Source organism: Sphingomonas faeni, assembly GCF_040407495.1.
GTDB lineage: Bacteria > Pseudomonadota > Alphaproteobacteria > Sphingomonadales > Sphingomonadaceae > Sphingomonas > Sphingomonas faeni_D.
Genome location: NZ_JAPZPP010000005.1, coordinates 168,521 through 342,961 on the forward strand (window position 1 = coordinate 168,521; position 174,441 = coordinate 342,961).

Below are 174,441 nucleotides of genomic sequence, written 5' to 3' on the forward strand. Positions count from 1 at the left end.
AAACGGACCGGAAACACTATCCTGATTACCGGCGGCGGCTCGGGCATAGGCGAAGCGCTTGCGCACCGGTTCCACGACCTTGGCAACATCGTCATCATCGCCGGTCGCCGGCAGGATGCGCTCGACAAGGCCATCGAGGGGCGGGCCGACATGCATGCGGTCGCCGTCGACGTCGAGGACCCCGCCGCGATTACCGCGTTCGCCAAGACCGTGATCGAGCGGTTTCCTGCGCTGAACGTGCTGATCAACAATGCGGGTATCATGCGGCGCGAGACGATCGATACCGCGCGCGATCTCCCGGATGCGGAGGCGATGATCACGACCAACGTGCTGGGCCCGATCCGGTTGATCGATGCGCTGGTCGATCACCTCGTCGCGCGTCCCGACTCCGCGATCGTCAACGTCACGTCGGGACTGAGTTTCGTCCCGTTGATCGTTGCACCAACATATTCCGCAACCAAGGCGGCGGTGCACTCCTACACGATGTCGTTGCGCGAGGTGCTGAAGGGCAAGGTCGAGGTGATCGAACTCGCGCCACCGGGCGTGCAGACCGAACTGACGCCGGGCCAGGCGACCCGTTCCGGCTATCAGCCGCTCGAGGAGTTCGCAGACGAGGTTCTCGCGCTGTTCGACGAACAGCCGACCCCCGCCGAGATCCTGGTCCAGCGCGTGCGTCCACTCCGCTTCGCGGAGCGTGACGATCAGATGGACATGTTGCTCGCCAGGGTGAACGCCGCAGCAAACCCCGAGTGAAGGCGAACCGGGCCGCGCTCGACAGTGGTTGAGCGCGGCCCGGTTCGGTCAGATGCGCAGGTAGCGGTAATACCAGACTTCATGCCCTTGCCGCCGCGCCTTGCGCTCGTACCGCGTCTCGGGCCAATCGTCGGGGCGGACCAGGAAATCCTGCGGCGTCTTGGCCTGCCACTCGAAATCGCGGCGCGCGTTCATGATCATCATCGACCAACGGCAATAGGTCGGGTCGTCGGTGCCGAGCCGGAATTCCGCGCCGGGCTTGAGCTTGGCGGCGATCGTGTCGAGCGGGCCGTGGTTGACCATGCGGCGCTTGGCATGGCGCGCCTTCCGCCAGGGATCAGGATGCAACAGGTACAGCCGATCCAGGCTGGCGTCGGGCAGCCGTTCGATCACTTCCAGCGCATCGCCCATGTGTAGCCGCACGTTGGTCAGCTCGCCGTCGCGGATGTGCGCGAGTGCACCGACGACGCCGTTGAGGAACGGTTCGCAGCCGATGAAGCCGACATCGGGGTTCATCGCGGCCTGTCCCGCCAGATGCTCGCCTGCGCCGAAGCCGATCTCGACATGGAGTGGACGATTGTCGCCGAACAACGTCATCGCATCGATCGGCCCTTCCTCGGGCACCGACAGGTCGGCGAGCGTTTCCTCGACGAGCGCGGCTTGGCCGAGGCGCAGCTTGTGGCCCTGGCGACGGCCATAGAGGCGGCGGATAACAGAAGGATCGTTCATCGCCGCGCGCTCTAGCGGGCGATTGCGCCGGAGCAAAGCGCGACGCGGACCGTTGCAGTCTCGTAATGGTCGACAACGCTTCCAATCCGCCCGGCGAAGACGTCGAGGATCTCAAGGCCGCCGATGCGCAGGACCTGCACAAGGCGGTTCGCGAGGAGGGTGAGGAGGAACTCGATCGTCCGATATCCTCGCTGTTCTTCTCCGCGCTCGCTGCGGGCATGGCGATCGCCAGTTCGCTGATCGCGGAAGGCGCGCTGCACCACGCGCTGCCCGATACGCCGTGGCGGACGATCATCGTCTCGCTTGGCTATCCGATCGGGTTCCTGGTCGTGATCCTCGGGCGGATGCAGTTGTTCACCGAGAGCACGATTACCGCGATGCTGCCGTTGGTGACCAAGCCGTCGGGCTGGGCATTGCGGCGCACCTTGCGGCTCTGGAGTGTGGTGCTGGGCGCCAACCTCATCGGGACGGCGCTGGCCGGCGGGATGATCGCGGCGGGCCTGCTCGGCGGTAGCGAGCTGCGTACCGCGATGATCGAGGTGTCGATGGCGATCACCGAACTCTCGCCGGGTGCGACGTTCGTTAACGCGGTCCCGGCCGGGTTCATGATCGCGATCCTCGCCTGGTCGCTGCCGAATGCGCGCGAACAGTCGTTCCTCGTGATCGTCGCGATCACCTATGTCGTCGCGATCGCCGCGTTCAGCCATTCGATCGTCGGATCGGTGGAGGCATGGCTGTTGGTGTTTTCGGGTAAGGTCGGCGTCGCCGAGGCGCTCGGCGGGCTGGTGGTGCCGGCGATCCTCGGCAACTTGCTGGGCGGTGCGGGGTTGTTCGCCTTGCTCGCGCATGCACAGGTGCACGGTGAAATGCACGGACAGGACGAGAGCTGATGGGCAAGACCAAGGACGCCGCAAGGGCCGTCGAGAAGGCAGACCGCGAGGCGACGCACAAGGCCGCCCAGCACCGCGACGAGCCGCTGGTCAAGGCGACCGGGTTCCTCGCGGAGATCGGCGACCAGCCGCAACTCGTGGCGACGTCGATCGGTACCTTCGTGATCGGCCTGATCGCGCGCAGGCCGGAGGTGATCCGCGGCGGCGTGCGTATGCTGGCGGCACATGCGGCGGCGACCTTCGTCAAGTCGGCGATCAAGGCGTCGGTCGACCGCACTCGCCCCGAAAAGGCGATCGAGGACGGCAAGGCCCGGTTCGAACCGGGCAAGAGCGACGATCACGAACAGACGTCGTTCCCCTCCGGTCACACCGCGGGCGCAGTTGCGGTCGCGCGTGCTGCGTCCCGCGATATCGCTGGTGCCGGCGGGCCGGCGGCGTTGATCTCCGGTGCGGTCGCGGCGGCGCAGCCGGTGACCGGTAAGCATTACCTGTCCGATCTCGTCGTCGGAGCCGCAGTCGGCTGGATCGCCGAAGCGCTCGTCAGCGCGGTATTCGACCGGGTCGCGCCCGTAGTCGAGACGGCTGTGGCGACCAAGGCGCCCGTGTTGATCGAGCACGTCAGCGCTTGAGCATCTCTCACGACCGGGTGTTACCTGTTGAGCACAGATTGCAGCGGAATCGATATTTGTAAGGATCTGTAAGGAGATAGCGGAACCGTTACGCCCGCGTGACGGTTGCCACCGCATCGTAACCAGAACGGACTATCCCCATGAAGAAGCTTTCCATCGCCGTCACGCTTGCCGCCATGGCCGTCTCGCTCGCAGCATGCGGCGGCAAGGGCGATGACAAGCTCGGCAGCCAGGTCGAGAAGGCCGCGGACAACCGCGCCGACGCACTCGACGCCGCTGCCGACAATCTTGAGGACCAGGCCAAGGCAGTCCGCAAGGATGGCGACCGCCAGTCGGACGCGATCGACGATGCCGACGTGAACGCGCAGGCGATGCCGCAGGCCCAGAAGGACGCCCTGGTCAACGGCAGCGAGAAGCTCCGCTGATATCGACCGGCGCCTGACCGCGCCGCAAAATGGGCCGTCCCCTGGTGAAAACCGGGGGGCGGCTTTTTAGTATATGGTCCCGGCGGATCGTCGTCCGGCATTCACAAGGGGTAAGACATGATCGACAGACGTCGACTGGAAACGGGGGGCTTCCTCGTCTTCCTCGTGGCGATCACGGTGGCGTTGTGCGTCGTGGTCTCGACGTTCGCGGTCGCACTGCTGTGGAGCGGCCTCGCGGCGATCCTGTTCCAGTCGTTGTACCAGTGGTTGCTCAAGCGCTGGCCGGGCCGGCGCAATCTCGCTGCGGCGATGACGTTGCTGATCATCTTTGTGGCGGTGATCGTGCCGACGCTGATTATCGGCAGCCTGATGATCGACCAGTCCGCCTCGGTCTACGCTCGGCTGCAAAGCGGGCAGATCAACTTCGGCGCCTATTTCCAGCAGATCCACGACGCGCTGCCGAACCGGATCCAGGGTGCGCTCGACAAGGCCGGTCTGAACAGCTTCGAACAGGCGCAGTCGCGCGTGTCGACGATCCTCGGCAACAGCGTCCGCTCGATCGCGGGGCAGGCGCTGTCGATCGGTCGCAACGCGGCGGCGTTCCTGCTGTCGTTCGGCATCGGGCTGTACGTGACCTTCTTCCTGTTGCGCGATGGTGACAAGGTGGGGCCGGCTATCCGCAGGGCGTTGCCGCTGGAGCATTCGGTAGCGAAGACGCTGGTCGACAAGTTCGTCGCGGTGGTCCGCGCGACGATCAAAGGATCGGTGATCGTCGGTCTCGCCCAGGGTGCGCTCGGCGCGGTGACGTTCTGGATCGTCGGGGTGCCGGCCGCGCTGCTATGGGGGCTGCTGATGGCGCTCACGTCGCTGCTGCCCGCGTTGGGGCCTGCGCTCGTCTGGGTCCCGGTCGCGGTCTATCTGCTGGCGACCGGCGCGATCTGGCAGGGCGTGGTGGTCGTCGTCTCGGGCGTCGTGGTGATTGGCCTGGCCGACAATATCCTACGCCCAATCCTGGTCGGTCGGGATACCGGGATTCCGGATTACATTGTTCTCGTGTCGACGCTGGGCGGGATCGAAGCGGTCGGGATCAGCGGGATCGTCGTCGGGCCGTTGGTCGCGGCGCTGTTCCTGACGGCGTGGCAGGTATTGACCGAGCAGCGGCACGCGCAGCCGGTGAGAAGCCTCGAAGAGTGACCAACCCGTTCTCCTGCGAATGCAGGAGCCTAGGATACCAAGCGTATCAATTGTGACCCTGGGCTCCTGCGTTCGCAGGAGAACAGACAAAAAATAGCCTCCCGCGGACTGGTCCGCCGGAGGCTATTTCACATCACCAGGGCATCGCGATCAGGCGACGGCGGCCTTCAGCGCGTCGACCAGATCGGTCTTTTCCCAAGTGAACGTGTCGCCCACGGGCTCGCGACCGAAGTGACCATACGCTGCGGTCTTCTTGTAGATCGGCGCGTTGAGCTTGAGATGCTCGCGGATGCCCTTCGGCGTCAGGCGCACGAGCTGCGGCAGGACCGCCTCGAGCTTGGCCTCGTCGACCGTGCCGGTGCCGTGCAGGTCGACATAGACCGACAGCGGCTCGGCGATGCCGATCGCGTAGCTGAGCTGGATCGTGCAACGGCGCGCCAGGCCGGCCGCGACGACGTTCTTCGCCAGATAGCGCGAGACGTACGCAGCCGAGCGATCGACCTTGGTCGGATCCTTGCCGCTGAACGCGCCGCCGCCATGCGGGGCCGCGCCGCCGTACGTGTCGACGATGATCTTGCGACCCGTGACGCCGGCGTCGCCGTCGGGGCCACCGATCTCGAACGCGCCGGTCGGGTTGATGTAGATCTTGGTCGCGTCGGAGATGAAGCCGTCGGGCAGCACGTCCTTGAACACACCCATCACGTAGTCACGCAGCTCGGCATACTTCGCCGGATCAGGGTTCGTGCCCTTCTCCGAATAGCCCGGCGCATGCTGCGTCGAGACGACGAGCGCGGTCGCGGCGACCGGCGCTTCGTTCTCGTACGACAGCGTGACCTGGCTCTTGGCGTCGGGCTGCAGGAACGGCGCAACGCCCGAATGGCGATCGGCGGCCATCCGCTCGAGGATCTTGTGGCTGTAGTACAGCGTGGCGGGCATCAGGCCGGGGGTCTCATCGGTCGCGTAACCGAACATGATGCCCTGGTCGCCGGCGCCCTCGTCCTTGTTGCCGCTCTCGTCGACGCCCATCGCGATTTCCGCGGACTGCGCGTGGAGGTTGTTCTCGAAGCGGAAGGTCTTCCAGTGGAAGCCGGTCTGCTCGTAGCCGATTTCCTTGACCGTGTTGCGCACCGCGGCCTCGATCTCCTCAAGCACGCCCGGGGCCCACTTGCCATTCTCGTAGATGCCCTTGCCGCGGATTTCACCGGCGAGGACGACGAGCTGCGTGGTGGTCAGCGTCTCGCACGCAATCCGTGCCTGCGGGTCCTTGGCGAGGAAAAGGTCGACGACGGTATCGCTGATCTGATCGGCGACCTTGTCGGGATGGCCTTCGGAGACCGATTCGGAGGTGAACAGGAAGGATTTGCGCATGAGGGCCTCTTCGTCATGCCCGCCGGCGAAACTGCCGATAGAGCGTCATATAAGGAAAGCTTTATATGACCTTCTAACGCTGGCGACGGCGTAGGGCAACTGCGCTCGCGAGCATGAGTGCGGCAACGATCGCCGCCATCGCATTCCCGACCCGTGAGAACAGCGTTGGCGGCAACGCGGACGGCATGGGTTGCTCGATCGCACCTGCCGCTTCGTGCGGGACGGTCGCGACGAGACGGCCATCGGCGGCGATGATCGCTGAGATCCCGGTCGGGGTGGCGCGGAGGATCGGCAGGCCTTCCTCGATCGCGCGCATCCGGGCTTGCGCGAGATGCTGCGGCGGCCCCCATTTGCCGAACCACGCGTCGTTCGAGGGGTTGAACAGGATGCGCGGCCGGTGCGCGCGGTCGACCACCTCGCCCGAGAAGATGATCTCGTAGCAGATCTGCATGCCGATCGAACCGAAGCCGGGCAGCGTCAGGTTCGCAGGCCCCTTGCCCGAGGTGAAGTCGATGTCGCCGGGCACGAGCCGCGCGAGGCCGAGCGGCTTCAGCAGCCACGGCATCGGCAGGTACTCGCCGTACGGCACGAGGTGCGCCTTGTCGTAGCGCCCGCGGAGCCGCGCCTGGGCGTCGAGTGCGAACACCGAGTTGGCCGCGCCGGAGATCTGATCCTTGCCATCGAACTCGAGCGCGGTGCCGCCGATCAGCAGAATATCGTCCGGGCCGAGCAGCCGCGCCATCCGGCGGCGCAGGTAAAGCGGGCTCGACCAGCCGTAAGCGTAGAAGGGGTAACCGTCCTCGACGTAATCGCGGACGACGCCCTCGGGCCAGACGACCAGGCGCGGCGTGGCGCCGCCTCGGCCGCTGAGCTTTTCGAGCGCGGAGAGCACGCGCTCGCCGTCGGATTCATTGCGGTCCTCCTGGCCGATATCCGGCTGGACCACGCGGACCAGCGGTGTGCCGCGGGCGGGAGGTGGCGCATTGATCCAGAGCGCGGATAATGCGGCGAGACTGAGGGCGGGGATGGCGATCGCCGGCAGCGTCCAGCGGCGTACCGCGAGCATCAGCAGCGCGCCTGCCGCCAATATGGTCACGCCCGACAACGCGTAGGTGCCGATCCACGCGGACAGTCGCGCGACGCCGATCGCGGGGAGCCAGACGACGCTCAGCGGATCCCAGGCGTATCCAGTGAATAGCGTCGCGCGGAGCCATTCGGTCGCGATCCAGGCGGCGGCGAAGACCAGCACGAACGTCGCGTCGGGGGTGCCGGGCCGCTGTGCGATCCGCCAGGCGAGCGCGCCCGCCAGCATCGGGAACAGCGCCAGATACAGCGCCAGGCCGACCGCGGCGAAATAGCCGAGCACCGGCGGCATCGCATCCTGGAAGTCGAACGCGTGCTTGAACCAGTTGTTGTTCACGGTGAAATGCCCGAGCCCGAACAGCCATCCGCGCCACAGCGCGCTGCGCAAGGTCGGCGCGTCGTGGACGAGCTTCATCCACAGCGCGAACGCGACGAGCGTCAGCGGCCAGAGATCGAGCGGAGCGAACCCGGTCGCGGCAAGCGCACCGAGCACGAGGCAGGCGAGGGCAGGGTAACGGTTCACGCTCGCGCTATGCCGGGGCGGGGGAGGGGGGGCAATGTTTTCGGTGTGATGGGGCGGGGGCATGAAGAGCGCCCCCCGACCTCTAGCACCACCCCGGCGAAGGCCGGGGCCCAATTGGAAAGGTGGTCGTAACGAAGCGCACCCCTTCATTAGCTACGTCCCCCGATTGGGCCCCGGCCTGCGCCGGGGTGGTTTGGGGTGGGGGAAGGCCATCCTCACCAATACTTGTTCTCCCGCGAAGGCGGGAGCCAAGACTGGGCTCCCGCCTTCGCGGGAGAACAAGGAAGAGCTACCGTCACTGTGGGTGAACCACCCACCGAATCCTCCGGGTCGACGAACCTTCCATCCCAACCTATCTTCCCCAGATGACCCTGCGCCCCTTCCACCTCGCCTTCCCGGTCCACGACCTCGCCGCCGCCCGCACCTTCTACGGCGCGACCCTCGGCTGCCGCGAAGGGCGGTCCAGCGACCACTGGATCGATTTCGACCTGTTCGGCCACCAGATCGTCGCGCACCTCGACCCCTCGGCCAAACCCGTCGCGGTCGAGAACGCGGTCGACGGCCATGCCGTCCCGGTCCCGCATTTCGGCGTCGTCCTGACGATGGACGACTGGACCGCGCTGTCGGAACGCGTCACCGCCGCCGGCGTGCGCTTCGGGATCGCGCCGTACATCCGCTTCAAGGGTGAGCCCGGCGAGCAGGCGACGATGTTCTTTCTCGATCCCAGCGGCAACGCACTCGAGTTCAAGGCGTTCGCCAACGACGACATGATTTTCGCGACTTAAGGAATAAACATGGGCACCCCCATCACCGTCGACGTCCCCCATCAGCTCGGCAAGGCGGCGGTCCGCGCGCGGCTCGACGGCGGGATCGGCAAGATCAGCGACAAGATCCCCGGTGGGTCGGTGACTGAGCAGCGCTGGGAGGGCGATACGCTGCACTTCACCGTCCAGGCGATGGGCCAGACGATCGCCAGCGCGGTCACCGTGTTCGAGACCAACGTCCACGCGGTCGTCGACCTGCCCGGCATCCTCGGGCTGTTCGCGAGCAAGGTGCAGGACATGATCCGCAAGGAAGCGCCAAAGCTCCTGCGCTGACGACGACGTAGCGCCGGGGGGATCAGGCCCCCGGCGCGCGCCGATACAAGGCGAACGCCGCCTTTGCGCCGGCGACAGCATTCGCGACCCAGGCCTCGTCGGCAGGCTGCCGGTCGATCGTCGCGAGCAACGCGCGCCATTCGCCCGACAGATGCTTTGCGGCAAGATATGCCGATGGCATGCCCTCCGGCACAGACCGCGACAACATGATGCCGCCGAGCCGCGAGCCCTCCATCACATACATCGCGCCCCATCCGGCCGCCTCACTTTGGGCGAGATCGAACGCCATCGGCGTCGGCATCGCCTCACCCAAAGCGGCGAGATCGGCAGCAAGCGCCTCACTCCGTGATCGGACCGCGGCAAGGCCCGGAATGTCCTTGAGCCAAGCCTCGACCGCCGGCAGCGCCTTGGCATGCGCGATCAGGAACGCGCGGTAATCGTCCGCATCGCTCAGGTCATAGCGTCCGAACCCGGCATCGACCGCGTCGTGATCGCTTGCCGTCGCCGCACGAAGACGCGCGACGGTCGAAACCGTATCGGTCAACAGCAGCGTCCCCCGCCCTTGCTGCCGTACCGCGCCTCCTGCCGATCGCGGAAGAACGCGCGTTCGTCCATCGGCGCGTGGTCCGGATGCCGCTCGGCCATGTGCTGGCGATACGCCGCGTAGGAGGGCACGCCGACCATCAGCAACGCGGTCTCGCGTGCCTTTGCGTAGAGCGCGCGGATCATTCTGCGACCACCAGCTGTGGCGGGACTTCGGTCACCGTCGGCCGGTCGATCTTCAGCGCCGCGAGACAGGTACGGATGCCGAAGAACACGATCGACAGCACCACAGCCAGGAACAGCGCGCAAAGCCCCGCGTCGATCCGGTCGTTGAGAACGATCCGCTGCATCTCCGCCATCGTCCTGGCCGGCGCGAGCAGTTCACCCCGCGCCGCCGCGTCCGCGAACTTCGAGGCGTGCGCGAGGAAGCCGACTTTCGGATCGCTCGCGAACAGCTTCATCAGCCCGGCGGTGATCGTGCACAGGCACAGCCACGCGGCCGGCAGGATCGTCACCCACGCGTACCGTTGGCGCTTCATCCGGAACAGCACGACCGTCGCCAGCACCAGCGCGACCGCCGCGAGCATCTGGTTCGAGATGCCGAACAGCGGCCACAGCGTGTTCACGCCGCCCAAGGGGTCAGTAACGCCCTGGTACAGGAAGAAGCCCCACGCGATCACGCAGAGCGCGGTCGCAATCAGCCCGGGCACGATCGCCGAGGCATTGCGGAACGACGGCACCGCGAGCCCGATCAAATCCTGCAACATGAACCGCCCGGCGCGCGTGCCCGCATCGACCGCGGTGAGGATGAACAGCGCCTCGAACAGGATCGCGAAGTGATACCAGAACGCCTTCATCGCCTGCCCACCGACGAGGTGGCTGAAGATCTCCGACATCGCCACCGCCAGCGTCGGCGCGCCGCCCGTGCGGCTGACGATCGTGGTCTCGCCGACGTCCTTTGCGGTTTGCGCGAGCAGTTCCGGCGTTATCGGAAAGCCCATCGCGGTGACTGCGGTAGCCGCGGAGGCAAAGTCGGTGCCGACCACCGCCGCCGGGCTGTTCATCGCGAAATACACGCCGGGATCGAGGATCGACGCGCCGACCAGCGCCATGATCGCGACGAAGCTCTCCATCAGCATCGCGCCGTAACCGATGAACTGCGCGTCGCCTTCGCTGGCGATCAGCTTGGGCGTGGTGCCGCTGGCGATCAGTGCGTGGAAGCCCGACACCGCGCCGCACGCGATCGTGATGAACAGGAACGGGAACAGCCCGCCCGACCAGACCGGGCCGGAGCCGTCGATGAACGGGGTGAGCGCAGGCATCCGCAGTGGCGGCGCGACGACGGCGATACCGATCGCGAGTGCGACGATCGCGCCGATCTTGAGGAAGGTGGAGAGGTAGTCGCGGGGGGCCAGCAGCAGCCACACCGGCAGGACCGAAGCGACCGCGCCGTAGCCGACCATCAGGACGCACAGCTGCACCGGGGTCAGTGTGAACAGCGGCGCGAGCGTCGGCGAGGCGGCAACCGTGCCGCCATAGACGATCGCCGCGAGCAGCCCGATGACACCGAGAACGGAGACTTCGCCGACCTTCCCGGGCCGGATCCAGCGCGTGTAGATTCCCATCAGGAACGCGAGCGGGATCGTCGCGGCGACGGTGAACAGCCCCCACGGACTCCCGGCGAGCGCGCGGACGACGATCAGCGCGAGCACGGCGAGGATGATGACCATGATCGCGAACGCACCGATCAGCGCGATCACGCCGGGGACCGCGCCCATCTCCATGCGGATCAGCTCGCCGAGCGACCGTCCGTCGCGCCGCATAGAGATGAACAGGATCATGAAATCCTGCACCGCGCCGGCGAGCACGACGCCGGCGAGGATCCAGAGCGTGCCGGGAAGATAGCCCATTTGCGCGGCAAGCACCGGGCCGACGAGCGGACCGGCGCCGGCGATGGCGGCGAAATGGTGGCCGAACAGGACGTTGCGGTCGGTCGCGACGTAATCGAGGCCGTCCGCGCGGCGGAGCGCCGGGGTGGGGCGGCTCGGGTCGAGCTCCATCACATGCCGGGCGATGTACCGTGCGTAGAACCGGTACGCGATCAACTGGACGGAAACGGCGGCGGTGACGATCCACAGCGCGTTGACATGCTCGCCCCGCTCGAACGCGACGACCGCGAGCGCGCAGGCTGCGAGCAGGGCAAGTGCGCCCCAACCGATCTTCTCGCGTAGTGTCATCCGTGCGCCCTCCCGTGCGGTCCGTCACGCGCGGCATCGCGTATTCGGGCGCGGAGCGCTAGCCTAGATCGGGTTGGTGAGGCCTGACCACAGTTTGGCTCGAACTGCGGTTGGGGTTTCGTAGCGGTAAGACGCATCGCGAGGCTGTTCAACCAGCGGAGGTACCACCCCGGCGGAGGCCGGGGCCCAGTTGGCAAGGTTGCAGTAACGGAGCGGGGAGCATCGTCATCGCCGTCCCCCAACTGGGCCCCGGCCTCCACCGGGGTGGTGGCCCATGTTGGGTGAGGGTCTTTGCTCCATGACGTGCCGGAAAATCTGCCCGGTTGCGCCCTCTGTCGCGTGAGATGGCGTGGTTCGACACGAGCCCTGGACTGCGGGCTTCGTACCGAACCGAAAGTCGTCACAGAACACCCAGGAAACTCAAACCCGCTCCCGTCACCCCGGCGGAAGCCGGGGCCCACCGCCCCCCCACGATCCGACGCGGTTGGCGTGCGGCGTAGTGGGGGCGGAACGAGTTCGGCATAATGCGTTGGGGCGAGCGCTTGGTAGTGCGCACTCTTGATGTTCGGCAGTGAGAACCGCACGGAAGATGCGAACCACGCGACAGCCGTTCCCCCGCGGACGCGGGGGCCTAGCTGAATACCGTAGCGCACCGGTACCCTGGCCCCCCCGTATTCGCGAGGGAACGGCGGGTTAGCGATGTGCCCGAATGCGAATGCCCGTCGATTGGTTTTAGCATCCGGGCTACCGATGCGAGGGCAGTTCGAGACTCAACCGCCGCACCGTCGCGACAACGAGCAGACCAACCGCTCCATCACTTCGCTCCCCTCCCTGAAAGGGAGGGGCTGGGGGTGGGTTGGCCGGCTTAGGCCACTCGCGTTGGACCGTGTGAAACCCGACCCACCCCCGACCCCTCCCTTCCAGGGAGGGGAGGAGAATGGGGAGCCACACCTAGGCTCGTCGCCCCTACGGCCCCCAAAGCTCAAACCTGCGAGTGATGCCCCTTCAGCTCATCGCCGACGATCCGCACCACATGCAGCACGTTCGTCGACCCAGGTGTCCGGAACGGCACGCCCGCGAGCACGATCACCCGGTCGCCCGCCTTGGCCATGCCGTGCCGCAACGCCATCCGCTTCGACTTGGCGACCATGTCTTCGAACGACTCGACGTCGCGCGTGTGGACCGCATGCGTCCCCCACAGCAGCCCGAGCCGCCGCGCGGTCTCCTGGCTCGGCGTCAGCACCAGCAGCGGCACCGACGGCCGCTCGCGCGCGATGCGGCGCGCGGTCGAGCCCGACGTCGTGAAGCAGATGATCGCCACAGCCGACACGGTCGCGGCGATGTTCTTCGCCGCCTCGGCGAGCGCATCCGCGGTGGTCGGATCGGGCTTCATCACGGTGAAGTGCATGCGGTCGCCATGCTCGGGATCGGCCTCGACCGACACGCCGATCGCATCCATCATCGCGACCGATTCCATCGGCCACGCACCCGCCGCGCTCTCCGCCGACAGCATGATCGCATCGGCGCCGTCATACACGGCCGTCGCGACGTCCGACACTTCGGCACGCGTCGGCGAGGGCGACGTGATCATCGATTCGAGCATCTGCGTCGCGACCACCACCGGGCGGCCCATCCGGCGCGAGACCTCGACGATGCGCTTCTGCAGCGGCGGCACCTGCTGCGGCGGCAGCTCGACGCCAAGATCGCCGCGGGCGACCATCACGCCGTCGCAGGCCTCGACTATCTCCTCCAGCCGCTCGATCGCCGCCGGCTTCTCGATCTTCGCCATCAGCGCCGCCTTGCCGCCGATCAGTTTCCGCGCTTCCCACAAATCTTCCGGACGCTGGACGAACGAGAGCGCGATCCAGTCGACGCCCTGGTCGACCGCGAAGTCGAGATCGCTGCGATCCTTCTCGGTGAGCGCCGCCATCGGCAGCACCACGTCGGGGACGTTCAGCCCCTTGCTGTTCGACAACGCGCCGCCGACCTCGACGCGAGTCGTGATCTCGCGCGGGCTATGCGACACGACGCGCAGCACCAGCTTGCCGTCGTCGAGCAGCAGGCGTGCGCCCGGCTCGATTGCCGCGAAGATCTCGTCGTGCGGCAGTTCGACACGCGTCGCGTCGCCCGGCGCGGGGTCGCGGTCGAGCACGAAGGTCGCGCCGGTCTCGAGCACGGTACGGCCGCCGTCGAACTTGCCGACACGCAGCTTCGGACCCTGGAGATCGGCAAGGATGGTCGACGGACGACCATAGTCCTTCTCCAGCGCGCGAATCGCCTGGATCACGGCGATCTTCGACTGCTGGTCGCCGTGACTCATGTTAATGCGGAATGCGTCCGCGCCGGTACGGAAGAGAGTCGCGATCATCTCGGGCGTGCTGCTGGCAGGGCCGAGCGTCGCTAGAATGCGGACTTTGCGCGAACGGGGTGCGATGGCCTTGGTCATGCGGTGCGTCTTCCTCGGCGTTTCCTGGGGGAGGTCTTTGCCGCGACGGGCCTTAACCCCTATCTCCGTGGGATCAACCACGGAGCATAGTAATGAACCCCGATCGCCTCGATACTTTGGACGATGCCGTAGCGGCGCAGGCGTTTCGTCGGCTGATCCGACATCTCCGCCACCGCGAGGACGCGCAGAACGTCGACCTGATGGGGCTTGCCGGTTTTTGCCGCAATTGCCTGTCCGACTGGGTCGAGGAAGCGGGCGGCATGACGAAGGATGCCGCGAGGGAGACGGTGTACGGGATGCCGTATGCGGAGTGGAAGGCGCACCATCAGGGCGACGCGACCCCCGAGCAGCTCGAACGGATGAAGGCGAGCGTCGCGAAGAACGCGGTGGTCTGAGAACGGCTGCAATTGATTCGCGACGATCCCCCGCAGGGTCGCTTGAGCCGAACACGGTAAACGCCTAGACGCAGGCCCGCACCCAATTCGGCATGATTCAGGACGTCTCCGGACGGCGATCACCGGTGCGGGCTTGTATCTTGATTGGCTTTTGACCGGCGCGTGGGCGCTGGCGAGTGGGGAATTTTCGATGTCTGACGAACGGCAACACGGCATGGGCGGCGGCGCGGTCGCAGCGGACGAACTGCGCCTGCTGATCGAGCGCGCCGAGCGTCTCGAAGAAGAGAAGAAGGGTATCTCGGACGACATCAAGGACGTGATGGCCGAAGCGAAGGGCCGCGGGTACGACCCCAAGGCGATCCGCAAGATCCTTTCGATCCGGAAGAAGAAGAAGGAAGAGTATCAGGAGGAGGAAGCGATCCTCGAAGTTTACCTCCAGGCGTTGGGGATGATCTGAGGGTCGCCAGGGCGGTGAGACGGCCAAACGCGTCGGTTTCGACGTGTTTAACAGAACTGTCATCAGTTGCGGATTAGTGTCCGGCTATGAACATCCGTTTTCTCGCCGCCCTCGCGCTGGCCACTATGGCCGCCCCCGCCCAATCGGATGAGGGGGCGGCCAACGCCAGCTTCTGCCAGCGGATCGCGACCGAGCTCGGTATGAAGACGGCGAAACCGTCTGACGGCCACGCCGCATGGGAGCTGAAGACGCTCGGCGGCCTGGGTACCGCACTGTTCGGTGGATCGAGCTATGTTTCGATGGGGCTCGGTCCGGCTGAAGACTCGGTCATCACTAACGCACGCCAATATGTCGATGCGTGTGCCAGCATCGCCAACGGGATGGTATGCACTGTTACCGGGCCGGCGGAATTCCAGATTGGTGTGAAAGATCACATGGTCAAGATGCGCGCGAATGCGGGCGAGCGTGCAGAGGTCCGCATGGTTAAAATGCGGATCCGTTGCGAGGACCGTTGACCGCGCCGAATAGCGCGCTCGCTGTCGTCACGGCCGTCCTCCTGCTGGTGCTGGTCAACGTCATCACGGTCGCCGCGTTCGCGCTCGACAAGCGGCGATCATCGACTGGCGCGTGGCGGATTCCCGAAGCGCGGTTGCTCTGGTTCGCGGCACTTGGCGGTAGCCCAGGCGCGTTCTGGGCGCGCAATCGCTACCGGCACAAGACACGGAAGCAACCGTTCGTCGGTCGGCTCCAGCTCATCGCGATGGTACAAGTCGGCGTCGTCGCAGGGCTCGCCATCGCGTTCTCACTCTAGGTTCGGCAACCACCAGCGTCATTGTTGCACCTGAAACGTAAGTGTATTGCCGTTATGCAACATTGCATCGGGGGCAAGCATGCGAGTATTTTTAGGGATTGCGGCGGCATCATTGGTCAGTGCTCCCGTTGCGGCGCAATCGGTTGAGGTCGACACGCAAAAACTCGGTCAGCGTGCCGAGGCGTTCGTCCGGGTCCGCAACCAGTTCGATCAGGCGGCGATGATCGCGATGATGGCGCCCGAGTACCAGGAGGTGTCTCCGGTCGGCGAGGTCGATTCACGCGAACGCGTGATCGGGTTCTACGCAGCCGACAAGAAATCAGCCGCACCGCCGATGACGATTACCGAAACGGTCGCGCGGCCCGCCGGCACGATCGGCGTAGTGACGTTGCGGATCGCTTATGCGGTGCCCGGCAAGGACGGTCAGCCACAGTCACGCGCGCTGCGCGCCGGCTTCGTCGCGCGGAGGATCGGCAAGGAGTGGCGCTTCGTGTCGGCGCAGTTCACGCCGATCCGCTAGGCCGCTTCCGCGGGTAGCGTCGTCCAGCCCAGCCCTGGGATCGTGATCGAGCGCTTGCCGGCCAGATCGGTGCGGCACACGATCAGTTCGCGGCTTTCGATATAGCCGATCAGCCGCTTCACACGACCGAGCGAACTCGTGCCGTACGTGGCCGCGATGCGCGCGTCAGACGGGCAGGGCTCGCCTTCACGTGCCGCGCGCGCCACCAAAAGGAACGCCCCCAGCATGTCGTCGGGAAGCCCGCTCGCCACGTCCAGTGCCGCCGTCCACGCCTCGTCCGTCATGTCGAAAATGCCGGCGCGGGCGCAACTCAGCCGTCGCACGAAGCCGGGGAGGTCGAGCGGTGGCTTCGCGAGGCCGCCCATCCGGCAGCGCACCTGGAAATCCTGGAACAGCACCGATGGTGGACGCAGCGTCGACTCCGGATCCTCGACGATCGCGCGGAAGACGTCGGCGTAGACCGCCTCGACCTCGTCGTCGGTCTTTTCGGGCGGGGGCGGCGCGGCGGTGCGTGGCTCGGGCGGGCGGGCGATGCCGTCGAGCAGTTCCTCCGCCGGCACGCGACGCGGGCGCGAATCGAACATCAGGCCGAGTTCGGGCGCGTCGACCACCGGCTCGGACAGCAGGTCCTGCAGGTCCATCGGCGCGGCACTGGGGAGAGGTGTCAGCTTGGGGCTGCCGCTGCGCGCGGAGGTCGCGACGTCGCCGATCTTCACCGTGATCGGCCGCCGCGACACTGCTGGCCCGAGCGCCATGAACGTGCCGCGCTGGAGATCGCGAATCGCTTCGGCCTGGCGTCGCTCCATGCCGAGCAGGTCGGCCGCGCGTGCCATGTCGATGTCGAGGAAGGTGCGGCCCATCAGGAAGTTCGACGCTTCCGCCGCGACGTTCTTCGCAAGCTTCGCCAGACGCTGCGTCGCGATCACCCCGGCGAGGCCGCGCTTACGCCCGCGGCACATCAGGTTGGTCATTGCCGCCAGCGATGCGCGGCGGACTTCCTCTGACACTTCGCCGCCGGTCACCGGCGCGAACATCTGCGCTTCGTCGACTACCACCAGCACCGGATACCAATGCTCGCGCGGCGCATCGAACAGCGCGGACAGGAACGACGCGGCGCACCGCATCTGGCCCTCGACCTCAAGCCCTTCGAGGCTCAGCACGGCCGACGTCCGATGTTCGCGCAACCGCGTCGCGATGCGCGAGATCTCGCGTTCGCTATAGTCGCCCGCCTCGATCACGACATGGCCGTGCGGTCCCGCGAGCGTCACGAAGTCGCCCTCCGGATCGATCACGATCTGCTGGACATGCCCCGCCGATCGCTCGAGCAGGCGGCGCAGCAGATGCGATTTTCCCGAGCCCGAATTGCCCTGCACCAACAGGCGGGTGGCGAGTAGTTCCTCCAAGTCGACGCCGACGGCAGTACCATTGCCGTCGGTGCCCATATTCACGCTAACCGTCATGCCGCGCGTTTGGCAGGTGCGGGCGTGTGGGAGCAAGGAGTCTTTGTGGGTTCCATCACAAGTACCCCGTCACCCCGGACCCGTTCCGGGGTCTACGGTCCCGCATCGTCAACCGTCGGCGAGTTTTGGGAACGGTGGATGCCGGAACAAGCTTGGCATGACGGAAGGCTGGAATTATCCGCAATCCCGGCTAGGCCTTCGGGATGGCCACACACTCCCCGCTCGCCGATCTCTCGCAGCGACTGCTCGGCAAGGCGCCGGGCGACCTCGACGACGAGGAGCGCCGCGTTCTTGCGGGGATCGAGGCGGGGACGACGGTCAGCCGCGACGCCGCCGACGTGTCGGACGAACGATCGACGTTCGGTGAGCGGCTGTCCGACCGCGTCGCGGCGATAGGTGGGTCGTGGGGGTTCATCATCGCGTTCAGTGCGGTGCTGATCGGCTGGATGCTGCTGAACTCAGACATCCTGGCGCATTTCGGTCGCGCGTTCGATCCGTATCCCTACATCTTTCTCAACCTGTTGCTCTCGACCGTGGCGGCGATCCAGGCGCCGGTAATCATGATGAGTCAGAACCGGCAGTCGGCCAAGGATCGCCTGGCGGCGAGCCTCGACTACGAAACCAATCTCCGCGCCGAACTCGACATCCTGCGCGTCCATCACAAGATCGATCATCTCGTGCTGGCAAGGCTGGATGCTATCGAAGCCAAGATAGACGGTCTGGCGAAAAGCGCCCCCGGAGCCTAAGAGCGGCGCATCAGGCTATTAGAGGCACCGATGGCAGGCCATTCCAAATACAAGAATATCATGTACCGCAAGGGCGCGCAGGACAAGAAGCGCTCGTCGGCGTTCAGCAAGCTCAGCCGGGAAATCACGGTCGCGGCCAAGATGGGCCTGCCCGACGTCGACATGAACCCGCGGCTGCGCGCCGCGGTCAACGCGGCCAAGGCGGCGTCGCTGCCCAAGGAGAACATCCAGCGCTCGATCGACAAGGCAAGCCGCGGCGATGCGGAGAATTACGAGGAAATCCGCTACGAGGGCTTTGGTCCAGGCGGCGTCTCGCTGATCATCGAGGCGCTGACCGACAACCGCAACCGCACCGCGACCAACGTGCGCGTCGCGGTCGGCAAGAACGGCGGCAATCTCGGCGCGGGCGGCTCGGTCAGCCACGCGTTCGACCGCGTCGGACTGATCTCGTATCCGGCGAGCGCGGGCGACGCCGACACGGTGTTCGAAGCGGCGCTCGAAGCGGGCGCAGAAGACGTCACGTCGAGCGAGGACGGCCATGAGGTCTGGACCGCACAGGGCGACCTGCACGAGGTGGCCAAGGCGTTGGAAGCCAAGCTCGGCGAGGCCGAAGGCGCCAAGCTCGCCTGGCGTCCGCAGGTGATGGTCGCGGTTGAGGCAGACGATGCGGCGACGTTGTTCAAGCTGATCGATGCGCTCGACGAGGACGACGATGTGCAGACCGTCTGGGGCAATTACGAAATCTCCGACGAGATCATGGAGACCTTGGGTTGAGATGAAGAAGGTTTGTTCGCGCGGAGGCGCGGAGGCGCGGAGAGTGGCGCTTCATGCAATCGTCTTCCGCGCGAGCGGCCACAGATCGGTAGGCCAGCCTAGCGGTTTGAAAGTCCAGCTGACGCAAGACAATTGCCAAAAGCGCACCCCCTTTGCGCCTCCGCGCCTCCGCGCGAACAAACCTTCTCCTTCTACCTGCGCATGATCATTCTCGGACTAGACCCCGGCCTGGGCACCACCGGCTGGGGCGTCATTCGCGCCGACGGCAACCGCCTGAGCCATATCGCCAACGGCCAGATCAAGACCGATCCTTCGATGGCGCTCCCCCGCCGCCTTACCGCGCTCTACAACGCGCTGATCGACGTCATCCGCACCGAACGCCCCGACGGCGCCGCGGTGGAGGAAGTGCTCGGCAACACCAATGCGCAATCGACACTGAAGCTCGGCCAGGCGCGCGGCGTCGTGCTGCTCGCTGCGGCGGGCGCGGGGTTGCATATCGGCGAATACCACCCGTCGACCGTCAAGAAGGGCGTCGTCGGCACCGGCGGCGCGGACAAGAAACAGATCCAGGCGATGATGGCGGTGCTGCTGCCGGGCGCAAAGCTCGCCGGTCCTGATGCCGCCGACGCGCTGGCGGTGGCGATCACGCACGCACATCATGTAGCCAGTGCCGCAGCCCTGTCTCGGCGCAGTGGTATCGGCGCCTGACCGACCCTTATCCTCGATGATATCAGCGGCTTTGCCCCAACACGCGCGTCTTGTACGCGTTCTCGCAAGGCCCGGGGGCATTTTGGACTAGGTTGCCGTCTCCAGCGACATACGCTTACCGTAATCAGGTTTTGATAGCCAAGCATCGATTGCTGTGGCAGCGCTTATGGCAGTCTAATTTAGATTAAAGGCGCGGTAATGCGGGTGGAAGACGTGCGGGGCGGCACGAATGGCAGCAATGTTGCTCCCTCGGCATTTGCGATGCCCGAGGGCATGGCCATGCGTTACGACCTGCCCGATCCAGCGTTGTCGGAGTTTCTGACGGGATACGCCATCTATGCGTCGAAAGACCGCACGCCGATGCTCAACTGGTATCTGCCTGCGCCTGCCATGATTTCGGTGATCGTCGATGCTGGTCCTCTGACCGTGTCGATGGGGAACCATCGGTTCGGTCCACTGGACCGTGCAAGTTTCTATGGACCGACCAGCCGTGCCTTCAGAACCGAGACGCACGGCGGGATCGCGGTGGGCATCGGTCTGAGCGCACTCGGCTGGTCGCGGCTGACCACGCGGTCGGCGGGTGATTTCCATAACCGGGTGGTGCCGTTGAGCGGTGCTCTCGGGCCGGAGCTTTCCGCGCGACTGATCGAAGGTCTCAATGCGCTCGACGACGATGCGTTGATCAAACCGTTGCTCGACGAAGTTTTTGGCGGCCTGTTCGCGCGGCCGCATCCGCGTGACGACCTGATCCGCGCGTTCACTGCTTTGACGGTGACCGATGGCGTCATCGAGATGAAGGATGTCGCCGACCGACTGGATATCCCGACGCATGAACTGCGCAGAATGGCGACGCGCCACTTTGGCATGCCGCCAAAACTGTTGCTCCGGCGCGCGCGGTTCCTCCGCTCGTTCATTCGCCTGATCACGGCCGACGGACTGAGCGATTATTCGATGATCGACAGCAGCTATTTCGACGCGTCGCACTTCCTTCGCGATGCCGGCACGTTTCTCGGTACGACGCCGCGTCGTTTCATTGCGTCCGACACGGTGTTCCTGCGGGCCAGCCTGCGGACACGGGCGGCGGTCATCGGCGCGCCGACTCAGGCGCTTCACGATGTTCCGAAGCCTGCGGCATCGATGGTCAATCGATCGCTGCTCGAAGAGGATCGGCCGCGACCGTTCGCGTGACGTCGTGGCACGTCCTTAGCGTTGATTTTGACGGGATGACGCCGCGCGCCCTTTGTTATACCGCGTGATCCAATGATCGTGCATCTCAAAGGCAGGTTGGAGTCCACCGGCATCGACCACGCCGTGATCGACGTCGGTGGCGTCGGCTATCTGGTCGGCGCATCGGCGCGGACGCTATCGGCGCTCGGTCCGATCGGCGAGGCTTGCACGGTGTTTACGGAATTGCTGGTCGGCGAGGATTTCCAGCGGCTGGTCGGGTTCTCCAGCGCGGACGAGCGCGACTGGTTCCGGTTGCTGACGGGCGTGCAGGGTGTCGGTGCCCGCGTTGCGCTCGCGATCCTGTCGGCGCTGGAGCCGGTCGATCTTTCGCGCGCGATCGCAAGTGGCGACAAGGCGATGGTCGCGCGCGCCAACGGCGTCGGGCCGAAGCTTGCCCAGCGTATCGTGATGGAATTGAAGGACAAGGTCGGCGGCATCGCGCTCGGGCTTGGACCGGCGGTCGTCAACGCCGCGCCGGGGGCGTCGGCGGATGCGGTGTCGGCGTTGCTCAACCTCGGTTTCCGCCCGAACGAGGCGAGTGTTGCGGTGGCGGCGGCGGACGAGGAACTGGGCGCGGGGGCTTCGCTCGACGCGCTGGTGCGATTGGCGCTGCGCAAGGCGTCGAAGGCGTAATTTCGGACCCGTTCGGTTGGGTCTTGAGCCTAGTCTCACTCCCCTTCCGTTCGTTCCCCCCTTCCGTTCGTGCTGAGCGAAGTCGAAGCCCCTTTTCTGGCACACCCTTCGACTTCGCTCAGGGCGAACGGAAAGGGGTCAAGTCCCTGTCTTAGAGTGCAGTCGGCAGTGGTCGTCCGTCAAAATGTGCGTCGAGGTTCGCAATGACCAACGCCGCCATCGCGGCCCTGCCATCGACGGTCGCGCTACCCTGATGCGGTGACAGGACCACCTGATCCATCGCCTTCAGCGCGTCGGGAACGGCAGGTTCGTCGGCGAACACATCGAGCCCCGCCCCGGCGATCGTCCCAGTCTGAAGCGCCGCTACCAACGCCGGTTCGTCGACCAGGCTACCGCGAGCGATGTTGACTAAAATGCCATCCCCGCCAAGCGCTCCGAGAACATTCGCATCCACGACGTGTGACGTCGCGCCACCCCCGGGGGCTGCAATGATCAGCACGTCGCACGCCGTTGCGAGTGAGGCGATATCGGCATGGAAAACGCCTGCGAGATCCGGCTTGGCGGAGCGTGCGGTATAGTGAAGTTCGCTCGCAAACGGCACTACGCGCCTGGCGATGGCCCTGCCAATCCGACCCAGCCCGAAGATCCCGATCCGCCGCCCGCTAGCCCGGCGCGCGAGATCGACCTGCCACCCGTCGCCCCGCACCGCACGGTCGTTCGCGACGATCCGCCGCTGCACCGCCAGCATCAGCCCGATCGCGAGATCCGCAACGTCGTCGGTCAGCACGTCGGGGGTCGTCGTCACCGCGATGCCCCGTGCCTTCGTAGCGGTAAGGTCGATCCCGTCGTAACCGACGCCGTGGATCGCGATGATCTCCAGCGCGGGCAGGCGATCGAGCAGCGTCGCATCGACCACGCTGCTGCCGCCACCGACGATCGCGCGCGTCGTCACCGGCGGATCCTTGCGGTGCAACGTGAAGCGGTCGGCGAGCGTCGCCTCCAGCTTGGGCGAAACTCCGCCGAGCAGATATAGGTCGGGATGCGTGTGGTTGGTCATGACCGCCCCATAGCCGCCTTGCCCCCTTCACCGCGAGCGCGCTATCGCAAGGTGTGACCGATACAGACCGCATCCTGACTGCCGCCAAGCGTCCCGAAGACGTCGACGCCGCGCTGCGCCCGAAAACGCTCGACGAATTCGTCGGGCAGAAGGCCGCGCGCGAGAATCTGCGCATCTTCATCCAGGCGGCGAAATCGCGCGGCGATGCGCTCGATCACGTGCTGTTCTTCGGGCCGCCGGGTCTCGGCAAGACCACGCTCGCGCAGATCGTGGCGCGCGAGATGGGGGTGGGCTTCCGCGCCACCTCGGGCCCGGTGATCGCGAAGTCGGGCGATCTCGCCGCGCTGCTGACCAATCTCGAGGACGGCGACGTGCTGTTCATCGACGAGATCCACCGGTTGCAGCCTGCGGTCGAGGAGGTGCTGTACCCGGCGATGGAGGACCGTGCGCTCGACCTGATGATCGGCGAAGGGCCGTCCGCGCGCTCGGTGCGGATCGACCTGCCGCGGTTCACGCTGATCGGCGCCACCACGCGACAGGGGTTGTTGACCACGCCGTTGAGGGATCGCTTCGGCATCCCGGTGCGGTTACAATTCTATACCGTCGAGGAACTGGAGCGCGTCGTCACGCGCGCCGCCGGGTTGCTCGGCTTGGGTATCGCCAAGGACGGCGCGATGGAGATTGCCCGGCGTGCGCGAGGCACGCCGCGCATCGCCGGGCGATTGTTGCGACGAGTGCGCGATTTCGCCAATGTCGCGGGGCACGAGACGGTCGATGCGCGGGCGGCGGATGCGGCGCTTAACCGGCTGGAGGTCGATTCGCTTGGGCTCGATGCGATGGATCGCCGCTATCTGATGATGATCGCGGACATCTACCGCGGCGGCCCCGTCGGGGTGGAGACGCTGGCGGCAGGCCTCAGCGAACCGCGCGACACGATCGAGGAGGTGATCGAGCCGTACCTGATCCAGTTGGGCCTGATCGCGCGAACGGCACGCGGCCGGTTCCTGAACGCTGGCGGCTGGAAGCATTTAGGCCTGAACCCACCAGCCGGAAGCCAGGACGGCCTGTTCGACGCGTAACTGGTTGCGTTCGCTCTACCGTGTTTCCGCGCGAAGGCGGGAACCCAGACTGGGCTCCCGCCTTCGCGGGAGAACAAGAAGGAGAGGGCAACCGTCGCCGATGAGATTTGCTCGCCGCGATCCGCACCAATCTCATTTGTAAGGATCCCCACCGCCAGATCGATCGAACTTCACCCCAACACTGCTTTTGTTGCGTGGCACCCAAGCGCGTCATCTGATAGCCAATGCGAATGCCCCTTTCGGCCGCCGCCTCCGCCCGCGAAATCCTCACCAGCCTTCACGACGTGATGGCGTCGCGCACCTCCGCGCAAGCCAAGCTGAACGCCGTCGTCGGCATTATCGCCACCGCGATCGACAGCGAGGTCTGCTCGATCTACCTGCTCCGCGAAGGCGTGCTCGAACTGTTCGCGACCCGAGGCCTCGACCAAGCCGCGGTCCACGTCACCAAGCTCGCGCTCGGCGAAGGGCTCGTCGGCACGATCGCCGAGGATGTCGAGGTGCTCAACCTCGACGAGGCCGCCAGTCACCCCGATTTCGCCTATAAGCCCGAGACCGGCGAGGACCGCTTCCACAGCTTCGCGGGTGTCCCCATCATCCGTCGCGAGCGTTCGGTGGGGGTCCTGGCCGTCCAGCACACCGACCGTCGCAAATATGCCGACGTCGAGATCGAGGCGTTGCAGACGGTCGCGATGGTGCTCTCCGAACTGATCGCCAACGCAGGCCTCATCGACACCACCGGCGGCGGCGCGGATCGGCCGCAGTCGACCGCGGCGATGCGCATCCCCGGCCAGAAGCTGGTCGACGGCATGGGCGCCGGCTACGCGGTCTATCACCAGCCGCGCATCCACATCGAGCACACCGTCGCCGAGGACACCGACGCCGAGCGCCACCGCGTCTATGCGGCGTTCGACAAGATGCGCGAAGGCATCGACCGGATGACGCGCGAGGCCGAATTCGGCGTCGGCGGCGAGCATGTCGAAGTGCTCCAGACCTACAAGATGTTCGCGTATGACGAGGGCTGGGCACGCCGCATCAACGAGGCGATCGACTCCGGCCTGACCGCCGAGGCGGCGATCGAGCGCGTCCAGCAACGCACCCGCCAGCGCATGCGCCAGATCGACGATCCGCTGCTCGCGGACCGGATGCACGATCTGGAGGACCTGTCGAACCGGCTGCTCCGCATCGTCTCGGGCCAGATGGGTACCGCCGCGCAGATGGGCTTGCGTCAGGACACCATTTTGATCGCGCGCAACCTCGGGCCGGCGGAACTGCTCGAATACGACAAGCGCCGGCTGAAGGGCGTGATCCTCGAAGAAGGCTCGCTTACCGCGCACGTCACGATCGTCGCCCGCGCGATGGGCGTGCCCGTGCTCGGCCGCGTCCGCGACATCCGCCGGCTGGTGGCGGAGGGCGACATGCTGTTGCTCGACAGCGCCGAGAGCAACGTCTTCGCGCGGCCGTCCGCGGCGATGGAGGAGGCGTTCGAGGCCCGCCTCGCAATGCGCCAGAAGCGCAAGGCGGCGTTCGCGGCGCTGCGCGACGTGCCGCCGATCACCAAGGACGGCCACCGACTGACGCTGATGGTCAACGCCGGTCTGCGCGACGACGTGGCGGCGCTCGACGTCACCGGCGCGGACGGCATCGGCCTGTTCCGCACCGAATTCCAGTTCCTCGTCTCCGCTACCTTGCCGCAACGCGAGCGCCAGCATCGGCTCTACCGCGAAGTGCTCGACGCTGCGGGGGATCGCCCGGTGATCTTCCGCACCGTCGATATCGGTGGCGACAAGGCGCTGCCGTATCTCAACAAGGAAGACGCCGACGAAGAGAACCCGGCGATGGGCTGGCGCGCGCTGCGCCTCGGCCTGGAGCGCGACGGGTTGATGAAGGTGCAGGCACGCGCGCTGCTCGAAGCCGCCGCGGGTCGCACGCTCAACGTGATGTTCCCGATGGTCAGCGAGCCGTGGGAGTTCGACGAGGCACGCGCGCTGTTCGAGGCGCAGCGTCACTGGCTGGAGGGCAGGGGCCGCAAACTGCCACTCGCGATCCGCTACGGCGCGATGCTTGAAGTCCCGGCGCTCGCCGAGATGCTCGACATCCTGCTCCCGAAGATCGAGTTCCTGTCGATCGGCACCAACGACCTCACGCAGTTCCTGTTCGCCGCCGATCGCGCCAACCCGAAGCTCGCCGAGCGCTACGACTGGCTCAGCCCGTCGATCCTCCGCTTCATCGCGCGGCTGGTCGCACCGGTTCGTGATGCCTCGGTCGATCTGGCGGTCTGCGGCGAGATGGGCGGGCGTCCGCTGGAAGCGATGGCGCTGATCGGGCTCGGTATCGATCGGCTGTCGATCACCCCCGCAGCGGTCGGCCCGATCAAGGCGATGACGCGCTCGCTCGATCGCGCTGCGCTGACCCGATACATGTCAGGGCTGCTGGCCAACCCGCCACGCGACATGCGCGGTGCGCTGACCAACTGGGCGACCGAAAACGGTGTCGAAATCGTCTGATCGGTGGAAAGCTGCGGTTAAGACGTTCGGTGCGTTGACACGGCTAAGGCCCTCTGAAAGACGGGTGACATAGCGGGCAACGCTACGCGCCCGTGTTCGGAGATAAGAATGGACGAGGTCGAGACCGGCCAGAACGCAGCACCCGCTCAACCAGAGCGTGCTGGCGACATTCTCCGCAAGGCGCGCGAGGCGCAGGGCCTGACCGTCGCGGATATCGCGACGCGGACCCGCGTGCCGTTGCGTCACCTCGAGGCGATCGAGGCGTCCGATTATTCCACGCTGCCGTCGTCGACCTATGCGGTCGGTTTTAGCCGGGCCTATGCTAGAGCGATGGGCATCGACGAGGTGCACATAGCCAACGTGGTCCGCGGCGAAGTTGCCAAGCTGGGCAGCAAGAAGCCCGAATACGAACCCTATGAGATGACCGATCCGTCGCGCGTGCCCTCGCGTGGGTTGGCGATCGTTGCGCTGGGCATCGCAATCGCGGTGCTGGTGCTGGTCGGGCTGTGGTACGGCACCGACATGTTCCGCGGATCGAGCAATGCCTCGATCACGACGCCGATCGCCGAGACCGCGCCGAACCCTGCCGCGCAGACCGCGCAACCGGTGCCTGCGCCGGCCACGCCCGCGAACGGACAGGTCACGCTGACCGCCTCGGATGAGGTCTGGATGCGCGTCTACGATGCCGACAACAAGACGCTGTACCTCGGCACGATGAAGCCCGGCGAGAAGTTCGATGTGCCGAAGGATGCCAAGGATCCGAAGATCAACATTGGTCGCGCGGACAAGCTGGCGGTTACGCTCAACGGCGCCGCGGCCCCTGCGCTCGGCACCGGCGAGCGTGCGATTAAGGACGTGTCTGTGGGGGCACCCGCCATCGCCGCACGGATTGCCGGCACGCCCGAGCCTCAGGCCACGCCGACCGCCACCGAAGCGACGCCAACGCGGTCCGAGCGGTCGCGTACTGCAAGCCGTCCCCGCACGCCGCGCCGTCCGTTGAGCGAAACGCAGCGCGCCAATCTGGACGCAGCCGCCAATCCACCACCCGCCGCTACGGCAACGCCCAATCCGTGATTGCAGCCGACCATCGCCGGGGTCTTAAGGCTGGCGACAGGATGGGTAGTGCAGCTATACCCGGACGATTAACCAATCCACCGGGGGGGTGTGGCCCATGCGTAAGTCAATTCTGGTCGGCATCTGCCTCTCGGCGCTGTTGCCCGCTACCGTACAGGCACAAAACGTCGAGGGCCGCGTCGGCAAGCTCGAAAGCGAAATGCGCGCGGTCCAGCGGAAGGTCTTCCCGGGTGGTGCGGGCCAGATGCTCCAGCCCGAAGTCCGCGCGCCGCAGAGCGAGCAGGGCCCGGGGCCAGGCTCGCCCGCGACCAGCGCGCTTGCCGACGTGAACCAGCGCGTCACGTCGCTCGAACAGCAGATGACCTCGCTCACCGAACAGATCGAGCAGAACCAGAACCGCACGCGCCAGTTGCAGGATGCGTTCGACAATTACCGCCGCTCGAACGACGCACGGATCAAGACGCTCGAGACTGGTCCCGCGCTCATCGCGACGGGGGCGGGTGGCCCGATCGGGTCCGATGACCAGTCGAGCGGCCCATCGCGCCCGACCACGCGCCCCGAAGCGGCGAGCAAGCCCGGCGCGGCGACACCGACCAAGGTCTCGGTCGAGAAGCCCTCGACCGGCGATCCGGCGGAGGACGAGTACATGTACGGCTACCGTCTGTGGTCGGCCAAGCAGTATCCGCAGGCCGAGGCGCAGCTAAAGAAGGTCGTCGCCGATTTCCCGAAGAGCAAGCGCGCCAGCTATGCGCAGAACCTGCTCGGCCGGTCGTATCTCGACGAGGGTAAGCCGAGCCTCGCATCGATGGCGTTCTACGACAATTACAAGAAGATGCCCGAAGGCGAGCGCGCGCCGGACAGCCTGTTGTATCTCGGGCAGGCGCTGACCAAGCTCAACAAGCCGGCGGATGCATGCAAGGTGTATGACGAGCTGAACGACGTTTACGGGGCCAAGATGGCATCGGCGATGAAGGGCCAGGTCGCCGCTGGACGCAGCGCGGCGAAGTGCAAGTAAGCGATCCCTCGATGCCTAAGCGTGACCGCCTGTTGGTTTCTGCACCTTGCAAACCAGCCCCACCCCGGCGGAGGCCGGGGCCCAGTTGGAAAGGTCGCAGTAACGGATCGCAGCGCTTGATCAGCAACGTTTCCCAACTGGGCCCCGGCCTCCGCCGGGGTGACGAGTTCTCCACGGTCGGGACTGTCTTCGTATGACCGGAGAAGGACGCCGCTTCGCCGTAGACTTCGCACGCCTCGCCAGCGACATCACCAACCCGCTGTTCGCCGTCTCCGGCGGCCCCGACAGCATGGCGATGCTCACCCTCGCGCACGAAGCGCTCCCCCCCGGCTTCACCGTCGCCAGCATCGACCACCGCCTCCGCCCCGAAGCGGTGGAAGAGTCGGCGATGGTCGCCGCCCACTGCGCAACCCTCGGCATCCCGCACGCCACGCTAGCGCCCACCGAACCGATCACCGGCGCCAGCATCCAGGCGCAAGCCCGCACCACGCGCTACGCCCTCCTCACCGATCACGCCCGCGCGATCGGGGCAGGGGCGCTCGTCACCGGCCATCACGCCGACGACCAGGCCGAAACCTTCCTTATGCGCGCCGCCCGCGGCTCCGGTCTTGCCGGGCTCGCCGGCGTCCGCGCCCGCACCGAAGTTCACGGCGTCACGGTGATCCGCCCCTTGCTCGACTGGCGCCGCGCCGAACTCCGCGCGATCGTTCGCCGTGCCGAGGTGCCGTTCTTCGACGACCCTTCGAACCACGACGACCGCCACGATCGCACCCGCTTCCGTCGGTTGCTCGACCAGAACGAATGGCTCGGTACGCCCAACCTCGCGCGCGCCGCCGCCGCGCTTGCCGAGACTGACACCGACGTTCGCGCGATGGTCGACTGGATCTGGACCGAACGCGCCAAGGTCGGCGGCGGTGAGGTGAAGCTCGCGGTCGAGAACCTTCCCCGCGAGATCCTCCGCCGCCTCGCCCGTCGCGCGATCGGCACGGTCCGCACCGACGCCGGCATCGTCGCGCCCGAATGGACCGAGGCGGCCAATATCGAAAGCCTGCTCGACTCGCTGATGGCCGGCAAGCGCACCACGCAGGCCGGGATCATCGCCAGCGTTCGCGGCGACGTCTGGCGCTTCCGCGAGGCACCGCCGCGTCGAACTGCAGCCTGACCCGCGCGCCGGTCCGTTCACACTGATCAACGCAAGTCGCGCGTTGTTCCATTGCCATTAACCTGCGCGCGCTTATCTTGTGCGCTGAAAGGTATCGTGCACCCATGAGCGACAACGACAACCGCGGTCAGAAGCCCCAGGGCCCCGGCAATGGCGGTCCCGAAAACGGCGGCGGCAATCCTTGGATGAAGAGCCTGCTGATCTGGGTCGGCATCCTGCTCGCGCTGGCGCTGTTCGTGACCATGTTCGACGGCCGTACCGCGGCGTCGGGTGGCAATACGATCGCCTATTCGGCGTTCCTCGACAAGGTCGACGAGGGCACCGTCAAGGACGTCAACATCTCGCGCGATATCATCTCGGGGACGCTGTCCTCGGGCGAGAAGTTCAAGTCGTACCCCATCCCTGATTCGACGCTCGTGCCGAAGCTGCGCGAGAAGGGCGTCTCGATCAGCGCGAAGCCCGAAGAGGGCCCGTCGATGCTGGCGCTTCTGCTGTATCAGTCCCTGCCGTTCCTGCTGTTCCTCGGCATCGCGTTCTTCGTGCTGAAGCAGATGCAGAAGAACTCTGGCTCGGGCGCGATGGGCTTCGGCAAGTCGCGCGCCAAGATGCTGACGCAGAAGGAAGGCAAGGTCACCTTCCAGGACGTCGCCGGCATCGACGAGGCTCGCGAAGAACTCGAGGAGATCGTCGAGTTCCTGAAGGACCCGACCAAGTTCGCGCGTCTCGGCGGCAAGATCCCGAAGGGCGCACTGCTGGTCGGTTCGCCGGGTACCGGCAAGACGCTGCTCGCCCGCGCGATCGCGGGTGAGGCGGGCGTGCCGTTCTTTACGATCTCGGGCTCCGATTTCGTCGAGATGTTCGTCGGCGTCGGCGCAAGCCGTGTCCGCGACATGTTCGAGCAGGCGAAGAAGTCCGCACCGTGCATCGTCTTCATCGACGAGATCGACGCGGTCGGTCGTCATCGCGGTGCCGGTCTCGGCAATGGCAATGACGAGCGCGAGCAGACGCTGAACCAGCTGCTCGTCGAGATGGACGGCTTCGAGGCGAACGAAGGCATCATCATCATCGCGGCGACCAACCGTCCCGACGTGCTCGACCCCGCGCTGTTGCGCCCGGGCCGTTTCGATCGTCAGGTCACTGTGCCGCGGCCGGATATCGAGGGTCGCATCAAGATCCTTGAAGTCCACATGAAGAAGGTGCCGCTCGCACCCGACGTCGACGCGCGAGTCATTGCACGTGGTACGCCCGGGTTCTCGGGTGCCGATCTCGCCAACCTCGTCAACGAGGCAGCGCTGCACGCGGCGCGCAAGGGCAAGCGTCTGGTGGCGATGGCCGAGTTCGAGGAGGCCAAGGACAAGGTCATGATGGGCGCAGAGCGTCGCAGCATGGTCATGACCGATGACGAAAAGCGGATGACCGCGTACCACGAGGCCGGCCATGCCGTCGTCGCGATGCACGAGGCTGCGTCGGATCCGATCCACAAGGCGACGATCATTCCGCGCGGTCGTGCGCTAGGCATGGTCATGCGGCTACCCGAGCGCGACTCGTACAGCTATCACCGCGACAAGATGTACGCGAACTTGGCCGTGTCGATGGGCGGTCGCGTCGCCGAGGAAGTCATCTTCGGTTACGACAAGGTGTCGTCAGGCGCATCTGGCGACATCCAGTACGCCACCGGTCTGGCCCGCGACATGGTCACGCGCTGGGGCATGTCCGACAAGGTTGGCCCGCTCGAATATGGCGAGCCCGAGGGCGAGTCGTTCTTGGGATACTCGTCGAGCCGTCCGTCGCGGATGTCGAATCAGACCGCGCAGCTGATCGACGACGAGATCAAGCGGATCGTCGAAGGTGGTCTCGACCGCGCCAAGCAGGTGCTGAGCGATCACGTCGACCAGCTTCACACCGTCGCCGGTGCGCTGCTCGAATTCGAGACGCTCACGGGTGACGAGATCAAGAAGCTGATCGCCGGCGAGGATCTCGATCGGCCGGATCCCGGTGCGAAGGCATCGACCGTCCCGCGTGCGGGTACGTCGATCCCCAAGACCCGGCGTCCGTCGGGACCGTTCGGGACGCCGACTCCTCTGGGGGCGTGATCCGGTTCACCCGGCAGTCACTTAAGTAACTCTATGGGCGGTCTTTTCCGGAAAGGCCGCCCATGTCTTATTCGCGTTCCAAGACTGTAGTCGCAGCGCTGCTCATGATCGGCGCGGCGATGCCGGCGAACGCGGCGATGACCGTCGGCACCTTCCTTGCGCGCGCTAACGCGTTGCGTGACGAGGGCCCGATGGCGCTGATGTCCCCCGATTTTCCCGCGCTCAAGGCCGAAGCAAAGGCTGCGACCAATCAGTTGAAGGCCGAACGCGCCGCTCGCGCGGCTGCCGGTAAACCGCCGATCGCCTGCGTTCCGGAAGGTGAGTCGGTCGGTATCATGGACATGCTCGACGGCCTGAACGAACTCCCCGCTAGCTACCAGAAGCGCCCCCTCAAGGACGGCTACGCCCGCGTCCTGGCGAACCTCTACCCCTGCCGCTGAGAATGTTCGGAGTTTTGGGGAAGTTAAGGATGTCGAGGATGCCCTCTTTCCCCCGCTCGTCCTGAGCGAAGTCGAAGGGCATGCCCTGCGCGAAGGTGCTTCGACTTCGCTCAGCACGAACGGGAGTTGGTAGAGCCCGCCTGATCACGCTCAGTCCGTTAAACCATGCAGTAACAGCAGCACGATAAACGCCAGCAACACCGTGAACGCAAAGGTCAGCAGCGCGACCGTCCGCCACGCTGCCGACCCCTTCCGCAGCGAATACGCCCCCCCGAGTTGCGCGAACATGTGGACTGGCGGCACGCATATCGCCGCCATAACGATCCAACCCTCCGCAACACCGATCATGCCCGCGATGATCAACACGATCGTCAACAGCATCATGAACGCGAGCGAATAGGTCACGAAGATCGCGTGATCGTAGAGGTGATGTTGGCGTCGCCAAAGGAAAAGAAGCGCCATGAACGGCACGGATAACGGGATCAGCCCCCAGCTATATTTATACGCGCTGGTCTGCAGCTTGTAGAACATCAGGCCCGGATTGCCGTTCGCCTTGGCGATCCCGTGGTCGAGCCGTTCCCAGCCGGTCTTGAAATCGCCCAGATCGAAAAGCGCGCCGTTAGTGCCGCCATTCTGCATATCGGCGGCAACCCCGAGCGCACGGACAGAGGTACGCAGCGCGCTCGCCTGCCGATCGAGAGTGGCAAGCTGTTCCCGCGAATACTTTGCGGGCGCACGCTTCGCAACCTGCTGCTGTGCCTCGACTTTGTTCAGCGCGAGGCGAGCCCTGGCGGCTTCGCGCGTATAGTCTGACGTCTGGCCGGTGCGCTCGTCCCGGATGAAGTCCTTGGTCATTTCCCCGCCGACCGCACCGATTGTCGCGAACATCAGGAAGACGGTGAACAGAAACAGCGCCAGCGGCGACACGAACCGCGCCCGCTCGCCGTTGACGTACCGCCGCGTGAGCGCCCCCGGATGTAGCACCAGCAACGGCAAGGTCCGCCAAATCTTGCCTTCGAAATGGAAAACCCCGTGCGCGATCTCATGCCCGATCCCGCCGAGCGAACGGTGGACATGTGCCGATTGGCCGCAGGCGTGACAATGCTCGCCCAGCAATCGCGTTCCGCAATTCAGGCAAAGTGCACCGTCCGGACTATGGTCCGTATACGTACCATGCGCTTCGCCCGCGCTCGGTTCGAACGCGCGTCCGACGACTGTACCCGTGACGATCTCCGCCGCTGCCCCAATATCCCCTGTCATGCGTCCCCCTGCAATATCGGCAGCGTAACGAGTTCGCGACGTTGGCGCGAGGGGGTTCGCGTGCTAGCGCGGGGACTATGGCCGATGCAGAAAATCCGACCGAACTGATCGCCGAAATGGGGCTTCGCGCGCGCTCTGCCGCGCTGGTGCTGGCGTCGATGCCGTCCGCGCGGAAGGCTGCGGCGCTGGCGTCGGCGGCGGAGTCTATCCGGGCAGCATCGGCGACGATCGTTGCGGCAAATGCGGAGGACATGGCGCGCGCCGCGGGCGCCGGTCTGTCGAGCGCGCTGCTGGATCGGCTGCGGCTTGACGAGGCGCGGGTTGCGGCGATGGCGGACGGCGTAGCGGCGGTGGCGGCGCTCGCCGATCCCGTCGGGCAGGTGATCGACGCGAGCGAGCGTCCGAACGGCCTGAAGCTCTCGCGCGTCCGCGTGCCGATCGGCGTCATCGGCATCATCTACGAAAGCCGCCCCAACGTCACCGCCGACGCGGCAGCGCTCTGCGTGATGGCCGGTAACGCGGCGATCCTGCGCGGCGGATCGGAAGCGGTGAAGAGCAATCGCGCGATCCACGCGGCACTGGTCGCGGGGCTGAAGGCGGGCGGGGTGCCCGTCGACGCGGTGCAACTCGTGCCGACCACCGATCGCGCAGCAGTCGGCGCGATGCTGAAGGCGGACGGGGTGATCGACCTCATCATCCCCCGTGGGGGCAAGAGCCTCGTGGCGCGCGTCCAGGCCGAAGCCCGTGTGCCCGTCCTCGCGCATCTCGATGGCATCAATCATATCTTCGTGCACGCCTCAGCCGGTTCCGTGATGGCCGAGGCCGTCGTCGTCGATGCGAAGATGCGGCGCACCGGTGTCTGCGGCTCGATGGAAACGCTGCTGATCGACCGTGACTATACGGACGCACCGGCCCTGATCCGAAGACTCGCTGCAATGGGCTGCGAAGTACGCGGCGATGGAAGCGCCCGCGCCCTCGTTGCGGAGATCGGGGCCGCCGATCCCGCGGATTGGGATACCGAGTATCTCGACGCGATCGCCTCGGTCGCGATCGTCGACGGACTTGAGGGCGCGGTCGCGCATATCGCCCGCCACGGTTCGCACCATACCGACGCGATCGTCGCCGAAGACGCCTCCGTTGCCGAGCGCTTCCTGACCTCAGTCGACAGCGCGATCGTCCTCTGGAACGCCTCCACCCAGTTCGCCGATGGTGGCGAGTTCGGCCTCGGCGCGGAGATCGGCATTGCCACCGGCCGCCTCCACGCCCGCGGCCCGGTCGCGCTCGAAGGCCTTACCACCTACAAATGGATCGGCCGCGGCACCGGCCAGGTGCGCGGTTGATGCTCCCTACCGATCGGCGTAGCTTAAGCCCATGAACGCGCCCATCTCGATCACCACTCCGCTCGATCCCACGACCTTCGCGATGGTCGAGGAACTTGCGCGGTATCGCGGTATCACCGGCGAGGAGTTCGCTGCCGAAGCGATCCGAGAGGCAGCCGAGCATCATGCAGGGATGCGCGCCTTCGTCCAAGAGGGGATCGACTCCGCTGATCGCGGCGAACTAATAAGCCAGGAAGAGATGGAAATCTGGTTCGAAGAGCGCGTGGCTGCTCGTCGGCGAGGATGAGTCGCGCAACCTGGACTCCCCTCGCGCAGATCGATCTCGCACGGATCGATGATTTCAACGCTCGACGCGATCTCGACTATGCCGATCTAGTGGGCCGCGCTGCGATCGCGGCAGGTAATTTCCTCGCCGATTTTCCCGCCGCAGGTCCGATCGTCGACCGCGACGAGCGCAAGTGGCGCGTGCCTGATACCGACTATGTGTTGATCTACCGCATCGCCCCGCACGGCGTTGAAATCCTGCGAGCTTATCATGGTCGTGAGAACTGGCGTAAACAGCGGTGACCCACGTCGGCATCCTAGGCGGGTCGTTCAATCCCGCGCATAACGGCCACCGCGGCATCACGCTCGCGGCAATCGACGCGCTCGCGCTCGACGAGGCGTGGTGGCTGGTGTCCCCCGGCAACCCTCTCAAGGACGCGGCGAATGACATGGCGCCGCTCCCCGCGCGCCTCGCTTCGGCGCGACGGATGGCGCGCCGCGCGCCGATCCGGGCGACCGACATCGAGGCGCGCCTCCATACCCGGTACACGCTAGATACTATCCGCAAGCTGAAGCGGCGCTATCCCAAAATGCGGTTCATCTGGCTGATGGGCGCGGACAATCTCGCCGACTTCCACCGCTGGAAGAACTGGCGGCAGATCGCTCGCGAGGTTCCGATTGCGGTAATCGCGCGTCCGGGATATGACGGGCGCGCCCTCGCGGCCCCCGCGATGGGTTGGCTGCGGCGCTTCCAACGGCGCACAGACCATGCGAAGAGCTGGACGACGTGGAGATTGCCGGCCCTCGTGCTGTTGCGCTTCCGACCCGACCCGACCTCCGCAACCGGCCTGCGTGCCAAAAATCCCGACTGGGTTCAGCACGTTGCTGGCTCGGTATTCTTACCCAGGAGCTGACTTGGCCACTTCCCCTACTGCCCCTCGCGCGACCGACCCCGAAGAGGTTGAGGCGCTGCATCGCCTGATCCTCGCGTCGCTCGACGACGACCAGGCGGTCGAGACCATCTCGATCCCGCTCGCGGGCAAGACCAGCATCGCCGATTACATGGTGATCGCCAGCGGTCGTTCGACCCGCCAGGTCGCCTCAATGGCGCAGAAGCTGGCCGAGCGGATTAAGGCCGAGTTCAAGCGTCCGGTGAAGATCGAAGGCCTGCCGACCGCCGATTGGGTGCTGATCGACGCGACCGACGTCATCGTCCACCTGTTTCGTCCCGAAGTCCGCAGCTTCTACAATCTGGAGCGGATGTGGGCATTCGGCGACGCACCGGCGCCACCGCCCGTGCCGACCTTCACCGACGAAGACTAAACCCACTTCGAGGCGGCGGTGCTGCTCCACATCGTCGCCCGCGGTCGGATCGGGCGCTCGCCCGAGGCCGACCTCGTCGACCGCTATCTGAAGCGGATCGCCTGGCCGACCAGGGTCAGCGAGCTCCCCGACACGGGCGGCAAGATTCCGCTGGTCGGGGAACAGACCAAGCGCATCCTGCTCGACGAGAAGGGCGAGACGCTCTCCTCGACGCAGTTCGCGCAAAAGCTCGAGCGGTGGCGCGACGACGGCGTGCGCGAGGCACGGTTCATGATCGGCGCCGCTGACGGCTTCGACGATGCGGCGCGCGACGAGGCGGACCTGCTCTTCTCGTTCGGCCGCGCGACCTGGCCGCATCTGCTCGCGCGCGCGATGCTTGCCGAGCAGCTCTTCCGCGCGACCAGCATCCTTGCCAACCACCCGTATCACCGCGAAGGGTGATACATGAAGGTAGGGGGCGTTCTCGCGATCGCGGCGCTGTTCGCGGCAGCGAGCGTAACCGCGCAGACTGACGCGCCCGAACTGGCGACCGAGCAGCAACGTCTGGTCGCGGCGAAACGCGACGCCGCGCTCGCCGCCGCCCGCGCCGCCAAGCTCGCTGCTGCTGCCACGCAGGAGCGCAACGCCGCCGACAAGGCGCGCCGCGAAGAACAGGCGCTCGCTGCCCGCGTGACCGCCGCCGAAGCGAACCTAGCCACCGCAAGTGCGCGCGTAACGCTGGTCGAGCGCTTGCTATCCGATCAACGCGCCAAGCTCGGTCGCGCGCAAGCCCCGGTCGCCCGGCTCCTCGCAGCATTGGAATCGCTCGCCCGTCGCCCAACGATCGTCGCGGTCGCGCAGCCCGGATCGGTCGACGACCTCGTCCATGTCCGCGCGGTCCTCGGCAGTGCGCTCCCCGTGGTCCGCCAGCGCACCGAAGCCGTCCGCATCGAACTCGCCGAAACGCGTCGCCTGCAAGCCAGCGCCACGCTCGCCGCCAAGGCTCTCGCCGACGGCCGCGCCCGCCTCGAAAACGACCGCATCGCGCTGGCTACCCTGGAGGCGCGCCATCGCCAGCGTAGCCAGTCGCTCGGCCGCGGTGCGCTCAGCGAGTCCGATCGCGCGCTGGCGCTTGGCGAACGCGCGCGCGATCTTGTCGACGGCATGGCGGCCACCACCAACGCCAAGGCGACCGCAGCCAGCCTGATCGCACTCGCCGGCCCGATCCCCCGCCCGATCGCGCCTGGCGCCACGCCCCCGGCGCCACTGAGCGGCGTGTACCGCACACCCGTAGCGGGCAGGCTCGTCACCGGCTTCGACGAGGTTTCGGACTCCGGCGTCCGATCGCGCGGGCTGACCTTCGCCACCGCCCCCCGCGCGCGCGTCGTCGCACCCGCGGCTGGCACGGTCCGCTACGCGCGTCGTTTCCGCGATTACGGCAATATCGTCATCATCGACCACGCCGACGGCTGGACGAGTCTGATCACCGGGTTGGCTGCCACCACCGCCAAGTCTGGCAACCACGTAGCGATGGGTGCCCCGCTCGGCACCGCGCCCAGCGAAGACCCGCGCATCACGGTCGAACTCCGCCGCCGGGGGCGGCCGGTCGACGTCGCTTCGTTGATCAACTGATAGCCGACCGCTGGTAGGTTTGCGGGATCAGGACCTTTACCAAAATATTCCGTCATCCCAGACTGGTTCGGATCCTATACCCTGAGAAAAGTCCGGGTCCGCGTTCGTACGGTACCACGCCCTTTCCTTGTTCTCCCGCGAAGGCGGGAGCCTAGTCTGAATCCCCGCCTTCGCGGGGAAACACGTCTTACGTGCTCGAAAGCGATAGTCACCGACTGGGTTCGGGGCGGCCACCGTTCCGCAATGGAATTCTGTCGAGTGTGCAAAACCGTGGATGCCGGAACGAGGCCGGCATGACGGGGTAGGGCGTTGCCGCCCCAAACCCGCCGCCGCGCGCCCCTAGTCAGCCGCCATTAACCCCGGCCCCGCTTTGCTCCGCGCGTTGCCGCCAGCGTTCGGCTACGCTACGCCATCACGACCGTACGACACGTCATTTCTCAGGTTGCAGGACCATCGATGCCTCGTCCTATACTGCGTACCCCGTTCCTTGCCGCGACCGCGATCGTCGGCGCGCTGACGCTGATCCCGCTCGCCACCTCGGCGATGGCCGCGGTCGACACCGACACTTACCGCGAGTTCGATCAGTTCCTCGACGTGTTCAACCGCGTGAAGGCGGATTACGTCGACAAGGTCGATGACAAGACGCTGATCAAGGGTGCGATCCAGGGCATGCTCGCCAGCCTCGATCCGCACTCCAGCTATGTCGACGCGCTCGACTATGAGAACCTCCGGATCATGACCGAAGGAAATTACGGCGGTCTCGGCCTGACCGTTCAGATGGAGGACGGTGCGATCAAGGTCGTCGCCCCCCAAGAGGACTCCCCCGCCGCCCGCGCCGGCGTCAAATCCGGCGACTACATCACGCACATCGACGGCAAGCTGATCTACGGCGATTCGCTCGACGAGGCGGTCGGCAAGATGCGCGGCAAGCCCGGCAGCAAGATCACGCTCGGCCTCGTCCGTCCGGGCCGCGACAAGCCGCTCGACGTGACCATGATGCGCGAGATCATCGTCCAGAAGCCGGTAAAGTGGGAAGTCCGCGGCGACGTCGGGTATATCAACATCAACACCTTCAGCGAGAATACCGGCGCCGACACCCGCGCGGCGATCATGAGCATCGACAAGTCGCTCGGCCACCGCCCGCTCGGATACGTGGTCGACCTCCGCGAGAATGGCGGCGGCTTGCTGACGCAGGCGATCGAAGTCAGCGACGCCTTCCTCGATCACGGCGAGATCGTCTCGCAGCGCGGCCGCGAGAAGACCGATATCGAGCGCTATTACGCCAAGCCCGGCGACGACGCGCACGGCCTGCCGGTCGTCGTCCTCACCGATCCCGGCACCGCCTCCGCGTCCGAGATCGTCGCCGGCGCGCTCCAGGATCACCACCGCGCGCTGATCATGGGTGAGCGCAGCTTCGGCAAGGGCTCGGTCCAGACCGTGCTCCAGCTCGGCCCCGAGACCGCACTGCGGCTGACGACCGCGCGCTACTTCACGCCGTCCGGCCGCTCGGTGCAGGAGGGCGGGATCGAGCCCGACATCAAGGTGCCGCAGCTCACCGATCCCGACTACAAGTCGCGTCCGGTGTTCCGCGAGGCCGACCTGCGCAAACACCTGATCAACGAGGTGAAGGCCGACAACGCGGTGCTCGAAGAGGATACCAAGACCGATCCTCGTTTTTCGCAGACCCCTGAGCAGTTGAAGAAACAGGGCATCGACGACTTCCAGCTCTATTACGCGCTGAAGACCGTCGCACGCCTCGGCGGCCCGGTGCAGGTCGCGGCCGCGACCAAGCCGCGCCCGATCAAGCCTGATGCCGACGCGAACAAGGCAGCCACCAAGTGAGTGTGCGTCGCGGGCTTGGCATGACCAAGAACGAAGAGATCGCCCGCGCCATCGCGCTGCTGCTGCCGGCATTCCTGCTCCTCGGCGCGCTCGGCTCGCAATATCTCGGCGGGCTGTATCCGTGCGAGATGTGCCACTGGCAGCGCTGGCCGCATTATTCCGCGGTGCTGATCGCCGGTGCGACGTTCTTCGTCCCCGGGCGGTCGTTGCGCGCCTCGCTCGTCATCATCGCCGGGCTGCTGATCGGGCTCAGCGGGCTGATCGGCGTCGCGCATGCCGGCGTCGAATATCATTGGTGGAACGGCTTCACCGCCTGCACCACGACCGTCTCGATGGCCGGCACGACCGCCGCCGAGCGCCTCGCCGCGATCATGAACGCGCCGATGGTGCGTTGCGATTCGCCGCAATGGAAGCTGCTCGGCATTTCGCTCGCCGGGTTCAACGCGATCTTTTCCCTCGTCGGTGCGTTCACCATATTCGCACTCATGAGGAAGACGAGATGAGCGGCTGGAAGCCAGGAGACGCCAAGCGGGCGACGGACTCGATGATTCGCGTCGACCAGGCCGGCGAATACGGCGCGATCCGCATCTATGCGGGCCAGCTTGCCGTACTCGGCGACCGTCACCCGGCATCGCGCTCGATCCATCACATGGCGCAGCAGGAGGAACGCCACCGCGCGTTCTTCGACAAGATGATCGTCGAGCGCCGCGTGCGCCCGACGGTGTTGCAGCCAATCTGGAAGGTCGCAGGTTTCGCGCTAGGCGCAGTGACGGCCGCGATCAGCCCGCGAGCTGCGATGGCGTGTACCGCGGCGGTCGAGACCGAGATCGACAAGCATTACGAGGAACAGCTCGTTCAGCTTGGCGCCAGCGATCCCGAGCTATCCGCAGCGATCCTCGATTTCCAGGCCGAGGAACTCGAACACAAGGCGACCGCGATTGCCGCGGGAGCTGAAGAGACGCCGGGCTATCCGGTGTTGAGCGCCGCGATCCGGCTTGGTTGCAAGGTTGCGATCGCGACCGCCAAGCGCATCTGAGAGACGGCCTGTAACGAGAATACGGATTGTGGGAGTGATGCGTATGAAAATACTTTTTGCGGCGGCGTTGCTCGTCGCCGGGCCCGCGGTGGCGCAGACATCGGAGCCTGCGCGCCGCGCGCCGCCGACGCTGGCACAGCTGCCAGCCAAAGCGCCGACCCTGGCCCCGGCATTGCCTGGCGCTACCGGCAAGCCGAACACGATCTCGGCGCCTGGGGAAGTTTCGCGCAGCGCACCCGTCAACGGCGTTCTGACGCTGTTCGGCAACGAACGCTGTCCAACCAACCAGAACGGCGAAGAGATCGTCGTCTGCGTCCGCCGCAGCGCGCAGGAGCAATACCGCGTCCCCAAGGAACTCCGCGAGTTCGTCGTGACGCCGGAAAATGCAAGCTGGGCAACCAAGGCGCAGGGTACGATGGACGTGGGGTCCGGCGTCAACACGATCGGCAGCTGTTCGGCAGTCGGCGCCGGCGGCGCTACCGGCTGCTTCGGCCAGCGCGTCAGGGAGTCCCGTCTGGAAAACAAGACGCGCGCGGCAGAAGTCCCCGTTCTTCCATAAGCGCTACCGCTTTACTCTCCCTTTCGGGAGGTACCTCACGCATGACGGCTCAGTGATAGTCCGGATGCACTTCCTTGCGCCACCGCGGTGAGCGCCTGCATTGTGCGTTCGCGGCCCGGTGACCGATGCGCTGCTGATCATTGGTGACGAAGGGATGGCGGGGTCCAAGCCATCCGAGCTGAGGCGACCGGTGCAACGAGCGCCTGCACCGGATTCCTGAGCTTTGGTGCGACGGAGTTGCTCGGCGGCTATCGCGGATCATCAGCGCGTGCCGGGGCGGATCTCGTCGTGCCGTATCGTCGTCGGCACCTGTACTCGTTCCTATGCACCATCCGATTGGGTTGGCGAAGCGTTGAGGTTACCTGCCCGAAACACTTAAGGGTGACGCTTCAGGCCGCGCACCCGGTGCCAGATGTAGAAACCCACGAGCGCGATCAGGACGACGCCGATCAGCAGGTCGGCGCTATGAAACGCAGCCTTCACGCGCGGATCGCTATCCCACTTGTCGCCGAGCTTCATGCCGACCCAAGCCAGCCCGAAACACCACGGCCATGATCCGACGAAGGTGTAGATGTGGAACGGGATCAGCTTCATCCGCGCGACGCCGGCGGGGAAGGCGATGAACGAGCGGATCACCGGGAGCAGGCGGCCGATCAGCACCGCCATCGACCCCCAGCGTGCGAAGAACCGGTCGGCTGCGTCGAGCTCGCCCGGTCCGATCAACAGGTATTTGCCCCAACGCTCGGCCATCGGGCGACCGCCGCGCTTGCCAATCTCGTAGGCCACGATCGAGCCGAGGTTGCACCCGATCGCGCCTGCAGTCGCGGCGAGATACAGGTCGAACCGTCCGGTCGAGACGAGGTAGCCGGCGAACGGCATGATGATCTCGGACGGCAGCGGGATGCAGGCGCTCTCGATCGCCATGAGCAGCGCGATGCCGACATAGCCACCCGACGAGATGACGCCGATCGTGAAGGTGGCCAGCACGGCCAGGATCTTTTCGAACATGAGGCGGGCGATTGCGCGATTGGAGCGATGAAGGGAAGCCTGATTCGGAACCGGCGCGTGCGTCGTTCGCTGGTGCGGCATGACAGATCTCACACTCAACGATGGCCGCACGATGCCCCAGTTCGGCATGGGCACGTGGCAGATCCCCGACAGCCAGGCCGCGGCGATCGTCCGCTCCGGGCTCGATATCGGCTTCCGCCTGGTCGATACCGCGGCGATCTACGACAATGAACGCGGCGTCGGCGACGGCTACAAGGGCTCGGATGCGTTCCTGACGACGAAGCTGTGGAACGACAGGCAGGGCGACGCCGAGGCAGCGATGGACGAAAGCCTTGCACTGCTCGGTGTCGAGTCAGTCGATCTTTATTTGATGCACTGGCCGGTGCCGAAGCAGGACAAGTTCGTCGACGCGTGGAAGGCTATGATCGCGCTACGCGATGCCGGGAAGGCCAAGTCGATCGGCGTGTCCAACTTCCTGCCCGAGCATATCGACGCGATCGTCGCGGCGACCGGCGTCACGCCAGCGGTCAACCAGATCGAACTCCACCCGAACTTCCAGCAGCGTGAGCAGCGCGCCTATCATGAGGCGCACGGCATTGTGACGCAGAGCTGGAGCCCGTTGGGTCAGGGTAAGACCCTGTTGCAGGACAGCGCGATCGTTCGGATCGCCGACAAACATGGTCGGAGTGCAGCGCAAGTTATCCTGGCGTGGCATTTGGCGAACGGTTTTTCGGTCATCCCGAAGGCTTCGGACGCGGAACATTTGACGGACAATTTCGCGGCGTTGGATCTTACGCTGGATGACGAAGACATGGTCGCGATCGAAGCGCTCGACGATGCTGCTGGCCGCTTGGGACCAGAACCGAACGCCCTGTGATTAGTGAAAATGCCTTTCCAATCTCCGCCCATCATCCTGACTTTCGTCAGGATGATGGGCGGAGGAGGTTAAACTGGTACGATATGCCGCCGAAAATCAGCCGATCCGCCCCCCCACAACTCGCAGATCCTCGACGAACCGCGCATATTCCTCCGCCGCCTGTGCTGGGTCCGGCAGCCGCAGCAGGTAACTCGGATGCACCGTGATCCAGGCTTCGCCGCCATCGGGCAGTTGCAATGCCCGACCACGCTCTCGCCCGATCGTCATCACCTTGCCGAATAGCGAACGGGCCGCGGTGGCGCCTAGTGCCACCGTGACCTTCGGCTTGATCAGCATCTGCTCCTGCTCGATCCACCACCGGCAGGCGTCGATCTCGCCAGCGCCCGGCTTGGCGTGGATGCGTCGCTTGCCGCGCTGTTCGAACTTGAAGTGCTTGACCGCGTTGGTGACGTAGGCGCGCGAGCGGTCGACGCCCGCCTCGGCCATCGCCCTGTCGAACATCTGCCCCGCGGGCCCCACGAACGGTCGTCCGGCGATATCCTCCTGGTCGCCCGGCTGCTCGCCGACGAACATCAGCGGCGCGTCGACCGGGCCTTCGCCGAACACGGTCTGCGTCGCCGGCTTGTAAAGCGGGCACCGGGTGCAGCCGGCCGCCTCGTCGCGCAGGGCTTCCCACGCAATCTGACTGTTGCCGCCGACCGTGTCGCGCGCCTTCTGGATCATGCCGCTCTCCCTTGCCTGTGCCGCCGCGAGCAACCCCGGCACCAGCGCGGTCTCGGGCATGTTCTTCCAGTATTTCTTCGGCATTTCCTTCAGCATCGCGCCGATCTTCACGCGTGCCGGATTGAAGATGCTGGCGTAATAGGTCTTCCAGACTTCCTCGGTCGGATCGCCGTCCGGCGCGTCCGCCTTGCTCGCGCCGGGTCCTTCGCCGAGCGCCTTGCCGTCCCAGTGGATCGAGACTTCGGGTGTCAGGATCGACCAGCGCATACTGGCGAAACGGTTGACGAAGAACGCGGCGTTGGCGCGGACGATGTGGTGGTCGGGTTCGAACCATGCGACAAACCGCGTGCCCCCATTTTCCTCGACTTCGCGGAAGCGCAGGAACGCACGCATCTTGTGGATGTCGCGACGGACGTCTTTCGCAATACGGTCGAGCCGCCGGACGAGCGGATCGGCGCGATCCTCGATCAGTTTCGGTTCGCGACGCAGGCGGAAAAGCAGCGTGTAGAGCAGCGCGAACCGCTCGGGATCGCTGCCGAGGATCGCACTACGCGCCAGGTCGAGGAATGCGCGGGGGACGGAGAACGCGCCGGGGGCTGGAGCAGGGGCGAGTTCGGCCATGGTTGCGAACAGGTCGACAGGCTCGTCGCCGACCTGCCACACGACGTCGTCCGGCGGTACGTCATCGGCGATCAGGCCACGCGCTGCGTCGCGCCAGCCGTCGAAGTCGTCCGGTTCGGAAAGTGTTACGACCCGCATAATCCTCCCCGACACGGGGAAGGGGACCAGCGAAGCTGGAGGAGGGGGGCTTCCGTGAACGTATCGGTGGTGGTGAGCCCCCTCCACCCCGCCGCTGCGCGTCGCGGTCCTCCTCCCCGTGCCGGGGAGGAATGCATTAGCGTCACGCGAACATTTCCATTTGCTTGGGCTTGGGGGCGACGATCGGGCGAAGTTCGGCGCGGTCGGCTAAGACTACCGGTCGCCAGTCCTCGGCGATGATAAAGGGACGAAGCTTCGCGACCGACACCGTCAGCCGCGCCACATCCACCAGATGCAATCGCCGCCAGCGCCGACTCGTCAGGATGCCGTTGACCGCCTTCACCCCAAGCCCCGGTACGCGCAACAGCATCTCGCGCGGCGCGCGGTTGACGTCTACCGGGAAGCTGCCGCGAAACTTCAGCGCCCAGGCGAGCTTCGGATCGATGTCGAGCGGGAGCATGCCCGTGGCATCGTCCGCAGCCGCAACGACTTCATGCGGCTGGAATTCATAGAACCGCATCAGCCAGTCAGACTGGTACAACCGGTGCTCGCGCATCAACGGCGGGCGTTGCAACGGCAGGACGGCGCTCGCATCCGGGATCGGGCTGAACGCCGAATAATACACGCGGCGCAGGCCGAACCGATCGTACAAGGTCGACGCCTTTCGCACGATATCGCCATCCGTCGCAGCATCCGCCCCGACGATCATCTGTGTCGACTGGCCGGCAGGGGCAAACTTCGGCGCCGACTTGTACTTCGCCTTGGCATCCTTGCCGTCGATGATCGACGCCTTCACCTCGGCCATCGCAGTCTCGATCCGGACCCCGTCCTTTTCGGGAGCAAGTCGTTTCAGCCCGTTCGCGGTCGGCAGTTCGACGTTGATCGAGACGCGGTCGGCATACAGTCCGGCCTGGTGGACGAGTTCGGGATCGGCATCGGGAATCGTCTTGAGATGGATATAGCCGCGGAAATGGTGATCCTCGCGCAACGACCGCGCGACCTCGACCATCTGCTCCATCGTGTAGTTCGACGAGGCGATGATGCCGGAGGAGAGAAACAGCCCCTCGATATAATTGCGCTTGTAGAACGCGATAGTGAGATCGACGACTTCCTTCGCCGTAAAACGGGCGCGACGCACGTTCGAGCTCTTGCGGTTGATGCAGTAATGGCAGTCGAAAATGCAGCTGTTGGTCAGCAGGATCTTCAGAAGCGAGATACAGCGGCCGTCGGGCGCATAAGCGTGGCAGATGCCCATGCCCTCGGTCGAGCCAAGACCCTTGCCGTCCTTGGAGTTCCGTTTGGTCGTTCCCGACGACGCACACGACGCATCGTACTTTGCCGCGTCGGCAAGAATTTCGAGTTTCTCACGGGTATCGAGTTGCGCCATTTGTTCGTCTTACGTTCCATGCTCGCAAGTGTCGATTGATCGATATCAACGATCGTGCCGATGGCGTCAGTCGAAGATATACCGGACCAAGTCGACGAACCCACCCAGGCTGACCGGCAGGAGCAGTAGCGCCAGCGCGTAGAATAGCAGGATGCGGCGCAGCGCCTTTTCGTGTTTGAACACGGGCTTGCGGCGAGGCAGGTCTTCCTTGCGCGGCCAGTTGTGGGTCTCGTCGAGGAACATCTTGGTCTCCAGGCGATCGTCGACAACGCTTGCGTCCAACCCAACGCAGTATCCGAGATACGGGGGCAAACGGTAGCATGTCGGGTGAAACGCTAACGATCCCAGAGCGATACTACTACCATCCCGGCGAATAAACTCGCCCGAGCGACCGGCAATCGCGATCTCTGGAACACATGGCGGGAATGGATCGCCATTCACGCCACGAGACGATAGGCTTGGCCGAAATCGAACGGGGAGTAAGCATGCATCGTCGTAATTTTCTTGCGAGCGCAGCGGCGGCATCGGCTGTCGGAGTGCTGCCGGCCCAAGCCATCGGCGCCACGGCTGATCGTGATACGGCGCTCAGGTCGATGCTCGATCGGTTCTTCTACGCACGGCTCGATGCGTCGCCCGAACAGGCGACCCGGCTCGGTCTCGACACGGGGGCCAGGGGCGCGTTGAAAGCCAAACTCGATGATGAGTCCGCTACCGGAAAAGCCGAAGATCTTGCTCGGGCGAAGGCGGAGCTGGCGGACTTGCGGGCGTTCGGCACCCGCGGCCTCTCGCCGGCCGCCGCGCTCGATTATGAAGTCGTGGCTTATCAACTAACGCGTGCTATCGCCGGTGCCGAGCGGTTCACCTATGGCGACAGCCTCGGCCGGTTCGCGCCCTATGTGCTTAGCCAGCTGACCGGCCCGTACCGCGACGTGCCCGACTTCCTCGAATCGCAGACGCGCGTGCGCGATGCTGCCGAGGCGGATGCGTATCTCGAACGGCTCGCGGCCTTCCCGAAAGCGATCGACGACAGCACCGACCGGCAACGCAGCGATGCCGCGCGTGGCGTCTTCGCCCCGGATTACATCCTCGACACGACACTCAAACAGCTTGGCAGCGCGATGGAGCGGCCGGCGGACCAGACCGTGATGGTGGCAAGCTTTGCCGCCAAGCTGAAGGCTGCCAACCTCCCGGCGGACCGCGTGGCCAAGGCGACGGCGATCGTCCAGCGCGACGTCTTCCCCGCGCTGGAACGGCAACGCGTGCTCGTCGCCGACTTGCGGACCAAGGCGGTCCACGATGCCGGCTGCTGGCGTCTTCCCGATGGCGCAGCCTACTACGCTGCGGCGGCCGAAGCCGCGACGACGGTGGCGATGAGCGGCGACGAGATCCATCGGCTTGGCCTCGCCCAGGTTGCCGAGATCGGCGCGCGCATCGACACGATTCTGAAGGCGCAGGGAATGTCCAAGGGCAGCGTCGGCGAGAGGCTGGTGGCGCTCAACCAGCGTCCCGATCAGCTTTATCCGAACACCGATGCCGGCCGGGATGCGTTGCTGGCGCATCTCAACCGCCAGATCGTCGCGATGCAGAAGCGGCTGCCCGAAGCGTTCGCGACCCTGCCCAAGGCTCCGGTCGAAGTACGCCGCGTGCCGCCGACGATCCAGGCTGGTGCGCCCGGTGGCTATTACCAGAACGCCTCGCTCGATGGCTCGCGCCCGGCGATCTACTACATCAACCTGCGCGACACGTTCGATCGTCCGAAGTTCGGGCTGGCGACGCTGACGCATCACGAGGCGGTGCCCGGCCATCATCTCCAGGTCGGCCTTGCGCTGGAGAGCACCGAGATCCCGCTGATCCGCCGCCGCGGGTTCTTCAGCGGCTATTCGGAAGGCTGGGCGCTGTATGCCGAGCAACTCGCCGACGAGATGGGGATGTACGAAGGCGATCCGCTGGGACAGGTCGGCTATCTCCAGTCGCTGCTGTTCCGTGCGACCCGCCTCGTGGTCGACAGCGGCATGCATGCGAAGCGCTGGACCCGCGAGCAGGCGACCGACTATCTGATCGCCACCACCGGCATCGCGCGCGGTCGCAGCCAGGGCGAGATCGATCGCTACACCGTCTGGCCGGGGCAGGCGTGCAGCTACAAGATCGGCCACACCGTCTGGACCCGCCTCCGCGCCGAAGCCCAGAAGCGCCCGGGTTTCGACCTGAAGCAGTTCCATGCGGTGCTGCTCAAGGGAGCGATGCCGCTCGCGATCCTCGAACGCGTCGTTCGACGCGGCACGGCCGCGGCATGAGGCTGACGGCGCCAGCGGGTTCGCATGGCGCCGTCCTGCTTCGGCACGGTCTGCCGCGCGATATTGTCAGCGCTTCAGGATTGTGAAAGGGCTGTGGTGTAGCAGGGGCACCATGAGCGACGAAACTCGATCCTATCAAGACCCGGCCGACCACGGTTCTGCGGCTCCGTCCGCCGACGGAGTAGGGGCCGAGGCCGTGCCGACCCGACGTCGCGTGTTGGCGCTCGGCGCAGTGACCGCCGGTGCTGTCGTGTCGATCCGCCCCGCGCTCGCGCAGACCGTGGGGTCGGTGCTGAACTGCGAGATCCCGGTCCCCGATCCCGGCCGCGCGGGCAGCTATATCGATGCCGACGGCAAGGTGGTGCCGGCGCGGACCAAGGGCGCGTTCCCGCCATCGTCCCGCCCGTTCAAGGGCGAGGAGGTCAAGCGCGCCATGGCCAATGGCAGCACGTTGCCCGGCACCGATTCCGAGCGCAGCCGCGCTTACGTCAAATATATCCGCCGGTTGCAGCGCGGCCAGGGCGGCTTCACCTGCTTCGCATCGTTGCAGATGCCGCGCGGCTGAGGCCGTGCATGACAGCCTGTATCACGGTCCGCCCGAGGGGGGGCTGCTAGTCGCCCCGCTCGACGAGTTCACCGCGGTCTATCACCGTGCCTCGGGGATCACGCATCTGCTGACCGAACCGGCGCCGCAGATCCTGGCGATCCTGGGGGAGGGGGCGCTGTCGCTCGACGCGCTGCTCGACCGTCTCGGGCTCGACTATGATCTCGCCGATGGCACGCGCGATGCCTTGGCTGCAAGGCTCGCGGAATTGGTGGAATCCGGACTGGTCGAGCGGGCGTGAGGCATTCCTTCGAGGTCCGTATCGGCCCGGTCGGCTTCCGCATCGGCTCGGACTGGCGCGCGCCGATCGCGCACCTCGAAACGTTGTACCGCGACTATCCGAAGCCGCTCGACGGCGTGCCGGATTTCACCGTCCGCCTGTTCGCGCGCCGGCCCTGGCGGCGTTTTCTCCGCCCCTCGGTCGAGATCGGCGGCGACTACATGCTGCCCGAAGCCGCACCGTTGCCGCTGCGACAGGGGTTGCTCGCCGCCGAGATGGCGATGAACCTCCAGATGGCGCTCGGCGCGCGGCGGTATCTGTTGCTTCACGCGTCCGCGGTCGAGCGCGATGGGCGTGCGCTGCTGATGACCGGCATTTCGGGCGCGGGGAAGTCGACGCTCGCGACGTTGCTGGCCGCGCGCGGCTGGCGGTTCATGGGGGACGAGTTCGCGCTGCTCGATCCGGCCACCGGGCTGATCCACGCGTTCCCGCGGCTGATCAGCCTGAAGAACGACGCGATCGCGGCGGCCGAAGCTGCGTGGCCGACCGCGCGGATGGGGCCGCTGATGCCGGCGACACCCAAGGGTGACATCCGCCACATGGTCCCCGACGCGCGGGCGATCGCTGCGATGGACGTGCCGGCCCGGCCGGCGTTGCTGGTGTTCCCGCGCTATGGTTTCGCGCCCGAAATCCGTGCGGTGCAGCCGGGCGAGGCGTTCGTGCGGATGACGCAGGCGTCGACCAACTACGTCGCGCTCGGCGAGGCCGGGTTTCGCGCGCTGTCCGGGCTGATTGCGGCCGTGCCATCGGTGGCGGTGGACTATCCCGATGGCGCAAGCGCGATCGCGCAGGTCCAGGCCTTATGGGCAGAGTTGTGACCGACGCCCGCATGCTCGCCCGCGCGCTCGCGGACCCGGCCAGCGTCGTCGGGCTGGATGTGAAGCGCTGGACGGCGCTGCTGGCAATGGCGAGAGCGGAGCAGTTAATCGGTACGCTGGCGCTCCTGCTCGATGGCTTGGCGATGCCGGCTGCGGTGAAGACGATCCTCGCCGACGCGCGCACCGCTGCCGAACACGGCCGCCGGGCGGCGCTTTGGGAAGCGGAGATGGCGCGGCGGGCGCTCGCTGCGATCGAGTGCCCGATCGTGTTGCTCAAGGGCACCGCGTTCGTTGCCGCAGGACTGTCGGCAGGGCAGGGGCGGTCGATCGGCGACCTGGACATTCTGGTGCCACGCGCGTCGCTCGATGTGATCGAGTCGACGCTGCTCGCGGCGGGTTGGGAATGGGTGAAGCCCGATCCGTATGACGACGTCTATTACCGCCGCTGGATGCACGAACTGCCGCCGCTGATTCACCGCGAGCGCGACCGGATGATCGACGTGCATCACACGATCCTGCCGCTGACCGCGCGGATCACGCCCGACGCGCACGCGCTGATCATGGATAGCGTCGCGCTGGAGAATGGGCTGCGGATCTTGTCGCCGACCGGGATGATCGTCCACGCCGCCGCGCATCTGTTCGCGGACGGCGACCTCGCCGGAGGAATGCGGAACCTATGGGATATCCGCTGCCTGGTCGAAGAGTTCGGCGCCGACGGTCTAGATGCCGCGGCGCGTCGGCATGGCCTGCACCATGAGGTGGCGCGATCGGTGAGAATGGTCGACGCGTTGTTCGGCGAAGGCGAGGCGAAGGGCATCGACCGTGCGTATATCCGCCGGGTAACCGCCCGCGACGGTTGGGGCAGACCTACCCGCCCCGTCACGCGCCTCGCCTTCTACATTCGTTCGCACTGGCTCCGCATGCCGCCGGCGATGCTGGCGCGGCATCTCTGGACCAAGTGGCGCAAGGGCTAGTTGAGCCGCGCGCCACGCTGGCGCCGTACCGCCCAGACGATCAGCAGCACGACCGTGATCGCCAGCGTGTCCGCGATCCAGTCGCGGATGTCGCAATCGCGGTGTAGCGACGGGATCGATTGCAGCACCTCGATCAGCGCGCCGAGAAACGAGAAGCGCTCGCCGATCCGGGACAGCCGGGCAGTCGGATACGCCAGTGCAGCGAGCAACGACATCGTCGCGAATGCGAGCATGTGCTGAAACTTGTCGCCGAACTGGTCGATCGGTAAGTGCGGGGGCTTGGGCAAAAGCGCCATCGTCACCGCGAACACCACCGCCGCAACCAGCGCGATGCGAAGAAGCAGAGGCCGGTTCATGCCCCAAGCCTTTCGAGAGTCGGCAGCAACTCGGCATAGCCGTCGATCACCGCGTCGGCGCCAAGCTCGGCGACCGGCTGCATCAGGAAACCGAAGCTGCAGGCGATCGTCGGCAGCCCCGCTGCCTGACCGGCCTGGATGTCGAAAATCGAATCGCCGACGAACGCGGCACGTCCGCCGCCGCCGCTTTCCTGGCAAAGCTTCACCATTTCCAGGACCGGCATCGGCGATGGCTTCGATTCGGCCAGCGAATCGCCCCCGAGGATGCATGCGAAGCGTTCCGTCAGCCCGAGTTGGTCGAGCACGGTCCGCGCAAATCGCTCGATCTTGTTGGTGACGATCCCGAGCGTCACGCCCTTCGCCGCCAACGCATCCAGTGCTTCGATCACCCCGGGATACGGCTTGGTCAGCACGCAGATGTTCGCCTCATAATAGGCGAGCAGCGTGGCGTGCAGCGTGTCGAGCATCGCCTTGTCATAGCCACCGGTCGCAGTCAGGCCCTGCTTGAGCATATGCCGTGCGCCACCGCCGATCATCGGCTTGATCTGCTCGACGCTCAGTTCGGGGCGGCCGACCGACGCCAGCGCATGGTTGACCGCGGCGGCCAGATCGCCGCTGGTATCGAGAAGGGTACCGTCGAGGTCGAAACCGACGATATCAAAAGAAAAATGCGTCATTGTCGTTGGGCCTGCCAGTGGCGCTATGGAATTGGCAAGGCTTTCGTGGCAGCGATCCTCCCATGACGACGTATTCCAACGACCAACCGTTTCCCGTGAACGCCCCTTCACACCCTATCGCCGTCGTTATCCTTGCCGCTGGCAAGGGCACGCGGATGAAATCGGACCTGCACAAGGTGCTCCATCCGATCGCCGGGCGGCCGATGCTGCTGCATCTGATCGCGAGTGCGGCCGCGTTGCACCCGGCAAAGACCGTCGTGGTGACGGGGGCAGGGCGCGAGCAGGTCGAGGCGGCGGTCGCACCGCACGGCATCGCTACCGCGCTTCAGGCGGAGCAGCTCGGCACCGGCCACGCGGTTGCGCAGGCCAGCGAGGCGCTGGCCGGGTTCGAGGGCGACGTGCTGATCCTCTACGGCGACGTGCCGCTGGTCACCGCCGCGACGATGCAGCGGATGATCGATCGCCTGCGCGGCGACGATACGCCTGCGGTCGTTGTGCTCGGCTTCCGTCCAGCGGATCCCGGCGCCTATGGCCGCGTCATCGCCGACGCCGCTGGCCGGATGGACCGGATCGTGGAGTATAAGGATGCATCGGAGGCAGAGCGGGCGGTAACCCTGTGCAATTCCGGGTTGATGGCGGTGCGCGCAACCGATCTGTTCGCGTTGCTCGACCGGCTCGACAACAACAATGCGGCAGGTGAATATTACCTCACCGATATCGTCGAGCTCGCCGCTGCCGCCGGCCGCTCGTCCGCGGTGATCGAGACGGGCGCGGACGAAGTCGCCGGCGTCAATAGCCGCGGTGAACTCGCGGGTGTCGAAGGCGCCTGGCAGGCGACGCGGCGCGCGCAGGCGATGGCGGACGGCGTGACATTGATCGCGCCCGACACGGTCTGGTTCGCGCACGACACCCAGGTCGGCCGCGATGTCGTGATCGAGCCGAACGTCGTCTTCGGCCCCGGCGTACGCATCGAAGACGGCGCGACGATCCACGCCTTCAGCCACGTCGAGGGTGCCTCGGTCGGCAAGGGCGCCAATGTCGGGCCTTTCGCGCGCCTCCGCCCCGGCGCGGACTTGCTGGCAGACGCCAAGGTCGGCAATTTCGTCGAGATCAAGAAGGCGATCATCGGCGAGGGCGCGAAGGTCAGCCACCTCACCTATATCGGCGACGCGGATATCGGTGCGGGCGCGAACATCGGCGCGGGCACGATTACCTGCAATTACGATGGCTATTTCAAATACCGCACGGTCGTCGGCGAGGGGGCGTTCATCGGCTCGAACTCGGCGCTGGTCGCGCCCGTGAATATAGGCGCCGGTGCGATCGTCGCGGCAGGTTCGGTCGTGACCGCCGATGTCGAGGCCGACGCACTTGCGCTGGTACGCCCGGCGCAGATCGCCAAGCCCGGTTGGGCGGCGCGGTTCCGTGAGAAAATGATAGCCCGCAAGGCTGCTCGATAAGCGCGTTTCTGGAGTAAGATCGAATGTGTGGCATCGTTGGAATTCTGAGCGGCGAAGACGTTGCGGGCCGGTTGCTCGATGGCCTCAAGCGCCTCGAATATCGCGGATATGACTCGGCTGGCATCGCCACCGATCATGATGGCGCGATCGAGCGCCGGCGGGCGTCGGGCAAGCTCGTCAATCTCGCCAACGAACTTGCCGCGCATCCGCTGCCCGGCAAGACCGGCATCGCGCACACGCGTTGGGCCACGCACGGCGGCCCGACGACCAACAACGCGCACCCGCACGCGACCGGCGAAGTCGCGGTGGTCCACAACGGCATCATCGAGAACTTCAAGCCGCTGCGCGACGAACTGATCGCGCGCGGCCGGACGTTCACCAGCGAAACCGACACCGAAGTCGTCGCGCATCTGATCAGCGAGAAGGTCGAGGCGGGTATGGACCCGGTTTCGGCCGTCCGCGAGATCCTGCCGCGCCTTCACGGAGCGTTCGCGCTCGCGATCCTGTTCCGCCAGCATCCCGACCTGCTGATCGGCGCGCGCCTCGGCTCACCTTTGGTCGTCGGCCACGGTGAAGGCGAGATGTACCTCGGCTCGGACGCGCTGGCGCTCGCGCCGCTGACGCAGCGGATCGCGTATCTCGACGAGGGCGACTGGGTCGTGCTCACCCGCGATGGCGCACAGGTCTACGACCGCGAGAACACGCCGGTCGAGCGCGCGATCACGCTGTCCGGGATCACCGGCGAGGTGATCTCGAAGGGCAACCACAAGCATTACATGCTCAAGGAAATCTACGAGCAGCCGATCGTCGTCGCGCAGACGCTCCGCTCGTATCTGAAGCGGATGGAGGGCGAGGTCTCGCTGCCGATCCCCGAGTTCGATCTGTCGACGATCAAGCGCGTCACGATCGTCGCGTGCGGCACGAGCTTCTACGCCGGCATGGTCGCCAAATACTGGTTCGAGCAGTTCGCGCGCGTGCCGGTCGATCTCGATGTCGCGTCCGAGTTCCGCTACCGCGCGCCGGTGATGGAGGATGGCGGCCTCGCGCTCTTCATCTCGCAGTCGGGCGAGACCGCGGACACGCTCGCGGCACTGCGCCACGCCAAGGCCGAGGGGCAGAAGATCGCGGTCGTGGTCAACGTCCCGACCAGCTCGATGGCGCGCGAGGCGGACCTGTTGCTGCCGACGCATGCCGGCCCCGAGATCGGCGTGGCCTCGACCAAGGCGTTCACCTGCCAGCTCGCCGTGCTCGCCGCACTCGCTGCCAACCTGGCACGTGCGAAGGGCTTGCTGACGAGGGACCAGGAGCGCGAGATCGTCCGCCACCTCGCCGAGGCGCCCGCCGCACTCAACGGCGCACTGGCATATGACGAGGCAATCGAGGCGATGGCGCACAACATCGCCGGCGCGCGCGACGTGCTGTATCTCGGCCGCGGGACCGATTACCCGCTGGCGCTCGAGGGTGCGCTGAAGCTCAAGGAAATCAGCTACATCCACGCCGAGGGCTATGCCGCCGGCGAGATGAAGCACGGTCCGATCGCATTAATCGACGAGCATGTCCCCGTCATCGTCATCGCACCGTCGGGGCCGTTGTTCGACAAGACCGTCAGCAACATGCAGGAAGTCATGGCGCGCGGCGGCAAGGTCGTGCTGATCTCGGATTACGACGGCATCCAGGCGGCCGGCGAAGGCTGCATGGCAACGATCACCATGCCCAAGGTCCACCCGCTGATCGCGCCTTTAGTGTACGCGGTGCCCGTGCAGTTGCTGGCGTATCACGTCGCGGTGCTGAAGGGCACGGATGTCGACCAGCCGCGTAATCTGGCGAAGAGCGTGACGGTCGAATAGTCCGTGGCATGGTTGGAGCTGGTACACCCAACCACAGACACCACCCCGGCGAAGGCCGGGGTCCAATTGGGAAACGGGGGTAGCTTAGGCGCGCTCCTCCGTTACAGCGACCTTTCCAATTGGGCCCCGGCCTTCGCCGGGGTGGTGCTAAGGACGGGGTATCCACCGATTTCTTCCCGCCGCGCCAAACCCTCGATTGACTAAGATTGTGCGCCGCGTCACAACTCGCGGCGTCGATGTCGGGCAACCGGCATGGCACCGCGCGGGAGAGCGTTTCCGGTCCTTTGAGGGCTGATGGAACCGCCGAAGGAGCAACCACCCCGGAATCTCTCAGGCACCAGAGACCGCGCGAGGCTGATCGACACTCTGGAAAGCGTCCTGACGTGAGTCGAGGGCCACCGAAGGGGTAAGCGCTGGACAAGTCCGCCGCGAAAGCTCTCAGGTCCCGTGACAGAGGGGGTTCGGATCGTTGCACCCATTGGTGCCGCGCGCCCCTTCGACGGAGACCGACCATGAGCGACCCAGAACTGCGCGATTACGCCAGCATCATCGATCAGGCCGACGATTACGTCGAGCCCGAGATTCTGCCATTGCCGCTCGACGCGTGGCACCGGGCGCACGGCGCGCGGATGGTCGAGTTCGCCGGCTACGAGATGCCGATCCAGTATGAAGGCATCATGGCCGAACACGCCTGGACGCGCGACTCGGCCGGTCTGTTCGACGTCAGCCACATGGGCCAGCTCGTCTTTTCCGGCGAAGGCATCGCGCACGCGCTCGAAACCGTTCTGCCGGGCGACATCGCCGGCCTGGGCGAAGGCAAGATGCGCTACTCGCTGCTGCTCGCACAGGACGGCGGCATCCTCGACGACCTGATGGCCACGCGCCTCCCCGACGACCAGCCGTCGCCGTTCTCCGCGCAGGACGTCGAGCCCGAGGCGTACGACCCGCTCCACCCGTCGCCGACCGCGAGCGGCAGCTTCTACGTCGTCGTCAACGGCGCGACCAAGTACGACGACATCAGCTACCTGATCGAGCATCTGCCCGACGACGTCACGATCAACATCCTCGAAGATCAAGCATTGCTCGCAGTGCAGGGCCCGAAGGCTGTCGAGGCAGTCGCGCGGATCGTCGCCGGTGTCGACGGCCTCGTATTCATGACCGCCGGCGCGTTCCACTGGAACGACGTCCCGCTCTGGATCAGCCGTTCGGGCTACACCGGCGAAGACGGCGTCGAGATTTCGCTCCCCGCCGAACACGCGGTCGCGTTCGCCGACGCGCTGCTCGCGCTCCCCGAGATCAAGCCGATCGGTCTCGGCGCACGCGACTCGCTGCGTCTCGAAGCCGGCCTGCCGCTCTACGGCCACGACCTCGATCCCGAGATCACGCCGGTCATGGCCGACCTCGGTTTCGCGCTGTCGAAGCGTCGCCGCGAAGCCGCCGACTTCCCCGGTGCCGAGCGCATCCTGACCCAGCGCGAGCACGGCCCCGCCACCAAGCGCGTCGGCCTGATCGTCGAGGGCCGCCAGCCCGCGCGCGAGGGCGCCGAAGTGATCGACGACACCGGCGCGACTATCGGCCGTCTGACCAGCGGTGGTTTCGCACCCACCCTCGGGAAGCCGATCGCGATGGCCTATGTGCCGCTCGCGCTGTCGACGCCCGGCACCCGCATCGAAATCGCGCAACGCGGCAAGGTCCACACCGCCACCGTCACCGCGATGCCCTTCATTCCCCACCGCTACGTCCGCGCAGGAGCCAAGTGATATGAGCCGTTACTTCACGCAGGATCATGAATGGGTCGACGTCGATGGTGACGTCGGCACCGTCGGCATCTCCGAATACGCGCAGAGCCAGCTCGGCGACGTCGTGTTCATCGACGTCCCCGAAGCCGGCAAGACGCTGAGCAAGGGCGACGAAGCCGCAGTCGTCGAGTCGGTCAAGGCCGCCTCGGACGTGTATTCGCCGGTCTCGGGCACCGTCATCGAGGGCAACGCGGCGTTGACCGATGACTCCAGCCTGGTGAACTCGGACGCCGAAGCGGCCGGGTGGTTCTTCAAGCTGACGCTCAGCGACCCGAGCGAACTCGACAGCCTGATGGACGAAGCCGCCTACGCAGCCTTCGTCGAAGGGCTGTAAGTCACTGCTCCCCTCCCGCTTGCGGGAGGGGTCGGGGGAGGGGCTGGTACAGTCGTTCCCCGTCTCATTCCCTCCCCCGACCCCTCCCGTGAACGGGAGGGGAGGAGACTAGAATGCGCTACCTTCCCCTGACCCAGCCCGACCGTGCGGAAATGCTCGCCGTCATCGGCGCCGCGACCATCGACGACCTCTTCGTCGACGTGCCCGAAGCCGCCCGCCTCGACGGCCCGGTCCGCGACCTGCCGATGCACGCCTCCGAAATGGCAGTCGAACGCCACATGTCGGCGCTCGCCAAGAAGAACCTCACCGCCGGCGAAGCGCCGTTCTTCCTCGGCTGCGGCGCGTACAAGCATCACGTCCCTGCCTCGGTCGACCACCTGATCCAGCGTGGCGAGTTCCTCACCGCCTACACGCCGTACCAGCCGGAAATCGCGCAGGGCACGCTGCAGATGCTGTTCGAGTTCCAGACGCAGGTCGCACGGCTGCTCGGCACCGACGTCGCCAACGCCTCGATGTACGACGGCTCGACCGCGTGCTGGGAAGCGATCGTGATGGCACGCCGCATCACCAAGCGGGGCAGGGCGATCCTGTCGTCGGGCCTCCACCCGCATTACGTCTCGGTCGCGAACACGATGGCGAAGTTCACCGGCGACGTGCTCGACACGACCGCGCCCGAGCTGGTCGCCGACATGGACCTCGACCAGCTGATCGCGAAGATCGACGACGACACGTCGTGCGTCGTCGTCCAGTACCCCGACATCCTCGGCCGCATCGCCGACCTGCGCCCGCTCGCAGACGCCTGCCATGCCAAGAAGGCGCTGCTGATCGCGGTCGTCACCGAGCCGGTCGCACTTGGCGCGATCACCTCGCCGGGCGAGATGGACGCGGACATCGTCGTCGGCGAAGGCCAGTCGCTCGGCGTCGGCTTGCAGTTCGGCGGGCCTTATGTCGGCCTGTTCGGGTGCAAGGACAAATACGTCCGCCAGATGCCCGGTCGCCTCTGCGGCGAGACCGTCGATGCGGACGGCCGCCGCGGTTTCGTCCTGACGCTGTCGACCCGCGAGCAGCACATCCGCCGCGAAAAGGCGACGTCGAACATCTGCACCAACTCCGGCCTCTGCGCGCTGGCGTTCTCGATCCACATGACGCTGCTTGGTGAAGCCGGCCTGCGCCAATTGGCGGAGGTGAACCACGCCGGCGCAGTTTCCGCCGCCGAACGCTTGTCGCAGATCCCCGGCGTGGAACTCGTCAACGACAGCTTCTTCAACGAGTTCACGCTGAAGTTACCCGTCGAAGCCCGCCCCGTCGTCCGCACGCTGGCCGATCGCGGCATTCTTGCTGGCGTATCGCTCGGGCGCTTGTACCCCGGGCAGGACGCCCTCGCGAACGGCCTCGTCGTTGCCGTGACGGAAACGACCACCGCGGAGGACGTCGAAACGCTTGCGTCCGCACTCCAGGAGATACTGGCATGAGCATCAACCAGAGCGGCTGGCGCCCGACCTCGCCCGAGGTGAATACGGGCAATGTCCCCGCCAGCATCACCGGCAACAAGGCGCTGATGCTGGAAGAAGCGCTGATCTTCGAGATCGGCGACGCGCACACCACCGGTGTAGATTTCGCTGCTCCCTCTCCCCTACGGGGAGAGGGCCGGGGTGAGGGGCAGCCCAGCAATGCTGCGCCCGGTACGACCCCTCACCCAACCCTCTCCCCGCAGGGGAGAGGGCTATCGCGCCTCGGCAACCTGTCGCGCACCGCGCCGATCGGCCTCCCCGGTCTCTCCGAGCCGGAAACCGTCCGCCACTACACCCGCCTCTCGCGCCAGAACTACGGCATCGACCTCGGCTTCTTCCCGCTCGGCTCGTGCACGATGAAGCACAACCCGCGCCTCAACGAGAAGATGGCGCGACTGCCCGGGTTCTCCGACGTCCACCCGCTCCAGCCGGTCGACACCGTGCAGGGCGCACTCGAAGTCATCCACCAGCTCGCGCACTGGCTCGTCACGCTCACCGGCATGACCTCGGTCGCGATGAGCCCCAAGGCCGGCGCACACGGCGAACTCTGCGGCATCCTCGCGATCCGCGCCGCACTCGAAGCCAAGGGCGAAGGCGCGCGGAAAATCATCCTCGTCCCCGAGAGCGCACACGGCACCAACCCCGCCACCGCAGCCTTCGCCGGCTATAGCGTCGAGGACATCCCCGCCACCGCCGAAGGCCGCGTCGACACCGCCGCGCTGAAGGCACGGCTCGGCCCCGACGTCGCCGGCGTGATGATCACCAACCCAAACACCTGCGGCTTGTTCGAGCGCGACATGCGCGAGATTTCCGACGCGGTGCACGCGGCGGGCGGCTTCGTCTATTGCGACGGCGCGAACTTCAACGCGATCGTCGGCCGCGTCCGGCCGGGCGATCTCGGCATCGACGCGATGCACATCAACCTGCACAAGACCTTCTCGACCCCGCACGGCGGCGGCGGCCCAGGCTCGGGCCCAGTGGTGTTCTCGGAGGCTTTGACCCCCTACGCACCGCTCCCCTTCGTCGAGAAGCAGGGCGACCAGTTCATCCTCGTCGAGGAGGAAACCGCCGATGAGCACCACGCCGGCAGCTTCGGGCGCATGGTCGCGTTCCACGGCCAGATGGGCATGTTCACACGCGCACTGACGTACATCCTCAGCCACGGCGCGGACGGCCTGCGCCAGGTGTCCGAGGATGCGGTGCTCAACGCGAACTACATCCTGCGCAGCCTCGACGACACGCTCGACGCACCGTTCGGCCCATCGGGTCCGTGCATGCACGAGGCGTTGTTCTCGGACTCGGGCCTCGCCGCGGGCTTCTCGACGATCGATATCGCGAAGGGCCTCATCGACGAGGGCTTCCACCCGATGACGATGTATTTCCCCCTCGTCGTTCACGGCGCGATGCTGGTCGAACCGACCGAGACCGAGTCGAAGGCAGCGCTCGACCAGTTCATCGCCGCGCTCCGCTCGGTCGCCGAACGCGCGAAAGCCGGCGACCCCAGCCTCAAGACCGCCCCGCACTTCGCCCCCCGCGCGCGCCTCGACGAGACGCTCGCGGCGCGCAAACCGGTACTGGTCTGGAAGGACCCGGCCCCGCTGGCGCAGGCGGCCGAGTAAGGGAAGCAGGTGATCTTCGGGGCGTGACGCTTGCACCCGAAGAACCATACCACCCCGGCGAAGGCCGGGGACCAATTGGGCGACGCTGCTGAGGGATGGCGGCCTGTCGTTATCGCCACCTTTCCAATTGGGCCCCGGCCTTCGCCGGGGTGGCAACTCAAATGTGTCGCCGCCTCTTTACCTTGGCTGTATTGCTGCCATGCTACACCAATTGAAGGTGATCGCGTGGGGGACGCAATGCAGGCGCACGAAGCACAGGGCTGGATCAGCTACGCGATCACTGCGGTCGTCATCGGCATAGTCTTTGCGGTCCGCTGGCGCCGCATGAGCGTGGTGAAACCGCTCAAGCTCGAACGTCTCTGGATCTTCCCCGCGATCTACGCCGCCGTCACGCTCTACATGTTCGTGATGTACCCGCCGCACGGCCTCGCCTGGCTGTTCTGCGCACTAGCCCTGGTCATGGGCGCTGTGCTCGGCTGGCAACGCGGCAAGCTCATGCGGATCACGATCGACCCCGACAGCCACGCGCTCAACACGACGTCCTCCCCGGCAGCTGTCCTGTTCATCGTAGCGATCGTCGCAGTCCGCACCGGCGCGCGCGCCGTCATCGGCGACGGCCACGCCCTCCACCTCGACGCCTTCGCCATCACCGACATGCTGGTCGCGTTAGCGCTCGGCCTGTTCACCACGCAACGCATCGAAATGTACCTCCGCGCCAAGCGGATGCTCGAAACCGCACGGGTTCGCTAACCCCCGTCATCCTGACGAAAGTCAGGACCCAGAGCCACTAACGCCGTGCTTGATTACCCTGGGTCCTGACTTTCGTCAGGATGACGGGACGGCCTCAAGCAATCGCCTGCTCAGTCTCTTCCCGCCGCCGCACATGCTCCCGCCACACGATATACAGCCCGCTAGCCACGATGACCGGCGCCCCGACCCACGTCGCCTCCGCCGGCAACGTGTCGAACACCAGCCACCCGAGCAACATCGCCCACAACAGACTCGAATAATCCATCGGCACCACTACCGACACCGGCCCGAGCCGCAACGACGTCGTCATCGCGATCTGCGCCAGCCCGCCGGATATCCCGACGCTCGCCAGACACACCCACGCGACCAGATCATGCGACTGCGCCGCCCCCCCATAGAATACCGACAACGGGATCAGCGACAGCGCCGAGAACCAGAACACCGTCGTCAGCGCGCTCTCGGTCTTGCCGATCTGCCGCAACAGGATCGACACGCTCGCCGTCCCGAATGCCCCCGCCAGCGCACACCCAGCACCCCATAACGGGAAATGATCCCCGCCCGGCTGCGCGACGATCAACACCCCCGCGAACCCGGTCGCGACAGCCGCCCAGCGATGCCACCCGGTAGGCTCGCGCAACACCAGCGCCCCCAGGATCGTCGCGAACACCGGCACCGTGAACCCGATCGTGGTCGCCTCCGCGAGCGGCAACGCGACGATCCCGTTGAACGTGAACGCCATCGCCGACAGCCCGACGATCGCGCGAACGACATGCGCCGGCAACCGCTTGGTCGCGACCGAAGGCAGGCCCGGCCCTGCGACGATCACCGCCGACACAAGCAAACACGCGCCGAACTGCCGGAAGAACAGGATTTCCGACACGCTCGCGCCGTGCCGCTCGGCCAGCTTGATCGCGGTGTTCATCAGCGCGAAGATCACGACCGACAGCAACCGCATGCCGATGGCGGGAAGGATGCGGTCGGTGGGCATGCGCGACCTCTAACCGAGCATCCCGCTTACGTCATTCCGCTTTCGGCCCTCAAGGTGTTCGGCAACGGCAGACATGCCTGTTCGCAGGATCGGCAATGGTTGCCTCGCCAGCACTAGCTTGGCTCGGCCGGGCTGGCTCACTGGAGTGCGCCCCTCGACGTTCGATTGCGAACGTGATCGCAGTCCAGATAGAGCCTTTCAAAACGCGTGTAGCCGTTAGTTTGGTCGTCATGAGGCTAGCCCTCCTACAATCGCCGGCAAATGCCAGCGGCTCGTAAAGGATAGAGCGGGAGACGGCAGGATGCTGGAAAACAGCCGCCAATTCGGCTGAACTTCGCCTTGCCCCGAAAACAGATAATACCGAAAACATAAGACGAACAAAAACGACACGAGGCGAGAATCTGTGGCATTCAGATTGTTGATCCGCGGTGACCGCGCGTGCTTCCGGCGTCCGGAGTTCGGCGCCGATCTCGTGAGTTACGACGCGATGCCGCCGGTCGCGGCTCGCAATATTTTTCAGGCTATCCATGGGCCGCCGTCGATCCGCTGGGTGATCGAGCAAATCACGATTTTGCATCCGATCCGGAGTCAATGGACGATAGTCGAACACCGAGGGGCGGGGACTCGTCGCGCGAACATTCTGCTCGATGTCGGCTATCTCGTCACTGGACGTTTCGATCTTACGGCGGTCGCGGATACTGCCGACACGGCGGCGGGGCATGCCGGACTATTTCGACGCCGAGTCATGCAGGGGCGCTACCGTCATCCACCCTTTCTTGGACTGACCGAATTTCCAGCTGCGATCACGTTGTTGGACAAGGATGATATGCCCCCTGTCAGCCACTACGCGTCGGAGTCGATCGACCTGGGCTGGATGATCTACGATACACGCAACGGGCTAGATCATGGGGCACGGTTCTTTAGGGCGTCGGCTGTCGGAGGTACGATGACGGTACCCCCAATAGATTCGAGCGAGTTCGCAAGCTGATCTGACCAGACCGGCACTGTAGACGGGGTGACGAACTCCCGCGCACCCGCTATCCGCACCGCATGATAAAGCGCGCACTCCCCGTCACCCGCGAGGCGGATTTCTCCGCCTGGTACCAGGCCGTCATCTCCGAGGCCGATCTCGCCGAGGAATCCGGCGTCCGCGGCTGCATGGTCATCCGCCCCTGGGGCTATGGCATCTGGGAGCGTATCCAGCGTCTGCTCGACGACCGGATCAAGGCGACCGGCCACGAGAACTGCTATTTCCCGCTCTTCATCCCGCTCTCGTATTTCGAGAAGGAGGCCGAGCACGTCGACGGGTTCGCCAAGGAAATGGCCGTCGTCACGCACCACCGCCTCAAGGCCGACGGATACGGTCGCCTCGTCCCCGATCCCGACGCCAAGCTCGAGGAGCCGCTCGTCGTCCGCCCGACTTCCGAGATGGTCATCGGCGCCGCGTTCGCGCGCTGGGTTCAGTCGTGGCGCGACTTGCCCGTCCTGATCAACCAATGGGCCAACGTCGTCCGCTGGGAAATGCGCACGCGCATGTTCCTGCGCACCAGCGAGTTCCTCTGGCAGGAAGGCCACACCGCGCACGCGACCGCGGACGAAGCGCGCGACGAGACGCTCAAGATGCTCGAAGTCTATCGCGATTTCGCGGAGGAATGCCTCGGCGTCCACGTCATCGCCGGCGAAAAGCCCGAGAACGAGCGCTTCCCCGGCGCGGTCGCGACCTATTCGATCGAGGCGATGATGCAGGACGGCAAGGCGCTGCAAGCCGGCACCTCGCACTTCCTCGGCACCAATTTTGCCTCCGCGCAGAACATCCGCTTCCAGAATGCGGGCGGCGAGTTCGAGCTGTGCAACACCACCAGCTGGGGCGTGTCGACGCGGATGATCGGCGCGGTCATCATGGTCCACGGTGACGATGACGGCCTGCGCGTGCCGCCGATGATCGCGCCGTGGCAGGTCGTGATCGTGCCGATGCTGCGCGACGTCCCCGAGGACGCGGCGATCGTCGAATACTGCAAGTCGCTCCAGGCCGAACTCGCCAAGCAGTCCGCGCTCGGCGAACCGGTTCGCGCGCTGCTCGACCTCAAGCCCGCCAAGGCCGCGACCAAGCGCTGGGGCTGGGTCAAGAAGGGTGCACCGATCGTGATCGAGGTCGGCGGCCGCGACATGGCCGGCGGCAACGTCACGGTGATCCGCCGCGACCGCCTGTACCGCGAGGACGGCAAGCTCGACAGCGTCGCCACGCCGCGCGACGCGTTCGTCGGCGACGTCTCGGGCATGCTGGCCGAAGTGCAGGCGACGCTCCACGTCGAATCGATGAACCGCGTGAAGGGCAACATCGTCCCCGCCGACGACTTCGCCGCGGTCGAAGCGCATTTCGCCGATGGCGTGAAGAACCCCGGCTGGGTCGACGTCCGCTGGTCGAAGCCCACCGGACCTGCGCTCGACAAGGTGGTGGAGCGGTTGAAGGCACTCAAGCTTACGATCCGCAACGCGCCGATGGGGCAGACCGGGTGTGACGATGGCGCCTGCATCTTCACCGGCGAACCCGCCGTGGAACGCGTCCTGATCGGTCGCGCTTATTGAGCGCGCCGATCGGCTGGGACCACCGTTTCTTCCCACGCGCATAGATGGAGCAAGGGGAGGGTGCAGTCTGGATACCCGCGCCACGAAGCAACCAAAACCGTCCGGTCTGTCGGCTGCGTTGCGGTGCTCCGTCTGGTATCCTTACGTCGGCTTTAGGCGGTGCGACTTTAGGGGGCAGGCATGGGCGTGACAGGGATCGGCGGCTTTTTCTTCCGGGCAAAGGACCCGGAGGGGATACGCGCCTGGTATGTCGAACATCTCGGCGTGGGTTCTATACCGTATGGATCGTGGGAGACGCAGGCAGGCCCGAGCGTCTTTGCGCCGTTCGCGGTCGATGCCGACTATTTCCCCGCGGATCGCCCGTGGATGCTCAATCTCCGCGTCGACGATCTCGACGGCCTGATTGCGACTCTCGGCGTGGCCGGGATCGCGGTAATTACCAACCCCGAATGGGACATGCCCGGCTTTGGTCGCTTTGCACGCATCCATGACCCGGAAGGCAATCCCATCGAACTCTGGCAACCCGACGACTCAGCCTGAACATGCCGTACCCTGACTTCTGACGAGCGGTGACAGATCGGTGGAGAATGTCCCCGAACCCGCTATTCCCGCCGCCGGACTCCAACCCTCCCAAAAAGGGAGGGCACAAGAGGCGTTGGCCGTGGTCAGTCGGCGGGTTCGGATGCGCGGAAGTCCACCCTCCGACTCGTCTACCCTAAGCGGGCAGGCCGGCGGGTCTCGGCGTGTTGGCCGGTTGCGAGAGGATCGGGAGCAAGCCCACCTCGCGGACCTCTCAAAACAACTTTCCCTGGGGGCCCCTCGGCGCCCGAAACAGGTCGCTCCGCAATGCGATCCGCTGCTGGTTCAGCCCATGTTTCGCGCACGCGATGCGAAACCGCGTTCTTAGCAGGTCCGCCCAAGGCCCTTGCCCCTGCATTCGCGTGAAGAAGTTAGGATCGTTATCCTTGCCTCCGCGCAACGATGCGATCGTCGCCATCACCTTCCCCGCACGATCCGGGAAATGTGCGTCCAGCCACGCGCGGAACAGCGGTGCCACTTCGTGCGGTAACCGCACCGGGATGAAAAATGCCCGCGTTGCCCCGGCTTCCGCCGCCCGCGCGATCAGATGCTCGATCTCGTGATCGGTGATCGCCGGGATGACCGGTGCGATCGACACATACACCGGCACGCCCACATCGGCGAGCTTGCGTACCGCGGCCAGTCGCCGTTCCGGATGCGGTGCACGCGGCTCGACCGTCGCCGCAATTTTGGGATCGAGCGACGTGATCGACATCGCCACCGTCGCCAAACCCTTCGCCGCCATCGGTGCGAGCAGGTCGATATCGCGCACCACGCGGTCGGACTTGGTCGTGATCGTCAGCGGATGCTCGGTCTCCGCCAGCACTTCGATGATGCCGCGCGTGATCCGCCAGTCGCTCTCGATCGGCTGGTACGGATCGGTGTTCGTACCCAGCGCCATCGGTGCAACGCGATATCCCGGCTTGGCCAATTCGGCCCGCAACAGCGCCGCCGCAGACGGTTTCGCGAACAGCTTGCTCTCGAAATCCAGTCCTGGGGACAGGTCGTGGAACGCATGGCTCGGTCTTGCGAAACAATAGATGCAGCCGTGCTCGCATCCGCGATACGGATTGATCGACCGATCGAACGGCACATCGGGCGACGCGTTGCGGCTGATGATAGTCCGCGGGGTTTCGACAGTGACCGTCGTCCGAAGTTTGGGCGCAACGCCGTCGATCCCCTCGCGCATGTCGAGCCAGTCGCCATCCGCTTCGGTCTGCGGCAGGTTGAACCGCCTGCTCTCGCCATTGAGTGTTGCGCCACGGACGGATCGGGCTTTGGTCATGTACGGACGCTAGGCTCGTATAGTGAACATAACAAGAACGAATAATAGGGATCTTACCCCGTAGCGCTATTACCCTATTAACATGGATCTACTGATTTTCGCCCGCTTTCGAGTAACTTGGCGTCCTTTGGAATGATAGCTCGCAGTCTCTCCAGATAGCGCGTAGGCAAAGGTATGACGGGACAAATCACCACGGTGGAACGCGCATTCGAACTGGCGCGGTCGGGCAACTGCGACTCGGTCAACGACCTGCGGCAACGGCTGCGGCGCGAGGGGTATGATGCGGTCCACCTGCATCTTCACGGTGCCTCGATCAACAAGCAGCTGGTCGACCTTATCCACGCAGCGAAGGCCTGAGGCGCCGCGACCGCTCGGCGGTCGCGGCGTGGTCGGTTATCCGTGCCGAAGCGACCCGTCGACCAGATAGGCGACCCCAGATTTGTCATACAGGTTCTGGAAGCTACCGGGATCGAGCGGATTCAGCCCCGCTCGGGCCAGTATCGCAGCGCGCGAGTGATCCGCCGGCGCCGGCTTGCCGCTGTCGTGGGCGTCCTTGGCTTCCTTCAGGCCCTGAAAGCATAGCACCAGATCCGGATCGAGATTAGTGTACCAGTTGATCCCGTAGTCGATCAGGTCGTCGGGATCCGAGCCCGATGACAGGAACAGCCCGATCTTGCCGAGCAGGGACGGCGTGATCGCATCCTTGATGGTGTTGGCCGATCCCTTCAGCTTGTCGGTCATCTGCTGCGCGGTCAGCTTGTCGAGCGGCGTCATGTCGTTGGCAATGATCTTTTCCAGCTCGGCCTTTACCGCGGGGCCGGCCTTGTCGATGATACCGTGCATAGCGGACCAGGACGTGCTGTCGCTTTCGAAGGCCAGGCTTACGATGCCGAGAACCTCCGGTTTCAATTGAGGGTCGGCGCCGGGTTTCCGCGCCGCCGTGAATTCGGCGAACCCGAACTTGACGACGTTGTCGAAGCCGACGCGGCCAATATTGTCGGGGACATGCCGCACTGCGCCTTGCTTGACGTGTTTGGCCCAGTCGTAGCTCGCCCAGGGGTTGGTCCAGGTCTGCGTCGATCCAGGTACGCCCAGCTTCGAGCGAAACGCGATGACGACCATGTAAACTTCATCGCCGTCGGACAGCCAATTGTCCTCGTCGGCATTCTGCACACGCAGCGTATCGAGGCCTAAGTTCCACGTCGGCATGATTCATCCCCTCGTTGTTGTATCGGAGAGGCTGTCACGATCGGTCGAGTCGGGACGATTGCAGCTGGATCGGGAACGGAGGCGTCACGGGCGAGACCGCACCGATACGGCGCGGTCTCGTCGAGAGACCATCACTGTGCAGCGAGCACGACGGTCTTCGGCATCTCAAGGCCCTGCGCGGTCCATTGAGCGGAGGTCAGGCAGGTCACCCGCCCAATCCGGCTGCCCGTCGAGGCCGCTTCGGTCAGGCAGTATTTCTGGGTCTTCGCATCGTATTTCAGCACCGTTTTATAGGCCGCACCGGATGGTGCAGCAAAGGCGGGTGTGCCGACTGCGAGGGCAGTAATGGCAAGCAGACTTGTCGAAATGATGGATCGCATGATGGTATCCTCGTGATTGGTAGGAAGCGCCCGGATGGGCACTACCTCGACCAATGCACTTGGCGTGCCAGTTATATAATACAGTGATACAGCCGTGCTAAATCGCGGAAACTACGACATGTTTTGCTGCGTCAGGGACTCGCGCCTCTAAGGACAATCGTCGTGGCACACGCCACATATTGGCAAAAACCTCGGCATATTGGCTTGAATTGCGGTACGAGCGTTCCGGCCGATCGCTGCATTTCCAAAGCCGAGGTTTGCAATCATCGGTCGTAAGACGGTCGACATCGGATGGTTCAAGGGAAGATGCTGAACCCTGACCGGTACGTGCTCGTCGGGGAAAAGCGCTCAGCGTTCCATCAGCCGCGGCATCAGCTCGACGAAATTGCACGGGCGGTGGCGGCTGTCGAGCTGATCGCGCAAGATACCGTCCCAGCCGTCCTTCACCGCGCCGGTCGAGCCGGGCAGCGCGAAGATATAGGTGCCGTGCGATACACAGGCACACGCGCGGGACTGGACCGTCGAGGTGCCGATCGTCTGGTAGCTGAGCATGCGGAAGAGCTCGCCGAAGCCGGGAATCATCTTCTCGGCGACCTGCTCCACGGCTTCAGGCGTCACGTCGCGCCCGGTCACGCCGGTGCCGCCGGTAGTGATGATGCAGTCGACTTCCGGATCGCCGATCCACGCGTGCAGGTGCGAGACGATCGTCTCGACGTCGTCCTTCTCGATCCGACGATCGGCGAGAACATGCCCCGCCTCGGTCAGCCGCGCGACCAAAGTGTCACCCGAGCGATCCTCGGCAAGGCCACGCGTGTCGGACACGGTCAGCACCGCAATTCGGACCGGCAGGAACGTCCGGCTTTCATCAATCGGCATGAAACTCAGTCCGCGCGCGTGACGGTGGTGGATTGCGGTCCGACGCTGGCGTTCACCGCGACGGTGGCGTTCAGCGGCGCCGTGCTGGCACGATATTGCGTGTACGGCTTGGCTGCCATCCGCACCGCGGTCGCACCCGGCAGGCCGGGGAAGCGTGGCCACATGCCCTGCGCCAGCGCATTGCGGCTGGTGGAGGCCTTCTTGCCGCCCTGTGCCTCGTACATCCAGTAGTTGCGCAGCACGGTGGTCACATAGCCACGCGTCTCCCAGTATGGGATGCTCTCGATATACATCAGCGGGTCGCCGTTATCATGGACGATCGCGTTCCAGTCGCCGACCGGGCGGGGGCCCGCATTATAGGCCGCGATAACCTTGGGCAGCAGCCCGCCGGTGACGCCGGCCATGTCGCGCAGCCGCTCCAGATGACGCTGGCCGATCGCCATGTTGGTCGACGGCTTGGTCAGAGCCTTCATGTCGATCGCAGTGCCGCGTTCGCGCGCGAAATCAGTCGCGGCGGCAGGCATGATCTGCATCAGGCCGTACGCGCCGGCCGGGCTCTTCACGGTGTTGCGGAACCGCGATTCCTCAAGCGTGTGCGCGTACACCAGCGCCTTGTCGATGTGCCAGCCGCTGTCGGGCGTCCAGTTCGGCGTCGGGTAGCGCGCCTCGGCGGTCGAGGTGACTCCCTGTGGACAATTGTGCGCGAGGAAGACGGTGGTCGCGGGCAGGCTCAGCGCCTCGGAGACCCGCACCAGATTGCCGAATTCGCGCGGGTCGCCGATCTTCGCCTGCTGGCGGATGACGGTGTCCGCGAGTTCGGTCTCGCCGACTTCGACCAGCGCCGCGGCGACGCGGACGTTCGGACGCTTGCCGACGACTTTCCAGTCGCTCGCGACCAGGCCGCCGACCGCAGTGCCCTTGTCCTTCATCGCCAGCTGCTGGCGGGCGAGCTGGCCATAGAAGCTTTCGCTGAACTGCGCCGCTGCCTTCAGCCGACCCTCGATCTTGTCGGGGCGCGAGCACACCATGTCCGCGCGCGATGCCCAATAGAGTGCCGCCGCGCGCAGATCGACGTCGCCGGCGCGTGCGGCGACGCCTTCGAACCCGGTCTCGGCATTCGCACAGTCGTTCTGCCGCCATGCCGACAGCGCATTGACCCAGCGGCCCTGGACCGCCCAGTCGCCGACGCCGTCCTGCGCCTTGGTCGCCATGACCCGCGCATTCACGTCGTCGCCCTGCAGGAAATAGATCCACGCGATCTTCTGCTGCCACTCGGTCAGCGCCTCGGGAGTGAGGCCCGGCGTGCTCTCCAGCAACGACTGCGCTTCGCGGCCCATGTCCGCCTTGACGTAGGGCTGCATCTTGAGCGCAAGATCGGCGGCGATCATGTCGCCTTTCAGGCTCTTGGCGCGGACGCGACGTGGCGCGCCGTCCTGCCAGATCAGCCGCTGTGCCGCCGGCAACGGGGGCAGACCGACCGCGCCGCGCATTGAGGCAAGGCGCGCAATCTGTTCGGCTTCGGGCAGTTCGGGCGCCTCGTTCAGCAGCGCGACGAGTGGCTCCATTTCGACCTTGGGCGAGCCCTTCGCCGTATACATCTCGGCGCGCGCGATCGCGTGCAGCGGGCCGGGCTTCATCGTGTCGAGCCCGATCTGTGCGTCGGTCCACTTGCCGTCGCGGATCGCCGCGAACACGGTCTTGTAGGCCTCGCGCTGGCCCGCATCGAGCTGGTCGGGGATCTGTTCGATCGTCGGCGCACCGATCAACTGCGTCGTGCCGAGCCGCGCGTCGCCAGCGGGCTCACCGGCGACGGTCGCCGCGAGTGCTGGAAAGGGGAGGGCGCTGAGCCCCAGAACGATAGCTAGAGTCCGAATCATCTCACACCCTCTTGCGACGTCAATCCGCGCATCAGCATCTGCAAATCCTTCCAGGCCTCGGCCTTGGCCGCGGGCTTCTCGATCAGAAACCGCGGGTGAAAGCTCGCGACCACGCCGGCCTCGTCGGAAGCTTCGCCAGACGCCGAACCGGACCCCGTTTCTCCGGTCTTATGGTTAAACTCGTGTAAACGCCCACGCGCGCCCTGTAATTCCGTCCTGAGGATCGCACGGCTCGCCGCATTGCCGAGCAGCAGCAACCGCTTGGGCGCGACCAACCCAATGTGATGCTTGGCGATTTCCGAGAGCCGCGCCTCGACCTCGCTCTGGATCCGCCCCGCCGTCGGCCGCTTCGCGCACACCGCCGCGAGATGCACTTCGTCGCGCGTTAGACCGATCGCTGCGAGCATCTTGTCGAGCAACCGTCCCGACGCACCACTCAGCAATGCGCCCGCATCGCCATCGTCCCGGTCCGGGCAATCGACAAGCACCATGACCGTAGCGTCAGCCGGGCCGACCGCGGCCAGCGAAACCCCGTTCCAGTCCGCCTCGGGAACCTCCGCACCGCTCCGCCAGTTAAGGAAGTCGGCAAGCAATGCTGGCATTGCGGATGGTGCAATCGCGGGTGCTGCAGGCTTGGCAGCTGGTACGACTAGCGGTTCGGGCGCCGCAAACCAGTCGCGAGGAACGTCGTCGACCAGCGTGTCGACGCCAGCCTCGTGCCACCAGTCGAGCGCGCTCGCCGCTGTATTTCGCCAGTCGATGGTTTGGTCCGCCCCCACGGAGTAACCTATGCTGCACGGTTGACGTGGCGGTCAACTCGGGCAATCGCCATATTGGACAAGACGGTGCCGGCCCGAGCCCGAACGAAGGGCAGGGGCGGATAGACTGGGCTAGAGGGGACATCCCCCGGGAGACGATGATGACGACACGTGAATCGATGCCCTATGATGTGGTGATCGTCGGCGCAGGCCCGGCCGGTCTCTCGGCAGCGATCCGTCTGAAACAGCTGGCCGCCGAGAAAGAGGCTGAGATCAGCGTCTGCGTGCTCGAAAAGGGCTCCGAAGTCGGCGCGCATATCCTGTCGGGCGCGGTCATCGATCCCAAGTCCCTCGACGAACTCCTGCCCAACTGGCGCGAGGACGGCTGCCCGCTCGCCGAAGTGCCGGTGACCGAGAACCATCACTGGATCCTGACCGAGAAGGGCAAGCGCGAGCTTCCCGAATTCCTGACCCCGCCGTTCATGCACAACAAGGGCACCTACACCGGCAGCCTTGGCAACCTCTGCCGCTGGCTCGCGGGCAAGGCGGAGGAACTCGGCGTCGAGATCTTCCCAGGCTTTGCGGCCGCCGAAATCCTGTTCAATGACGATGGCTCGGTGAAGGGCGTCGCGACCGGCGACATGGGCGTCGCGCGCGATGGGACGCACAAGTCGGACTACACGCCAGGGCTCGAACTCCACGCCAAATACACCTTCTTCGCGGAGGGCGTGCGCGGTCATCTTTCGAAGGAGATCATCCGCCAGTTCGATCTCGCCAAGGACAGCCAGCCGCAGGTCTACGGCCTCGGCATCAAGGAGTTGTGGGACATCGATCCCGCGCTCCACAGCCCCGGCCGCGTCATCCATACGCAGGGCTGGCCGCTCGGCGACGATGCAAACGGCGGCAGCTGGCTGTATCATCAGGCGAACGGGCAGGTGTCGCTCGGCTTCGTGACATGGCTCAACTATTCCAATCCCTATGCATCGCCCTTCCAGGAAATGCAGAAGTGGAAGACGCACCCGGAGATCGCCGCGATTCTCAAGGGCGGCAAGCGCGTGTCTTACGGCGCGCGCGCGATCAACGACGGTGGCTTGCAGTCGATTCCGAAGCTCGTCTTCCCGGGCGGCGCGCTGATCGGCTGCTCGGCGGGCTTCCTCAACGTGCCGCGGCTCAAGGGCACGCATGGCGCCATGAAATCGGGCATGATGGCCGCAGACGCCGCTGCGGAAGCGATCGTATCGCAGCGCAGCCATGACGAACTGGCCGCCTATCCCGAGGCCTTCGACGCATCGTGGCTCAAGAAGGAGCTCTCGGTCGTCCGCAACGTCGTGCCGCTGGTCAAGAAGTTCGGCGATCTGGTCGGGTCGGGGCTCGCCGGCGTGACGATGTGGCTCGAGCATTTCGGGATCAAGATGCCCTTCACGATGGGTCATCATCCCGACAACGAGAGCCTGTGGCGCAAGGACCAGGTCAAGAAGCCGGTCTACCCGAAGGCCGACGGCGTCCTCACCTTCGATCGCCTCTCGTCGGTGTTCATCTCGAACACCAACCACGAGGAGGACCAGCCGGTCCACCTGACGCTCAAGGACCCGGCGGTGCCGATAGCCTACAACCTGCCGATGTACGACGAGCCCGCGCAACGCTATTGCCCGGCCGGCGTTTACGAAGTTGTCGGCGAGGACACGTCTGATCCAAAGTTCGTCATCAACGCGCAGAACTGCGTCCACTGCAAGACCTGCGACATCAAGGACCCTACCCAGAACATCAACTGGGTCGTACCCGAGGGCGGCGGAGGCCCCAATTATCCCAATATGTAAGCGTCTGTTTTTAGCACTCGGTTTCGCCATGGCGGCGCCCGCCACCGCGGCGCCGGCGGACCTTTCCGCCTATCTGAAGGCCCGTGCCGCCGATGCCGCCGGCGAGACGGGCTTGGCCGCCGCCAGCTACGCCAAGGTGCTGGCGGCATCGCCCGACGATCCCGTCGTCGCGATCCGCGCCTATCGTGAAGCGCTGGAGGCCGGCGACATGTCGCTCGCGACCCGTGCCGTCGCGGTGCTCGACAAGGCCGGCGTAGCCCCCGCCGACGCTGCGCTGATCCCGCTCGCCGATGCCGCCCGTCGCAACGATTCGAAGGCCGCGAGCGCAGCGATCGCCACGTTGTCGAGCGGCCCGCTCGTAGTCCTCGCGCCTTCGCTTTACGCCTGGGTCGCACAGGCCGAAGGTCGCGATCCCGAGCCATCGCTCGCGACCGCAGCAAAAGACCCCGTCGCCAACCGCTTCGCCACCGAGGCACGCGCGCTGATCGCTGCGGCACCGCGCAAGCAACCGCTGTCGATCGGCATCTCGCGCCTGCTCGCCCGCCTAGCCAGCGACCTCAGCGCAGGCGAACCCTCGCCGCTCTCGATTGCGCTCACCCAGGCAGCCCTGCGCGCCGACCCCAGCTACGACGCAGCGCGCGTTCTCCTCGCCGATGCGCTCGCCCGCAACAAGCTGGTCGACCGCGCGCTCGTCGTGCTCGACGGCGTCGACGCCAGGAGCCCCTCCGCACCGGCCGCCGCCGCCGAACGCATCGACGTCCTCGCCACCGCCAACCGCGACGGCGAAGCGCTCGCCGCTGCCAAGAACCGCGTCGACCAGAAGGGGTCGGAGCCCGCCGACTGGCAACGCTACGCCGACCTGCTGCTGACCACCGGCAACCCCGCCGAAGCCGCGACTTGGTACCAGCGCGTCATCGCCGCGGACGGCGCCAGGGGCGGCAGCTGGGGCAACTGGCTGCAATATGGCGGCGCACTCGACCAGGCCGGCCGCTGGCCCGAAGCGCGCGATGCGCTCGAAAAAGCCGTCGCCCGCGGCCCCGCGCAACCGCTCGCGCTCAACTATCTCGGTTTCGCGCAAGTCGAGCACGGCGACGACATACCCGCCTCGATCAAGCTGCTCGAACGCGCCACCCGTATCGACCCGACGAACGCGTCGATCACCGATTCGCTCGGCTGGGCCTATCACCTCTCCGGTGACACCACCCGAGCGCTTCCCCTGCTCGAAACCGCCGCGCAGGCCGAACCCACCAACGCCGAAATCGCCGACCACCTCGGCGACGCCTATTGGAGCACCGGTCGAAACTACGAAGCGCGCTACGCCTGGCGCGCCGCCTTGCTGACCGCCGAACCCGCAGACATCGCGCGCATAACCGCCAAGATCGCCAGCGGCCTTCCCGCCAACGCCCGCCGCTGAAACCCCTCCTCTCCCACCGGAAGAGGGAAAGGGCCCGCAGGCGTGGGGAGGGCAAAGCGAGTTGACGGCGAAGGGGCCGCTTCGCGAGATCACAACGAATTCTGAGCGCCGGACGAACCGCGGAAGTGATCGCGATACCGCCAGCAACTAGCGAGGTGCACGGCACCTCAGGTCCGCCGTCATCCTGACGAAAGTCAGGATCCAGAGCCAAGGACGGCAGCAATCGTTACCTGGATCCTGACTTTCGTCAGGATGACGTGCTTAAACCCGCAGACATCGCGTATTACGCTAAGCCGCGCTGGAACCCTTCGCAGCCAACTCCCGAGACCGACAATGCCCGCCATCACCGAACCAGCTCCCGCGAAGATCAATCTCGCCCTCCATGTCCGTCACCGCCGCCCCGACGGCTACCACGACTTGGAAACCCTCTTCGCCTTTGCCACCGACGGCGACCTGATCACGGTAGAACCCGCCCAAGCCAACAGCTTCACCATAACCGGCCCCTTCGCCGCAGCCCTCCTCCCAAACACCCCCCCGAAGAAGGCCGGGGCCCAATCGGGCACGGCAAATGACGAAGCACCCCGCTCGTCCAGCGGCACTCCAGGCAACGCCCCCTGGCATGGCAACCTAGTAACCGCCGCAGCAGACGCCTTCACCACCGCGTTCGCTCCAGAAACCCACCACGCCATAACTCTGGAAAAGCACCTCCCCATCGCGTCGGGCATAGGCGGAGGCTCAGCCGACGCCGCCGCCACGCTCCGCGTGCTAGCCCGCCTCCACGGCGTACCCCCAACCGACCCCCGCCTCCACGAAATCGCCGCAAAGCTCGGCGCAGACGTCCCCGCCTGCCTCGCCAACCGCACCACGCTCGGCACCGGCAAAGGCGACACTCTCACCAATCTCGAAGGTCTGTCCGGCACCCCCCTCCTGCTCGTAAACCCAGGCGTCGCGGTCTCCACCGCCGCCGTCTTCAAGACATGGGACGGCCACGACCGAGGCCCGATCCCCGAAGGCAATCTCCTCGATTGTGCCTCCGAAGGCCGCAACGACCTAGAGCCCCCCGCGCTGGCGCTCGCCCCCATAATCGCCGAAGTCCGCACGCTCCTCGACGCAGCACACGGCGTCCTCCTGTCCAGAATGTCCGGCTCCGGCGCCACCTGCTTCGCGCTGTTCGAAACCGCCGAAGCCAGAGACACCGCCGCCACGGCCGCGCAAGCCCGCGGATGGTGGACGCTCGCAACGACGCTCGCCTGATTCAATGCGCCCCCGAATAAGCCCGCCCAATAAAGACTGAGCGGATATCGATCAAAGATCGCCGCCTACCCCGTCATTCCCGCGGAAGCGGGAACGCATACCGGCTGGCGTCGCAGTCTGATCGCTGGCCTTCGAGGCTGGGGATCCCGTCTTGTATCGAAGCGGCCGAACTGCGCAGTGCCGCGAACGGCACTTGCACGAAGGCGACCAAGCCCCAAATCTTTTCCCACAGACCCATCGTTCCCTACTTGTTCCATGAGAACAAAGAGAATACATGATGTTTGACGCGTTGAATGGCACGCGCGCTTGCTTTAGCGATGGGAGCTTATCAATGGCCGCTAATCTGAAAGTGATCGACACCGGCATGGCAACCGCAACCAACGACCGCCAGAAGGCGCTCGACGCCGCGCTCGCGCAGATCGACCGCGCCTTCGGCAAGGGCTCGGCAATGCGCCTGGGCTCCAAGGAAACCATGCAGGTCGAGGTCATCTCGACCGGCTCGCTCGGGCTCGACATCGCGCTCGGTGTCGGCGGCCTGCCGCGCGGTCGCGTGATCGAGATCTACGGTCCGGAAAGCTCGGGCAAGACCACGCTCGCGCTCCACGTGATCGCCGAAGCGCAGAAGGGCGGCGGCACTGCGGCGTTCGTCGATGCCGAGCACGCGCTCGACCCGGTCTATGCCAAGAAGCTCGGCGTCAACATCGACGAACTGATCGTGTCGCAGCCGGATACCGGTGAGCAGGCGCTCGAGATCGTCGACACGCTGGTCCGCTCGAACGCGATCGACGTGCTGGTGGTCGACTCGGTCGCAGCACTCGTGCCGCGTGCCGAAATCGAAGGCGAGATGGGCGACAGCCATGTCGGCCTCCAGGCCCGCCTGATGTCACAGAGCTTGCGCAAGCTGACCGGCTCGATCAGCCGCTCGCGCTGCATGGTGATCTTTATCAACCAGCTCCGCATGAAGATCGGTGTCATGTATGGCAACCCCGAGACGACGACCGGCGGCAACGCGCTGAAGTTCTACGCCTCGGTCCGCCTCGATATCCGCCGCATCGGCGCGATCAAGGCCGGTGAAGAGGTAACGGGCAACCAGACGCGCGTGAAAGTCGTCAAGAACAAGGTCGCCCCGCCGTTCAAGCAGGTCGAGTTCGACATCATGTACGGGCAGGGCGTCTCGAAGCTCGGCGAGATCCTAGATCTTGGCGTGAAGGCGGGCCTCGTCGAGAAGTCGGGCGCGTGGTTCAGCTATGACAGCGTCCGCCTCGGTCAGGGTCGCGAGAACTCGAAGACGTTCCTCAAGGACAACCCCGAAACCGCCGACCGCCTCGAAAAGCAGATCCGCGCGCGCACCGACAAGGTCGCCGAGGAAATGATGGCCGGCCCCGAAGAAGGCGACGACGCCTGATTTTCCTACCCTCTCCCTCCGGGGAGAAGGAGGGATCCGTCGCTCTGGCAATGGGAGAGTGAGGGCACGCGGTTGATAGTGTAGGGGGGCGGCATCGGGCTTGCATCGGCGTCAGCCTCGGCTTTGTGACGACGTCTGATTTCTACGTAGGCATCGTACCGCCGTTCTTCCAACACTCCACCCCGGCGAAGGCCGGGGCCCAGTTGGAAAGGTGGCAATAACGAAGCGCGATCTTTCGTTACGATCATATCCCAACTGGGCCTCGGCCTCCGCCGGGGTAGCTGTTCCTACCGATCAACAACACCCGCCCCCCTGTTCTCCCGCGAAGGCGGGAGCCCAGTCTGGATCCCCGCCTTCGCGGGGAAACAAGGAAGCGAAGATCAGCGCGCCAAGCTCGAGAAAGCCACAAAATCCCGCAACACAAAACCTGCGCCGGCGTCTACACTTCCTATACTCCACTTCAAACCACTGCCCCGAACCGCAACCAAAAAGCACCCCAGCCCATGACCACCGCCTACGACTGGACCGGCAGAATTGGCGACGTCTGGGCCAAGGAATGGCGCCGAACCGACCGCAGCTTCACCAACTTAACCCCGCATTTGAACGCCGCGATCCTAGCCGCCGCCATCCCCCAAACCCATGAGACTATCGATATAGGCTGCGGCGCGGGAGCAACCTCACTAGCTACCGCCCAAGCCATTCCGACCGCGCAGATAACCGGCATAGATCTCTCACCCACCCTGATCGAGATCGCCAAACACCGCGCCAAAGCCCAAGCCAACGCTAGGTTCGAGTGCGCGGACATCACCGCCGCCGCCCCGAACCACGCCCCAATTGACCTCTACGTCTCCCGCCACGGCGTCATGTTCTTCGCCGACCCCGTCGCCGCCTTCACGACATTCGCCGAAGCCGCCGCTCCCGACGCAGCTCTCGTCTTCTCTTGCTTCGCCCACCGCGCCGCCAACCGCTGGGCCACGGAAATCATCACCGCGACCGGCGGTAATGCCGACGCTCCGGCAACCACCGCACCCGGCCCCTTCGCCTTCGCCGACCCGACCTATGTCGCGAGCATCCTCAAGAAATCCGGCTGGCATGTCGCGTCACCCGAGCGTGTCGGATTCGCCTATCGGGCGGGAGAGGGCGCCGACCCCGTAATCGACGCCGTCGACTATTTCCGCCGCATCGGCCCCGCGGCTTCTGCCATCCGCGACGCCGCCCCCGAGGAACGCGATGGTTACATCGCGCGTCTCACCCAGGTCTGCGACCGGTACCGAAGTGGCAACACGGTGGAATTCCCCGCCGCCGCCTGGATCTGGACCGCGCGCAAATCGTCCGAATAGAACTCAGGGGGCTCAGCATGATCATCGTCCACCATCTCGAAAACTCGCGATCGCAGCGGATCCTGTGGATGCTCGAGGAGTTTGGCCTCCCCTACGAGATCAAGCGCTACAAGCGGAACAAGCAGACCATGCTCGCCCCGCCCGAACTCAAGCGAGTCCACCCGCTCGGCAAGTCGCCGGTGATCGAGGATGATGGAGCCGTAATTGCCGAAACCGGCGCGATCGTCGAATATCTCGTCGACAAGGCGGACGGCAGGCTAGGCGCCCCCGCCAACCGCGCCGACGCGCTGCGCTACCGGTTCTGGCTCCACTATGCGGAAGGCTCGATGATGCCGCCGCTACTTCTGAAACTCGTCCTCGCGCGCGTCCCGATCCTTGGCAAGGCAGCGACCAAGAAGATCCAGCCGATGATCGACGTCCATCTCGACTATGTCGAATCCGAACTGTCGAAGCGCCCCTGGTTCGCCGGCGCCGAAATGACCGCCGCCGACATCATGATGAGCTTCCCCCTCGAAGCCGCCCGCAGCCGAGGCGGTCTCAACGAGTCCCGCCCCGCGACGATCGCATGGCTGGCGAAGGTCCACGCACGACCCGCGTATCAGGCTGGTCTAAAGAAGGGCGGGCCCTACGCCTACGCTTGAGGGATGCAGGTCAGAAGCCGCATCGAGGCTGAGAACGCAACTTTCCCCTGAACACCACCCCGGCGAAGGCCGGGGCCCAGTTGGAAAGGTTGGAGTAACGAGGCGCGGCGGTCACCGTTAGCGTCCCCCAACTGGACCCCGGCCTTCGCCGGGGAGGAACTTCTTCAGTGGTCCGCCAGCGTAAAAGGGCAACCTTGAGAGGCCACCGGTTCACAATGGCCGTCCACCCTCAAACCTGCCCCGGCCCGATCTTCTCATAGCTGTCCACATCCACCTTCGGCCCATGCCCGGTCGGCGCATGCGGAAAATCCCGATCGGCAGGCTCGCGCTCATCGAGCCCGCCCTCCCACTTCGCCACCACGGTCGCCGCCACCGCATTCCCGATCACGTTCGTCGCCGAGCGCCCCATGTCGAGGAAATGATCCACCGCCAGGATCAGCAGGATCCCCGCCTCCGGAATCTTGAACATCGACAGCGTCCCCGCGATCACCACCAGCGATGCGCGAGGCACCCCCGCAATCCCCTTCGACGTCACCATCAACACCAGCAGCATCGCGATCTGCTGCCCGATCGGCATGTGGATCCCGTAAGCCTGCGCGATGAACAGCGACGCGAACGTCATGTACATCATCGACCCGTCGAGGTTGAACGAATAGCCCAGCGGCAGCACGAAGCTCGCGATCCGCGGCGGCACGCCGAACCGGTCGAGCGCCTCCAGCGTCCGCGGATACGCCGCCTCCGACGACGCTGCCGAGAAGGCGAGGATCAACGGATCGCGAATATACCGCACCAGCAACCGCGTCCGCGGACCGATCAGCAGGAACGCGATCCCGATCAGCATCGCCCACAGCAGCGCGAGGCCGATATAGAAGCCCAGCATGAAATAGCCGAGCTGTCCGAGGATGGTCGGCCCCCGCTCGGCGAGCGTCGCGGTCACTGCCGCGAACACCGCGAACGGCGCGAACCGCATCACGTAATTGGTGATCTGGAGCATCACCGCGACCAGCGCCTCTATCGCCTTCACCAGCGGCGCGGCCTTCTCGCCGACCGCGGTGATCGCAACGCCGACGAACACCGAGAACACGACGATCTGAAGAATCTCGTTGCCCGCCATCGCCGCGATCATCGAATCGGGGACGATATGCGTGATGAACTTCGCGAGATCGAACGCCGCGCGGTCGACGCCGCTCGACGCGGTCGCCGGCGGGATCGCGAGCGCGAGCCCGACGCCCGGCTGCAACACGTTGACGAGGATCAGGCCCAGCGTGAGCGACAACAGGCTCGCGCAGATGAACCAGCCAAGACTGCGCAATCCGACCCGCCCGAGCGCACCGGTATCGCCCATATGCGCGATGCCCACGACCAGCGTAGAGAACACCAACGGTGCGATGATCATCTTGATCAGCCGCAGGAACAGCGTCGTCACGATCGAGAAATAGCCGGCGATGTCCTTCAGCCGTTCGGCGGACTCGGCCGTGCCGTCGTCGATCGACGCGTTCAGGATCCAGCCGACGACCATCCCCGCGACGAGGCCGAACAAGATGTAATAGGTTAGCCGCTTGGCCATTAATCGCTCCCGAGAAGTACGAACAGGGAAGGGGATTGCGGCGCCCGGGTCAAGGACCCTATCGTCCGGCGATGTCGACCGCACCCCACAAGCCCGCCTTCAGCCCCTCGCGTCGCGACCTGCTGAGCCTCGCCATCGCGGCGCCGTTGCTGTCGACCACCGCGATCCTCCGCGCCGCCGAGCCCGACCTGTCGGCGCTGTCCGACATCACCGGACCCACCAAGCCGATCGACGCCGCCGAACGCGCCGCAAGGCTCGCCCGCGCGCAGTCGCTGATGAAGGCGGCGGGCATCGGCGCGGTCCTGATCGAGCCGGGATCGTCGATGATCTACTTCACCGGCGTCCGCTGGCACACGAGCGAGCGGCTGACGCTGGCGATCCTGCCGGTCGAAGGCGAACCGTGCATCGTTACGCCGTTCTTCGAGGAGCCCTCGGTGCGCGAGACGCTCGCCGTCCCCGCCGAGGTGCGCGTCTGGCAGGAGGACGAGAACCCGCTGGCCGTCGTCGCTGGGTTTTTGCGCGACCGGAAGCTGGCCGCGCGGCCGATCGGCCTGGAGGCGGAGGTGCGCTATTTCGCCTATGCCGGTCTCGCGCGCGTGTTGCCCGGGGCAAAGATCGTGTCCGCCGACCCGGTCGTCCGCGCCTGCCGGATGATCAAGACCCCGGCCGAGATCGCGCTGATGCAGGCGGCCACCGAGGTTACGCTGGCCGCGTATCGCTGGACCAAGCCGCGCGTCGAAAAGGGCATGACCGGCCCCGAGATCGGCGCGCTCATGAACGCCGCGACGCGCAAGCTTGGCGGCGCCCCCGAGTTCGCGCTGGCGCTGATCGGCGAGGCGTCCGCCTATCCGCACGGCAGCCGCGAGATCCACCGCGTCGCCGACGGCCAAGTCGTGCTGATGGACTGCGGCTGCACCGTGCAGGGCTATCAGTCCGACATCTCGCGCACCTGGGTCCACGGCGCGGCAACTGCCGACCAGCGTAAGGTGTGGGACCAGGTCGCCCGCGGCCAGCAGATCGCGTTCGCTGCAGCGAAGATCGGTGCGGCCGCCGGAAGCATCGACGACGCGGTCCGCCGGTATTACGAAACGCTGGGCTATGGGCCGGGGTACAAGCTACCCGGCCTGTCGCATCGCACCGGGCACGGCATCGGCATGGACGGCCACGAACCCGTCAACCTCGTCCGCGGCGAGACGACGAAGCTTGCGGCGGGGATGTGCTTCTCGGACGAGCCGGGGATTTACATTCCGGGCAAGTACGGCGTGCGGATCGAGGATTGCTTCCACATGACCGATGTGGGCCCGAAATGGTTCAGCGAACCGCCTAAGTCGATCGATGCGCCATTGGGGTAAGGCTGTTGCCGGGGATAGCTACGCTCACCGCGCGCTCCACCACCCCGGCGGAGGCCGGGGCCCAATTGGAAAGGTCGAAATAATGTAGCGTAGCGCTTCGTTATCGCCGTTCCCCAATTGGGCCCCGGCCTTCGCCGGGGTGGTGTTGCTCTTGCCGCATCGCCCATTCCCTTGTTCTCCCGCGAAGGCGGGAGCCCAGTCTGGATCCCCGCCTTCGCGGGGAAACAAGCTCTCTTCGTTTCAATCGGATGCGTGCAGCGCGCGCGTTCGCCGACACCCATCTCTACTGCACGGCCCTTCACACACCCGACTTGAGCGAACCGCCCCGCTCGCCTAAGTCCCCGCGCATGACATCGACGAACGACATCCGCCGCAGCTTCCTCGACTATTTCGGATCGCAGGGGCACCAGATCGTGCCCAGCGCGCCGCTCGTGCCGCAGAACGACCCGACGCTGATGTTCGTCAACGCCGGGATGGTGCCGTTCAAGAACGTCTTCACCGGCCTCGAATCGCGCCCCTATACGACCGCGACCTCGTCGCAGAAATGCGTCCGCGCCGGCGGCAAGCACAACGATCTCGACAATGTCGGCTACACCGCGCGCCACCACACGTTCTTCGAAATGCTCGGCAATTTCTCGTTCGGCGATTATTTCAAGGAACAGGCGATCGTTCACGCGTGGACACTGCTCACGCGCGAATGGGGCCTGTCGCCGGACAAGCTGACCGCCACCGTCTACCACACCGACGACGAGGCGTTCGATCTCTGGAAGAAGGTCGCTGGCCTCCCCGATCACCGCATCATCCGCATCCCGACCAAGGACAATTTCTGGTCGATGGGCGACAACGGGCCGTGCGGGCCGTGCTCGGAAATCTTCTACGACCACGGCGACCATATCTTCGGCGGCCCTCCCGGTAGCCCCGACGAGGACGGCGATCGCTTCGTCGAGATCTGGAACCTCGTGTTCATGCAGTATGAGCAGGAGAATGCCGAGATCGTCGGCAATTTGCCCAAGCCGTCGATCGACACCGGCATGGGGCTCGAGCGCATCGCCGCGGTCATGCAGGGCGTCACCGACAATTACGACACCGACACGTTCAAGGCGCTGATCGCGGCGTCGGGCGCGCTGACACATACCGCGACCGACGGCGCCAACACCGCCAGCCACCGCGTGATCGCCGATCACCTGCGCACCGCGGGCTTCCTGATCGCCGACGGCGTGCTGCCCGCGAGCGAGGGCCGCGGCTATGTCCTGCGCCGGATCATGCGCCGCGCCATGCGCCACGCGCACATTCTCGGCGCGAAGCAGCCGCTGATGCACCGGCTCGTCCCTGCGCTCGTCACCGAGATGGGCGCCGCCTATCCCGAGCTGTCGCGCGCACGTCCCCTGATCGAAGCGACCCTCCAGCAGGAGGAAACGCGCTTCCGCCAGACGCTCGACAAGGGACTGAAGCTGCTCGACGAAGCGACCACCGGGATGACCGACGGCACGCTGGCGGGCGACGTCGCGTTCAAGCTCTACGACACCTATGGCTTCCCGTACGACCTGACCGAGGACGCACTGCGCGAACGCAACATCGCGGTCGACCGCGAAGGCTTCGACACCGCGATGGCCGAGCAGAAGCGCGCCGCCCGCGCCGCCTGGAAGGGCTCGGGCGCGAAGGCCTCGGACGACATCTGGTTCGACATCGTCGAGCAGACCGGCGGCACCGAATTCCTCGGCTACGCATCGGATACCGGCGAGGGCGAGGTCGTCGCACTGGTCAAGGACGGCGCGCGCGTCGACCACGCCACCACCGGCGACGCCGTCGCGATCGTCGTCAACCAGACGCCCTTCTACGGCGAGAGCGGCGGACAGGTCGGCGATGCGGGCCACATCTCCAACGACTCCGGCCTGCTCGCGAACGTCACCGAGACCTCGAAGCAGCTCGGCCGCGTGTTCGTCCACCACGCGATCGTCAGCGCCGGCGAGATCAAGGTCGGCGACCCGGTCAAGCTCCAGATCGACGTCGCCCGCCGCGCACAGATCCGCGCGAACCACTCCGCAACGCATCTCCTGCACGAGGCCTTGCGCGAACGCCTCGGCACGCACGTCGCGCAGAAAGGGAGCCTCGTCGCGCCCGACCGCCTGCGGTTCGACTTCTCGCAGCCGGTCGCGATGACCGCCGCCGACATCGCGCAGGTCGAGGCCGACGTGAACGCGCAGGTCCGCGGCAACGGCGCGGTGACGACGCTGCTGATGACCCCAGACGACGCGATCGCGATGGGCGCGATGGCGCTGTTCGGCGAGAAATACGGCGACGAAGTCCGCGTCGTGTCGATGGGCTCGACCGACGAAGGCACCTACTCGATCGAGCTGTGCGGCGGCACGCACGTCAACGCACTCGGCGACATCGGCCTGGTCAAGGTGGTCGGCGAAGGCGCGGTCTCGAGCGGCATCCGCCGTGTCGAAGCGCTCACCGGCGAAGCGGCGCGCGCGTACCTGACCAGCCGTGACGACCGCCTCCGCGAGACGGCGGCAGTGCTGAAGTCGACCCCCGACGAAGTCCCGGCGCGCGTCGCGTCGCTGCTCGAAGACCGCCGCCGCCTCGAACGCGAACTCGCCGATGCGAAGAAGGCGCTGGCGCTCGGCGGTGGTGGATCGGGCGAAGCGGCTGGCCCCGAACAGATCGCCGGCGTAGCGTTCATCGGTCAGGTGCTCAACGACTTCGAAGCGAAGGGCCTGCGCGGCGCGGTCGACGAGGCGAAGCAGCGCCTGGGTTCCGGCATCGCGATGCTGGTCGCGATCAACGACGGCCGCGCCTCGGTCGCGGTCGGCGTGACCGCGGATCTAGTCGCCAGCCACAACGCGGTCGACCTGCTCAAGATCGCGGTCGCCACGCTGGGCGGTCAGGGCGGCGGCGGCCGTCCCGACATGGCGCAGGGCGGTGGTCCTGACGGCGACAAGGCCGCGGAAGCCGTCGCTGCGGTTCGCGCCGCGCTCGAGGCCGTTAATGCATAATCCTGTCGTTGCGCTAACGGACCGCGCGTAGGGTGGTGCTTTCCAGGAGAGTATCATGATCATCACGACCCTGATCCAGACGGCGTCTGCCATGCTCCCCATGGCGCCTCCGGCACCGCCGGCACCGCCGATCATGACGTCGAACGTCTTGCAGCGCGGTTTCGGCGGCGCGGCGGTCGCCGAACGCTACGTCGTCGATGTCGACGTTAGAGCGGACGGTGCGGTCGTCTGGACGGGATCGCTTCGGGTGGCATCGAATGCGGCGGCAAGCTTCCGGCGCGATCAGACCGAAGCAGAGGAAAATGATTGCGGCGTCCGGGCTGGATATCGCAGCGGCGTACAGACAGGCTTCTCGCTGCAATTGCGACCGACCAGGTTCGACGAAGCGGATAGCGGCGTCGCCGTTACGTTACGCTGGACCCGCCCTGGAACCGGGCAATGTCCGGTCCAGGCCAGCACACGAACGGTTGAAATGAACGACGTGGTCAGACTGAAGGCCGGCGAGACGGTGACGATGAAGGGGGACGGCGGGCTGGTCGTCAAACTTCACCGCCGACCGTGACGGGCAGGGTCAGCCCCGAACCTTCGCCAGCGTCGTCCCGGCGGTGATTGCTTTGATATCCGTTCTCACATGCAGCAACCGCACGCCCGACCGGGTCATCGCCTGGTCGAGCGCCACTGCGAAATCTTCGGTCCGCTCGACGGTTTCGGCCCAACACCCATAAGCCCGCCCCAGCGCGGCGAAGTCCGGATTGCGTAGCGTCGTCCCAGACACCCGCCCCGGATACTCGCGCTCCTGGTGCATGCGGATGGTGCCGTAGCCGCCATTATCCACGACGATCACCAGAATGTCCGCGCCGTGTGCCACCGCGGTTGCCAGTTCCTGGCCGTTCATCAGGAAGCAGCCGTCGCCTGCCAGGGCGACGACGGTCCGCTCCGGATGCCGCAACGACGCCGCAACCGCTGCCGGCACGCCGTACCCCATAGCCCCAGCAGTCGGCGCAAGCTGCGTCCCCGGCCCGGCATACGCCCAGTACCGATGCCACCAGCCCGAGTAATTCCCCGCGCCGTTGCAGATGATCGCATCCGCCGGTAGCCGCTCGCGCATCGCCGCCACGCAAGGCCCGAGGTCCATCACCAGATCCCGTGGAGCCGGCGTCGACCAGTCGAGCCACTCCGCATGCGCCTCTTGTCCAGCAGTCCGCGGCGGCAAGTCGACCGCCAGCAACGCCTCGGCAAACTCCGCCATCCCCGCACATACCGCCACATCCGCGCGGTACGCCCGGTGCAACTCATCCGGATCGGGATGCACATGGATCAGCCGCTGCCCCGGATGATCGGGCGTGATCAGCGCATAGCCGTCGGTCGTCGCCTCCCCCAGCCGCGGCCCGACCACCAGCAGCAGATCCGCCGCCTTGACCCGCTCGACCAGCTTCGGATTGGGCCCGTACCCCAGGTTACCCGCCCAGACCGGGCAGTCGTTCGGAATAGCATCCTGCCGCCGAAACGCCGCCGCCACCGGAATGCCGTTGCGATCCGCCCAGGTCGAGAACGCCCCCGACGCCGCCACATCCCAGCCGGCACCCCCGACGATCGCCACCGGCCGCTCAGCGGTGGTCAACAAATCCGCGAGCAAGTCCATCGTATCGGCGTCACAGCCCTGCGCCACCCGCTCGACCCGCGGCCGATCCACCGCCTCGACCACATCCAGCAGCATGTCCTCGGGCAGCGCGAGCACCACCGGACCCGGCCGCCCCGACATCGCGGTCGCATAGGCGCGCGCGACATATTCCGGGATGCGCCGTGCATCGTCGATCCGCGCCGCCCATTTTGCGATCGGTGCGAACATCGCCTGGAAATCGATCTCCTGAAACGCCTCGCGGTCGCGCGTGGCTCGGTCGATATCGCCCACAAAAAGTATCATCGGCTGAGAATCCTGCATCGCGACATGCACGCCGATCGATGCGTTGGTCGCACCCGGCCCACGCGTCACGAACGCCACCCCCGGCCGATGCGTCAGCGTCCCGTCCGCGCACGCCATGAACCCGACGCCGCCCTCCTGCCGACACACGACGAGGTCGATCGCCGGCGTGTCGTGCAGCGCGTCGAGCACCGCCAGGAAACTCTCCCCCGGCACGGTGAAAATCCGGTCGCAGCCCTGTGCGACGAGTTGGTCGACCAGGATACGGCCGCCGGTGCGTGGTGTGATCATCCGCGCATCCTGCCGTCCGTTGTGCGCGAAGTCGAGACGCGGTTACGCTGGCATCGAAGCCGGGACCGACCCGACTCGCCCGGAGAGGATCATGACAGACTTCACCACCGTCGCCGACGGCCTGCGCTTTCCCGAGGGCCCTGTGGCGATGCCCGACGGCAGCGTCATCCTCGTCGAGATCGAGGCAGGCCGCATCATCCGCGTCACCCCAGACGGAACGAAAACGACGGTAGCCGAACCCGGCGGCGGCCCCAATGGCCTCGCGATCGGGCCCGACGGCAAGCTGTATTGCTGCAACAATGGCGGCTTTGCCTGGCGCGAGACGAACGGCTTACTCACCCCGCACGGCCAGCCGGACGACTATTCCGGCGGCCGGGTCGAACGGATCGACATCGCCACCGGCGCGGTCGAGATCCTCTACAAGGACGGCGATTTCGGTTGCTCGCTGCGAGGGCCGAACGACATCGTCTTCGATTCGCACGGGGGCTTCTGGTTCACCGATCATGGCAAATCGCGCGACCGCGAACGCGACATCACCGGCATCTTCTACGCGAAAGCCGACGGCAGCCATCTGGAAGAAGTCATCTTCCCGAGCGAAAACCCCAACGGCATCGGCCTCTCGCCCGACGGCACGCGGCTCTACGCGGCGGAGACGTTCACCTGCCTGCTGATGGCGTTCAACATCGTCGCGCCGGGCAAGGTCGCCAGCGCCTCGGGCACGCCGCTCTATCGCCCCGCCGGCTACAAGTTCTTCGACTCGCTCGGCGTCGAGGCGTGCGGCAACATCTGCGTCGCGACGATCGGCGAATGCGGGATCAGCGTGATCTCGCCGGCGGGTGAGTTGGTCGAGTTCGTCGCGACCGACGACGTGTTCACGACCAACATCTGCTGGGGCGGCACGGATATGATGGACGCGTACATCACCTGCTCGGGTAGTGGGCGGCTGGTAAGGACGCGGTGGAAGCGCCCCGGCCTGAAGTTGGCGTATTGAAGGCGTCGGGAGGAAGGCTCGGCATTTCCTCCCCAACCGTCATTCCAACCCCAACCGTCATTCCCGCGGAGGCGGGAACCCATACTGGCTGACCTCGCCTCATGACCGCGATCCCTTGAGGATATGGATCCCCGCCTTCGCGGGGATGACGGAGAGATGCGGCGTGTCGCTCGACGTACGTTGCCGACCGACGGCCAGCACCTTATGCGAGGCGAAAGACGATAGGAGGATGCATGGCGAACAAGCTCTACACCGACGCGGCGGCGGCGCTCGAAGGCGTGCTGTTCGACGGCATGACGATCTGCGCGGGCGGGTTCGGGCTGTGCGGCATCCCCGAGCGGCTGATCGACGCGATCGAGGCGTCGGGCGTGAAGGACCTCACGATCGCCAGCAACAATGCCGGGATCGACGGGCAGGGCCTCGGCAAACTGCTCCGCTCGCGCCAGGTCAAGAAGATGATCTCGTCCTATGTCGGCGAGAACAAGGAATTCGAGCGGCAATATCTGAGCGGCGAACTCGAGGTCGAGTTCTGCCCGCAGGGTACGCTCGCCGAACGCTGCCGGGCAGGGGGAGCGGGCATCCCCGGCTTCTACACCAAGACCGGCGTCGGCACGCAGGTCGCCGAGGGCAAGGAAACGAAGGTCTTCGACGGCCAGGAATACATCCTCGAACGCGGCATCCGCGCCGATCTTGCGATCATCAAGGGCTGGAAGGCGGATGAAAGCGGCAACCTCATCTTTCGCAAGACCGCGCGTAACTTCAACCAGCCGATGGCGACTGCGGGGAAGATCTGCGTCGCCGAGGTCGAGGAGATCGTCCCCGTCGGTAGTCTCGACCCCGACACGATCCACCTGCCGGGGATCTATGTGAAGCGGATGATCGTCGGCGCGCCGTACGACAAGCAGATCGAGTTCCGCACCGTCCGCGAGCGGGTTTCCGCGTGAACCCGCTGCTGTTCTCCTGCGCACGCAGGAGGCCACGGTCGCGGGCGTGGCGCTTGGTATCCTGGACCCCTGCGTTCGCAGGGGCACTGGCGCTCCAAGGTTGCGTGAGCGTGTCCGCGCCGACGTCGATCTCAGCGACGCCGACTGTCTCCGCGCCCGTCACGGTCGACGGCGTCCCAGCCGGCATGCAGTATCTCTACGCCTCGGGCGAAGCCGCGGCCGTCAGCATCCAGGCCTGGAACGCGCTCGTCGGCTACGTCCGCGCGCAACGTACACCAACCTCCGTCGTCCTCGCCCAAGGCGCCTCGCTGGCTGCCCCCACCTGGACCCCCTGCGGCACCAAACCCAAAGCCGCAGTGTTCGACGTCGACGAAACCATCCTCCTGAACCTCGGCTTCGAATACGATGCGTCCTCCGGCCAAACATGGTCCGACCCGCGCTGGCAGGACTGGGAGCGCACCGGCGTCAAGCAAGTCGCCCCCGTCCCCGGCGCGCTCAATGCGCTCACGCAGCTCCGCGCGATGGGTGTCACGGTAATCTTCAACACCAACCGCTCCGCCGCCAACGCCGCACAGACTGAGGCCACGATCGAAGCCGCCGGCCTCGGCCCCGCGCGCCACGGCGAAACGCTGTTCCTCGCCGGCGACGACGCGATGGGCTCCAAGAAGGACGGTCGCCGCGCGACGATCGCTGCGAAATACTGCGTCGTCGCGATGGGCGGCGACCAGCTCGGCGACTTCAGCGACCTGTTCAACGCCGGCCAGACCCCCGCCGCGCGTCGCGCAACAGTCCAATCGCCCGCGATCGCGGCCAGATGGGGGGCAGGGTGGTTCGTCCTGCCCAACCCCGTCTACGGCACCGCGCTCAAGGGGAACCGCGACGAGGTATTCCCGCCAGCAGTCCGCTGGGCCCCGACTGGAGGCGTACGCTAATGGCCGACCACCCCAACGCGATCGCACTCGACAAGGGCGCGCAACTCACCAGCGAATCGGTCGAGGTCGCGCGCATCTGGATCACCAACGGCGCGGGCAGCAACGTCCTGATCGACGCGGGCATCCTCGAGGATCCGACCGTGTTCGGCTACCTTCTCGCCGACACGATCCGCCACGCCGCGCGCGCCTATGCGGGCACCTGGGGCCTCGACGAGGACGCCGCGTTGCAGGCGATCGTCGACGGCGTCGGCACCGAGCTCCGCGAACAATTCACGACCATCACCACCATCCAGGAAGGAATGCACTGATGCCCTGGGACCGTAACCAGATGGCCGCGCGTGCGGCGCAGGAACTGAAGGACGGCTATTACGTCAATCTCGGCATCGGCATCCCGACGCTGGTCGCGAACAACATCCCCGAGGGTATGACCGTAACGCTCCAGTCGGAGAACGGCATGCTCGGGATCGGGCCGTTTCCGTACGCAGGCGAGGAGGACGCCGACCTGATCAACGCCGGCAAGCAGACGATCAGCGAGCTCCCTTCGTCGGTGTATTTCAGCTCGGCGGACAGCTTCGCGATGATCCGCGGCGGGCATATCGACCTGACGGTGCTGGGCGCGATGGAGGTCAGCGAAGGCGGCGACATCGCCAACTGGATGATCCCGGGCAAGATGATCAAGGGCATGGGCGGCGCGATGGATCTCGTCGCGGGCGTCAAGCAGATCATCGTCGTGATGGACCACAATGCCAAGGACGGCACGCCGAAGTTCATCCCGTCGTGCACGCTGCCGCTGACCGGCAAGAACGTCGTCGACATGATCGTCACCGACCTCGCCGTGTTCCAGCGCCCCGATCACGACAGTCCGTTCAAGCTGGTCGAGATGGCGCCGGGCGTCACCGCGGACGAGATCGCCGCGAAGACTACGGCAAACTACACCGCCTGATGGGTTACACTCTCGTCACCGCGAACCGGAATTATTCGAGCTGGTCGCTGCGCCCCTGGGTCTTGATGAAGGCGCTCGGCATTGCGTTCGAGGACCGGATCGAGCCGTTCCTGGAGCCGGTGAATTACGAAGCGTTCCGCGCCTTCTCGCCGACCGGGCAGGTGCCGGTGCTGATCGACGGCGCGCGGACGGTGTGGGATTCGCTCGGCATCGTCCTCTACCTCGCCGAGCGTCACGACGACGTCTGGCCGATCGACGCCGAGGCACGCGCGTGGGCGATCTGCGCGACCGCTGAAATGCATGGCGGATTCTCCGCGCTGCGGAACGAGCGGACGATGAACGTCGGCGTCCGCGTGAATGCCGCCCCCGGCAGCGACGCGCTCGACCGCGACGTCGCGCGGATCGCCGAACTCTGGAGCGAAGGGCTCGACCGGTTCGGTGGACCTTGGCTCGCTGGCGCAGAGTTCACCGCCGTCGATGCGTTCTACGCGCCGGTTGCGTTCCGCATCCGGACCTACACGATCGACATCGGTGCGGCAGGTCTCGCGTGGGTCGAGCGGATCATCGCCCACCCGGCAATGCGCGAATGGGAAGCGACCGCACTCGCCGAGACATGGCGCGAGGAGAGCCACGAGGCAGACCTCGTGACATGCGGATCGATCACCGCGGACTTCCGCCGCTGATGCGCCGCGCCGCGATCATTGTTGCGCTGATCGTGATCCTGATCGCAGGCACGGCGTTCACCGCAGGCCCCGGCACGCTCAGCGTCCTCGACGGTATCATGGGTGGCGGTCGCGGGACGGCGCGCATCCGCGAAGGTGTCCCGTTCGGCACGCACGGCCAGAAGCTCGACGTCTGGCGCCCGTCCGGCGGCGCGAAGACCGGCCTGCCGGTGCTGATCTTCTGGTACGGCGGCGGCTGGGTCCACGGCTCGCGCGGCGCCTACGCGTTCGCCGCGCGCGCCTATGCGAAGGCGGGTTACGTCGTCGTCATGCCCGACTACCGCAAAGTGCCGGACGTCCGCTTCCCCGCCTTCCTCCAGGACGGCGCCGAAGCGGTGAAATGGACCCGCGACCATATCGCAGAGGCTGGCGGCGATCCGAACCGGATCGCCGTCGCCGGCCATTCCGCGGGCGCCTACACCGTCGCGATGCTGACGCTCGACGAGCGCTGGCTGAAGGCGGAGGGCGTCGACCCGCACATCATCAAGGCCGCGGTCGGCCTGTGCGGGCCGTACGACTTCTACCCCTTCACCGCCAAGCGCGCGATCGACGCGATGCAGGGCGCCGCCGACCCGGTAATGACCCAGCCGATCCACTTCGCGCGTCCGGACGCACCACCGATGCTGTTGATCACCGCCGGCGACGACACGCAGGTCAAGCCGCACAACGCGATCAACCTCACCGCGCGGCTGAAGGCGCTCGGCGCGCCGGTGACGCACATCGACTATCCCGGATTGAGCCACGAGAACGTCGCGATGGCACTCTCGAAACCATTCCGCGGCAAGGCGCCGGTGTTGGCCGACAGCGTCGCCTTCCTGAACAAAGCGATGCCTCCCCTCCCGTCATCCTGACGAAAGTCAGGACCCAGGATACCAAGCACCGCCCTCCGTAACTCTGGATCCTGACTTTCGTCAGGATGACGGGGCAGGGGGCGATCCCTCCTTGTTACCCATCGAAGGCGAAGACCCAGTCTGGCCCCCCCCTCGCGGAAGAACAAGCTTCTCGCGATCGCTCCACGCGCACGCTTCAGCGACCGAAAATTACATACAACCTTGGCGCAGCACCCCTTTTCGGTTAACGCGCCCGCATCATGGCCACTCCCCAAACGCTGTACGAAAAGATCTGGGCGGCGCATGTCGTCGAACGCCGCGACGACGGCACCTGCCTGATCTATATCGACCGCCACCTCGTCCACGAAGTCACCAGCCCGCAAGCGTTCGAAGGCCTCCGCGTGGCAGGCCGCAAAGTGCGTCGCCCCGACCTGACGCTCGCCGTCCCCGATCACAATTTGCCGACGACTGCGCGCAAAGACGCCGCCGGCCGCGTCCTGCCGATTGCCGACCCCGAAAGCGCGCAGCAGCTCGACGCACTCCGCCGCAACACGTCCGAGTTCGGTATCGACTATATCGACGCGACCGCCATCGAGCAGGGCATCGTCCACGTCGTCGGCCCCGAACAGGGTTTCACGCTTCCCGGCACCACGCTCGTCTGCGGAGACAGCCACACGTCGGCGCACGGCGCACTCGGCGCTTTGGCGTTCGGGATCGGCACCAGCGAGGTCGAGCATGTCCTCGCCACGCAGACGTTGCTGCTGTCGCAGGCCAAGACGATGGAAGTGCGCGTCGACGGCGAACTCGGTTTCGGCGTCAGCCCGAAGGACGTCATCCTCGCGATCATCGGCAAGATCGGCGCGGCGGGCGGCACCGGCCATGTCATCGAATTCACCGGCAGCGTTATCCGGAACATGTCGATCGAAGGTCGCCTGACGATCGCCAACATGTCGATCGAGGCGGGCGCGCGCGCCGGCCTGATCGCGGCCGACGACACGACGTTCGCCTATCTCAAGGGCCGCCCGATGGCCCCGACCGGCGACAACTGGGACAAGGCCGTCGCTTGGTGGCGCAGCCTCGCGACCGATCCCGGCGCGCGTTACGACAAGTCCGTCACGCTCGACGCCGCCGACATCGCGCCCGGCCTCACCTGGGGCACCAGCCCCGAGGACGTCGTGCCGATCACCGGATTCGTCCCCGAACCATCGAGCTTCGCCGATCCCGCCAAGCAGGCGGCGGCACAGAAGTCGCTCGATTACATGGGCCTGACCGCCGGCACCGCGATGCGCGACGTGCCGATCCAGCACGTCTTCATCGGCAGCTGCACCAACAGCCGCATCGAGGACCTCCGCGCCGCTGCGGCGATCGCCGACGGTCGCCACGTCGCGACCGGAGTTCGTGCGCTCGTCGTCCCCGGTTCCGGCCTCGTGAAGCGTCAGGCCGAAGCCGAAGGGCTCGACCGGATCTTCATCGCCGCCGGCTTCGAATGGCGCGAACCGGGGTGTTCGATGTGTCTCGCGATGAACCCGGACAAAGTCCCTGCGGGGGAGCGTTGCGCTTCCACGTCGAACCGTAATTTCGTCGGCAGACAGGGTCCCGGAGCGCGCACGCATCTGGTATCACCCGCAATGGCGGCAGCGGCGGCGGTTACCGGTAAGCTGAGCGACGTCAGAGAGTTGATGGGGGAAAGAGCATGAAGAAGGTTTTCGTATTGCTGGCGGCCGGCGCGATGATCAGCGGCGTCGCGGCCTATGTCGCATCGGCGCGCACCACGCCGGAGCGCACGGGCCCGGAGCGCACGGAACAGCGATGACCCCCGTCACGACCGTCTCGGGCCGCGCCTATCCCTGGGGCGCGAAGAACATCGACACCGACGTCATCATCCCGGCGCATTGGCTGAAGACGATAACGCGCACCGGTCTTGGCCGTGGCGCGTTCGAGACGGTCCGCGCGCAACCCGGCAACATCTTCGACGACCCGCGCTATGCCGGGTCGCCGATCCTCATTGCCGGCGATAATTTCGGCTGTGGCTCCAGTCGCGAGCATGCCGCCTGGGCGCTCGCCGACATGGGCATCACCGCGGTGATCGCGCCGAGCTTCTCTGACATCTTCTCGGGCAACGCGTTCAAGAACGGCATCGTCCCCGTCGTGCTCCCCCAGGAGGCGATCGATCGCCTGCTGGAGGTTGCAAAGGACCAGACCGTCACCGTCGATCTCGAGGCGATGACCGTCACCACCCCGTTCCAGGACCGCTTCACCTTCGAACTCGACGCATTCCGTCGCCAGTGTCTCATGGAAGGGCTGGACGAAGTCGGCCTGACGCTGGCAAGGGATACCCAGATTTCGAAATTCGAGGAGGCGGTCGCATCGAATCGCCCCTGGACGACGGTGGAGAGCGGGTATGCGAGCATTGGTGTCGAAGGCAGTCGGCGGACCTGAAACTCTGGAAATGGTCGAGCTGCCCGATCTGGTAGCCGGCCCCGGACAGGTTGTCGTCGCGGTCAAGGCCTGCGCGATCAACTTCCCCGACGTCCTGATCATCGAAGACAAATACCAGTTCAAGCCGCAACGCCCGTTCGCACCGGGTGGCGAGATCGCCGGCACGATCGATTCGATTGGCGAAGGCGTGACGGGCTGGGAAGTCGGCGACCGCGTCATCGCGATGCTCGGCCACGGCGGCCTGAGCGAGCAGGTGATCGCCGACCCCGCCAAGCTGTACCGCCTCCCCGAAGGCCGCAGCTTCGCCGAGGGCGCGTCGCTGATCCTCACCTACGGCACGACGATCCACGCACTGCTCGACCGCGGCCATATCAAGGCGGGACAGACGCTGCTCGTGCTGGGCGCGGCCGGCGGGGTAGGGCTCGCCGCGATCGAACTCGGCAAGGCGTTCGGCGCCAAGGTCGTCGCCGCGGTCTCGTCCGAGGAAAAAGCTGCCGCCGCCAAGTCCGCCGGCGCCGACGAAACGCTGATCTACGCCCGCGCCCCGTTCGACAAGGACCAGTCGAAGGCGCTCGCCGAACAGTTCAAGGCCGCAGTCGGTAGCGATGGCGCACACGTGATCTACGATCCGGTCGGCGGCGACTATGCCGAGCCCGCGCTCCGATCGATCGCCTGGGAGGGCAAGTATCTCGTCGTCGGTTTCCCCGCCGGCATCCCGAAACTCCCGCTCAACCTCACGCTACTCAAAAGCTGCGACGTCTGCGGCGTGTTCTGGGGGGCTTTCGCGGCGCGCGATCCGAAGGCGAACCAGGCGCACATCGAAACGCTGTTCGATCTTTGGGCCGAAGGGAAGATCGCGCCGCGCGTGACCGAAACCTTCGCATTCGAAGACGGCGGCAAGGCAATCGCCAAAATGGCGGCACGCGCCGCGATCGGAAAGCTGGTGGTGGAGGTCGGCTGACACCGACCATCCCGGCCGTTCTTCGGCTCAACCCATTCGACTTGCCGGATTGAGCCGTTCAGACGAAGTTGTAGATCACAGCTGCAATGACGATCCACATCATGACGGATGCCAGCACGCCATACGCCAGACCATGCACGACTGGCGGTGTGGCCGATGTCGAAGTGGTGGGTGTAGCTGCCGAACCGATCATGATCACTCTCCTGCCCGCGCATATTGTCACGTAGCCGTCGCATATATCGGTCATTTCGTCGCTCGACGCTAGTAGGATTCTACTGCTCTCCAGCGATTGTTGCGTAGCGGCAGTCGGCGACCTATCTCGGAACCGACGACGACTGTACGGGACCCGCGATATGACCATTTTTGAAGATCGCGAACGCGCTAGCGAGGCCAATTTCGCGCGTGAGGAAGAGATGGCGTTCCGGATCACCGCGCGCCGCAATCGTCTGCTTGGTGGTTGGGCCGCACAGGAGATGAAGCTTACGCCGGAAGAAACCGACGCCTATGCGACGGCTTTGGTGCACGCCGACATGGAAGGTGGCGGCGATGACGACGTCGTGCGCAAGCTCGTCGGTGATCTGACCGCTGCCGGTCTCGATCATGACGAGGCGACCGTCCGCCGCGCGCTCGCGCAGCAGATGATTGAGGCACGCCGCCAACTGCTGGAGTCCCACTGATATGCCGATGGCTGCCGACGACATCGCGACGATGATCCGCGATGCTATTCCCGATGCGCAGGTCGAGATCACCGATCTCGCCGGCGACGGCGACCACTATGCCGCCAAGGTCACCGCCGCGAGTTTTGCCGGCATGAGCCGCGTCAAGCAGCATCAGGCGGTTTACGCAGCGCTTGGCGGCCGCATGGGTGGCGTCCTGCACGCCCTTCAGCTTACCACCGCAATTTCCTGAGGACGAAGACATGACCGACGATTCCAACGCCCGCATCGACGCTCTGGTGAAAGCCAGCCCGGTTGTCCTGTTCATGAAGGGCAGCCCGCTGTTCCCGCAGTGCGGCTTTTCCAGCCGTGCGATCGCGATCCTCAACCACCTCGAAGTCGAGTTCGAGAGCGTCGACGTGTTGCAGGACCAAGGCATCCGCCAGGGTATCAAGAGCTATTCAGATTGGCCGACGATCCCGCAGCTTTATGTCGATGGCGAATTCGTTGGCGGCTCCGACATCATGATGGAAATGTACGAGAGCGGCGAACTGGCGCAGCTGTTCGAGAAGCAGAACGCAAACTGATCTGGGAAGCCGGGGAGGGTGGATCGACGCGAGACCGGACGGTAGCGGTCGATCCACCCTGCATGAACGCGAAAGCGCTCGGTGACGATATAAGCGTTGCACCATGCGTGCCAAACTTCCGAGTGCGCGGCGTTTCAGGCATCTCAATGGTTAATCGTCGGTATCGGACGCGCTGACCTGTAAAGAAACTCGACGATCGCTGTAACTAAGTTGGTCTTGCCATCCCGGCGTCCAGCCGCCATCTCGCCTTCATGGCTGAGCATCCGACCGGTATCCCGATCCAGCTCGAGCCGCTGGTCATCCGCGTGCTCGCGCCCAATCCGTCCCCGTACACGTATACCGGCACGCAGACCCACATCGTCGGCGAGACCGATCTCGCGGTGATCGATCCGGGCCCCGACGACGCCGAGCACATCGATGCCTTGCTGCGTGCGATCGATGGTCGCCCGGTCAGCGCGATCGTCGTCACGCATCACCACCGCGATCATAGCCCCGCCACGCGTCCGCTACAGTCGCTCACCGGCGCACCGATCGTCGGCGCTACGCCGTTCGATCTTGCCGATACGGGTGCGCGCGCAGACGCGTCGTTCGATGCCACCTACGCCCCCGACCGCGTTCTTGCCGAAGGCGATATCGTCACGGGCAAGGGATGGACGCTCGAGGCGATCGCGACACCGGGGCACACGTCGAACCATCTCGCCTTCGCGCTGCCCGAGACCAAGGCGCTGTTCTCTGGCGATCATGTCATGGGATGGTCGACGACGGTCGTCTCGCCGCCCGACGGCAACATGACGGCGTATATGGCAAGTCTCGAAAAGTTGATGGGCCGCGACGACCGTGTCTATTATCCGGGTCACGGCGAAGCGATCGACAGGCCGCAACGGCTGGTCCGGGGCATGCTCGGCCACCGCAAGCAGCGCGAGGGACAGATCCTCCGACTTCTCCGCGCGGGCGCGCGGCCGATCCCGGCGCTGGTGGAGGGCATGTATGTGGGTCTCGACGCGCGCCTGGTGCCCGCTGCCGAGCGGTCGGTGCTGGCGCATCTGTACGATCTGCAAACCCGTGAACTGGTGATCGAGGAAGGCGAAACATGGCGGACGACAGCATGATCCCACCCCCGCGCAAAAGCGGCGTCGGCCCGTTCCTGGCCAAGGCGTTCGGTGTCATCCTCATCCTGGTCCTCGCGGGGCTGCTCATGCTCTGGGGCGTCCAGCGTTACGTGAGCAACCGGTTGACCCCTGATCCGACGACGATCGCGAGCGCCAGTCTGGAGGGGCTGCGCGAACAGAACCGCCTGTCGGCGTTCGCCGCGCGCTACGTCGCGGTCGTCACGTCGAAGCAATCGCAGCTCGGCTTCACCACCGAGAAGACGCTGATCATGCCGGGCATGGTGCGGTATGAGGTCGATATGGCGAAACTCACGCAGTCGGATGTGGCATGGGATGGCACGTCGAAGATATTGTCCGTGCGCTTGCCGGCGGTAGAGGCTGACGGTCCCCAGATCGATCTCAACGCAATACGCGAATACGGCTCAGGCGGCCCGCTGATCGTTTTCACCGATGCGGAGAAGCGTCTCGACGCCGCCAACCGCCGTGCCGGCCAGATCGAACTGATCCGCCAGGCGCGAGAGCCGGCGATGATCAAGCTCGCACGCGATGCCACGCGGCGTGCGGTCGAGCGGAGCTTCGCGATGCCGCTGCGCGCTGCCGGGATCGATGCGACCGTTGCGGTGCGCTTCGCCGACGAGCCGGTCGCGAATACCGAGCGCTGGGACACCTCGCGCTCGCTGCAGGACGTGCTAGGGAACCGCCGTTAGAAGACGGGCAACACGCGGGATACGACCATGGAATTGAACCAGAACTTCGCCGGCATCGATATCCGCGCCGAGATCGAGCGTCTCCGCAAGGAGAAGAACGCCGTCATCCTCGCGCATTACTACCAGAAGCCCGAGCTGCAGGATCTGGCCGATTTCGTCGGTGACAGTCTCGACCTGTCGCGCAAGGCCGCGGCCACCGACGCCGACGTGATCGCGTTCTGCGGCGTGCGCTTCATGGCCGAGACCGCGAAGATTCTGTCGCCCGACAAGATCGTCATCCTGCCCGACATGGACGCCGGGTGCAGTCTGGAGGACAGCTGCCCGCCCGAGCAGTTCGCGGCGTTCCGCGCCAAGCATCCCGACCACATCGCGCTGACCTACATCAACTGCTCGACCGAGGTGAAGGCGCTGTCCGACATCATCGTGACGTCGTCGTCGGCGGACACGATCCTCGCGCAGATTCCGCTCGACCAGAAAATCATCTTCGGCCCCGATCGCAACCTCGGCGGTTACCTGGCGCGGAAAACCGGCCGCGACATGCTGCTGTGGCCGGGCGTGTGCATCGTCCACGAGGCGTTCAGCGAGACCGAGCTGATGAAGCTCAAGGCGCAGCACCCCGGTGCGCCCGTCGTCGCCCATCCCGAATGCCCGCCGATCATCCTCGATCACGCCGATTACGTCGGTTCGACCCGCGGCATCCTTGATTACGCGCTGGCGATGCCGGGCGACACGCTAATCGTCGCGACCGAACCGCACATCATCCACCAAATGGAAAAGGCGTTGCCGAACAAGCGCTTCATCGGTGCGCCCGGCGCAGACGGCAACTGCAACTGCAATATCTGTCCATACATGGCGCTCAATACGCTCGAAAAGCTGTACGTTGCGCTGCGCGATCTCTCGCCGCGCATCGAGATCGAGGAAGGGCTGCGTCTGCAAGCCAAGAAAAGCCTCGACGCGATGTTGTCGATGGCCTCGAACACCGTCGGCAGTGGTGATCTCGGTCCGAAATGACGACCCCGCCGGGTCCCGATCATGGATCGGGCAGGGCGCGCCCGTAACCGTTAGGCCGCGGGTGCATCCCCATTGAGCTGAGCGATCGCCTGATCGATGTGGATCGCCGCAATCGGCAACTGAAGCGCATCGGCGAGCGCCAGCGCCTCGTCGAGCAGTGCGTTCAGGCGTGCGGTATCGGCTAACATCTTCGTAGGCATAGTAATTTCCCTAGGTCTTGATCGTGCAACTCCGAACGCTCGATTTGGTTCCAGGCCACACGAAATAACTTCGTCGCTCGACCTCCCCGTAAATTTGCTGTCCTCATGCGAAGTTTTTTGGCACCGGCGCATGCGTTGCCAGTCGGCGTTTTCTGGGAGAGTTTAGGTGAACGCAGCATTGCCCGAAAGCTTCGACAGTGCGGCGTTCGTCACGGCGACGCTGGCCGAGGATCTGGGCGCGATCGGCGACATTACGTCCGCCGCCGTGATTCCCGCGGACGCACGGTTCAGCGGTGCGATGGACAGCCGCGATCCGATTGTCGTCGCCGGGCTTGATCTCGCCGAGGCGTTCTTCCGCGCGCTCGACCCGGACGTGCGCATCGAACGCCTCGTTCAGGACGGGGAGCAGGTCGCCGCGGGTACCGAGTTGCTGCGGCTCGAAGGCGCGGCGCGCGCGCTGCTGACCGCCGAGCGATCTGCGCTCAACACCGTCCAGCATCTCTCGGGGATCGCGACGATGACACGCCGCTATGTCGATGCGATCGCGGGCACCGGCGCGATCCTGCTCGACACGCGGAAAACCATTCCAGGCCTGCGGGTGCTGGAGAAATACGCGACCCGGATGGGCGGCGCGCAGAATCACCGCATGGGCCTGTGGGATGCGGCGATGATCAAGGACAACCACGTCGCGGTCGCGGGCGGCGTGACCGAGGCCGTAAGGCGCGCGAAGGCGGCGGGGATCGCGCACATCATCGTCGAAGTCGACCGGATCGATCAGATCGAGCCCGCGCTCGTCGCCGGGGCGACGCACCTGTTGCTCGATAACATGCCGCCGGGGATGTTGCGCGAGGCGGTGACGCTCGTTCGCGGTTGCGTGCCGACCGAGGCGTCGGGCGGGGTCAATCTCGACACGATCCGCGCGATCGCCGAAAGCGGCGTGACCTATGTCTCGGTGGGTCGCTTGACGCAGTCGGCACCCGCGGCGGATATAGGTCTGGACTTCGCAACCGCCTGACGACCGCTGCGGCGTTGATCGAGCGCGACACATGATGCAATTCAGGGAACGACGAGCATGATCAGGCCGATATCCATCGTCCGCTACGAGAGGCTGTATCTCGCCTCGTTCGTGCTCGGTTTGATCGTTTCTGCGATGAGCTGGTCGCAGCGGACCGCGCTAGTCGCGGCGAACCCGGTCCTGTCGCAGGTCAGCTGGATCCTGCCGACGTTCCAGGTCATCGGCATCGCGGTCACGCTGCTGCTCTGGTATTTTACCGCGCGTTCGCCGAGCGTGGCGGCAAAGTGGATCGTCGTGGTGCTGGCGGGATTGTCGATCATCGGCGTGGGCCTGTCGCTGGCAAGCGTTGCGCGCGGGCAGACGACGATCGGCACGACCTCGATGATCTCGTTCGCGGCCGACGCGCTCTACGTCGCCGCCGCGCTTCATCTGTTCAAGGCGGATGCCAAGCTCTGGTTCGGCGAACTGCCCGATGCTGACGAGCCTAGCACTTTCGAGGATATGTCGCATGATCGCTAAGATGATTCTTACCGCCGCGGCGCTAGCCTTGCCGGGTGTCGTCCAGGCGCAGGCCTATCAATGCTCGATCCCGGCGACGGTCGAACGTGTCCATCCCGATCTGCCGTCGGATAGCCAGCCGCGCCGCGACATCCCGATCGGCAGCTACACGCTCGCGATCACCTGGGCGCCGCAATATTGCCGCGACAATGGCGACCGCGCGTCGTCCGGCGTCCAGTGCGGTTCGGGTAATCGCTTTGGCTTCACGCTACACGGCCTGTGGCCCGACGGCGTCGGCAAGGACTGGCCGCAATATTGTCGCGCGGCCGAGTTCGTGCCGCCCCCGGTGATCCGCGCGCATCTCTGCACCACGCCGTCCGCGCAATTGCTCCAGCACGAATGGGCGAAGCACGGCACGTGCATGCCGGGCTACCGTCCCGCCAAGTATTTCAACCAGTCGGCAGGGCTGTACGGCAAGCTCCGCTATCCGGACATGGACGGACTATCGCGCACGCCGTTGACCGCCGGCCGGTTCGCCGCGGCGATGGCGGGCGCAAACCCGGGGCTCAAGCCGGACATGATGCGAGTCACCGCGACCAAGCAAGGCTGGCTCGACGAGGTCTGGATCTGCCTCGACCGCCGCTTCCGCTACCGCCGCTGCCCCGTGCATCAGGGCGGGCTGAACCCGAGCGCACCGCTCCAGATCTGGCGCGAGAGCCGGTAACAGGTATGGAATGGGCGCGACGGGCTCCGCCATCCCACACCCCGTTCGTGCTGAGTAGCGACCGAGTAGCTCCGTCAGGAACGTATCGAAGCATGGGTTCCGAGCGCCAACCCATCCTTCGATACGCCGTCTCGATACGCTCCGTTGAAGCTACTCGACGGCTACTCAGGACGAACGGAAGATAACAGGATGAGGCGGAGGCGCGGTGCCGCTACCGCCGGTCCCTCAACCAAACCAGCACCGCCGCCAGCACGCCAACTCCGGTCCCCACCAGAAACCCCGGCGTAGCCTCGCCAATCGCAAACCCCACCCCAGCACCACCGAGCATGCCGAGCGCGACGAGGAACCCGCCCGCGGCGCTCGGGTCCTTGTGGGGGGGGAGGGTGTCGCGGGAAATCGGGTCGGTCATGGGACTGTCCTGCCACGCGCCGCCGCCGGATGCCACCCACACGCCAGGGCTGATCCTCACCCGGATGAAACGTGGCGGAAATACGGCGTTAGATACTGTTCCGCAACGACAAGCCCGGCTAGGAGCCGGACATGGTGTTCCGCGTCGGGCGAGCCGGGCCGGCCGCCGCCTTTTTCGTTCTGACGACAGCCGGCGCCGTATCGGGTGCAGGCGTACCTGCCGCGAACGCACAAACGGCTCGGGTGCCTACGCAGACCCCTGTAACGCAGACCGCCGACACGCCGATGTCGCTCGACCCGAATTCACCGCTCGCCCCGCTGCCCGACATCGGTGTCGCCTGGCCCGATCTCGCCACGTCGCCGATGGATCCGGCTGCCACCGTCGCCGCGGTCGATGCCAATGCCGAGAGCCGCTACGCCTGGCGGATCGACGGCATAGACGGCATCGACGACGCGCTGCTCCGCCAACGGTTCGCGCAACTCTCGACGCTCGATGCAAACGACCACCAGGCCGCCAACGCCGCGCAACTCGATCGCCGCGCGCGCGAGGATGCCGACCTGCTCAACAGCCTGCTCCGCGCGCAGGGTTACTACGACTCCAACGTCGTCACGCGGGTCGAGCCCGGGGCGAAGCCGATGGTGGTGCTGTCGGCGACGCCCGGCACGCTGTATACATTCAAGGGTGTGACGATCGACGGTATCGCCGCGGCGGGGGACAAGACGCCGGGCCTCGTCACCGCGTTCGGCGTGAAGCCCGAGGATCCGGTCAATTCTGACGCGATCGTCGCGGGGCAGGCCAAGCTGACGACTCAGATCGGCCGCGAGGGCTTTCCCTTCGCCAAGGTCGGCGATCCGGCGATCGTTGTCGACCACGCCACCCGCACCGCGACGCTCGACCTCTCCGTCCAACCCGGCGGCGCGCGAAAATTCGGCCAGATCGTCGCGCTCCCCGGCAACCGTGTGTTCGACGCGAACCATGTCGCGGAGATCGCGCGTTTTTCACCCGGCGACCTGTACGATGCGGCCAAGCTCGACGATCTCCGCCGCGCGCTGATCCAGACCAGCCTCGTCTCCGCGGTCGATCTCAAGCCGGTGCAGGGCGCGACGCCCGATACCGTCGATGTCGCGGTAAAGCTCGATCGCGCCCCGCCGCATACCGTTGCGGGCGAACTCGGCTACGGCACCGGCGAAGGCGCGCGCGCGGAACTCAGCTGGACGCACCGCAACCTGTTCCCGCCCGAAGGCGCGCTGACGCTGCGCGGCGTGCTGGGAACGCAGGAACAGCTCGGCTCGGTCGTTTTCCGCCGCAACAATTTCAAGGCGCGCGACCGGGTGCTGACGCTCCAGGCCTCAGCGGTGCACACCAATCGCGACGCGTATGATGCGAAGACGTTCTCGCTCGCGGGCAGCCTGGAACGACAGACCAACATCTTTTTCCAGAAGACCTGGACATGGTCGGTCGGCGGCGAACTGCTTGCATCGGACGAGCGCGACGTGATTCTCTCGACCGGCGATCCGCGCCGCCGCACCTTCTTCATCGGCGCGCTGCCGACCAGCCTCAACTACGACGGCTCGGACGATCTGCTCAACCCGACCAAGGGCTTCCGCCTCGGCGGCCGGCTCAGTCCGGAGGTGTCGCTGCAAGGCTCGGTATTCGGTTATGCCCGCACCCAGTTCGACGGCAGCGTGTACCAACCGTTCGGCAATCGGGTCGTGCTCGCCGCGCGCACCCGGCTCGGCACCATCGTCGGCGCCCCGCGCGATCAGGTGGCGCCGTCACGCCGCTTCTATGCCGGCGGCGGCGCGTCGGTACGCGGCTATGGCTATCAGTCGATCGGCCCGCGCGATCCCAACAACGATCCGATCGGCGGCCGCAGCTTGACCGAATTCTCGATCGAGGCGCGGGTGCGCGTGCTCGGCAGCTTCGGGATCGTGCCGTTTCTCGACGCGGGCAATATCTATACCTCGCCGCTGCCGAAATTCACCGGGCTGCAATACGGCACCGGCATCGGTGTGCGCTATTATTCGAACTTCGGCCCGATCCGCCTCGACGTCGGCACCCCGATCAACCCACAGCCCGGCGACAGCCGGATCGCCGTATACGTCTCGCTGGGGCAGGCATTTTGACCGAAGAGGTCACTCTTCCGGAACGCCGCCCAAAGCCCCGGATCGCCTGGTGGCGCTGGATCGCAAGCGCGATCATGGCGCTGCTCGTGATCATCGGTACCGCGTTGCTGATCGTCGACACCGATATCGGCCATCGTTTCGTCGCGGACCGGATCGCGGCGATCAAGACCGCGAACGGCCTGCGTTTCACGGTCGGTCGGATCGACGGCTCGCTATACGGCGACACGCGGCTCATCGACCTGCGCGTGTACGACCTTGAGGGGCTGGTCTTCCAAGCGCCTAATGTCGAACTCGATTGGTCGCCGTTCGACTGGTTCTCCAACCGGCTGGAGATCCAGCGGCTGATCGTCGATCGCGCGATCCTGACGCACACGCCGCGCACCAGACCGTCCAGGACGCGTGGCCCGATCCTGCCTGATTTCGATATCCATATCGGCAAGCTGTCGGTCGGGCGGCTGACCTTGGCGAAGCGCGTGCTGGGAACGCAGCGGATCGGGACGCTCGAAGGCCGCGCGGACATCCGCTCCGGTCGCGCGCTCGTCGATCTCAAGGCCCGCGTCGCCGGCAGCGACGACCTGAAGCTCCGGATCGATGCCGAGCCCGCCCGCGACCGCTTCGACCTCGACGTCGCCGCGAAGGGCGCCGCGGGCGGCGTGCTCGCGCGGATGGTCAAGGCGAAGGGCCCGGTCGCGCTCGCGGTCACCGGCGACGGCAGCTGGGCGAAGTGGAACGGCCGCGCGAACGGCATCGTCGGCACGACGCGCGTCGTCGATCTCGCGCTCGCGCAGGTCGCCGGGCGCTACACGCTGTCGGGCACGCTCTCGCCGTCGTCGCTGCTCAAGGGGCGGCTGCAACGGCTGACGGCACCGCGCATCCTCGTCAACGGCAGTGCGGAGTTCGCCAACCGCCGGCTGGACGGGCAGCTTTCGCTCCAAACGCCCGCGCTGGCGATCGACACGACTGGCATCGTCGATCTCGGTGCGAACGCGTATCGTGACGTCCGGATCAAGGCGCGGCTGCTTCGCCCGCCCGCGTTGTTCGACAACATGACCGGGAACATGGTCGAGTTGCGCGCGATCCTCGACGGCCCGTTCGCGACTGCGGCGTTTGACTATCGCCTCGACGCGAGCCGCTTCGCGTTCGACCAGACCGGGTTCGAGAACGCCCACGCCGCCGGCAAGGGCCGCCTGTCCGCGGCGCCCGTCACCGTGCCGATCCGTTTCACCGCGGCGCGCGTCACCGGCGTCGGCACCGTCGCCGGCGGGATCCTGCGCAACCTGTCGGTCGACGGCCTGCTCCGCGTGACGCCGACGCTGCTCACCGGCGATGCGCTCAAGCTCCGCTCCGACAAGCTCGCCGGCAGCATCAATCTCGCGGTCGACCTGCGCAACGGCCAGTTCGAGGTCGGCATCAACGGCGGGCTCGGTCGTTATCTGATCCCCGGCCTCGGCATCGTCGACGTGAAGTCCACCTTGCGCGTCGTCCCCGGCCCGAACCGCCACGGCACGCGCGTGATCGGCCAGGGCAGCGCGCAGATGGTGCGGCTCGACAACGCGTTCTTCCACAGCCTCGCAGGGGGGCTGCCGCGCATCACGACCAACCTCGAGCGCACCACCGACGGCGTGCTGCACTTCACCAACCTCGTCCTGATCGCGCCGCAGATCCGGCTGACCGGCAACGGCTATCGTCGTCGCGACGGCACTTTCCATTTCGAGGGGAGCGGGCGCCAGCAGACCTATGGCCCGGTTCAGCTCGTGCTCGACGGCCAGATCGACAAGCCGACGCTCGACCTCGTCTTCGCCAGCCCCAATGCGACGCTCGGCCTGTCGAACGTCCACGCGCATCTCGATCCGACGCCGCAGGGATTCGCGTTCACCGCCGCTGGCGGATCGCGGCTCGGGCCGTTCACCACGAACGGCGCGATCCTGTTGCCGCCGGGCGCCGATGCGACGATCGCCATCACCGCGCTGAACGTTGCGGGCACAAGAGCAAGCGGCAACATCGCGGTCGTCGATGGCGGCTTCAACGGCGCGCTCGCGGTTGCCGGCGGCGGCATCTCGGGTGAACTCCTGTTCCGCCCGGTCGGCCAGATCCAGCGTATCGAGGGCCATCTCGCCGCCAAGGCCGCGACGCTCGACACCGTCGCGCTCCGTTCCGGCAAGCTCGATTTTGTCACATTGCTCGATCCCGCCGGCACCTCGATCGAGGCCACCGCGACCGGCCTCGGCCTGCGTCGCGGCACGCTCAGCCTCGCGCGGTTCAACGGTTCCGCGTCGCTGCGCGGCGGCGTCGGCACGATCAAGGCATCGATCGCCGGCTCCCGCGGCCGCGCGTTCGATATCCAGAGCGTCACGCAGGTGACCGCCAACAGCTACGCGATCTCCGCGCAAGGCACGCTCGACGGCCGTCCGCTGAAACTGCTCACCCCCGCGGTCCTAACACAGGCCGAAGACGGCTGGCATCTCGCGCCGACCAAGCTCAGCTTCTCGGGCGGCGAGGCCCAGGTCGGCGGCCGCTTTACCGCTGCCAGCACCGCGATCGACGCCAGCTTGACCCGGATGCCGCTCGCGATCCTCGACATCGCCTATCCTGGGCTCGGTCTCAGCGGCAGCGCGTCGGGCAGCTTCATGATCGCGACCGCCAATGGTGCGGCCCCGACCGGCAAGGCGAACGTGACGATCCGCGGGCTCAGCCGCGCCGGCCTCGTCCTCTCGTCGCGCCCGATCGACGTCGGCGTCGCGGCGGTGCTTTCCCCCGACAAGCTCGGCCTGCGCGCGGTGATCGCGTCCGCCGGCAAGACGATCGGCCGTGCCCAGGCCCAGCTCGCGCCGTTGGGGCAGGGGGATCTCGCGTCCCGGATCAGCAACGCCCGCCTGTTCGGCCAACTTCGCTACAGCGGCCCGGCCGACACACTCTGGCGCCTCACGGGGGTCGAGCTGTTCGACTTCTCAGGCCCGGTCGCGATCGGCGCGGACGTCGTCGGCACGCTCGCCAACCCGACCTTGCGCGGCGTCGTCCAGGCGAACGGCGCGCGGATCGAAAGCGCCACCACCGGCACCGTCCTCACCAACGTCCAGGCGACCGGTCGCTTCGGCGGTTCGCGGCTCGTGATCGACCGGTTCGGCGCGGACGCGGGCAAGGGCGGGCGCGTCACCGGCACCGGCCAGTTCGAATTCGCCGCCGCCGCCGGGATCGGCCTCGATCTCGCGCTCCAGGCCGACAAGGCGGTGATGATTAACCGCGACGACATCGGCGCGACCGTCTCCGGCCCGCTGACGTTCAAGTCGAACGGCTCGGGCGGCACGATCGCCGGCGACGTCATACTCGACAAGAGCCGCTACCGCCTCGGCCAGGCCACCGCTGCCAGCGCCGTCCCCCAACTCAACATCCGCGAAATCAACCTGCCCGACGGCGGCGAGGAAGTCGCGACCCCGACCAAGCCCTGGACGCTGGCGATCAAGGCGCGCGCGCCGAACCAGGTCATGGTCAGCGGGCTCGGCCTCACCAGCGAATGGTCCGCCAACCTCCAGATCGCCGGCCAGCCCGAGAACCCGGCGATCACCGGCCGTGCGACGCTGATCCGCGGCGACTACGAATTTGCGGGCCGCCAGTTCGAACTCGCGCGCGGCGTCATCCGCTTCGACGGGCAGGTCCCGGCGAACCCGGCTTTGGACATCGAGGCGAACGCGGACTCGACGGGCCTGAGCGCATCGATCCGCGTTACCGGCTACGCGCTGAAGCCCGAGATCGGTTTCACCAGCACGCCCGCGCTGCCCGAGGACGAACTTCTCTCGCGGCTGTTGTTCGGCACCTCGATCACCAACCTGTCCGCGCCCGAGGCTCTCCAGTTGGCCGCGGCGGTGGCGGCATTGCAGGGCGGTGGCAGCGGTCTCAACCCGATCAATGCGGTGCGCCGCGCGGCCGGTCTCGACCGCCTCCGCATCCTCCCGGCCGATCCGCAGACCGGGCAGGGCACCTCGATCGCCGCGGGCAAATACGTCACCCGGCGCCTGTATGCGGAGATCGTTACCGACGGTCAGGGCTATTCCGCCACGCAGGTCGAGTTCCAGGTCACCCGCTGGCTGTCGCTGCTGTCGAGCATCTCCACGCTCGGCCGGCAGAGCGCCAACGTTCGTGTCTCGAAGGATTATTGAGGACATGGCCCCATTGCCGTTCGGGCTGAGCGAAGTCGAAGCGGCTTCCGATACGCAGGCCCTTCGACTTCGCTCAGTGCGAACGGTAAGGGGGGGCTTTCGGTTTAGGACCCAGTCATGAAGCCCGTCATCTTCGGCCTGTCCGGCCCCGTCCTCACCCCCGCCGAACGCGCGTTCTTCGCCGAGTGCGAACCCGCCGGCTACATCCTGTTCAAGCGCAACATCGTCGATCGCCACCAAGTCCGTGCGCTGACGGACTCACTCCGCGCGCTGGCCGGACGCGACGACCTCGCGATCCTGATCGACCAGGAGGGCGGCCGCGTCGCGCGAATGGGACCACCCGAATGGCCGACATTCCCCGCTGGTCCGGTATTCGACGCAGCCTACGAACACGCGCCGATGACCGCGATACAGGCGGCACGTGCCAACGCGCAGGCGCTAGGCGTGATGCTCAGCGAGGTCGGGATCACCGTCGACTGCCTGCCGCTGCTCGACGTGTCGCAGCCGGATACCACCGAAGCCGTCGCCTCACGGACGTTCGGCGCCGACCCCATGCGCGTCGCAGCCCTCGGCCGCGCAACGCTCGAAGGGCTGGCGGAAGGTGGCGTGGTCGGTGTCGTCAAGCACATGCCCGGCCACGGTCGCGCCAAGGTCGACACGCACCACCACCTCCCGACCGTCACCGCGACCGACGCCGACCTCGAGGTCGACCTCGAACCCTTCCGCACGCTCAACCAGGCGCCGATGGGCATGACCTCTCACATCGTCTTCGACGCCTGGGACGCTGATCGCCCCGCGACGCTCTCGCCGATCTTGATCGACGAGATCATCCGTCGACGGATCGGCTTCGACGGCCTCCTGATGACCGACGACATCGACATGAAGGCGCTGTCCGGCACCGCTGGCGACAAGGCGGCGGGTGCGATCGCCGCTGGGTGCGATCTGGTGCTCGATTGCTGGGCGCGGATGGACGAGATGGTCGAGATCGCCGGGCGGCTGGGGGAAATCTCCGAGGCGTCGCGTGCCAGGCTCGATCGGGCGATGGCGTCGGTCGGGGCTGGCAAGGGCGACTTCGAGGAACTGATCGCAACGCGGGACGCGTTGTTGGCGCGCGCCTAGGCCGGTTTGGCACCCGTAGCGCGCCTTCTTAGCGCCCCCCCCCGGCGGAGGCCGGGGTCCAATTGGAGAGGTCGCGGTAACGGAGCGCGATCCTCAGTTACCACCGTCCCCCAATTGGGCCCCGGCCTCCGCCGGGGGGGGGAACGGTTGGCGGTGAGCACACTTCCGTTCATCCTGAGTAGCTGCTGAGCTTGTCGAAGCGGCATATCGAAGGACAGGTTGGCACGCGGAACCTGTGCTTCGATACACGCCTTCGATACGGCTCTGCGAGCCTACTCAGTCGCTACTCAGCACGAACGGAATGAAGTTGAACGGTCGCGAACTCCGCGATCATCCCCACCCCCGAGCCCGCTCATCCCCGCGCAACGTCAGCACCTCGACCCCGCCGCGCGTCACCGCCACCGTATGCTCGAACTGCGAAGAGAGCTTGCCGTCGCCGGTCACCACCGTCCAGCCGTCATCCTCGGTCGAGACCTTGCGCGTTCCCTGGTTGATCATCGGCTCGATCGTGAACACCATCCCCTCGCGCAGTGTCATGCCGGTCCCCGCGCGCCCGAAATTGAGCACCTGCGGCTCCTCGTGCATCTCGCGGCCGATGCCGTGCCCGCAATAGTCGCGCACGACCGCATAGCCGTGCGTCTTCGCATGCCGCTCGATCGCGAAGCCGATATCGCCGAGATGCGCGCCCGCCCGGACCTGCCGGATACCCTGCCACATCGCCTCCTGCGCGATCCGCACGAGGCGCTTCGCAGCGGGCGGAACGGTGCCCACCATATACGTCTTGCTAGAATCGGCGATGAAGCCGTTCTTCTCCAGCGTGATGTCCAGATTGACGATGTCGCCGTCGCGGATGACATCGCGAACGTTCGGTACGCCGTGGCAGACGACGTGGTTGATCGAGCTGTTCAGGACATATTCGAAGTCATATTGTCCCTTGCTCGCGGGCCGAGCGGCGAGGTCGTCGGTGATGTAGCGGTCGACCATGTCGTTGACCTGCAACGTCGACAGCCCCGCCAGATCCTGCACGTCGAGCATCTCGAACACCGACGCCAGCAACGCGCCCGACACGCGCATCAGCGCCAGTTCGGCCGGCGTCTTCACCATCTCAGGCTGCCGTTTTGTCGGCGACGCGGACCGAGGCCGCGGCGAGTTGCGCGGTGACGATATCGTTGAACGATAGCGTCGGGTTGGCCTCGGCGAGCATGCCGATCTTCATCCAGAACTCGGCCTGAGCGTTGATCGACCGGCACAGCACCTGGCTCGCCCGCCGCGCATCCTCGTGCAGCGCGTCGTCGATCTTCACGATACCCATTCAAGCCTCCCATTCACTCCGGCCATATGAAGCGTATATGGTTCATATGGTCGTGCGTCAAACGTGAAGGGTGGATGCTCGGCAGCGCGCGCTGTAGCGTTCGGCGATGGACGATGCGCAACTGACCCTGGATCTCGATGGATGGGAGGGACCGCTCGATCTGCTGCTCTCGCTTGCGCGCGGACAGAAGGTGGACTTGCGAAAAATTTCGATCCTCGCGCTGGTCGAGCAGTATCTGGCGTACGTCGACTCCGCGCGCGCGCTGAAGCTCGAACTCGCCGCCGACTATCTCGTGATGGCGGCATGGCTCGCCTATCTGAAATCGGCGCTGCTCCTGCCCCGCGACCCACTCGCCGAGCCCGATCCGGAAGAACTCGCGCTGCGGCTGCAACTGCGGCTCGAACGGCTGAGTGCGATGCGCGAGGCCGGTGCGCGGCTGATGGCGCGCGACCGGACCGGCCGCGACGTGTTCCTGCGCGGCGCTCCCGAAGGGCTGCGGACGGTGCGCAAGGCCGCATGGCAGGCCGAGATCTTCGACCTGATCGCCGCGTACGGTCGCATTTCCGCGCGGACTCGGCCAGTGATGCACGTTGTCGCCGACCGCGAGGTGATGACGCTGGAGGCGGCGCTCGAGCGCGTATCGATGCTGGTCGGCGAACGGATCGACTGGAGCGTGATCGAAAGCTTCCTTCCCGAAGCGGGCGAGCGTCTCCGGCGGTCGGCGCTGGCGTCGAGCTTCGTCGCAGCGCTCGAACTCGCACGGCAGGGGAAGATCGAACTGCGCCAGGCGTCACCCTTCGCGCCGCTGTATCTGAGAGCCCGCGCGTGACCCCGCCCGACGACTTCACGCGCGCCGTCGAGGCGGTTCTGTTCGCGGCGGAGACTCCGCTGACGCTCGACGCGATTCGCGCGCACGTCGGCACCGGCGACGTGCGCGCCGCACTCGACCAGCTGACCACCGACTATGCCGGCCGCGGCATCGCGATAGTCCGACGCGGCGAGCGCTGGCAGTTCCAGACGGCACCGGACATGGCGCACATGCTCCGCCGCGACCGCGAGGAACCGCGCAAGCTCAGCCGCGCGGGGATCGAGACGCTGGCGATCATCGCCTACCACGAGCCCGTCACCCGTGCGGAAATCGAGGCGATTCGCGGCGTTCAGATATCGAAGGGGACGCTCGACGTCCTGATGGAAGCGGGCTGGGTGAAGCCGGCCGGGCGACGCGAAGTTCCGGGACGCCCGCTGATGTTCGCGACTACCCCCACATTCCTCGTCCATTTCGGCCTTCAGAGCCGCCGCGACCTGCCTGGAATCGACGATCTGCGCGCCGCCGGGCTGCTCGATCCGGTCGATCTTGCCTTCGATCGGCTCGAAGATGGCGAAGAACGTGAGGAGGATGGCGCGGAGGATGGTGAGATCGCTGGCAAAGCGGCAGGATGAGGCTTAGATAGGGTTCAGTTTTCAGGAGAAGTGCCATGGGCGGTTTTAGCCCGATCCACCTGCTCGTACTCGCGGTCGTCGCGATCCTTCTGCTCGGCGGTGGCCGATTCTCGAACCTGATGGGCGACGTCGCCAAGGGCGTGAAGAACTTCAAGAAGGGCATGTCCGAGAACGACGACGAGACACCAGCCAAGCCATCGGCACGCATCGAAGCGCAGAAGACTGCCGATCCCGCGTTCGATCGCGACGGCAATCGCGTCCGCGACGACCGTCCTGCCTGAAGCCGGCAGAGTTGACGACCCTAGATAGGCGCGGCTGAATGTTCGATATCGCGCCCTCCGAGTTTCTGCTCGTGGCCTTCGTCGCGCTCGTCGTGATCGGTCCGAAGGACCTGCCCAAGGCGATGCGCGTGGTCGGCTATTGGGTCGGCAAGGCGCGCGGCGTCGCGCGGCAGTTCCGCTCGGGCTTCGATTCGATGGTCCGAGAGGCCGAACTCGAAGAAATGGAAAAGCGCTGGGCGTCGGAGAACGAACGCATCATGCGCGAGCATCCGCAGACCGACATGGCATCGACCGATACCGCGCAGGTCGTGCATTCCCCGGAAACGGAGGAGCACCGCCGCGATTACCGGTCCGTCGATCATACCGACGAGCCGGTGATGGTCGAGAAGCCAGTCGTGGCTGCTGCTCCAGCGCACGGTTCGCCAGTACCGTCCGAGCAAGAACACGCCCCGGTTGCGGATCGTGGTCCGGACCTGTTCGACGGACCGCTGGATACGCCGGCCCCTACGGGACCCCATCCTGACGACAAGACCGGCAAGTCCGACGTGGCGTCATCATGAACGCAACGGGCATGAGCGCAGCGGCCGTGGCTACCATTCATAACGCCGAAAGCCAGACATGAGCGAGATCGACGAAAGCCGGGCGCCGTTGCTCGACCATCTGATCGAGCTGCGGCGACGGCTGCTCTACTGTATCGCCGCGCTGGTCGTGACGTTCGCTGTGGCGATGTATTTCGCCGAGAACATCTTTGGCTTCCTCGTTCACCCGCTGCTCGCAGCAGGCCAGAACAAGGTCATCTATACCGAGATCTTCGAGGCGTTCTTCGTCCAGATCAAGGTGGCGTTCTTCGCCGCGATGATGCTGTCGTTCCCCGTGATCGCGAACCAGGTGTGGCAGTTCGTCGCGCCGGGCCTGTACAAGAAGGAACGCGGCGCGCTGTTGCCGTTCATCCTCGCCACGCCGGTCCTGTTCCTGACGGGTGCCGCGATGGCCTATTACGTCGCGATCCCGATGGCGTTGCACTTCCTGCTCGGTTTCGACGGGATGGTCGGTGGCATCCACCGTGAGGCGCTGCCGGCGATCGGCAACTACCTCTCGTTCACGATGCAGTTCCTGTTCGGGTTCGGCATCTCGTTCCTGCTGCCGGTCCTGCTGATGCTGCTGGAGCGTGCTGGGATCGTCACGCGCAAGCAGTTGATCGGTGCGCGGCGCTACGCGATCGTCGCGGCGTTCGCGATTGCTGCCGTACTGACGCCGCCCGACATCGGATCTCAGCTGCTGCTCGCGATCCCGCTGGTAATTCTGTACGAACTCGCGCTGATCGGGATCTGGTTTACGGAGCGCAGCCGGGCGAAAGCCGCGGCGGTGGAGGGCGACTCCACCGATATCGTCGAAAGCTGATCCGGCCGATACGAAAACGGGGCCCGGTGCATGTGCACCCGGCCCCGTTCCCTTATCAAAAGCGTGAAAGCTTACTTGGCGCCGTCTGCGGTCTTCGCGACGGTCTTGCCTGCCGATGCGACATCCTTGCCCGCACCTTCGACCGTGTTGCATGCCGAAACCATCAGTGCGCCTGCGACGACGACCAGTCCAACCAACTTACGCATGATACTTCCTCCAAGAGGGCTTGAATGCCACCGGGGGTGAACCGCTCGACCCCGTATTCGTTCCGATGTCGAACCGAAAGATGAGCGGATTGTGCGGCTTAACGCTCACGGACGTACGAACAATAAAGGCCCGGCAACATCACCGGGGGGGGAGGGTGATGCTGCCGGGCCTGTGTTCTGGATAGCGAGAGCGGGGGGGCATAAATTCGCTATCCGAAGAGTAGAACGGCGATGACCGTCGTCGGTTCCAAACTTTCTCGCACAACTCTATTAAAAATCCGCGTTTGATTTGAATTGGTTAACTTTAGCGAAACAAATGTCGCGACTTCGTTAGTCGCGACCGGTGATGGCAACGGCGATCTCGTAGGCACCCACCAGCGGATCATGGTGGAGCGGCGATCGTAGCTGGCGTGACAGGCCTTCCATCACGCGCCCATAACGCGAGGCGGCCTCGCGCAGGGCATCGCTTTCGACCAACGCCCGCGACACGACTCGCAGCAAGGCACGGTCGGGTTTGTCGGCAAGCTTGTCGGCCGGCTTTACGACGATCCGGATCTGCGCGGCGGGATCGCAGGTCATCGCGAGTTCGATCGTCTCGGTAACCAGAAACGCTATGGCGACCGCGACGTCCTGGTTCACCAGATAGGGATCGACGTCGAGCGTGATGCCCAGGCCATGCGAACGATCCGAGGCGGTCGCGCGGATGTTGGCGGAGAGTTCGCCGATCATCGTCCGCAGGTTGAGGCCGCGGTTCTCCTCGAGTTCGGCGAAATGGTTGCGGTGCACCACGGCCAGCGCATCGACGCGGCGCTGGATCGACGAATAGGCGGCGGTGGCGTCGGCGCTGGGTGCGCTGCGGGCGTGAAAGTTGATCAGGCTCGAGATTACCTGGAGGTTGTTCTTCACACGGTGGTGGACTTCGCGCGTGAGCTTGGTTTGACGGACCAGTCCTTCGGCAAGACCCGCTTCGTGTAGCGCCACCGTTCGGCTGATCGCCTGGAACGTCTCACCCAGTTCGCGGATCTCCTGCGCGGGCAGCGTATGGACGGTGCCGAAATCAAGTTCTTCGCCCGGTGTGAAGGCGGCAACGGCACCGCGCAGGCGGCGCAGGGGGCGGATCAGCAAGCGGTCGACGACGAACCATGCGATGCTGGCGGCTGCGATCCACATCAGCACCGGAAGCAGCATCGCGACGATCAGCGACGATGTCACGGGCGCGCTGCGGATGCTGGTGCGCAACGCGAGACCGGCCACGCCGAGTTCGGTCCGCATCGTCTCCATGCGGTCGAGCGGGCGTTCGTCCGCGATCGTTTCCAGGAGCAACGAATCCTGGTCCAGGACGATTGCGCTGCTGAACGCGGATGCGCGGGTCGATGGCCGCCCGATCTTCTCAAGGAACGGTCGCGGAAAATATGCGCGTGCGGACGTATCGCCGCCGGGACCGGAGATTGCGAGCAACAGGCCGTTCTCGGGAACGATCGCGGCGGCGATCGGCATGTCGTCCTGCCGCAGCGTCACCGGATTGGGCAGCGGGACGCCGCACAGGACGTTGCCTTTTCGATCGGTGATGATGAAGCGGGTGCCAGCCGAGGATTGTTGGGCGAACACGCCTTGCGCACGCGCGCAACTCGGCGCGTCGGCGGGATCGGTGCCGAGCGCGTTTACCGCGACCCGCAACGCGGTCATGTCGCCGACCAGCTCGATGGCGATCGCACGCGCGCTTTCATTGGCGGTTACCCTCAGTCGAGCCCGTGCCTCCGAGTCTGCGAGGCGGGTGGTCTGCAACGTCGCGAACACCGCGATCAGCGCCAACGGAAGGAGCGCAGCGCTGAGGATGAGGAATAGCTTGGCACCGGTCGGCAAGCGACCCATCGCCGAGACGAAACGGCGTTCGGCCACAGATTCTGCCTGTTGTGTAAGGATCGGGTCGGGTGGCGAGGCCATGCGGCCCGCCGTCAGTCTAGCTTGCCGAGGAGTTCGAGCAGATCGTCGGGAACAGCCTCGTCGACGGTTTTCTGATAAACCGAGCGCAATGCGGAACCCATTTGTTGATCCTTGTTTTGGACCTTCGCGGGCTTCGTGGCAGGCACTGTGTTCTCCGTGTCGTGGCCCAAACTCAAAACTTCCCCCTGCACGACGCAAACTAGTCAGATAACGATGAGTGTGGCTGACCCCTCGGGCATCACGCTACACACTCGCGGTAAGATGCTCGTGAAACCAAATAGCATCTCGATTGTTCCACGTTCGACCGAAAAATCAGCATTGTCGTGTCATTCCGTTCTCACGCCCTGCTCAGGGCATTCGGAGCGGGCGGCGCGACAGCATTTTCGACCGATGCCATTGCAATGATGCGAGCCGCCCGACACATGAGGGGCCGCATAGGATCAGGGAGTAATCGTTACCCATGTCTTTAGGACAGCAACTCGCACCGCACCTTCCCTTTTTGCGGCGCTATGGCCGGGCCCTGACCGGCAGCCAGATGCATGGCGACAAGTATGTGCGTGCAACGCTCGAGGCGATCGTCGCCGCACCGGAAGAGTTCCCGCGCGACGTCGATCCCCGTCTCGGGTTGTACCGCATGTTCCAGGCGATCTGGAACTCGGCGAACTTCGACGAGGTCGGGGACGAGGGTTTCGGCGAAGCCGAAGGGCATGAGGCGGTTGCACGGGCACGTCTGGCCCGGATGACCCCGCTGTCGCGTCAGGCATTGCTGCTGACCGCGATGGAAGGGTTCACTCCCGAGGACGCTGCGTACCTGATCGAAGTCGATGCAAGCGAAGTCGACGATCTGGTCGCCGATGCGCTGTCGGAAATCGAGAACCAGACCCGCGCGAAGGTCCTGATCATCGAGGACGAACCGATCATCGCGATGGATATCGAGACGATCGTGCGCGATCTTGGCCACGACGTCACTGGCGTTGCGGTCACCCGCGACGAGGCCGTCGCGTTGGCGATGGAAACACGGCCGGGTCTCGTGCTGGCGGACATCCAGCTGGCCGACGACAGTTCGGGTATCGACGCGGTGAAGGACATCTTGGCCGAGTTCGACGTCCCGGTGATTTTCATCACCGCCTTCCCGGAACGTCTGCTGACCGGCGAACGTCCCGAGCCAACCTTCCTGATCACCAAGCCCTTCCAGCGTTCCACCGTGAAGGCGGCGATCAGCCAGGCTTTGTTCTTCGACCAGGCGACTGTTCCAACCGCGTGATCACCGTCTGATCGTTGCGCGTATCGGGTCCGTTTTTGCCAGACGGTTACGGACCCAAAACGGTTCTCGAGGGTTTATGGAATATGGCTGACCCAAACGAACCGATCCATATCGAGACCGATGACGCGCGGGCGGGATCCACGCCGCACATGACCCGATACATACTGGCGGTCTCGTTGGTATTGGTGATCGTAATCTTCGGATTTCTCGTTCTGCGCTAATCTGAATTGCGTGTAGGTTACTGGCAATGCTGGTAACCTGCGCCTATGTCTGTCGTTCCGCTCGGCAGTTTCTATCGGGATTGATCGGATTACTATGACCCAGCCTGCGCCGCGTGCAGACGCCGATGATGAGATCGACGACGTCGTCGTACCGGTCGAACACGTTTCGCTATCGGATGCTGAGTTCAAGGTTCAGCTCGCCCAGGTGATCCCGCATCTGCGCGCCTTTGGGCGTTCGCTGTCGGGGAGCCGCGATCTTGCCGATGATCTGGTACAGGAAACGCTGTTGAAGGCGTGGGCTGCCCGCCTGCGTTTCCAGGCGGGCACGAACATGCGGGCATGGACCTTTATCATCCTGCGCAATCTCTATCTGTCGCAGATGCGTCGTGCACGCTTCAAGGGCGAATGGGACGATCTGGTCGCGGATCGCATCCTCGCAGCACCGGCGAGCCAGGATCGGCACGTCGAACTGGGTGACATGCAGCGTGCGTTGATGCATTTGCCGCAACCGCAGCGTGAGGCGTTGATCCTCGTCGGTGCAGGCGGGTTTGCGTATGAGGAAGCAGCGGAAATCTGCAACGTGGCGGTCGGTACGATCAAGAGCCGCGTGGCGCGCGGTCGCGTTGCTCTGGAAACGATCCTGACCGATGGCTCGCTGCCGTCGCGTCGTGATCATGAAACCGATACCAGCAAGACCGCGCTCGATTCGATCATGGGCGACGTTGAAGAACTCAGCCGGGGGCGTTGACCTCGGGTACGAGGCTTATTGTCGGCGGGTTAGGTCAATGCCGAACCCGGTCGATCTGGTGCAACATCGCCATCATATCATCCGGCAGATACCGCGGCTCATCGAACGCGCCGCGTAGCGCGTATTCGATCACATCGGCCGTGCGAGGTCCGCGGACGGTCTGCCTCCCGTTCTCATCGGCATGGATCATATTCAGCGCATAGTTCATGCGGGCTAGAACGGTCGATTGCGCGTTTCGTTGCTGCCCATGTCAAGAACGTGTTGCCTTCTATAGTAGGCGGGCATGCACGATATCAAATCTGAACACGCGATAAACGATGCGCTGGACCGGGCACGTCTTTGGTCTCCGTTTCTCGGACTGATCCTTGATCGCGAGCCGCTCATCGCCCGGTCTCTTGCGGAAGGGCGACTCGATCTCGTTGCCTCCAGCGCAACCCCTGACATGCCGGTCGCCAAGCGGCTGAGGCTGGAACGGCGGGCGATGGCGCTGAACGTCGCGATCGGCGATCTCGCGGGCGTGCTCGATCTGACCGCGGTGACGGGCGCGCTGACGCGGTTTGCCGACCACGCGCTCGACACCGCGATCCGCGCCGCGATCGAGGAACGGACACCCGGTGCGGATCCGCTCGGGTTCACCGCGATCGCGTTGGGCAAGCAAGGCAGCGGAGAACTCAATTACTCCTCGGACATTGATCCGATCCTGTTGTTCGACCCCGCGACGCTGCCACGCAAACCGCGCGAGGAGCCCGAGCAGGCGGCAGTGCGGATCGGCAAGCGCGTCGTCGAACTGCTCCAGGCGCGGGATGGCGACGGTTATGTCCTGCGGGTCGACCTGCGGTTGCGGCCCTCGCCGGAGATCACGCCGATCGTCCTGCCGGTCGAGGCGGCGATCGGCTATTACGAGGCGCAGGCGCTGCCATGGGAGCGCGCCGCGTTCATTCGCGCGCGGGCGGCGGCGGGCGACATCGTGCTCGGCCAGCGGTTTCTTGACGCAATCCGGCCGTTCGTCTGGCGGCGGGCGCTCGACTTCGGTGCGATCGGCGAGATCCGCGGCATTTCCGCGCGGATCCGCGATCACCATTCGCAGGGCCAAGCGTTCGGTCCCGGTTATGACCTCAAGCGCGGTAGGGGCGGGATACGCGAGGCCGAGTTCTTCGCGCAGATCCATCAGCTGATCCATGGGGGGCGCGATCCGCGCGTCCGTGCGCCAGCCACCCGCGATGCCCTCGCACGATTGGCCGAGGCGGGCTGGATCGGCACCGACGAATCGCAGGCCCTGATCGACGGCTACACGTTGCTGCGGACGATCGAGCACCGGGTACAGATGATCGACGATCGCCAGACCCATGCGCTGCCGACCGGGGATGCGCTCGACCGCGTCGCCAAGCTGCATGGGCTGGAGGATGCGGGTGCGCTGCTGGCGGTGCTCGCACCGCGGGTGGCGGCGACCGGGCGGATCTACGATGCGCTCGACGATACGGTGCGTCCCGCCTTCTCGCACGATGCGGTGACGCTGGAGCAGGATCTCGCCGCCGCCGGGTTCGACGAGCCCGAGCCGGCGCGCCGCCGGATCGAGGCATGGCGGGGCGGGGCGTATCCGGCGTTGCGTAGCCCAGCCGCGCGCGACGCACTGGAGGCGGTGCTCCCGACCCTCGTCACCGCGTTCGCGACCGCGCCGGTGCCGCAAGCGGCGCTGCTGCGGCTCGATGCGCTGCTCGAGCGCCTGCCGAGCGCGATCAACATCTTCCGCCTGCTGGAGGCGCGGCCGGGGTTGGCGACGTTGCTGGCGGCGATCCTCAGCCATGCGCCGACGCTTGCCGACGATCTCGGACGGCGACCCAATCTGCTCGACGGTCTGATCGACGCCACCGCGTTCGAGCCGGTCGGCGATATCCCGGCGTTGGAGGCGGCAATGCGCGCGGGCGAGGTCGGCAGCGATTATCAGGCGCGGCTTGACCATGTCCGCCGGGTAGTCGGCGAACTGCGCTTCGCCCTCGGTGCGCAGATCGTCGCGGGCGCCTCCGATCCGCTGCAGGTGGCCGCAGGGTATGCGCGGGTCGCAGAAGCGGCGATCGGCGTACTCGCAGGCGCGACGATCGAAGAATTCTCCAGGGCGCACGGTGTGGTGCCTGAGAGCGAACTCGTCATTCTCGCGCTCGGGCGGATGGGGGGGGCGATGCTCACGCATGCCTCTGACCTCGACCTGATCTACCTATTCACCGGTGACTTCGCGGCGGAATCGGACGGCGCGAAGCCCCTCGGCGCCACGCTTTACTACAACCGTCTCGCGCAGCGCGTGACGGCGGCGCTGTCGGTCGCGACCGCGGCGGGCCCGCTCTACCAGATCGACACGCGGTTGCGGCCGTCGGGCGGGCAGGGACCGCTGGTCGTCACCCTCGACAGTTTCGCTCGGTATCAGCGCGAAGATGCGTGGACGTGGGAGCACATGGCGCTCACCCGTGCGCGCCCCGTGTTCGGCTCGTCGGGCGCGCGGGCCGCGGTGGCGGAAATCGTTCGCGGCGTGCTCGAAGGCGACCGCCCGACCCGCGACGTGGTCGCGGAGGCGCGGTCGATGCGCGCGGATATGGCGGCGCACAAGCCACCCAAGGGGCCGCTCGATGCCAAGCTCCTGCCCGGTGGTCTCGTCGATCTCGAGTTCGCGGTCCACGTCGTCCAGTTGGTCAATCGCAGCGGGTTCGACCCCAATCTCGGCACCGCGATAGATCGGCTGGCGACTAAAGGCCTCGTCCCGCCGACGTTGCGCGCCGCGCATGACGTGCTGACCCGGCTGCTGGTCACACTTCGCCTCGTCGCACCCGATGCCGTGCCGCCGGGGCCCGCGACGGAAGAGCTGATCGCGCGTGCGATCGGCGTGGCGGACTGGCCAGCGGTGGTTGCCACGCTCGCATCGACGCGGCAGGACGTACGCCAATTCTGGGCACAGGTGACGGGAGAGCAGGATGGATGAAGGGTCGAAGATTCCCGACGTGACGGTCACGATCGATAACGCAGTCGTGCCGCTGGCGAGCCTGGGTGCACCGCTCGTGGTGTATTTCTATCCGAAGGACGACACGTCGGGCTGCACCACCGAGGCGAAGGATTTTTCCACGCTAGCCGACGCGTTCGAGACTGCTGGCGCAAAGGTCGTCGGCATCTCGAAGGACACGCCCGCCTCGCACGCGAAATTCACCGCCAAGCATGCGCTTACCGTGCAACTCGCGAGCGATGTCGACGGTGTCGCCTGCGAGGCGTTCGGCGTCTGGGTCGAGAAGGCGATGTACGGCAAAAAGTACATGGGGATCGAGCGCGCGACCTTCCTGTTCGGCGCCGACGGCAGCCGCGTGAAGACGTGGCGCAAGGTTCGCGTTCCGGGTCATGCGGAGGCTGTGCTGACCGCCGTCAGGGCACTCTGAACTGCCTTCTATAAGCGCTGGAGATTCGCCGCTATTCTTACGGCGCTCTGCGGCGTTCTGCGATCGTTCCCTGCGCCGCACCGATGAATCCATCAACTCGCCGTATCAGTCTGCCGCTCCGCCGCGCGAACCGGCGCGTGCTATTGCCCGCTGCGCCGGTATCCGGCCTAACCCAGACCGTCTGGTGCGCGGAGGGGCTGCGAGTCAGGACAGAGTTTCGGAGCCGTCCGCCCGGGGGCGAACGGCCCTGTATTTTTGTGTCGGGGACCAATGGTCGAATTTACCGCAGCAGCCATCGCGACGCGCCTCAAGGTCGTGTCCGTGGCGTCTAAATCGTTCACGCTTCGCCGGCTGGCGATCTTCGCTTCCGTCATGAGCTTCGTAGCATTCGGCGCGGCTGCCGAGGCTCAGGTCGTTGCAGCCAAGGTCGTGCACCACGTCGCTGCTACCGGTGGTCCGATGATCGCTGCCAACGCCGAGGAAGCCACCGCCGATCTCCGTGCCGACGCGCAGTTCCGCACCTTGTTCCAGACCTGGAAAAAGCTCGACGCGACGCAGCAGGGCGTCATCGCGATCCCGTCGGTCCAACCGGTCCACTCGCTTTCGTTCACCAGCAATTTCGGCATCCGCTCCGATCCGTTCCGCGGCACCGCGGCGATGCATGCCGGCGTTGATATCCCCGGCCCGATCGGCACGCCGATCTACGCCACCGCCGACGGCATCATCGCGCATGCCGGTCGCCAGGGCGGCTATGGCAACATGGTCGAGATCAGCCACGGCAAGGGCATCGCCACCCGTTACGGCCATCTCTCGAAAATCCTCGTCGCCGACAACGCCCGCGTCACCCGCGGGCAATTGATCGCGCTGATGGGCTCAACCGGCCGTTCGACCGGCTCGCATCTTCATTATGAAGTCCGCATCGATGGCCACGCGGTCAACCCGGTGCCGTTCCTGACCACCGCCGATTACCTCCTGGCGGCACAGGACCGCTCGGTAAACGCGATCCCGGTTTCGACCGGCGGCCCCGCCGCACAGGACTAATACGGACGCAGGCGTAACCTCTAATATAGGCCAAACCCCGTCATCCCGGCGAACGCCGGGACCTCGACCCACGGGGACGGACGATCAGTATGCAACTCGGCTAACGTCAGGTCAGGGGCGAGCAGGTCGGACGCCGCAAACCGCAAGGTTGCCGCCGGTTCCCCAACCTCCTATCTCCAGACCATGGCAACGCTGGTTCAAGACATCATCCTTACCCCCTCCGCTGCGGCACGCGTCGCGGCGATCGCCGTCAAGCAGGGGAAGCCGGCGATCCTGCGCCTCTCGGTCGACGGCGGCGGCTGTTCCGGGTTCCAGTACAAGTTCGGGTTCGCCGACTCGGTCGAGTCCGACGACGTGATCGCCGAGCATGATGGCGTTAAGCTCGTCGTCGACAGCGTCAGCATCGACCTCGTCCGCGGCTGCGCGGTCGATTACGTCGAGTCGCTCGCCGGCGCCGCGTTCAAGGTCGAGAACCCTAATGCCGCGTCGGGTTGCGGCTGCGGCTCCAGCTTCTCCGTCTGACACCGCCATGAAAATCGTCACGTACAACGTCAATGGCATCAAGGCGCGGTTGCCGCGACTGATCGAATATCTCGTCGAGGCGCAGCCCGACATCGTCTGCCTCCAGGAACTCAAGTCGAGCGACGACACTTTCCCGATCGCCGATATCGAGGCGGTCGGCTACGGCGCGGTCTGGCATGGTCAGAAGGCCTGGAATGGCGTCGCGATCCTCGCGAAAAGCAGCACGCCGGTCGTACGCCAGCGCGGTCTCGACGGCGAACCCGAGGACGAGCACAGCCGCTATATCGAGGCGGAAGTCGACGGCGTGATCGTTGCCGCACTGTACCTTCCCAACGGCAACCCGCAGCCCGGCCCCAAATTCGACTATAAACTCCGCTGGATGGACCGCCTCGCCGACCGCGCACGCGTCCTGCTGGCCGAGGAAAAGCCGGCAATCCTGGCGGGCGACTACAACGTCATCGCCAACGACGACGACACCTTCTCGGTCCGCGCGATGCAGGACGACGCGCTGATGCAGCCCGAAAGCCGCGAGCATTACCGGGCGCTCGTCGCACAGGGCTGGACCGACGCGATGCGCACGCAGTTCCCCAAGGGCGGCGTCTGGACGTTCTGGGACTACCAGGCCGGCGCATGGCAGCGCGACGCCGGGTTCCGGATCGATCACCTGCTGCTCAGCCCGCAGGCCGCCGACCGGATGATCGATGCCGGCGTCGACAAGGCGTATCGCGGTCGTGAAAAGGCCAGCGATCACGCCCCGACCTGGGTCCGGTTGCGATGAAGGCGCTATCGGTCGCGCTGCTGTCGTTCGCGGCATTGTATGCGACCAGCGCCAGCGCGCAGGACCGCGAATATTGCCCCGAACGGCCGGGGCTCGACACGCCCGCCTGCACGATCGCACCCGGCAAGATTTCGGTCGAGACATCGATCGCGGACTGGACGCGCGACGATCAACCCGGTTCGCGCGAGGACAACATCCTGTTCGGCGACACGCTGGTCCGCGTCGGTGTGAGCGACACGATCGAGGCGCGGATCGGCTGGACACCGTTCGGACATGACCGGAATCGCGATGCGATGGGCGTGGATTCGGTCAACGGGGTTGGCGACTTGTCGCTCGGAATGAAGGCGAACCTGCTCAATCCGGATGGCTCGGGGATATCGGTATCGGTGCTGCCGTTCGTGACGCTGCCGGTCGGGCGGTCGTCGATCGGTGCAGGTGACTGGGGCGCGGGGTTTCTCGTGCCGCTGACCTACGAACTGTCGGACACGCTCTCGCTAGACCTGACGCCGGAAATCGATGCGGCGGTCGATCAGGACGGCAATGGGCGGCATCTGGCTTACAGCTCGACCGCGGGCTTGGCGTTCAAGGTCGCGAAGGACTTCACGCTCACCGGCGAAGTGCAGGCGTTGCGCGACAACGATCCCGATCAGCATGCGACACAGGCGCTCGCCGCGCTGTCGCTGGCATGGATGGCGAACGACGATCTCCAGTTCGACATCCTCGGCGCGGCGGGGCTGAACCACGACACCCCCGATGCGCGAATGTATGCCGGGATATCGCGGCGGTTCTAGATGCTGGCCGGCTTGCTGTTGTTGCAAGCGGTAGCCGGGCCGCTGCTTCCACCGGAACTGCGCAAACGCGCCGCGCGAGCACCGATGCTGTGTCCGGTGCAGACCGATCCCGACGGTGAGATCGTCGTCTGCGCGCGACCGACTGAGCAGCGGCTTGCCAAGCTTCCCGAGCCGGCCCAGCCACCGCCCTTCGATCCGCTGTCGTTCCGCCTGCCCGGGGTGGTACGGGTAACGTCCACGCGATCCGCACGCAGCTACCTGGCGCGAGCGGGCAGGGGGCCGCGGTCACGCTGAGATCCCGTTCGGCAAGGGCAAGCGGGAGTAGATCCGCGCGCCCTGCGTCATCCTGACGAAAGTCAGGACCCAGGGTTCAGAATGCTGGTCCGCTGGCTCTGGGTCCTGACTTTCGTCAGGATGACGGAAGGTAAGGGGCCGCGCCTTACAGCGTCCGCTCGTACACCTGATACACCTTGTTCACCCGGCTCTCGATCGTCTCGGCGATCGACCGCATCCCCTGGTTGTCGTCGAGGATCCAGCCGATCTCGGCCCGGCTCGCACCATAATTCGCGACCGACGCACGGCGGATATACTCGATCATCATGAAGGCCAGCTGGCTCGCCATCCGCGACGCCTGCAACTCCTTCACCACCCCCATCAGCGGTACGCGCACCGTCCGCACCTTGGGTTTGCGCAGCCACCACAACAGCTTGACCCAACCGAACGGAAGCAGGCTTCCGTTGAGCGGCTTGATCGCCTCGTTGAGATCGGGAAGCGTGATCATGAACGCGACCGGCTTGCCGTCCAGTTCGGCGATCCGGATCAGGTCGTTGAAGACGATCGGCTTCAGCTTCACGCCGACGTCCTTGATCTCGGGCGGGGTCAGCGGCACGAAGCCCCAATTGTCCTTCCACGCATCGTTGAGGATCGACAGGATGATCGCCGCCTCGTCCTCGAACCTGGTCTTGTCGACATTGCGGACGGTGATCCGCGCGTTCTTCTCGCCGGACTTGATGATGCGCTGCACGATCGGCGGGAACTGCTTGGTGACGTCGACCTCATAGGTCATCAGCTGCTTGATCGGGCGATACTGCGCCCATTCGATCCAGCCGCGATATTCGCGCTTGGCATGGCCCATCATGATCGTCGGCGGATGATCATAGCCATCGATCAGCAGACCGGGCTCTTCCCAGATCGACATGCTGATCGGTCCCAGCGCGCGCGTCATGCCTTGTTCGCGCAGCCAATCCTCGGCGCGCGCGAGCAGCGCCTGGAAGATGTCCTGCCGCTCCGCTTCCATCACACCCCATTGACCGACGCCGGGCCCGAAACCCTGCTCGGGCGGCATCGTCAACGCCAGCGTATCGATATGCGCGGAGATGCGCCCGACCACCCGGCCGTCTTCCTCGGCGAGGAACAACTGTGCCTTGGCATGACTGAACCAACCGTTCTTCTCCGGCGTGATCAGCCCCAGCGCTTCCGACTTCAACGGTGGCACCCAGTTGGGATCGTCGGCATAGAGACGGAACGGCAGATCGATGAAGATCTTGCGATCCTTCTTGGTCTCGACCGGTCGGATGATCAGCTTGGCCATGTCTCGTTCCCAAATACGCAGTCGCGCGTGTCTACCCAGCGCAGCGGATAAAGGCGAGCGACACCTGCGTCATCGCAACGCGCTGTCAGAGTGATCGGGTTTCCTCCGGCACGACGGCGCCGCGCAACCTGTAAATGCCACGCTACCGCCACTATCTTCGGGCAATGGACATGCCCATGGATACCTCGCTCAGCCTCGCTCGCGGCACGGCCGCTCCAGCTTCCGCCCCTGCCGGTGCGCCGCGCGCGGGTAGCGGGATCGAGCGCGTCGCCGACGACAAGGCAATGCTGCGGGCGGCTGCGGATCTGACGCGCGATTTGGTGAAGCCGCGTCCGGCAATCTACTGGGCCGACCTGATCGCATCGATGGTGGTCGGTTATGGTGCGCTTGCCGTCGCGGCAACGTCGACGTCGACGCCGGTGGTGATCGTGGCCGGCATCGTGGCGATGCTCGGCCTCTATCGTGGTTTGAGTTTCATTCACGAAGTCAGCCACATGAAGCACGCCTCCGTGCCGAACTTCTGGCTCGGCTGGAACGTGCTGGTCGGCGTACCGCTGCTCACGCCGTCGTTCATGTACGAGGGCGTTCACAATCTTCATCATGCCAAGACGCGCTACGGCACGGTCGAGGATCCCGAATATCTGCCGCTCGCGCTGATGAAGCCTTGGACGCTGCCGCTGTTCATCGTCGTGTCGGCGCTCGCACCGATCGCGCTGCTGATCCGGTTCGCGATCCTGTCGCCGATCTCGATGCTGTCGCCGAAGCTGCGGACGATGATCGTCGAGCGCTACTCGGCGCTGGCGATCAACCCGCAGTTCCGCCGTCGCGCGCCCGAAGGCGATGCGAAGGTCTATTGGGATCGTCTCGAGATCGCGGCAAGCCTGTGGGCGATCACGCTGATCGCGATCACGGCGACCGGGCTGCTGCCGCTGCGTGCGTTCGTCACGATCTTCGCCGTCGCATCGGCGTTCGCGGTGCTCAATCAGGTCCGCACGCTGGTCGCGCATCTGTGGGAGAATGACGGCGAGCCAATGACGGTAACGGCGCAGTATCTCGATACGGTCAACGTCCCGCCGCCGGCGCTGCTGCCCGCACTCTGGGCGCCGGTCGGCCTGCGCTATCATGCGCTGCATCACCTGTTGCCGGGATTGCCCTATCACGCGCTCGGTGAGGCACATCGCCGCATCACGGCCGAACTGGATGCGCTGTCGCCGTATCACAAGGCGAGCTATCCGGGACTGCCGGGTTTGGTGAGCAAGATCGCCCGCAGCACGATGGTCCGCCGCTGACCAAAGCTTGTTTCCCGGCGAAGGCGGGGGCCCAGACTGGGCTCCCGTCTTCGTAGAAGAACAAAGCCTTCGGTTTATTCCTCCGACCGTATCAGCACCGCTTCGCCGATCAGGAAGAACAGCAGGAACGGCGCCCACGCTGCCAGAAACGGCGGGTAGGCACCGAGATTACCCATCGCCAGCGCGAAGTTATCCGCGACGAAGAACGCGAACCCCAGCCCCATGCCGATCACGGCACGCACGAACAGCTTGCCCGAGCGCGCGATGCCGAAGGCCGCGACGGCGCCCAGCAGCGGCATCAGCACCGACGACAGCGGCCCCGACAGCTTGTGCCACAACGATCCCTCCAGCGCCTTGACCGGCCGCCCCGCATCGGACAGGTCGCCGATCGCAGCCTTCAGCGCGCCGAAAGACAGTCCATCCGCATCGACGCTCGCCAGCGTGAACTGGTCAGGCCGCACGTCCTTGGCGATCACCACCGCGCCGAGATTGGTCACCGAACCCCGCGCGACGTCGAACCGCGTCGCCGGCCCGATTTGCCAGCCGCCACCTGGGGCATGCTTGCCGTGGTCGGCGCGCAGGATCGCGACGAGGTTGCCGCCCGTGCGATCGTACAAGGTTATCCCGCCCAGCCGGGTCGCATCGCCGCGCCCGCGGATCTGATTGACCTCGATCAGGTCATCGCCATCGCGCACCCAAACGTTCGCGCGGTCGCCGCGATCGATCGGCAATGGGCCGTAATTGACCTTCTGCCATTGGTTCAGCGTCGCGGTCGACCGTGCCACGACCCGGTCGTTGAACGCGAAGCTGATCACCGCCACGCCCAGGCTCGCTACCAATAGCGGCGCAAGCACTTGGTGCGCCGACAGCCCCGAACCCTTGAGTGCGACGATCTCGCTGTTCTGGTTCATCGTGATCAGCGTCAGGATCGTCCCCAGCAGCACCGAGAAGGGCAGGAACCGCGACACGATCTGCGGTACGCGCAACGCGACATATTGCCAGACCTGTGCATCGCCATTGCCGGGATAGGCGAGGATGTCGCCGGAGTTGCTCAGCAGGTCGAGCGCCTGGAGCACCAGCACGAGCGCGGCGAGCACCGCGAACGTCCGCACCAGGAACATCCGGCCCATGTAGATCGCGACCGTCCGCGACGGGAAGAAGCTGACGAGGTTCATGCGGCTTTGCTCTTACGGAAGCCCGGGATACGCTTGGTGATCGCCTTGAACGTCTTCGAGAAGACGCGTTCGAGCGCACCGATCGGTTGCCCGCCAGGGACATAGGCGATCGTGTAGTACATCCACAGGATCAGCCCGGCGAAGATCGTGAACGGCACCCACAGCGCGATGATCGGATCGATCCGCCCGAGTTCGCCGACGTCCGCCGCATACTGGTTCACCTTGTGATAGGTGACGATCATCACGATCGACAGGAACACGCCGAGCGCGGACGAGGATCGTTTGGGCGGGACCCCGAGTGCAAGCGCGAGCAGCGGCAACAGGAACATCGTCGCGACTTCGGCAAGGCGGAAGTGGAACTCCGATCGGCTGCCGTCACGCTGCTCCAGCGTCTTGCCACGCTGACCCTGCTTGGCGAGTTCGGGCAGCGTATATTCGAGGTTACGGCCTCCGCGGACGCGGAAGCTCTCGAACTTGGGCAGGTTGATCGGCAGATCGTGGCTGGTGAAGGTCAGCACGCGCGGCGTCTTGAACTCGGGCCGGTTGTGGACGAGCGTCCCGTTGGCGAGGCGGAAGATGATGACGTTGGGATCGTCGGTCGCGAGGAACTTGCCCTTCTCCGCGGTGACCCCCAGCCAGTCGCCATTCTGGCTCGACGCGTGGACGAAGATCCCGGACAGCTCGCGGCCCTTGTCCTTGCTCTCCTCGATCCGCAGCGTCATCCGCGTACCGAGATTGGTGAACTCACCAACCTTGATCGATGCACCAAGCGCGCCGGTGCGCAGCTCGAACCGCAGGCCTTCGTAATAATAGCGGGCGATCGGCTGGACATAGCCGACGATCGCCAGGTTCAGCAGCGCCAACGCGATCGTGTACATGTACGGCACGCGCAACAGGCGATTGTAGCTCATGCCGACACCCCGCAGCACGTCCAGCTCGGACGACGTCGACAGCCGCCGGAACGCGAGCAGGATGCCGAGCATCAACCCGATCGGAATGCCCAAGCCCAGATATTCGGGCAGCAGGTTGGCGAGCATCCGCCACACGACGCTGATCGGGCCACCTTGCGTCGCGACGAAATTGAACAGCCCGAGCATGCGATCGAGCACGAACAGCATGACGGCGATCAGCAACGTCGAAAAGAGCGGCACCGCGATCAGCCGGGCCATGTAGCGGTCGATGGATTTCATGCGCGGGTTTGGCTCGGTATGCTGGGTAGCGCGGGTATAGGGATGCGCAGGCTGGGCGTCATCCTCAATCGCAACACGTCAGGGAACGATCATTCCGCGGCGATCCGGTCGCCCGCGGTCCTGCGATCGACGGCCATTGCCGTTATGATGGCGCGCTCCAACCCATTGAGCGTGAACGGCTTACGCAATACCTCGTGCTCGCCGAACTGCGCACCGTTCACTTCGCCGGCAAACCCTGTGACGAACAGTACCGCGACGTGCGGATACAGCGGCGATAGAGCGGCGATCATCTCGGGACCGGTCTGCCGCGGCATCAATACGTCGGAAATGATCAGGCCGATCCCGGGGTTCGCGGCGAGCAACGCGGGGGCGGCCAGCGGATCGTCGCACGCGATCGGACGATGGCCGATTTCCTCCAGCGCGCCGGTGGTCGCCGCCAACACCCGCGGATCGTCCTCCACCACCAGGATCTGCAACGTCTGGGGCAGGGACGCTGCAATCGGTTCGGCCGTAGCGATCGGGGTGCTCGTCAGGGGGAGGGCGACCAGCTCGGCGGCGCGCGGGAAATAGAGCGTGACGGTCGTCCCTTCGCCTGGTGCGGAGACGATGCCGACTTCGCCGCGCAGTTGCTGGACCAGCGCGAAGATCTGGCTCAGCCCGAGCCCGGTGCCCTTGCCGACCTCCTTGGTGGTGAAGAACGGTTCGAACACGCGCTCGGCGACGTCGGGCGCCATCCCGCAGCCATCGTCGCCAACCGTGATCGTGACGTAGTCGCCCGCCGCGCATCGCCCGACCTGCTCTGCCGCCAATGTCGTCGTGCCGGTAGCAACGGTCAGCGTGCCGCGCCCGTTCATCGCGTCACGCGCGTTGACCGCCAGGTTCAGCACCGCGTTCTCCAGCTGGACGCGATCGGCGCGGACGCATCCACCCGCGGCATCGTCGCGGACGATGACGGTGATCGCATCGCCCAGCGTGCGGTCGAGCAGGTCCGACATCCCGGCGACCAGCGCGGCGGCGTCGATCGTCTCGGCCTTCAACGAATCCTCGCGGCTGAAGGCGAGCAGCCGGCGGGTCAGTGCCGCCGCCCGGTTTGCACCCTCCGTTGCACTGTCGATATGCCGACGGACGCTGGCCGGATCGCTCGCGAGATTGCGGCGCGCGAGTTCCAGACCGCCCAGCACCACCGCCAGCATGTTGTTGAAGTCGTGTGCGATCCCGCCGGTCAGCTGGCCTACCGCCTCCATCTTCTGGATCTGGCGCAGCTTCGCTTCCTGCACGCGCAGTTCGGCGGTGGCGGTCGCGACCGCGGTGGTCAGCTCGTCGGCGCGCTCGCGTTCCAGCTCGGCATCGGCCAGCGCGGTCGCCCGCTCGCCGACCGCGCGGATCGTGAACCAGCCGAGCAGGATCGCACCCAGCACGATCAGCACGCCGAAGATGGCCAGCACCCCCGCGACCCAGCTCGACCGCTCGACCGACCCCAAGGCTGTCGCCGTCCGGTCGTCGAGCAACGCGCGCTCGCCGGCGATCAACGTGTCGAGCGTCGTGTTGATCTCGATGAGCGTCGGCGCCTTTCGCCCCTGGTAATAGCGCGCGATCGCCTGGCCGTTCTTGCCGTAGCGCGTATTGAGCGCCGTCAGCGACAATTCGCGCCCGCGCGCGTCATAGGCGGCACGAAGCCGGTCGACGCGCGGCTGTTGCTCGGGATTGTCGTTGGTGATCTGGTCGAGCCGGTCGATCTGCGTCCCCGCGAGCAGCCATTCGTCGAAATAGAGCTGCCCGAGCTGCTTGTCGCCGCTGATCACGTAGCGCCCGAGCGACGCTTCCGACCGCGCGATCGTCCCCGATAGCGTGCGCGCGAGGATCATCACGTCGTAGCTGTGCGCCTGCAACGCCAGCGCGCGATCCCGCTGGCGGTTGGCGTTGCCGAGCGTCACGATCAGCGCGACCAGCACCGCCGCACCGAGCAGGCCCATCGCCACCAGCATGGCTATGCGCCATCTCGCCCCGCCCCCCTGGGCCGCAGTCTCGACCTCGTCTTGCGTCACGAGCGGCATCCTAACGCGTCGTTGCCCACACGCAATGATTTCGATTTTCGGGGAGGCTGCCCTTCCGATCCTCCCCCGCCAGGGGGAGGTGGCACCGAAGGTGACGGAGGGGGAGGGCAAGGAACAGGGGTTGTTCCTTACCTCCCCCTCCGCCTGGCAAGTGCCAGCCACCCCCCTAGCGGGAGAGGGTCGAGGGTCAGCCGATCACGCCGACGGCGCGGCCAGCGGTCTCGAACATGCCGAGGATCGTCGTGATCTGCTCGTCGGTATGCTCCGCGCACAGCGAGCACCGCAGCAGGAACGTCCCGGCGGGCGTTGCCGGCGGCCGCGCCATGTTGACGTACAGCCCACCCTCGAGCAGCGACTGCCAGATCGCGATCGCCTGTTCCTGGTCGGTCAGGATCACCGCGATGATCGCCGAGTCGGACGTCTCGGTGCCGAGCTTGAAGCCCATCGCCTTCAGCCCGCCGTGCAGCCTGCGCGCGTTCTTCCAGAGCTGCGCGCGCTTGTCGTGCGCGGTCATCAGCTTGCGGATCGAGGTCGCGGCGGTGGCGACCACCGACGGCGGCAGCGAGGCGGTGAAGATGTACGGGCGGCAGGCGAACCGCACCATCTCGAACTTCGGATGGTTCGACACGACGAACCCGCCGACCGTGCCGACCGACTTCGAGAAGGTGCCGACGACGAAATCGACCTCGTCGGTCAGGCCCATCTCCTCGTACACGCCGCGGCCATTGGGGCCGAAGAAGCCCATCGAATGCGCCTCGTCGACCAGCACCATGCAGCCATGCTTCTTCGCGACCGCGACCATCTCCTTCAGCGGGGCGATGTCGCCGAGCATCGAATAGACGCCTTCGAGCACCACCAGCTTGCCGGCCTCCTTCGGCAGGCGGCCGAGCCGCTTGTCGAGATCGTTCACGTCGTTGTGGCGGAATCGGACGATCTCGGCGTTGCCCTGCTTGCAGCCGTCGTAGATCGACGCGTGGCTGTCGGCGTCGAGGATGACGTATTCGCCCTTGCCGGCGAGCGTCGAGATGATCCCGAGGTTCGCCATGTATCCGGTCGAGAACACGATCGCGCCGGTCATGTCGTAGAATTCGCGCAGCGCCTGTTCGACGTCGATGTGGTTATGGAACGTGCCGTTGAGCATCCGGCTGCCGTTGGTACCCGACCCGAACGCGTCGAGCGCGTCCTTGCCCGCCTGGATGACGTCGGGGTCGAATGTCATGCCCATGTAGTTGTAGGTGCCGAGCAGGATCGTGTCCTTGCCGCGGATCACCGCCTGCGTCGGGCCCTTCACCTCGTCCATCACGATCGCGAACGGATTGCGCACGCCACTGGCAATCAGCGCCTCGCGTTCGGCGATCAGCGCGTCGAATTTCGACATGAGGTCGCGTTCGGGGGCGACCTCCGGAGCGTCGATGGGGAGGGCGTGGGCGGTGGTGGCGGCTTCGGTCATTCTATCGATTCCACAGGTTGGAATGTATTCCGGTCTCCCCCCACCCCGTTCGCCCTGAGCGAAGTCGAAGGGTGGCCCCTGGGGCGCGGCTTCGACTGCGCTCAGCCCGAACGGGGGGGCGGGGCCTTGGGCTTGCTCAGGCGGCCTTCAACTTCGCAACCGCATCGACCAGTTGGCCGACCGTCTCGATCTCGGCCTGCATGTTCATCGTGATGATGATGTCGAATTCGTCCTCGATCGCGGCGACGAAATCCATGACGGTCAGGCTATCCCACTCCAGGTCGCCCTGGAACGTCGTCGCATCGGTCAGCGGGGCGTTCTTTTTGTTGAACGGCTCGATCTGCGCGGTGACGGTGTCGTAGATCTGCTGGCGGTCGCTCATCGTAATCCTTCCGAGTGTCGGCGCAGTCCTGACAGGGAATTGCGGCGGCTTTTCGGCGCTATAGCAGCCCGGCGGCGCGATACCACGCCGCGGTTTGCGCGAGCGCTTGGCGGGTCGGGACCGACGGCGTCCACAGCGCGGGCGGCGGCGGCTTGTGCGAGACCCAATCAGGGTGGCAGAAATAGCTCACCCGGTCGCGCGTCAACTTGGCCTTGCGGCGCCGGACGAGGCGGTCCGCGGCGGACGCGAGCTTCAGGAGCGCGCGGGGTGTGGAGAACACCTTGACCGGCTTGCCCACGGCCACGCCGATCGCCCGCGCGAAGTCTCCATTGTCCCAGCCGTTCGGCACCCCGTCGTCGGGCTCCATGATCGACGGTGCATCGGCGGTCTCGGCGAGCGCGAGCAACAGCGCGGTCAGGTCTTCGACGTACAGCAGCGAGACGCGCGTGCCGGCCGGCGGCATTGGGATGTAGCCGGACCGTGCCGCCTTGAAGACGTCGAGCAGTTCATGGTCGCGCGGGCCGAAGATCGCGGGCGGACGGACGATCGTCCAGTCCAGCCCCGACGTCTGCACACGCGTCTCCGCCTCGGCCTTCGACCAGCCATAGTTCGATAGCGTCGGCTCGCGCGCGGCAAGCGAAGAGACGTGGACGAAGCGGCGGATGCCCGCGTGCTTCGTCGCCTGGAGGATGCCTTCGGTTCCGGCGACGTTACCCTCGGCAAAGCCCGCACGGTTGGCCGCGTTGACGACACCGGCGACGTGGATCACCACATCCGCGCCCTCGACCAGCGTCGCGAGGCTCTTAGGCCGATCAAGCGCGCCTTCGATCCAGGTCACACCGATGCGCTTGGCCTGCGGCTTCCGCGCGAGTGCACGGACAGTGTGCCCGGTCTCGAGCGCGTGATCGATCAGGTGGCTGCCGACGAACCCGGTGCCGCCGGTGATGGCCAGGATCATGAGCCCATTCCCCAGACAGAAGCTTGTTCACCCGCGAAGGCGGGTGCCCAGACTGGACACCCGCCTTCGCGGGTGAACAATGCTTGGCCGATCATACGAGCGCCAGATGATTGCGGTGCACCAGCGCAGACCGAGGCGCGTAGCCAAGGATGGCCGCATGATCGTCGCTATGCCGACCAAGCAGGCGTGCGGTATCCGCCGCATCATATTCCGCAAGGCCCCGTGCGACAGTCCCGGCAGGCCCCTCGATCGTCACCAGATCACCGCGCGCAAAACCCCCGTCGATCCGAGTGGCCCCAGTCGCCAGCAAACTCCGCCCCCGTCCAAGCGCAGCCGCGGCTCCCGCATCGACATGGATCGCCCCCTTCGCGGTCAGCCCACCCGCCAACCAAGCCTTTCGCGCAGACGCCGTCCGCTCGGCCGTAAAGATCGTATGGCGGGCAGGGGTGGACAGCGGATGCTCGATCCGCCCCGAAGCGATCGCCAGCGGAATGCCCGCACCCGTCGCGATCCGCGCCGCGGCGATCTTCGAGGCCATCCCCCCCGAACCCATACCCGATTGAGACCCGTCATCCGCCATCCCCGCGACCGCATCGATCCGCGGCACGCTGCCGATGTGAGTCGCGGAAGGATCGGTATGCGGATTGGCAGTGTAGAGCCCATCGACGTCGGACAGCAGGATAACGCCCTGCGCACCGGCGGCCTGCGCGACCCGCGCGGCGAGGCGGTCATTGTCGCCGAACCGGATTTCCTCGGTCGCGACACTGTCGTTCTCGTTGATGACCGGCACGACCTTAAGCGACAACAGCCGGTTGAGCGTGGCCGCGGCGTTGAGATAGCGGCGGCGATCTTCAAGGTCGTCGAGCGTGACGAGAATCTGCGCCGCGTTCAGCCCCTGCGCGGCGAGCAGTTCGGCCCAGACCTGACTAAGCGCGATCTGGCCGGTGGCAGCCGCGGCCTGCGCGTCTTCGAGGCTCGCCCGGCCGCCCTTTGCGAGACCAAGCCGGCGTGCGCCCAAGGCAATCGCACCGGATGACACGATCGCAACCTGCTGGCCTTCACCAGTCCGAGCAGCAATGTCAGCGACAAGCCCAGTCAGCCACTCCCGCCGAACGCTCCCATCAGGATCGACCAGCAACGCCGACCCGATCTTCACGATCAGCCGCGCACAGGACGAAGGTGGAAACATCACTGCTCCCTCTTCCCGTCGGGGAGAGGGCCGGGGTGAGGGGCAGCCACAAGCGTTAGCGCCCGGAACAGCCCCTCACCCAACCCTCTCCCCGCAGGGGAGAGGGCTTTAAGGGTCAGAGCGGCGACCATGCGACCGGCACTTCGCCTTCTTCCAGTTCCTTCGCCGCGCCCGCCGCCGGCCCGATCGCCTCGATCAGCTGGTCCAGCACCGCCTCGATACCAGCGCCACTCGCGCCCGAAATCGCCATCACTTCGGCACCGCTCGCCTCGGCCAGTTCTGCCGACAGCGCCGCGATCAGCTCCGGATCGAGCATGTCGATCTTGTTCAGCGCCACGATCACCTTCTTGTCGGTGAGCCCCTCGCCGTAATTCTCCAGCTCGTCGCGCACGATCCGGTACGATTCGGCCACGTCACGGTCGTTCGCATCGACCAGATGCAGCAGCACCCGGCACCGCTCGATATGGCCAAGGAACCGATCGCCGATCCCCGCACCTTCAGCCGCACCCTGGATCAGCCCCGGAATATCCGCGACCACGAACTCGCGCTGCTTGTGCCGCACCACGCCCAGCTGTGGCCGCGTCGTAGTGAAGGCATATTCGCCGACCTTGGCCTGCGCGTTGGTCACCTGGTTGATGAAGGTCGACTTGCCCGCATTCGGCAGGCCGACGAGGCCCGCATCGGCGAGCAGCTTCAGCCGCAGCCAGACCCACGCCTCGCCGAATGGCCAGCCGGTGCCGTGCTGGCGCGGGGTGCGGTTTGTCGACGTCTTGTAGCTAGCGTTACCGCGGCCGCCGTCGCCGCCGCGGAACAGCACTTCGCGCTGGCCGACTTCGGTGAAATCGATCAGCACCTCTTCCTTGTCCTCCGCCAGCACCTGCGTGCCGAGCGGAACGCGGATGACGAGGTCCTTGCCGCCCGCGCCGGTGCGGTTCGAACCCGACCCGCCCGAGCCGCGTGGCGCGCGGAAATGCTGCGTGTAGCGGAAGTCGATCAGCGTGTTCAGGCCGGCGATACATTCGAACACGATGTCGCCGCCCTTGCCGCCATTGCCGCCATCGGGGCCGCCATATTCGATATATTTCTCGCGGCGGAAGCTGACGGCACCGGGGCCGCCCTCACCCGAACGTACGTAGATCTTGGCTTGGTCTAGAAAATGCATTGCCGCCCCATAGCGAAATTGGCGAAAATCTCCACCCTCTGCGATTCGGCTCGCGATTCGAAGGAGTCAGCAGCGGGCAGGGGCAGCCGCGTCCTTGCTGGCAAGCAACGCATCGAGCGCGAGTTCGCGTGCCTTCCCGACCGGGAGTCCCAGCGCGCGCGCCATCGGTGCCCCCATCAGCGCATCGCCGAGCGCCATCAGCACCAGCGTCAGTGTCTGTTCCTGGATCGGCTGGTCGCCGGGCATGTCGCCCTCCGCGAGCTCGTCGACCAGGTCGTGGATCGCGGTGAGAATCGGGTCGAGCGCATCGGTATTCCCCGACAGGATCATCCAGCTCGCCAGCGCCCCCGCGCCGCCCTTGCCGAACGCGTCGAAGGTCATCTCGACGACCTCGCGCGGGTCGAGTTCGCCCGCCCGCACGCGCAGCACGGCCGCGCCGATCGTCCCGACGATGTCCGCCGCCATCCGCGTGATCAGCGCGGTATGCAGCGCCTCCGCCGACCCGAAATGATGAAGCAGATTGGCGTGCGTGCGCCCGATCCGGCCCGCGACCGCCTTCAACGTGACCGCGCTGGGACCGCTCTCGACGAGCAGGGCACGCGCAGCCTCGACGGCCGCTTCACGCGATTCGGTAGGGGAGAGGCGCTTGCGCGGAGTTGACGTCACGGACAGAAAAACCTATTTACATCAATGTAAGTAACAAGTGTTCATTCCTGTTTGGAGGTTTCCGTGGCGAAAGCAACCACGCCTGCCGATCTGACGATCACCCCGCGCGACCGCCGCTTCGGCCGCGGTGCCGCGATTCGCCGCTGGTGGCTGAACGACGATCCTATTGCGACCGCGTTCTACAACGCGCTGTCGGTGACCTTCCCCAAGGGGGAGGGCTATTTCGTCGACAGCGTCCGGAAGTTCCGCGAGGGCACGCCGCCGAAACTCCGCGCCGAGATCAACGCCTTCATCAAGCAGGAGGTGATTCACACCCGCGAGCACGTCGCGTTCAACCGCCACGTCACCGACCAGGGCTATGACGTCGCGCCGTTGATCGTGGATGTCGATGCGGCGCTGGCGCTGACCAAGGGGCGGCCAGAGATCGCGAGCCTCGCCGCCACCACGGCGCTCGAGCATTTCACCGCGATGCTGGCGCACGAACTGATCGCCAACCCGAAGCACCTCGCCGGCGGCGACCAGCAGGCGGCGGCGCTCTGGCTGTGGCATGCCGCCGAGGAGATCGAGCACAAGGGCGTCGCCTACGACACATGGCTGCACGCGACCCGCGACTGGCCACGCTTCACGCGCTGGCGGGTGAAGTCGCTGGTGATGCTGATCACGACGTGGCGCTTCTTCACCGGACGTGCGCGGGGCATGGCGGAACTGCTGCGCCAGGACGGGCTCACCGGACCGAGGGTGTGGGCGCGGATGGCTTGGTACGCGTTCGGCAACCCGGGGATGGCGCGCAAGATTGCCGGCGTCTGGGCAGCGTATTTCCTGCCAGGCTTCCACCCGTGGAAGCACGACGACCGCGCGCTGATCGGCTTGGCGGAGAGCGAATATGAGGCGGCAGTGCTGCCGGTTGCGAAGCGGGTGGCGGCGGTGGCGGTGGCCTAAACCTTCGCCCGTCATCCTGACGAAAGTCAGGATCCAGAGCCATCAACGACCGCACCCGTTACCCTGGATCCTGACTTTCGTCAGGAAGACGAGGGATGTGGAACATGATTCGCAGACCGTCATCTCAACATAGACCCCACCCCGGCGAAGGCTGGGGCCCAGTTGGAAAGATCGCAGTGACGGAGCGAAATCCTTCGTTAGCTACGTCCCCCAACTGGCCCCCGACCTTGGTTGAGGTGGCGTACTGTTATAAAATGGATCGACGTCTCAAGCAGCCAAAGGCATCGGCGAACATCGATCGTCATCCAGATCCAGCTCGAACATCACCGCGGGCGCCTCGCCCCCACGCCCCCGCGACGTTCGCGGCTCCACTCGCCCCGTAGGCCGAAACCCGAGCTTCGCCAGCACGCGCCCCGACGCCGGGTTGTCCACGAAATGAAAAGCATCCAGCCGGTGCAGGCCCAGCGCATGCCGCGCCATCGCAACCACGGCTTCACCAGCCTCGGTAGCATACCCGCGCCCCCAGGCATCTGGCGTCAGCCAATAGCCGAGTTCATGGCCCGATTCGGCAACCTGAAGCCCGATCCCACCGACGAGTCGCGGCGCACCGGTCTCCATGGTCTCGATCAGGAATCGCGGCTCGTGTCCGCCGCGCGGCTCCGAGAGAAACGCCTCGGCATCCCCCAGCGCATACGGCCAGGGCGCACGCGCCAGCTTGGCGACCACCGATTCATGGCCGATCGCCCGCGCCAGTGCAGGGGCGTCCTCCGGCCAACCCGGCCGCAATGTCAGTCTCTTGGTGCGCGCGAACACGGCTCTCTCCTATCGCGTCATTGGCTGCGCGCATGCCACGTCGGGATGACGGGACCGCGACAGCCAAGGGGAGGGAGCAATAAAAAAGGGAGCCGGGGTGACCCGTCTCCCTTGTTCAGGTTCGCTTTCGCGACCCGGGTCACCCTGGTGGTCAACCCGGATGGTTACCCGATGTTATTCGGCTGCTGCTGCCATATCGGCAGTGTCGTTCGCTGCCAGCTCGACCGAACAGAATTTCCGTCCGAGTTTGCCCTGGCTGAACACGACGCGGCCATCGACCAGCGCGAACAGCGTATGGTCGGTACCGATGCCGACGTTCGTGCCCGGGTAGAACTTCGTCCCGCGCTGACGCACGAGAATGTTGCCGGCGACGCACGCCTGGCCACCGAACTTCTTGACGCCGAGACGACGACCGGCCGAATCGCGACCGTTGCGCGAAGAGCCGCCTGCTTTCTTATGTGCCATCTGAAGCTACTCCTTATGCCTGAGCGGCCGGGGCGGTGTCGCCCTCGTTGCGCGCCGAGTTCGCCTGGGCAGTCTGGCCGCCGACCGACACGATCTTCAGGATCGTATGCTGCTGGCGATGGCCGTTCTTACGACGATAGTTATGACGACGACGCTTCTTGAAGACGATGACCTTGTCCGCCTTCGCCTGCGCGATGATCTCTGCAGCGACGACGAAGCCCTCGACGGACCGCAGCTCGGAGCCTTCGCCCGCCAGCAGAACGTCACCCAGCGTCACCGACGCACCTGCATCGCCCTCGATCTTCTCGATGACGATCTTATCTCCGGCGGCGACGCGATACTGCTTGCCGCCCGTGCGCACGACTGCGAACATGGCCCTTGTCACTTTCCAAATACATGTGCCCCACGAACGCAAGGTCCGCCGGGAGAAGCCGGGCAGCTAAGGGAGGGGGGCGGCGTTGTCAACCGCGAAGGGACGCGGGAGGGTGGTTTACGAGAGGATGAACACAGCCATTCCGTCACCCCGGACTTGTTCCTGAGTCCACCGCGCGGCGAATCAACGGCTGGAGATCAAGCGCAACGGAGGATGTCGGAACGAGCCCGGCATGATGCAGGCTCTGGCGCCGCGAATCGCCTCTAGTGCCGGTGAACCTGCCGAAGCGCATACCGGCCATCCGCATAGTCGCTGAACAACCCCGAGATCGCCGGATGATCGACCGGCTCGTCGCTATCGTCCGGCACCAGATTCTGCTGGCTGACATAAGCGACGTAGCTCGACTCCATGTTCTCGGCGAGCAGATGGTAGAACGGCTGGTCCTTGCGCGGACGGATGTCCTCGGGGATCGCCGCATACCATTCGTCGCTGTTCGCGAATACGGGGTCCACGTCGAAGATCACCCCGCGAAAATCGAACAGCCGATGCCGTACGACGTCGCCGATCGAGAAATTCGCATGCGAGATCGGTGGCGCGACCACCTCGACGGGGATAAGCGGGCTGGTGATGTCGTGAGCGATACTGTCGTGTCGGGGCATATTCGCCAATTTAGGGTCTGTTTTGCGCCGCACAAGGAAAACGCGCCGGACGGTGCGCAGCGGCCTAAAATCCTCTTGCGTCCCCGAAGTCACGTCATTAGAGGCCGCGCTTCGACCGATCGGAGGCGCTGTTAGCAGCATCTCGGGTGACCTGCGGAGAGGTGGCAGAGTGGTCGAACGTACCGCACTCGAAATGCGGCGTACCCGCGAGGGTACCGTGGGTTCGAATCCCACCCTCTCCGCCAATTCTTTTCTGACATCACCGGATAAATCGCCCGCCGGGCGCCCGCGAAGGGCTTGCGGCGCAGGTGTTCGCGGCGTTTGGCACGATTCCCGTGAAACCGCGCTGTACCGACGAAAGTCGTGATCCACATTAACCCAAGCTGATCTGTTTGGAAGTGAGTTCCGATTTTCGTCGGAATCGTGGATCTTTCACCGTGAAGAGCACTGCCACCGAAGATGTCGCGAAGTATAAAACTGACAATGAACTACGCCGGACAAGCAAACGCCCGGACCGTTGCCGATCCGGGCGCCTGCGTGACGATCGCTCGTCAGCCCCCATTTTGTTGCTCTCGCTCAACACCTTTGGTGCGGCGTAAAAGCAGTCCCCGAACCACGGCCGTTGCCTGTGTCTCAGCGAGTTTGTTGCTAGTTATGTCGATGGATTTTGTCACGGTCTTTGCACGAGCCGTTTCACGATTGGACTGTGGCTGTGGCGAATTCGCAACAGACCAATCTAGACCCCGCCGGATCGGCATTAATCCGGTCCATGGGCGGGCTACGTCGCACTGGCATGCACAGGCGCGACATGCGGGGCCGACAGTTGCCTCGCAACGGGCTGCGTCCTAGAGCCGCCGGACTATAGTCCAACAGATCGAACCTGGCCGCCCATGATCCTGTCCCGCTACGAACGGATGATAGCCCGCCGCTATCTGCTGCCGGGCAAGGGCGAGGCGTTCATCTTCCTCGTCGCCTCGATCAGCCTGGTCGCGGTCATGCTCGGCGTCGCCGCCCTCGTGATCGTCATGAGCGTGATGAACGGCTTCCGCGCCGAGCTGTTCGACAAGATCGTCGGGCTCAACGGCCATGCGGTGGTGCAGGGCGTCGGCAACCGGCTTCCCGACTGGCGCGAGATCGTCGCACAGGCGCAGAAGACGCCGGGCGTCACCAGCGCGCTGCCGCTGATCGAACAGCCGCTCGCCGCCACTTATAACGGCCGCGCCGAGGCAGTGCTGGTGCGGGGGATGCGTGTCGACGACATCCGCCGGAATTCGACGATCAGCAACAAGGTCGTGATGGGCTCGCTCCACTCGATCACGCAAGGATCCGGCCGCATCGCGATCGGCTCGCGCCTCGCCGAATCGCTCGGTGCGCAGGTTGGCTCGGAGATTTCGCTGTTCAGCCCGCAAGGCCAGACGACGCCGTTCGGCACCGTCCCGCGGATCGTCAGCTATACAGTCGGCGCGATCTTCGAGATCGGCGTCTATGATTACGACAAGGCGTACATCATCATGCCGATCGAGGATGCGCAGACGCTCCTCCTGATGGGCGATGCGGCCGGTATGGTCGAGCTGAAGACGGTGAACGCGGACAAGGTCGGCGAGATCCTCAAGCCGCTGGCCGACAAGATCGGCGGACAGGCGATCATCCAGGACTGGCGGACGATGAACGCGCAGCTGTTCGAGGCGCTGGCGGTCGAGCGCGTCGCGATGTTCACCGTGCTGTCGATCATCATCCTGGTCGCGGTGTTCAACATCCTCTCGTCGCTGATCATGCTGGTCCGCGCCAAGACCCGCGACATCGCGATCCTGCGGACCATGGGCGCGACGCGCGGCTCGATGATGCGCATCTTCATCGTCGTCGGTACCACCATCGGGGCGCTCGGCACGGTCGCGGGGCTCGTGCTCGGCTTCATCTTCCTGTTCTACCGACAGGGGGTGGTGAACTTCGTCCAGCTCCTCACCGGCCAGAACCTGTGGGATCCGTCGATCCGTTACCTGACCGAACTCCCGTCGAAGACCGACCCCGTCGAGATCGTCGTGATCGCGCTGATGGCGCTCGTTTTCAGCTTCCTCGCGACGCTCTATCCGGCCTGGAAAGCGGCGAGTACCGACCCCGTGCAGGTGCTGCGTTATGAATGAAGGCCTTCGTATCGACCGCAAGATCGAGAAGTTCGACGATTACGTCCTCCAGACCAGCGGGCTGACCAAGAGCTTCACGCAGGGCGGCGCGACCATCGACGTGCTGCGCGGCGTGGACCTCGCGATCGCACCGGGCGAGATCGTCGCGCTGCTCGGGCCGTCGGGCTCGGGCAAGTCGACGCTGTTGCAAGCCGTGGGCCTGCTCGAGGGTGGCTTCCAGGGATCGATCAGGATCGCCGGCACCGAGGCGGCCAAGCTCAACGCGCATGAGCGGACCGTGGTGCGCCGCGACAGCCTCGGCTTCGTGTACCAGTTCCATCACCTGCTGCCGGACTTCAACGCCACCGAGAACGTCGTCCTCCCGCAGCTCGTCCACGGCGCGACACGCGCCGAGGCGGACGCGCGGGCAGCTGAATTGCTGACCCAGCTCGGCCTCGGCCACCGCCTGACGCACCGCCCAAGCCAGCTCTCCGGCGGCGAGCAGCAGCGCGTCGCGGTCGCCCGCGCGCTCGCCAACAAGCCCGCGCTGGTTCTGGCGGACGAGCCGACCGGCAACCTCGACGAACACACCGCCGACATCGTCTTCGCCGAGTTCATCCGCCTGGTCCGCGAACAGGGCACGGCGGCGGTGGTCGCGACGCACAACGAGCGGCTCGCGGCCCGCATGGACCGCGTATTGCGGCTGCACGAGGGACGGCTGGCGTGACCTGGGGCGAGACGCCGACGCTCACCGGGCGTCACGTCGCGCTCCGCCCGCTGGTTGCCGAAGACATGGACGCGCTGGTCGCGGCCGCGTCGGCGGACAACCTCTGGGACACCTTCTACGCCAACGTCGCGATGATGAAGGCGCCCGACCGCTGGCTCGCCGCCGCGTTGCGCGAACAGGACTTCGGGCGGGCACGGCTGTTCGCGGTCGTGGCGAACGGCACCGTCGTCGGCACCACGCGTTTCATGCGAATGAACGAGCCGAACAAGCGGCTCGAGATCGGCGGCACCTTCTACGCCAAGTCCGTCCAGCGCACCGGCGTCAACACCGAAGCCAAGCGGATGCTGCTCACGCACGCGTTCGAAGCGCTCAACTGCGAATGCGTTCAGATCCGCACGGATTCGCTCAACAAGCGGTCGCAAGCCGCGATCGAACGCCTCGGCGCCAAGCGCGATGGCGTGCTGCGCGGGCACCAGGTGATGGCCGACGGCCGCTTGCGCGACACGGTGGTCTACAGCATCCTCCGCCACGAATGGCCCGGCGTGCGTCAGAACCTGACGTATCTGCTGGCCCGACACCCCGCCTGACTGGAGGACCGCCCATGACCGCGATCACCGACTTCACCGTAAAGACCGCCGACGGCTCCGCGGCTTCGCTCGAGCCCTATCGCGGCAAGGTGCTGCTGATCGTCAACACCGCCTCCAAATGCGGCTTCACCCCGCAATATGACGGCCTCGAAGCGCTGCACCGTGACTATGCGGAGCGCGGGTTCGAAGTTCTCGCGTTCCCGTGCAACCAGTTCGGCGGTCAGGAGCCGGGTGACGCGGCGGAGATCGCTAATTTCTGCACGCTGACCTACGACGTGACGTTCCCGGTCTTCGCGAAGGTCGACGTCAACGGGGCAGGGGCGGACCCGCTGTTCGAGCGCCTGAAGTCCGACGCGCCAGGCGTGCTGGGGTCGAAGGCGATCAAGTGGAACTTCACCAAGTTTCTTGTCGGGCGCGACGGAGAGGTCGTCGACCGCTACGCCCCGACGACAAAGCCCGAGGACATTCGCAAGGATATCGAGAAGCTGGTGTAGAAGCCCACCCCACACCCGGCACCACCCCGGCGAAGGCCGGGGCCCAGTTGGAAAGGTCGCAGTAACGAAGCGCAGACTTCAGTCAGCAACGTCTCCCAACTGGGCCCCGGCCTTCGCCGGGGTAGTATGTGAGGGGATAAGCTGGCGTATCCCGAAGCAAGATTGTTCCCCCGCGAAGGCGGGGGCCCAGACTGGACTCCCGCCTTCGCGGGAGATCATGCTTCGTGGTGCCCGCTCGGCGCTCAAACCGAAAAAGCCGGCGCCCCCTTCTTGTGTGCGAGCGCCGAAGCAACCGAAGTCACCCCGCCAAACAGGAAACTGATCCCCAAAACATACCCCGGCAGCGTCAACGCCGACCAAGGCAACGTCGCCAGCACGATCACCGCCAGCAGTATATTCACCAAACCCAGCGCAATCATCAGCGCCTTGCCCCGCCGAAACCGCGCCCCCAGCCCGATCTCCAACGCCCCTCGAACCCCAAGCCAAACCGCAATCAACAACGTCAGCGAAATCGCCCCGGTCGCAGGCTCGAACGCCATGATCAGCCCGATCACTAGCGACACCAGCCCAAACCCGATCGCATAGCCGCGCCCCTCATGCCCCTTGCCGGCAAACCCCGACACGATCGACACGATCCCGGCGGCAATCAGAAACGCCCCGATCACCAACGTCGCGGCATAGGTCGCGGAAAACGGCGACGCGAACGCCATGATCCCAAGCACCACCGACAGCACGCCATACGCCAGGATCCACCCCCAGCCGGCGCCCGCACGCGGCGTCCCCGCAGCCGTGGTTTCGGTATCGGCAAAGTGCCCGCGTGGATCGGTCATGAAGAATGCTCCCAGAAGTCCCCGCCGCAACGGCTCGTCGTGTCCACGGTTCCGATCGGACTCATCCCCGCTGGTCGAATCACGCCGCAGCGCCTACCTCCGGTCGATGCATTCCGGTTACGTCCCCCTCCGCGTTTTCTCCTGCTACACCATGCTCGACGGCGCCATCGATCCGAAGGCGATCGCCAAGCAGGCGCGCGCGCTGGGCTTTCCCGCCGCCGCGCTGACCGATCGCAACGGCCTCTACGCAGCGATGGCCTATTCGGACGCCGCCAAGAAGGACGGCGTCCAGCCGATCATCGGCGTCATGCTCGGCGTCGGGCGCCCCGACATGCCCGACGGCGTCGCGACGCAGTTCGACTGGCTCGCACTCTACGCGCAGACCATGACCGGCTACGACAATCTCTGCGCACTCGTCTCGATGGCGCATCTCGACCGCCCGATCGAGATGCCCGCGCATGTCGACTTCGCCGCGCTCGAACGCCACACCGACGGTCTCATAGCGCTGACCGCAGGCGGTGAAGGCGGTCTCGCCCGGCTGTTCGCCGAAGGTCAGCCCGACCGCGCCCGCGCGTATCTAGACCGTCTTCAAGAGCTGTTCGGCGACCGCCTCTATATCGAACTCTCGCGCCGCAACGACGCGATCGAGATGGCGGCCGAAACCGACCTCATCGACATCGCCTACGACCGCAACCTGCCGCTGGTGGCGACCAACCCGTGCTGCTTCACCGAGAGCGCGTTCGGCGACGCGCACGATGCCATGCTCTGCATCGCGCATTCTACCTATGTCGAGACCGAGGATCGCATCCGCAGCTGCCCCGAAGCCTGGATGAAGCCCGCGCCGGTGATGCACGAGATGTTCGCCGACTTGCCCGAGGCGATCGCCAACACGCTCGTCGTCGCGCAGCGCTGCGCGGTGATGGCGCCGTATCGCAAGCCGATCCTCCCCAGCCTCGCCGGCGATATCGAGGGCGAGGCGAAACTCCTCCGCGACGACGCCGAAGCCGGCCTCGAAGCACGCCTCGCCCGCATCACCGAACTCCACGGCGAAGGCGAGGACGGCTGGCGCGACGTGTACCGTAAGCGGCTTGCGTTCGAGGTCGACGTGATCGTCCAGATGGGCTTTCCCGGCTACTTCCTGATCGTCGCCGACTTCATCAAATGGGCGAAGGACCACGACATTCCGGTGGGGCCAGGCCGTGGTTCGGGCGCCGGCTCGGTCGTCGCCTGGTCGCTGACGATCACCGATCTCGACCCGATCAAGCTCGGCCTGCTGTTCGAGCGCTTCCTGAATCCGGAACGCGTGTCGATGCCCGATTTCGATATCGATTTCTGCGAAACCCGGCGCGTCGAAGTGATCCGCTACGTCCAGGAGAAATACGGCCGCGATCAGGTCGCGCAGATCATCACCTTCGGAAAGCTGAAGGCGCGCGCGGTGCTCAAGGACACCGGTCGCGTGCTGCAGATGAGCTACGGACAGATCGATCGTCTCGCCAAACTGGTCCCCAACCACCCGACCGATCCCTGGACGCTGGAACGCGCGCTCAACGGCGTCGGCGAGCTCGCGAAGGAATACGCCAACGACAACGGCGTGCGGAAGCTGCTCGATCTGGCGATGAAGCTGGAAGGCCTGCCGCGCCACTCCTCCACCCACGCCGCCGGCGTGGTCATCGGCGATCGGCCCTTGGCGCAGCTCGTGCCCCTCTACCGCGATCCGCGCTCCGACATGCCCGTCACCCAGTTCGACATGAAATATGTCGAGGGCGCGGGCCTGGTGAAGTTCGACTTCCTCGGGCTGAAGACGCTGTCGGTGCTCCAGAAGGCGGTGCAACTGCTCGCCAAGCGCGGCGTGACGGTCGATCTCGAGGCGCTCGAATGGGACGATGCGGGTGTCTACGCGCTCCTGCAAAAGGGCGACACGGTCGGCGTGTTCCAGCTCGAGTCGGAGGGCATGCGCCGCACGCTGTCCGCGGTGCGCCCATCGAATTTCGGCGACATCATCGCGCTTGTGTCGCTCTATCGACCGGGCCCGATGGACAATATTCCCTCGTTCGGCCGCCGCAAGAACGGCACCGAGGCGATCGACTACCCGCACGCCCTGCTCGAACCGATCCTGTCGGAGACCTACGGGATTTTCGTCTACCAGGAGCAGGTCATGCAGGCCGCGCAGGTCCTGGCCGGCTTCTCGCTCGGTGGCGCCGATCTGCTGCGTCGCGCGATGGGCAAGAAGGTGAAGGCCGAGATGGACGCGCAGCGCGCGGGCTTCGTCGAGGGGTGTCTCACCGTCAACGGCATCAAGAAGGCCGAGGCGAACGCGCTGTTCGACTTGATCGACAAGTTCGCCGGCTACGGCTTCAACAAGAGCCACGCCGCCGCCTACGCATTGCTCGCGTACCAGACCGCGTGGCTGAAGGCGCACCACCCGCACGAATTCTTCGCCGCGTCGATGTGCTACGACCTGCACCAGACCGACAAGCTCGCGATCTTCACCGACGACATGCGCCGCCTCGGGATCACCGCGTTGCCGCCGTGCATCAACGCGAGCCAAGCCGAGTTCGATGTCGAGGTTTTGCCGGACGTCGAACTCGAACCAGAAGCTTGTTCACCCGCGAAGGCGGGCACCCAGTCTGGGTCCCCGCCTTCGCGGGGAAACAATCTCGCCGTCCGCTATGCCCTCGGCGCGCTGAAATCGGTCGGCGAAGGCGCGATGGAGAAGCTCATCGTCGAGCGCGTCCAGAACGGCCCGTTCGCCAGCCTCGACGATCTCGCCAAGCGCGTCGACCCGCGCCTGCTCAACAAGCGCCAGCTCGAGACGCTCGCCGCCGCGGGCGCGTTCGACGGCCTCGACCAGAACCGCGCCGGCATCCACGCCACCGCCGAGACGATCCTCGCGATCGCCGCGCGCACGCACGAACAGAAGACCAGCGGGCAGGGCGGCCTGTTCGGTGACGCCGAACCCGCGGGCGACGCGATCAAGCTCCCCCCCGCGGTCCGCTGGACGCTCAGCCAGCGCATGGACCAGGAGAAGGAGGCGTTCGGCTTCTATTTCTCCGCGCACCCGGTCGATCGCCATCGCCATATCGCGGTCAGCCACGGCGCTCGCGCCTACACCGCGCTGTCCGAACTCAACATCCCCGACGACGGCAGCCGCGCCGGCGCGACGATGGCAGTGCTGGTCGAGGACGCGCGCTATCGCACGTCCGCGCGCGGCAAGCGTTTCATGATGGCGCAATGCTCCGACGCCAGCGGCCAGTTCATGGCGACCTGCTTCGACGACCAGGTCTCGAAAGACCTGGAGGAGGCGGCCAAGGCCGGTGGTTGCGGGCTCATCACCGTCGAGCTCGATCGCAAGCCCGGCGAAGATACGCCGCGCGTCAGCATCAAGCGCATCCAGCCGTTCGAAGGCCTCGCCAACCTCGCGCGCTTCCAGGTGGTCGTGACGATCTCCGACATGACCGCGTTCGCCGGCCTAGCATCCCTGCTAGCCGAGCATCGCGGCGCACGCGGCGAGGTCCGAGTCCGCGCGCAATTGCCCGACGGCGAGGTCTGCATCCTGCTGGGTCGCGACTTCCTGCTCGACGGAGAGCTTGTCGAGCACATCGAGTCGTTGCACGGTGTCGCCAAGGTGGAGATGAAGACCTCGGAAACGAGGCTCGCTCTGGTCGGTTAACAGCTTGGGAGAGCATGAATGCTGGGTGGAATGCAGGATTTCGAGCTTCGTGTTCCCCGCCTGATAGACCACGCGGCGCGGGAGCATGGGGCGAGGGAACTCGTCAGCTACTGGGCCGATGGACGCGAGACGCGCACCAACTGGGCCGGCATCGCGCGCGACGCCCGCAAGCTAGCCCAGGCGCTCGAAAAGCTCGGCGTAGCGCCCGGCGACCGGGTCGCGACGCTGGCGATGAACCACGCGCACCACCTCGTCGCCTGGTACGGCACGATCGGCATGGGCGGCGTGATCCACACGATCAACCCGCGGCTGTTCGACGAGCAGCTCGTCTACATCGCCAACCACGCCGAAGACCGAGTGATGCTCTACGACAAGGCGTTCCAGCCGCTCGTCGATCGCCTGCGCGGCCAATGGGGCAGCATCCGCCACTTCATCTGTTTCGACGATCTGGGACCCGACGGTTTCCAGGCGATGCTCGACGCCGAGGACGGCGACTATGAGTGGGTCGAGGGCCCGGAGCGCGACCCGTGCATGCTCTGCTACACCAGCGGCACCACCGGCAATCCGAAGGGCGTGCTCTACACGCACCGCTCGACGATGATCCATGCGATGGCCGAGGTCGCGCCCTGGGTGTTCGATCTCTCGCCCAACGCCGTAGTGCTTCCGGTCGTGCCGATGTTCCACGCAGCCGCCTGGGGCCTGCCGTTCGCCTGCGCGCTGTCGGGGGCCAAGGTCGTCTATTCCGCGGTCAACGATCCCGCCGTGCTGTGCCGCCTGATGAACGACGAGAAGGTGACGCACTCTGCCGGCGTGCCGACCGTCTGGCTGGCGATGTTCGGTCACATGGACGCAACCGGCGACGCGCCCGCGCACCTGCAGCTGGTCACGATCGGCGGCTCAGCCGCGCCGCGCGCGATGATCGAGCGGATCATGGGCATGGGCGCCACCGTCAAGCACCTCTGGGGCATGACCGAGACCTCGCCGATCGGCACCGCCGGCTTCGCGCCGCCACACTGGGACGACATGAGCCACGAGGAGAAGCTCGATCTCGTCGGCAAGCAGGGCAGCGTCCCGTTCGGGATAGAACTCCGCATCATCGACGACGAAGGCACGGTGCTAGCCCGCGAAGGCAAGGTCGCCGGCCGTCTCCAGGTCCGCGGCCCCTGGGTGGTCCAACGCTATTTCGGCGCCGACGAGGACGCGGTCGACGCGGACGGCTGGTTCGATACCGGCGACGTCGCGATGCTTCATGCGGACGGCACGATGCAGATCACCGATCGCTCGAAGGACGTCATCAAGTCCGGCGGCGAATGGATCAGCTCGGTCGACCTGGAGAACGCGGCGGTCGGCTGTCCGGGCGTGGCGGAGGCGGCGGCGATCGGCATCCACCACCCCAAGTGGGACGAGCGCCCGCTGTTGCTGGTAGTCCGCAAACCCGGCAGCGACGTCGGAGAAACCGAGATCCGCGAACACCTGGCCAAGCACGTTGCGAAATGGTGGCTCCCCGACGCGATCGTCTTCGTCGACGACCTGCCCCACACCGCAACGGGCAAGCTCCTCAAGACAGCCCTACGCGAACGTTTCAAGGACTTCGTGTTGGCGACGGCTTAGCCCTCCCCGTCATGCTGGGCTCGTTCCGGCATCCACCGGCCCGCGAAGGCGGGAGCCCAGTCTGGGTCCCGGCCTTCATTGGGGAACATGCTTGTCCGCGTGATCGGGGGCGCCGCACCCCCCGATCATTTCGCACTTGCACAATTCCGACGATGCAGCGAGCTTGTCACAATGACCGAGGCCACCCCGATCATCCGTACCGGCGCGAACGAGGCGAACGCCGTCACGTTGCCCGCACGGCCGGAAGCGCTCCGCCTCGATCCCGCGGAAACCGCCGTCGTCGTCATCGACATGCAGAACGCCTACGCCTCCCCCGGCGGCTACGTCGACACGGCCGGCTTCGACATCGCAGGCTCAGCCGGCACCATCGCCCAGATCGCCAAGGTCCTGGACACCGCCCGCGCGGCGAAAATGCCGGTCGTGTTTCTCCAGAACGGCTGGGACCCCGACTATGTCGAGGCCGGCGGCCCCGGCTCGCCCAACTGGCACAAGTCCAACGCGCTGAAAACGATGCGCGCGCGCCCCGAACTCCAAGGCCAGTTCCTCGCGCGCGGTGGCTGGGACTATGAGATCGTCGATGCGCTCGCTCCCCAACCCGGCGACATCCGCGTCCATAAAACCCGCTACAGCGCGTTCTTCAATTCGCAGCTCGACAGCATCCTGCGCAGTCGCGGCATCCGCAACATCGTCTTCGTCGGCATCGCCACCAACGTCTGCGTCGAAAGCACGCTGCGCGACGGCTTCCACCTCGAATATTTCGGCGTGATGCTGGAGGACGCGACGCACCATCTCGGCCCGCCCGAGATGCAAACGGCCACCGTCTACAATGTCGAGAAGTTCTTCGGCTGGGTCAGCACGGTCGGCGATTTCTGCGGTTCGTTCGGGCAGTTGCCGAAGTGACCCTTCCTTGTTCCCTCGCGAACGCGGGGGTCCAGGAATCACGAACGCTACCGCCCGCAACCCTGGACCCCCGCCTCCGCGGGGGAACGGCGATGACTTGAAAGGAAAGCAGATGCCGTTCGAGGCCATCAACCCGCCCCAGTTCCCGACCCCCATCGCCCCCTATTCGGCCGCCGCGAAGGCCGGCAACACGGTCTACGTCTCGGGCGTGCTGGCACTAGGCGAGGGCGGCACAGTCCTCCACGTCGGCGACGCAGCAGCCCAAACCCGCGCCGTCCTCGACACCATCAAGACCACGCTCGAAGCCGCCGGCGCGACGCTCGCCGACGTCGCCTTCAACCACATCTTCCTGAAAGACCTCGCCGACTACGCGGCCTTCAACACGGTCTACGCCGAGTATTTCCCCGGCCCCAAGCCCGCGCGCTACTGCATCAAGACGGACCTCGTGAAGCCCGACTGCCTCGTCGAGATCGCCAGCATCGCTCATCTCGCCTGATGGGGATCGCAGGCGGCATCCACTGGGAGGAGCACGGCCAGCCCGACGGCCCCGCGATCCTCTTGTCGAGCGGCCTCGGCGGCTCGGGCAGCTACTGGCAGCCGAACCTCGCGGCGCTCGGCGCCGGCCACCGCGTCATCACCTACGACCACCGCGGCACCGGCCGCTCCGACGCCCACGTTCCCGGCGACCTGACCGTCGAGGCGATGGCCGCCGACGTCGTCGCTCTCATGGACTTGATCGGGCTCGAGAGCTGCACCTTCATCGGCCATGCGCTCGGCGGCCATATCGGCCTCGCGCTCGCTCTGTCCGCACCCGAACGGCTCGAACGGCTCGTCGTCATCAACGGCTGGGCCAAGCTCGACCCGCACACCGCGCGCTGCTTCGATACCCGGCTCGCGCTGCTGAAAGACAGCGGCCCGCGCGCGTATCTCCACGCGCAACCGCTGTTCCTCTACCCGCCGCAATGGATTTCGGACCATCACGACCGGATTCAGGACGAGGAGGAGGCGATGCTCGCGCATTTCCCCGGCGCGGAAATGATTCAGCGACGCGTTGCGGCGGTCCGCCGGTTCAACATCGCCGGCCGCCTCGACGAGATCCGCGTCCCGACGTTGCTGGTCGCGTCCGACGACGACATGCTCGTCCCCCCGTCCGCGTCCGAAAAGCTTGCCGCGGGCATCCCCGGCGCGCAGCTTGCCCGGATGGCGGCAGGCGCGCACGCGTGCAACGTTACCCGCGCGGAGCATTTCAACATGTGGCTGCTCGACTGGCTCGACGGCGAATAGGAGCGGCATATGCAGGTCGGCGTCTTCGTGCCCATCAACAACAATGGCTGGCTGATCAGCGAGAACGCGCCGCAGTACAAACCAAGCTTCGACCTCAACAAGGCGATCGCGCAGGCCGCCGAGAAGCACGGGCTCGATTTCCTGCTGTCGATGATCAAGCTGCGCGGGTTCGGTGGCAAGACCGAGTTCTGGGACTATGGGCTGGAGAGTTTCACGCTGATGGCGGGCCTCGCCGCCGTCACCGAGAAGATCAAGATCTACGCGACCTGCGCCACGCTGCTCGTGCCGCCGGCCTATGCCGCGCGGATGTGCAACACGATCGATTCGATCAGCCACGGGCGGTTCGGGCTGAACCTCATTACTGGCTGGCAGCCCCCCGAATATACGCAGATGGGGATGTGGCCCGGTGACGAACATTTCCGCAATCGCTACAAGATGCTCGACGAATACGCGCACATCCTCCGCGAGCTGTGGGAAGAGGGGACGTCCGACTTCAAGGGCGACTATTACCAGATGACCGACTGCCGCGTCTGGCCCAAGCCGACCGGCGACATGAAAATCATCTGCGCCGGCTCCTCCGACGACGGCTTGGCGTTCTCGGCGAAATGGGCCGATTACGCGTTCTGTCTGGGCAAGGGCGTCAACACCCCGACCGCATTCGCGTTCAACAACGAGCGGCTAGCCGCAGCGACCGCGAAGACCGGCCGCGACGTGCAGATCTTCGTCCTGATCATGGTCATTGCCGCCGAAACCGACGACGAGGCGATGGCGAAGTGGAAACACTATAACGCTGGCGTCGACGTCGACGCGATCGCCTGGCTGATCGATCAGGGCGCCAAGGACACGCACAATACGGACACCAACGTCCGCCAGCTCGCCGCCCCCGAAGGCGCGGTCAACATCAACATGGGCACGCTGGTCGGCTCGTACGAAAGCGTCGCGCGGATGCTCGACGAGATGGCGGCCGTCCCCAACACCGGCGGGGTCCTGCTGACCTTCGACGACTTTCTGGAGGGGGTGGAAGCATTTGGGACGCGTATCCAGCCGCTGATGAAGAGCCGCGTGGGTGTCGTCCCAAGCTGAAGTGGCTAACCCGCCCCAACCTTCTTTTGCCTCGCCCTCTCCCGTTGAGAGAGGGAAGGGGTCAGCGGCATCTTCGCCGTGGAAAGGGTGAGGGCAAGAGGAGAGCGCGCGCGTGACGAAGCGATCACCGCGCAACCACCACCCCGGCGAAGGCCGGGGCCCAATTGGGAAACGAAGATAATGGAGGGCAGCCTTCCGTTACGACCACTTTTCCACTTGGCCCCCGGCCTCCGCCGGGGAGGGGGGGCGTATTTGGGGTAAGGTCCCGCGAGCCAACAGTGTTTCCCCGCGGAGGCGGGGACCCAGACTGGACTCCCGCCTTCGCGGGAGAACAACCTGCTCACGGAACAGCGGAGGTCAAACTGCGCGAGGCGTCCGCTTCGCTTTGCGAATCCGCGGCTCCGCAATCATGTCCGCCGCCTTCTTGATCTCCTGCCGCAATTCATCCCGCTTCTCATGGATCGAAGCGATCACCGGCCCCATCGCCACCCCAAGATCGACCAGCACCGCCTCCGCCAGTTGCAACGAACTCTCCAGCGTCTCCGGCACCGCATCCGTAACGCCAGCCCGGTACAGCTCCGCCGCATGCGCCGTATCCCGAGCACGCGCCACGATCGGCAAGTCCGGCGCCAGAGCCCGCACCCGCCGCGCCAGCCGAACCGTCAACACCGGATCGTCCATCGTCAGGATCAGCGCCTTGGCGGTATGCAGCTTCAGCCGGTCGACCAGTTCCGCGCGCGCCACGTCGCCGAACAACACCGGATGCCCTTGCGCCCGCGCTGCCTCGACGGAATCGATATCCGCCTCCACGGCAACGTACTTCTGTCCGTGGACCGCCAGCATGTCCGCCACCATCCGGCCCACGCGACCAAAGCCGATCACGACGGTTCCGGGCCCATCGTCGTCGATCTCGATATCGCCAGCATCGGCACCCGAACGGCTTTCGAGTTGACGCGAAACGGTGCGGCCGAGCTTTGCCAGCAGCGGCGTGATCGTCAGCCCGATCGCGGTGACGGTCTGCCAGAACGACGCGGTCGATGGCAGGATCAACTGCGCCTGCGCGGCCGTCGCAAGCACGATCAGCGTCGTCTCGGAAGGGCTGCCCATCAGTAGTCCCGTCTCGGCCGCGACCCCACGCCGCGAATTGGCGACCCGCAGGAACAGGAACGTCACGATCGCCTTGGTCGCCACCACGCCCGTCACGGCAAGCAGCAACGACGGCCAGTTCTGCGCGATCAACCGCAGGTCGAGACTCATGCCGACGGTGATCAGGAACACCCCGAGCGCGAGGCCCTTGAACGGCGCGGTGATGACCTCGACTTCGCTGTGATATTCGGTCTCGGCGATCAGCAGCCCCGCCAGCAGCGCGCCGACGATCGGCGACAGCCCCGCGGCGGTCGTCGCGACGCTGGCGACGATAACTACCAGCAGCGACGCGGCGAGGAACAGCTCTGGGCTCTTGGTGCGCGCGGCCTGCCCGAACAGCCGAGGCAGGACGACCCGCCCGCCGATATACATTGCGACGACGGTCAACCCGCCGCGCAGCGCAACGCCCGCGATGTTCGACCAGCCGTCCGCACTCGCTGTCGGTGCCAGTGCACCGAGCACGAAGATGATCGGGACGAGCGCCAGATCCTCGAACAACAGCATCGCGAACGCACCACGCCCGACCGCGCCGGTGGTGCCGACGAGCGGCAGCACCAAAGCGGTGGACGACAACGCGAGCGCAAACCCCAGCCCGATCGCGCCCGCCCATTCCTGGCCGATGAAGTGCAACGCCACGCCGATGATCAGCGCCGAGCCGATCAGTTCGGCGGCGCCGGTGCCGAACACGAGTTGCTTCATCGACCATAGTCGCTTGAACGAGAGTTCGAGGCCGATCGAGAACAGCAGCAGGATGATGCCGAACTCGGCGAACGGCTCGATCGACTCCGGGTTCGAGATCGTCAGGTAATAGAGCCAAGGCGCGGATCCGGTGAGCGAACCCAATCCAGCGGGGCCGACCAGCAGGCCGACCAGGATGAAACCGATGACCGGGCTGACCCTGAACCGCGCGAACGCGGGGATGACGAGCCCCGCCGCGCCGAGAATGACGAGCGCGTCGCTGAAACCTTGATTGTCGAGCCGTAATGCCATGCGTGCGACCTTAGGGGACGCATGACGGAATTGTCACCCGTGGTGACGTGCTGCGGCGATCAGCAGTGGAAAGAGGTGTATTCTCCTCCGTCATCCTTACGAAAGTCAGGACCCAGAGCCAAGACCGCAGTCCTGTGTAACCCTGGGTCCGACTGTCGTCAGGATGACGGGAGAGAGAAAAAGCCCCGCTTCCGTTGCCGAAAGCGCGGTGCCAGATCAGGCCCAGTTGGCCATCTCGGTCTCGAGGTTCGACCGCACCTGCTCGAAGAACTGCTCAGTCGTCATCCAGGGCTGGTCGGGGCCGATCAGGATCGCGAGATCCTTGGTCATGTGGCCGTTCTCCACCGTCTGGACGCAGACGCGCTCGAGCGTCTCGGCGAACTTCGTGACGTCGGGCGTATCGTCGAACTTGCCGCGATACTTGAGGCCACCGGTCCATGCGAAGATCGATGCGATCGGGTTGGTCGAGGTCGCCTTGCCCTGCTCGTGCATGCGGAAGTGACGCGTGACGGTGCCATGCGCCGCCTCGGCCTCGACGGTCTTGCCGTCCGGGGTCAGCAGGATCGAGGTCATCAGGCCGAGCGACCCGAACCCTTGTGCGACCTGATCCGACTGCACGTCGCCGTCATAGTTCTTGCAGGCCCAGACGAACTCGCCGTTCCACTTCAGCGCGCTGGCGACCATGTCGTCGATCAGGCGATGCTCGTAGACGATGCCGGCTTCCTTGAACTTGTCCTTGAACTCGGCCTCGAACACCTCGGCGAACAGGTCCTTGAAGCGGCCGTCATAGGCCTTGAGGATCGTGTTCTTGGTCGACAGGTACACCGGCCACTTCAGGTTGAGGCCGTAGTGCATCGAGGCGCGCGCGAAATCGCGGATCGAATCGTCGAGGTTGTACATCGCCATCGCGACGCCTGCCGACGGGAACTGGAACACCTCGCGGTCGATGACCGTGCCGTCGTCGCCTTCGAAGACGAGGCGCAGCTTGCCCGGGCCCGGGACCAGATAGTCGGTTGCGCGATACTGATCGCCGAATGCGTGACGGCCGACGACGATCGGGTGCGTCCAGCCGGGGATCAGGCGGGGCACGTTCTTGATCACGATCGGCTCGCGGAAGATGGTGCCGCCGAGGATGTTGCGGATCGTGCCGTTCGGCGACTTCCACATCTTCTTCAGGCCGAACTCGGTCACGCGCTGTTCGTCGGGCGTGATCGTGGCGCACTTCACCGCGACGCCGTGCTTCTGCGTGGCGAGCGCGCTGTCGATCGTGACCTGGTCGTCGGTCGCGTCGCGATGCTCGACGCCGAGATCGTAATAATCGAGCTGGATGTCGAGATACGGCTTGATCAGGCGTTCGCGGATCCATTCCCAGATGATCCGGGTCATCTCGTCGCCATCGATCTCCACGATCGGATTCTTTACCTTGATCTTCGCCATGTGCGCGTCCTTCGGGGGAGGGGTTTGGGGAGCGTCTAGGGGAGCATGCCGCGGCGATCAACCGCTGGCCAACCGTTGGTGCTGTAAGGAAAAGCCGGTTCATCGTTGTATCGCGCGTCGTGCACGGATAGACCCGCGGGTTATGGCATCGCTCGACAAGCCGCCCGTCACGACCTCCACGGTCAAATGGCGATTTCCCGCAGTCCATCCGGAGGGCCACAAATACGTCGCGATCGCGACCGGCATCACGCTGTTGCTGACGATCGTCAGCCACGTGCTGTTCTGGCCGATGGTCGGCGTCGTGATCTGGGTCGCGACGTTCTTCCGCGATCCGATCCGCACCACCCCACAAGGTGAAGGCCTGATCGTCGCGCCTGCGGACGGGCTGATCACGATGATCCAGCGCGTGCCGATCCCGCGCGAGCTCGCCGGCGAGAACGGTCTCGGCGACGCACCGCTGGTCCGCGTGTCGATCTTCATGTCAGTGTTCGACGTGCACATCAATCGCACGCCGATCGCCGGTACGATCCGCCAGGTGGTCTATATCTCGGGCAAGTTCCTCAACGCGGATCTCGACAAGGCGAGCGACGAAAACGAGCGCCAGCATTTCGTCGTCGAAGATCGCAACGGCATGCGGATCGGCTTCACGCAGATCGCCGGCCTGGTCGCGCGCCGCATCCTCGGCTTCGTGAAGGCCGGCGACATGGTCGCGGTCGGCCAGCGCATCGGCCTGATCCGGTTCGGTAGCCGAGTCGACGTGTACCTGCCCGATCATGTCGTGCCACAGGTGTGCCTCGGTCAGCGTAGCATCGCGGGTGAGACCGTGCTCGGTCGCGTCGGTGGCGTTCCGGTCGGTGGTATCGCGCAGTGATGGACCGCGACGGTTCGACCGATCCGATCGAAGAGCGGGGCCGGGGGCGGTTCGGTCGCACACGTCGTGCACCGCGCGGACTTCCCCTGCGCGCCGTCGCTCCCAACGCCGTTACCGCGCTAGCCCTGTGTTCGGGCCTGAGTGGCGTGCGGTTCGCGATCGGCGGGCAGTGGGAAAGCGCCGTCGCGATGATCATGGTCGCGGGCGTGCTCGACGGCCTCGATGGTCGGATCGCCCGGATGCTGCACGGCGAAAGCCGGTTCGGTGCCGAGCTCGATTCGCTGTCCGACGCGATCTCGTTCGGCGTCGCACCGGCGCTGATCGTCTATCTGTGGTCGCTGACGGCGTTGCCGCGTGTCGGCTGGATCTGCTCGCTGATCCTCGCCGTGTTCTGCGCGCTGCGTCTCGCGCGCTTCAACGCCAAGATCGACGAGAGCCACCAACCGCACAAGTCCGCGGGTTTTCTAACCGGCGTTCCGGCTCCGGCAGGTGCTGGCTTAGCGCTGATGCCGATGTTCTTCTGGTTCTGGACCGATGAACCGAGGTTCGCGTCGCCGTATTTCGTGGCGCCTTGGGTCGCGTTCGTCGCACTGCTGATGGTGTCGAGTATCGCAACCTATTCGTGGAGTTCGGTCAAACTCCGCAGCAACATCCGGTTCGAGGCTATCGCGCTCGTCGTTTTGCTAGGCGCCGCGATCGTGAGCGCGCCGTGGCATACGCTCAGCATCATCTGCGTTCTGTACCTGCTGTCGATGCCGTTCAGCATCGCGAGCTACGCCAAGATCAGGCGGCAGCGTTCCAGCGGCGGGCGGGCACCGGAGCCGACGTCGAAGCCCAGCGCCTGACTGCGATCCGGCGCTCCGCAACCGCCAGCGTGCGGAGCGGCTGGAACGCGGGTTCGACGTTGCCCATCGCGAGGCGGACGATACGCTCCCACTGCGGCGCGATCGACGAGACGATCATCATGCCCGCGACCGCGAATGCACCAGCAAAAACCATGAAGCTCAGAACCAACATCACGTCCGCCTTCCTATGAGTTGCGAACAAATTCCTAATATCCGCAAACACTTGGTCAGAAACATCGTTCCACTCGTCGCATTTCGAATCCCGTCATGCCGGGGTGATTCCGCGCCGAGTCGAACATCTGTTCCCCTCTGAGCCCTTTATGTTCTCATTGCGTTCCATGAGTCAAGCGGGCCTTGTGCGATTGCTTTTCGAATAGAGCCACGCTAAGGGCCGCGCCTCTAACCCCGCATGGGAGGCATCATAGCCCGGTGCGTCACGGTCATTCGGCCACGACGTCATCCGCTTCCCAGAGGCACAACCGGAAGGATATATCCCTATGGCGGCTCCAGTCGTCTCCATGCAGCAGCTCATCGAAACGGGCGCGCATTTCGGCCACCAGACTCATCGGTGGAACCCCAAGATGAAGCCTTACATCTTCGGTGATCGTAACGGCGTCCACATCCTCGACCTGTCGCAGACCGTGCCGCTGTTCGCGCGCGCGCTCGAATTCGTCTCGTCGGCTGTTGCCGGTGGTGGCAAGGTCCTGTTCGTCGGCACCAAGCGCCAGGCGCAGGATCCCGTCGCGGACGCAGCGCGTCGTTCGGGCCAGCACTTCGTCAACCATCGCTGGTTGGGCGGCATGCTCACCAACTGGAAGACCATCTCGGGCTCGATCAAGCGTCTCAAGACGCTCGAGGAAATGCTGTCGGGCGACACCGTCGGCCTGACCAAGAAGGAAGTCCTCCAGCTCACCCGCGAGAAGGACAAGCTCGAGCTTTCGCTCGGCGGCATCCGCGACATGGGCGGCATTCCCGACGTGATGTTCGTGATCGACGCGAACAAGGAAGAGCTGGCGATCAAGGAAGCCAACACGCTGGGTATTCCCGTCGTCGCGATCCTCGATTCGAACGTGTCGCCGGACGGCATCGCCTTCCCGGTTCCCGCGAATGACGACGCAGCCCGCGCCATCCGCCTGTACTGCGAGGCGATCGCGATCGCAGCGACGCGCGGCGGCCAGGAGCAGCAGCGCCGCACCGGTGCCGACATCGGCGCGATGATCGAGCCGCCGAAGGAAGAGGCACTGAGCGCAGAGCCGACGGTCGAGGCTACGGCTGACACGGCACAGGCAACTGCGAATGCCGATACCGCTGCAGAATTCGCAGCCGAGGGTGAGCGCCAGATCGACGCATAAGCGTCGTCGCCGAACCGTCATGCGGGCGGGGTAGGGCGAAAGCTCTGCCTCGCCCGCAACCATATTCAGACCTAAAAAGGATTAGAGACATGGCCGATATCACGGCAGCGATGGTCAAGGATCTGCGCGAGAAGAGCGGCGCGGGCATGATGGATTGCAAGAAGGCGCTGAGCGAGAACGCCGGCGACATGGAGCAGGCGATGGATTGGCTGCGCACCAAGGGGCTCGCAGCCGCCGCCAAGAAGTCCAGCCGCACCGCGGCCGAGGGTCTGGTCGGCGTCGCCGTGTCGGGCACCAAGGGTGCCGCGGTCGAAGTGAACTCGGAAACCGATTTCGTCGCGAAGAACGACCAGTTCCAGTCGTTCGTCCGTGACGTCACGCAGATCGCGCTCGCAACCGGTGGCGACATCGAGGCACTGAAGTCGCAGGTGATGCCATCGGGCAAGACCGTCGAGGAAGTCCTGACGAACAACGTCGCGACGATCGGCGAGAACCAGTCGCTGCGCCGCTCGCGCACGCTGGAAGTCAGCAAGGGTGCGGTCGTTCCGTACATCCACAATGCAGCGGCTCCCGGCCTCGGCAAGATCGGCGTTCTCGTCGCGCTTGAGTCGGAGGCTTCGGACGAGGTTCTCCAGGCACTCGGCAAGCAGCTCGCGATGCACATCGCAGCCGCCTTCCCGAAGGCGCTCAACGAAGCCGATCTCGACGAGTCCGAGATCGAGCGCGAGCGCGCGATCGCGACCGAGAAGGCCGCCGAGTCGGGCAAGCCTGCCGACATCATCGCCAAGATGGTCGAGGGCGGTATCGCCAAGTACCGCAAGGAGCACGCCCTGGTCAGCCAGCTGTTCGTGATGGACGGCAAGACCAAGATCTCCGACGTCGTCGCCAAGGCCGGCAAGGATGCCGGCGCCGAGATCAAGCTGGTGGACTATGTCCGCTTCCAGCTGGGTGAGGGCATCGAGAAGGAGCAGTCCGACTTCGCAGCCGAGGTTGCTGCTGCTTCGGGCGTTCCGCAGGCCTGATCTGACTTCCTCCCTCGCCCCTCCGGGGAGAGGGAAGGGGCCCGCGGCCACTTGGCCGTGGGAAGGGTGAGGGGAGTGGCGAGGTCTCGAACCTCACGCCCCCTCATCCGGCCCTACCGGGCCACCTTCTCCCCGAGGGGAGAAGGACGATGAGGTATCCGTTCAGGCTGCCTCGTCATCCTCGCGAACGCGGGGATCCATACACTTCGACGCCGGTGATCTCTCGAGACGCCAGCCCAAATGGGTTCCCGCCTCCGCGGGAATGACGATAATTCTCTGGTGCGCGAGTTTCGCGAACGAGGATTTTCCGTCTCATCTCCACCCAGTTTCGATGCACGCGCCGCACAGCGCTTCACATCCCGGGCCTCGCCGCCTAAGGTCCGCGCCGCCCCGCCAATCACAATTCGAGATTTATGACGCCTCCGCGCTACAACCGTATCCTGCTGAAACTGTCGGGCGAAGTCCTGATGGGGCCATCGGGTCTTTCGATCGATCCGACCGTCACCGCGCGCGTCGCGCAGGAGATCGCGGACATCAAGGCGAAGGGCTACGAGATCTGCATCGTCGTCGGCGGTGGCAACATCTTCCGCGGCATGGCGGGTGCGGCACGTGGGATGGACCGCGCGACCGGCGATTACATGGGCATGCTCGCGACCGTCATGAACGCGCTCGCCGTTCAGAACGCGCTGGAGCAGATCGGCGTGGACACGCGCGTCCAGTCGGCGATCCCGATGGCGTCGGTGTGCGAGCCGTTCATCCGTCGTCGCGCCGAGCGTCACCTGGAGAAGGGCCGCGTCGTGATCTTCGCGGCGGGCGTCGGCAGCCCCTATTTCACCACCGATTCGGGCGCCGCGCTGCGTGCTGCCGAGATGAAGTGCGATGCGCTGTTCAAGGGCACTTCGGTCGACGGCGTGTACAACGCCGACCCGAAGACGCACCCGGATGCAGTGCGCTACGAAACGGTCACGTACAGCCGCGTGCTGTCCGACGACCTCAAGGTCATGGACGCGAGCGCGATCGCGCTGTGCCGCGACAACAATATCCCGATCGTCGTCTTCAACATCCGCGAACCCGGCAATCTCGCCGCGGTCCTGGCGGGTGATGGCGTGTCGACGATCGTCCAGAACGAGCAGGAGCTTTAAGATGGCCGCATACGACAAGACCGACCTAGAACGCCGCATGGCGGGTGCCGTCGAAGCGCTGAAGAGCGATCTCGCAGGGCTTCGCACGGGGCGCGCGTCGACCGCGTTGCTCGATCCGGTGATGGTGACGGTGTACGGCTCGTCGATGCCGCTGAACCAGGTCGCGACCGTCTCCGCGCCAGAGCCGCGGATGCTGTCGGTGCAGGTCTGGGACAAGTCGAACGTCGGCCCGACCGACAAGGCGATCCGCTCGGCGGGTCTGGGGCTCAACCCGATCGTCGACGGCCAGACGCTGCGCCTGCCGATTCCTGACCTGACCGAGGAGCGCCGCAAGGAACTCGCCAAGCTTGCCGGCCAGTATGCCGAGAAGGCGCGCATTGCGGTCCGCAACGTGCGCCGCGACGGCATGGATTCGCTCAAAGTCGACGAGAAGAAGGGCGTGTTCGGCGAGGACGAGCGCAAGCGTCACGAGACCGAAGTGCAGAAGCTGACCGACAGCATCATTGCCGAGCTCGATGCGACCGCGACCGCCAAGGAAAAGGAAATCCTGGGCAAGTGAGATTGCAGGCCTCCTCGGCCGCGCCGCTCGCTGCGGTTCCTGTGGGCGCCGTTCCTGCGGGCGGGGCGGTGCCGCGTCATGTCGCGATCATCATGGACGGCAATGGCCGCTGGGCGAAGAAGCGGTTCCTGCCGCGCTTCGCCGGGCACAAGGCTGGCGTCGAGGCGGTGCGGAAAGTGACGCGGGCGGCGCGCGCGATGGGAATCGAGGCGCTGACGCTGTACGCGTTCTCGTCCGAGAACTGGCGGCGTCCGGCCGAGGAGGTCAGCGACCTGATGGGGTTGCTGCGGCATTTCATCCGCAGCGACCTCGACGAACTCGCACGCGAGAACGTTCGGCTACGCGTGATCGGCGACTATCACAGCTTTTCGCCCGATCTGGTGGCGATGGTCGACGATGCGATCGCGCGGACGGCAGGGAATACCGGGCCGATCCTGGCGATCGCGCTGAATTACGGTGCGCATGCCGAGTTGGTGACGGCCGCGCGGCGTCTGGCGGAGCGGGCGCGCGATGGTGCGCTGGATCCGGCGAGCATCGACGAGGCGACGATCGAAGCCGAACTCGATACGCACGACCTCCCGCCGCTGGACCTGATGATCCGGACGTCGGGCGAGCAGCGTCTGTCGAACTTCCTGTTGTGGCAGGCGGCGTATGCGGAACTGCTGTTCGTCGACACGCTCTGGCCTGACTTCGACGCCGCCGCGCTCGCCGATGCGGTCGCGGCGTTCGGCCAACGCCAGCGCCGCTACGGTGGTCTGTGAGTCTTACCGACCCTGAAAAGGCGCCCGATCAGGCGTTGCGCACGCCGTCCAATCTCCAGCTCAGGATGATCGCCAGCGTCGGCATGATCGCGGTGGCGAGCCTTGCGCTGACGCTCGGCGGGATCGCGTTCTGGGGGCTCGGCGTGGTGGCCGCGCTGTTCATGATGGCGGAATGGTCGATGCTCCAGGGCGCCGACGCGAAGACCAAGCGGATGACTCAGTTCGCGCTGTCGGTGCCGCTCGCACTGATGGCGCCCGCGTCGCTGATCCTCGTGATCCACGATTTCTTCACGCTGGGCTTGCTCGTGGGGGCGGCGTTCTTCGTCGTCATCACGACTCGCAAACCCAAGCTGGCGCTGGGCATCATCTACTGCGGTCTTCCCGTGTTCGCGCTGATGATCATCCGGCGGCAGGACGAGGGCATCCTCTTCACGCTGTGGGCGCTGTCGCTGGTGTGGGCGTGCGATATCGGCGCGTTCTTCACCGGACGGACGCTGGGCGGGCCGAAGCTTGCGCCTGTCATCAGTCCGAACAAGACATGGTCGGGCCTGATCGGTGGCGTCGTACTGGCGAGCGCGGTCGCGGCGGTGCTGCACATGCAATACGGCCTGCCGATGCGGATGACGCTGGCAACGCCGGTGCTCGCGGTACTCGCGCAGATGGGCGATCTTTACGAGAGTTGGCTAAAGCGCGTGGCGGGGGTGAAGGACAGCGGCAATATCCTGCCCGGACATGGCGGCGTGATGGATCGCCTCGACGGCCTGGTCCCGGTCGCGCCGGTCGCGGCGTTCCTCGTCCTGCTGCCGCATTTCTACGCATGAAGAGCGTCACGATCCTGGGCGCGACCGGCTCGGTCGGTACCTCGACGCTCGACCTGATCGAGCGCGAGCCCGATCGCTTCCGCGTCGTCGCGCTGACCGCAAATTGCGACGTGACGAAGCTCGCCGCGGCCGCGATCCGCACCAAGGCCGAGTTCGCGGTCGTCGCGGACGAGAAATGTCTTCCCGAACTCCGCGAAGCGCTCTCCGGCACGGGGATTCGCGCAGGTGGTGGTGCCGAAGCGATCGCCGAGGCGGCGTCGTCGGGCGCCGACTGGACGATGGGCGCGATCGTCGGCTGCGCGGGGCTGAAGCCAGTGATGGCGGCGATCGAGCAGGGCGGCACTGTCGTGATCGCCAATAAAGAGCCTCTGGTTTCCGCTGGCGACGTCATACTCGCTGCGGCCAAGAGGACCGGCGCCACCTTGTTGCCGGCCGACTCCGAGCACAACGCGATCTTCCAGTGCTTCGACGCGACTCGCCCCGAGCGCGTGCGGCGGATCATCCTGACATGCAGCGGCGGGCCGTTCCGCGACTGGACCACCGAGCAGATGCGCGGCGTGACGCTGGAGCAAGCGGTCAAGCATCCCAACTGGTCGATGGGTGCGAAGATCTCGGTCGATTCGGCGACCTGCATGAACAAGGGCCTCGAACTGATCGAGGCCGCGCGGCTGTTCCCGATTCCGCATGACCGGATCGAGATCGTCATCCATCCGCAATCGGTGGTCCACAGCCTGGTCGATTACGTCGACGGCTCGGTGCTGGCGCAGCTCGGTCCCCCCGACATGCGCACGCCGATCGCGCATACGCTCGCCTGGCCGGACCGGATGGCGACGCCGATGGCCCCGCTCGACCTCGTCGCGATCGGTCGACTCGACTTCGAGGCACCTGACCAAGTCCGCTTCCCGGCATTGCGCCTCGCCCGCGAGGCACTTGACGCAGGCGGCGCGCGCCCCGCAATTCTCAACGCTGCCAACGAGGTAGCGGTCGAGGCATTCCTCAAGCGCCGCATCGGCTTCCTCGAAATTGCCGCAATCGTCGATCATACGCTATCGTGCTACGATCCGGCCGCACCGGACAGCGTCGACGCCGTGCTGGCGATCGATGCCGAGGCGCGGGTTTTGGCGGGCGAGCGTGTAGAGGATTGCGCGGTTTGATCGAAACACCCGGTATCCTGCTGACCATCCTTTCGTTCGCGGCCGTGATCGGCCCGCTCGTGTTCGTGCACGAGATGGGACATTACCTCGCCGGACGCTATTTCGGGATTAAGGCGGATGCCTTCGCGGTCGGCTTCGGCCGCGAGATCGCGGGCTTCACCGACAGCCGCGGCACCCGCTGGAAGTTCGGCTGGCTCCCGCTCGGCGGCTATGTGAAGTTTGCAGGCGACATGAATCCGGCGAGCCAGCCTTCCGCCGAATGGCTCTCGCTCCCCGCCGAAGAGCGCCAGCGCACCTTCCAGTCCAAGCCGGTATGGCAGCGCGCGATCGTCGTGGCAGCCGGTCCGGTCGTCAATTTCGTCGTCGCCATCCTGATCCTCGCCGGTTTCGCGTTCGCGTACGGAGACATCCGCATGCCGCCGATCGTCGGCGGCACGGTACCCGGCAGCGCCGCTGCCGCCGCCGGATTGCAGGTCGGCGACCGGATCACCGCAATCGGGGGGCGCTCGGTCGAGACCTTCGACGATCTCGCCCGCTACGCCCGCATCCGCGCCGGCGAGCGCACGCAGATTGACGCAGTGCGCGGTGGCCAGCCGGTATCGCGCGAGCTCGTGATCGGCACCGAACTCCAGCGCGATCGCTTCGGCAACGAATACAAGATCGGCCGCCTCGGCATCGCCGGCAGCAAGCCTGTCATCATCCCCGTCAGCCTGATCGAAGCCCCGGTGATTGCGGTAAAGCGCACTGGCGAGATCGTCTCGATGATGGTCGAGACGCTGGGCCAGGTCATCACCGGGCGGCGGTCGGTCAAGGAGCTCGGCGGGCCGCTCAGCATCGCAAAAGTGTCCGGCGAGCAGATGTCGCTCGGGCTCGATGCTTATGTGTTCCTGATCGCGCTGGTCTCGATCAATCTGGGGTTCATCAATCTGCTGCCAGTGCCGATGTTGGATGGCGGTCACCTGTTCTTTTACGCGATCGAAGCGGTGCGCAGGCGCCCGGTCGAGCCGCAGGTTCAGGAATGGGCGTTTCGCGGTGGCCTCGCAGCGATTCTTGCGCTGATGCTGCTCGTGACCTTCAACGATCTCGGCAATTTCGGGCTCTGGAAGAATCTGGCTGGCTTGATCGGCTGACGACGATAGGGCAGGGCGGGCGCGCCTTGTATGTGCACGTTTTTAGGGTGGGTTTGGTGACAGCGATCAACGGTTACGATTTCGCGCGGAAGGGCGCCCTGCTTCTCGCAGGCACGATCCTGTCCGGCGTGCCCGCGTTCGCGCAGACGGCGCCTGTGGCGACTTCCGCGCCCACGCCCGTGCGCAATCCCGCTACGGGGGCGGCTAGTTCTTTAACGCCCGTTGCGGCTCCGGTATCCGCCGGTACGATCAAAACTCTGCGAGTCGAGGGCTCGCAGCGGATCGAGCCCGAGACGGTGCTGTCCTACACCAAGCTGCGCGTCGGCATTCCGTACACCGCGGAAACGCTCGATCAGGCGCTGAAGGATCTGCAGGCGAGCGATCTGTTCGCGGATTACTCGATCGCCGGTGTCGAGACCGGCAACATCGTGCTCCGCGTGCGCGAGAACCCGATCATCAACCGCGTGATCATCGAAGGCAACAAGGCGCTGAAGAGCGACAAGATCACGAAAGAGATCAAGCTCGCGCCGCGCCAGATTTTCACGCGCACCGCGGTCCGTCAGGACATTGCCCGGATCATCGAGCTGTATCGCCGCCAGGGCCGCTTCGCCGCGGTGATCGATCCGAAGATGGTCAACCTCGACCAGAACCGCGTGGATGTCGTGTTCGTCGTCAGCGAGGGGCCAAAATCGAAGGTCCGCCAGATCAACATCCTCGGCAACGAGGTGTTCTCCGACGACCAGATCCGCGGCCAGATGGCGACCAAGCAGTCGCGTCTGTTCCGCCTGTTGTCGTCGGCGACCAGCTACGATCAGGATCGCCTGTCCTACGACCAGCAGAAGCTGCGCCAGTTCTACCTGACGCAGGGCTATGCCGATTTCCGCGTGACCTCGGCGGTCGCCGAGCTGACGCCGGACAAGAAGGACTTCATCATCACGTACGTGGTGGAAGAAGGTAAGCGCTACAAGTTCGGCGACGTCACCGTCGACAGTCAGATTCGCGACTTCGACAATACAAAGCTCGCAGCCTCGCTGCCGCTGAAGAAGGGCGACTGGTACAACGCCAAACTGGTCGAGGATTCGGTCGACAATCTCAGCCAGACCGCGGGCCTGTTCGGTTATGCGTTCACCGAGGTGAACCCGGAGTTCCAGAAGGACGCCGAAACGCTGACGATGGGGATTAATTTCAACATCGCCGAAGCCAAGCGCACCTATGTCGAGCGGATCGAGATCAACGGCAATACGCAGACGCAGGACAAGGTCGTGCGCCGCGAGATTCGTCTCGCCGAGGGCGATGCGTTCAACAGCTTCCAGGTGAAGCGTTCGCAGGATCGCATCAACTCGCTGGGGTATTTCCAGGACAAGATGGAGATCAAGCAGCTGCCGGGTTCGGCGCCCGATCGCGTCATCCTCGAGACCAATCTCGAAGAGAAGTCGACCGGCGAGCTTCAGTTGTCGGCGGGCTATTCGAGCCTCGAGCGCTTCATCATCCAGGCGAACATCACGCAGCGCAACTTCCGCGGCAAGGGCCAGGAACTGCGCGCCGGGGTCAACTATTCGAGCTATTCGAAGTCGATCGAGCTGGGCTTCACCGAGCCGTATCTGTTCGACAAGAACATCGCGGTCGGCGGCGACATCTTCCGTCGTGACTATAACTCGTTTGGGTATGTCGGTAACGACCGCCAGACCAATTACTCGCAGGTCTCGACCGGGTTCCAGCTGCGAGCAGGTGTGCCGCTGACCGAGTTCTGGTCGCTGTCCGCACGCTATGGTCTGTCGTATGACGAGGTCAGCCTCGACAGCCGGTATCTGAACGCTGACGGCACCTGTAACAGGCTTCAGGCCGGCAACTACCTCTGCGATGCGATCGGCAATCGGTGGACATCCTCGATCGGCTATTCGCTGAGCCGCGATACGCTGAACAGCCGCTTGCGCCCCACTGCGGGCTCGCGCTTCTCGTTCAGCCAGGACTTTGCCGGCCTTGGTGGCGACGTGAAGTACATCCGGACACGTCTGGAGGGGGCCAAGTATGCCAACCTCGGCAGCGGGTTCATCGGATCGGTCGTTGCAGAGGGCGGGTATATTCACCCGCTCGAGAAGAGCCCCGGACCCGGACGCGATCCCATCCGGATCACCGATCGCTTCTATCTCGGCGAGCCACAGTTCCGCGGCTTCGATATTCGCGGCGTCGGTCCACGTGTTTTGCGTGCGGCATATAGCGATGCTACGCCCGCCCAGGTTCTGCAGACGGACCGCAACAATATTCAAGACGATGCGCTTGGTGGGCGAGCCTATTACCTTGCCCGGGCGGAAGTCGAAATTCCGTTGGGGTCGGGCGCGCGTGAACTCGGGCTCCGTCCGTCGATCTATGCGCAGGTCGGTAGCCTGTTCGGGATCAAGCGGCCGTTGCCGACGCAGGAATTCCCCGATCTTATCGATCCGGCGACCGGAAAGATCTACAAGGGATCGATCTTCACGCCTGCGGTGAATACCAGCAATCAACCGCTCTATACCTACACGACCACCGATGCGACGGGGGCGCAGGTTACGGCCAACACGATCTGCCCGGCCGGATCGCCGAATGCCACGGGTGGTTGTGACGGCACTGCCACCAATCCCCGGGCACTGACGCAGCAGCTGCCGTTCCAGGAAAGCTTCCTGGGCAACTCTGCCAAGCCGCGTTTGTCGATCGGTGTTGGCGTTAACTGGAACTCGCCGTTCGGCCCGCTCCGGATCGATCTTGCCAAGGCCTTGCTTACCCAAAAGGGTGACGACCCCAAGCTTATTACTTTCAACGTAGGGACACAGTTCTGATGACGACGTTCAAGACGCTTCTTCTCGCCGCAGCGCTCGTTGCACCGGCTGCCATCACCGCAACCGCTGCGGATGCACAGGTTTCCGGCATCGCCGTCGCTGATGCGCAGGGCGCAATCGCCAACTCGAAGGCCTGGAACGCAGCACGCGCCCAGATCGAGACGACCTACAAGGCGCAGCTCGATCAGGCCGAAACCCGCCGCCAGGCCGTAGCACGTGAACTTCAGCCGCTGGTCACCGCGTTCCAGACGGCCCAGCGCGCTCCGGGCGCCAGCGAAGCAACGCTGCGTCCACAGGCTCAGGCAATCCAGACGCGGGAGAACGCCGCAAACCAGGAACTCGCGCGCCTGACGCAGCCTGCCCAGCGTGCGCAGCAATACGCGATCGAGCAGATCCAGGCGAAGCTCAGCGACGCCGTGACGGCCGCCGTTCGCGCAAAGAACGTCAGCCTGTTGCTGCGTCCCGAGGCTGCGCTGTTCGCACAGCCGACCGCCGACATCACCGCCGCGATCACGACCGAGCTTGATCGTCTGGTGCCGTCGGTCAGCACCGCCGTGCCGGCGAACTGGCAGCCGAATCAGCAGGGTGGCCAGCAGCAGCAGCAGGGCGCAGCACCAGCACCGACCGGTCGTGCACCGGCTGCTACGCGCACCCCGCAGGGTCGCTAAGCCACACCTATGACGGACACCGTGAACGATACTGCTGCAAAAGGCCTGGGCCCGCTCGATATCGGGCGCGTCATGGCCGCGTTGCCGCATCGCTACCCGATGCTGCTGGTCGATCGTGTCGAGGATCTGATCCTCGACACGTCGATTACCGCGATCAAGGCGGTGTCGATGAACGAGCAGTTCTTCCAGGGGCATTTCCCAGGACGCCCGATCATGCCGGGCGTTCTGATCGTCGAAGCGATGGCGCAGGCGGCGGGGATCCTCGCGGTCGAGTCGTTGGGCCTCGCCGGCTCGGGAAAGCTCGTCTACTTCATGGCGATCGACGGAGCGAAGTTCCGCAAGCCGGTCGAGCCCGGTGTGTTGCTCAAACTCGAAGTCACGTTCGTCCAGAAACGCAGTGCGGTGTGCAAGTTTGCCGGCCGCGCGCTGGTGGACGGACAATTGGTGGCGGAGGCGAATTTCACGGCGATGATCGCCGATCCGCCGAAAGCCTGAAGGCGGAGCTCAAAGCTCGGCAATCTTGTAAATTCGGGCGCGTCCGTGTACGGGCGCGCCTTCCTTTTCAGGCTGGTCGGAACCAGCCACATACCGGAGATATCCCATGAAGGCCGATACGCACCCCGATTATCACATGATCACCGTCCAGATGACCGATGGCAGCAAGTACCAGACTCGCACCACCTGGGGTAAGGAAGGCGACGTGATGACGCTTGAGATCGATCCGCTCGCGCATCCGGCATGGACCGGCGGCCGCGGCACGATGCTCGACACCGGCGGCCAGGTCGCGCGCTTCAACAAGCGTTTCGGTGGCGGTCTCACGCTCCGTAAGTAACTACGTTTACGACACTGTTAACCCCCGGATCGGGTGCGACTTCATTCGTTCCGGGGGTATTCATTAAGACCCTCTTAGGCATCGGCGGCTAGGCTTGTATCGACAAGCCAAACTTGGACTCGCAAGGACGAGGACGTCATGTTCGCCGCTGACTTCGAACCCGCAGAGCGCACCAGCCGCCGCGGTTCTCCACGCGCCCCCGTCGCCCTCGACGTCAGCATCGGCAAGACACGCCGCACCTTGTGCAAGGTCGTCGACATTTCGATCAACGGCGCCCGTCTCCAGACATATTCTGCGCTCAAGCGCGGCACGAGTATCTGGCTCAACCTTCCCCAGATTGGCCAGATCGTCGCCGATATCATGTGGGCCGATGATTTCACCGCGGGGTGCAAGTTCCACACACCGCTCTCGATCGAAGCGTTCGAGGCGCTGATCCAGGATCATTCGGCACGCTAGCGCGCACTACTACGCCCGCGGCGACTTGATCGCCGATGGCTATCCAGTCCTGCGGTGTAGAATGCGATCGTTCCCATCCGAATGGACCATGAGTTGGCGGGTAGGGCGGTATCGGCAGAGCGTTTGATCGGCTGCACCCTCGCGACCTGGGCGAACGTGCCGACAGCGAGGCTCCTCCAGCGCGCTGCGGTCGGTTTTCCAAAAACTGACCTCAAACTGTAAAAAAGCGTTTGACGGGTTTGTCAGGCGGCCCTAGAGGGGTGTCACCGCAGCGGACGGCCTCAACGGTCTGGACGCAGTGGTCGCAAAAAACCAGATGCTGCAAGCTTCTCGAGAGGGAGGTTGTGCGAGTGTCGGTATTTTTGTCGGCTCTTTGACATTGTAGGTTAAGATGAAGGGACATGTGGGCGGCGGCTTGCGGT

The 174,441-nt window shown here is 65.6% G+C and carries 176 protein-coding genes, 1 tRNA gene and 2 riboswitches (1 of these 179 running past the window's edge); of the genes, 125 read left to right on the forward strand and 52 right to left on the reverse strand.

Features of this window, described 5'->3' with window-relative positions; translation table 11 throughout:
- On the forward strand, window positions 1–753 hold the 3' portion of the coding sequence (locus O6W96_RS15735) for an SDR family oxidoreductase (protein WP_353470439.1). The gene continues 3 nt to the left of window position 1, outside the view; the window shows 753 of its 756 coding nt (coding positions 4–756); its start codon lies beyond the left edge, outside the window; the stop codon is at window positions 751–753.
- A 48-nt stretch (window positions 754–801) separates the two neighbouring features.
- On the opposite strand, the gene trmB is transcribed toward O6W96_RS15735, so the two are convergent.
- A complete protein-coding gene (gene trmB / locus O6W96_RS15740) occupies window positions 802–1,482 on the reverse strand; it encodes a tRNA (guanosine(46)-N7)-methyltransferase TrmB (RefSeq protein ID WP_353470440.1) in 681 nt (226 codons plus the stop codon).
- Between the two features lie 65 nt (window positions 1,483–1,547).
- On the opposite strand from trmB, the gene O6W96_RS15745 reads away from it, so the two are divergent.
- The 4 genes from O6W96_RS15745 to O6W96_RS15760 all read left to right on the forward strand — a co-directional run bounded on the left by O6W96_RS15745 (window position 1,548) and on the right by O6W96_RS15760 (window position 4,620).
- Entirely contained in the window at window positions 1,548–2,372 is an 825-nt protein-coding gene (locus O6W96_RS15745; protein WP_353470441.1) for a formate/nitrite transporter family protein, read from the forward strand.
- Window positions 2,372–3,001 carry a phosphatase PAP2 family protein gene (locus O6W96_RS15750; RefSeq protein ID WP_353470442.1) on the forward strand — a complete coding sequence of 210 codons (630 nt, stop codon included), beginning with the start codon at window positions 2,372–2,374 and terminating at the stop codon, window positions 2,999–3,001. The genes O6W96_RS15745 and O6W96_RS15750 overlap by 1 nt, the downstream gene beginning before the upstream one ends.
- Window positions 3,002–3,141: 140 nt before the next feature.
- A complete protein-coding gene (locus O6W96_RS15755) occupies window positions 3,142–3,426 on the forward strand; it encodes a hypothetical protein (protein WP_353470443.1) in 285 nt (94 codons plus the stop codon).
- Window positions 3,427–3,543: 117 nt separating this feature from the next.
- Window positions 3,544–4,620, forward strand: a complete 1,077-nt coding sequence (locus tag O6W96_RS15760; RefSeq protein WP_353470444.1) for an AI-2E family transporter — start codon at window positions 3,544–3,546, stop codon at window positions 4,618–4,620.
- Between the two features lie 150 nt (window positions 4,621–4,770).
- Here the strand turns inward: O6W96_RS15760 and metK are convergent, their stop codons facing one another.
- Both metK and lnt read right to left on the reverse strand, forming a co-directional pair.
- On the reverse strand, window positions 4,771–5,988 hold the full coding sequence (gene metK / locus O6W96_RS15765) for a methionine adenosyltransferase (protein WP_353470445.1): 1,218 nt from the start codon (window positions 5,986–5,988) through the stop codon (window positions 4,771–4,773).
- A gap of 73 nt (window positions 5,989–6,061) precedes the next feature.
- Entirely contained in the window at window positions 6,062–7,594 is a 1,533-nt protein-coding gene (lnt, locus tag O6W96_RS15770; RefSeq protein ID WP_353470446.1) for an apolipoprotein N-acyltransferase, read from the reverse strand.
- Between the two features lie 365 nt (window positions 7,595–7,959).
- Here lnt and O6W96_RS15775 point away from each other — a divergent pair, with 365 nt between their 5' ends.
- Entirely contained in the window at window positions 7,960–8,379 is a 420-nt protein-coding gene (locus O6W96_RS15775) for a VOC family protein (RefSeq protein WP_353470447.1), read from the forward strand.
- Window positions 8,380–8,388: 9 nt separating this feature from the next.
- Window positions 8,389–8,691 carry a polyhydroxyalkanoic acid system family protein gene (locus tag O6W96_RS15780; protein ID WP_353470448.1) on the forward strand — a complete coding sequence of 101 codons (303 nt, stop codon included), beginning with the start codon at window positions 8,389–8,391 and terminating at the stop codon, window positions 8,689–8,691.
- Between the two features lie 22 nt (window positions 8,692–8,713).
- Here O6W96_RS15780 and O6W96_RS15785 read toward each other — a convergent pair whose 3' ends face one another.
- From O6W96_RS15785 to pyk, 4 genes are all read right to left on the reverse strand, one after another.
- Window positions 8,714–9,235 carry a biliverdin-producing heme oxygenase gene (locus O6W96_RS15785; protein WP_353470449.1) on the reverse strand — a complete coding sequence of 174 codons (522 nt, stop codon included), beginning with the start codon at window positions 9,233–9,235 and terminating at the stop codon, window positions 8,714–8,716.
- Window positions 9,232–9,420, reverse strand: a complete 189-nt coding sequence (locus O6W96_RS15790; RefSeq protein ID WP_056061299.1) for a YbdD/YjiX family protein — start codon at window positions 9,418–9,420, stop codon at window positions 9,232–9,234. Before O6W96_RS15790 ends, O6W96_RS15785 begins: the two co-directional genes overlap by 4 nt.
- The gene (locus tag O6W96_RS15795; protein ID WP_353470450.1) at window positions 9,417–11,471 is read right to left on the reverse strand and encodes a carbon starvation CstA family protein; all 2,055 of its coding nucleotides are present in this window, start codon (window positions 11,469–11,471) and stop codon (window positions 9,417–9,419) included. Before O6W96_RS15795 ends, O6W96_RS15790 begins: the two co-directional genes overlap by 4 nt.
- Before the next feature lie 982 nt (window positions 11,472–12,453).
- A complete protein-coding gene (gene pyk, locus O6W96_RS15800; RefSeq protein WP_353470451.1) occupies window positions 12,454–13,917 on the reverse strand; it encodes a pyruvate kinase in 1,464 nt (487 codons plus the stop codon).
- A gap of 92 nt (window positions 13,918–14,009) precedes the next feature.
- Between pyk and O6W96_RS15805 the strand changes: the two genes are divergently transcribed.
- The 5 genes from O6W96_RS15805 (at window position 14,010) to O6W96_RS15825 (ending at window position 16,100) form a co-directional block, all read left to right on the forward strand.
- Window positions 14,010–14,312, forward strand: a complete 303-nt coding sequence (locus O6W96_RS15805) for a DUF1244 domain-containing protein (RefSeq protein ID WP_353470452.1) — start codon at window positions 14,010–14,012, stop codon at window positions 14,310–14,312.
- A gap of 214 nt (window positions 14,313–14,526) precedes the next feature.
- Entirely contained in the window at window positions 14,527–14,769 is a 243-nt protein-coding gene (locus tag O6W96_RS15810; RefSeq protein WP_197942503.1) for a DUF2312 domain-containing protein, read from the forward strand.
- 86 nt (window positions 14,770–14,855) lie between these two features.
- Window positions 14,856–15,284, forward strand: a complete 429-nt coding sequence (locus tag O6W96_RS15815; RefSeq protein ID WP_353470453.1) for a hypothetical protein — start codon at window positions 14,856–14,858, stop codon at window positions 15,282–15,284.
- Window positions 15,281–15,580 carry a DUF1294 domain-containing protein gene (locus O6W96_RS15820; RefSeq protein ID WP_353470454.1) on the forward strand — a complete coding sequence of 100 codons (300 nt, stop codon included), beginning with the start codon at window positions 15,281–15,283 and terminating at the stop codon, window positions 15,578–15,580. Before O6W96_RS15815 ends, O6W96_RS15820 begins: the two co-directional genes overlap by 4 nt.
- Before the next feature lie 79 nt (window positions 15,581–15,659).
- Window positions 15,660–16,100, forward strand: coding sequence for a nuclear transport factor 2 family protein (locus O6W96_RS15825; protein ID WP_353470455.1), 441 nt, complete (start codon window positions 15,660–15,662; stop codon window positions 16,098–16,100).
- Here the strand turns inward: O6W96_RS15825 and O6W96_RS15830 are convergent.
- Complete coding sequence (locus tag O6W96_RS15830) at window positions 16,097–17,560, reverse strand: ATP-binding protein (protein ID WP_056051716.1); 1,464 nt, start codon at window positions 17,558–17,560, stop codon at window positions 16,097–16,099. The two genes, O6W96_RS15825 and O6W96_RS15830, sit on opposite strands and share 4 nt — an antisense overlap.
- Before the next feature lie 203 nt (window positions 17,561–17,763).
- Between O6W96_RS15830 and O6W96_RS15835 the strand changes: the two genes are divergently transcribed.
- The 5 genes from O6W96_RS15835 to ruvA all read left to right on the forward strand — a co-directional run bounded on the left by O6W96_RS15835 (window position 17,764) and on the right by ruvA (window position 21,648).
- Window positions 17,764–18,306: a DUF1003 domain-containing protein gene (locus O6W96_RS15835; RefSeq protein ID WP_353470456.1), complete on the forward strand. Its 543-nt coding sequence runs from the start codon at window positions 17,764–17,766 to the stop codon at window positions 18,304–18,306.
- A gap of 30 nt (window positions 18,307–18,336) precedes the next feature.
- Complete coding sequence (locus tag O6W96_RS15840) at window positions 18,337–19,080, forward strand: YebC/PmpR family DNA-binding transcriptional regulator (protein WP_353470457.1); 744 nt, start codon at window positions 18,337–18,339, stop codon at window positions 19,078–19,080.
- 201 nt (window positions 19,081–19,281) lie between these two features.
- Window positions 19,282–19,788, forward strand: a complete 507-nt coding sequence (gene ruvC, locus O6W96_RS15845; protein WP_131583635.1) for a crossover junction endodeoxyribonuclease RuvC — start codon at window positions 19,282–19,284, stop codon at window positions 19,786–19,788.
- Window positions 19,789–20,061: 273 nt separating this feature from the next.
- Window positions 20,062–20,976: a hypothetical protein gene (locus tag O6W96_RS15850; RefSeq protein ID WP_353470458.1), complete on the forward strand. Its 915-nt coding sequence runs from the start codon at window positions 20,062–20,064 to the stop codon at window positions 20,974–20,976.
- A gap of 72 nt (window positions 20,977–21,048) precedes the next feature.
- On the forward strand, window positions 21,049–21,648 hold the full coding sequence (gene ruvA / locus O6W96_RS15855) for a Holliday junction branch migration protein RuvA (RefSeq protein WP_353470459.1): 600 nt from the start codon (window positions 21,049–21,051) through the stop codon (window positions 21,646–21,648).
- Window positions 21,649–21,799: 151 nt separating this feature from the next.
- Here the strand turns inward: ruvA and O6W96_RS15860 are convergent, their stop codons facing one another.
- The gene (locus tag O6W96_RS15860) at window positions 21,800–22,705 is read right to left on the reverse strand and encodes a 2-hydroxyacid dehydrogenase (RefSeq protein WP_353470460.1); all 906 of its coding nucleotides are present in this window, start codon (window positions 22,703–22,705) and stop codon (window positions 21,800–21,802) included.
- A 53-nt stretch (window positions 22,706–22,758) separates the two neighbouring features.
- Between O6W96_RS15860 and ruvB the strand changes: the two genes are divergently transcribed.
- The 7 genes from ruvB (at window position 22,759) to O6W96_RS15895 (ending at window position 32,072) form a co-directional block, all read left to right on the forward strand.
- A complete protein-coding gene (gene ruvB, locus O6W96_RS15865) occupies window positions 22,759–23,784 on the forward strand; it encodes a Holliday junction branch migration DNA helicase RuvB (RefSeq protein WP_056061260.1) in 1,026 nt (341 codons plus the stop codon).
- 230 nt (window positions 23,785–24,014) lie between these two features.
- Window positions 24,015–26,288 (forward strand): phosphoenolpyruvate--protein phosphotransferase, encoded by a 2,274-nt coding sequence (gene ptsP / locus O6W96_RS15870; RefSeq protein ID WP_353470580.1) that lies wholly within the window; start codon window positions 24,015–24,017, stop codon window positions 26,286–26,288.
- Window positions 26,289–26,396: 108 nt separating this feature from the next.
- Window positions 26,397–27,362 carry a helix-turn-helix domain-containing protein gene (locus O6W96_RS15875; protein ID WP_353470461.1) on the forward strand — a complete coding sequence of 322 codons (966 nt, stop codon included), beginning with the start codon at window positions 26,397–26,399 and terminating at the stop codon, window positions 27,360–27,362.
- Between the two features lie 97 nt (window positions 27,363–27,459).
- The gene (locus O6W96_RS15880) at window positions 27,460–28,377 is read left to right on the forward strand and encodes a tetratricopeptide repeat protein (protein ID WP_353470462.1); all 918 of its coding nucleotides are present in this window, start codon (window positions 27,460–27,462) and stop codon (window positions 28,375–28,377) included.
- Between the two features lie 193 nt (window positions 28,378–28,570).
- A complete protein-coding gene (gene tilS, locus O6W96_RS15885; RefSeq protein WP_353470463.1) occupies window positions 28,571–29,539 on the forward strand; it encodes a tRNA lysidine(34) synthetase TilS in 969 nt (322 codons plus the stop codon).
- 185 nt (window positions 29,540–29,724) lie between these two features.
- Window positions 29,725–31,632 (forward strand): ATP-dependent zinc metalloprotease FtsH, encoded by a 1,908-nt coding sequence (ftsH, locus tag O6W96_RS15890; RefSeq protein ID WP_243644099.1) that lies wholly within the window; start codon window positions 29,725–29,727, stop codon window positions 31,630–31,632.
- 62 nt (window positions 31,633–31,694) lie between these two features.
- Window positions 31,695–32,072 (forward strand): hypothetical protein, encoded by a 378-nt coding sequence (locus O6W96_RS15895; protein ID WP_353470464.1) that lies wholly within the window; start codon window positions 31,695–31,697, stop codon window positions 32,070–32,072.
- A 150-nt stretch (window positions 32,073–32,222) separates the two neighbouring features.
- On the opposite strand, the gene O6W96_RS15900 is transcribed toward O6W96_RS15895, so the two are convergent.
- The gene (locus O6W96_RS15900) at window positions 32,223–33,332 is read right to left on the reverse strand and encodes a DUF3667 domain-containing protein (RefSeq protein ID WP_353470465.1); all 1,110 of its coding nucleotides are present in this window, start codon (window positions 33,330–33,332) and stop codon (window positions 32,223–32,225) included.
- Window positions 33,333–33,409: 77 nt separating this feature from the next.
- Between O6W96_RS15900 and O6W96_RS15905 the strand changes: the two genes are divergently transcribed.
- The 11 genes from O6W96_RS15905 to O6W96_RS15955 all read left to right on the forward strand — a co-directional run bounded on the left by O6W96_RS15905 (window position 33,410) and on the right by O6W96_RS15955 (window position 41,307).
- Window positions 33,410–34,672 (forward strand): glutamate-5-semialdehyde dehydrogenase, encoded by a 1,263-nt coding sequence (locus tag O6W96_RS15905; RefSeq protein WP_353470466.1) that lies wholly within the window; start codon window positions 33,410–33,412, stop codon window positions 34,670–34,672.
- A 31-nt stretch (window positions 34,673–34,703) separates the two neighbouring features.
- Window positions 34,704–34,958 (forward strand): hypothetical protein, encoded by a 255-nt coding sequence (locus tag O6W96_RS15910; RefSeq protein WP_353470467.1) that lies wholly within the window; start codon window positions 34,704–34,706, stop codon window positions 34,956–34,958.
- Window positions 34,955–35,239: a type II toxin-antitoxin system RelE/ParE family toxin gene (locus O6W96_RS15915; protein ID WP_353470468.1), complete on the forward strand. Its 285-nt coding sequence runs from the start codon at window positions 34,955–34,957 to the stop codon at window positions 35,237–35,239. Before O6W96_RS15910 ends, O6W96_RS15915 begins: the two co-directional genes overlap by 4 nt.
- Window positions 35,236–35,850: a nicotinate-nucleotide adenylyltransferase gene (locus O6W96_RS15920; RefSeq protein WP_353470469.1), complete on the forward strand. Its 615-nt coding sequence runs from the start codon at window positions 35,236–35,238 to the stop codon at window positions 35,848–35,850. The genes O6W96_RS15915 and O6W96_RS15920 overlap by 4 nt, the downstream gene beginning before the upstream one ends.
- A 1-nt stretch (window position 35,851) precedes the next feature.
- Window positions 35,852–36,259, forward strand: a complete 408-nt coding sequence (rsfS, locus tag O6W96_RS15925) for a ribosome silencing factor (protein ID WP_056061225.1) — start codon at window positions 35,852–35,854, stop codon at window positions 36,257–36,259.
- Window positions 36,260–36,277: 18 nt separating this feature from the next.
- Window positions 36,278–36,700, forward strand: coding sequence for a 23S rRNA (pseudouridine(1915)-N(3))-methyltransferase RlmH (locus O6W96_RS15930; RefSeq protein ID WP_353470470.1), 423 nt, complete (start codon window positions 36,278–36,280; stop codon window positions 36,698–36,700).
- 3 nt (window positions 36,701–36,703) lie between these two features.
- A complete protein-coding gene (locus O6W96_RS15935) occupies window positions 36,704–37,870 on the forward strand; it encodes a murein hydrolase activator EnvC family protein (protein ID WP_353470471.1) in 1,167 nt (388 codons plus the stop codon).
- Window positions 37,871–38,326: 456 nt separating this feature from the next.
- Window positions 38,327–39,712, forward strand: a complete 1,386-nt coding sequence (locus tag O6W96_RS15940; RefSeq protein ID WP_353470472.1) for a S41 family peptidase — start codon at window positions 38,327–38,329, stop codon at window positions 39,710–39,712.
- Between the two features lie 20 nt (window positions 39,713–39,732).
- Window positions 39,733–40,215 carry a disulfide bond formation protein B gene (locus O6W96_RS15945; RefSeq protein ID WP_120299750.1) on the forward strand — a complete coding sequence of 161 codons (483 nt, stop codon included), beginning with the start codon at window positions 39,733–39,735 and terminating at the stop codon, window positions 40,213–40,215.
- On the forward strand, window positions 40,212–40,748 hold the full coding sequence (locus tag O6W96_RS15950) for a demethoxyubiquinone hydroxylase family protein (protein WP_056061210.1): 537 nt from the start codon (window positions 40,212–40,214) through the stop codon (window positions 40,746–40,748). Before O6W96_RS15945 ends, O6W96_RS15950 begins: the two co-directional genes overlap by 4 nt.
- Before the next feature lie 43 nt (window positions 40,749–40,791).
- Complete coding sequence (locus tag O6W96_RS15955; protein WP_353470473.1) at window positions 40,792–41,307, forward strand: hypothetical protein; 516 nt, start codon at window positions 40,792–40,794, stop codon at window positions 41,305–41,307.
- A gap of 375 nt (window positions 41,308–41,682) precedes the next feature.
- Here the strand turns inward: O6W96_RS15955 and O6W96_RS15960 are convergent, their stop codons facing one another.
- Window positions 41,683–42,315, reverse strand: a complete 633-nt coding sequence (locus tag O6W96_RS15960) for a DedA family protein (protein ID WP_353470474.1) — start codon at window positions 42,313–42,315, stop codon at window positions 41,683–41,685.
- A gap of 79 nt (window positions 42,316–42,394) precedes the next feature.
- On the opposite strand from O6W96_RS15960, the gene O6W96_RS15965 reads away from it, so the two are divergent.
- Window positions 42,395–43,192, forward strand: a complete 798-nt coding sequence (locus O6W96_RS15965) for an aldo/keto reductase (RefSeq protein ID WP_353470475.1) — start codon at window positions 42,395–42,397, stop codon at window positions 43,190–43,192.
- Between the two features lie 96 nt (window positions 43,193–43,288).
- Here the strand turns inward: O6W96_RS15965 and O6W96_RS15970 are convergent, their stop codons facing one another.
- From O6W96_RS15970 to O6W96_RS15980, 3 genes are all read right to left on the reverse strand, one after another.
- Complete coding sequence (locus tag O6W96_RS15970; RefSeq protein WP_353470476.1) at window positions 43,289–44,674, reverse strand: UdgX family uracil-DNA binding protein; 1,386 nt, start codon at window positions 44,672–44,674, stop codon at window positions 43,289–43,291.
- A 142-nt stretch (window positions 44,675–44,816) separates the two neighbouring features.
- On the reverse strand, window positions 44,817–46,061 hold the full coding sequence (locus O6W96_RS15975; protein ID WP_353470477.1) for a putative DNA modification/repair radical SAM protein: 1,245 nt from the start codon (window positions 46,059–46,061) through the stop codon (window positions 44,817–44,819).
- A 66-nt stretch (window positions 46,062–46,127) separates the two neighbouring features.
- Window positions 46,128–46,343, reverse strand: a complete 216-nt coding sequence (locus O6W96_RS15980) for a hypothetical protein (protein ID WP_353470478.1) — start codon at window positions 46,341–46,343, stop codon at window positions 46,128–46,130.
- 203 nt (window positions 46,344–46,546) lie between these two features.
- On the opposite strand from O6W96_RS15980, the gene O6W96_RS15985 reads away from it, so the two are divergent.
- The 5 genes from O6W96_RS15985 (at window position 46,547) to O6W96_RS16005 (ending at window position 51,031) form a co-directional block, all read left to right on the forward strand.
- Window positions 46,547–48,355 carry a DUF885 domain-containing protein gene (locus O6W96_RS15985; protein ID WP_353470479.1) on the forward strand — a complete coding sequence of 603 codons (1,809 nt, stop codon included), beginning with the start codon at window positions 46,547–46,549 and terminating at the stop codon, window positions 48,353–48,355.
- A gap of 112 nt (window positions 48,356–48,467) precedes the next feature.
- Window positions 48,468–48,920 carry a hypothetical protein gene (locus O6W96_RS15990; protein ID WP_353470480.1) on the forward strand — a complete coding sequence of 151 codons (453 nt, stop codon included), beginning with the start codon at window positions 48,468–48,470 and terminating at the stop codon, window positions 48,918–48,920.
- A gap of 4 nt (window positions 48,921–48,924) precedes the next feature.
- Entirely contained in the window at window positions 48,925–49,200 is a 276-nt protein-coding gene (locus O6W96_RS15995) for an HPr-rel-A system PqqD family peptide chaperone (protein ID WP_353470481.1), read from the forward strand.
- Window positions 49,197–50,057: an HprK-related kinase A gene (locus tag O6W96_RS16000; RefSeq protein ID WP_353470482.1), complete on the forward strand. Its 861-nt coding sequence runs from the start codon at window positions 49,197–49,199 to the stop codon at window positions 50,055–50,057. Before O6W96_RS15995 ends, O6W96_RS16000 begins: the two co-directional genes overlap by 4 nt.
- Complete coding sequence (locus tag O6W96_RS16005; protein ID WP_353470483.1) at window positions 50,042–51,031, forward strand: nucleotidyltransferase domain-containing protein; 990 nt, start codon at window positions 50,042–50,044, stop codon at window positions 51,029–51,031. The genes O6W96_RS16000 and O6W96_RS16005 overlap by 16 nt, the downstream gene beginning before the upstream one ends.
- On the opposite strand, the gene O6W96_RS16010 is transcribed toward O6W96_RS16005, so the two are convergent.
- Together O6W96_RS16010 and O6W96_RS16015 are read right to left on the reverse strand one after the other, a co-directional pair.
- Window positions 51,028–51,387, reverse strand: a complete 360-nt coding sequence (locus O6W96_RS16010; protein WP_353470484.1) for a hypothetical protein — start codon at window positions 51,385–51,387, stop codon at window positions 51,028–51,030. The two genes, O6W96_RS16005 and O6W96_RS16010, sit on opposite strands and share 4 nt — an antisense overlap.
- The gene (locus O6W96_RS16015; RefSeq protein ID WP_353470485.1) at window positions 51,384–52,064 is read right to left on the reverse strand and encodes an HAD family hydrolase; all 681 of its coding nucleotides are present in this window, start codon (window positions 52,062–52,064) and stop codon (window positions 51,384–51,386) included. The genes O6W96_RS16010 and O6W96_RS16015 overlap by 4 nt, the downstream gene beginning before the upstream one ends.
- Before the next feature lie 62 nt (window positions 52,065–52,126).
- On the opposite strand from O6W96_RS16015, the gene glmU reads away from it, so the two are divergent.
- The 7 genes from glmU to O6W96_RS16050 all read left to right on the forward strand — a co-directional run bounded on the left by glmU (window position 52,127) and on the right by O6W96_RS16050 (window position 61,381).
- Window positions 52,127–53,521, forward strand: a complete 1,395-nt coding sequence (gene glmU, locus O6W96_RS16020) for a bifunctional UDP-N-acetylglucosamine diphosphorylase/glucosamine-1-phosphate N-acetyltransferase GlmU (RefSeq protein ID WP_353470486.1) — start codon at window positions 52,127–52,129, stop codon at window positions 53,519–53,521.
- 23 nt (window positions 53,522–53,544) lie between these two features.
- Window positions 53,545–55,368 carry a glutamine--fructose-6-phosphate transaminase (isomerizing) gene (glmS, locus tag O6W96_RS16025; RefSeq protein WP_353470487.1) on the forward strand — a complete coding sequence of 608 codons (1,824 nt, stop codon included), beginning with the start codon at window positions 53,545–53,547 and terminating at the stop codon, window positions 55,366–55,368.
- 253 nt (window positions 55,369–55,621) lie between these two features.
- Window positions 55,622–55,725, forward strand: a riboswitch (glycine riboswitch).
- A riboswitch (glycine riboswitch) is annotated at window positions 55,726–55,832 on the forward strand.
- Window positions 55,833–55,880: 48 nt separating this feature from the next.
- Window positions 55,881–57,128 (forward strand): glycine cleavage system aminomethyltransferase GcvT, encoded by a 1,248-nt coding sequence (gene gcvT / locus O6W96_RS16030; protein WP_353470488.1) that lies wholly within the window; start codon window positions 55,881–55,883, stop codon window positions 57,126–57,128.
- A 1-nt stretch (window position 57,129) separates the two neighbouring features.
- Window positions 57,130–57,501 carry a glycine cleavage system protein GcvH gene (gene gcvH, locus O6W96_RS16035; RefSeq protein WP_353470489.1) on the forward strand — a complete coding sequence of 124 codons (372 nt, stop codon included), beginning with the start codon at window positions 57,130–57,132 and terminating at the stop codon, window positions 57,499–57,501.
- Window positions 57,502–57,614: 113 nt separating this feature from the next.
- On the forward strand, window positions 57,615–58,973 hold the full coding sequence (gcvPA, locus tag O6W96_RS16040) for an aminomethyl-transferring glycine dehydrogenase subunit GcvPA (protein ID WP_353470490.1): 1,359 nt from the start codon (window positions 57,615–57,617) through the stop codon (window positions 58,971–58,973).
- On the forward strand, window positions 58,970–60,631 hold the full coding sequence (gcvPB, locus tag O6W96_RS16045) for an aminomethyl-transferring glycine dehydrogenase subunit GcvPB (protein ID WP_353470491.1): 1,662 nt from the start codon (window positions 58,970–58,972) through the stop codon (window positions 60,629–60,631). The genes gcvPA and gcvPB overlap by 4 nt, the downstream gene beginning before the upstream one ends.
- A 225-nt stretch (window positions 60,632–60,856) precedes the next feature.
- Window positions 60,857–61,381: a CcdC protein domain-containing protein gene (locus tag O6W96_RS16050; RefSeq protein ID WP_353470492.1), complete on the forward strand. Its 525-nt coding sequence runs from the start codon at window positions 60,857–60,859 to the stop codon at window positions 61,379–61,381.
- A gap of 94 nt (window positions 61,382–61,475) precedes the next feature.
- Here the strand turns inward: O6W96_RS16050 and O6W96_RS16055 are convergent, their stop codons facing one another.
- Complete coding sequence (locus tag O6W96_RS16055; RefSeq protein WP_353470493.1) at window positions 61,476–62,369, reverse strand: DMT family transporter; 894 nt, start codon at window positions 62,367–62,369, stop codon at window positions 61,476–61,478.
- A gap of 403 nt (window positions 62,370–62,772) precedes the next feature.
- Here O6W96_RS16055 and cas5 point away from each other — a divergent pair, with 403 nt between their 5' ends.
- From cas5 to O6W96_RS16070, 3 genes are all read left to right on the forward strand, one after another.
- Window positions 62,773–63,357, forward strand: coding sequence for a CRISPR-associated protein Cas5 (gene cas5 / locus O6W96_RS16060; RefSeq protein ID WP_353470494.1), 585 nt, complete (start codon window positions 62,773–62,775; stop codon window positions 63,355–63,357).
- A 62-nt stretch (window positions 63,358–63,419) separates the two neighbouring features.
- Complete coding sequence (locus O6W96_RS16065) at window positions 63,420–64,955, forward strand: aminoacyl--tRNA ligase-related protein (RefSeq protein ID WP_353470495.1); 1,536 nt, start codon at window positions 63,420–63,422, stop codon at window positions 64,953–64,955.
- A 180-nt stretch (window positions 64,956–65,135) separates the two neighbouring features.
- The gene (locus O6W96_RS16070) at window positions 65,136–65,495 is read left to right on the forward strand and encodes a VOC family protein (RefSeq protein ID WP_353470496.1); all 360 of its coding nucleotides are present in this window, start codon (window positions 65,136–65,138) and stop codon (window positions 65,493–65,495) included.
- A 253-nt stretch (window positions 65,496–65,748) separates the two neighbouring features.
- Here the strand turns inward: O6W96_RS16070 and O6W96_RS16075 are convergent, their stop codons facing one another.
- A complete protein-coding gene (locus tag O6W96_RS16075) occupies window positions 65,749–66,819 on the reverse strand; it encodes a PA0069 family radical SAM protein (RefSeq protein WP_353470497.1) in 1,071 nt (356 codons plus the stop codon).
- A 174-nt stretch (window positions 66,820–66,993) separates the two neighbouring features.
- Between O6W96_RS16075 and O6W96_RS16080 the strand changes: the two genes are divergently transcribed.
- Entirely contained in the window at window positions 66,994–67,176 is a 183-nt protein-coding gene (locus O6W96_RS16080; protein ID WP_353470499.1) for a hypothetical protein, read from the forward strand.
- Between the two features lie 36 nt (window positions 67,177–67,212).
- On the opposite strand, the gene O6W96_RS16085 is transcribed toward O6W96_RS16080, so the two are convergent.
- The 5 genes from O6W96_RS16085 to O6W96_RS16105 form a co-directional block, all read right to left on the reverse strand.
- Entirely contained in the window at window positions 67,213–68,028 is an 816-nt protein-coding gene (locus O6W96_RS16085; protein ID WP_353470500.1) for a hypothetical protein, read from the reverse strand.
- Between the two features lie 131 nt (window positions 68,029–68,159).
- Complete coding sequence (locus O6W96_RS16090; protein WP_353470501.1) at window positions 68,160–68,408, reverse strand: hypothetical protein; 249 nt, start codon at window positions 68,406–68,408, stop codon at window positions 68,160–68,162.
- A 348-nt stretch (window positions 68,409–68,756) separates the two neighbouring features.
- A complete protein-coding gene (moaB, locus tag O6W96_RS16095) occupies window positions 68,757–69,284 on the reverse strand; it encodes a molybdenum cofactor biosynthesis protein B (RefSeq protein ID WP_353470502.1) in 528 nt (175 codons plus the stop codon).
- A gap of 5 nt (window positions 69,285–69,289) precedes the next feature.
- A complete protein-coding gene (locus O6W96_RS16100) occupies window positions 69,290–71,161 on the reverse strand; it encodes a lytic transglycosylase domain-containing protein (protein WP_353470503.1) in 1,872 nt (623 codons plus the stop codon).
- On the reverse strand, window positions 71,158–71,940 hold the full coding sequence (locus tag O6W96_RS16105; RefSeq protein ID WP_353470504.1) for a uracil-DNA glycosylase: 783 nt from the start codon (window positions 71,938–71,940) through the stop codon (window positions 71,158–71,160). Before O6W96_RS16105 ends, O6W96_RS16100 begins: the two co-directional genes overlap by 4 nt.
- Window positions 71,941–72,080: 140 nt before the next feature.
- On the opposite strand from O6W96_RS16105, the gene O6W96_RS16110 reads away from it, so the two are divergent.
- The 6 genes from O6W96_RS16110 (at window position 72,081) to O6W96_RS16135 (ending at window position 79,790) form a co-directional block, all read left to right on the forward strand.
- Window positions 72,081–73,736 carry an electron transfer flavoprotein-ubiquinone oxidoreductase gene (locus tag O6W96_RS16110; protein WP_353470505.1) on the forward strand — a complete coding sequence of 552 codons (1,656 nt, stop codon included), beginning with the start codon at window positions 72,081–72,083 and terminating at the stop codon, window positions 73,734–73,736.
- Between the two features lie 28 nt (window positions 73,737–73,764).
- Window positions 73,765–75,150, forward strand: a complete 1,386-nt coding sequence (locus O6W96_RS16115) for a tetratricopeptide repeat protein (protein WP_353470506.1) — start codon at window positions 73,765–73,767, stop codon at window positions 75,148–75,150.
- A 333-nt stretch (window positions 75,151–75,483) separates the two neighbouring features.
- Window positions 75,484–76,404, forward strand: coding sequence for a 4-(cytidine 5'-diphospho)-2-C-methyl-D-erythritol kinase (locus tag O6W96_RS16120; RefSeq protein ID WP_353470507.1), 921 nt, complete (start codon window positions 75,484–75,486; stop codon window positions 76,402–76,404).
- Between the two features lie 331 nt (window positions 76,405–76,735).
- Window positions 76,736–77,809: a recombinase RecA gene (gene recA, locus O6W96_RS16125; RefSeq protein WP_056047175.1), complete on the forward strand. Its 1,074-nt coding sequence runs from the start codon at window positions 76,736–76,738 to the stop codon at window positions 77,807–77,809.
- 503 nt (window positions 77,810–78,312) lie between these two features.
- Window positions 78,313–79,149 carry a class I SAM-dependent methyltransferase gene (locus O6W96_RS16130; RefSeq protein ID WP_353470508.1) on the forward strand — a complete coding sequence of 279 codons (837 nt, stop codon included), beginning with the start codon at window positions 78,313–78,315 and terminating at the stop codon, window positions 79,147–79,149.
- A gap of 17 nt (window positions 79,150–79,166) precedes the next feature.
- Window positions 79,167–79,790 (forward strand): glutathione S-transferase family protein, encoded by a 624-nt coding sequence (locus O6W96_RS16135; RefSeq protein ID WP_353470509.1) that lies wholly within the window; start codon window positions 79,167–79,169, stop codon window positions 79,788–79,790.
- 229 nt (window positions 79,791–80,019) lie between these two features.
- On the opposite strand, the gene O6W96_RS16140 is transcribed toward O6W96_RS16135, so the two are convergent.
- Entirely contained in the window at window positions 80,020–81,357 is a 1,338-nt protein-coding gene (locus O6W96_RS16140) for a dicarboxylate/amino acid:cation symporter (protein ID WP_353470510.1), read from the reverse strand.
- A 71-nt stretch (window positions 81,358–81,428) separates the two neighbouring features.
- On the opposite strand from O6W96_RS16140, the gene O6W96_RS16145 reads away from it, so the two are divergent.
- The 3 genes from O6W96_RS16145 (at window position 81,429) to O6W96_RS16155 (ending at window position 86,270) form a co-directional block, all read left to right on the forward strand.
- Entirely contained in the window at window positions 81,429–82,709 is a 1,281-nt protein-coding gene (locus O6W96_RS16145; protein ID WP_353470511.1) for a M24 family metallopeptidase, read from the forward strand.
- 347 nt (window positions 82,710–83,056) lie between these two features.
- Entirely contained in the window at window positions 83,057–85,708 is a 2,652-nt protein-coding gene (alaS, locus tag O6W96_RS16150) for an alanine--tRNA ligase (RefSeq protein WP_353470512.1), read from the forward strand.
- A 55-nt stretch (window positions 85,709–85,763) separates the two neighbouring features.
- Window positions 85,764–86,270 carry a hypothetical protein gene (locus tag O6W96_RS16155; protein WP_353470513.1) on the forward strand — a complete coding sequence of 169 codons (507 nt, stop codon included), beginning with the start codon at window positions 85,764–85,766 and terminating at the stop codon, window positions 86,268–86,270.
- A 9-nt stretch (window positions 86,271–86,279) separates the two neighbouring features.
- Here O6W96_RS16155 and O6W96_RS16160 read toward each other — a convergent pair whose 3' ends face one another.
- A complete protein-coding gene (locus O6W96_RS16160) occupies window positions 86,280–87,920 on the reverse strand; it encodes a thiamine pyrophosphate-binding protein (protein WP_353470514.1) in 1,641 nt (546 codons plus the stop codon).
- Between the two features lie 91 nt (window positions 87,921–88,011).
- Between O6W96_RS16160 and O6W96_RS16165 the strand changes: the two genes are divergently transcribed.
- From O6W96_RS16165 to O6W96_RS16210, 10 genes are all read left to right on the forward strand, one after another.
- A complete protein-coding gene (locus O6W96_RS16165) occupies window positions 88,012–88,911 on the forward strand; it encodes an SMP-30/gluconolactonase/LRE family protein (RefSeq protein ID WP_353470515.1) in 900 nt (299 codons plus the stop codon).
- Window positions 88,912–89,144: 233 nt separating this feature from the next.
- The gene (locus tag O6W96_RS16170) at window positions 89,145–89,855 is read left to right on the forward strand and encodes a CoA transferase subunit A (protein WP_060523860.1); all 711 of its coding nucleotides are present in this window, start codon (window positions 89,145–89,147) and stop codon (window positions 89,853–89,855) included.
- A 110-nt stretch (window positions 89,856–89,965) separates the two neighbouring features.
- Entirely contained in the window at window positions 89,966–90,787 is an 822-nt protein-coding gene (locus O6W96_RS16175) for an HAD family acid phosphatase (RefSeq protein WP_435372231.1), read from the forward strand.
- A complete protein-coding gene (locus O6W96_RS16180; RefSeq protein ID WP_056047204.1) occupies window positions 90,787–91,095 on the forward strand; it encodes a DUF5076 domain-containing protein in 309 nt (102 codons plus the stop codon). The genes O6W96_RS16175 and O6W96_RS16180 overlap by 1 nt, the downstream gene beginning before the upstream one ends.
- Entirely contained in the window at window positions 91,095–91,730 is a 636-nt protein-coding gene (locus O6W96_RS16185) for a CoA transferase subunit B (RefSeq protein WP_353470516.1), read from the forward strand. The genes O6W96_RS16180 and O6W96_RS16185 overlap by 1 nt, the downstream gene beginning before the upstream one ends.
- Window positions 91,730–92,413: a glutathione S-transferase family protein gene (locus O6W96_RS16190; RefSeq protein WP_353470517.1), complete on the forward strand. Its 684-nt coding sequence runs from the start codon at window positions 91,730–91,732 to the stop codon at window positions 92,411–92,413. Before O6W96_RS16185 ends, O6W96_RS16190 begins: the two co-directional genes overlap by 1 nt.
- Window positions 92,380–93,303, forward strand: a complete 924-nt coding sequence (locus O6W96_RS16195) for an alpha/beta hydrolase (RefSeq protein ID WP_353470518.1) — start codon at window positions 92,380–92,382, stop codon at window positions 93,301–93,303. Before O6W96_RS16190 ends, O6W96_RS16195 begins: the two co-directional genes overlap by 34 nt.
- A 239-nt stretch (window positions 93,304–93,542) precedes the next feature.
- Complete coding sequence (gene leuC / locus O6W96_RS16200) at window positions 93,543–94,979, forward strand: 3-isopropylmalate dehydratase large subunit (RefSeq protein WP_435372232.1); 1,437 nt, start codon at window positions 93,543–93,545, stop codon at window positions 94,977–94,979.
- Window positions 94,980–95,091: 112 nt separating this feature from the next.
- Window positions 95,092–95,721: a 3-isopropylmalate dehydratase small subunit gene (gene leuD, locus O6W96_RS16205; RefSeq protein WP_353470519.1), complete on the forward strand. Its 630-nt coding sequence runs from the start codon at window positions 95,092–95,094 to the stop codon at window positions 95,719–95,721.
- Entirely contained in the window at window positions 95,684–96,682 is a 999-nt protein-coding gene (locus O6W96_RS16210) for an NADPH:quinone oxidoreductase family protein (RefSeq protein WP_353470520.1), read from the forward strand. Before leuD ends, O6W96_RS16210 begins: the two co-directional genes overlap by 38 nt.
- 58 nt (window positions 96,683–96,740) lie before the next feature.
- On the opposite strand, the gene O6W96_RS16215 is transcribed toward O6W96_RS16210, so the two are convergent.
- Window positions 96,741–96,875 (reverse strand): hypothetical protein, encoded by a 135-nt coding sequence (locus O6W96_RS16215; protein ID WP_353470521.1) that lies wholly within the window; start codon window positions 96,873–96,875, stop codon window positions 96,741–96,743.
- A 160-nt stretch (window positions 96,876–97,035) separates the two neighbouring features.
- Between O6W96_RS16215 and O6W96_RS16220 the strand changes: the two genes are divergently transcribed.
- From O6W96_RS16220 to nadA, 6 genes are all read left to right on the forward strand, one after another.
- Window positions 97,036–97,359, forward strand: a complete 324-nt coding sequence (locus tag O6W96_RS16220; RefSeq protein ID WP_353470522.1) for a DUF1476 domain-containing protein — start codon at window positions 97,036–97,038, stop codon at window positions 97,357–97,359.
- A 1-nt stretch (window position 97,360) separates the two neighbouring features.
- Window positions 97,361–97,591 (forward strand): BolA/IbaG family iron-sulfur metabolism protein, encoded by a 231-nt coding sequence (locus tag O6W96_RS16225; protein WP_131586202.1) that lies wholly within the window; start codon window positions 97,361–97,363, stop codon window positions 97,589–97,591.
- A gap of 10 nt (window positions 97,592–97,601) precedes the next feature.
- Entirely contained in the window at window positions 97,602–97,925 is a 324-nt protein-coding gene (gene grxD, locus O6W96_RS16230; protein WP_353470523.1) for a Grx4 family monothiol glutaredoxin, read from the forward strand.
- Between the two features lie 251 nt (window positions 97,926–98,176).
- On the forward strand, window positions 98,177–99,034 hold the full coding sequence (locus O6W96_RS16235) for an MBL fold metallo-hydrolase (protein WP_353470524.1): 858 nt from the start codon (window positions 98,177–98,179) through the stop codon (window positions 99,032–99,034).
- A complete protein-coding gene (locus O6W96_RS16240; protein ID WP_353470525.1) occupies window positions 99,016–99,741 on the forward strand; it encodes a DUF4230 domain-containing protein in 726 nt (241 codons plus the stop codon). Before O6W96_RS16235 ends, O6W96_RS16240 begins: the two co-directional genes overlap by 19 nt.
- Before the next feature lie 27 nt (window positions 99,742–99,768).
- Window positions 99,769–100,752 carry a quinolinate synthase NadA gene (gene nadA / locus O6W96_RS16245; protein ID WP_353470526.1) on the forward strand — a complete coding sequence of 328 codons (984 nt, stop codon included), beginning with the start codon at window positions 99,769–99,771 and terminating at the stop codon, window positions 100,750–100,752.
- Window positions 100,753–100,802: 50 nt separating this feature from the next.
- Here the strand turns inward: nadA and O6W96_RS16250 are convergent, their stop codons facing one another.
- Entirely contained in the window at window positions 100,803–100,940 is a 138-nt protein-coding gene (locus O6W96_RS16250; RefSeq protein ID WP_353470527.1) for a hypothetical protein, read from the reverse strand.
- A 178-nt stretch (window positions 100,941–101,118) separates the two neighbouring features.
- On the opposite strand from O6W96_RS16250, the gene nadC reads away from it, so the two are divergent.
- From nadC to O6W96_RS16265, 3 genes are read left to right on the forward strand one after another with little or no spacing between them, the layout of a single operon-like run.
- Window positions 101,119–101,967 carry a carboxylating nicotinate-nucleotide diphosphorylase gene (nadC, locus tag O6W96_RS16255; protein ID WP_353470528.1) on the forward strand — a complete coding sequence of 283 codons (849 nt, stop codon included), beginning with the start codon at window positions 101,119–101,121 and terminating at the stop codon, window positions 101,965–101,967.
- A 57-nt stretch (window positions 101,968–102,024) separates the two neighbouring features.
- The gene (locus O6W96_RS16260; RefSeq protein WP_353470529.1) at window positions 102,025–102,486 is read left to right on the forward strand and encodes a hypothetical protein; all 462 of its coding nucleotides are present in this window, start codon (window positions 102,025–102,027) and stop codon (window positions 102,484–102,486) included.
- Complete coding sequence (locus O6W96_RS16265; RefSeq protein ID WP_353470530.1) at window positions 102,476–103,189, forward strand: ribonuclease T2 family protein; 714 nt, start codon at window positions 102,476–102,478, stop codon at window positions 103,187–103,189. Before O6W96_RS16260 ends, O6W96_RS16265 begins: the two co-directional genes overlap by 11 nt.
- A gap of 211 nt (window positions 103,190–103,400) precedes the next feature.
- On the opposite strand, the gene O6W96_RS16270 is transcribed toward O6W96_RS16265, so the two are convergent.
- A complete protein-coding gene (locus tag O6W96_RS16270) occupies window positions 103,401–103,640 on the reverse strand; it encodes a hypothetical protein (protein ID WP_353470531.1) in 240 nt (79 codons plus the stop codon).
- Window positions 103,641–103,729: 89 nt separating this feature from the next.
- On the opposite strand from O6W96_RS16270, the gene O6W96_RS16275 reads away from it, so the two are divergent.
- From O6W96_RS16275 to O6W96_RS16285, 3 genes are all read left to right on the forward strand, one after another.
- Window positions 103,730–105,724, forward strand: coding sequence for an autotransporter assembly complex protein TamA (locus O6W96_RS16275; RefSeq protein ID WP_353470532.1), 1,995 nt, complete (start codon window positions 103,730–103,732; stop codon window positions 105,722–105,724).
- A 74-nt stretch (window positions 105,725–105,798) separates the two neighbouring features.
- Window positions 105,799–109,878 (forward strand): translocation/assembly module TamB domain-containing protein, encoded by a 4,080-nt coding sequence (locus O6W96_RS16280; protein WP_353470583.1) that lies wholly within the window; start codon window positions 105,799–105,801, stop codon window positions 109,876–109,878.
- Between the two features lie 117 nt (window positions 109,879–109,995).
- Window positions 109,996–110,997 (forward strand): glycoside hydrolase family 3 N-terminal domain-containing protein, encoded by a 1,002-nt coding sequence (locus O6W96_RS16285; RefSeq protein ID WP_353470533.1) that lies wholly within the window; start codon window positions 109,996–109,998, stop codon window positions 110,995–110,997.
- A gap of 330 nt (window positions 110,998–111,327) precedes the next feature.
- Here the strand turns inward: O6W96_RS16285 and map are convergent, their stop codons facing one another.
- Together map and O6W96_RS16295 are read right to left on the reverse strand one after the other, a co-directional pair.
- Window positions 111,328–112,101, reverse strand: a complete 774-nt coding sequence (map, locus tag O6W96_RS16290) for a type I methionyl aminopeptidase (RefSeq protein ID WP_353470534.1) — start codon at window positions 112,099–112,101, stop codon at window positions 111,328–111,330.
- A gap of 1 nt (window position 112,102) precedes the next feature.
- On the reverse strand, window positions 112,103–112,309 hold the full coding sequence (locus O6W96_RS16295) for a ParD-like family protein (RefSeq protein WP_056055789.1): 207 nt from the start codon (window positions 112,307–112,309) through the stop codon (window positions 112,103–112,105).
- A 106-nt stretch (window positions 112,310–112,415) separates the two neighbouring features.
- On the opposite strand from O6W96_RS16295, the gene O6W96_RS16300 reads away from it, so the two are divergent.
- From O6W96_RS16300 to tatC, 5 genes are read left to right on the forward strand one after another with little or no spacing between them, the layout of a single operon-like run.
- The gene (locus O6W96_RS16300; protein ID WP_056055791.1) at window positions 112,416–113,138 is read left to right on the forward strand and encodes a segregation and condensation protein A; all 723 of its coding nucleotides are present in this window, start codon (window positions 112,416–112,418) and stop codon (window positions 113,136–113,138) included.
- On the forward strand, window positions 113,135–113,749 hold the full coding sequence (scpB, locus tag O6W96_RS16305) for an SMC-Scp complex subunit ScpB (RefSeq protein ID WP_353470535.1): 615 nt from the start codon (window positions 113,135–113,137) through the stop codon (window positions 113,747–113,749). Before O6W96_RS16300 ends, scpB begins: the two co-directional genes overlap by 4 nt.
- 35 nt (window positions 113,750–113,784) lie before the next feature.
- Window positions 113,785–114,030 (forward strand): Sec-independent protein translocase subunit TatA, encoded by a 246-nt coding sequence (locus tag O6W96_RS16310; protein WP_056055794.1) that lies wholly within the window; start codon window positions 113,785–113,787, stop codon window positions 114,028–114,030.
- 38 nt (window positions 114,031–114,068) lie between these two features.
- Entirely contained in the window at window positions 114,069–114,590 is a 522-nt protein-coding gene (tatB, locus tag O6W96_RS16315) for a Sec-independent protein translocase protein TatB (RefSeq protein WP_353470536.1), read from the forward strand.
- A gap of 58 nt (window positions 114,591–114,648) precedes the next feature.
- Complete coding sequence (gene tatC / locus O6W96_RS16320) at window positions 114,649–115,431, forward strand: twin-arginine translocase subunit TatC (protein WP_353470537.1); 783 nt, start codon at window positions 114,649–114,651, stop codon at window positions 115,429–115,431.
- A 71-nt stretch (window positions 115,432–115,502) separates the two neighbouring features.
- Here the strand turns inward: tatC and O6W96_RS16325 are convergent, their stop codons facing one another.
- The 3 genes from O6W96_RS16325 to O6W96_RS16335 all read right to left on the reverse strand — a co-directional run bounded on the left by O6W96_RS16325 (window position 115,503) and on the right by O6W96_RS16335 (window position 117,682).
- A complete protein-coding gene (locus tag O6W96_RS16325) occupies window positions 115,503–115,637 on the reverse strand; it encodes an entericidin EcnA/B family protein (RefSeq protein WP_353470538.1) in 135 nt (44 codons plus the stop codon).
- 330 nt (window positions 115,638–115,967) lie between these two features.
- Entirely contained in the window at window positions 115,968–117,509 is a 1,542-nt protein-coding gene (locus tag O6W96_RS16330) for a sensor histidine kinase (protein WP_353470584.1), read from the reverse strand.
- 83 nt (window positions 117,510–117,592) lie between these two features.
- A complete protein-coding gene (locus O6W96_RS16335; protein ID WP_353470539.1) occupies window positions 117,593–117,682 on the reverse strand; it encodes a NepR family anti-sigma factor in 90 nt (29 codons plus the stop codon).
- A 359-nt stretch (window positions 117,683–118,041) separates the two neighbouring features.
- Between O6W96_RS16335 and O6W96_RS16340 the strand changes: the two genes are divergently transcribed.
- Window positions 118,042–118,845, forward strand: a complete 804-nt coding sequence (locus O6W96_RS16340; protein WP_353470540.1) for a response regulator — start codon at window positions 118,042–118,044, stop codon at window positions 118,843–118,845.
- A gap of 315 nt (window positions 118,846–119,160) precedes the next feature.
- Complete coding sequence (locus tag O6W96_RS16345; RefSeq protein ID WP_353470541.1) at window positions 119,161–119,814, forward strand: sigma-70 family RNA polymerase sigma factor; 654 nt, start codon at window positions 119,161–119,163, stop codon at window positions 119,812–119,814.
- 34 nt (window positions 119,815–119,848) lie between these two features.
- On the opposite strand, the gene O6W96_RS16350 is transcribed toward O6W96_RS16345, so the two are convergent.
- Complete coding sequence (locus O6W96_RS16350) at window positions 119,849–120,004, reverse strand: hypothetical protein (protein WP_353470542.1); 156 nt, start codon at window positions 120,002–120,004, stop codon at window positions 119,849–119,851.
- 93 nt (window positions 120,005–120,097) lie between these two features.
- Here O6W96_RS16350 and O6W96_RS16355 point away from each other — a divergent pair, with 93 nt between their 5' ends.
- The 7 genes from O6W96_RS16355 (at window position 120,098) to O6W96_RS16385 (ending at window position 126,653) form a co-directional block, all read left to right on the forward strand.
- Window positions 120,098–122,782 carry a bifunctional [glutamine synthetase] adenylyltransferase/[glutamine synthetase]-adenylyl-L-tyrosine phosphorylase gene (locus O6W96_RS16355; RefSeq protein WP_353470543.1) on the forward strand — a complete coding sequence of 895 codons (2,685 nt, stop codon included), beginning with the start codon at window positions 120,098–120,100 and terminating at the stop codon, window positions 122,780–122,782.
- A complete protein-coding gene (locus tag O6W96_RS16360) occupies window positions 122,775–123,227 on the forward strand; it encodes a peroxiredoxin (RefSeq protein WP_353470544.1) in 453 nt (150 codons plus the stop codon). Before O6W96_RS16355 ends, O6W96_RS16360 begins: the two co-directional genes overlap by 8 nt.
- A 270-nt stretch (window positions 123,228–123,497) precedes the next feature.
- Window positions 123,498–124,268 (forward strand): M23 family metallopeptidase, encoded by a 771-nt coding sequence (locus tag O6W96_RS16365; protein ID WP_353470545.1) that lies wholly within the window; start codon window positions 123,498–123,500, stop codon window positions 124,266–124,268.
- A gap of 183 nt (window positions 124,269–124,451) precedes the next feature.
- Window positions 124,452–124,790 (forward strand): iron-sulfur cluster insertion protein ErpA, encoded by a 339-nt coding sequence (gene erpA / locus O6W96_RS16370; RefSeq protein ID WP_056057508.1) that lies wholly within the window; start codon window positions 124,452–124,454, stop codon window positions 124,788–124,790.
- A gap of 7 nt (window positions 124,791–124,797) precedes the next feature.
- On the forward strand, window positions 124,798–125,568 hold the full coding sequence (gene xth / locus O6W96_RS16375; RefSeq protein WP_353470546.1) for an exodeoxyribonuclease III: 771 nt from the start codon (window positions 124,798–124,800) through the stop codon (window positions 125,566–125,568).
- Window positions 125,565–126,359 carry a transporter gene (locus O6W96_RS16380; protein WP_353470548.1) on the forward strand — a complete coding sequence of 265 codons (795 nt, stop codon included), beginning with the start codon at window positions 125,565–125,567 and terminating at the stop codon, window positions 126,357–126,359. Before xth ends, O6W96_RS16380 begins: the two co-directional genes overlap by 4 nt.
- Before the next feature lie 12 nt (window positions 126,360–126,371).
- Window positions 126,372–126,653 carry a hypothetical protein gene (locus O6W96_RS16385; RefSeq protein ID WP_353470549.1) on the forward strand — a complete coding sequence of 94 codons (282 nt, stop codon included), beginning with the start codon at window positions 126,372–126,374 and terminating at the stop codon, window positions 126,651–126,653.
- Between the two features lie 145 nt (window positions 126,654–126,798).
- Here the strand turns inward: O6W96_RS16385 and O6W96_RS16390 are convergent, their stop codons facing one another.
- A complete protein-coding gene (locus tag O6W96_RS16390; RefSeq protein WP_353470550.1) occupies window positions 126,799–127,950 on the reverse strand; it encodes an N-acetyltransferase in 1,152 nt (383 codons plus the stop codon).
- A 164-nt stretch (window positions 127,951–128,114) separates the two neighbouring features.
- Between O6W96_RS16390 and O6W96_RS16395 the strand changes: the two genes are divergently transcribed.
- Window positions 128,115–129,239 carry a fatty acid desaturase family protein gene (locus O6W96_RS16395; RefSeq protein WP_353470551.1) on the forward strand — a complete coding sequence of 375 codons (1,125 nt, stop codon included), beginning with the start codon at window positions 128,115–128,117 and terminating at the stop codon, window positions 129,237–129,239.
- Between the two features lie 74 nt (window positions 129,240–129,313).
- On the opposite strand, the gene lptG is transcribed toward O6W96_RS16395, so the two are convergent.
- The 9 genes from lptG to O6W96_RS16440 form a co-directional block, all read right to left on the reverse strand.
- Entirely contained in the window at window positions 129,314–130,414 is a 1,101-nt protein-coding gene (lptG, locus tag O6W96_RS16400) for an LPS export ABC transporter permease LptG (protein ID WP_353470552.1), read from the reverse strand.
- A complete protein-coding gene (lptF, locus tag O6W96_RS16405; RefSeq protein WP_353470553.1) occupies window positions 130,411–131,604 on the reverse strand; it encodes an LPS export ABC transporter permease LptF in 1,194 nt (397 codons plus the stop codon). The genes lptG and lptF overlap by 4 nt, the downstream gene beginning before the upstream one ends.
- A gap of 89 nt (window positions 131,605–131,693) precedes the next feature.
- Window positions 131,694–133,589: an ATP-binding protein gene (locus tag O6W96_RS16410; protein ID WP_353470585.1), complete on the reverse strand. Its 1,896-nt coding sequence runs from the start codon at window positions 133,587–133,589 to the stop codon at window positions 131,694–131,696.
- 256 nt (window positions 133,590–133,845) lie between these two features.
- The gene (gene spt / locus O6W96_RS16415; protein ID WP_353470554.1) at window positions 133,846–135,108 is read right to left on the reverse strand and encodes a serine palmitoyltransferase; all 1,263 of its coding nucleotides are present in this window, start codon (window positions 135,106–135,108) and stop codon (window positions 133,846–133,848) included.
- Window positions 135,109–135,244: 136 nt separating this feature from the next.
- Complete coding sequence (locus tag O6W96_RS16420; RefSeq protein ID WP_133020934.1) at window positions 135,245–135,490, reverse strand: acyl carrier protein; 246 nt, start codon at window positions 135,488–135,490, stop codon at window positions 135,245–135,247.
- A 58-nt stretch (window positions 135,491–135,548) separates the two neighbouring features.
- A complete protein-coding gene (locus O6W96_RS16425) occupies window positions 135,549–136,448 on the reverse strand; it encodes an NAD-dependent epimerase/dehydratase family protein (protein WP_353470555.1) in 900 nt (299 codons plus the stop codon).
- Window positions 136,449–136,539: 91 nt separating this feature from the next.
- Window positions 136,540–137,637 carry a glutamate 5-kinase gene (gene proB / locus O6W96_RS16430; protein ID WP_353470556.1) on the reverse strand — a complete coding sequence of 366 codons (1,098 nt, stop codon included), beginning with the start codon at window positions 137,635–137,637 and terminating at the stop codon, window positions 136,540–136,542.
- Between the two features lie 115 nt (window positions 137,638–137,752).
- Window positions 137,753–138,799, reverse strand: a complete 1,047-nt coding sequence (gene obgE, locus O6W96_RS16435) for a GTPase ObgE (protein ID WP_107963252.1) — start codon at window positions 138,797–138,799, stop codon at window positions 137,753–137,755.
- 66 nt (window positions 138,800–138,865) lie between these two features.
- Window positions 138,866–139,465: a TetR/AcrR family transcriptional regulator gene (locus O6W96_RS16440; RefSeq protein WP_307089132.1), complete on the reverse strand. Its 600-nt coding sequence runs from the start codon at window positions 139,463–139,465 to the stop codon at window positions 138,866–138,868.
- Between the two features lie 63 nt (window positions 139,466–139,528).
- On the opposite strand from O6W96_RS16440, the gene O6W96_RS16445 reads away from it, so the two are divergent.
- The gene (locus tag O6W96_RS16445; RefSeq protein ID WP_353470557.1) at window positions 139,529–140,404 is read left to right on the forward strand and encodes a metal-dependent hydrolase; all 876 of its coding nucleotides are present in this window, start codon (window positions 139,529–139,531) and stop codon (window positions 140,402–140,404) included.
- A 267-nt stretch (window positions 140,405–140,671) separates the two neighbouring features.
- On the opposite strand, the gene O6W96_RS16450 is transcribed toward O6W96_RS16445, so the two are convergent.
- From O6W96_RS16450 to hspQ, 4 genes are all read right to left on the reverse strand, one after another.
- Complete coding sequence (locus tag O6W96_RS16450) at window positions 140,672–141,217, reverse strand: GNAT family N-acetyltransferase (RefSeq protein ID WP_353470558.1); 546 nt, start codon at window positions 141,215–141,217, stop codon at window positions 140,672–140,674.
- A 174-nt stretch (window positions 141,218–141,391) separates the two neighbouring features.
- Entirely contained in the window at window positions 141,392–141,682 is a 291-nt protein-coding gene (gene rpmA / locus O6W96_RS16455; RefSeq protein ID WP_056055842.1) for a 50S ribosomal protein L27, read from the reverse strand.
- 13 nt (window positions 141,683–141,695) lie between these two features.
- Complete coding sequence (rplU, locus tag O6W96_RS16460; RefSeq protein WP_120301376.1) at window positions 141,696–142,055, reverse strand: 50S ribosomal protein L21; 360 nt, start codon at window positions 142,053–142,055, stop codon at window positions 141,696–141,698.
- Between the two features lie 263 nt (window positions 142,056–142,318).
- Window positions 142,319–142,714 (reverse strand): heat shock protein HspQ, encoded by a 396-nt coding sequence (hspQ, locus tag O6W96_RS16465; RefSeq protein WP_132738318.1) that lies wholly within the window; start codon window positions 142,712–142,714, stop codon window positions 142,319–142,321.
- A 155-nt stretch (window positions 142,715–142,869) separates the two neighbouring features.
- Between hspQ and O6W96_RS16470 the strand changes: the two genes are divergently transcribed.
- The 5 genes from O6W96_RS16470 (at window position 142,870) to O6W96_RS16490 (ending at window position 146,642) form a co-directional block, all read left to right on the forward strand.
- Window positions 142,870–142,959 (forward strand) — tRNA-Ser (locus O6W96_RS16470).
- Window positions 142,960–143,604: 645 nt separating this feature from the next.
- Window positions 143,605–144,855, forward strand: a complete 1,251-nt coding sequence (locus O6W96_RS16475; RefSeq protein ID WP_353470559.1) for a lipoprotein-releasing ABC transporter permease subunit — start codon at window positions 143,605–143,607, stop codon at window positions 144,853–144,855.
- Window positions 144,848–145,561 carry an ABC transporter ATP-binding protein gene (locus O6W96_RS16480; RefSeq protein ID WP_133029282.1) on the forward strand — a complete coding sequence of 238 codons (714 nt, stop codon included), beginning with the start codon at window positions 144,848–144,850 and terminating at the stop codon, window positions 145,559–145,561. The genes O6W96_RS16475 and O6W96_RS16480 overlap by 8 nt, the downstream gene beginning before the upstream one ends.
- A complete protein-coding gene (locus tag O6W96_RS16485; RefSeq protein WP_353470560.1) occupies window positions 145,558–146,148 on the forward strand; it encodes a GNAT family N-acetyltransferase in 591 nt (196 codons plus the stop codon). Before O6W96_RS16480 ends, O6W96_RS16485 begins: the two co-directional genes overlap by 4 nt.
- 14 nt (window positions 146,149–146,162) lie before the next feature.
- Window positions 146,163–146,642, forward strand: coding sequence for a glutathione peroxidase (locus tag O6W96_RS16490; protein ID WP_353470561.1), 480 nt, complete (start codon window positions 146,163–146,165; stop codon window positions 146,640–146,642).
- 242 nt (window positions 146,643–146,884) lie between these two features.
- On the opposite strand, the gene O6W96_RS16495 is transcribed toward O6W96_RS16490, so the two are convergent.
- Window positions 146,885–147,472 carry an HdeD family acid-resistance protein gene (locus tag O6W96_RS16495; RefSeq protein WP_353470562.1) on the reverse strand — a complete coding sequence of 196 codons (588 nt, stop codon included), beginning with the start codon at window positions 147,470–147,472 and terminating at the stop codon, window positions 146,885–146,887.
- A 106-nt stretch (window positions 147,473–147,578) separates the two neighbouring features.
- On the opposite strand from O6W96_RS16495, the gene dnaE reads away from it, so the two are divergent.
- From dnaE to rutA, 6 genes are all read left to right on the forward strand, one after another.
- The gene (dnaE, locus tag O6W96_RS16500) at window positions 147,579–151,142 is read left to right on the forward strand and encodes a DNA polymerase III subunit alpha (RefSeq protein WP_353470563.1); all 3,564 of its coding nucleotides are present in this window, start codon (window positions 147,579–147,581) and stop codon (window positions 151,140–151,142) included.
- Between the two features lie 18 nt (window positions 151,143–151,160).
- Complete coding sequence (locus O6W96_RS16505; protein WP_353470564.1) at window positions 151,161–152,753, forward strand: long-chain fatty acid--CoA ligase; 1,593 nt, start codon at window positions 151,161–151,163, stop codon at window positions 152,751–152,753.
- A 171-nt stretch (window positions 152,754–152,924) separates the two neighbouring features.
- Entirely contained in the window at window positions 152,925–153,653 is a 729-nt protein-coding gene (gene rutB / locus O6W96_RS16510) for a pyrimidine utilization protein B (protein ID WP_353470565.1), read from the forward strand.
- A gap of 112 nt (window positions 153,654–153,765) precedes the next feature.
- Entirely contained in the window at window positions 153,766–154,149 is a 384-nt protein-coding gene (gene rutC, locus O6W96_RS16515; protein WP_107963263.1) for a pyrimidine utilization protein C, read from the forward strand.
- Window positions 154,149–154,937 carry a pyrimidine utilization protein D gene (rutD, locus tag O6W96_RS16520; protein ID WP_353470566.1) on the forward strand — a complete coding sequence of 263 codons (789 nt, stop codon included), beginning with the start codon at window positions 154,149–154,151 and terminating at the stop codon, window positions 154,935–154,937. Before rutC ends, rutD begins: the two co-directional genes overlap by 1 nt.
- A gap of 9 nt (window positions 154,938–154,946) precedes the next feature.
- A complete protein-coding gene (gene rutA, locus O6W96_RS16525; protein WP_353470567.1) occupies window positions 154,947–156,020 on the forward strand; it encodes a pyrimidine utilization protein A in 1,074 nt (357 codons plus the stop codon).
- 357 nt (window positions 156,021–156,377) lie between these two features.
- On the opposite strand, the gene O6W96_RS16530 is transcribed toward rutA, so the two are convergent.
- Together O6W96_RS16530 and O6W96_RS16535 are read right to left on the reverse strand one after the other, a co-directional pair.
- Window positions 156,378–158,156 (reverse strand): cation:proton antiporter domain-containing protein, encoded by a 1,779-nt coding sequence (locus O6W96_RS16530; RefSeq protein ID WP_353470568.1) that lies wholly within the window; start codon window positions 158,154–158,156, stop codon window positions 156,378–156,380.
- 216 nt (window positions 158,157–158,372) lie between these two features.
- Window positions 158,373–159,593 (reverse strand): NADP-dependent isocitrate dehydrogenase, encoded by a 1,221-nt coding sequence (locus O6W96_RS16535; protein WP_056055940.1) that lies wholly within the window; start codon window positions 159,591–159,593, stop codon window positions 158,373–158,375.
- A 142-nt stretch (window positions 159,594–159,735) separates the two neighbouring features.
- Here O6W96_RS16535 and O6W96_RS16540 point away from each other — a divergent pair, with 142 nt between their 5' ends.
- Window positions 159,736–160,464, forward strand: a complete 729-nt coding sequence (locus tag O6W96_RS16540) for a phosphatidylserine decarboxylase (RefSeq protein WP_056489534.1) — start codon at window positions 159,736–159,738, stop codon at window positions 160,462–160,464.
- Window positions 160,464–161,309: a CDP-alcohol phosphatidyltransferase family protein gene (locus tag O6W96_RS16545; protein WP_192976883.1), complete on the forward strand. Its 846-nt coding sequence runs from the start codon at window positions 160,464–160,466 to the stop codon at window positions 161,307–161,309. The genes O6W96_RS16540 and O6W96_RS16545 overlap by 1 nt, the downstream gene beginning before the upstream one ends.
- Here the strand turns inward: O6W96_RS16545 and O6W96_RS16550 are convergent.
- Window positions 161,248–161,481, reverse strand: coding sequence for a hypothetical protein (locus tag O6W96_RS16550; protein WP_353470586.1), 234 nt, complete (start codon window positions 161,479–161,481; stop codon window positions 161,248–161,250). The genes O6W96_RS16545 and O6W96_RS16550 overlap by 62 nt on opposite strands.
- Before the next feature lie 325 nt (window positions 161,482–161,806).
- Here O6W96_RS16550 and rpsB point away from each other — a divergent pair, with 325 nt between their 5' ends.
- From rpsB to O6W96_RS16615, 13 genes are all read left to right on the forward strand, one after another.
- Window positions 161,807–162,661 (forward strand): 30S ribosomal protein S2, encoded by an 855-nt coding sequence (rpsB, locus tag O6W96_RS16555; RefSeq protein WP_353470569.1) that lies wholly within the window; start codon window positions 161,807–161,809, stop codon window positions 162,659–162,661.
- A gap of 89 nt (window positions 162,662–162,750) precedes the next feature.
- Window positions 162,751–163,683: a translation elongation factor Ts gene (gene tsf / locus O6W96_RS16560; protein WP_353470570.1), complete on the forward strand. Its 933-nt coding sequence runs from the start codon at window positions 162,751–162,753 to the stop codon at window positions 163,681–163,683.
- A 413-nt stretch (window positions 163,684–164,096) separates the two neighbouring features.
- Complete coding sequence (gene pyrH / locus O6W96_RS16565; protein WP_056066004.1) at window positions 164,097–164,825, forward strand: UMP kinase; 729 nt, start codon at window positions 164,097–164,099, stop codon at window positions 164,823–164,825.
- A 1-nt stretch (window position 164,826) separates the two neighbouring features.
- Window positions 164,827–165,384 (forward strand): ribosome recycling factor, encoded by a 558-nt coding sequence (frr, locus tag O6W96_RS16570; protein WP_056055952.1) that lies wholly within the window; start codon window positions 164,827–164,829, stop codon window positions 165,382–165,384.
- A 2-nt stretch (window positions 165,385–165,386) separates the two neighbouring features.
- Window positions 165,387–166,145, forward strand: a complete 759-nt coding sequence (locus tag O6W96_RS16575) for an isoprenyl transferase (protein ID WP_107963268.1) — start codon at window positions 165,387–165,389, stop codon at window positions 166,143–166,145.
- A gap of 65 nt (window positions 166,146–166,210) precedes the next feature.
- Entirely contained in the window at window positions 166,211–166,966 is a 756-nt protein-coding gene (locus tag O6W96_RS16580) for a phosphatidate cytidylyltransferase (RefSeq protein WP_353470587.1), read from the forward strand.
- Window positions 166,963–168,120: a 1-deoxy-D-xylulose-5-phosphate reductoisomerase gene (locus O6W96_RS16585; protein WP_353470571.1), complete on the forward strand. Its 1,158-nt coding sequence runs from the start codon at window positions 166,963–166,965 to the stop codon at window positions 168,118–168,120. Before O6W96_RS16580 ends, O6W96_RS16585 begins: the two co-directional genes overlap by 4 nt.
- Complete coding sequence (gene rseP / locus O6W96_RS16590; protein ID WP_353470572.1) at window positions 168,117–169,250, forward strand: RIP metalloprotease RseP; 1,134 nt, start codon at window positions 168,117–168,119, stop codon at window positions 169,248–169,250. Before O6W96_RS16585 ends, rseP begins: the two co-directional genes overlap by 4 nt.
- A 56-nt stretch (window positions 169,251–169,306) precedes the next feature.
- Entirely contained in the window at window positions 169,307–172,063 is a 2,757-nt protein-coding gene (bamA, locus tag O6W96_RS16595; protein ID WP_435372233.1) for an outer membrane protein assembly factor BamA, read from the forward strand.
- Window positions 172,063–172,731, forward strand: coding sequence for an OmpH family outer membrane protein (locus tag O6W96_RS16600; RefSeq protein ID WP_353470573.1), 669 nt, complete (start codon window positions 172,063–172,065; stop codon window positions 172,729–172,731). The genes bamA and O6W96_RS16600 overlap by 1 nt, the downstream gene beginning before the upstream one ends.
- A 9-nt stretch (window positions 172,732–172,740) precedes the next feature.
- Window positions 172,741–173,226, forward strand: coding sequence for a 3-hydroxyacyl-ACP dehydratase FabZ (gene fabZ, locus O6W96_RS16605; RefSeq protein WP_353470574.1), 486 nt, complete (start codon window positions 172,741–172,743; stop codon window positions 173,224–173,226).
- Between the two features lie 106 nt (window positions 173,227–173,332).
- Entirely contained in the window at window positions 173,333–173,563 is a 231-nt protein-coding gene (rpmE, locus tag O6W96_RS16610) for a 50S ribosomal protein L31 (protein WP_055880673.1), read from the forward strand.
- A 138-nt stretch (window positions 173,564–173,701) separates the two neighbouring features.
- Window positions 173,702–174,019 (forward strand): PilZ domain-containing protein, encoded by a 318-nt coding sequence (locus O6W96_RS16615; RefSeq protein WP_353470575.1) that lies wholly within the window; start codon window positions 173,702–173,704, stop codon window positions 174,017–174,019.
- Window positions 174,020–174,441: the final 422 nt, after the last annotated feature.

Excerpts from the sequence above, each read along its gene's own strand:
- trmB (WP_353470440.1), bottom strand. The coding sequence starts at position 1,482 with ATGAACGATCCTTCTGTTATCCGCCGCCTCTATGGCCGTCGCCAGGGC.
- O6W96_RS15745 (WP_353470441.1), top strand. The coding sequence starts at position 1,548 with ATGGTCGACAACGCTTCCAATCCGCCCGGCGAAGACGTCGAGGATCTC.
- O6W96_RS15750 (WP_353470442.1), top strand. The coding sequence starts at position 2,372 with ATGGGCAAGACCAAGGACGCCGCAAGGGCCGTCGAGAAGGCAGACCGC.
- O6W96_RS15755 (WP_353470443.1), top strand. The coding sequence starts at position 3,142 with ATGAAGAAGCTTTCCATCGCCGTCACGCTTGCCGCCATGGCCGTCTCG.
- O6W96_RS15760 (WP_353470444.1), top strand. The coding sequence starts at position 3,544 with ATGATCGACAGACGTCGACTGGAAACGGGGGGCTTCCTCGTCTTCCTC.
- metK (WP_353470445.1), bottom strand. The coding sequence starts at position 5,988 with ATGCGCAAATCCTTCCTGTTCACCTCCGAATCGGTCTCCGAAGGCCAT.
- O6W96_RS15775 (WP_353470447.1), top strand. The coding sequence starts at position 7,960 with ATGACCCTGCGCCCCTTCCACCTCGCCTTCCCGGTCCACGACCTCGCC.
- O6W96_RS15780 (WP_353470448.1), top strand. The coding sequence starts at position 8,389 with ATGGGCACCCCCATCACCGTCGACGTCCCCCATCAGCTCGGCAAGGCG.
- O6W96_RS15790 (WP_056061299.1), bottom strand. The coding sequence starts at position 9,420 with ATGATCCGCGCGCTCTACGCAAAGGCACGCGAGACCGCGTTGCTGATG.
- O6W96_RS15795 (WP_353470450.1), bottom strand. The coding sequence starts at position 11,471 with ATGACACTACGCGAGAAGATCGGTTGGGGCGCACTTGCCCTGCTCGCA.
- pyk (WP_353470451.1), bottom strand. The coding sequence starts at position 13,917 with ATGACCAAGGCCATCGCACCCCGTTCGCGCAAAGTCCGCATTCTAGCG.
- O6W96_RS15805 (WP_353470452.1), top strand. The coding sequence starts at position 14,010 with ATGAACCCCGATCGCCTCGATACTTTGGACGATGCCGTAGCGGCGCAG.
- O6W96_RS15810 (WP_197942503.1), top strand. The coding sequence starts at position 14,527 with ATGGGCGGCGGCGCGGTCGCAGCGGACGAACTGCGCCTGCTGATCGAG.
- O6W96_RS15815 (WP_353470453.1), top strand. The coding sequence starts at position 14,856 with ATGAACATCCGTTTTCTCGCCGCCCTCGCGCTGGCCACTATGGCCGCC.
- O6W96_RS15825 (WP_353470455.1), top strand. The coding sequence starts at position 15,660 with ATGCGAGTATTTTTAGGGATTGCGGCGGCATCATTGGTCAGTGCTCCC.
- O6W96_RS15830 (WP_056051716.1), bottom strand. The coding sequence starts at position 17,560 with ATGACGGTTAGCGTGAATATGGGCACCGACGGCAATGGTACTGCCGTC.
- O6W96_RS15835 (WP_353470456.1), top strand. The coding sequence starts at position 17,764 with ATGGCCACACACTCCCCGCTCGCCGATCTCTCGCAGCGACTGCTCGGC.
- O6W96_RS15840 (WP_353470457.1), top strand. The coding sequence starts at position 18,337 with ATGGCAGGCCATTCCAAATACAAGAATATCATGTACCGCAAGGGCGCG.
- ruvC (WP_131583635.1), top strand. The coding sequence starts at position 19,282 with ATGATCATTCTCGGACTAGACCCCGGCCTGGGCACCACCGGCTGGGGC.
- O6W96_RS15850 (WP_353470458.1), top strand. The coding sequence starts at position 20,062 with ATGGCCATGCGTTACGACCTGCCCGATCCAGCGTTGTCGGAGTTTCTG.
- ruvA (WP_353470459.1), top strand. The coding sequence starts at position 21,049 with ATGATCGTGCATCTCAAAGGCAGGTTGGAGTCCACCGGCATCGACCAC.
- O6W96_RS15860 (WP_353470460.1), bottom strand. The coding sequence starts at position 22,705 with ATGACCAACCACACGCATCCCGACCTATATCTGCTCGGCGGAGTTTCG.
- ptsP (WP_353470580.1), top strand. The coding sequence starts at position 24,015 with ATGCCCCTTTCGGCCGCCGCCTCCGCCCGCGAAATCCTCACCAGCCTT.
- O6W96_RS15875 (WP_353470461.1), top strand. The coding sequence starts at position 26,397 with ATGGACGAGGTCGAGACCGGCCAGAACGCAGCACCCGCTCAACCAGAG.
- O6W96_RS15880 (WP_353470462.1), top strand. The coding sequence starts at position 27,460 with ATGCGTAAGTCAATTCTGGTCGGCATCTGCCTCTCGGCGCTGTTGCCC.
- tilS (WP_353470463.1), top strand. The coding sequence starts at position 28,571 with ATGACCGGAGAAGGACGCCGCTTCGCCGTAGACTTCGCACGCCTCGCC.
- ftsH (WP_243644099.1), top strand. The coding sequence starts at position 29,725 with ATGAAGAGCCTGCTGATCTGGGTCGGCATCCTGCTCGCGCTGGCGCTG.
- O6W96_RS15895 (WP_353470464.1), top strand. The coding sequence starts at position 31,695 with ATGTCTTATTCGCGTTCCAAGACTGTAGTCGCAGCGCTGCTCATGATC.
- O6W96_RS15900 (WP_353470465.1), bottom strand. The coding sequence starts at position 33,332 with ATGACAGGGGATATTGGGGCAGCGGCGGAGATCGTCACGGGTACAGTC.
- O6W96_RS15905 (WP_353470466.1), top strand. The coding sequence starts at position 33,410 with ATGGCCGATGCAGAAAATCCGACCGAACTGATCGCCGAAATGGGGCTT.
- O6W96_RS15910 (WP_353470467.1), top strand. The coding sequence starts at position 34,704 with ATGAACGCGCCCATCTCGATCACCACTCCGCTCGATCCCACGACCTTC.
- O6W96_RS15915 (WP_353470468.1), top strand. The coding sequence starts at position 34,955 with ATGAGTCGCGCAACCTGGACTCCCCTCGCGCAGATCGATCTCGCACGG.
- O6W96_RS15935 (WP_353470471.1), top strand. The coding sequence starts at position 36,704 with ATGAAGGTAGGGGGCGTTCTCGCGATCGCGGCGCTGTTCGCGGCAGCG.
- O6W96_RS15940 (WP_353470472.1), top strand. The coding sequence starts at position 38,327 with ATGCCTCGTCCTATACTGCGTACCCCGTTCCTTGCCGCGACCGCGATC.
- O6W96_RS15945 (WP_120299750.1), top strand. The coding sequence starts at position 39,733 with ATGACCAAGAACGAAGAGATCGCCCGCGCCATCGCGCTGCTGCTGCCG.
- O6W96_RS15950 (WP_056061210.1), top strand. The coding sequence starts at position 40,212 with ATGAGCGGCTGGAAGCCAGGAGACGCCAAGCGGGCGACGGACTCGATG.
- O6W96_RS15955 (WP_353470473.1), top strand. The coding sequence starts at position 40,792 with ATGAAAATACTTTTTGCGGCGGCGTTGCTCGTCGCCGGGCCCGCGGTG.
- O6W96_RS15960 (WP_353470474.1), bottom strand. The coding sequence starts at position 42,315 with ATGTTCGAAAAGATCCTGGCCGTGCTGGCCACCTTCACGATCGGCGTC.
- O6W96_RS15965 (WP_353470475.1), top strand. The coding sequence starts at position 42,395 with ATGACAGATCTCACACTCAACGATGGCCGCACGATGCCCCAGTTCGGC.
- O6W96_RS15970 (WP_353470476.1), bottom strand. The coding sequence starts at position 44,674 with ATGCGGGTCGTAACACTTTCCGAACCGGACGACTTCGACGGCTGGCGC.
- O6W96_RS15975 (WP_353470477.1), bottom strand. The coding sequence starts at position 46,061 with ATGGCGCAACTCGATACCCGTGAGAAACTCGAAATTCTTGCCGACGCG.
- O6W96_RS15985 (WP_353470479.1), top strand. The coding sequence starts at position 46,547 with ATGCATCGTCGTAATTTTCTTGCGAGCGCAGCGGCGGCATCGGCTGTC.
- O6W96_RS15990 (WP_353470480.1), top strand. The coding sequence starts at position 48,468 with ATGAGCGACGAAACTCGATCCTATCAAGACCCGGCCGACCACGGTTCT.
- O6W96_RS16005 (WP_353470483.1), top strand. The coding sequence starts at position 50,042 with ATGGGCAGAGTTGTGACCGACGCCCGCATGCTCGCCCGCGCGCTCGCG.
- O6W96_RS16010 (WP_353470484.1), bottom strand. The coding sequence starts at position 51,387 with ATGAACCGGCCTCTGCTTCTTCGCATCGCGCTGGTTGCGGCGGTGGTG.
- O6W96_RS16015 (WP_353470485.1), bottom strand. The coding sequence starts at position 52,064 with ATGACGCATTTTTCTTTTGATATCGTCGGTTTCGACCTCGACGGTACC.
- glmU (WP_353470486.1), top strand. The coding sequence starts at position 52,127 with ATGACGACGTATTCCAACGACCAACCGTTTCCCGTGAACGCCCCTTCA.
- glmS (WP_353470487.1), top strand. The coding sequence starts at position 53,545 with ATGTGTGGCATCGTTGGAATTCTGAGCGGCGAAGACGTTGCGGGCCGG.
- gcvT (WP_353470488.1), top strand. The coding sequence starts at position 55,881 with ATGAGCGACCCAGAACTGCGCGATTACGCCAGCATCATCGATCAGGCC.
- gcvH (WP_353470489.1), top strand. The coding sequence starts at position 57,130 with ATGAGCCGTTACTTCACGCAGGATCATGAATGGGTCGACGTCGATGGT.
- gcvPA (WP_353470490.1), top strand. The coding sequence starts at position 57,615 with ATGCGCTACCTTCCCCTGACCCAGCCCGACCGTGCGGAAATGCTCGCC.
- gcvPB (WP_353470491.1), top strand. The coding sequence starts at position 58,970 with ATGAGCATCAACCAGAGCGGCTGGCGCCCGACCTCGCCCGAGGTGAAT.
- O6W96_RS16055 (WP_353470493.1), bottom strand. The coding sequence starts at position 62,369 with ATGCCCACCGACCGCATCCTTCCCGCCATCGGCATGCGGTTGCTGTCG.
- O6W96_RS16065 (WP_353470495.1), top strand. The coding sequence starts at position 63,420 with ATGATAAAGCGCGCACTCCCCGTCACCCGCGAGGCGGATTTCTCCGCC.
- O6W96_RS16070 (WP_353470496.1), top strand. The coding sequence starts at position 65,136 with ATGGGCGTGACAGGGATCGGCGGCTTTTTCTTCCGGGCAAAGGACCCG.
- O6W96_RS16075 (WP_353470497.1), bottom strand. The coding sequence starts at position 66,819 with ATGACCAAAGCCCGATCCGTCCGTGGCGCAACACTCAATGGCGAGAGC.
- O6W96_RS16080 (WP_353470499.1), top strand. The coding sequence starts at position 66,994 with ATGACGGGACAAATCACCACGGTGGAACGCGCATTCGAACTGGCGCGG.
- O6W96_RS16085 (WP_353470500.1), bottom strand. The coding sequence starts at position 68,028 with ATGCCGACGTGGAACTTAGGCCTCGATACGCTGCGTGTGCAGAATGCC.
- O6W96_RS16090 (WP_353470501.1), bottom strand. The coding sequence starts at position 68,408 with ATGCGATCCATCATTTCGACAAGTCTGCTTGCCATTACTGCCCTCGCA.
- moaB (WP_353470502.1), bottom strand. The coding sequence starts at position 69,284 with ATGCCGATTGATGAAAGCCGGACGTTCCTGCCGGTCCGAATTGCGGTG.
- O6W96_RS16100 (WP_353470503.1), bottom strand. The coding sequence starts at position 71,161 with ATGATTCGGACTCTAGCTATCGTTCTGGGGCTCAGCGCCCTCCCCTTT.
- O6W96_RS16110 (WP_353470505.1), top strand. The coding sequence starts at position 72,081 with ATGACGACACGTGAATCGATGCCCTATGATGTGGTGATCGTCGGCGCA.
- O6W96_RS16115 (WP_353470506.1), top strand. The coding sequence starts at position 73,765 with ATGGCGGCGCCCGCCACCGCGGCGCCGGCGGACCTTTCCGCCTATCTG.
- O6W96_RS16120 (WP_353470507.1), top strand. The coding sequence starts at position 75,484 with ATGCCCGCCATCACCGAACCAGCTCCCGCGAAGATCAATCTCGCCCTC.
- recA (WP_056047175.1), top strand. The coding sequence starts at position 76,736 with ATGGCCGCTAATCTGAAAGTGATCGACACCGGCATGGCAACCGCAACC.
- O6W96_RS16130 (WP_353470508.1), top strand. The coding sequence starts at position 78,313 with ATGACCACCGCCTACGACTGGACCGGCAGAATTGGCGACGTCTGGGCC.
- O6W96_RS16135 (WP_353470509.1), top strand. The coding sequence starts at position 79,167 with ATGATCATCGTCCACCATCTCGAAAACTCGCGATCGCAGCGGATCCTG.
- O6W96_RS16140 (WP_353470510.1), bottom strand. The coding sequence starts at position 81,357 with ATGGCCAAGCGGCTAACCTATTACATCTTGTTCGGCCTCGTCGCGGGG.
- O6W96_RS16145 (WP_353470511.1), top strand. The coding sequence starts at position 81,429 with ATGTCGACCGCACCCCACAAGCCCGCCTTCAGCCCCTCGCGTCGCGAC.
- alaS (WP_353470512.1), top strand. The coding sequence starts at position 83,057 with ATGACATCGACGAACGACATCCGCCGCAGCTTCCTCGACTATTTCGGA.
- O6W96_RS16155 (WP_353470513.1), top strand. The coding sequence starts at position 85,764 with ATGATCATCACGACCCTGATCCAGACGGCGTCTGCCATGCTCCCCATG.
- O6W96_RS16160 (WP_353470514.1), bottom strand. The coding sequence starts at position 87,920 with ATGATCACACCACGCACCGGCGGCCGTATCCTGGTCGACCAACTCGTC.
- O6W96_RS16165 (WP_353470515.1), top strand. The coding sequence starts at position 88,012 with ATGACAGACTTCACCACCGTCGCCGACGGCCTGCGCTTTCCCGAGGGC.
- O6W96_RS16170 (WP_060523860.1), top strand. The coding sequence starts at position 89,145 with ATGGCGAACAAGCTCTACACCGACGCGGCGGCGGCGCTCGAAGGCGTG.
- O6W96_RS16180 (WP_056047204.1), top strand. The coding sequence starts at position 90,787 with ATGGCCGACCACCCCAACGCGATCGCACTCGACAAGGGCGCGCAACTC.
- O6W96_RS16185 (WP_353470516.1), top strand. The coding sequence starts at position 91,095 with ATGCCCTGGGACCGTAACCAGATGGCCGCGCGTGCGGCGCAGGAACTG.
- O6W96_RS16190 (WP_353470517.1), top strand. The coding sequence starts at position 91,730 with ATGGGTTACACTCTCGTCACCGCGAACCGGAATTATTCGAGCTGGTCG.
- O6W96_RS16195 (WP_353470518.1), top strand. The coding sequence starts at position 92,380 with ATGCGGATCGATCACCGCGGACTTCCGCCGCTGATGCGCCGCGCCGCG.
- leuC (WP_435372232.1), top strand. The coding sequence starts at position 93,543 with ATGGCCACTCCCCAAACGCTGTACGAAAAGATCTGGGCGGCGCATGTC.
- leuD (WP_353470519.1), top strand. The coding sequence starts at position 95,092 with ATGACCCCCGTCACGACCGTCTCGGGCCGCGCCTATCCCTGGGGCGCG.
- O6W96_RS16210 (WP_353470520.1), top strand. The coding sequence starts at position 95,684 with ATGCGAGCATTGGTGTCGAAGGCAGTCGGCGGACCTGAAACTCTGGAA.
- O6W96_RS16215 (WP_353470521.1), bottom strand. The coding sequence starts at position 96,875 with ATGATCGGTTCGGCAGCTACACCCACCACTTCGACATCGGCCACACCG.
- O6W96_RS16220 (WP_353470522.1), top strand. The coding sequence starts at position 97,036 with ATGACCATTTTTGAAGATCGCGAACGCGCTAGCGAGGCCAATTTCGCG.
- O6W96_RS16225 (WP_131586202.1), top strand. The coding sequence starts at position 97,361 with ATGCCGATGGCTGCCGACGACATCGCGACGATGATCCGCGATGCTATT.
- grxD (WP_353470523.1), top strand. The coding sequence starts at position 97,602 with ATGACCGACGATTCCAACGCCCGCATCGACGCTCTGGTGAAAGCCAGC.
- O6W96_RS16235 (WP_353470524.1), top strand. The coding sequence starts at position 98,177 with ATGGCTGAGCATCCGACCGGTATCCCGATCCAGCTCGAGCCGCTGGTC.
- O6W96_RS16240 (WP_353470525.1), top strand. The coding sequence starts at position 99,016 with ATGGCGGACGACAGCATGATCCCACCCCCGCGCAAAAGCGGCGTCGGC.
- nadA (WP_353470526.1), top strand. The coding sequence starts at position 99,769 with ATGGAATTGAACCAGAACTTCGCCGGCATCGATATCCGCGCCGAGATC.
- O6W96_RS16250 (WP_353470527.1), bottom strand. The coding sequence starts at position 100,940 with ATGTTAGCCGATACCGCACGCCTGAACGCACTGCTCGACGAGGCGCTG.
- O6W96_RS16260 (WP_353470529.1), top strand. The coding sequence starts at position 102,025 with ATGATCAGGCCGATATCCATCGTCCGCTACGAGAGGCTGTATCTCGCC.
- O6W96_RS16265 (WP_353470530.1), top strand. The coding sequence starts at position 102,476 with ATGATCGCTAAGATGATTCTTACCGCCGCGGCGCTAGCCTTGCCGGGT.
- O6W96_RS16275 (WP_353470532.1), top strand. The coding sequence starts at position 103,730 with ATGGTGTTCCGCGTCGGGCGAGCCGGGCCGGCCGCCGCCTTTTTCGTT.
- O6W96_RS16280 (WP_353470583.1), top strand. The coding sequence starts at position 105,799 with ATGGCGCTGCTCGTGATCATCGGTACCGCGTTGCTGATCGTCGACACC.
- O6W96_RS16285 (WP_353470533.1), top strand. The coding sequence starts at position 109,996 with ATGAAGCCCGTCATCTTCGGCCTGTCCGGCCCCGTCCTCACCCCCGCC.
- map (WP_353470534.1), bottom strand. The coding sequence starts at position 112,101 with ATGGTGAAGACGCCGGCCGAACTGGCGCTGATGCGCGTGTCGGGCGCG.
- O6W96_RS16295 (WP_056055789.1), bottom strand. The coding sequence starts at position 112,309 with ATGGGTATCGTGAAGATCGACGACGCGCTGCACGAGGATGCGCGGCGG.
- O6W96_RS16300 (WP_056055791.1), top strand. The coding sequence starts at position 112,416 with ATGGACGATGCGCAACTGACCCTGGATCTCGATGGATGGGAGGGACCG.
- O6W96_RS16310 (WP_056055794.1), top strand. The coding sequence starts at position 113,785 with ATGGGCGGTTTTAGCCCGATCCACCTGCTCGTACTCGCGGTCGTCGCG.
- tatB (WP_353470536.1), top strand. The coding sequence starts at position 114,069 with ATGTTCGATATCGCGCCCTCCGAGTTTCTGCTCGTGGCCTTCGTCGCG.
- tatC (WP_353470537.1), top strand. The coding sequence starts at position 114,649 with ATGAGCGAGATCGACGAAAGCCGGGCGCCGTTGCTCGACCATCTGATC.
- O6W96_RS16325 (WP_353470538.1), bottom strand. The coding sequence starts at position 115,637 with ATGCGTAAGTTGGTTGGACTGGTCGTCGTCGCAGGCGCACTGATGGTT.
- O6W96_RS16330 (WP_353470584.1), bottom strand. The coding sequence starts at position 117,509 with ATGGGTCGCTTGCCGACCGGTGCCAAGCTATTCCTCATCCTCAGCGCT.
- O6W96_RS16335 (WP_353470539.1), bottom strand. The coding sequence starts at position 117,682 with ATGGGTTCCGCATTGCGCTCGGTTTATCAGAAAACCGTCGACGAGGCT.
- O6W96_RS16340 (WP_353470540.1), top strand. The coding sequence starts at position 118,042 with ATGTCTTTAGGACAGCAACTCGCACCGCACCTTCCCTTTTTGCGGCGC.
- O6W96_RS16345 (WP_353470541.1), top strand. The coding sequence starts at position 119,161 with ATGACCCAGCCTGCGCCGCGTGCAGACGCCGATGATGAGATCGACGAC.
- O6W96_RS16350 (WP_353470542.1), bottom strand. The coding sequence starts at position 120,004 with ATGATCCATGCCGATGAGAACGGGAGGCAGACCGTCCGCGGACCTCGC.
- O6W96_RS16355 (WP_353470543.1), top strand. The coding sequence starts at position 120,098 with ATGCACGATATCAAATCTGAACACGCGATAAACGATGCGCTGGACCGG.
- O6W96_RS16360 (WP_353470544.1), top strand. The coding sequence starts at position 122,775 with ATGGATGAAGGGTCGAAGATTCCCGACGTGACGGTCACGATCGATAAC.
- O6W96_RS16365 (WP_353470545.1), top strand. The coding sequence starts at position 123,498 with ATGGTCGAATTTACCGCAGCAGCCATCGCGACGCGCCTCAAGGTCGTG.
- erpA (WP_056057508.1), top strand. The coding sequence starts at position 124,452 with ATGGCAACGCTGGTTCAAGACATCATCCTTACCCCCTCCGCTGCGGCA.
- xth (WP_353470546.1), top strand. The coding sequence starts at position 124,798 with ATGAAAATCGTCACGTACAACGTCAATGGCATCAAGGCGCGGTTGCCG.
- O6W96_RS16380 (WP_353470548.1), top strand. The coding sequence starts at position 125,565 with ATGAAGGCGCTATCGGTCGCGCTGCTGTCGTTCGCGGCATTGTATGCG.
- O6W96_RS16390 (WP_353470550.1), bottom strand. The coding sequence starts at position 127,950 with ATGGCCAAGCTGATCATCCGACCGGTCGAGACCAAGAAGGATCGCAAG.
- O6W96_RS16395 (WP_353470551.1), top strand. The coding sequence starts at position 128,115 with ATGGACATGCCCATGGATACCTCGCTCAGCCTCGCTCGCGGCACGGCC.
- lptG (WP_353470552.1), bottom strand. The coding sequence starts at position 130,414 with ATGAACCTCGTCAGCTTCTTCCCGTCGCGGACGGTCGCGATCTACATG.
- lptF (WP_353470553.1), bottom strand. The coding sequence starts at position 131,604 with ATGAAATCCATCGACCGCTACATGGCCCGGCTGATCGCGGTGCCGCTC.
- O6W96_RS16410 (WP_353470585.1), bottom strand. The coding sequence starts at position 133,589 with ATGCTGGTGGCGATGGGCCTGCTCGGTGCGGCGGTGCTGGTCGCGCTG.
- spt (WP_353470554.1), bottom strand. The coding sequence starts at position 135,108 with ATGACCGAAGCCGCCACCACCGCCCACGCCCTCCCCATCGACGCTCCG.
- O6W96_RS16420 (WP_133020934.1), bottom strand. The coding sequence starts at position 135,490 with ATGAGCGACCGCCAGCAGATCTACGACACCGTCACCGCGCAGATCGAG.
- O6W96_RS16425 (WP_353470555.1), bottom strand. The coding sequence starts at position 136,448 with ATGATCCTGGCCATCACCGGCGGCACCGGGTTCGTCGGCAGCCACCTG.
- proB (WP_353470556.1), bottom strand. The coding sequence starts at position 137,637 with ATGTTTCCACCTTCGTCCTGTGCGCGGCTGATCGTGAAGATCGGGTCG.
- obgE (WP_107963252.1), bottom strand. The coding sequence starts at position 138,799 with ATGCATTTTCTAGACCAAGCCAAGATCTACGTACGTTCGGGTGAGGGC.
- rpmA (WP_056055842.1), bottom strand. The coding sequence starts at position 141,682 with ATGGCACATAAGAAAGCAGGCGGCTCTTCGCGCAACGGTCGCGATTCG.
- rplU (WP_120301376.1), bottom strand. The coding sequence starts at position 142,055 with ATGTTCGCAGTCGTGCGCACGGGCGGCAAGCAGTATCGCGTCGCCGCC.
- hspQ (WP_132738318.1), bottom strand. The coding sequence starts at position 142,714 with ATGCCCCGACACGACAGTATCGCTCACGACATCACCAGCCCGCTTATC.
- O6W96_RS16475 (WP_353470559.1), top strand. The coding sequence starts at position 143,605 with ATGATCCTGTCCCGCTACGAACGGATGATAGCCCGCCGCTATCTGCTG.
- O6W96_RS16480 (WP_133029282.1), top strand. The coding sequence starts at position 144,848 with ATGAATGAAGGCCTTCGTATCGACCGCAAGATCGAGAAGTTCGACGAT.
- O6W96_RS16490 (WP_353470561.1), top strand. The coding sequence starts at position 146,163 with ATGACCGCGATCACCGACTTCACCGTAAAGACCGCCGACGGCTCCGCG.
- O6W96_RS16495 (WP_353470562.1), bottom strand. The coding sequence starts at position 147,472 with ATGACCGATCCACGCGGGCACTTTGCCGATACCGAAACCACGGCTGCG.
- dnaE (WP_353470563.1), top strand. The coding sequence starts at position 147,579 with ATGCATTCCGGTTACGTCCCCCTCCGCGTTTTCTCCTGCTACACCATG.
- O6W96_RS16505 (WP_353470564.1), top strand. The coding sequence starts at position 151,161 with ATGCTGGGTGGAATGCAGGATTTCGAGCTTCGTGTTCCCCGCCTGATA.
- rutB (WP_353470565.1), top strand. The coding sequence starts at position 152,925 with ATGACCGAGGCCACCCCGATCATCCGTACCGGCGCGAACGAGGCGAAC.
- rutC (WP_107963263.1), top strand. The coding sequence starts at position 153,766 with ATGCCGTTCGAGGCCATCAACCCGCCCCAGTTCCCGACCCCCATCGCC.
- rutD (WP_353470566.1), top strand. The coding sequence starts at position 154,149 with ATGGGGATCGCAGGCGGCATCCACTGGGAGGAGCACGGCCAGCCCGAC.
- rutA (WP_353470567.1), top strand. The coding sequence starts at position 154,947 with ATGCAGGTCGGCGTCTTCGTGCCCATCAACAACAATGGCTGGCTGATC.
- O6W96_RS16530 (WP_353470568.1), bottom strand. The coding sequence starts at position 158,156 with ATGGCATTACGGCTCGACAATCAAGGTTTCAGCGACGCGCTCGTCATT.
- O6W96_RS16535 (WP_056055940.1), bottom strand. The coding sequence starts at position 159,593 with ATGGCGAAGATCAAGGTAAAGAATCCGATCGTGGAGATCGATGGCGAC.
- O6W96_RS16540 (WP_056489534.1), top strand. The coding sequence starts at position 159,736 with ATGGCATCGCTCGACAAGCCGCCCGTCACGACCTCCACGGTCAAATGG.
- O6W96_RS16545 (WP_192976883.1), top strand. The coding sequence starts at position 160,464 with ATGGACCGCGACGGTTCGACCGATCCGATCGAAGAGCGGGGCCGGGGG.
- O6W96_RS16550 (WP_353470586.1), bottom strand. The coding sequence starts at position 161,481 with ATGTTGGTTCTGAGCTTCATGGTTTTTGCTGGTGCATTCGCGGTCGCG.
- rpsB (WP_353470569.1), top strand. The coding sequence starts at position 161,807 with ATGGCGGCTCCAGTCGTCTCCATGCAGCAGCTCATCGAAACGGGCGCG.
- tsf (WP_353470570.1), top strand. The coding sequence starts at position 162,751 with ATGGCCGATATCACGGCAGCGATGGTCAAGGATCTGCGCGAGAAGAGC.
- pyrH (WP_056066004.1), top strand. The coding sequence starts at position 164,097 with ATGACGCCTCCGCGCTACAACCGTATCCTGCTGAAACTGTCGGGCGAA.
- frr (WP_056055952.1), top strand. The coding sequence starts at position 164,827 with ATGGCCGCATACGACAAGACCGACCTAGAACGCCGCATGGCGGGTGCC.
- O6W96_RS16580 (WP_353470587.1), top strand. The coding sequence starts at position 166,211 with ATGATCGCCAGCGTCGGCATGATCGCGGTGGCGAGCCTTGCGCTGACG.
- O6W96_RS16585 (WP_353470571.1), top strand. The coding sequence starts at position 166,963 with ATGAAGAGCGTCACGATCCTGGGCGCGACCGGCTCGGTCGGTACCTCG.
- O6W96_RS16600 (WP_353470573.1), top strand. The coding sequence starts at position 172,063 with ATGACGACGTTCAAGACGCTTCTTCTCGCCGCAGCGCTCGTTGCACCG.
- fabZ (WP_353470574.1), top strand. The coding sequence starts at position 172,741 with ATGACGGACACCGTGAACGATACTGCTGCAAAAGGCCTGGGCCCGCTC.
- rpmE (WP_055880673.1), top strand. The coding sequence starts at position 173,333 with ATGAAGGCCGATACGCACCCCGATTATCACATGATCACCGTCCAGATG.
- O6W96_RS16615 (WP_353470575.1), top strand. The coding sequence starts at position 173,702 with ATGTTCGCCGCTGACTTCGAACCCGCAGAGCGCACCAGCCGCCGCGGT.